The sequence below is a fragment of the Streptomyces sp. NPDC052079 genome, assembly GCF_040680275.1.
Lineage (GTDB): Bacteria > Actinomycetota > Actinomycetes > Streptomycetales > Streptomycetaceae > Streptomyces.
On sequence record NZ_JBFAWL010000007.1, the window covers coordinates 1 to 221944 of the forward strand.

At 71.3% G+C, this 221944-nt stretch carries 218 protein-coding genes, 1 tRNA gene, 10 pseudogenes and 1 riboswitch (1 of these 230 cut by a window edge); of the genes and pseudogenes, 109 read left to right on the top strand and 120 right to left on the bottom strand.

Going from position 1 to position 221944, the window contains the following annotated elements; translation table 11 throughout:
* Positions 1-101 precede the first annotated feature (101 nt).
* Positions 102-248: pseudogene (locus tag AB0L56_RS13725) on the top strand (hypothetical protein); the annotation flags it as partial.
* A gap of 83 nt (positions 249-331) precedes the next feature.
* Here the strand turns inward: AB0L56_RS13725 and AB0L56_RS13730 are convergent.
* The 3 genes from AB0L56_RS13730 to AB0L56_RS13740 all read right to left on the bottom strand — a co-directional run bounded on the left by AB0L56_RS13730 (position 332) and on the right by AB0L56_RS13740 (position 2650).
* Entirely contained in the window at positions 332-523 is a 192-nt protein-coding gene (locus tag AB0L56_RS13730) for a DUF397 domain-containing protein (protein ID WP_361037804.1), read from the bottom strand.
* 224 nt (positions 524-747) lie between these two features.
* Positions 748-1605, bottom strand: a complete 858-nt coding sequence (locus AB0L56_RS13735) for a helix-turn-helix transcriptional regulator (protein WP_361037803.1) — start codon at positions 1603-1605, stop codon at positions 748-750.
* Positions 1606-1897: 292 nt separating this feature from the next.
* On the bottom strand, positions 1898-2650 hold the full coding sequence (locus AB0L56_RS13740; protein ID WP_361037802.1) for a GPP34 family phosphoprotein: 753 nt from the start codon (positions 2648-2650) through the stop codon (positions 1898-1900).
* Positions 2651-2888: 238 nt separating this feature from the next.
* Here AB0L56_RS13740 and AB0L56_RS13745 point away from each other — a divergent pair, with 238 nt between their 5' ends.
* Positions 2889-5510, top strand: coding sequence for a D-alanyl-D-alanine carboxypeptidase (locus AB0L56_RS13745; RefSeq protein WP_365422645.1), 2622 nt, complete (start codon positions 2889-2891; stop codon positions 5508-5510).
* Positions 5511-5640: 130 nt separating this feature from the next.
* On the top strand, positions 5641-7500 hold the full coding sequence (locus AB0L56_RS13750; RefSeq protein ID WP_365422648.1) for an MFS transporter: 1860 nt from the start codon (positions 5641-5643) through the stop codon (positions 7498-7500).
* A gap of 156 nt (positions 7501-7656) precedes the next feature.
* On the opposite strand, the gene AB0L56_RS13755 is transcribed toward AB0L56_RS13750, so the two are convergent.
* The 4 genes from AB0L56_RS13755 to AB0L56_RS13770 form a co-directional block, all read right to left on the bottom strand.
* Positions 7657-8913 (bottom strand): ADP-ribosylglycohydrolase family protein, encoded by a 1257-nt coding sequence (locus AB0L56_RS13755; RefSeq protein ID WP_365423202.1) that lies wholly within the window; start codon positions 8911-8913, stop codon positions 7657-7659.
* A 393-nt stretch (positions 8914-9306) separates the two neighbouring features.
* On the bottom strand, positions 9307-9873 hold the full coding sequence (locus AB0L56_RS13760) for a hypothetical protein (protein ID WP_361037799.1): 567 nt from the start codon (positions 9871-9873) through the stop codon (positions 9307-9309).
* Between the two features lie 74 nt (positions 9874-9947).
* Entirely contained in the window at positions 9948-12536 is a 2589-nt protein-coding gene (locus tag AB0L56_RS13765) for a bifunctional FO biosynthesis protein CofGH (RefSeq protein ID WP_365422652.1), read from the bottom strand.
* A 24-nt stretch (positions 12537-12560) separates the two neighbouring features.
* On the bottom strand, positions 12561-13421 hold the full coding sequence (locus AB0L56_RS13770) for an LLM class F420-dependent oxidoreductase (RefSeq protein ID WP_365422655.1): 861 nt from the start codon (positions 13419-13421) through the stop codon (positions 12561-12563).
* A 221-nt stretch (positions 13422-13642) separates the two neighbouring features.
* Between AB0L56_RS13770 and AB0L56_RS13775 the strand changes: the two genes are divergently transcribed.
* From AB0L56_RS13775 to AB0L56_RS13790, 4 genes are all read left to right on the top strand, one after another.
* Positions 13643-15154 (top strand): CehA/McbA family metallohydrolase, encoded by a 1512-nt coding sequence (locus AB0L56_RS13775; protein WP_365422658.1) that lies wholly within the window; start codon positions 13643-13645, stop codon positions 15152-15154.
* Positions 15155-15165: 11 nt separating this feature from the next.
* Positions 15166-15561, top strand: a complete 396-nt coding sequence (locus AB0L56_RS13780) for a nitroreductase/quinone reductase family protein (RefSeq protein WP_365422661.1) — start codon at positions 15166-15168, stop codon at positions 15559-15561.
* Between the two features lie 126 nt (positions 15562-15687).
* Complete coding sequence (locus AB0L56_RS13785; RefSeq protein ID WP_365422664.1) at positions 15688-18639, top strand: BTAD domain-containing putative transcriptional regulator; 2952 nt, start codon at positions 15688-15690, stop codon at positions 18637-18639.
* A 203-nt stretch (positions 18640-18842) separates the two neighbouring features.
* Entirely contained in the window at positions 18843-19031 is a 189-nt protein-coding gene (locus AB0L56_RS13790; RefSeq protein ID WP_361037792.1) for a hypothetical protein, read from the top strand.
* Positions 19032-19106: 75 nt separating this feature from the next.
* On the opposite strand, the gene AB0L56_RS13795 is transcribed toward AB0L56_RS13790, so the two are convergent.
* From AB0L56_RS13795 to AB0L56_RS13805, 3 genes are all read right to left on the bottom strand, one after another.
* Entirely contained in the window at positions 19107-19637 is a 531-nt protein-coding gene (locus AB0L56_RS13795; RefSeq protein WP_365422668.1) for a hypothetical protein, read from the bottom strand.
* Positions 19638-19806: 169 nt separating this feature from the next.
* Entirely contained in the window at positions 19807-22161 is a 2355-nt protein-coding gene (locus tag AB0L56_RS13800; protein ID WP_361037788.1) for a serine/threonine-protein kinase, read from the bottom strand.
* A 180-nt stretch (positions 22162-22341) separates the two neighbouring features.
* Complete coding sequence (locus AB0L56_RS13805; protein ID WP_361037786.1) at positions 22342-23079, bottom strand: VOC family protein; 738 nt, start codon at positions 23077-23079, stop codon at positions 22342-22344.
* 134 nt (positions 23080-23213) lie between these two features.
* Here AB0L56_RS13805 and AB0L56_RS13810 point away from each other — a divergent pair, with 134 nt between their 5' ends.
* From AB0L56_RS13810 to AB0L56_RS13825, 4 genes are all read left to right on the top strand, one after another.
* Entirely contained in the window at positions 23214-23849 is a 636-nt protein-coding gene (locus AB0L56_RS13810; RefSeq protein ID WP_361037806.1) for a TetR family transcriptional regulator, read from the top strand.
* A 188-nt stretch (positions 23850-24037) separates the two neighbouring features.
* Positions 24038-24463 carry a pyridoxamine 5'-phosphate oxidase family protein gene (locus AB0L56_RS13815; RefSeq protein ID WP_361037784.1) on the top strand — a complete coding sequence of 142 codons (426 nt, stop codon included), beginning with the start codon at positions 24038-24040 and terminating at the stop codon, positions 24461-24463.
* 11 nt (positions 24464-24474) lie between these two features.
* The gene (locus AB0L56_RS13820) at positions 24475-25140 is read left to right on the top strand and encodes a pyridoxal 5'-phosphate synthase (RefSeq protein ID WP_365422674.1); all 666 of its coding nucleotides are present in this window, start codon (positions 24475-24477) and stop codon (positions 25138-25140) included.
* A gap of 582 nt (positions 25141-25722) precedes the next feature.
* On the top strand, positions 25723-26949 hold the full coding sequence (locus AB0L56_RS13825; RefSeq protein WP_365422677.1) for an NAD(P)/FAD-dependent oxidoreductase: 1227 nt from the start codon (positions 25723-25725) through the stop codon (positions 26947-26949).
* A 10-nt stretch (positions 26950-26959) separates the two neighbouring features.
* On the opposite strand, the gene AB0L56_RS13830 is transcribed toward AB0L56_RS13825, so the two are convergent.
* Positions 26960-28273, bottom strand: a complete 1314-nt coding sequence (locus AB0L56_RS13830) for an MFS transporter (RefSeq protein WP_365422680.1) — start codon at positions 28271-28273, stop codon at positions 26960-26962.
* Positions 28274-28345: 72 nt separating this feature from the next.
* Between AB0L56_RS13830 and AB0L56_RS13835 the strand changes: the two genes are divergently transcribed.
* Entirely contained in the window at positions 28346-29392 is a 1047-nt protein-coding gene (locus AB0L56_RS13835) for a helix-turn-helix domain-containing protein (RefSeq protein WP_365422683.1), read from the top strand.
* A gap of 406 nt (positions 29393-29798) precedes the next feature.
* On the opposite strand, the gene AB0L56_RS13840 is transcribed toward AB0L56_RS13835, so the two are convergent.
* From AB0L56_RS13840 to AB0L56_RS13850, 3 genes are all read right to left on the bottom strand, one after another.
* On the bottom strand, positions 29799-30263 hold the full coding sequence (locus tag AB0L56_RS13840) for an ATP-binding protein (protein ID WP_365423205.1): 465 nt from the start codon (positions 30261-30263) through the stop codon (positions 29799-29801).
* Between the two features lie 484 nt (positions 30264-30747).
* A complete protein-coding gene (locus AB0L56_RS13845) occupies positions 30748-31260 on the bottom strand; it encodes an EF-hand domain-containing protein (RefSeq protein WP_361036987.1) in 513 nt (170 codons plus the stop codon).
* Between the two features lie 171 nt (positions 31261-31431).
* Positions 31432-31812 (bottom strand): STAS domain-containing protein, encoded by a 381-nt coding sequence (locus AB0L56_RS13850; RefSeq protein ID WP_361036989.1) that lies wholly within the window; start codon positions 31810-31812, stop codon positions 31432-31434.
* Positions 31813-32185: 373 nt separating this feature from the next.
* On the opposite strand from AB0L56_RS13850, the gene AB0L56_RS13855 reads away from it, so the two are divergent.
* Both AB0L56_RS13855 and AB0L56_RS13860 read left to right on the top strand, forming a co-directional pair.
* Positions 32186-32767: a sigma-70 family RNA polymerase sigma factor gene (locus tag AB0L56_RS13855; RefSeq protein ID WP_365422688.1), complete on the top strand. Its 582-nt coding sequence runs from the start codon at positions 32186-32188 to the stop codon at positions 32765-32767.
* Positions 32764-33918: a maleylpyruvate isomerase N-terminal domain-containing protein gene (locus AB0L56_RS13860; protein ID WP_365422691.1), complete on the top strand. Its 1155-nt coding sequence runs from the start codon at positions 32764-32766 to the stop codon at positions 33916-33918. Before AB0L56_RS13855 ends, AB0L56_RS13860 begins: the two co-directional genes overlap by 4 nt.
* 112 nt (positions 33919-34030) lie before the next feature.
* Here AB0L56_RS13860 and purU read toward each other — a convergent pair whose 3' ends face one another.
* Together purU and AB0L56_RS13870 are read right to left on the bottom strand one after the other, a co-directional pair.
* Positions 34031-34912, bottom strand: coding sequence for a formyltetrahydrofolate deformylase (purU, locus tag AB0L56_RS13865; protein WP_365422693.1), 882 nt, complete (start codon positions 34910-34912; stop codon positions 34031-34033).
* A gap of 47 nt (positions 34913-34959) precedes the next feature.
* Positions 34960-35406 (bottom strand): hypothetical protein, encoded by a 447-nt coding sequence (locus tag AB0L56_RS13870; protein ID WP_361037103.1) that lies wholly within the window; start codon positions 35404-35406, stop codon positions 34960-34962.
* 172 nt (positions 35407-35578) lie between these two features.
* Between AB0L56_RS13870 and AB0L56_RS13875 the strand changes: the two genes are divergently transcribed.
* Positions 35579-36886, top strand: a complete 1308-nt coding sequence (locus tag AB0L56_RS13875) for an ABC transporter substrate-binding protein (RefSeq protein WP_365422696.1) — start codon at positions 35579-35581, stop codon at positions 36884-36886.
* An 18-nt stretch (positions 36887-36904) separates the two neighbouring features.
* Here AB0L56_RS13875 and AB0L56_RS13880 read toward each other — a convergent pair whose 3' ends face one another.
* On the bottom strand, positions 36905-38491 hold the full coding sequence (locus AB0L56_RS13880) for a hypothetical protein (protein ID WP_365422699.1): 1587 nt from the start codon (positions 38489-38491) through the stop codon (positions 36905-36907).
* A gap of 177 nt (positions 38492-38668) precedes the next feature.
* On the bottom strand, positions 38669-40054 hold the full coding sequence (locus tag AB0L56_RS13885; protein ID WP_365422702.1) for a transcriptional regulator: 1386 nt from the start codon (positions 40052-40054) through the stop codon (positions 38669-38671).
* 306 nt (positions 40055-40360) lie between these two features.
* On the opposite strand from AB0L56_RS13885, the gene AB0L56_RS13890 reads away from it, so the two are divergent.
* Both AB0L56_RS13890 and AB0L56_RS13895 read left to right on the top strand, forming a co-directional pair.
* The gene (locus tag AB0L56_RS13890) at positions 40361-41023 is read left to right on the top strand and encodes a bifunctional DNA primase/polymerase (protein ID WP_365422705.1); all 663 of its coding nucleotides are present in this window, start codon (positions 40361-40363) and stop codon (positions 41021-41023) included.
* A 199-nt stretch (positions 41024-41222) separates the two neighbouring features.
* The gene (locus AB0L56_RS13895; protein WP_365422707.1) at positions 41223-42620 is read left to right on the top strand and encodes a PAS domain-containing protein; all 1398 of its coding nucleotides are present in this window, start codon (positions 41223-41225) and stop codon (positions 42618-42620) included.
* 235 nt (positions 42621-42855) lie between these two features.
* Here the strand turns inward: AB0L56_RS13895 and AB0L56_RS13900 are convergent, their stop codons facing one another.
* Positions 42856-43611, bottom strand: a complete 756-nt coding sequence (locus AB0L56_RS13900) for an SIS domain-containing protein (protein ID WP_365422710.1) — start codon at positions 43609-43611, stop codon at positions 42856-42858.
* A 228-nt stretch (positions 43612-43839) separates the two neighbouring features.
* Here AB0L56_RS13900 and AB0L56_RS13905 point away from each other — a divergent pair, with 228 nt between their 5' ends.
* Together AB0L56_RS13905 and AB0L56_RS13910 are read left to right on the top strand one after the other, a co-directional pair.
* Entirely contained in the window at positions 43840-44532 is a 693-nt protein-coding gene (locus AB0L56_RS13905) for a metal-dependent transcriptional regulator (protein ID WP_361037006.1), read from the top strand.
* A 494-nt stretch (positions 44533-45026) separates the two neighbouring features.
* Positions 45027-45905: an alpha/beta hydrolase gene (locus tag AB0L56_RS13910; protein ID WP_365422713.1), complete on the top strand. Its 879-nt coding sequence runs from the start codon at positions 45027-45029 to the stop codon at positions 45903-45905.
* Between the two features lie 292 nt (positions 45906-46197).
* Here AB0L56_RS13910 and AB0L56_RS13915 read toward each other — a convergent pair whose 3' ends face one another.
* On the bottom strand, positions 46198-47298 hold the full coding sequence (locus AB0L56_RS13915; protein ID WP_361037009.1) for a citrate synthase 2: 1101 nt from the start codon (positions 47296-47298) through the stop codon (positions 46198-46200).
* 272 nt (positions 47299-47570) lie between these two features.
* On the opposite strand from AB0L56_RS13915, the gene pdxH reads away from it, so the two are divergent.
* Positions 47571-48260, top strand: coding sequence for a pyridoxamine 5'-phosphate oxidase (pdxH, locus tag AB0L56_RS13920; RefSeq protein WP_365422717.1), 690 nt, complete (start codon positions 47571-47573; stop codon positions 48258-48260).
* Positions 48261-48272: 12 nt separating this feature from the next.
* Here the strand turns inward: pdxH and AB0L56_RS13925 are convergent, their stop codons facing one another.
* The 8 genes from AB0L56_RS13925 to AB0L56_RS13960 all read right to left on the bottom strand — a co-directional run bounded on the left by AB0L56_RS13925 (position 48273) and on the right by AB0L56_RS13960 (position 58435).
* Complete coding sequence (locus AB0L56_RS13925) at positions 48273-48896, bottom strand: TetR/AcrR family transcriptional regulator (protein WP_365422720.1); 624 nt, start codon at positions 48894-48896, stop codon at positions 48273-48275.
* Positions 48884-49618: an enoyl-CoA hydratase family protein gene (locus tag AB0L56_RS13930; RefSeq protein ID WP_365422723.1), complete on the bottom strand. Its 735-nt coding sequence runs from the start codon at positions 49616-49618 to the stop codon at positions 48884-48886. Before AB0L56_RS13930 ends, AB0L56_RS13925 begins: the two co-directional genes overlap by 13 nt.
* The gene (locus AB0L56_RS13935) at positions 49615-51231 is read right to left on the bottom strand and encodes a 4-coumarate--CoA ligase family protein (protein WP_365422726.1); all 1617 of its coding nucleotides are present in this window, start codon (positions 51229-51231) and stop codon (positions 49615-49617) included. Before AB0L56_RS13935 ends, AB0L56_RS13930 begins: the two co-directional genes overlap by 4 nt.
* Positions 51232-51262: 31 nt before the next feature.
* The gene (locus AB0L56_RS13940) at positions 51263-52405 is read right to left on the bottom strand and encodes an acyl-CoA dehydrogenase family protein (RefSeq protein ID WP_365422729.1); all 1143 of its coding nucleotides are present in this window, start codon (positions 52403-52405) and stop codon (positions 51263-51265) included.
* A 108-nt stretch (positions 52406-52513) separates the two neighbouring features.
* On the bottom strand, positions 52514-54361 hold the full coding sequence (locus AB0L56_RS13945) for a biotin carboxylase N-terminal domain-containing protein (RefSeq protein ID WP_365422732.1): 1848 nt from the start codon (positions 54359-54361) through the stop codon (positions 52514-52516).
* Between the two features lie 5 nt (positions 54362-54366).
* The gene (locus AB0L56_RS13950) at positions 54367-55965 is read right to left on the bottom strand and encodes a carboxyl transferase domain-containing protein (RefSeq protein WP_365422735.1); all 1599 of its coding nucleotides are present in this window, start codon (positions 55963-55965) and stop codon (positions 54367-54369) included.
* A complete protein-coding gene (locus tag AB0L56_RS13955) occupies positions 55962-57644 on the bottom strand; it encodes an acyclic terpene utilization AtuA family protein (protein ID WP_365422738.1) in 1683 nt (560 codons plus the stop codon). Before AB0L56_RS13955 ends, AB0L56_RS13950 begins: the two co-directional genes overlap by 4 nt.
* A complete protein-coding gene (locus tag AB0L56_RS13960; protein WP_365422741.1) occupies positions 57641-58435 on the bottom strand; it encodes a TIGR03084 family metal-binding protein in 795 nt (264 codons plus the stop codon). The genes AB0L56_RS13955 and AB0L56_RS13960 overlap by 4 nt, the downstream gene beginning before the upstream one ends.
* A gap of 171 nt (positions 58436-58606) precedes the next feature.
* Between AB0L56_RS13960 and AB0L56_RS13965 the strand changes: the two genes are divergently transcribed.
* A complete protein-coding gene (locus tag AB0L56_RS13965; protein ID WP_365422743.1) occupies positions 58607-59005 on the top strand; it encodes a type II toxin-antitoxin system RelE/ParE family toxin in 399 nt (132 codons plus the stop codon).
* Complete coding sequence (locus AB0L56_RS13970) at positions 59002-59307, top strand: helix-turn-helix transcriptional regulator (protein WP_361037030.1); 306 nt, start codon at positions 59002-59004, stop codon at positions 59305-59307. Before AB0L56_RS13965 ends, AB0L56_RS13970 begins: the two co-directional genes overlap by 4 nt.
* A gap of 72 nt (positions 59308-59379) precedes the next feature.
* Here the strand turns inward: AB0L56_RS13970 and AB0L56_RS13975 are convergent, their stop codons facing one another.
* On the bottom strand, positions 59380-60333 hold the full coding sequence (locus AB0L56_RS13975) for an EamA family transporter (protein ID WP_365422747.1): 954 nt from the start codon (positions 60331-60333) through the stop codon (positions 59380-59382).
* Positions 60334-60554: 221 nt separating this feature from the next.
* Between AB0L56_RS13975 and AB0L56_RS13980 the strand changes: the two genes are divergently transcribed.
* Positions 60555-61007 carry an NUDIX domain-containing protein gene (locus AB0L56_RS13980; RefSeq protein WP_365422750.1) on the top strand — a complete coding sequence of 151 codons (453 nt, stop codon included), beginning with the start codon at positions 60555-60557 and terminating at the stop codon, positions 61005-61007.
* Between the two features lie 36 nt (positions 61008-61043).
* Here AB0L56_RS13980 and AB0L56_RS13985 read toward each other — a convergent pair whose 3' ends face one another.
* The gene (locus tag AB0L56_RS13985) at positions 61044-63104 is read right to left on the bottom strand and encodes a restriction endonuclease (RefSeq protein WP_365422753.1); all 2061 of its coding nucleotides are present in this window, start codon (positions 63102-63104) and stop codon (positions 61044-61046) included.
* 174 nt (positions 63105-63278) lie between these two features.
* Here AB0L56_RS13985 and AB0L56_RS13990 point away from each other — a divergent pair, with 174 nt between their 5' ends.
* Entirely contained in the window at positions 63279-63704 is a 426-nt protein-coding gene (locus AB0L56_RS13990; protein WP_361037038.1) for a VOC family protein, read from the top strand.
* A gap of 24 nt (positions 63705-63728) precedes the next feature.
* Here AB0L56_RS13990 and AB0L56_RS13995 read toward each other — a convergent pair whose 3' ends face one another.
* Positions 63729-66608, bottom strand: coding sequence for an FAD-binding and (Fe-S)-binding domain-containing protein (locus tag AB0L56_RS13995; RefSeq protein ID WP_365422757.1), 2880 nt, complete (start codon positions 66606-66608; stop codon positions 63729-63731).
* 288 nt (positions 66609-66896) lie between these two features.
* Between AB0L56_RS13995 and AB0L56_RS14000 the strand changes: the two genes are divergently transcribed.
* The 7 genes from AB0L56_RS14000 (at position 66897) to serC (ending at position 74129) form a co-directional block, all read left to right on the top strand.
* Positions 66897-69065: an ATP-binding protein gene (locus AB0L56_RS14000; protein ID WP_365422760.1), complete on the top strand. Its 2169-nt coding sequence runs from the start codon at positions 66897-66899 to the stop codon at positions 69063-69065.
* Positions 69062-69469, top strand: coding sequence for a roadblock/LC7 domain-containing protein (locus tag AB0L56_RS14005; RefSeq protein ID WP_361037044.1), 408 nt, complete (start codon positions 69062-69064; stop codon positions 69467-69469). Before AB0L56_RS14000 ends, AB0L56_RS14005 begins: the two co-directional genes overlap by 4 nt.
* The gene (locus AB0L56_RS14010) at positions 69466-69813 is read left to right on the top strand and encodes a DUF742 domain-containing protein (protein WP_361037046.1); all 348 of its coding nucleotides are present in this window, start codon (positions 69466-69468) and stop codon (positions 69811-69813) included. The genes AB0L56_RS14005 and AB0L56_RS14010 overlap by 4 nt, the downstream gene beginning before the upstream one ends.
* Positions 69794-70429, top strand: a complete 636-nt coding sequence (locus tag AB0L56_RS14015; RefSeq protein ID WP_365422764.1) for an ATP/GTP-binding protein — start codon at positions 69794-69796, stop codon at positions 70427-70429. The genes AB0L56_RS14010 and AB0L56_RS14015 overlap by 20 nt, the downstream gene beginning before the upstream one ends.
* Entirely contained in the window at positions 70426-71661 is a 1236-nt protein-coding gene (locus AB0L56_RS14020; protein ID WP_365422767.1) for a cytochrome P450, read from the top strand. The genes AB0L56_RS14015 and AB0L56_RS14020 overlap by 4 nt, the downstream gene beginning before the upstream one ends.
* Positions 71658-72908 (top strand): cytochrome P450, encoded by a 1251-nt coding sequence (locus AB0L56_RS14025; protein WP_365422770.1) that lies wholly within the window; start codon positions 71658-71660, stop codon positions 72906-72908. Before AB0L56_RS14020 ends, AB0L56_RS14025 begins: the two co-directional genes overlap by 4 nt.
* Positions 72909-73010: 102 nt before the next feature.
* A complete protein-coding gene (serC, locus tag AB0L56_RS14030) occupies positions 73011-74129 on the top strand; it encodes a phosphoserine transaminase (protein WP_365422773.1) in 1119 nt (372 codons plus the stop codon).
* Positions 74130-74201: 72 nt separating this feature from the next.
* On the opposite strand, the gene AB0L56_RS14035 is transcribed toward serC, so the two are convergent.
* The 3 genes from AB0L56_RS14035 to AB0L56_RS14045 are packed head-to-tail and all read right to left on the bottom strand — an operon-like array spanning position 74202 to position 75592.
* Positions 74202-74531 carry a DUF397 domain-containing protein gene (locus AB0L56_RS14035; RefSeq protein ID WP_365422776.1) on the bottom strand — a complete coding sequence of 110 codons (330 nt, stop codon included), beginning with the start codon at positions 74529-74531 and terminating at the stop codon, positions 74202-74204.
* Positions 74532-74546: 15 nt separating this feature from the next.
* On the bottom strand, positions 74547-74726 hold the full coding sequence (locus AB0L56_RS14040) for a DUF397 domain-containing protein (RefSeq protein ID WP_361037057.1): 180 nt from the start codon (positions 74724-74726) through the stop codon (positions 74547-74549).
* On the bottom strand, positions 74723-75592 hold the full coding sequence (locus AB0L56_RS14045) for a helix-turn-helix transcriptional regulator (RefSeq protein ID WP_361037059.1): 870 nt from the start codon (positions 75590-75592) through the stop codon (positions 74723-74725). Before AB0L56_RS14045 ends, AB0L56_RS14040 begins: the two co-directional genes overlap by 4 nt.
* Before the next feature lie 137 nt (positions 75593-75729).
* Between AB0L56_RS14045 and AB0L56_RS14050 the strand changes: the two genes are divergently transcribed.
* The gene (locus AB0L56_RS14050) at positions 75730-76152 is read left to right on the top strand and encodes an ATP-binding protein (RefSeq protein ID WP_365422780.1); all 423 of its coding nucleotides are present in this window, start codon (positions 75730-75732) and stop codon (positions 76150-76152) included.
* A gap of 257 nt (positions 76153-76409) precedes the next feature.
* Here AB0L56_RS14050 and AB0L56_RS14055 read toward each other — a convergent pair whose 3' ends face one another.
* Positions 76410-77258, bottom strand: coding sequence for a helix-turn-helix transcriptional regulator (locus AB0L56_RS14055; protein WP_365422783.1), 849 nt, complete (start codon positions 77256-77258; stop codon positions 76410-76412).
* Positions 77259-77276: 18 nt separating this feature from the next.
* A complete protein-coding gene (locus tag AB0L56_RS14060; RefSeq protein ID WP_361037107.1) occupies positions 77277-78044 on the bottom strand; it encodes a DUF6879 family protein in 768 nt (255 codons plus the stop codon).
* Between the two features lie 197 nt (positions 78045-78241).
* Here AB0L56_RS14060 and AB0L56_RS14065 point away from each other — a divergent pair, with 197 nt between their 5' ends.
* Positions 78242-78475 (top strand): DUF397 domain-containing protein, encoded by a 234-nt coding sequence (locus AB0L56_RS14065; RefSeq protein WP_361037065.1) that lies wholly within the window; start codon positions 78242-78244, stop codon positions 78473-78475.
* Positions 78476-78558: 83 nt separating this feature from the next.
* Positions 78559-79017 (top strand): hypothetical protein, encoded by a 459-nt coding sequence (locus AB0L56_RS14070; protein WP_365422787.1) that lies wholly within the window; start codon positions 78559-78561, stop codon positions 79015-79017.
* A 27-nt stretch (positions 79018-79044) separates the two neighbouring features.
* Here the strand turns inward: AB0L56_RS14070 and AB0L56_RS14075 are convergent, their stop codons facing one another.
* Positions 79045-79866, bottom strand: a complete 822-nt coding sequence (locus AB0L56_RS14075; protein ID WP_365422790.1) for an ABC transporter permease — start codon at positions 79864-79866, stop codon at positions 79045-79047.
* Positions 79863-80834, bottom strand: coding sequence for an ATP-binding cassette domain-containing protein (locus AB0L56_RS14080; RefSeq protein ID WP_361037071.1), 972 nt, complete (start codon positions 80832-80834; stop codon positions 79863-79865). Before AB0L56_RS14080 ends, AB0L56_RS14075 begins: the two co-directional genes overlap by 4 nt.
* An 87-nt stretch (positions 80835-80921) precedes the next feature.
* On the opposite strand from AB0L56_RS14080, the gene AB0L56_RS14085 reads away from it, so the two are divergent.
* Entirely contained in the window at positions 80922-81698 is a 777-nt protein-coding gene (locus AB0L56_RS14085; RefSeq protein ID WP_365422793.1) for a TetR/AcrR family transcriptional regulator, read from the top strand.
* A 21-nt stretch (positions 81699-81719) separates the two neighbouring features.
* Here AB0L56_RS14085 and AB0L56_RS14090 read toward each other — a convergent pair whose 3' ends face one another.
* Entirely contained in the window at positions 81720-82706 is a 987-nt protein-coding gene (locus AB0L56_RS14090; RefSeq protein WP_365422796.1) for a WD40 repeat domain-containing protein, read from the bottom strand.
* Between the two features lie 88 nt (positions 82707-82794).
* On the opposite strand from AB0L56_RS14090, the gene AB0L56_RS14095 reads away from it, so the two are divergent.
* The 4 genes from AB0L56_RS14095 to AB0L56_RS14110 all read left to right on the top strand — a co-directional run bounded on the left by AB0L56_RS14095 (position 82795) and on the right by AB0L56_RS14110 (position 85223).
* Positions 82795-83490, top strand: coding sequence for an SGNH/GDSL hydrolase family protein (locus tag AB0L56_RS14095; RefSeq protein WP_365422799.1), 696 nt, complete (start codon positions 82795-82797; stop codon positions 83488-83490).
* 67 nt (positions 83491-83557) lie between these two features.
* On the top strand, positions 83558-83788 hold the full coding sequence (locus AB0L56_RS14100; RefSeq protein ID WP_365422802.1) for a type II toxin-antitoxin system VapB family antitoxin: 231 nt from the start codon (positions 83558-83560) through the stop codon (positions 83786-83788).
* Positions 83770-84186: a PIN domain nuclease gene (locus tag AB0L56_RS14105; RefSeq protein ID WP_365422805.1), complete on the top strand. Its 417-nt coding sequence runs from the start codon at positions 83770-83772 to the stop codon at positions 84184-84186. The genes AB0L56_RS14100 and AB0L56_RS14105 overlap by 19 nt, the downstream gene beginning before the upstream one ends.
* Positions 84187-84230: 44 nt before the next feature.
* The gene (locus AB0L56_RS14110; RefSeq protein ID WP_361037083.1) at positions 84231-85223 is read left to right on the top strand and encodes an aldo/keto reductase; all 993 of its coding nucleotides are present in this window, start codon (positions 84231-84233) and stop codon (positions 85221-85223) included.
* 132 nt (positions 85224-85355) lie between these two features.
* On the opposite strand, the gene thpR is transcribed toward AB0L56_RS14110, so the two are convergent.
* A complete protein-coding gene (gene thpR, locus AB0L56_RS14115; protein ID WP_365422809.1) occupies positions 85356-85928 on the bottom strand; it encodes an RNA 2',3'-cyclic phosphodiesterase in 573 nt (190 codons plus the stop codon).
* A 104-nt stretch (positions 85929-86032) separates the two neighbouring features.
* Here thpR and AB0L56_RS14120 point away from each other — a divergent pair, with 104 nt between their 5' ends.
* Positions 86033-86578: a Uma2 family endonuclease gene (locus AB0L56_RS14120; protein ID WP_365422812.1), complete on the top strand. Its 546-nt coding sequence runs from the start codon at positions 86033-86035 to the stop codon at positions 86576-86578.
* Here the strand turns inward: AB0L56_RS14120 and AB0L56_RS14125 are convergent.
* Positions 86551-87915: an MFS transporter gene (locus AB0L56_RS14125; RefSeq protein WP_365422815.1), complete on the bottom strand. Its 1365-nt coding sequence runs from the start codon at positions 87913-87915 to the stop codon at positions 86551-86553. The genes AB0L56_RS14120 and AB0L56_RS14125 overlap by 28 nt on opposite strands.
* 29 nt (positions 87916-87944) lie before the next feature.
* Positions 87945-88382: a MarR family transcriptional regulator gene (locus tag AB0L56_RS14130; RefSeq protein ID WP_361037091.1), complete on the bottom strand. Its 438-nt coding sequence runs from the start codon at positions 88380-88382 to the stop codon at positions 87945-87947.
* Positions 88383-88534: 152 nt separating this feature from the next.
* Here AB0L56_RS14130 and AB0L56_RS14135 point away from each other — a divergent pair, with 152 nt between their 5' ends.
* The gene (locus AB0L56_RS14135) at positions 88535-88723 is read left to right on the top strand and encodes a CopG family antitoxin (RefSeq protein ID WP_365422818.1); all 189 of its coding nucleotides are present in this window, start codon (positions 88535-88537) and stop codon (positions 88721-88723) included.
* A gap of 15 nt (positions 88724-88738) precedes the next feature.
* On the opposite strand, the gene AB0L56_RS14140 is transcribed toward AB0L56_RS14135, so the two are convergent.
* On the bottom strand, positions 88739-90190 hold the full coding sequence (locus tag AB0L56_RS14140; RefSeq protein ID WP_365422821.1) for an NCS2 family permease: 1452 nt from the start codon (positions 90188-90190) through the stop codon (positions 88739-88741).
* Positions 90191-90404: 214 nt separating this feature from the next.
* Between AB0L56_RS14140 and AB0L56_RS14145 the strand changes: the two genes are divergently transcribed.
* A complete protein-coding gene (locus AB0L56_RS14145; protein ID WP_365422824.1) occupies positions 90405-90701 on the top strand; it encodes a DUF2530 domain-containing protein in 297 nt (98 codons plus the stop codon).
* A gap of 317 nt (positions 90702-91018) precedes the next feature.
* Here the strand turns inward: AB0L56_RS14145 and AB0L56_RS14150 are convergent, their stop codons facing one another.
* A complete protein-coding gene (locus tag AB0L56_RS14150; protein WP_365422827.1) occupies positions 91019-94180 on the bottom strand; it encodes a molecular chaperone Hsp90 in 3162 nt (1053 codons plus the stop codon).
* A 420-nt stretch (positions 94181-94600) separates the two neighbouring features.
* Here AB0L56_RS14150 and AB0L56_RS14155 point away from each other — a divergent pair, with 420 nt between their 5' ends.
* The gene (locus AB0L56_RS14155; protein WP_365422830.1) at positions 94601-95317 is read left to right on the top strand and encodes a M23 family metallopeptidase; all 717 of its coding nucleotides are present in this window, start codon (positions 94601-94603) and stop codon (positions 95315-95317) included.
* A 119-nt stretch (positions 95318-95436) separates the two neighbouring features.
* Here AB0L56_RS14155 and AB0L56_RS14160 read toward each other — a convergent pair.
* Positions 95437-95645, bottom strand: a pseudogene (locus tag AB0L56_RS14160) (DUF397 domain-containing protein).
* Between the two features lie 14 nt (positions 95646-95659).
* Positions 95660-95773 (bottom strand): annotated as a pseudogene (locus tag AB0L56_RS14165) (DUF397 domain-containing protein); the annotation flags it as partial.
* A 334-nt stretch (positions 95774-96107) separates the two neighbouring features.
* Between AB0L56_RS14165 and AB0L56_RS14170 the strand changes: the two are divergent.
* Together AB0L56_RS14170 and AB0L56_RS14175 are read left to right on the top strand one after the other, a co-directional pair.
* The gene (locus tag AB0L56_RS14170; protein WP_365422833.1) at positions 96108-96983 is read left to right on the top strand and encodes a helix-turn-helix domain-containing protein; all 876 of its coding nucleotides are present in this window, start codon (positions 96108-96110) and stop codon (positions 96981-96983) included.
* A gap of 88 nt (positions 96984-97071) precedes the next feature.
* On the top strand, positions 97072-97419 hold the full coding sequence (locus tag AB0L56_RS14175; RefSeq protein ID WP_365422836.1) for a hypothetical protein: 348 nt from the start codon (positions 97072-97074) through the stop codon (positions 97417-97419).
* 276 nt (positions 97420-97695) lie between these two features.
* Here AB0L56_RS14175 and AB0L56_RS14180 read toward each other — a convergent pair whose 3' ends face one another.
* The gene (locus tag AB0L56_RS14180; protein ID WP_365422838.1) at positions 97696-98622 is read right to left on the bottom strand and encodes a DUF3027 domain-containing protein; all 927 of its coding nucleotides are present in this window, start codon (positions 98620-98622) and stop codon (positions 97696-97698) included.
* 386 nt (positions 98623-99008) lie between these two features.
* Between AB0L56_RS14180 and AB0L56_RS14185 the strand changes: the two genes are divergently transcribed.
* From AB0L56_RS14185 to AB0L56_RS14200, 4 genes are all read left to right on the top strand, one after another.
* On the top strand, positions 99009-100442 hold the full coding sequence (locus AB0L56_RS14185) for an MFS transporter (protein ID WP_365422841.1): 1434 nt from the start codon (positions 99009-99011) through the stop codon (positions 100440-100442).
* Between the two features lie 62 nt (positions 100443-100504).
* On the top strand, positions 100505-101005 hold the full coding sequence (locus AB0L56_RS14190; RefSeq protein ID WP_361031417.1) for a DUF2771 domain-containing protein: 501 nt from the start codon (positions 100505-100507) through the stop codon (positions 101003-101005).
* A complete protein-coding gene (locus AB0L56_RS14195; protein ID WP_365422844.1) occupies positions 100972-101751 on the top strand; it encodes a futalosine hydrolase in 780 nt (259 codons plus the stop codon). The genes AB0L56_RS14190 and AB0L56_RS14195 overlap by 34 nt, the downstream gene beginning before the upstream one ends.
* Positions 101738-102607 (top strand): 1,4-dihydroxy-6-naphthoate synthase, encoded by an 870-nt coding sequence (locus AB0L56_RS14200; RefSeq protein ID WP_365423209.1) that lies wholly within the window; start codon positions 101738-101740, stop codon positions 102605-102607. Before AB0L56_RS14195 ends, AB0L56_RS14200 begins: the two co-directional genes overlap by 14 nt.
* A 37-nt stretch (positions 102608-102644) precedes the next feature.
* Here AB0L56_RS14200 and AB0L56_RS14205 read toward each other — a convergent pair whose 3' ends face one another.
* Positions 102645-103028, bottom strand: a complete 384-nt coding sequence (locus AB0L56_RS14205) for a cold-shock protein (RefSeq protein WP_361031426.1) — start codon at positions 103026-103028, stop codon at positions 102645-102647.
* Between the two features lie 257 nt (positions 103029-103285).
* On the opposite strand from AB0L56_RS14205, the pseudogene AB0L56_RS14210 reads away from it, so the two are divergent.
* From AB0L56_RS14210 to AB0L56_RS14220, 3 genes and pseudogenes are all read left to right on the top strand, one after another.
* Positions 103286-103519, top strand: a pseudogene (locus tag AB0L56_RS14210) (helix-turn-helix domain-containing protein); the annotation flags it as partial.
* 436 nt (positions 103520-103955) lie between these two features.
* Entirely contained in the window at positions 103956-105209 is a 1254-nt protein-coding gene (locus AB0L56_RS14215; protein ID WP_365422847.1) for an IS110 family transposase, read from the top strand.
* Positions 105206-106120 (top strand): IS630 family transposase, encoded by a 915-nt coding sequence (locus AB0L56_RS14220; protein ID WP_365422850.1) that lies wholly within the window; start codon positions 105206-105208, stop codon positions 106118-106120. Before AB0L56_RS14215 ends, AB0L56_RS14220 begins: the two co-directional genes overlap by 4 nt.
* 36 nt (positions 106121-106156) lie before the next feature.
* Here AB0L56_RS14220 and AB0L56_RS14225 read toward each other — a convergent pair whose 3' ends face one another.
* The gene (locus tag AB0L56_RS14225; protein ID WP_365422853.1) at positions 106157-106516 is read right to left on the bottom strand and encodes a hypothetical protein; all 360 of its coding nucleotides are present in this window, start codon (positions 106514-106516) and stop codon (positions 106157-106159) included.
* Between the two features lie 157 nt (positions 106517-106673).
* Positions 106674-108341, bottom strand: a complete 1668-nt coding sequence (locus tag AB0L56_RS14230) for a recombinase family protein (protein ID WP_365422855.1) — start codon at positions 108339-108341, stop codon at positions 106674-106676.
* A gap of 222 nt (positions 108342-108563) precedes the next feature.
* Between AB0L56_RS14230 and AB0L56_RS14235 the strand changes: the two genes are divergently transcribed.
* Positions 108564-108824, top strand: a complete 261-nt coding sequence (locus AB0L56_RS14235; RefSeq protein ID WP_361031429.1) for a hypothetical protein — start codon at positions 108564-108566, stop codon at positions 108822-108824.
* Here AB0L56_RS14235 and AB0L56_RS14240 read toward each other — a convergent pair.
* Both AB0L56_RS14240 and AB0L56_RS14245 read right to left on the bottom strand, forming a co-directional pair.
* Entirely contained in the window at positions 108791-109432 is a 642-nt protein-coding gene (locus AB0L56_RS14240; RefSeq protein ID WP_365422858.1) for a haloacid dehalogenase-like hydrolase, read from the bottom strand. The two genes, AB0L56_RS14235 and AB0L56_RS14240, sit on opposite strands and share 34 nt — an antisense overlap.
* Positions 109433-109714: 282 nt before the next feature.
* Positions 109715-110704 carry a hypothetical protein gene (locus AB0L56_RS14245; RefSeq protein WP_365422861.1) on the bottom strand — a complete coding sequence of 330 codons (990 nt, stop codon included), beginning with the start codon at positions 110702-110704 and terminating at the stop codon, positions 109715-109717.
* Positions 110705-110821: 117 nt separating this feature from the next.
* Between AB0L56_RS14245 and AB0L56_RS14250 the strand changes: the two genes are divergently transcribed.
* Together AB0L56_RS14250 and AB0L56_RS14255 are read left to right on the top strand one after the other, a co-directional pair.
* Complete coding sequence (locus tag AB0L56_RS14250) at positions 110822-113389, top strand: helicase C-terminal domain-containing protein (RefSeq protein WP_365422864.1); 2568 nt, start codon at positions 110822-110824, stop codon at positions 113387-113389.
* A 402-nt stretch (positions 113390-113791) separates the two neighbouring features.
* On the top strand, positions 113792-115435 hold the full coding sequence (locus tag AB0L56_RS14255; protein ID WP_361031441.1) for a DNA repair helicase XPB: 1644 nt from the start codon (positions 113792-113794) through the stop codon (positions 115433-115435).
* 455 nt (positions 115436-115890) lie between these two features.
* Here the strand turns inward: AB0L56_RS14255 and AB0L56_RS14260 are convergent, their stop codons facing one another.
* Positions 115891-116427, bottom strand: coding sequence for a DUF5709 domain-containing protein (locus AB0L56_RS14260; protein WP_361031450.1), 537 nt, complete (start codon positions 116425-116427; stop codon positions 115891-115893).
* 587 nt (positions 116428-117014) lie between these two features.
* Here AB0L56_RS14260 and AB0L56_RS14265 point away from each other — a divergent pair.
* The gene (locus AB0L56_RS14265; protein WP_365422868.1) at positions 117015-118979 is read left to right on the top strand and encodes an AAA family ATPase; all 1965 of its coding nucleotides are present in this window, start codon (positions 117015-117017) and stop codon (positions 118977-118979) included.
* Positions 118980-119188: 209 nt separating this feature from the next.
* On the opposite strand, the gene AB0L56_RS14270 is transcribed toward AB0L56_RS14265, so the two are convergent.
* The 3 genes and pseudogenes from AB0L56_RS14270 to AB0L56_RS14280 all read right to left on the bottom strand — a co-directional run.
* Entirely contained in the window at positions 119189-119878 is a 690-nt protein-coding gene (locus tag AB0L56_RS14270) for a copper homeostasis protein CutC (protein WP_365422871.1), read from the bottom strand.
* 94 nt (positions 119879-119972) lie between these two features.
* Positions 119973-120656, bottom strand: a complete 684-nt coding sequence (locus AB0L56_RS14275; protein WP_365422874.1) for a maleylpyruvate isomerase family mycothiol-dependent enzyme — start codon at positions 120654-120656, stop codon at positions 119973-119975.
* A gap of 154 nt (positions 120657-120810) precedes the next feature.
* Positions 120811-120969 (bottom strand): annotated as a pseudogene (locus tag AB0L56_RS14280) (DUF397 domain-containing protein); the annotation flags it as partial.
* 115 nt (positions 120970-121084) lie between these two features.
* Here AB0L56_RS14280 and AB0L56_RS14285 point away from each other — a divergent pair.
* Together AB0L56_RS14285 and AB0L56_RS14290 are read left to right on the top strand one after the other, a co-directional pair.
* Positions 121085-121747: a hypothetical protein gene (locus tag AB0L56_RS14285; RefSeq protein ID WP_365422876.1), complete on the top strand. Its 663-nt coding sequence runs from the start codon at positions 121085-121087 to the stop codon at positions 121745-121747.
* A gap of 34 nt (positions 121748-121781) precedes the next feature.
* Positions 121782-122858, top strand: a pseudogene (locus AB0L56_RS14290) (GNAT family N-acetyltransferase).
* On the opposite strand, the gene AB0L56_RS14295 reads toward AB0L56_RS14290, so the two are convergent.
* Positions 122840-123118, bottom strand: a complete 279-nt coding sequence (locus tag AB0L56_RS14295; protein WP_361031468.1) for a DUF4031 domain-containing protein — start codon at positions 123116-123118, stop codon at positions 122840-122842. The pseudogene AB0L56_RS14290 and the gene AB0L56_RS14295 overlap by 19 nt on opposite strands.
* Positions 123115-123516 carry a hypothetical protein gene (locus AB0L56_RS14300; RefSeq protein ID WP_361031471.1) on the bottom strand — a complete coding sequence of 134 codons (402 nt, stop codon included), beginning with the start codon at positions 123514-123516 and terminating at the stop codon, positions 123115-123117. The genes AB0L56_RS14295 and AB0L56_RS14300 overlap by 4 nt, the downstream gene beginning before the upstream one ends.
* A gap of 56 nt (positions 123517-123572) precedes the next feature.
* Here AB0L56_RS14300 and AB0L56_RS14305 point away from each other — a divergent pair, with 56 nt between their 5' ends.
* The 3 genes from AB0L56_RS14305 to AB0L56_RS14315 all read left to right on the top strand — a co-directional run bounded on the left by AB0L56_RS14305 (position 123573) and on the right by AB0L56_RS14315 (position 126203).
* Positions 123573-124523: a MurR/RpiR family transcriptional regulator gene (locus AB0L56_RS14305; protein WP_365422880.1), complete on the top strand. Its 951-nt coding sequence runs from the start codon at positions 123573-123575 to the stop codon at positions 124521-124523.
* A gap of 126 nt (positions 124524-124649) precedes the next feature.
* Positions 124650-125591: an N-acetylmuramic acid 6-phosphate etherase gene (gene murQ, locus AB0L56_RS14310; protein ID WP_365422883.1), complete on the top strand. Its 942-nt coding sequence runs from the start codon at positions 124650-124652 to the stop codon at positions 125589-125591.
* 42 nt (positions 125592-125633) lie between these two features.
* Positions 125634-126203 (top strand): hypothetical protein, encoded by a 570-nt coding sequence (locus AB0L56_RS14315; protein WP_361031481.1) that lies wholly within the window; start codon positions 125634-125636, stop codon positions 126201-126203.
* 148 nt (positions 126204-126351) lie between these two features.
* Here the strand turns inward: AB0L56_RS14315 and groL are convergent, their stop codons facing one another.
* The 4 genes from groL to thrC form a co-directional block, all read right to left on the bottom strand.
* Positions 126352-127974, bottom strand: coding sequence for a chaperonin GroEL (gene groL / locus AB0L56_RS14320; RefSeq protein WP_365422886.1), 1623 nt, complete (start codon positions 127972-127974; stop codon positions 126352-126354).
* Between the two features lie 351 nt (positions 127975-128325).
* Entirely contained in the window at positions 128326-128529 is a 204-nt protein-coding gene (locus tag AB0L56_RS14325) for a cold-shock protein (RefSeq protein ID WP_004929928.1), read from the bottom strand.
* A 430-nt stretch (positions 128530-128959) separates the two neighbouring features.
* A complete protein-coding gene (locus AB0L56_RS14330; protein ID WP_365422889.1) occupies positions 128960-129235 on the bottom strand; it encodes a MoaD/ThiS family protein in 276 nt (91 codons plus the stop codon).
* Between the two features lie 37 nt (positions 129236-129272).
* Positions 129273-130568, bottom strand: a complete 1296-nt coding sequence (gene thrC, locus AB0L56_RS14335) for a threonine synthase (RefSeq protein WP_361031490.1) — start codon at positions 130566-130568, stop codon at positions 129273-129275.
* Positions 130569-130586: 18 nt separating this feature from the next.
* Positions 130587-130734, bottom strand: a riboswitch (SAM riboswitch).
* A gap of 138 nt (positions 130735-130872) precedes the next feature.
* On the opposite strand from thrC, the gene AB0L56_RS14340 reads away from it, so the two are divergent.
* Positions 130873-131844: a glucosyl-3-phosphoglycerate synthase gene (locus AB0L56_RS14340; protein ID WP_365422892.1), complete on the top strand. Its 972-nt coding sequence runs from the start codon at positions 130873-130875 to the stop codon at positions 131842-131844.
* A 218-nt stretch (positions 131845-132062) separates the two neighbouring features.
* On the opposite strand, the gene AB0L56_RS14345 is transcribed toward AB0L56_RS14340, so the two are convergent.
* A complete protein-coding gene (locus AB0L56_RS14345) occupies positions 132063-132755 on the bottom strand; it encodes a hypothetical protein (protein WP_361031496.1) in 693 nt (230 codons plus the stop codon).
* Between the two features lie 143 nt (positions 132756-132898).
* Between AB0L56_RS14345 and AB0L56_RS14350 the strand changes: the two genes are divergently transcribed.
* Together AB0L56_RS14350 and otsB are read left to right on the top strand one after the other, a co-directional pair.
* Positions 132899-134308, top strand: coding sequence for a trehalose-6-phosphate synthase (locus tag AB0L56_RS14350; RefSeq protein WP_365422895.1), 1410 nt, complete (start codon positions 132899-132901; stop codon positions 134306-134308).
* Between the two features lie 56 nt (positions 134309-134364).
* The gene (gene otsB, locus AB0L56_RS14355) at positions 134365-135225 is read left to right on the top strand and encodes a trehalose-phosphatase (RefSeq protein ID WP_365422898.1); all 861 of its coding nucleotides are present in this window, start codon (positions 134365-134367) and stop codon (positions 135223-135225) included.
* A 329-nt stretch (positions 135226-135554) separates the two neighbouring features.
* Here otsB and AB0L56_RS14360 read toward each other — a convergent pair whose 3' ends face one another.
* The gene (locus tag AB0L56_RS14360) at positions 135555-135785 is read right to left on the bottom strand and encodes a DUF3263 domain-containing protein (protein WP_361031505.1); all 231 of its coding nucleotides are present in this window, start codon (positions 135783-135785) and stop codon (positions 135555-135557) included.
* Positions 135786-136029: 244 nt separating this feature from the next.
* Here AB0L56_RS14360 and AB0L56_RS14365 point away from each other — a divergent pair, with 244 nt between their 5' ends.
* The 3 genes from AB0L56_RS14365 (at position 136030) to AB0L56_RS14375 (ending at position 139178) form a co-directional block, all read left to right on the top strand.
* On the top strand, positions 136030-136983 hold the full coding sequence (locus tag AB0L56_RS14365) for an ROK family protein (protein ID WP_365422902.1): 954 nt from the start codon (positions 136030-136032) through the stop codon (positions 136981-136983).
* Complete coding sequence (gene nagA, locus AB0L56_RS14370; protein ID WP_365422905.1) at positions 136983-138128, top strand: N-acetylglucosamine-6-phosphate deacetylase; 1146 nt, start codon at positions 136983-136985, stop codon at positions 138126-138128. The genes AB0L56_RS14365 and nagA overlap by 1 nt, the downstream gene beginning before the upstream one ends.
* Before the next feature lie 120 nt (positions 138129-138248).
* A complete protein-coding gene (locus tag AB0L56_RS14375; RefSeq protein WP_365422907.1) occupies positions 138249-139178 on the top strand; it encodes a 1-phosphofructokinase family hexose kinase in 930 nt (309 codons plus the stop codon).
* Positions 139179-139182: 4 nt separating this feature from the next.
* Here the strand turns inward: AB0L56_RS14375 and AB0L56_RS14380 are convergent, their stop codons facing one another.
* Together AB0L56_RS14380 and cdgB are read right to left on the bottom strand one after the other, a co-directional pair.
* Positions 139183-140118 (bottom strand): carbohydrate-binding protein, encoded by a 936-nt coding sequence (locus AB0L56_RS14380; RefSeq protein ID WP_365422910.1) that lies wholly within the window; start codon positions 140116-140118, stop codon positions 139183-139185.
* A gap of 116 nt (positions 140119-140234) precedes the next feature.
* Positions 140235-141923, bottom strand: a complete 1689-nt coding sequence (cdgB, locus tag AB0L56_RS14385; protein ID WP_361031520.1) for a diguanylate cyclase CdgB — start codon at positions 141921-141923, stop codon at positions 140235-140237.
* Between the two features lie 349 nt (positions 141924-142272).
* On the opposite strand from cdgB, the gene AB0L56_RS14390 reads away from it, so the two are divergent.
* Together AB0L56_RS14390 and AB0L56_RS14395 are read left to right on the top strand one after the other, a co-directional pair.
* The gene (locus AB0L56_RS14390; protein WP_361031523.1) at positions 142273-142857 is read left to right on the top strand and encodes a flavin reductase family protein; all 585 of its coding nucleotides are present in this window, start codon (positions 142273-142275) and stop codon (positions 142855-142857) included.
* Between the two features lie 74 nt (positions 142858-142931).
* On the top strand, positions 142932-143402 hold the full coding sequence (locus AB0L56_RS14395) for a GNAT family N-acetyltransferase (protein ID WP_365422913.1): 471 nt from the start codon (positions 142932-142934) through the stop codon (positions 143400-143402).
* A 308-nt stretch (positions 143403-143710) separates the two neighbouring features.
* On the opposite strand, the gene arfB is transcribed toward AB0L56_RS14395, so the two are convergent.
* Positions 143711-144148 carry an alternative ribosome rescue aminoacyl-tRNA hydrolase ArfB gene (arfB, locus tag AB0L56_RS14400; RefSeq protein ID WP_361031883.1) on the bottom strand — a complete coding sequence of 146 codons (438 nt, stop codon included), beginning with the start codon at positions 144146-144148 and terminating at the stop codon, positions 143711-143713.
* Between the two features lie 181 nt (positions 144149-144329).
* Here arfB and AB0L56_RS14405 point away from each other — a divergent pair, with 181 nt between their 5' ends.
* Together AB0L56_RS14405 and AB0L56_RS14410 are read left to right on the top strand one after the other, a co-directional pair.
* A complete protein-coding gene (locus AB0L56_RS14405; protein ID WP_361031529.1) occupies positions 144330-144905 on the top strand; it encodes a TerD family protein in 576 nt (191 codons plus the stop codon).
* 105 nt (positions 144906-145010) lie between these two features.
* On the top strand, positions 145011-145541 hold the full coding sequence (locus tag AB0L56_RS14410; RefSeq protein ID WP_365422916.1) for a GNAT family N-acetyltransferase: 531 nt from the start codon (positions 145011-145013) through the stop codon (positions 145539-145541).
* A 14-nt stretch (positions 145542-145555) separates the two neighbouring features.
* Here AB0L56_RS14410 and AB0L56_RS14415 read toward each other — a convergent pair whose 3' ends face one another.
* Positions 145556-146932: a M1 family metallopeptidase gene (locus AB0L56_RS14415; RefSeq protein ID WP_365423212.1), complete on the bottom strand. Its 1377-nt coding sequence runs from the start codon at positions 146930-146932 to the stop codon at positions 145556-145558.
* 99 nt (positions 146933-147031) lie between these two features.
* Between AB0L56_RS14415 and AB0L56_RS14420 the strand changes: the two genes are divergently transcribed.
* Together AB0L56_RS14420 and AB0L56_RS14425 are read left to right on the top strand one after the other, a co-directional pair.
* Positions 147032-147532, top strand: a complete 501-nt coding sequence (locus AB0L56_RS14420; protein ID WP_361031535.1) for a hypothetical protein — start codon at positions 147032-147034, stop codon at positions 147530-147532.
* 67 nt (positions 147533-147599) lie between these two features.
* Complete coding sequence (locus AB0L56_RS14425; RefSeq protein WP_361031538.1) at positions 147600-148259, top strand: hypothetical protein; 660 nt, start codon at positions 147600-147602, stop codon at positions 148257-148259.
* Positions 148260-148296: 37 nt separating this feature from the next.
* Here AB0L56_RS14425 and AB0L56_RS14430 read toward each other — a convergent pair whose 3' ends face one another.
* Positions 148297-148971 (bottom strand): pentapeptide repeat-containing protein, encoded by a 675-nt coding sequence (locus AB0L56_RS14430; protein WP_361031541.1) that lies wholly within the window; start codon positions 148969-148971, stop codon positions 148297-148299.
* Between the two features lie 127 nt (positions 148972-149098).
* Between AB0L56_RS14430 and AB0L56_RS14435 the strand changes: the two genes are divergently transcribed.
* The 4 genes from AB0L56_RS14435 (at position 149099) to AB0L56_RS14450 (ending at position 153724) form a co-directional block, all read left to right on the top strand.
* Positions 149099-150259 (top strand): FAD-dependent oxidoreductase, encoded by a 1161-nt coding sequence (locus AB0L56_RS14435; protein WP_365422920.1) that lies wholly within the window; start codon positions 149099-149101, stop codon positions 150257-150259.
* A gap of 80 nt (positions 150260-150339) precedes the next feature.
* Positions 150340-151314, top strand: a complete 975-nt coding sequence (locus tag AB0L56_RS14440; protein WP_365422923.1) for a zinc-binding dehydrogenase — start codon at positions 150340-150342, stop codon at positions 151312-151314.
* A 53-nt stretch (positions 151315-151367) separates the two neighbouring features.
* Positions 151368-152267 (top strand): aminoglycoside phosphotransferase family protein, encoded by a 900-nt coding sequence (locus tag AB0L56_RS14445; protein ID WP_365422926.1) that lies wholly within the window; start codon positions 151368-151370, stop codon positions 152265-152267.
* Positions 152264-153724, top strand: a complete 1461-nt coding sequence (locus AB0L56_RS14450; protein WP_365422929.1) for a hypothetical protein — start codon at positions 152264-152266, stop codon at positions 153722-153724. Before AB0L56_RS14445 ends, AB0L56_RS14450 begins: the two co-directional genes overlap by 4 nt.
* Positions 153725-153770: 46 nt before the next feature.
* On the opposite strand, the gene AB0L56_RS14455 is transcribed toward AB0L56_RS14450, so the two are convergent.
* Both AB0L56_RS14455 and AB0L56_RS14460 read right to left on the bottom strand, forming a co-directional pair.
* Positions 153771-153844, bottom strand: a tRNA-Thr gene (locus AB0L56_RS14455).
* A gap of 86 nt (positions 153845-153930) precedes the next feature.
* A complete protein-coding gene (locus AB0L56_RS14460) occupies positions 153931-154344 on the bottom strand; it encodes a DUF3224 domain-containing protein (RefSeq protein ID WP_365422932.1) in 414 nt (137 codons plus the stop codon).
* A gap of 114 nt (positions 154345-154458) precedes the next feature.
* Between AB0L56_RS14460 and AB0L56_RS14465 the strand changes: the two genes are divergently transcribed.
* From AB0L56_RS14465 to AB0L56_RS14480, 4 genes are all read left to right on the top strand, one after another.
* Positions 154459-155439, top strand: coding sequence for a WYL domain-containing protein (locus tag AB0L56_RS14465; protein WP_365422935.1), 981 nt, complete (start codon positions 154459-154461; stop codon positions 155437-155439).
* A gap of 212 nt (positions 155440-155651) precedes the next feature.
* Complete coding sequence (ugpC, locus tag AB0L56_RS14470) at positions 155652-156740, top strand: sn-glycerol-3-phosphate ABC transporter ATP-binding protein UgpC (RefSeq protein WP_365422938.1); 1089 nt, start codon at positions 155652-155654, stop codon at positions 156738-156740.
* A 201-nt stretch (positions 156741-156941) separates the two neighbouring features.
* Positions 156942-157397 carry a hypothetical protein gene (locus AB0L56_RS14475; RefSeq protein WP_361031565.1) on the top strand — a complete coding sequence of 152 codons (456 nt, stop codon included), beginning with the start codon at positions 156942-156944 and terminating at the stop codon, positions 157395-157397.
* A 200-nt stretch (positions 157398-157597) separates the two neighbouring features.
* On the top strand, positions 157598-158329 hold the full coding sequence (locus tag AB0L56_RS14480) for a nucleotidyltransferase family protein (protein ID WP_365422941.1): 732 nt from the start codon (positions 157598-157600) through the stop codon (positions 158327-158329).
* Between the two features lie 85 nt (positions 158330-158414).
* Here AB0L56_RS14480 and AB0L56_RS14485 read toward each other — a convergent pair whose 3' ends face one another.
* From AB0L56_RS14485 to AB0L56_RS14510, 6 genes are all read right to left on the bottom strand, one after another.
* Positions 158415-160091, bottom strand: a complete 1677-nt coding sequence (locus tag AB0L56_RS14485) for a DoxX family membrane protein (RefSeq protein ID WP_365422944.1) — start codon at positions 160089-160091, stop codon at positions 158415-158417.
* Between the two features lie 231 nt (positions 160092-160322).
* Positions 160323-161264 carry a 23S rRNA (guanosine(2251)-2'-O)-methyltransferase RlmB gene (rlmB, locus tag AB0L56_RS14490; RefSeq protein WP_361031574.1) on the bottom strand — a complete coding sequence of 314 codons (942 nt, stop codon included), beginning with the start codon at positions 161262-161264 and terminating at the stop codon, positions 160323-160325.
* Between the two features lie 154 nt (positions 161265-161418).
* Entirely contained in the window at positions 161419-162819 is a 1401-nt protein-coding gene (cysS, locus tag AB0L56_RS14495; protein WP_361031577.1) for a cysteine--tRNA ligase, read from the bottom strand.
* 147 nt (positions 162820-162966) lie between these two features.
* Positions 162967-163470, bottom strand: coding sequence for a 2-C-methyl-D-erythritol 2,4-cyclodiphosphate synthase (ispF, locus tag AB0L56_RS14500; protein ID WP_365422948.1), 504 nt, complete (start codon positions 163468-163470; stop codon positions 162967-162969).
* On the bottom strand, positions 163460-164236 hold the full coding sequence (gene ispD / locus AB0L56_RS14505; RefSeq protein ID WP_365422951.1) for a 2-C-methyl-D-erythritol 4-phosphate cytidylyltransferase: 777 nt from the start codon (positions 164234-164236) through the stop codon (positions 163460-163462). Before ispD ends, ispF begins: the two co-directional genes overlap by 11 nt.
* Before the next feature lie 388 nt (positions 164237-164624).
* Positions 164625-165107 (bottom strand): CarD family transcriptional regulator, encoded by a 483-nt coding sequence (locus AB0L56_RS14510; RefSeq protein ID WP_003953493.1) that lies wholly within the window; start codon positions 165105-165107, stop codon positions 164625-164627.
* Between the two features lie 596 nt (positions 165108-165703).
* Between AB0L56_RS14510 and AB0L56_RS14515 the strand changes: the two genes are divergently transcribed.
* Positions 165704-166366 carry a DUF461 domain-containing protein gene (locus AB0L56_RS14515; protein WP_365422954.1) on the top strand — a complete coding sequence of 221 codons (663 nt, stop codon included), beginning with the start codon at positions 165704-165706 and terminating at the stop codon, positions 166364-166366.
* Between the two features lie 194 nt (positions 166367-166560).
* Here the strand turns inward: AB0L56_RS14515 and AB0L56_RS14520 are convergent, their stop codons facing one another.
* Together AB0L56_RS14520 and AB0L56_RS14525 are read right to left on the bottom strand one after the other, a co-directional pair.
* Positions 166561-167241 (bottom strand): response regulator transcription factor, encoded by a 681-nt coding sequence (locus tag AB0L56_RS14520; protein WP_361031589.1) that lies wholly within the window; start codon positions 167239-167241, stop codon positions 166561-166563.
* Positions 167238-168551, bottom strand: coding sequence for an ATP-binding protein (locus AB0L56_RS14525; RefSeq protein ID WP_365422957.1), 1314 nt, complete (start codon positions 168549-168551; stop codon positions 167238-167240). Before AB0L56_RS14525 ends, AB0L56_RS14520 begins: the two co-directional genes overlap by 4 nt.
* Positions 168552-168750: 199 nt before the next feature.
* Between AB0L56_RS14525 and phoU the strand changes: the two genes are divergently transcribed.
* Both phoU and AB0L56_RS14535 read left to right on the top strand, forming a co-directional pair.
* Positions 168751-169452 (top strand): phosphate signaling complex protein PhoU, encoded by a 702-nt coding sequence (gene phoU / locus AB0L56_RS14530; protein ID WP_365422960.1) that lies wholly within the window; start codon positions 168751-168753, stop codon positions 169450-169452.
* Between the two features lie 170 nt (positions 169453-169622).
* Positions 169623-169781, top strand: coding sequence for a hypothetical protein (locus AB0L56_RS14535; RefSeq protein ID WP_365422963.1), 159 nt, complete (start codon positions 169623-169625; stop codon positions 169779-169781).
* An 80-nt stretch (positions 169782-169861) separates the two neighbouring features.
* On the opposite strand, the gene AB0L56_RS14540 is transcribed toward AB0L56_RS14535, so the two are convergent.
* On the bottom strand, positions 169862-171163 hold the full coding sequence (locus tag AB0L56_RS14540; protein WP_365422966.1) for an MFS transporter: 1302 nt from the start codon (positions 171161-171163) through the stop codon (positions 169862-169864).
* A gap of 157 nt (positions 171164-171320) precedes the next feature.
* Here AB0L56_RS14540 and AB0L56_RS14545 point away from each other — a divergent pair, with 157 nt between their 5' ends.
* A complete protein-coding gene (locus AB0L56_RS14545) occupies positions 171321-172082 on the top strand; it encodes a phosphoglyceromutase (protein ID WP_361031604.1) in 762 nt (253 codons plus the stop codon).
* Between the two features lie 79 nt (positions 172083-172161).
* Here the strand turns inward: AB0L56_RS14545 and AB0L56_RS14550 are convergent, their stop codons facing one another.
* The 6 genes from AB0L56_RS14550 to AB0L56_RS14575 all read right to left on the bottom strand — a co-directional run bounded on the left by AB0L56_RS14550 (position 172162) and on the right by AB0L56_RS14575 (position 178580).
* Complete coding sequence (locus tag AB0L56_RS14550) at positions 172162-172701, bottom strand: ribosomal protein L7/L12 (protein WP_365422970.1); 540 nt, start codon at positions 172699-172701, stop codon at positions 172162-172164.
* A 273-nt stretch (positions 172702-172974) separates the two neighbouring features.
* The gene (locus AB0L56_RS14555) at positions 172975-174150 is read right to left on the bottom strand and encodes a zinc-dependent alcohol dehydrogenase (RefSeq protein WP_365422973.1); all 1176 of its coding nucleotides are present in this window, start codon (positions 174148-174150) and stop codon (positions 172975-172977) included.
* Entirely contained in the window at positions 174147-175085 is a 939-nt protein-coding gene (locus AB0L56_RS14560) for an SRPBCC family protein (protein WP_365422976.1), read from the bottom strand. The genes AB0L56_RS14555 and AB0L56_RS14560 overlap by 4 nt, the downstream gene beginning before the upstream one ends.
* A 256-nt stretch (positions 175086-175341) precedes the next feature.
* Positions 175342-175797 (bottom strand): VOC family protein, encoded by a 456-nt coding sequence (locus AB0L56_RS14565; protein WP_365422979.1) that lies wholly within the window; start codon positions 175795-175797, stop codon positions 175342-175344.
* Positions 175798-175903: 106 nt separating this feature from the next.
* Entirely contained in the window at positions 175904-177517 is a 1614-nt protein-coding gene (locus AB0L56_RS14570; protein WP_365422982.1) for a membrane-associated oxidoreductase, read from the bottom strand.
* Between the two features lie 472 nt (positions 177518-177989).
* Positions 177990-178580: an SMI1/KNR4 family protein gene (locus AB0L56_RS14575; RefSeq protein ID WP_365422985.1), complete on the bottom strand. Its 591-nt coding sequence runs from the start codon at positions 178578-178580 to the stop codon at positions 177990-177992.
* A gap of 191 nt (positions 178581-178771) precedes the next feature.
* On the opposite strand from AB0L56_RS14575, the gene AB0L56_RS14580 reads away from it, so the two are divergent.
* The 3 genes from AB0L56_RS14580 (at position 178772) to AB0L56_RS14590 (ending at position 180642) form a co-directional block, all read left to right on the top strand.
* Positions 178772-179305 carry a CbrC family protein gene (locus AB0L56_RS14580; protein ID WP_365422988.1) on the top strand — a complete coding sequence of 178 codons (534 nt, stop codon included), beginning with the start codon at positions 178772-178774 and terminating at the stop codon, positions 179303-179305.
* Between the two features lie 95 nt (positions 179306-179400).
* Positions 179401-179622, top strand: a complete 222-nt coding sequence (locus AB0L56_RS14585) for a hypothetical protein (RefSeq protein ID WP_190166483.1) — start codon at positions 179401-179403, stop codon at positions 179620-179622.
* A 216-nt stretch (positions 179623-179838) separates the two neighbouring features.
* Positions 179839-180642 (top strand): hypothetical protein, encoded by an 804-nt coding sequence (locus AB0L56_RS14590; protein ID WP_365422991.1) that lies wholly within the window; start codon positions 179839-179841, stop codon positions 180640-180642.
* Between the two features lie 15 nt (positions 180643-180657).
* On the opposite strand, the gene AB0L56_RS14595 is transcribed toward AB0L56_RS14590, so the two are convergent.
* The 4 genes and pseudogenes from AB0L56_RS14595 to AB0L56_RS14610 all read right to left on the bottom strand — a co-directional run bounded on the left by AB0L56_RS14595 (position 180658) and on the right by AB0L56_RS14610 (position 184880).
* Positions 180658-181263, bottom strand: a complete 606-nt coding sequence (locus tag AB0L56_RS14595) for a hypothetical protein (RefSeq protein WP_365422994.1) — start codon at positions 181261-181263, stop codon at positions 180658-180660.
* A 37-nt stretch (positions 181264-181300) separates the two neighbouring features.
* Complete coding sequence (locus AB0L56_RS14600) at positions 181301-182692, bottom strand: PE-PGRS family protein (protein ID WP_365422996.1); 1392 nt, start codon at positions 182690-182692, stop codon at positions 181301-181303.
* 218 nt (positions 182693-182910) lie between these two features.
* Positions 182911-184362 (bottom strand): FG-GAP and VCBS repeat-containing protein, encoded by a 1452-nt coding sequence (locus tag AB0L56_RS14605; protein WP_365422999.1) that lies wholly within the window; start codon positions 184360-184362, stop codon positions 182911-182913.
* 60 nt (positions 184363-184422) lie between these two features.
* A pseudogene (locus AB0L56_RS14610) lies at positions 184423-184880 on the bottom strand (ATP-binding protein).
* A 170-nt stretch (positions 184881-185050) separates the two neighbouring features.
* On the opposite strand from AB0L56_RS14610, the pseudogene AB0L56_RS14615 reads away from it, so the two are divergent.
* The 8 genes and pseudogenes from AB0L56_RS14615 to AB0L56_RS14650 all read left to right on the top strand — a co-directional run.
* Positions 185051-185758, top strand: a pseudogene (locus AB0L56_RS14615) (helix-turn-helix transcriptional regulator); the annotation flags it as partial.
* Between the two features lie 82 nt (positions 185759-185840).
* A pseudogene (locus tag AB0L56_RS14620) lies at positions 185841-185906 on the top strand (DUF397 domain-containing protein); the annotation flags it as partial.
* A 77-nt stretch (positions 185907-185983) separates the two neighbouring features.
* Positions 185984-186052, top strand: a complete 69-nt coding sequence (locus AB0L56_RS14625) for a hypothetical protein (RefSeq protein ID WP_365423215.1) — start codon at positions 185984-185986, stop codon at positions 186050-186052.
* A 280-nt stretch (positions 186053-186332) separates the two neighbouring features.
* Positions 186333-187187 (top strand): hypothetical protein, encoded by an 855-nt coding sequence (locus tag AB0L56_RS14630; protein WP_365423001.1) that lies wholly within the window; start codon positions 186333-186335, stop codon positions 187185-187187.
* Positions 187188-187422: 235 nt separating this feature from the next.
* Positions 187423-187638 carry a hypothetical protein gene (locus AB0L56_RS14635; RefSeq protein ID WP_365423004.1) on the top strand — a complete coding sequence of 72 codons (216 nt, stop codon included), beginning with the start codon at positions 187423-187425 and terminating at the stop codon, positions 187636-187638.
* Complete coding sequence (locus tag AB0L56_RS14640; protein ID WP_365423008.1) at positions 187635-187970, top strand: type II toxin-antitoxin system PemK/MazF family toxin; 336 nt, start codon at positions 187635-187637, stop codon at positions 187968-187970. Before AB0L56_RS14635 ends, AB0L56_RS14640 begins: the two co-directional genes overlap by 4 nt.
* A 21-nt stretch (positions 187971-187991) precedes the next feature.
* Entirely contained in the window at positions 187992-188765 is a 774-nt protein-coding gene (locus AB0L56_RS14645; protein ID WP_365423010.1) for a methyltransferase domain-containing protein, read from the top strand.
* A gap of 116 nt (positions 188766-188881) precedes the next feature.
* Complete coding sequence (locus tag AB0L56_RS14650) at positions 188882-189124, top strand: hypothetical protein (RefSeq protein WP_361031655.1); 243 nt, start codon at positions 188882-188884, stop codon at positions 189122-189124.
* Positions 189125-189514: 390 nt separating this feature from the next.
* Here AB0L56_RS14650 and AB0L56_RS14655 read toward each other — a convergent pair whose 3' ends face one another.
* Both AB0L56_RS14655 and AB0L56_RS14660 read right to left on the bottom strand, forming a co-directional pair.
* Entirely contained in the window at positions 189515-190012 is a 498-nt protein-coding gene (locus AB0L56_RS14655; protein ID WP_365423013.1) for an HAD domain-containing protein, read from the bottom strand.
* Between the two features lie 12 nt (positions 190013-190024).
* Positions 190025-190447: a DUF2000 domain-containing protein gene (locus AB0L56_RS14660; protein WP_365423016.1), complete on the bottom strand. Its 423-nt coding sequence runs from the start codon at positions 190445-190447 to the stop codon at positions 190025-190027.
* Between the two features lie 49 nt (positions 190448-190496).
* Between AB0L56_RS14660 and AB0L56_RS14665 the strand changes: the two genes are divergently transcribed.
* Positions 190497-191318 (top strand): AraC family transcriptional regulator, encoded by an 822-nt coding sequence (locus AB0L56_RS14665; protein WP_365423019.1) that lies wholly within the window; start codon positions 190497-190499, stop codon positions 191316-191318.
* Here AB0L56_RS14665 and AB0L56_RS14670 read toward each other — a convergent pair.
* Both AB0L56_RS14670 and mshA read right to left on the bottom strand, forming a co-directional pair.
* Entirely contained in the window at positions 191272-191790 is a 519-nt protein-coding gene (locus AB0L56_RS14670; protein WP_365423022.1) for a YbjN domain-containing protein, read from the bottom strand. The two genes, AB0L56_RS14665 and AB0L56_RS14670, sit on opposite strands and share 47 nt — an antisense overlap.
* The gene (mshA, locus tag AB0L56_RS14675; protein WP_365423025.1) at positions 191783-193120 is read right to left on the bottom strand and encodes a D-inositol-3-phosphate glycosyltransferase; all 1338 of its coding nucleotides are present in this window, start codon (positions 193118-193120) and stop codon (positions 191783-191785) included. Before mshA ends, AB0L56_RS14670 begins: the two co-directional genes overlap by 8 nt.
* Positions 193121-193427: 307 nt before the next feature.
* Here mshA and AB0L56_RS14680 point away from each other — a divergent pair, with 307 nt between their 5' ends.
* From AB0L56_RS14680 to AB0L56_RS14690, 3 genes are all read left to right on the top strand, one after another.
* Positions 193428-194219 carry a class I SAM-dependent methyltransferase gene (locus tag AB0L56_RS14680; protein ID WP_365423219.1) on the top strand — a complete coding sequence of 264 codons (792 nt, stop codon included), beginning with the start codon at positions 193428-193430 and terminating at the stop codon, positions 194217-194219.
* Positions 194220-194414: 195 nt separating this feature from the next.
* Positions 194415-195509, top strand: coding sequence for an NlpC/P60 family protein (locus AB0L56_RS14685; protein ID WP_365423028.1), 1095 nt, complete (start codon positions 194415-194417; stop codon positions 195507-195509).
* Between the two features lie 335 nt (positions 195510-195844).
* Positions 195845-197212 (top strand): fused response regulator/phosphatase, encoded by a 1368-nt coding sequence (locus AB0L56_RS14690; protein ID WP_365423031.1) that lies wholly within the window; start codon positions 195845-195847, stop codon positions 197210-197212.
* A gap of 55 nt (positions 197213-197267) precedes the next feature.
* Here the strand turns inward: AB0L56_RS14690 and AB0L56_RS14695 are convergent, their stop codons facing one another.
* The 3 genes from AB0L56_RS14695 to AB0L56_RS14705 all read right to left on the bottom strand — a co-directional run bounded on the left by AB0L56_RS14695 (position 197268) and on the right by AB0L56_RS14705 (position 198960).
* Positions 197268-197603 carry a DUF2516 family protein gene (locus tag AB0L56_RS14695; protein ID WP_365423222.1) on the bottom strand — a complete coding sequence of 112 codons (336 nt, stop codon included), beginning with the start codon at positions 197601-197603 and terminating at the stop codon, positions 197268-197270.
* Positions 197604-197750: 147 nt separating this feature from the next.
* Positions 197751-198335, bottom strand: coding sequence for a hypothetical protein (locus AB0L56_RS14700; protein ID WP_361031679.1), 585 nt, complete (start codon positions 198333-198335; stop codon positions 197751-197753).
* A gap of 79 nt (positions 198336-198414) precedes the next feature.
* Positions 198415-198960: a helix-turn-helix transcriptional regulator gene (locus AB0L56_RS14705; RefSeq protein WP_365423034.1), complete on the bottom strand. Its 546-nt coding sequence runs from the start codon at positions 198958-198960 to the stop codon at positions 198415-198417.
* Positions 198961-199068: 108 nt separating this feature from the next.
* On the opposite strand from AB0L56_RS14705, the gene AB0L56_RS14710 reads away from it, so the two are divergent.
* Positions 199069-199578: an NUDIX domain-containing protein gene (locus tag AB0L56_RS14710; RefSeq protein WP_365423225.1), complete on the top strand. Its 510-nt coding sequence runs from the start codon at positions 199069-199071 to the stop codon at positions 199576-199578.
* A 245-nt stretch (positions 199579-199823) separates the two neighbouring features.
* On the opposite strand, the gene AB0L56_RS14715 is transcribed toward AB0L56_RS14710, so the two are convergent.
* Positions 199824-200243 (bottom strand): PIN domain-containing protein, encoded by a 420-nt coding sequence (locus AB0L56_RS14715; RefSeq protein WP_361031685.1) that lies wholly within the window; start codon positions 200241-200243, stop codon positions 199824-199826.
* On the bottom strand, positions 200240-200461 hold the full coding sequence (locus AB0L56_RS14720; RefSeq protein ID WP_365423037.1) for a type II toxin-antitoxin system VapB family antitoxin: 222 nt from the start codon (positions 200459-200461) through the stop codon (positions 200240-200242). The genes AB0L56_RS14715 and AB0L56_RS14720 overlap by 4 nt, the downstream gene beginning before the upstream one ends.
* Before the next feature lie 188 nt (positions 200462-200649).
* Between AB0L56_RS14720 and AB0L56_RS14725 the strand changes: the two genes are divergently transcribed.
* The 3 genes and pseudogenes from AB0L56_RS14725 to AB0L56_RS14735 form a co-directional block, all read left to right on the top strand.
* Positions 200650-200781 (top strand): hypothetical protein, encoded by a 132-nt coding sequence (locus AB0L56_RS14725; RefSeq protein WP_365423040.1) that lies wholly within the window; start codon positions 200650-200652, stop codon positions 200779-200781.
* A gap of 57 nt (positions 200782-200838) precedes the next feature.
* Positions 200839-201435, top strand: a complete 597-nt coding sequence (locus tag AB0L56_RS14730; RefSeq protein WP_365423043.1) for a DinB family protein — start codon at positions 200839-200841, stop codon at positions 201433-201435.
* Between the two features lie 40 nt (positions 201436-201475).
* Positions 201476-201589 (top strand): annotated as a pseudogene (locus AB0L56_RS14735) (hypothetical protein); the annotation flags it as partial.
* Between the two features lie 42 nt (positions 201590-201631).
* Here the strand turns inward: AB0L56_RS14735 and AB0L56_RS14740 are convergent.
* The 4 genes from AB0L56_RS14740 to AB0L56_RS14755 all read right to left on the bottom strand — a co-directional run bounded on the left by AB0L56_RS14740 (position 201632) and on the right by AB0L56_RS14755 (position 205871).
* Positions 201632-202093 carry a hypothetical protein gene (locus tag AB0L56_RS14740; protein ID WP_365423046.1) on the bottom strand — a complete coding sequence of 154 codons (462 nt, stop codon included), beginning with the start codon at positions 202091-202093 and terminating at the stop codon, positions 201632-201634.
* Between the two features lie 25 nt (positions 202094-202118).
* Entirely contained in the window at positions 202119-202520 is a 402-nt protein-coding gene (locus AB0L56_RS14745) for a hypothetical protein (RefSeq protein ID WP_365423049.1), read from the bottom strand.
* A gap of 78 nt (positions 202521-202598) precedes the next feature.
* Positions 202599-204707 carry an aminoglycoside phosphotransferase family protein gene (locus AB0L56_RS14750; RefSeq protein WP_365423052.1) on the bottom strand — a complete coding sequence of 703 codons (2109 nt, stop codon included), beginning with the start codon at positions 204705-204707 and terminating at the stop codon, positions 202599-202601.
* 291 nt (positions 204708-204998) lie between these two features.
* Positions 204999-205871, bottom strand: coding sequence for a winged helix-turn-helix domain-containing protein (locus tag AB0L56_RS14755; RefSeq protein WP_361031699.1), 873 nt, complete (start codon positions 205869-205871; stop codon positions 204999-205001).
* Between the two features lie 178 nt (positions 205872-206049).
* Here AB0L56_RS14755 and AB0L56_RS14760 point away from each other — a divergent pair, with 178 nt between their 5' ends.
* Entirely contained in the window at positions 206050-206232 is a 183-nt protein-coding gene (locus AB0L56_RS14760) for a hypothetical protein (protein WP_361031702.1), read from the top strand.
* On the opposite strand, the gene AB0L56_RS14765 is transcribed toward AB0L56_RS14760, so the two are convergent.
* Positions 206223-206978 (bottom strand): HAD-IA family hydrolase, encoded by a 756-nt coding sequence (locus AB0L56_RS14765; protein ID WP_365423057.1) that lies wholly within the window; start codon positions 206976-206978, stop codon positions 206223-206225. The genes AB0L56_RS14760 and AB0L56_RS14765 overlap by 10 nt on opposite strands.
* A complete protein-coding gene (locus AB0L56_RS14770; protein WP_365423061.1) occupies positions 206978-207859 on the bottom strand; it encodes a GntR family transcriptional regulator in 882 nt (293 codons plus the stop codon). The genes AB0L56_RS14765 and AB0L56_RS14770 overlap by 1 nt, the downstream gene beginning before the upstream one ends.
* 131 nt (positions 207860-207990) lie before the next feature.
* Between AB0L56_RS14770 and AB0L56_RS14775 the strand changes: the two genes are divergently transcribed.
* Complete coding sequence (locus tag AB0L56_RS14775) at positions 207991-208179, top strand: hypothetical protein (RefSeq protein ID WP_365423064.1); 189 nt, start codon at positions 207991-207993, stop codon at positions 208177-208179.
* Positions 208180-208215: 36 nt separating this feature from the next.
* Here AB0L56_RS14775 and AB0L56_RS14780 read toward each other — a convergent pair whose 3' ends face one another.
* Positions 208216-209130, bottom strand: coding sequence for a GntR family transcriptional regulator (locus AB0L56_RS14780; protein WP_365423067.1), 915 nt, complete (start codon positions 209128-209130; stop codon positions 208216-208218).
* Between the two features lie 172 nt (positions 209131-209302).
* On the opposite strand from AB0L56_RS14780, the gene AB0L56_RS14785 reads away from it, so the two are divergent.
* Entirely contained in the window at positions 209303-209488 is a 186-nt protein-coding gene (locus AB0L56_RS14785; RefSeq protein WP_365423070.1) for a hypothetical protein, read from the top strand.
* Between the two features lie 181 nt (positions 209489-209669).
* Here the strand turns inward: AB0L56_RS14785 and AB0L56_RS14790 are convergent, their stop codons facing one another.
* The gene (locus AB0L56_RS14790) at positions 209670-210932 is read right to left on the bottom strand and encodes a GNAT family N-acetyltransferase (RefSeq protein WP_365423073.1); all 1263 of its coding nucleotides are present in this window, start codon (positions 210930-210932) and stop codon (positions 209670-209672) included.
* Positions 210933-211025: 93 nt separating this feature from the next.
* A complete protein-coding gene (locus tag AB0L56_RS14795; RefSeq protein WP_365423076.1) occupies positions 211026-211676 on the bottom strand; it encodes an aerial mycelium formation protein in 651 nt (216 codons plus the stop codon).
* Positions 211677-211854: 178 nt separating this feature from the next.
* Here AB0L56_RS14795 and dtd point away from each other — a divergent pair, with 178 nt between their 5' ends.
* A complete protein-coding gene (gene dtd / locus AB0L56_RS14800; protein WP_365423079.1) occupies positions 211855-212280 on the top strand; it encodes a D-aminoacyl-tRNA deacylase in 426 nt (141 codons plus the stop codon).
* Between the two features lie 47 nt (positions 212281-212327).
* Here the strand turns inward: dtd and AB0L56_RS14805 are convergent, their stop codons facing one another.
* From AB0L56_RS14805 to AB0L56_RS14830, 6 genes are all read right to left on the bottom strand, one after another.
* Positions 212328-213293, bottom strand: coding sequence for a folate-binding protein (locus AB0L56_RS14805; protein ID WP_361031729.1), 966 nt, complete (start codon positions 213291-213293; stop codon positions 212328-212330).
* 9 nt (positions 213294-213302) lie between these two features.
* The gene (locus AB0L56_RS14810) at positions 213303-213740 is read right to left on the bottom strand and encodes a transcriptional repressor (protein WP_365423083.1); all 438 of its coding nucleotides are present in this window, start codon (positions 213738-213740) and stop codon (positions 213303-213305) included.
* Positions 213741-213784: 44 nt separating this feature from the next.
* Complete coding sequence (locus AB0L56_RS14815) at positions 213785-214360, bottom strand: FABP family protein (protein ID WP_361031735.1); 576 nt, start codon at positions 214358-214360, stop codon at positions 213785-213787.
* A gap of 225 nt (positions 214361-214585) precedes the next feature.
* Positions 214586-215440, bottom strand: a complete 855-nt coding sequence (locus tag AB0L56_RS14820; protein ID WP_365423087.1) for a hypothetical protein — start codon at positions 215438-215440, stop codon at positions 214586-214588.
* Complete coding sequence (locus AB0L56_RS14825; protein WP_365423090.1) at positions 215437-216234, bottom strand: hypothetical protein; 798 nt, start codon at positions 216232-216234, stop codon at positions 215437-215439. The genes AB0L56_RS14820 and AB0L56_RS14825 overlap by 4 nt, the downstream gene beginning before the upstream one ends.
* Positions 216231-217028 (bottom strand): hypothetical protein, encoded by a 798-nt coding sequence (locus tag AB0L56_RS14830; RefSeq protein WP_365423093.1) that lies wholly within the window; start codon positions 217026-217028, stop codon positions 216231-216233. Before AB0L56_RS14830 ends, AB0L56_RS14825 begins: the two co-directional genes overlap by 4 nt.
* Positions 217029-217130: 102 nt before the next feature.
* On the opposite strand from AB0L56_RS14830, the gene AB0L56_RS14835 reads away from it, so the two are divergent.
* The gene (locus tag AB0L56_RS14835; RefSeq protein WP_361031747.1) at positions 217131-217493 is read left to right on the top strand and encodes a DsrE family protein; all 363 of its coding nucleotides are present in this window, start codon (positions 217131-217133) and stop codon (positions 217491-217493) included.
* A 4-nt stretch (positions 217494-217497) separates the two neighbouring features.
* Here the strand turns inward: AB0L56_RS14835 and AB0L56_RS14840 are convergent, their stop codons facing one another.
* From AB0L56_RS14840 to AB0L56_RS14865, 6 genes are all read right to left on the bottom strand, one after another.
* Entirely contained in the window at positions 217498-217758 is a 261-nt protein-coding gene (locus AB0L56_RS14840; RefSeq protein WP_361031750.1) for a DUF3099 domain-containing protein, read from the bottom strand.
* 87 nt (positions 217759-217845) lie between these two features.
* Positions 217846-218133, bottom strand: a complete 288-nt coding sequence (locus AB0L56_RS14845; RefSeq protein ID WP_004986406.1) for a DUF1416 domain-containing protein — start codon at positions 218131-218133, stop codon at positions 217846-217848.
* Positions 218134-218166: 33 nt separating this feature from the next.
* Positions 218167-219012: a sulfurtransferase gene (locus AB0L56_RS14850; protein WP_361031754.1), complete on the bottom strand. Its 846-nt coding sequence runs from the start codon at positions 219010-219012 to the stop codon at positions 218167-218169.
* A gap of 123 nt (positions 219013-219135) precedes the next feature.
* Positions 219136-219246 carry a putative leader peptide gene (locus tag AB0L56_RS14855; RefSeq protein ID WP_361031757.1) on the bottom strand — a complete coding sequence of 37 codons (111 nt, stop codon included), beginning with the start codon at positions 219244-219246 and terminating at the stop codon, positions 219136-219138.
* Positions 219247-219442: 196 nt separating this feature from the next.
* Positions 219443-220183: a DUF2993 domain-containing protein gene (locus AB0L56_RS14860; protein ID WP_365423098.1), complete on the bottom strand. Its 741-nt coding sequence runs from the start codon at positions 220181-220183 to the stop codon at positions 219443-219445.
* Positions 220184-221080: 897 nt separating this feature from the next.
* Positions 221081-221944: the 3' portion of a hypothetical protein gene (locus AB0L56_RS14865; protein WP_365423101.1), read on the bottom strand. Its footprint extends 159 nt past the window's final position; the window shows 864 of its 1023 coding nt (coding positions 160-1023); its start codon lies beyond the right edge, outside the window; it ends in the stop codon at positions 221081-221083.

Sequence of the window (221944 nt, forward strand, 5' to 3'; positions counted from 1 at the left end):
GCCTTTCCCTGCCCCGCTCCGCGGGAGCTTCGTTTCTCCCCCGCAAGCGGGAGGTACCCCCACCCCGGCCTGAAGGCCGGGGTATCCACGAAGGAAGCCCGATGGGGGCGCAGGGGCTGACGCCGACGGGCCCCTGCCGGGAGGTCTACTTCGCGGACTGGCCGGCCGCGGGTCCGGAGGACCCGGTGTGTGACGTGGCCTTCCCGGTGGGGCCGCCTCCGGAGGGCCGGGCCGCCGCGGAGGGCTGAGCCGCAAGGACACCTGCCGAGCCCTCTCGGCTGGGAGGCGAACTGGTCGAGAGGGCCCTGTCGGTGGTGCCTGTGCGGTGCGGTCAGTCCTTGACCGAGGCCACGAAGGCGCTCCAGGCGTCCGCGGGGAAGGCCAGCTTCGGGCCCTCGGGAACCTTGGTGTCCCCGAGTTCCAGCGCCGTCCCGGTGGTCGACCTGACCATCACACACGCGCCGTTGTTGTTGGTGTAGGAGGACGTCGTCCACGTTTCCGTGGCGCCCAGACGAATTGCCATGTTCGCTCCGTAGCCAGATGCTGAGTTGCTGTCACCGACCTGCGCATCCGGCATGGACCGCAGAACGGTTTCCGCCAACCCTCGCTGCTGGTTGGCGTGATCGACGCTACTCGTCGCCCTCTTCTTCCGGAGCAGTCGTTCACTCGACCGGGTGGCATATTCCAGGTGGGACGTACCACCAACATCCTTACGGTGTAGGGTTCCGCCCCATTTTCGGCCACAACTCAGCGTGCGTAGTCCTTGGCGAGGCGTTCCACCAGCTGACGGGACTGTTCCACGTTCAGCGACTGCGCCCGCAGATGCTCGTACATCACCGTGTACTTCTGCACGTCGTGCGGCTTCTCCAGATACAGGTCGCTGGTGACGCCCTCGATGTACACCACGCTCGAATCGGCCGCGTCGGCGAACTCCAGGATCGCGTACTGGCCATTGATGCCGGCGTGCGCGCCGACCTCGAACGGCAGCACCTGCACGGTGACGTGCGGCAGTTGGGACAGCTCCATGAGGTGCTCGAGCTGTTCCCGCATGATCTGCCGGCTCCCCACGACCCGGTGCAGCGCGGCTTCGTCCAGCACGATCCACAGCCGCAGCGGATCCTTGTCCGCGGTGATACGGCTCTGCCTGCGCAGCCGGACCTCGACCCGCTTCTCGTTCTCCTGCTCGGACGACTCCGGCGAACCGCCCTGCACGATCGCCTCGGCGTACGCGCGGGTCTGCAACAGCCCGGTGATGATCTGGGGTTCGTAGACGCGCAGCGACTCCGCGTCCGTCTCCAGGCCGATGTAGACGCTGTACGGGATGTCGCCGAACGCGTGCCACCAGCCCTGCTGGCGGGAGTCCTTGGCCATCTGCATCAGCGACTCGACGATCCGCTGGTCCTCGACCTCGTACACCCCGCACAGGTCACGCACATCGCGCTGGCTGATGCTGCGCCGGCCGTTCTCCAGGCGGCTGATCTTCGACTGCGACACCAGCAGCCGCTCCGCCACCTCCTCGGCCGTCATGCCCTTGAGCTCACGGAGCCTGCGCAGCTCCTGGCCCAGCCGGCGCCGCCTGACGGTGGGATTGACATTGGACGCCACGGGACGTGCACCTCCGGCTGCGTGCCTCGTACTTGCCACTTTGCGTGTCTGCTGATGAGCAGACTGCCACCAAGGTGCTTCCCACCGCTGGGAAACGGTGGATATACGACGGGTACACGCCACTTCAGGTACCGGTGGCGGGTGTTGGGGCCGGACGGGGGCGCGCCGAGCGGGGCGGAGAGAGCCCGTGTGCTCTCTCCGCCCCGCTCGGACAGCGGCTCCCGTGACCGGGTACTGCGGTGCCGTGGATCCGTGGCGTGCCGTGCCGTTCTGCCCTGGGGGACGTGACGGCTCAGTGGGCCACGGCGCGTGCCATGGGTCCACGGCGTGGTTGCGCCGGAACGCCTCGGGCGGGTTCCGTCGCGCCCCTGCCGCCGGGGGCCTGCCGGCCCGCCGGTGCGGAGCTGCGGCGCGGCTGGGCGGCCGCACCGTTCTGGACGTCCATCACGGCATGCGCGACGAGCCCGCCCATCGGGTCGTGCCGGATCAGATCCCGCAACCGGGAGCGCGAGGAGCGACCCTCGTTCCCCGGGTACAGGTGCTTGCCGAGGCCCACCGCGTGCGCCAGTGCGGCGAGCGCCGCGGTCCGCGGGTCCGGCGGAACGCCGGTGCGGATCGCGGAGTCCAGCCGGGCCCTGATCTCCCGGCTGATCTCGGTGTCCGTCGCCTGGTAGCGAGTCGTCGGCAGCACCCCGCACATCTGTCCGGCCACGGCATGCACCATGCCGCACCGCTCCAGATGCGAGAGGTAGGTCTGGCGGAGCCCGAGACGCGGCCCGCCGATCCAGTGGACCGCCCGCACAGGAGCGCCGCGCCTTCGCAGCAACTCCAACGCGCAGTCCAGTGTTGGGTCTCCAGTCGGCCGTGGCACCACCACGGCGATACGATCCCCGTCTGGGGCTATCCGTCCGGCCAGCGCCAGCTCCACTAGCTGTGCTCCGGCCAGACCGAGGTCGAGCGACTGCGGCTGTGCAGTGGTACCCGTGGTCGGGTCCAGTGCCAGCAGCAGAAGCTCCTCCGGAAGTGTTCTGCGGCTCCTGCCCATCCATGCCTCCCCGCGTGGATGAATGACAGGGTGACCCCTCTCACATTGGTCTGTCGAGGGTGCGTGACCGGTTCGTAGTGGAACCGGTAGGTATGTCGTTCTCGTCTACCGCATGGGGGGAGCCCGCACACAGGACACTGGTACATGGTTCGGACAGCGGTGGGAAGTGCTGTCGCGGGCGGGCGGTTCACGGTTCGGATGGCGCACGCGGGGCGTGCGGCGCATGGAGGAGGCATCGGTGGCGGGCGAGTCCCCCGACAGTTCGAAACAGCGCGAGTCGTCGGCAGAAACGACGTCGGGGAGCGCGAGTCCGGTTCCCGGGAAGCGTGATCCCCGCTTGGCGGTGTCCCGCGAGGCCGAGCCCCCAAAGCCCCGCCGGACCACCGACACGGCCACCCGGGTGCTGTCGGTGGGCGCCGACGCGTCCTCCCCGGAGGAGGGCGAGGACGGGTCCGTGCCGGAGGGCGACGGCCGACTGCGCGAGGCGGTCGCCACGTGGGTCCGCTCGGCGGAGCCGGAGGAGGGCGGGGCGGACGGGGGCTCCCCGGGGGCCGACGGGGGTTCCCAGGAGGCGGACGGGGGCTCTCCGGAGGCGGACGGGGCCTCCCCGGAGGCGGACGGGGGCTCTCCGGAGGCGGACGGGGCCTCCCCGGAGGCGGACGGGGGCTCTCCGGAGGCGGAGGAGGATGCCGGTACGGACACGGCCTCCGACGGCGCCTCCACGGACACCGGCGGGAAGCCGGCCCCGGGTGACGCCTCTGCGGACGCCGACACCGACCCGGCCCCCCGCGGCACCTCCGACGCCCGGCAAGAGGAAACCGCCGCCGACGGCACGTCCCGCGCCGGGGAGGACGCCGAGGACGCCTCCAGCGCCCGTACGGGCCCGACCGCGGGCGGCACCGGGGACGGCTCCGACGACGGGACGCCCGAGTCGCCCCAGGCCGCCGCGGCCGAGGGCGCGGACGCCGACGCAGACAACGCCTCCGACGACGAGACCGGTGACGTGGCGTCAGACGACGCGGACAACGCCGACGACACCGGTGCCGTGACCACCCGTCAGGATGACGCCCCGGACGCCGACGACGCGGACACCGCGACGGCGTCCAAGTCCGGCAGTGACGACCGGGATGCCGAGGACGGCGACGCGGACGACACCCCCGAGGCGCAGGCGCCGGAACGCGGCGGCGACGACAACCCGGGCCCGTCGAAGGACGGCGGCAGCGGCTCGTCCCGCCCCGTCGACGAGTCCGGCGCCCCGGACGGGGACGGTGCGCCCGATGGGGCCCGCGCCGGGGCCACCGGCCACGTCGATCAGCCCACCGCTGTCTTCCGGAAACCGAAGCGTTCCGTCGACCAGCCCACCACCATGCTCAAGCTGAGTGACGCGGGCGCCCGGTCCGAGGAGCAGGGTGGCGCGGAGAGCCAGGCCGAACGGACCAGCAAGTTCGTCGCGCTGAAGGGGCTCGACGACCCAGCCGTACGCAAGCCCCCCGGCACCGTGCCGCCGCCCCCGGCCGCCGAGGCCACCACCTCGCTCCCGCAGATCGGGCCGGAGCGGACGACGCAGCAGCCCCTGCCGCCCAAGCCGCCGCTGGATCTGCTGGCCGAACTCACCAACACGCCGCCGCCCCCGCAGACACCGCTGCGGACGGCCGTGCGGCGGATCAAGATCTGGACGCCGCTGGTCCTGCTGCTGGTGATCGCCTTCGCGATCGCGCAGAACCTCCGCCCGCTGCCCGCCCCGACGCTGGAGCTCACCGCCCGGGACAGCTACACCTTCGAGGGCGGCAAGCCCGAGATTCCGTGGCCGGCGGGCGGGCAGGCGGCGCTCGACGTGCAGGGGATCGGCACGTTCGGCTCGTCCGGCGAGCAGAAGCCCGTACCGATCGCCAGCGTCGCCAAGGTCATGACGGCGTACGTGATCCTGCGCGACCACCCGCTCAAGAGCGGCGCCGAGGGCCCGATGCTGAAGATCGACGAGCTCGCCGAGAAGCAGTCCGACGCCGGCCAGGAGTCGACCGTCCACGTCACCGCGGGCGACGAGATCTCCCAGCGGGAGGCGATCGAGGCCATCCTGATCGCGTCCGCGAACAACGTGGCGCGGCTGCTGGCCCGCTGGGACGCGGGGTCCGAAAAGGCGTTCGTCGAGAAGATGAACGAGGCCGCGAAGGACCTCGGCATGACCCGCACGACGTACACCGACCCCTCGGGTCTGAACAACACCACCGTGAGCACGGCCGTGGACCAGGTGAAGCTGGCCAGGGAAGCGATGAAGCAGCCCGCGTTCCGCGAGGTCGCCGCGATGATGTCGTACGACGACTACAAGGGCACCAACCACTCCAACTGGAACCAGCTGGTCGGCCACAACAACGTCGTCGGCATCAAGACCGGCACCACCACCTCCGCGCTCGGCAACCTGGTGTTCGCCGCGAAGAAGGACGTCGACGGGGAGACCCGCACCATCGTCGGCGCCGTCGTGCGCCAGCCCGCGGGCGGCAGGGACAACACGATCCTGTCCGCCGCCCTCACCGCCGGCGACGAGCTGATCCGTGCCGCGCAGGGCGCCCTGGAGTCGGCGACGATCCTGAAGAAGGGCGACGTCGTCGGGTACGCGGACGACGGTCTGGGCGGCCGTACGCCGGTCGTCGTCACCGAGGACGTCAAGGCCGTCGGCTGGGCGGGGCTGTCGGTGAAGCTGACGTTCGCCGCGGACGAGGTGCCGCACCAGGCGAAGGCCGGCACGAAGGTGGGCACGCTCACCGTGGGCGACGGCACGAGCAGTGCCGTCAAGGTCCCGGTCGCCCTCCAGGAGGACCTCGTGGAGCCGGACTTCACGGACAAGCTGACCCGTATCGCCTGACGCGGAAACGGCGCAGCGCACCCGCACCCCGCGGGCCCACGCCCTACCCGGGCGACGGCCGGCGGGGTGCGTGCTAGCGTCACGAAACGGGCAGCAAAGGGCAAGGAACGGACACGGGGAGTGCCTTCAGGTGGCCACAGCGGAGCCGACACGCGCCGACGACGCCGATCCCGGTCCGGGACCCGGAGCGCGAATACCCGTGTCACAAACAGAGCGGCCGGCCGGGGACGCTGAGAAAAGCTCCGACACCTTCAGCGCCCCCAAGGGCCCCGTCCTGGCCGTGCGCGCCCGCATGCTCCGGCACCCCGTGCTGTCCGTCACCGCTCTCGCGGGCCTGCTGCACATCGTCTGGTTCTTCACGTTCGCCAACAGCGGCGGCGATCTCGCGGCGCAGGACGCGTGGGCCGAGTTCGTCGGCCGGCACCCGGACTCCGCGTACAACCTCGCCTGGTACGGCGGGATGCACCCGGTGTCGTACAGCATGGTGTCGCCGTACCTGATGTCCGTGCTCGGGGTGCGGACGACGATGATGATCGCGGGAACGGTGTCGGCCGGGCTGCTGACGCTGGTGCTCATGCGGAGCCGCGAGGTGCGCAACCCCCTGTGGGCCGCGCTGATGGGCGTGTTCGCGCTGCTGTGCAACGCCGCCTCGGGGCGGGTGACGTACGGGCTGGGCACGATGTTCGCGCTGAGTGCGGTCGCGGTCGTCTTCTGCTGGCCGTACCGGTGGCGTGAGAAGCGCTGGGCGAAGGCCCTGTGCGCGGCCCCGCTGGCGGCGCTGGCCACCATGGCCTCGCCGGTCGCGGGGTTGTTCGTGGGCCTGGTGGCGGTGGCGCTGTTCCTGCAGAAGCGCCGTCCGGGGGCGTGGGCGCTGGGGGTGGCGCCGAGCGCGGTGGTGGCGGTGTCGGCCTGGCTGTTCCCGTTCTCCGGTACGCAGCCGATGGGCTTCGGCTCGGTGATCCTGCCGCTGTTGTACTCGGTCCTGGTGTATCTGCTGGTGCCGACCGAGTGGAGGACCGTACGGATCACGGCCGCGGTGTACGGGCTGGGGATCGTGCTGGTCTGGCTGATCAGTTCGCAGATCGGCTCGAACATGACACGGCTGGCGATGCTGTTCGGCGGTGTGGTGCTGGTGGCGGCACTGCCGTTCGCGGTACCGCGGTCCCGGAAGTGGTTCGTGCTCGTCGTCGCCGTCGTCGGCTTCTTCGGCTGGATCGGCTTCAAGACGGTCGACGACGTCGTGCACACCACGCCGCGCGCCTCCTGGGCGCGCGAGCTGGCGCCGCTGGTGAACGAGCTCCAGGAGGTCGGCGCCGAACGGGGCCGCGTGGAGGTCGTCCCGGCCCGCTCGCACCGTGAGGCGTCGGCGCTGGCCCCGTACGTCAATCTGGCCCGCGGCTGGAACCGGCAGGCCGACATGGAGCGCAACCCGCTCTTCTACGACGACACCCTCAACTCGGCGAACTACCACGAGTGGCTGAAGCGCTGGGGCGTGCACTTTGTGGTGCTGCCCAAGGACGAGCCGGACGGTGATGGGGGGCAGCGGGAGCGGGAGCTGGTGCAGCGGGGGCTGCCGTATCTGAAGCAGGTCTGGGGCGATGCGAACTGGCAGTTGTTCGAGGTGGAGGCGCCGACGCCGTTGGCGGAGCCGAACACGGTGGTGGAGCGGGCGGAGCAGGGGGAGTGGACGCTGCGGGTGGAGGAGGCGGGGCGGATTCTGATTCGGGTGCCGTACTCGCCGTGGCTGGGGCTCGTCGATGCCGAGGGTGCGGCGTTGGAGCCTCCGCGGGAGACGGAGGAGTCGGAGAACCGGCCGGAGGGTGAGCCGAGGGCGTACGAGAACGTCCACGGGTGTCTGATGGAGACGGAGGAGGACGCGAACGGGGACCAGTGGACGATGCTGCTTGCGCCGGAGCCGGGGACGTATCGCCTGGCGGCTCCTTACAAGTGGGGGCAGCGGGGAACGCCGTGCCCGGAGGAACTGCGCTGACGGTGACCGCGCCGGTGCGGTGCGGGAACAGGCGTGTTTCCTCGCCCCCGCCGCCCCTTCCCGTTCCCGTCCACAAGGGGCGCTACCCCTTTGACCCCGAAAGTACTGGTGGGTGGGGGTTTCTCGCGCAGTTCCCCGCGCCCCTAAGGGGCGCGTTCAGGGGCGGCGCGCGTTTCCGTCCGTCAGGGGCGCTGCCGCTTTGACCCCGGGCGCGTGGGTGGGTGGGGGTTTCTGGGGTAGTTCCCCGCGCGCCTGAAGGGGCGCGTTCAAGGGCGGTGGGGCAGAGAATGCCCGGCTCAGGCCCCGTGGGTAGCGCGTCAGCCATGCCGGGGAAGAGCCCGCCGGGCCGTGCAGCGCCGGGCCCTGGGTCATTTCCATGGCGAAGTCGTCGGCGAGTTCCAGGATCGTGGGGCGGCCCTCCAGTTCGGCCAGCCAGGCGGGTGGGAGGGCGGTATCGCCGTACAGGGCGCCGAGCAGCCCGCCGGTCAGCGCGCCGGCGGCCGCACTGGGCCCGTCGTGGTTCACCGCCAGGCACAGTCCGTGCCGTACGTCCTCCCCCACCAGCGCGCAGTACACGGCCGCGGCGACCAGCCCCTCGGCGGTCGCGTTCCCGACCAGCTCCGTCACCCGCTCCGGAGTGGGCATCCCCTGCCGTACGGCGCCCAGCGCGTGCTGGAGCGCCTCCGACACCGGCTGGTGTCCCGGCCGGGCGGACAGCAGGGCGAGCGTGCGCTGCACCGCCGTGTCCAGGCTCTCGCACCGGGCCAGCGCGTGCACGATCACGGCGTACGCGCCCGCCGCGAGGCAGGCGACCGGGTGGCCGTGGGTCTGCGCCGCGCACTCCACCGCGAGCTGCGCGACGAGCTGCGGCTCCCAGCCGACGAGCAGCCCGAACGGCGCGGACCGGGCGGCGGCCTCCGGCCCGGCCTCACCGGGGTTCTTCGGCGCGTCCGGCGTCCCCATGGTCCCGTCGCCGAGCCCCATCAGCAGCGTGCGCGCGGGGTCCCGGCGGGCGTACAGCCATTCCTCCCGTGCCAGCCAGCCGTCCTCCTTGCGCCGCTCGTCCGGGCCCCAGTCCCGCTGGGTGGTGGCCCAGCGCAGATACGCCCGGTGCAGATCGGTCGGCGGGTGCCAGGCGCCGGTGTCGCGCCGCACCTGGGCGCGGATCAGCCCGTCCACGGAGAACAGGGTGAGCTGGGTGTGGTGGGTGACGGCGCCGCGCCGGCCGTATGCGGAGGCGAGGTCGGTGACGCCCTCGGCGCCGTGCGCCTCACGGATCCCGTCGATCGCCATGCCGTCCACGGGCGCGCCCAGCGCGTCCCCGACGGCCACCCCGAGCAGGGTGCCGCGCACCCGGCTGCGGAAATCCTGCTGCTCAGGGCGCCCCCACACGGGTCCGGCCGTACCAGCCACCATGACCTCCCGGGCGCCGTCCGTACGTACAACGCGAGCACTGTAATCGAACGAGGACGGTCGGTTCATAGGGCGGGCGGGTATGCGAAATAAACTCCGATTGATCGGAAGCGGTCACCATCAGCCATCACGGTGGCGTACGACCGTGTCCCGCAGGGTGCGGGCCCACTCGTAGAAGGGGGCGATCTCCAGGGAGCGGTCCAGGTCGGCCAGGGCGTCCCCCGCGCAGGTGTCCCGCACCGCCGCGGAGTGCTGCCGCAGGACGCGGCGGTACTCCCCGTCAGGGCGAAGAGGCCGGCGTCCCGGGGGCAGCGCCCCGCAAACCGCAGCTGGGCGACGGCGGCCGGGTAGTCGCCGCACCTCGGCGTGCTCCGCCCGGTGTGGTCAGTTCGGTTACTTGACCACCCGTACCGGCGTGCCCGACGTGGCGAAGGTCCATAGGGCCTTGCCGTCGGGCTTGGAGACGCGGATTCCGCCGGTTTTTGTGTTCGGGGACGCGGGTGGGGGTGAGGAGCCGTCTACCGCGTTGGAGAAGGCGACGGAGATGCCGGACTTCGCGGCGAAGTAGACGATGTGCTCCACCGGGACGCCGTCGCTGCCGGTGGTGGCCTCGGTGCGGGTGCCGATCGTGTAGCTGCCGGGGTCCGGGGAGACGGTGCCGGGCCAGACCACGAAGGAGCGGCGGGGGGCGTCGCTGGCGTCGACCAGCCAGACGCGCTTCTGCCCGAGGGAGTAGACGATCCGGCGGCCGGTGCCCGAGTCCGCGGGGACCGCGGCCGGCTTCTTCTCCTGCGGCCCGGCGGACGGCTTGGCGTCCGCCGTGGCCGGCGCGCTCGGCCGGCTGGTGGCCGCGGTGGGCTTCGTGCCCTGGTCCGCCTGGACGGCCAGGACCGCCACCGCGGCTATCGCCCCCGTGGTCAGCCCGGTCACCCAGGCCCACGAAGGAAGACGGGCAGACACCGGTACGCATCTCCTCAGCTACGGTCCCGAACGCGCGTCGGATCATCCTACCGCCGGCGTGGTCGGCGCCCGTCTCAGTCCAGGACCGGCAGCAGCTCGGGCAGATGGCCGTCCGAGGCCTCCGCCGCGCGGCGGCGCTCCTCCGGCACCTCGCCGTACAGCGTGGTGCGCGGCCTCGCCGGACGGCCCGCCTTCTCCGCCACCGCCACCAGGTCCCGGACCGACTTGTAGGAGCCGTAGGACGAGCCCGCCATGCGCGAGATGGTCTCCTCCATCAGCGTGCCGCCGAGATCGTTCGCCCCGGAGCGAAGCATCTCCGCCGCACCCTCCGCGCCGAGTTTCACCCAGCTCGTCTGGATGTTGGGGATCCAGGGGTGCAGCAGCAGCCGCGCCATCGCCGTGACCGCGCGGTTGTCGCGGACCGTCGGGCCCGGGCGCGCGATCCCGGCCAGGTAGACGGGGGCGTTGGTATGCACGAAGGGGAGGGTCACGAACTCCGTGAAGCCGCCCGTCCGCCGCTGGATGTCCGCCAGGGTCCGCAGATGCCCCAGCCAGTGCCGGGGCCGGTCGACATGGCCGTACATCATCGTGGACGAGGAGCGGATGCCCAGCTCGTGGGCCGTGGTCACCACCTCGATCCAGGTGGCGGCCGGCAGTTTCCCCTTGGTCAGGATCCAGCGGACCTCGTCGTCGAGGATCTCCGCCGCCGTGCCGGGGATGGTGTCCAGCCCGGCCTCCTTCGCGGCCGTCAGCCACTCCCGGATCGACAGGCCGGTGCGGCTCGCGCCGTTCACCACCTCCATCGGGGAGAAGGCGTGCACATGCATGCCGGGGACGCGTTCCTTGACCGCCCGCGCGATGTCGAAGTACGCCGTGCCGGGCAGATCGGGGTGGATGCCGCCCTGCATGCAGACCTCCACCGCGCCCACCTCCCAGGCCTGCTGGGCGCGGTCGGCGACCTGGTCCAGCGACAGCGTGTAGGCGTCGGCGTCCGTGCGGCGCTGGGCGAAGGCGCAGAAGCGGCAGCCGGTGTAGCAGACGTTGGTGAAGTTGATGTTGCGGGTGACGATGTACGTCACGTCGTCGCCCACCGCCGATCTGCGCACGTCGTCCGCGACCCGGCACAGGGCGTCCAGCGCGGGGCCGTCGGCGTGCAGCAGCGCGAGCGCCTCCGCGTCGGTCAGCCGCGTCGGGTCGTCGGCCGCCGTGCGCAGGGCCTCGCGGACGTCGGTGTCGATGCGCTCGGGGACCATCCCGGGGGCGGCAGCCTCGCGCAGGGCGTCCCAGTCGCCGTACACCTCGTCGAAGTCGTCGCGGCGGTCGGCGGTGCGGCCCTCGGTGTCGATGGTGCGGTGCAGATCGGTGCGGCCGGTCGCGGTGAACGCCTCGTCCGGCTCCTGCCAGGGCAGCCCCCCGGGGAGCGCGTCCGGGCGCGCGAGTCCGGTCCCGGGGTCGGCGAGCGCGGCCACATGCGGGCGCAGCCGCGGGTCCAGCCAGGGCTCGCCGCGCCGCACGAACTCCGGGTAGACGCAGAGCCGTTCGCGCAGTTCGAAACCGGCCGCCCGGGACTTCTCGGCCAGTTCCTCGATCTGCGGCCACGGGCGCTCGGGGTTGACGTGGTCGATGGTGAGCGGGGAGACGCCGCCCCAGTCGTCGATGCCGGCCGCGATCAGCCGCTCGTACTCGGAGTCGACCAGGTTGGGCGGGGCCTGGAGGCAGGCGGAGGGGCCGAGGACATGGCGGGCCACGGCGACCGTGGCGACCAGTTCGTCCAGCTCCGCGTCCGGCATGCCGCGCATCGCGGTGTCCGGCTTGGCGCGGAAGTTCTGGATGATCAGTTCCTGGATGCCGTGGTGGGCGCGGGCGATCTTCCGCAGCGCGAAGAGGGATTCGGCCCGCTCCTCGTACGTCTCACCGATGCCGATGAGGATGCCGGAGGTGAAGGGGACCGAGGAGCGGCCCGCGTCCTCGAGGACCCGCAGCCGCACGGCCGGTTCCTTGTCCGGGGAGCCGTGGTGGGGGCCGCCGGGCTCGGACCACAGGCGGGTGGCGGTGGTCTCCAGCATCATGCCCATCGACGGCGCGACCGGCTTCAGGCGCTGGAAGTCCGTCCAGCTCAGGACGCCCGGGTTGAGATGCGGGAGAAGGCCCGTCTCCTCCAGGATGCGGATCGAGATGGCGCGGACGTAGGCGATCGTGTCGTCGTAGCCGTGCGCGTCGAGCCACTCGCGTGCCTCGGGCCAGCGGTCCTCGGGCTTGTCGCCCAGGGTGATGAGGGCTTCCTTGCAGCCAAGGGCGGCACCCTTGCGGGCGATGTCCAGCACCTCGTCCGGTGACATGAACATCCCGTGCCCGGCCCGGCGCAGCTTGCCTGGCACGGTGACGAACGTGCAGTAGTGGCACTTGTCCCGGCACAGCCGGGTCAGCGGCACGAAGACGCTCTTCGAGTAGGTGATGACCCCGGGCCGGCCGGCCGCCTCCAGCCCCGCGTCCCGGACCCGGGCGGCCGACGCGGAGAGGTCCCGCAGATGCTCACCGCGTGCCTGGAGCAGCACCGCCGCCTCGGCGGCGTCCAGGGAGACGCCGTCCCGGGCGCGTCTGAGGGCGCGGCGCAGGGAGTTCTCGGTCGGGCCGCCGGTTCCGGAGCTCGCGGAAGTCGTCATCCTGTGAGCATACGTTCGGGATGATCAGACGCCTTGGCCATCCACGAACGGCTGAACGGCGTCCAGCGCTCGCAGCGCCTCCGCCTCCCCCGACGGGGGCAGCTGCACCACCACCTCCTCGATGCCCAGCTCCGCGAAGTGCGCCAGCTTCCCCGCACTGGGCAGGACGGCGTACGGCACCACCTGGAGGGCGCCCGGGTCGCGGCCCGCGTCGGCCCAGGCGGTACGCAGCACCGGCAGCGACTCCGTCAGGCCCCGCCCGCCGATCGGCAGCCAGCCGTCGGCGTACTCGCAGATGTGCGCGAACAGCTTCGGCCCGGCCGCCCCGCCGACCAGCGTGCGCGGGCCGATCACCGGACCGCGCGGCTTCTGCACCGGCTTGGGGTGCGCGAAGCTCGCCCGGACGCTCCCGAACTCGCCCTCGTACGCGGTCGGTTCCTCCGACCACAGCGCCCGCATCAGCCCCATCCGGTCCCGCACCAGCTCGCGCCGGGTGCGCCACCTGACCCCGTGGTCGGCGGCCTCCTCGACGTTCCAGCCGAAGCCCAGGCCGAGCGTGAACCGGCCGCCGGAGAGGTGATCCAGGGTCGCGATCTGCTTGGCCAGGTCGATCGGGTCGTGCTGCGCGGCGAGGGTGATGCCGGTGCCCAGTCCGAGCCGCTCGGTGACGGCCGCGGCCTGCCCGAGCGCGACGAAGGGGTCCAGCGTGCGGCCGTACTCCCGCGGCAGTTCCCCACCCGCCGGGTACGGACTGGTCCGCTCGACGGGGATGTGCGTGTGCTCGGGCAGGTACAGCCCGGCGAATCCCCGCTGCTCCAGCTCACGGGCGAGCCGGACGGGGGTGATCGTCTCGTCGGTGAGGAAGATCGTGACGGCGATGCGCATGGGCGGCCTTTCGTACGCGGACGACGCCCCATGCATACCCGGGCCGCCCTCTCCTGTCCATACCGACCAGTCGGCATCGGCCATGCGGGCCGCCTCGAAATCTGCCGATTCCCTTCCCTTTCAGGGGAGTTCACTGCTCAATACAAAGGTCGCACCGCACCACCCCTGCACCACCCAAGCCCTGTCATCCCCTGTCCTCACCGACACCTGGGAGCCGCAGCATGTGCGAGGAGCATCAGGCCGGAATCGGGCGGCGCGCCGTCTTCCTGACGGGCGCCGCCGCCGCGCTTACGTTGGGGAGCGTGAGCTTCGCATCCGCGGCCGAGGGCGGCCGCCGGCAGACGAGGACGGTGCTCGGCACCCTCTCCCCGGGCGCCCCCGACTTCATGTACGTCCCGGTCGAGGTGCCGGACGGCGTCCGCGAGATCAAGGTGGCCTACACCTACGACAGACCCACCGTGCCGGCCGGCACCACCGGCAACGCCCTCGACATCGGCATCTTCGACGAGCGCGGCACCGAGCTCGGCGGCCGGGGCTTCCGGGGCTGGTCGGGCGGGGCGCGCACGGAGTTCTTCCTGCGCGCCGACGACGCCACCCCCGGCTACCTCCCCGGCCCCGTGCGCGAGGGCACCTGGCATATCGCGCTGGGCCCGTACACCGTGGCCCCGCAGGGACTGTCGTACGAGATCACCGTGAGGCTGACGTACGGGGAGCCGGGCCGGGCGCTGCCGCCGGTGTATCCGCCGGAGCGGGCGAAGGGGCGGGGGCGGGCCTGGTACCGGGGCGACTGCCATCTGCACTCCTGGTACTCCGACGGGCGCCGCACCCCCGCCGAGATCGCCGCGCTCGCCCGCGCGGCCGGCCTCGACTTCATCAACAGCAGCGAGCACAACACCCACTCCGCGCACGCCCATTGGGCCGACGCGGCCGGGGACGACCTGTTGGTGCTGCTCGGCGAGGAGGTCACCACCCGCAACGGGCACGTGGTGGCGATCGGCACCGATCCCGGCACCTTCGTCGACTGGCGCTACCGCGCCCGTGACAACCGCTTCGGCCGGTTCGCCCGCCAGATCCGCCGCGCGGGCGGCCTGGTCGTCCCGGCCCACCCGCACGCCACCTGCATCGGCTGCACCTGGAAGTTCGGCTTCGGCGAGGCGGACGCCGTGGAGGTGTGGAACGGCCCGTACACGCCCGACGACGAGGTGGCGCTGGCCGACTGGGACGGCATGCTTGTGGCGTCCGTGCGGGACGGACGCGGCTGGATCCCGGCGATGGGCGGGAGCGACGCCCACCGCGACCCGGACGCCGTCGGCCGCCCGCAGACCGTCGTTCTCGCCGACGGCCTGACCCGCGAGTCCGTCCTGGACGGCATCCGCGCGGGCCGTTCCTACGTCGCCGAGTCCGCCGCCGTATCGATCGCCCTCACCGCGTCCGGCGGGCGGGGCGAACACGCGGGGATCGGCGAGCGCCTGCGGGTGGACCAGGACACCCCGGTCACCGTCCGTCTGGAGGTCACCGGCGCCCCCCGGTGCACGGTCCGGCTGGTGACCGACCAGGGCGTGCTGCACACCGGTGGCCCGCTGCCGGTCTCGGGCGCCGGGGTGGTGGAGTGGCGGACCACACCGTCGTACGCCGCCTACGTACGCGCCGAGTTGCGGCACGAGACGGCCGCCGGGCCGTTGCCGGGAGCCCTGGCCGCCTTCACCAACCCGATCTTCCTGGGCCGCCGGTAGGCTCGAGCACCATGACGTCTCGGGTTGAACGCAAGTACCGTTCCGCCACCGCCTTACAGCGCCGGGTCGTGAACCCGGTCGTGCGCCGGCTGCCGTTCCAGACCCTTCTGGAGACCACGGGGCGGGTCTCCGGGCTCCCCCGGCGGACTCCGGTGGGCGGGCGGCGGGTCGGCGACTCGTTCTGGCTGGTGTCGGAGTTCGGCGAACGGTCGCAGTACGTCCGCAACATCCAGGCCGACCCCCGGGTGCGGGTGCGCATCCGGGGCCGCTGGCACACCGGAACAGCCCATCTGCTGCCCGACGACGACCCCGTGGCCCGGCTGCGCACGCTGCCGCGCTTCAACAGCCTGGGCGTACGGACCTTCGGGGCGGGGTTGCTGACGGTGCGGGTGGATCTGGACGGTTGAGGTTGAAAATGTGTGGGCTCGGTGCGGGCCGGCCGCTCCCCGTGTGAGCGGCGTCTCGCAGAGCTGACGCATCCGTCAGGAGAAGGCAGACTGGCTTAGTTGCTCAGGAAGCACAGGGGGGACTGCATGGTCGGTGAACCGCGAGGGCCGGAGCAGCCGCGTCCCGGCTCCTCGACATCACCGGGGGCATTGCGTTTCGCCGTGCTCGGCCCGGTGCGCGCCTGGCGCGACGACGAGCCGGTCGCCACCGGCAGCCCTCAGCAACGCGCCCTGCTCGCCGCCCTGTTGCTCCGCGAGGGCCGTACGGCCACGGCGGCCGAGCTGATCGACGCCCTGTGGGGCGAGGAACCGCCGTCGCAGGCCCTGGCGGCGGTGCGCACCTACGCCTCCCGGCTGCGTAAGGTGCTGGACCCCGGGGTCCTGGTCAGCGAGTCCGGCGGCTACGCGGTGCGCGCGCTCGGCGAGCGGGCACTGGATCTGGCGGTCGCGCAGGAGCTGGCGGCGGAGGCGGAGAAGTCCCGCAACACCGGGAACCTGGGCCACGCGCGCGACGTACTCAACCGGGCTCTGGCCCTCTGGGACGGCGAGACACTGGCGGGGGTGCCGGGCCCGTATGCGGACGCCCAGCGGGTCCGCCTGGAGGAGTGGCGTCTGCAACTCCTCGAATCCCGCCTGGACATGGACCTGGAGCAGGGCTGCCACGCCGAGGCGGTCTCGGAGCTCACGGCCTTCACGGCCGCGCACCCGCTGCGCGAGCGCCTGCGCGAACTGCTGATGCTCGCCCTCTACCGCAGCGGCCGCCAGGCGGAGGCCCTCGCGGTGTACGCGGACACCCGCCGGCTGCTCGCCGACGAACTGGGCGTGGACCCGCGCCCGGGACTCCAGGAACTCCAGCAGCGCATCCTGCGGGCCGACCCGGGCCTGGCGGAGCCGTCCGCCCCGATCGCGGAGCCGTCGGCGGCTCCCGTCCGCCCGGCCCAGCTCCCGGCGACGGTGCCGGACTTCACCGGCCGCGCGTCCTTCGTACGGGAACTGAGCGACGTCCTGGCGTCGGCGTCCGGTGACGAGGGTCGGGTGATGGCGGTGTCGGCGCTGGCCGGCATCGGCGGCGTCGGCAAGACGACCCTCGCGGTCCATGTGGCCCATCAGGCCCGCGCGGCCTTCCCCGACGGCCAGCTCTACGTCGATCTGCAGGGCGCCGGTGCGCGGGCGGCGGAACCGGAGACGGTCCTGGGCTCCTTCCTGCGCGCCCTCGGCACGGCGGACTCCGCGATCCCGGACACGCTGGAGGAGCGGGCGGCCCTGTACCGCTCGGCCCTGGACGGCCGCCGGGTCCTGGTCCTGCTGGACAACGCGCGCGACGCGGCGCAGGTACGCCCGCTGCTGCCCGGTACGGAGGGCTGCGCGGCGCTGGTGACCTCCCGGATGCGGATGGTGGATCTGGCCGGGGCCCACCTCGTCGACCTGGACGTGATGTCGCCGGAGGAGGCACTGGCCCTCTTCACGAAGATCGTCGGCGAGGAGCGCGTCGCCGCGGAGCGCGAGGCGGCCCTGGACGTGGTGGCGGCCTGCGGATTCCTGCCGCTGGCGATCCGCATCGCCGCGTCCCGCCTGGCGGCGAGGAGGACGTGGACGGTCTCGGTCCTGGCGGCCAAGCTCGCCGACGAACGCCGCCGCCTGGACGAACTCCAGGCGGGCGACCTGGCGGTCAAGGCCACGTTCGAGCTGGGCTACGGGCAGCTGGAGCCCGCTCAGGCCCGCGCCTTCCGCCTCCTGGGGCTCGCGGACGGCCCGGACATCTCCCTCGCCGCCGCGGCGGCGGTGCTGGACCTCCCGCCGGAGGACACGGAGGACCTGCTGGAGTCCCTGGTCGACACCTCCCTCCTGGAGTCGGCGGCGCCGGGCCGGTACCGCTTCCACGACCTCGTACGGCTCTACGCGCGCGCCTGCGCCGAGCGCGACGAACAGCCGCCGAGCGAACGGGGGTCGGCGCTTTCGCGGGTTCTCGACTTCTACCTGGCCACGGCGGCGGGGGTGTACGCGATCGAGCGGCCGGGAGACCGGCTGGTGGACGGCCTGGAGCCCACGGCGCATCCGGGACTGGGCTTCACCGACGGCTCGGCGGCACTGGACTGGCTCTACACCGAAGCCGCGCCCCTGCTGTCCGCCGTCCGGCAGGGCGCGGGCACGGACCGGCTGCGGCGGGCGGTGGACCTGTTGTGGGCGGCGAAGGACCTGACGGAGTCCGGAGCCGATTCCCATCAGTACGAGACAACGGCGCGCGCCATGTGCCACGCCACCCGTGCCGCGGCCGACGCCCGGGCGGAGGGAAGGGCGAGGACGGTCCTCACGGACGTGCTCCTGGTGTCCGGCCGGATCCAGCAGGCGGACGAGGAAGCCCTGCTGGCCATGGAATTGGCGGATTCGGTCGGTGACTTCACCGCCGCGAGCTGGGTCGCCAACAACCGGGGGCTCATCTGTCTGCATCAACACCGGTACGCGGCAGGGAAGAACCTCTTCGACCAGGCCATAGAAGGATTCCGGGCCACCGGCAACCGAGCCGGTGAGGCCTCCGCCCTGTCGAACCTCTCCCGTGCGCAACTCGGCATGGGAAACATCGCGGAGGCCGTGGAGATCGCTCGTCGCGGTCTGGCGGTGTACCTGGAGCTGGGGCGGACCATGCGACTCGCCAACGGTCATTTCGCGGTGGGGGTCGCCCTGGCCAAGGCGGGCCGTCACGCGGAGGCACTCGGTCAGTTCTCCGAGGCGATGCACATCTTCGCCGACCACCGGCAGCGCCTGTGGGAGGGAGCGACGAACTTCCGCATCGCCGAGGTGCATCTGGCCGCCGGGCGGGCGTCGCAGGCGGCACAGCACGCCGAACAGGCACTGGCCCTGGGCTGCATCGGCGGCGACCGGATGCGCGGCAACGTGCTGACGCTCCTCGGGCGGGCGCTGCACGCCCTGGGACAGGCGGACCGGGCGAGGGCGTGCTGGCGTGAGGCGCTGTGCCTGCTCGAACAGAACGGTGTCCCGGAGGCCGGCGAAGTGCGGGCACTGCTCGCCCCCGCCGCCTGATCACCGGGCCGGCGAGCGGGCGTTCAGCGTTCGTTTATCTCCCCCAGGCATTCTTCATGCGTGTCACACCGTCGCGTCGGGGGGCAGACGGCTGACCAGGGGCCGAACGGTTAATGTGTGCGGCTCCGAGCGCCCGTCCGGCGGCCCGCGGGGGAGCTGCCGGGCGGGCGTTCCATCGCCAACACAGCAGAGGAGCAAGGCTTATGAGCGACAAGAAGCAGAACGCGGACGCGACCCCTCCGGACAACCACATGCCCGCTCCGCCGGCGGAGGAGGAGAACGCCACGACGCTCGACAACCACATGCCGAGCGAGCCGGCCAAGGACGGCATCACGACGCTGGACAACCACATGCCGGCCCCGCCGGCCCTTGACCTCGACGGCGGCAAGTAGCCGTCCTTCCCACACGGGGATCGGCCGCGACGGCTCGGAGGGGAAGCCGTCGCGGCCGACGTGTGTCCGGAACGGTCAGCGGGCCGCCGGGGCGTACCGGCCGGGTGCGCAGTCGGCGACCCGGGGGACGTCGGCCGTGTCGCCCACGTTCACCCGGGCCGTCGCCGTCCCGCCCGCCGGGACGTCGACGTCCTGGGTTTGGGCGACGACCTCCGTGCCGGCCGTGTCCTCGAAGACGACCGTGACCGTGAAGGTGCCGGCGACGGCATTGGGGTTGGTGACCTCGACGGTGGCGTACGGGGTCTGCCGCGAGGCGCAGGCCGTCAGGTCCACCGTGGCGTCCTGGAGGGACGACGGGGACGTGGTGCCGGAACCGCCGTTGCTGCCGCTGCCCGTGCTGCCCGTGCCGCCGTAATCGTCATCGTCGTCGTAGTGGGAGCCGCCCCCGGAGCTCGACGTGTCCTGGTTCTGGCCGGAGCTGCTGCAGCCGCCTCCCCCGTCGCCACCGCTGCCGCCGTGGCCGCGCCCGGTCGAGAAACCGGTGAGGGTGAGGACGACGAGTGCCGAGACCGCTGTGAGCTTGAGTGTGTTCCCCCGGAAAGTCATGCCCGAAGGCTAGCGATCTTCGTGGCACGGGCATGTCACCGCCTGGCGACGGTCGCGTACGCGGCGTAGCGTTCGCCGTGGGCGCGGCGCTCGGGCCGCTCCCCGTAGCGGCGGCCGCCGTCCGACGCCCCTTCCGTGCGACCGGCACGACGGCCGTCCCGCAAGCCCTTTATGCCGTGCGCGCCGTGCCGGTGCCCTTCTCCGCGTCCAGCGCGTACACACAGCGGTCCTTGCTGCACGCGTACACCACGCCGTCCCGGACCACCGGGGAGCCGGTGATCTCGCCGCCGGTCGCCAGCTTCCATCTCAGGCGGCCGTCGTCGGCCTTCAGGGTGTACAGCAGGTGGTCGCTGGAGCCGAAGTGGATGCGGCCCTCGGCTACCGCGGGGGCGCCGACGATCTCGCCGCCGGACTGGAAGCGCCACTTGGGCGTGCCCGTGACCGCGTCCAGGGTGTACAGCCCCTTGCCGCTGCCCACGTGGACGTGGCCGGCGGCGACCAGCACCGGTTCGATCGAGGCGCGGGACTCGGTGGCGATGCGCCAGCGGTCGCGCCCGTCGGTGGCGTCGAGGGCGTAGACCGTGCCGAGGTAGTCGGCGAGGTACACCCCGCCGCCGGTCACCGCGGGGCCCGGGACGAAGGTGGGCGGGCACAGGAAGACCGCCGGGGCCTCGAAGTGCCAGCGGACGTGCCCGGAGGCGGCCTCCAGGGCGAGGACCCGGGTGCCGGCGGAGACGTAGACATAGCCGTCGGGGCCATGGGTGAGGCGGACCGGCACGCCGCCGCAGGAGGCCGCGTCGCCGATGGGGTACGACCAGCGCTCGTCGCCGGTGCGGGCGTCCAGCGCGCGCAGCCGGGCGTCCTGCCAGACATGGACGATGCCGTCGTGGACGGACGGCCCGGCCTCCGGGGACTCGAAGTCGGTCTGGCAGCCGGTGACCTCCCACAGCTTCTGCCCGGTGGACGCCTCCCACGCCTGGACGCCGCCGCCGCGGGTGCCGGTGACGACGGTGCCACGGTCGGCCTTGAGGGAGTACACCCAGGCGTCCGTGGACAGCCGCCACAGGTCGCCGCCCTCACGGGCGTCGAGGGCGAAGAGGGTGGGGCCGTCGGAGGCGTGGATACGGCCGTCGGCGACCGCCATCGACCAGGCGACGTCCCGGGTCTTGAAGCGCCGTCGGCCGGTGGCGACGTCCAGGGCGTGCACCTCGAAGGAAGTCACGTAGACGAGGTCGCCGTCGACGGCCGGGGTGCCCCAGACGTCGTTGGACATACGGAACCGCCAGGGACGCCAGCCGCTGGGGTGCTCCGGCGGCGCGGCGGGCGCCGGTACGGCCGGGTCGGCGCCGTTGACGCCGGGGCGGGGCTTGGACCAGGTGGCGGCCAGGGCGGCCGCCGGCGGCGGCGCCTTGGCGGCGGCCGCGCGGGCGTCGGCGACGCGCGGGCCGGGGCCGATGGGGACCATGGCGCCGGCCAGCCGTACCGGGCCGGTGTCGGGGGCGCCCACCGGGACCGGCGCGGGCCGGGACGGGGGCGGCGGGACGACCGGGTCGTGCGGGGGCGGCGGCAGGTGGGGACGGGCGCCGCCGGCGCTGCGGCCGGACCCGTGCGCGGGCTTGGGCGCCGGGCGTCCGCCGCGGCGGGCCTCGATCAGGCTCACCGCCCGCTCGGGCAGCCAGGCCGACGCCGTACCGCTGTCGTCGGACCCGGAGCCGAAGAGGTGCGGGGCGAGCTGGGCCTGGAGGTCGGCGGGGTTGGGCCGGGCCGTGGCGTCCATCTGCATACAGGCCTCGATGAGCGGACGCAGCTCGTCCGGGAGGCCGTCGAGGTCCGGGCCCTCGCGCAGCAGCATGAAGACGGTCTCGACCGGGTTGGCGCCGTGGAAGGGCGGGTGGCCGGTGGCGGCGAACACCAGCATCGAGCCCAGCGAGAAGACATCGCTGGCACCGGTGACGCTGCGGGAGTCCTTCGCCTGCTCGGGGGACATGTAGGCGGGGGTGCCGACGGCGACGTTCGTCATGGTCAGACGGGTGTTCGAGACGCCGGACGCGATACCGAAGTCGATCACCCGGGGGCCGTCCTCGACGACGAGGACGTTGGAGGGCTTGAGGTCACGGTGGACCAGTCCGGCGCCGTGGATCGACTGGAGCGCCTCCGCGACGCCCGCCGCGAGCCAGCGCACCGCCTGGGCCGGCAGCGGCCCGCACTCGTTCACTATCTCCTCGAGCGAGGGCGCGGGAACGTACGCGGTGGCCAGCCACGGCACGGCGGCGCGCGGGTCGGCGTCCACGACGGCCGCCGTGTAGAAACCGGAGACCGCGCGGGCCGCCTCCACCTCGCGCGTGAAGCGGACACGGAAGAGCTGGTCCTCGGCCAGTTCGGTCCGTACCGTCTTGATCGCCACCCGCCGCCCGGACGCCGAGCGCGCGAGATAGACCAGCCCCATGCCGCCGGCTCCCAGCCGTCCCAGCACCTCGAACGGCCCGATACGCCGCGGATCGTGCTGCGTCAGCTGATCCACCACTTGCCTGCCACCTCCCCGTACGCGTCGCGCCACCACCTGTGCGCGACCGTAGTGCAGCGTCTCACCACCGCACCGCCGTGGCGGCACGCACCCCGATTCTTCCTGTCCGGCGGCCCGGTTGCGAACCGGCCGACAAATCGGGTGTCCAGATTTACATACGAGACCACGGGCGGTAATGGCTCAACGGCGCAGCAACGCGAAGGACGCCCCCTGATCGTCGCTGACCACGGCCGCCGTGCCGTAGGACGTCTCGAAGGGCGGAACCTGCACCCTGCCGCCGAGCCGGGCCACCTCCGCCAGAGCGGCCTGAAGGTCCTCGACGGCGAAGTGGACGAGGAAGTGGGGCGGCATCTCGGCGGCGAAGACGTCGGAGACCGGCGCCCGGCCGAAGTCGGGGTCGGCGTCCGGGCCGAACAGGGCGTCGTGGAAGAGGGTGCCGTAGAAGGTGTTCGCGGTCTCGGTGTCCCGCGTGTAGAGCTGCACCCAGGTGAAGGTGCCGGGCTCGCGCCGGCGGCCGAAGCCGGGGGTCCGCGCTCCCTGCCAGAGGCCGAACACGGCACCCTCGGGGTCCGTGACCAGCGCCGTGTAACCGAGGTCGCCAAAGGGCATCGGCGGCGACACGACCTGCCCGCCGCCCGCCCGGATCCGCGCGCACAGCGCCTCGGCGTCCGGGGTCGCGAAGGACACCGTCCACACGGTGGGCAGCCTGCCGTCCGTCTTGTGCGCGAGGGAGGCGACGGGAGCCCCGTCCTTCAGCGCCCGCACGCCGCCCTGCGGCTGGTCCTCGAAGGTCCACCCGAAGAGCTCACCGTAGAACCGCTTGCCCGCCGCCACGTCGGGAAGCTGCGCGTCCACCCAGCACGGGGTGCCCTCCGGGTACTGCGATGCCCCGTACTCCGATGCCCTGTTTTCGGCCATGCCGCCAAACTAACGGCGCCGCCCGCACCCCGCAGACCAGGCACACCAGGGTTCCCGTAGCCGCGCACCCCATTTGCAGTCGGCCGAATCGCGCTCGGATCACCCCTCGGTAAGCTGACGACATGACAGGACAAGTGCGTACCGTCGACGGCCGCGTGGCCGGCCGGCGTGGGCAGGCGACCCGGCAGAAGCTGCTCGACTGCCTCAGCGAGATGCTCAGCTCCTCCCCCTACCGGGATGTCAAAGTCATCGATGTGGCCCGCCGCGCGGGGACTTCGCCGGCGACCTTTTACCAGTACTTCCCGGACGTCGAGGGCGCGGTTCTGGAGCTCGCCGAGGAAATGGCGGCCGAGAGCGGCGCGTTGACGGAGCTGGTGAAGGGCCGCTCCTGGACCGGGCGGGCCGGCTGGCAGACCGCCCAGGAACTCGTCGACGGATTCCTGGAGTTCTGGCGGCGCAACGAAGCGATCCTGCGGGTCGTGGACCTCGGCGCGGCCGAGGGCGACAAGCGTTTCTACAAGATCCGCATGAAGGTCCTGAACACGGTGAGCACCCCACTGGCCGACTCCGTCGCCGAGTTGCAGGCCAAGGGACGGATCGACAAGGACGTGAACCCCGCGGCGATCGCCGGCTCCCTGGTCGCCATGCTGGCGGCCGTCGCCTCGCACCAGAAAGGTTTCTCCTCCTGGGGCGTGAAGCAGTCCGAACTCAAGCCCAACCTGGCACTCCTGGTGCACCTGGGGGTCACCGGCAGAAAGCCCACGAAGTAGCCGGCCGACGGCGCACTCATCCCGCGCGAACCCGCGATTCCTGTCATACGGGCGGCGGCCCACCCGGTGGACCGCCGCCCGTCGCGCTGCACGGGACAGATGAGGGAACACGCCACCGCCCGCCCGGTGTTGGAGCCGATGAAGCGCATGCCCGAGCACTGGCCGCAGACATCGCAGGAGGAACCCGCATGGCCCTGACCCGCGAAGAACGTGAAGCCTTCCTCGCCGAACCCCATGTCGCCGCGTTCGCGGTGGACGCGGAGGACGGCCGCGCCCCGCTCACCGTGCCGATCTGGTACCAGTACGCGCCCGGCGGCGACGTGTGGATCATGACCGGCCTCCACTCGCGCAAGTACCGGCTGATCAGCGCCGCGGGACGGTTCTCGCTCCTGGTGGACCGCCTCGAACCCACCACCCGCTACGTCTCCGTCGAGGGCCCGGTGATCGACACCAGCCCCGCCACGATCGAGCTGCTCCGGGAGATCTCCGCCCGCTACCTGCCGGCCGACAAGGTCGAGGAGTACGTCGACTTCGCCTGGAAGAACCACGGCGAGCAGGTCGTCGTGCGGATGCGGCCCGAACGGTGGCTGTCCTCGGACCTCGGGTCGATCTGACGGGTCCAGGCATGGAACCCGATCTCCACGAGCTGCTGAGGACCCTGCGGGTGTGGGACCCGGCGGTCACCGACCTGCCGCCGTTCGACCCGGACGCCGCGCCCGCCGATCCGCTGCCGCTGTTCGCGCGGTGGCTGGCGGAGGCGGCGGAGGCCGGGCAGCCCGAGCCGCACACCATGTCACTGGCCACGGCGGACGCGGAGGGCCTGCCGGACGTGCGGATCGTGATGCTGCACGGCGCGGACGAGCAGGGCTGGTCCTTCGCGACCCACGCGCACAGCCGCAAGGGCCGCCAGCTCGCCGTCCGCCCGTACGCCGCGCTCGCCTTCTACTGGCCGGTGCTGGGCCGCCAGGTACGCGTGCGCGGCCCCGTCGGCGTCGCCCCGGCCGAGGAGGCACAGGCGGACCTGCACGCCCGCTCCACCGGCGCCCTGGCCGCCGCCCTGACCGGCACACAGAGCGAGGTCCTTCCCTCACCGGAGGAACTGGCCCAAGCCTCGCAAGCCGCCTGGGAGCAGGCACGCCGCGCCCCGGAAACCCCGGCCCCATCCTGGACCCTGTACCGCCTGCGCCCGAACGAGGCGGAGTTCTTCCAGGGCCACCCGGACCGCCGCCACATCCGCCTGCGCTACCAGCGGGGGGACGAGGGCTGGACGCGGAACCTGCTGTGGCCGTGACCCTGACACAGCCTGCCCCCGGCCGCCCCTGAGAGGCCACCGTCGGTCAACACCGGCCTCTCACCGAGGAACTTGGGGCTGGGGGTCAAGCCCCCGGAGAACGCCCGCCGGAGGGCCCGGGGGCGGAGCCCCCGGAAGACGCCCACCTCTCGACCCACCGAGTCCGGTGGCGGTGGACACGCGCCCGGAGACCGAGGGCTCGGAGCTGGAGGCCGAGGGCTCGGCGTTCGGGGCAAGCCCCGGAGAAAGCCCGCCGCGGGTCCGGGGGCGGAGCCCCCGGGGAGACGCCCGCCTCTCGACCCACCGAGTCGAGTGGCGGGTGGGCATAGGCCCGGGGGTCTGGGGGCGGAGCCCCCCAGGGGACGCCCACCTCTCGACCAACCGAGTCGGGGGGCGGGTGGGCACAGGCCGGGGGTCTGGGGGCGGAGCCCCCAGGGCGGGACACCGGCACCGGCGTGCCTCACGCACGCGCCTCGGGCAGCGGGCATTCAAGCACGCGATTCCCACAGACGTGATCAATCCGCAACCAATTTCGGTCTTGACCGATACCCATCAACCAGGCGCCGGATTACGCTCGCGCTCATGACCGACGTCTCCGCCCCGTCCGACGCCCCCGGTTCCGCCACGTCCGCGCAGCCCACCGCACCGCCCCGGGTGGACCGACCCGTCTACGTCATCGGCGGCGGACCGGGCGGACTCGCCGCCGCCTACGCCCTGCGCGCACGGGGAATACGGGCCGTCGTCCTGGAACGGGCCGACCACGTCGGCGACTCCTGGCGGCGCCATTACCACCGGCTGCGCCTGCACACCACCCGGCGGATGTCCGCCCTGCCCGGGTTGCGGATGCCGCGCCGGTTCGGGCGGTGGGTGGCCCGGGACGACGTGGTCCGCTACCTGGAGAAGTACGCCGAGCACCACCGCCTGGAGATCGTCACCGGTGTCGAGGTCTCCCGGATCGAGCGCGCCCCCGACGGCGGGGGCTGGCTGCTGCACGCCACCGGTGGCCGGGAGTTGACCGGCGCGGCGGTCGTCGTCGCCACGGGGTACAACCACACCCCGCGCGTCCCCGAGTGGCCCGGACGGGACACGTACACCGGCGAGTTCCTGCACGCGTCCGCCTACCGCGACCCGAAGCCCTACGCCGGCCGGGACGTGCTCGTCGTGGGCGTCGGCAACACGGGTGCCGAGATAGCCGTGGACCTGGTGGAGGGCGGCGCCTCCCGGGTGCGGCTGGCGGTGCGCACCCCGCCGCACATCGTGCGCCGCTCGACCGCCGGGTGGCCGGCGCAGTACTCGGGGATCCTGGTGCGGCGGCTGCCGGTCGGTCTCGTCGACCGGCTGTGCCGGGTCCAGGCGCGGGTGGCGCTGCCGGACCTGTCGGCGCAGGGTCTGCCCCGGCCCGACTCCGGTCTGTACACCCGGGTGCGGGAGGGGGCCATCCCCGTGCAGGACGTCGGTCTGATCGACGCCGTGCGCAAGGGGACGGTCGAGGTCGTGGCCGCGGTGAAGGGGTTCGAGGAGGGGCGGGTCGTCCTGGCGGACGGTAAGCGCATCGCTCCGGAAGTGGTCGTGGCGGCCACGGGTTACGCGCGGGGGCTGGAGAAGCTGGTCGGCGGACTCGACGTTCTCGACGAGCGCGGCAGACCCGTGGTCCACGGCCCCCGTACCGCGCCCCACGCTCCGGGCCTGCACTTCACGGGTTACACGAACCCGATCAGCGGCAATCTCCGTGAACTGGCCCTGGACGCGCGGCGCATGGCGAAGGCGATCGCCCGCACGGGAGAGGCTTCCCGCCTCCCCCGCATGTGAGCGCGGCCGGTCACGTCATCGCAAACGGCGCGGCCGGCCGCTTCCTGATCACCAGCGCCATCAGCGCCGCCGCCGCGCACAACGCTCCCGACGCGTACCAGACCACGTCATACGACCCGAACACATCCCGGGCGGCACCTCCCGCGAAGGCGACCAGGGCCGCCCCCACCTGATGGGAGGCGAGTACCCAGCCGAAGACGATCGGGCTGTCGTCCCCGTAGTGCTCCCGGCACAGCGCCAGCGTCGGCGGCACGGTGGCGACCCAGTCCAGCCCGTAGAACACGATGAAGAAGAGCATCGGCGGGTGCACGCTCGGCCCCAGCAGCAGCGGCAGGAACAGCAGCGAGACCCCGCGCAGCGCGTAGTAGACGGCCAGCAGCCGCCGTGAATCGAACCGGTCGGTGAACCACCCCGACGCCACCGTTCCGACGACGTCGAAGACCCCGATGACGGCCAGCAGCGACGCCGCGGTGGTGATCGGCATGCCGTGGTCGTGGGACGCCGGCACGAAGTGGGTCTGAATCAGCCCGTTCGTCGAGGCCCCGCAGATCGCGAAGGTGCCGGCGAGCAGCCAGAAGGGCCCGGTCCGCACCGCCGCGAACAGCACGGTCACCGCCCGCCGGGCGGCCCCCGGCACGGGTGCGGGCTTGGGCACGAACTCCTTTGCCCCGTACGGCTTCTGCCCCACGTCGGCCGGATGGTCGTGCAGCAGCAGCCAGACGAACGGAACCACCGCGAGGGCGGCGAGGGCCACGGTGACGGCGGCCGGCCGCCAGTCGTGCCGGTCGACGACCCAGGACAGCACCGGCAGGAAGATCAGCTGCCCGGAGGCGGACGCGGCGGTGAGGATGCCGGTGACCAGGCCCCGGCGTTCGGTGAACCAGCGGTTGGTGACGGTCGCGGCGAAGGCCAGCGCCATCGAGCCGGAGCCGAGGCCGACCAGCAGGCCCCAGCACAGCATCAGCTGCCAGGCCGCGGTCATCCACACCGTCAGCCCGGAGCCGAGCGCGATCACGGTGAGGGCGACGGCGACCACCCGGCGGATGCCGTAGCGGTCCATCAGCGCCGCCGCGAAGGGCGCGGTGAGCCCGTACAGCGCGAGGTTCACGGAGACCGCCGCGCCGATGGTCCCGCGCGACCACCCGAACTCCTCGTGCAACGGGTCGATGAACAGGCCCGGCACGGAACGGAACGCGGCGGCGCCGATGATGGTCACGAAGGTGACGGCGGCGACGAACCACGCGCGGTGGACACGGGCGCGGGCGGGCTTGCGGCCGCCCGCGGGCGGCTCCACGACGGCGGCTGTCTCGCTTGTCCGGGTCACGCCATAGAGCTTCCGGTGCGGCGGGCCGCCGCATCGAGTGGCCCGAAGGACAGCCTTCGCTAGGATCGGGCCATGGATCCGGCCGAGTCCGCGCACCTGTCCGACGACGTCCGGCCCCACCGGGTCGTCGTGCTCGCCCTCGACGGACTGCTGCCCTTCGAGACGGGCATTCCGCACCGCATCTTCGGCCGCCCGCGCGACGGCCGGGGCCGGCGGCTGTACGAGGTCGTCACCTGTTCGGTCCGGCCGCCCGGGCCCGTCCAGACCGACGCCGACTTCACGATCGACGTCGCCCACGGCCCCGAGGCCCTCGCCACCGCCGACACGGTGATCATCCCGGCCTCCTACGAGCTCGGTCCGGTCTACGAGCGCGGCGAGCTGACCGGCGAGTTGGCCGCCGCCCTCGCCCTGATCCGGCCCGGCACCCGGATCGCGTCCATCTGCACCGGCGTCTACGTCCTCGCCGCCGCCGGACTCCTCGACGGGCGCCGCGCGACCACGCACTGGGCGGACGCCGAGCGCCTCCAGCGGCTCTTCCCGCGCGTCGAGGTCGAGCCGGACGTGCTGTACATCGACGACGGCGACATCCTGACGTCGGCGGGCGTCGCGGCCGGCATCGACCTGTGCCTGCACATGGTGCGGCGCGACCACGGCGCCGACGTGGCCAACGACGTGGCCCGGCGGACGGTCGTACCGCCGCACCGGGACGGCGGGCAGGCGCAGTACATCCAGCGGCCGGTGCCCGAGGCCCAGCAGGCGTCGACGAGCGGCGCCCGCGCCTGGGCCCTGGGCCGGCTGCACGAGCCGATTCAACTGCGGGACATGGCCGCGCGGGAGGCGATGTCGGTACGCACCTTCACGCGCCGGTTCCGCGAGGAGACCGGGGTGAGTCCGGGGCAGTGGCTGACGCGGCAGCGGGTGGAGCGGGCCCGGCAGCTGCTGGAGTCCACCGATCTGTCCGTGGACCAGGTGGCGCGGGACGCCGGTTTCGGGACAGCGCAGTCGATGCGGCAGCACCTCCAGGCGGCGCTGGGGGTGACCCCGACGGCGTACCGGCGGACCTTCCGGGCGGCGGGCGGGCGGCAGGACGGGCCGCTGGGGGCGTCCGTCGCGGGATGAGCGGAGGACTGTCCACACTCCGATAACTGTCCACACCCTGTGGACAACCGGGGCGGCACTGTGGCGGTGCGGCGCCGTCCGCCCCGAGCACGGCAGCGCCGCACCGCTCTTCGGCTCCGGCACTCCCGCCCGGGCTCCCCCTGGCCCCGGGGGGAGCCGACGCCGAATCACGACCCACACTCGCCGAGGGCTCCCGTCGTCGGGCCCTCGTCGTCCCCTCGCGGCGAATCGCTGACGAACAGCGTGATCAACCGGTCACGGCGCGTCAACACCGATTCGGGTGAGAAGGAGTTGGATGCGGCATACGCCCTGTTTGCGGGGGCCGCGCACGGAAGCACACCCGGCGCACCGGCTCAGCCGGCACCCCGCACGGACGGCTCACCGTGCACCCGTACACCGGGTGTACTCACACCGCCTCGTAGGCCAGCCCGTCGAACGCCGCGGCTCCCCCGGCGGGGGCCGGCGCGGCCTCGGATTCCGCCGCGCAGCGGTCCAGTTCGCACCAGATGCGCTTGCCGACGCCCTCGGCGCTCCATCCCCAGCGGTCGGCCAGGCCGTCCACGAGGGCGAGTCCACGCCCGCCGGTCGACTCTCCGTCCACACAGCGCGGCACCGGCGCCCGGTCGCTCCGGTCGGCCACCTCCACGCGGACGATGGCCTCCTCGGCCGCCTCCGCGCCCGGCAGGGAGAGCCGCAGCACGGCAGGACGGCCGGTGTGCACCACGGCGTTGGTGACGAGTTCCGAGACGAGCAGGATCAGCGTCTCGGCCAGTGGTTCGTCGACCCCTATGCCGGAACCGGCCAGCCGTGAGCGTGCCCACCGCCGGGCCCGTCCCACCTCAGCGGGGTCGGGCCGGATCTCCAACTGCACTTGAAGCACCTGCACCGCTCACACCATCCGAACCGGCGGACACTTGGACTCGCGCGTCACGAGAGCCACGATCGTAGCCATTTTCTGCATGGCCAGAACAATGGCCCGGACCGGAGTCACGGAACGTGAATCCCTTATGGGACAGCGTGGTTGACGTACCGTCACGTCAACAAGCGCTTCGGGCATATTCCCGCGCGAAGGAGTACCTGTGCGGCATACTGTGCGACGCTCGCGACGGGGGGTCGAACAGGCGTCTGCAGAAGGCCCGGACGCCCGGCGAGCAACCGCCGGCACCAGCGGAGACGGAGCCGCCTCGGGGGCGACTCCGGCGCGGTGCGTGCTCACAACGACTCGCATCTCACACAAGGTACCGGAGCGGACGTCCGACTCCGGGCCGTGACGAGTCACGCAGAGGACACAAAGTGCGTCTCAACGCTCCGTGATCACAGGAATGCCACAATCCGCGACATCCGCACGGGGTGCGTCACTCCGGGACGGTGAAGTAGCGGGCGAAGGCCCGGACGATCTCCTCCTCGCCGATCCTGCCGTCGCCGTCGGTGTCCAGCGTGGCGGCGACCGTTGCGGCGAGGTCCTCGGCAAGGCCGAGCACCTTGAGTACCCGGGCGGTGTTGTCGACGCCGACCGTGCCGTCGCCGGCGGTGTCCGCCACGGCGAGCGCCGCGTGCAGGAAGGGGCGGGCGATCTCTGCGAACCGGTCCGGGTTGTCCCGCAGCCGCTTGACGGCGCCGTTCACGAACTCCTCGCGCGTGATGCGCTGGTCGCCGTCCCGGTCCGCGATACCCGCCATGCCCTGCCAGAACGCCTCGGCCCCGATGTAGAGGGCCTGGCCCCGGTCGGAGCGGGCGGCGGTGCCGAACTCGGCGAGCAGCGCCTTGGCCGCTCCGCTGAAGTCCTCGCGGTCGATGTAACCGTTGCCGTCCTGGTCGAAGATGGCGAACCGTGCCGCGATCCTGCGCTCGTACTCGCTGGTGACCATGTCTCTTTCAGGCCGCCTTAGGTCAGTGGGGTCGTCTCGCAGGGAGCGTACGTGGTGGGGGGCCGCCGGGGATCCCGAAGACGGCGCCTGGACCAAGACCGGGGGAATACCGGGACAACCGTGTGACACGTGCGAGCGGTCCCCCGGCGCGCGGCCGGCCGGCGACGGGGATCAGGCCGACAGCGGACGGGAGTCCTCGTCGACCGCGGACGGGACGTCCGGGTGAATCTCGAAGAGACGGCGGACACCGAGGGCGCCGAGCACCTTGTTGACGTGACTGCCGTCGGCGGCCCCCCGCGCGGGGAGGATCAGCCGCAGACGGCCCTGGCAGGAGCGCAGCAGCCGGCGGGAGGCGATGAGCACGCCCACCCCGCTGGAGTCGCAGAACCACACCTGGGAGAGATCGAGGACGAGGCTGTGCCGGCCCTCGGCCACCACGTCGTGCACCCGCTGGCGCAGCACCGGGGACGTCACCAGGTCCAGTTCGCCCGACACCCGGAGCACGGCCCATTCGCCGTGCTCTTGATCGGTCACTTTGAAGGTCACCACCACGCCCCTCGCTCGCCGAAACGGAAGCAGTCCCTACGCTTCCTTGCAGCGCGGCTGCCCACCGGCCGTTCCCTGAAACACGACCCGGGAAACGATTTCCGAACGGAAACGGCTTGTTCTAGTCGTCTTCGATCCGATTCGATCGGTTCCGATCGGCGTGACCTCGGCGTGAGAAGGGGTAGACGTGTCCCGAACCATGTCCGACGTGCCCCGGCGGCCCCTTACCACCTGCGGCTCCGTCGGGGGCGCACATTGCCATAAAGGGGCGTGCGCCCTTGTTCATGCCGACTACATTCATGGGGTCACCGGCCACACGCCGACCCCGCGCACCGACCGGCCCGGGGTTCCGGGGGAGGAACAGGGGGTGAGGGGCAGCATGCCGAAAAGGGACGTACCGCCCCGCTGGGACCGCAAGATGCAGCAACGGCTGGCGCGCGGGGAGGCAGCCGCGCTCGGTGAGCTCTACGACCGGTTCGCCTCCCTCGTCCACGGCCTCGCCCACCGCGTCGTCGGCGACGAACACGCGGCCGACGGGATCACCCGCGACGTCTTCGCCCATGTCTGGGAGCACCCGGACTCCTACGATCCCCAACAGGGCACGCTGCGCAGCTGGCTCGCCGCGCTGACCAACCGGGTGGCCGTGCAGCGGCTGCGCACCACCGAGACCGCGGCGCTCGCCCGGGGTGGCCCCGGCACCCCGGAGGAGCTGGAGCGCAAGGTGCGGCACGCCTCGGTGGCCGCCCGCGCCGACTACATCGTCCAGTCCATGCCGGCGCCCCTGCGGGCCGCCCTGGAACTGGCCTATTTCCAGCGCCGGGACTACCACCAGACCGCCGTCGACCTCGGCGTCACCGACGACGAGGCCCGCCGCCGGCTCCGCCTCGGCCTGCAGTTACTGGCCACCGCCCACGACACCGAGGCCCCGGGCGCCCCGCCCGGTATCGGGGGTGCCGCGTGACCGACGAGCACCGCGCGGCGAACGGGCCGGACGGTACGCCCCTCGTGCTGGAGCACCATGTCCTGAAGTCGCTGCTTGGTGCCTGGGCGCTGGCCGCGTGCGCGCCCGCGGAGGCGGAGGCCGTGGAGGAGCACCTGGGCGACTGCGGACCCTGCGCGGACGAGGCGCTGCGGCTGCGCGAAGCGGTCGGCCTGCTCCATCGTCCCGAGAGTCTCGACCTGGACCCCGGCCTGCGCACCCGCGTCCTCGACTCCTGTCTGGAACGGCGCCCGCCGCGCATCCCCATACCGGAGTGGGCCGCCGCCTACGACGCCGAGACCGCGCGGCTGGACGCGCTGCTCCAGGACTTCGGCGACTCCGAGTGGCACGCGCCGGTGCGGCTGCGCTGGTACGAGGCGGACGAGGCGAGCAGCCGCCGCACCACCGTCGCCGGGGTGATCGCGCACCTGCTGACGGTCGACGGGCTGGTCGCGGTCGCCCTCGGCCTGGACGACCCGCTCGGCGACGTCACTCCCGCCCGGCCCACCCCGGCGGACCGGACCGAGGCCTACTGGCGGGCCGCCCACTTCCCGCCCACCCGCTCCGTCCGCGCGCCCTGGCGCGAGCAGAGCCACGCGCTCGTACGGACGGTGTCGTTCACGGGCAGCGCGACCGGGCGGATGACCGTGCCGTACGGCGACTTCGAACTGCCGCTGCACGACGCGATGCTGGACCGTGCCTTCGAGTGCTGGGTGCACGGGGAGGACATCGCCGAGGCCGTGGACTACCCGTACGATCCGCCTTCCGGGCGGCATCTGCACCGCATGGTCGACCTGGCCGCACGGATGCTCCCCACCGTGCTGGAACACCGCCGGCTGCACGGACTGGCCTCCCCCGTGGAGCGCCGCCTGGTCGCCGCCGGGGAGCCCGGGCGCAGCCTGCGGCTGGAGATCGAGGGGTCCGGGGGCGGGGAGTGGCTGATCCCACTGGACTCACCCGCGGCGAAGGGCTCCGCCGAGCACGAGGTGGCCCATGTCGCGCTGGACGGCGCGGAGTTCTGCCGGCTCGCGGCGGGGCATGTCGCTCCGCGGGAAGCGGCGGTGGGGCAGGTCGGTGACCGCGCGGCGATCAAGGACGTACTGTTCGCCGCGGCGAGCATGAGCCGTATGTAGGGGCGGGTTGGGGTTTCGTCGGCGGCTGCGGGCCGGTGGGGGGCCGTTCGCGCAGTTCCCCGCGCCCCTGGGAGCCGCGCAGCCGCCGACGAAACCGCAACCCCCCCACTCCTCAGGCGAAAACCACAGTCCTGCGGCCGTTCAGCAGAATCCTCCGCTCCGCATGCCACTTCACCGCCCGCGCCAGCGCCTGGCACTCCACGTCCCGCCCGATCGCGACCAGCCCTTCGGGGGTGACGTCGTGCCCCACCCGCTCGACCTCCTGCTCGATGATCGGGCCCTCGTCGAGGTCGGCGGTGACATAGTGCGCGGTCGCGCCGATGAGCTTCACGCCCCGCATATGCGCCTGGTGGTACGGCTTCGCACCCTTGAAGCTCGGCAGGAAGGAGTGGTGGATGTTGATGATCCGCCCGGAGAGCTGCTTGCACAGATCGTCGGAGAGCACCTGCATATAGCGGGCGAGGACGACGAGTTCGACCTTCTCCTCGCGCACGATCTCCAGCAGCCTGGCCTCGGCCTCCGGCTTGCCGTCCTTCGGCACCGGAATGTGGTGGAAGGGAATGTTGTACGAAGCCACCAGCTCGGCGAAATCGGTGTGATTGGACACCACTCCGGCGATCTCCACGGGCAGCGCCCCGGTCCGCGCGCGGAACAGGAGGTCGTTCAGACAGTGTCCGAACCTGCTGACCATGAGCAGGATGCGCATCTTCTCGTCGGCCCGGTTGATCTGCCACTCCATCTGGAAGGAGTCACCGATCGCGGCGAAGCTCGCCCGCAGCTTCTCCACGGTCACCGGTGCGTCCGCGGAGAAGTGGACGCGCATGAAGAACAGTCCCGTGTCGTGGTCACCGAACTGCTGGCTGTCCTCGATGTTGCAGCCGGTCATGAACAGATAGCTCGACACGGCGTGCACGATGCCCTGCTTGTCGGGACAGGACAGGGTGAGAACGTACTGGTCGGCCGGGGCCGCTGCTCGGGTGGGCTGCTCGCTCATGAAGAAAAGGGTCGCACACGCGGGCTGCCGCCCGGCCGGCCGTCCCGCTACGCGGACCGGGTCAGGATCCGCAGCACCTCGAGGGTGCTCGGCGGGGCGTCGGGGTCCTCGCCGTCGCTGGCCGCCATCCGGACATGGGCGTCCCGCGCGGCCCGCACCGCCTCCGGCCATCCCTCGTGCTCGAGGTAGGCGGTCACCGGCGCGTCGGGCCCGACCTGGTGCATGATCCGCAGCACGCGCAGCACCGCGGTGTCGACGAGCGCCGCCTCCTGGGAGTCGCGGAAGATCGTTCCGACGTACTTCTCGGCGGACCAGTTGTCCAGCCAGGTGTCCTCGACCAGCCGGTAGACGGCGTCGGTGACGTCCCCGTAGCCGGGCACGCCGGCCAGCCAGACGTCCCGCTGGAAGCCCGGGTCGGAGAGCATGTGCAGCGCGGAGCGCACATTGCTGCGCCAGCGCCACCACGGCATGTCGTTGAGTGGCATGCCGCCCATGGTGGAGGAGCGACGGCCGCGACGGGAAGAGTTCTCCGAACCTTGCACGGTCGTCGATCGTACGTTTCCGGGTCCGACGGGCGGCAGGGGACCCCGCAATTCACCTCCCAGTCACCGTGCGTTGACCGAGGGTCACTCCATGGTTGGCCGTGTGGCGGAATCGTGCGGGGGCATGACCGGCAGGCGACAGACCCGCAGCACCCTCCTCCCCCGCCTCCTCACCCGGCCCGTTAAGGCCGGCGCCCTGACCGCGGGCGCGCTGGCGGCGTGCGCCTCGCTCCTCGCCGGGTGCGGGATCGTCCCCGGCGTCACGGGCGGCTCCGGGGACGACACCATCACCGTGATGACCTGGGCACCCGAGAACACCGACGCCACCAACAAGCCCGGAATGCCCGCGTTCGCCCAGGCGTACGCCCGCTGGCTCAACGCTCAGAGCGGTATCGACGGGCGCCGGCTGAACGTGCTGACCTGCAACGAGAAGAACGACGCCGTGACTGCCTCGCGGTGCGCCCGGCGCGCCGTCGAGGAGAAGGCCGTCGCGGTCGTCGGCTCCTACAGCCAGTACGCCGACGCCTTCCTGCCCACCCTGGAGGGCGCCGGTATCCCGTACATCGGCGGCTACGGCATCACCAACGACGAGTTCACCAGCCCCCTGTCCTACCCCGTCAACGGCGGCCAGCCGACGCTGCTGGCCGGGCTGGGCCGCACCCTCGCCGACAGCTGCGGTCCGGTCACCCTGGTCCGGCCCGACAGCATCGCGGGCGATCAGCTGCCCCCGCTGCTCGACTCGGGCCTGCGGGCGGGCGGGCACGCCTCCACCGGCGACCAGCGCGCCCCGGAGACCGCCACCTCGTACCAGGAGCAGGTGCACCGGGCTCTGCGGCGGGCCACCTCCGCCACCGGCGATCAGGGCTGTGTCGTGCCCGCGCTCGGCGACCGCACGGGCACCTTCATGGACTCCTTCCGGCGGGCCCGCGCCGGTTATCCCGACGTGCGCACGGCGACCGTGCTGGGCAGCGTCGACCAGACGACCATCGACGCGTCCGGCGGGGCGTCGGGGCCGTACGAGGGGTCGTACGTCACCGGCTGGTACCCGGCGGCGAGCGACGCCCGCTGGGACGGGATGAAGAAGGTGATCGAGCAGGAGGCGTTCGGCGACAACCGGATCGACCCGGCCGACGCCGGGGTGCAGACCACGTGGATCGCCTACACCGTGTTCCGCCGGGCCGTCGAGTCGCTCGGCGACGGCCCGGTGACCGCCGACACGGTGAGCGAGGCGCTGGACGGCGGGCTGAGGACCGACACGGGCGGGCTCACACCCACCCTGCGGTGGAAGTTCCAGGACGAGCTCGCCGCCGTCGGCTTCCCCCGGCTGGTCAACGCGCACGTGACCCTGCAGGTGGTCGAGAACGGCCGGCTGGTCGCGGCCCGCAAGGGCTTCACCGATGTGACGAAGACCCTGCGGAACGCGGACCTGTGACCGGCCGCCGGGGGCCGGTCAGAGCTGGGTGGGCTGGCGTTCGGTGAGGCCGTACTGCCGGGCGATCGCGTTCCACAGCTGCGCCGCCTTGCCCTTTTCCGCGGTCGCGGTGCCGCTGGCCCGGTTGCCCGCCTGGGTCTGCTTGGTGGCGCGGGCCTGCCCCTTCTTGCAGGACTTGCCCTTGGACCCGGCCACCTGGTCCGCCCAGGCCGCGTAGTGGTTGTCGGCCGAGGCGGACGCCTGCCACGCCTTGGTGAGCGCGCTGGTCAGGGCCTGGTGGTCCGGCAGCTTGTCCACGGAGAGGGCGGAGAGATCGGTCACCAGGCGGCTGCGCTGCCCGGCCGCGTCCCGCAGGTCCTTGGCGGCCGCGGCGAGGTCGCGGCAGGCCTTCACATCGGCGACCGCGTTGATCACGGTGGTGCGGCTGTCACCGCTGTCGGCCAGCAGCTTGTCCAGCTCCACGGCCTGCTCACGGGCGGGGTCCACGGTCGGCGAGGGGGACGCCTCCTCGGTCGCGGGGGCGCTGGCGGCCACGGTCTGGTTGCCGCTGTTGTCGTCCCCGCCCCCGCTGCCGAGCAGGGCGCCCGCGCCGACGCCGAGGACGGCGATGCCGATGCCGACCGCCGCGATGACCGGCACGCGGGTGCCCGAGCGGCCGCCGCCGCGTCCGCCCCGGCCACTGCCGGTCGGTCCGTGCGGGTGCGGGGCGGATGCGGCCGGCGGGGGCCCGCCGTACCCCACGCGCGGAAGCTGCTGGGTGGATCCGGCCGGGCCGCCGTCGTCACTGCGGAAGAGGTTGTCGAACTCGGCGGGCGGCTGCCGGTTGCCCTCGCCAGGCGGCGGGGCGGGGGCGCCGTAGGGCTGCCCGGGGGGCTGGTCGGTGACGGGGGCCATGTACTGGGTGGCCTCGGCGTCCGGGCTGCCCGCGCCGGGCGTGCTCTGCGCGGGGAGCCCCAGGTACCGGGTGGCCTCGGAGTCGTGGGCGGCGGGCATCTCGGGCGGCAGCGCGCCCGGGCCCACCGGGGGTATGTACTGCGTCGCGCCCTCGCCGGCACCGCCCGCGGGCACCGGAGGGAGGAACTGGGTCGCCCCTTCCGTCCCGTCGGGCGCGCCACCGGCCGGGGAGCCGTACGCGTGCGGGGCGGGAGCGCCGTATCCGGCGCCGGAGCCGTACGACGGGTGCCCGCCGTGACCGGCGCCCGGCGTCCCCGCGCCGTAGGAACCATGCGGGGGCTGCGTGTTCTCGGGGGGCAGGGGGCCGGGGCCCTGAGGACCCTGGGGCGTGTTCTGGTCGCTCCACGGGGACGGGCCGGGTGGGCCGGGCGGGCCCCACTGGCCGCCGTCGGACGGGGACGGCCAGTCCTGGCTCACCGGCGGTCCCGGGTTCTGCTGGTCGGGGCCCCACGGCGTGCCCCAGGTCTGACCGCCGGGCGGGGCCGAGGCGGGGAAACCGCCGGCGGGGGGCCGGCCCTCCGTGCCGCCGCCCGGCGCGACCGGTCCGGCCGTCATGCCCGGCAGCAGGGGCTCACCACCGTCGGAGGGCAGCACGATGCCTTCGCGCGCGGGGCGCGCCGAGGGCTCCTCGCCCTGTCCACTCTGCGTCACCGGGACTCCTACCAATGGGGGACCTTGTGAATCGTCGGCTCACGCTACCGGGTCCCCGGAGCCTGGTGCCACGCAGCACAGAACCGCATCTCCTGCCCTGTGAGCGGGGTAACAAAACCAGGTCACCGCACGCTGATTACGTCCCCTCCTCTCCGTCGCCCCGCCCGGTCACCGGCGTCACGCCGCCGCCTGGAGCTCCATCCGCGCCCCGAACTCCCGTACCACCGGCTCCTCCCGGTACGGCTCCAGCCGCTGCTGGAGGTCCTCCAGATACTCGGCGCCCCGGTTGGACCGCAGGCCGTGGAGCAGCCCGGCCGCCTTCAGGCCCGTACTGCAGGCCTGTTCGATGTCGCGCTGCTGCACCTGGGCGGTGGCCAGCAGCACATAACCGATCGCCCGCCGCCGGGCCCGCGACTCGGGATGCCCGTTTACGGACTGGCGGGCGCACCGCGCGGCGGCCTCGGCCTGTCCGAGGTCCCGGTGGCAGTGCGCCAACTCGTCGGCCAGATAGGCCTCGTCGAAGTGCGCGATCCACACCGGGTCGTCGCCGGAGGCGGGATCGGCGGCCTCCATGGCGCTCACGGCCCGTCCCGCCGCCGCCTGCGCGGAGTGCGCGTCGCCCATCAGCGCGTGCCCGCGCGCCTCCGCCGCGAGGAACATCGACTCCGCGCGGGGCGTCACCCGCCCCCGTGCGCCCTCCTGCGCCGCCCGCGCCAACTGCGCGATCTCACGCGGGTTTCCGAGCTGCGCCGCCAGATGGCTCATGGACGCGGCGAGCACATATCCGCCGTATCCACGGTCACCGGCCGCCTGCGCCAGCCGGAGCGCCTGGATGTAGTAGCGCTGCGCGAGACCCGGCTGTCCGGTGTCCACGGCCATGTACCCGGCGAGTTCGGTGAGCCGCGCTACGGCGGCGAACAGGTCCCGGCCCACGGCCTCCCGGTACGAACCCGCGAGCATCCCCGAGACGACGCTGTTGAGGTAGTGCACCACGACCGGGCGGACGTGCCCGCTGCCGTACTGGTGGTCAAGGTCGACCAGCGCCTGCGTCATCGACCGCACGGCCGCGACGTCGGACTGTCCCACCCGCGGGCCCGCGGAACGCGCCACCTGCCCGTCCGGGCCGGAGATCAGCCAGTCGCGGCTCGGCTCCACCAGCGCGGAGGAGGCGACGGAGGACCCGGACAGGAAGTCCCGCCGCCCCACGTCGCTGCGCCACAGCTCGCAGACCTGCTCGATGGCCCCCAGTACCGTCGGCGAGAACTGGAGACCGACACCCGACGCGAGGTTCTTGCCGTTGGCCATGCCGATCTCGTCGATCGTGACCGTCCGGCCCAGCTTGCGGCCCAGGGCCTCCGCGATGATCGCCGGTGCCCGCCCCCTCGGCTGCTGTCCGCGCAGCCAGCGCGCCACCGACGTCTTGTCGTAGCGCAGATCGAGGCCGTGCTCGGCGCCGCACATGTTGACCCTGCGGGCCAGCCCGGCGTTGGAGCATCCGGCTTCCTGGATGAGCGCCTGCAGCCGTTCGTTCGGCTGCCGCGCGACGAGAGGCCTTGCGGCCATGGCGTACCCCCTGAGGCTGCGGTGCCTGCCCACGCACCGGGTTGACGTTCTTCCGCGGCCGTACTTCTCACGTCCCGGCGAGAAGAACCGGCCGTGAAGATCAATGCCCCGCCGATGTGCCGTCAATGCGAAGCATGTGAGGATTGCCGGGGTAACGGCTGATGCCGGCCCCCCTCCTGGCTACCCATGCGCGGACGCGGATCCTCCCGCGCGCCCCCACGGATGCACCCATGCGCCCCGAAGCCGGAACCGGTGCTCCTCCCCCGCGCATACGGGCGGGCGTAACCCCTGGTGACGGCCGTAGTTGTGTTCATCGTGGAAGAGACGATCGCGGGCGCCGACGCCGTACAGATCCCGAAGCAGCGCGGGGAATCGCTGCTGGACACCGCCGTTCGCTACGCGGAGGAACGGCACTGGGACGTGTTCCCGGGCACCTGGCTGGAGATCGTGGACGGGGTGCACGGCTGTTCGTGCGGTGACGGGGCGTGCCCGGCCCCCGGCGCGCACCCGGCGCGCCCGGACTGGGCGAGCCAGGCGACCGGCAGCGCCACCGTCGTCCGGCGGATGTGGCAGCCGCAGCCGGCCGCCTCGATCCTGCTGCCCACCGGGCGGACCTTCGACGCGATCTCCGTACCGGAGACGGCAGGCTTCCTCGCGCTCGCGCGGATGGAGCGGATGGAGCTGACACTGGGTCCGGTGACCCTCACCCCGGACCGGCGGATGGAGTTCTTCGTGCTGCCGGGGGCGGCGGCGAAGGTTCCCGACCTGGTGCGGAAACTGGGGTGGACGGTGGCGTCGCTGGACCTGACGGTCCTCGGAGAGGGCGCGTACGTGGCCGCGCCGCCCACGCGGTTCGGATGCCGCGGGGCCGTGCAGTGGGCCTGCCGACCCACCCCGGTGAACCGGTGGCTGCCGGACGCCGAGGAGTTGGTGTCACCGCTGGCCTACGCGTGCGGCAGGGAGCGGTAACTCGCCACAAACTGACGGGAACGCGTACCCCGCGGTGGGCACCTTTTCCCATGTGAACGGGGTGACGCGGCTCGCTCGTACAACAATTCTCTCAATCTTGTCGAGAAGCCCATGTGCGCTGAGTCACGTTCAAGTTGAATGGCTCCAAGTGAGAGAACCGTCGTGCCGTACGTGCGGACGCAGCCTGCAGGGGGTCCAGGTGAGTGCTTCCCGGCGTAGTGGGGCCACCGACGAGCTGGGGCCGGACGAGCCCGGGCGGGAGGGTCGGGAGGGTTCGGACGGCTCCGATCTCCTCGCCGCGCTCCTCGACGGCATGGACGCTGCCCTGTGCGCCTTCGACGCGGACGGTGTGGTGACGCACTGGAACCGTGAGGCGGAGCGGATCCTCGGCTGGACCGCGGCGGAGGCCGTGGGCCGGGCCGGGTTCGCCGGGTGGGCCGTGCGCCGCGCGGACGCCGAGGAGGTCGAGGCGCGGCTGATGTCGGCCATGGACGCGCCGGGCCGTCAGGTGAACGAGTTCGCGCTGCTGACGAAGGACGGCGGCCGGGTGCTGGTGCGGACACAGTCCGCGGCCGTGCGCGGACCCGACGGCAAGCCGGCGGGCGTGTACTGCGCGTTCAGCGAGGTGCACGCGCAGATCGATCTGGAGCGGTCGATCGCGCTGAGCGAGGCGCTGCTGGAGGACGCGAGCTGGGGCGTCGTCCTGGTCGACGCCGATCTGCGGCCCGCCGTGGTGAACACGCACGCCGCGCGGGCGCTGGGCGCCGGGCGGACGTCCGTGCTCGGGCGGCCGCTGGGGGAGCTGCTGGCGCAGGGCGTGGAGGAGCTGGAGAGCGCCCTCACCCATGTCCTCGCCGAGGGCGCGCCGCCGGCACCGGCCGAGCTGTGGGTGAGCGTGCGCACGCCGGAGGGCGAGCGGCGGCGGTGCTGGCGGAGCGGGTTCGTGCGGCTGGCGTCGCCGCTCGCGGAGGAGCCGGTGCCGCTGGGGGTCGGGTGGCTGTTCCAGGACGTGACCGAGTCACGGCAGGGCGAGCAGGAGGCGTCGCTGCTGCGGTTCCGCGCGCAGCAGCTGCACCGCGCGGCGCGCGCGGCGGCGGAGTGCGAGGATCCGGCGGAGGCGGCGACGGTCCACCTCGACTTCGCCCTCGCCGGATTCGCCGACCATGCGCTGATCGACCGGTTGGCCGACGGTGTGGGGGACGCGGGCCGGGTGCGGCTGGTGCGGGTCGCCGCGACGCCGGCCGGTGCGCCGGGGCCCAGCAGCATCGACGGGCGGGCGGGGCTGCCGGTGCGGTACGGCGAGGGGCATCCCGCGGTGCAGTGCGTGGAGCGGGCGGGTTCGGTGCGGGCCGGGGCGGGTTCCCTGTCCGCGGAGGACGCCCGGGCGTGGGCGGTGGCTCGGCAGTGGCCGGCGGACGCGGTGCACGCGCTGTGCACGGTGTTGCGGAGCAGGGGGCGGACGCTGGGTGCCGTGACGTTTCTGCGGGGGGCGGGGCGTCAAGCGTTCGAACGCTTCGACGCGATGTACGCGGAGGATGTGGCGGTCCACATCGCCACGTCCCTGGATCTGGCGTCCCTCACCCGCCCGGACCACTGACCGTCCCTGATCTCGCCCCCGCCGCCCTTTCCCGTTCCCGACCTCCGGGGGCGCTGCCCCCGGACCCCCGCTCCTCAAAGGCCGGAGGGGCTGGATTGTGCCGGACGGGGGATTATGCCGTACGGGCTGAAAATTCAGCCTGTCCGGCGTTTGAGGACGAGGCCCGAAGGGCCGATAGGGGGGTTCGGGGGCGTAGCCCCCGGGGACGGGATGGGAAGGGGCGGCGGGGGCGAGATCAGTGGCCGTAGAAGATGCGGTCCGCGTATTCCTCGAAGACGCGCGCGTTCCACTCGTGGCCGCCGTCCACATTGCCCGAGCGCAGCAACGGCGGCTCGATCCCCCGATCCGCCAGCACCGCCGCCACCGTCGCCATCACCGACTGCAGCAGCGCCGTCGTCACCACCGTCGACGCCGGAGCGAACGGCGCGGAAACCCCGTCGTGCGTGAGCTCCGCATCACCGACCGCGATACCCGAGTCCAGCACCAGATCACAGTGATCCTTCAGGAACGTCCCCGAGGAGTGCCGAGACGACGTCTGCGCCGCGTACGCCACCGACGTCACGCCGATGACCCGCACACCCATCCCCCGTGCCTTCATCGCCATCTCCACTGGCAGCGCGTTCCGCCCGGACAGGGAGATGATCAGCAGCGCGTCGCCCGCGCGGAGCGGCGAGGACTCGAGCACGACGCTCGCGAGCCCGTCGACACGCTCCAGGGCGGAGCCCAGCGTGGCCGGCCGCACGTCGACGCCCACCGCGCCGGGCACGGCGAGCAGGTTCATCAGGGCGAGCCCGCCCGCGCGGTACACGAGGTCCTGCGCGGCGAGCGAGGAGTGCCCGGCACCGAACGCGAAGAGACGGCCGCCGTCCGCGACGGTGTCGGCGAGCATCGTCCCCGCGGCCGCCACGGCGTCGGCCTCCTCGTCACGGATCCGCCGGAGCAGGTCCATCGCGGCGTCCAGGAACTGACCGGCCGGCGTACGGTCGCTCATACGGCATCCCTTCGCGGTGATGTGTTGTGGATCACCGTGCGGTCTGGACCAGTGCCGTGTCAATACGGCGCCCAAGGCCCCGTTTCCCGGCCTCCGCACCGCTCGTTTCCCCGGCGCGACCCGGTTGTCAGCCGTATGCGTAAGAATTGAGTCCTGGGCCAGCGCACGCGCCGGTGAGCAGGCCGGCCTCCGGCAGAGCCAATCCGCAGATCTCATCAAGGGGCATGTATGTCCGGACTGATCGACACCACGGAGATGTATCTCCGCACCATCCTCGAGCTGGAGGAGGAAGGTGTGGTCCCCATGCGCGCCCGGATCGCCGAGCGGCTCGACCAGAGCGGGCCGACGGTCAGCCAGACCGTGGCGCGCATGGAGCGCGACGGCCTGGTGTCCGTCGCCGCCGACCGCCACCTCGAGCTCACCGAGGAGGGCCGCCGGCTGGCCACGCGTGTGATGCGCAAGCACCGGCTCGCGGAGTGCCTCCTGGTCGACGTGATCGGCCTGGAGTGGGAGCAGGTCCACGCCGAGGCCTGCCGCTGGGAGCACGTGATGAGCGAGGCCGTCGAGCGCCGCGTGCTGGAGCTGCTGCGGCACCCGACCGAGTCGCCGTACGGCAACCCGATCCCCGGGCTCGAGGAGCTGGGCGAGAAGGACGCCGCCGACCCGTTCCTCGACGAGGGCATGGTGTCCCTTGCCGACCTCGACCCCGGCGCCGAGGGCAAGACGGTCATCGTGCGCCGGATCGGCGAGCCGATCCAGACCGACGCGCAGCTGATGTACACGCTGCGCCGGGCGGGCGTACAGCCCGGCTCGGTGGTGAGCGTGACGGAGTCGGCGGGCGGGGTGCTGGTGGGCAGCAGCGGCGAGGCGGCGGAGCTGGAGAACGACGTGGCGTCGCACGTGTTCGTCGCCAAGCCCTGACCGCACCGTCCACCGGGCGAACGGTTCCCGCCTGCCGGTGTGAACGCGCCGAATCGAAGATCCAGTACGCGGAATCGCAGCGCTCGCCGGAACCGCGTGCAAGGCTGTCGCGTGAGGCATATGACCTGAGGGGTGCTCTTGGCCGGGCCGACAGCGATGTCACCCCGGCCGGGGAGGGGCGGGACGATGTGCCGTGACCACGTGAGGAGCCCCGGCGCCGCGTGGCGCCGGGGCCTGTCCTCCCCTGTGCTGACCCGGAGCCCCGAGCTCTCAGGGTCATTCCCCTCGGACCGGTTTCCCCGAGCGGTCCGCCTCCCGCTGAAGATCTCCCCTGGGTCGCAGCGATCAATCCCCGACGGAGGTCACTCGATCGAGGGGTGTTGCCGGGCAAGAAGGCGTTTTCGAATACGCATTCGATAATCTGCGGCAGTGGCAACGGGCAGAGCCAGGACACAGGCAGTGGGCAGGCAGCGAGCTTGGGGGGTGCCAGGACGATGGCGCGACGCATCGACGTGACCGGGGCGGACGGCGTACGGCTCGCCGCCTGGGAATTCGGCGACCCGCCCAAGGACGGGGCCGAACCGGCGGGAACCGCCGGAGCGAACGCACCCGGTGTGCTGTTACTCCACGGCCTCATGGGCCGCGCCTCGCACTGGGCCTCCACCGCCCGCCGGCTCTCCGCGCGCTACCGCGCGGTCGCCCTCGACCAGCGCGGCCACGGCCGCAGCGACAAGCCCTCCCAGGCCTCCTTCACCCGCGACGCCTACGTCGACGACGCCGAGGCCGCCCTCGAACAGCTCGGCCTCGGCCCCACCGTCCTCATCGGCCACGCGATGGGCGCCCTGACCGCCTGGCAACTCGCCGCCAAACGCCCCGACCTGGTCAACGGCCTGATCATCTGCGATATGCGGGCCTCCGCCCTCGGAGCCGCCTCCCAGCGCGAGTGGGCCGAGTGGTTCAAGGCCTGGCCGGTCCCCTTCGCCACCCTCGCCGACGTCCGCAAATGGTTCGGCGAGGACGACCCCTGGGTGGAGCGGCCCAACCCCGCCCGCGGCGAGTTCTACGCCGAGGTGATGGCCGAGTCCCCCGACGGCTGGCGCCCCGTCTTCGACCCCGACCAGATGCTCCGCTCCCGCGAGACCTGGGTGTACGACGCCCACTGGGAGGAACTGGCCCAGGTCCGCTGCCCCGCCCTCGTCGTCCGCGGCCTCGACGGCGAACTCGGCCGCGCGGAGGCCCAGGAAATGGTCCGCGTCCTCCCCCACGGCCAGTACGCCGAGGTCGCCGACGCCGGCCACCTCGTCCACTATGACCAGCCCGAAGCCTGGCTGTCCGCCATCGAGCCCTTCCTGACCACGCTCAGCCACCCCTGACAAGGTTGCGGAAAACCGGTTGCTTCGGGATGCGCTCCTTCCTAGGGTTTGGGCTACCGAGGAAGGGAGGTGGTTCGGAGCATGTATGCATACCGGACGTCGGAGGTGGCTGCGGGCTAGTGGCCCGTCACCACACCCGGTGCGGTGCCGAGCCAGCGCGCGAGCGACGCGCGCAGCCGGCCTAATCCAACGCAGTCACCCGACCCGCGAGTCGCCGGTAACGTCCGGCCGGCTCCCCCCGAGGGGGGAACCAGACTCGCGGGTCGTCTGCGTTTTCGGGGGCTGCCGCCGGTCAGTGGGCGATGTCCTCGTAGCCCTCGACCTCGCGGGGGTCGCGGGCGCCCGGGCCGACGTAGCGGGCCGACGGGCGGACCAGGCGGCCGGTGCGCTTCTGTTCCAGGATGTGCGCCGACCAGCCCGCGGTGCGGGCGCAGGTGAACATCGAGGTGAACATGTGCGCCGGGACCTCGGCGAAGTCCAGCACGATGGCGGCCCAGAACTCGACGTTGGTGGCCAGCACCCGGTCGGGGCGGCGGGCGTGCAGTTCGGCCAGGGCGGCCTTCTCCAGGGCCTCGGCGACCTCGAAGCGCGGGGCGCCCAGTTCGCGGGCGGTGCGGCGCAGGACGCGGGCGCGGGGATCCTCCGCGCGGTAGACGCGGTGGCCGAAGCCCATGAGGCGTTCGCCCTTGTCGAGGGCCTGCTTGACGTAGGCCTCGGCGTCCCCGGTGCGTTCGATCTCCTCGATCATGTGCAGCACGCGGGAGGGGGCGCCGCCGTGCAGGGGGCCGGACATGGCGCCCACGGCTCCGGAGAGGGCGGCGGCGACGTCCGCGCCGGTGGAGGCGATGACCCGGGCGGTGAAGGTGGAGGCGTTCATGCCGTGCTCGGCGGCCGAGGTCCAGTAGGCGTCGACGGCGGCGACGTGCCGGGGGTCGGGTTCGCCGCGCCAGCGGATCATGAAGCGTTCGACGATGGACTCGGCCTTGTCTATCTCGTGCTGGGGGACCATGGGCAGGCCCTGGCCGCGGGCGGACTGGGCGACGTAGGAGAGGGCCATGACGGCGGCGCGTGCGAGGTCGTCGCGGGCCTGTGCGGCATCGATGTCGAGGAGCGGTTTCAGGCCCCATACGGGGGCGAGCATGGCGAGGGCGGACTGCACGTCGACGCGGATGTCACCGGAGTGCACGGGGATGGGGAACGGTTCCGCAGGCGGCAGACCCGGGTTGAACGCTCCGTCGACGAGCAGGCCCCAGACATTGCCGAAGGAGACGTGCCCGACCAGGTCCTCGATGTCGACGCCCCGGTAGCGGAGGGCGCCGCCCTCCTTGTCCGGTTCGGCGATCTCCGTCTCGAACGCGACGACTCCTTCGAGCCCGGGTACGAAGTCGGACATCAGGCGGCTCCTCGTGAGGTGGGTGACAGATGGTGTTGTGGGATGGGACGGCCATGTGTCGGTCAATCCGGTGCGGTCGGGTGCGTCCGGTGGATCCGCGGTCACGCTGTGTGGACTCGCGGTCCGGGACGTCATCCCTGTGATGCCCGGCCGGCGGTCACCCAACCGGATCAGTGCCTGCACGATACGCCCGGGTGCCAGCTTTGGGGAGGGTTCGCGGCACTGAGTGCCATGGCGTGATGAAGGACACCGCTCTCCCGTGGCCGTGCCCCATGGGGGAGGATGACGGCGTGACCGACCGAGACGCCGTTCCTCCCTTCGATCTCGCCGCCATGCGCAAGCAGTACCGGTCCGAGGGGCTCTCCGAGACCGACCTGGCCCCCACTCCGGTGGAGCAGTTCGCGCGCTGGTTCAAGCAGGCCGCGACGGACGGGGGGCTGTTCGAGCCGAACGCCATGATCGTGTCGACGGCGGACGCGGAGGGGCGGCCCAGTTCGCGGACGGTGCTGCTGAAGCACTTCGACGACGAGGGTTTCGTCTTCTACACGAACTACGAGTCCCGTAAGGGCCGTGACCTGGCCGGGAATCCGCATGTGTCGCTGCTGTTCCCGTGGCATCCGATGGCGCGGCAGGTCGTCGTGACCGGTGTCGCGCACCGGACGGCGCGCGAGGAGACGGCCGCCTATTTCCGTACGCGTCCGCACGGTTCCCAGCTGGGGGCATGGGCGAGCGGTCAGTCGTCGGTGATCGCGGGCCGTGCGGAGCTCGACGCGTCCTATGCGGGGCTGGCGGCGCGTTATCCGGAGGGCGAGCAGGTGCCGGTGCCGCCGCACTGGGGCGGTTTCCGGGTGGTGCCGAGTTCGGTGGAGTTCTGGCAGGGCCGGGAGAACCGGCTGCACGACCGTCTGCGGTACGTCGCCGAGGCGGGCGGTGCCTGGCGGGTGGAGCGGCTTGCTCCGTGATCCGCGGGCGGGTCAGCGCAGGGCCTGCTCCAGCAGGGCCGCCCATTGGGCGACGACCCGTTCGCGGCGGGCGGTGTCGTCGCTGAGGAGGTTGGCGAGGCCGAGGCCGCGGGCCATGTCGAGGAGGCCCTGGACGGTTTCGCGGACTCCGGGGCGGGATTCGTCGGCGCCGAGGAGATCGACGGCGATGCGGTGGGACTCGCGGCCGACGCGCAGTTCGAGTTCGGTGACGCGCGGGCGGAGCTGCTCCTCGTTGGAGGCGGCGACCCACAGATGAAGGGCCGCGCGGAAGAGGGGGCCGGTGTAGAGGTCGACGAGGGCGGCGACGACCGCGCGGCGGTCGGTCGCGGCGGCGCCTTCGGGGCCCTCGGGGAAGAGGGCGCGCAGGGCGGTGGAGCGTTCTTCGGCGACGTACTCGACGGCGGCGGTGAAGAGGTCCTCGCGGGTCGGGAAGTGGTGCTGGGCGGCTCCGCGGGAGACGCCGGCGCGTTCGGCGACGACGGAGACCGTGGAGCCGGCCCAGCCGTGTTCGGCGAGGCAGGCCACGGCGGCTTCCAGGAGCCGCTGCCGGGTGGCCCGGCTGCGGTCCTGCTTGGGGACTCGTTCGGCACGGTCGGCCGTGCTCACATCACCCATTCCGGATCCCGTCGTTCGAGGAAGGCCGTCATTCCCTCGCGCGCGGGGGCGGAGGAGAAGAGGCGGGCCGAGAGCGCGGTCAGGTCGGCCGCGTCCCGGTCGAAGGTCTCCAGCACCCTAGCCGTGAGCAGCCGTTTCGTCTCGGCCAGGGCTTCGGGGGCGCTTTTGCGCAGGCCGTCGAGGATAGGGGCGAGGGTGTCATCGACGTCGTCGCCGGCCGCGGTGAGCAGGCCGATGCGGGTTGCTTCTGCGGCGTCGAACCGCTCCCCGGTGAGGTAGTAGCGGGCGAGTGCGCGCGGGTCGGTGCGGGGCAGCAGGGGCAGGGAGATGACGGCCGGGGCCACGCCGATGCGGACCTCGGTGAAGGCGAAGGTGGCGGTGTGCGCGGCGACGGTGATGTCGCAGGCGGCGAGGAGGCCGAGCCCGCCGGCGCGGACGTGTCCGGTGACCCGCGCGACGACGGGTTTGGGCAGTTCGATGATCTGCCGCAGCAGGCCCACGAGGGCGTCGGGCGGGGGCGGGTTGCGCAGGTCGGCGCCGGCGCTGAAGGTGGTGCCGGTGTGGGTGAGGACCACCGCGCGGACGCCGGTGTCCTGGCCGGCGTCGGTGAGCGCGGCGGCCAGTTCGCCGACGAGGGCGGCGGAGAGGGCGTTGCGGCGTTCCGGGGCGTCGAGGCTCAGCATTTCGACGCCCCGTGCGCGGGTGCGGCCGATCAGGGTCACGAGGGCTCCTTGTGCGCCGCGCGGAGCTCGCGGCGCAGGATCTTTCCGGACGCGGCGCGGGGGACGCCGTCGATGAAGGTGACGTGCCGGACCCGCTTGTAAGGGGCGACGTGTTCGGCGACGTACATCATGATCTCGCCCTCGGTGAGCTCCGGGGCGGACGGCCCGCGGACGACGTAGGCGTGCGGGACCTCGTTGCCGTCCTCGTTGTAGACGCCGATGACGGCGGCGTCGGCGATGCCGGGGTGGGTGAGGAGCAGGGCCTCGAGTTCGGCGGGGGCGACCTGGAAGCCCTTGTACTTGATGAGTTCCTTGACACGGTCGACGACGAACAGCCAACCGTCGTCGTCGACATGGCCGACGTCCCCGGTGTGCAGCCAGCCTCCCCCACTCTCGGCTTCGCTCGAGCGGGAGGTGCCCCCACCGTCGATCATGGCGGTGGTGGCGTCGGGGCGGCCGAGGTAGCCCTTCATGATCTGGGGGCCGCGGATGAGTATCTCGCCGGATTCGCCGGGGCCGAGGTCCTTGGCGGGGTCGTCGAGGGAGACGATGCGCATCTCGGTGCCGGCGATGAGTTTGCCGACGGTGCCGGGGGGCGCGTCGTGCATGGCGTCCAGGGGGACGACATGGGTGCCCGGTGACAGTTCGGTCATGCCGTACGCCTGCCCGACGGGCGGCAGTCCGAGCCGTTGCGAGCATGCGGCGGCGAGGCTCGCGTCCAGGGGCGCGGCGGCGCTGATGATGTGCCGCAGGGAGGACAGGTCGTACTGGGCGACCAGGGGGTGTTTGGCGAGGGCGAGCACGATGGGCGGGGCCACGTACAGGCCGGTGATGCGGTGGTTCTGGATGGCCGCGAGGAAGGTTTCCAGGTCGAAGCGGGGCAGGACGACGACGGTGGCGCCCTGGCGCAGGGGCGCGTTCATGAGGGCCGTCAGCCCGTAGATGTGGAAGAACGGGAGGACGGCGAGGATGCGGTCCCCGGGGCCCGCGGTGATCAGTGGCTGGAGCTGAGCGAGGTTGGTGGCAATCTGGCGGTGGGTGAGCATCACGCCCTTGGGGACGCCGGTGGTGCCGGAGGAGTAGGGCAGGGCGGCGACGTCCTCGGCGGGGTCGATGTCGACCACCGGCTCGGGGGCGGTGGAGGCCAGCATGTCGATCAGCGAGCGGTGTCCTGGCGCGCTGTCGCAGACGAGGATCTCCTCGACGCCGCCCGCGATTTCGGCGGCCCTGCGCGCGGTGTCGAGCAGCGGGGAGACGGTGACGATCCAGCGGGCCGCGGAGTCCTTGAGCTGCTTGCCGAACTCCTCGGCGGTGGCGAGAGGGTGCACGGTGGTGACGGAGGCGCCGGCGCGGGTGGCCGCGTAGAACGCGGTGGGGAAGGCGATGGTGTTGGGGCTGTGCAGGGCGAGCACGTCCCCCTTGCGCACGCCGGCTTCGGCGAGTCCGGCGGCGACCCGGCGGTGGAAGCGGTCGACCTGTTCGTAGGTGAGGGTGGTGCCGTCGGTGCCGTCGATCAGTGCCGGGGTGCTGCCGAACTCGGCGGCACGGCCGAGCACGGCGTCGTGGATGGGGAGTTCGATCGGTGCGACGTCTGCGTACTCGCTGCGGAACATGGTTCCTCCAGGACGGCCGGGGGCCGGGTGCCTAGTACGACTTGGGCAGGCCCAGGGTCTGGTGGGAGACGTAGTTGAGAATCATCTCCCGGCTCACCGGGGCAATACGAGAGACGCGTGCGGCGGTTATCAGCGGGCCGAGCCCGTATTCGCGGGTGAGGCCGTTGCCGCCGAGGGTGTGCACGGCCTGGTCCACGGCCTTCACACAGGCTTCCGCTGCCGCGTACTTGGCCATGTTGGCGGCCTCGCCCGCGCCGATGTCGTCCCCGGCGTCGTAGAGGTGGGCGGCCTTCTGCATCATCAGGCGGGCGAGTTCGAGGTCGATGTGCGCCTGGGCGAGAGGGTGGGCGATCGCCTGGTGGGCGCCGATGGGGGCGTTCCAGACGGTGCGTTCGCGGGCGTAGGCGATGGCGCGGGTCAGTGCGTGGCGGCCCATGCCGATCGCGAACGCGGCGGTCATGATGCGTTCGGGGTTGAGACCGGCGAAGAGCTGGAGCAGGCCCGCGTCCTCGTCGCCGACCAGGGCGTCGGCGGGCAGCCGTACGTCGTCGAGGACGAGCTCGAATTGCTTCTCTACGGCGTTGAGTTCCATGTCGATGGGGCGTCGCTGGAAGCCCTCGGCGTCGCGCGGGACGATGAACAGGCAGGGCTTGAGCTTGCCGGTGCGGGCGTCGGCGGTGCGGCCCACGATGAGGGTGGCGTCGGCGATGTCGACACCGGAGACGAACACCTTGCGGCCGGTGAGGATCCAGTCGCCGCTGTCCGGGTCGCGCCGGGCGGTGGTGGTGATGCGGTGGGAGTTGGAGCCGGCGTCGGGTTCGGTGATGCCGAAGGCCATCAGGCGGCTGCCGTCGGCGAGGGCGGGCAGCCACCGGCGTTTCTGGTCCTCGGTGCCGAAGCGGGAGATGACGGTGCCGCAGATCGCCGGGGAGACGATCATCATCAGCAGGGGGTTGCCTGCGGCGCCCATCTCTTCGAGGACGAGGGAGAGTTCGGTGATGCCGCCGCCGCCACCGCCGTATGCCTCCGGCAGGTTGACGCCGATGTAGCCGAGCTTGGCTGCTTGCTGCCAGAAGGGGCGGTTGTCGGTGCCGGGGGTGTGGGGGTGGTTGCTGGCGAAGGTAGCTACCGCTTCGCGGAGGGCCTTGTGCTCTTCTGATTCGATCAACGGCATGAGGGCTCCTAAGGGGAGGGGGCTTCGCGTCGGTCGGAGGGTGCGGGATCGCTGTGGTTTCTCGCGCCCACGCGGCGGTAGCCGCAAATAGGCACAGCCCCGCGCCCCTTAGGTGGGTTCCACCACCGCCAGCAACGTGCCGGGCTCTACCTGTTGGCCGGGGGCGGCTCTCAAGGTGGTGAGTACTCCCGTGGCCGGGGCTGTGATCTTGTGTTGCATCTTCATTGCCTCCAGCCAGAGCAGGGGCTGTCCGGCCTCCACGGGGCTGCCCTCGGTGAGGCCCTCCGCGACGCGGACGACCGTGCCCGGCATGGGGGCCAGGAGGGAGCCGGGGGCGTGCTGGGCCGTGGGGTCGGGGAAGCGGGGCAGGGCGGTGAGGGCGGTGGCGCCCACGTGGACGCGGTCGCCGTACCGGCTGACCTCGTAGCGGCGCCGTACGCCGTCCACGTCGAGGATCACCAGGTCGGCGCCGGCGTGCACGACCTGGACTCCGTCGGCCGCGAGGCCCTCGCGGGTGTGCCGGTAGCGGACCTCGTGCTCCTGCCCGTCCATGAGGTACCGCTTGACCTGCGGCTGCGAGGGCAGGTTGCGCCAGCCGCCGAAGCGGGAGCGGCCGTGGGCGTCGGCGAGGGCGGCGGCGAGCGGCGCGTGCGGGTCGGGGGCGGGGGCGGTCAGTGCGGGCAGATGCCGGTCGTAGAACCCGGTGTCCATGCGCCCCTCGGTGAACTCCTCGTGCCGCAGGGAGCGGACGAGGAGGTCCCGGTTGGTGCGGGGGCCGTGGATCACCGCGCGGTCGAGGGCGGAGGCGAGCTTGCGGATTGCCTCCGCGCGGGTGGGTGCGTGGGCGACGACCTTGGCGAGCAGGGGGTCGTAGTGGACGCCGATGTCGTCGCCGTCCGTGTAGCCGGTGTCCAGGCGTACGGAGTCGGGGACGGCGAGGCGGTGCAGCCTGCCGGTCTGCGGTGCCCAGTCCTGGGCGGGGTCCTCGGCGTAGAGGCGGGCCTCGACGGCGTGTCCGCGCGGGGCGGGCGGCCCGTCGTCGCCCAGGGCGTGGCCCTCGGCGATGCGGATCTGCTCGGCGACGAGGTCGACGCCGGACACGGCCTCCGTCACGGGGTGTTCCACCTGGAGGCGGGTGTTCATCTCCAGGAAGTGGACCCGGTCGTCCGCGACGAGGAACTCGACGGTTCCCGCGCCGACGTAGCCGACGGCGCGGGCGGCACGTACGGCGAGGTGGTACAGCTCCTCGGCGACCCCCGGGGCGAGGTGAGGCGCCGGGGCCTCCTCGATCACCTTCTGGTGGCGGCGCTGGAGCGAGCAGTCACGGGTGCCGAGCACCCACACCGTGCCGTAGGTGTCCCCGAGCACCTGCACCTCGACGTGCCGTCCGCCTTCCACGTACGGCTCGACGAACACCTCGCCGTCCCCGAAGGCGCTCGCGGCCTCCGCGCGGGCGGCAGCCAGCTCGCCGTCCAGGTCCGCGAGACGCCGTACGACGCGCATGCCGCGTCCGCCGCCGCCCGCCGCCGCCTTGACCAGGACCGGCAGGTCGGCCTCGGTGACGTCCCGCAGGGGCTCAATGCCCATCAGCTCCTTGGCGCGCGTCTTGGACGCCATCGCCTCGATGGCCTCCGGGGGCGGTCCGATCCAGGTGAGGCCGGCGTCGTGCACGGCCCGCGCGAAGTCGGGGTTCTCGGAGAGGAAGCCGTAGCCGGGGTGCACGGCGTCGGCTCCGGCGGTGAGGGCGGCCTTCACGATGAGGTCGCCGCGCAGGTAGGTGTCGGCGGGCGTGGCCCCTGACAGGCGTACGGCGGCGTCGGCCTCGCGGGTGTGGAGGGCCCCGGCGTCGGCGTCCGAGTGGACGGCGACGGTCCGGATGCCCATCGCGCGGCAGGTGCGCATCACGCGGCAGGCGATCTCGCCGCGGTTCGCCACAAGAAGGGTGGTGATGCTCATGGGCCTCACATCCGGAAGACGCCGAAGCCGCCGCGCGCGCCCTCGTAGGGGGCGGTGTGGATCGCGGACAGGCACAGGCCGAGGACGGTTCGGGTGTCGCGCGGGTCGATGACGCCGTCGTCGTAGAGGCGTCCGGAGAGGAACATCGGCAGCGACTCGGATTCGATCTGCTGCTCCACCATGGCGCGCAGGGCCGCGTCCGCCTCGTCGTCGTACGGCCGTCCATTCGCCGCCGCCGACTGGCGGGCGACGATGGACAGCACGCCGGCGAGCTGCTGCGGGCCCATGACGGCGGATTTGGCGCTGGGCCAGGCGAAGAGGAAACGGGGGTCGTAGGCGCGGCCGCACATGCCGTAGTGGCCGGCGCCGTAGGAGGCGCCCATGAGGACGGAGAGGTGGGGGACGCGGGAGTTGCTGACCGCGTTGATCATCATGGCGCCGTGTTTGATGATGCCGCCCTGTTCGTACTCCTTGCCGACCATGTAGCCGGTGGTGTTGTGCAGGAAGAGCAGGGGGATGTCGCGCTGGTTGGCGAGCTGGATGAACTGCGCGGCCTTCTCGGACTCCTCGCTGAAGAGGACCCCTTGCTTGTTGGCGAGGATGCCGACGGGGTAGCCGTGGAGAGCCGCCCAGCCGGTGGTGAGGCTGGTGCCGTAGAGGGGTTTGAACTCGTCGAAGTCGGAGGAGTCGACGATGCGCGCGATGACCTCGCGCGGGTCGAAGGGGATCTTGAGGTCGCTGGGGACGATGCCGAGGAGTTCGTCCTCGTCGTACTTGGGCGGGGCGGCCGGTCCCGGATCGTCGTACGCCTTGCGGTGGTTGAGGCGGGCGACGACGCGGCGGGCCTGGCGCAGGGCGTCGGGTTCGTCGACGGCGAAGTAGTCGGCGAGGCCCGACACGCGCGCGTGCATCTCGGCGCCGCCCAGGGACTCGTCGTCGCTCTCCTCGCCGGTCGCCATCTTCACCAGCGGCGGGCCGCCGAGGAACACCTTCGCCCGCTCCTTGACCATGATCACGTGGTCGGACATGCCGGGGATGTACGCGCCCCCGGCGGTGGAGTTGCCGAAGACGACGGCGACGGTGGGGATGCCGGCCGCCGACAGCCGGGTGAGGTCCCGGAAGATGGCGCCGCCGGGGATGAAGATCTCCTTCTGGGAGGGCAGGTCGGCGCCGCCGGACTCGACGAGGCTGATGCAGGGCAGCCGGTTGGCGAGCGCGATGTCGTTGGCGCGCAGGGCCTTCTTCAGGCTCCAGGGGTTGCTGGCGCCGCCGCGCACGGTCGGGTCGTTGGCGGTGATCAGGCACTCCACGCCCTCGACGACGCCGATGCCGGTGACGAGGGAGGCGCCGACGGTGTACTCGCTGCCCCAGCCCGCCAGCGGGGACAGTTCCAGGAAGGGCGTGTCGGGGTCGAGGAGCAGCTCGATGCGCTCACGGGCGAGCAGCTTGCCGCGCGTGCGGTGCCGTTCGACGTACTTCTCGCCGCCGCCCGCGAGGGCCTTGGCGTGTTCGGCGTCGAGCTCGGCGAGCTTGGCGAGCATGGCGTCGCGGTGTGCCCGGTACTCCGGGTCGGCGGGGTTCAGGGCGGATTCGAGGACCGTCACAGCAGGGCCTCCGGGATGTCGAGGTGCCGGGAGCGCAGCCATTCGCCGAGCGCCTTGGCCTGCGGATCGAAGCGGGCCTGGGCGGCGACGCCCTCGCCGAGGATGCCCTCGACGACGAAGTTCAGGGCGCGCAGGCGGGGCAGTACGTGGCGGGTGACGGGAAGGTCGCGGGCCTCGGGGAGCAGCGTGCGGAACCGCTCGACGGTCAGCTCGTGCGCGAGCCACCGCCAGGCGTCGTCGGTGCGGACCCAGACGCCGACGTTGGCGTTTCCCCCCTTGTCGCCGCTGCGGGCGCCGGCAAGGAGTCCGAGGGGGGCTCGCGTGGTGGGTCCCGGTGGCAGCGGCTCGGGGAGAGCGGGGTCCGGTACGTCCTCGAGTACGGCGGTGTCGGGGGCCGGGGTCACGGGGACGCGGCGTCCGTCGTGGAGGACGGCCACATGGTCGACGTCGCCATGGGGGACGTACACATCCTCGAAGACCCCATAGGGGGAGCCCTTTCCCGGTGGCGCCATGACATGGAATCCGGGGTAGCCGGCCAGGGCCAGTTCGATGGCGGCCCCGCTCAGCACCCGACCGACGGCCTCCTGCGAGGGGTCCCTTACGACGAGCCGCAGCAGGGCGCTGGCGGTCTCCTCGGTGTCGGCGTCGGGCCGGTCGGTGCGCGCGAGTTCCCAGCGCACCTCGGCGGGCGGCGACTTGGCGAGCGCGTCGCTCATCTGCTCCTTCACGAGCGCGGCCTTGGCCTCGATGTCGAGCCCGGTGAGCACGAACACGACCTCGTTGCGGAAGCCGCCGAGCCGGTTGAGGCCGGCCTTGAGCGTGGGCGGCGGGGCCTCGCCCCGGACCCCTTCGACGCGCACCCGGTCGGGCCCGTCCTGCCGCAGCCGTACGGTGTCCAGCCGGGCGGTGACGTCCGGTCCGGCGTACCGGGCGCCGCCGGTCTCGTAGAGCAGCTGTGCCGTGATGGTGCCGACGTCGACGAAGCCGCCGGTGCCGGGGTGCTTGGTGATGACACTGGTGCCGTCGGCGTGGATCTCGGCGAGGGGGAAGCCGGGCCTGCGGAGTGCGCCGGGCGGGTGTTCGGTGAAGAAGGCGTAGTTCCCGCCGGTGGCCTGGGTCCCGCATTCCAGCACATGTCCGGCGACGAGGGCTCCCGCGAGCCGGTCGTGGTCCGTCGCCGCCCAGCCGAAGTGGGCGGCGGCCGGCCCGGTGACGAGGGCGGCGTCGGTGACACGGCCGGTGACGACGACGTCGGCGCCCGCGCGGAGGCATTCCGCGATGCCGAAGCCGCCGAGGTAGGCGTGGGCGGCGAGGCTCCCGGGGTACCGCGCGGTGAGGTCGTCGCCCTCGACGTGGGCGACCCGTACGGGGATGCCGAGCCGGCCGGCGAGGGCCCGTACGGCGTCGGCGAGGCCGCCCGGGTTGAGCCCGCCCGCGTTGGTGACGATCCTGACGCCCTTCTCGTGGGCGGGGCCGAGGCACTCCTCCAGTTGGCGCAGGAAGGTGCGGGCGTACCCGGCGGAGGGGTCCTTGAGCCGGTCGCGGGCGAGGATGAGCATGGTCAGTTCGGCGAGGTAGTCGCCGGTGAGGACGTCGACCTCGCCGCCGGTGAGCATTTCGCGCAGGGCGTCGAGGCGGTCGCCGTAGAAGCCGGAGAAGTTGCCGATGCGCAGGGTCACCGGGTGCTCTCCCGCGGCTCCCGTCCACCGCCGGCCGGCCCGGCGAAGGCCTGGGCGATGTCCAGCCAGCGGTCGGCGTCGGGCCCCTCGGCGGTGAGGGCGAGGTCCGCGCGGTGGGCACGCTGGGTGACGAGCAGGCAGAAGTCGAGCGCGGGGCCGCTGACCCGCTGCGGCGCGTCCTCGGGCCCGTACGCCCAGGTGCCGCCCCCCGGCGCGACGAGTTCGACCCGGAAGGGGTCGGCGGGCGGGGTGAGCCCGTGCACGCCGTAGGCGAAGTCCCGGGTGCGCACCCCGAGCCAGGCCACATGCCGGAGCCGGTGGCCCTGTGGCCTGGTGACACCGATCGCGTCCGCCACGTCCAGCCCATGCGCCCAGGTCTCCATGAGACGGGCGGTGGCCATGGAGGCGGCGGACATGGGCGGCCCGTACCAGGGGAACCGCGCCCCGGCCGGGGCCTCCCGCAGCGCCTTCTCCAGCGCGGCACGCCCCTCACGCCACCGCGCGAGCAGCTCGGCGGGCGCGGACCGGGCGTACTCCTCGGCACCCTCGTCCACGAAGGTGTGGGGTGCGGTGAGGGCCCGCTCCACCACCGCCTGGAACGCGCCCGCGTCGGTGACGGCGAGCAGCGCGGAGTGGTCGGTCCAGGCGAGGTGGGCGATCTGGTGGGCGACGGTCCATCCGGCGGCGGGTGTGGGCAGCGCCCACCGCTCGGGGCCGAGCCCGGCCACGAGCCGGTCGAGCCCTTCGCTCTCCTGACGCAGATCGTCGATCACGGACGTCGGATCGGACACGAGGCGCTCCCCTCGGGACACGGACACGGCGGTGTGCGGCGCGGTTGCGTGGAGCATGACAGCGGTGCGGAAAACAAGCAAGCGTGCTTGCTGGATTTAGGGCGCCGACCTGAAGCCGGATGCAAGGTGACCACTTGCCTGCGAATATTAGTCTGTGCTAATTTTTTCGTTGTGGCCGAACCCTATGAGCTGCGCTTCTTCGAAGATGTGCTGGACTGGATCAAAACGCTCGCCAAGGAGGACCCTGACAGCCATCTGCACGTGATAGCCGCCTTGGAACGCCTCCAAGAGGTGGGGCCGGCGCTGCGGCGGCCAACAGTCGGTGCGATCGAGAAAAGTCGCTACCGGAACATGCGGGAGTTACGCCCACGCAGCGGCGGAACGGTGAGTATCAGGCTGCTGTTCGTCTTCGATCCCGAGCGGCGGGCGATCTTCCTGGTGGCGGGGAACAAGGCCGCCGGACGCCAATGGGCGGCCTGGTACCCCCGGGCAATCAAAGAGGCGGACGACAGGTTCACGGCCTACCTTGAGGCGCTGGAGCAGGAGAAGAAGGAAGGACGGGGAACATGAAGCTTGGTTCCATGGACGACCTGACGGCCGACATCACCCCCGAGAAGCGCGAGCGCATCGACGCCATCAAGGCGGAGATGGTCGACGCGGAGCGCGGGCACGAACTGGCCGCGCTGCGCAAGGCGCAAGGCTTCACCCAGGTCCAGGTCGCCAAGGCGATGGGTGTCACTCAGGGACGGGTCAGTCAGATCGAGCGCGGCACCGCTCGCTTGGACACCTCAACCATGGCGGCTTACCTCCACGCCATCGGTGGCGAGCTGACCATAACGGCCACTGTGGGGAACCTTTCGGTGCGGCTCTAGGCGACGCCGTGCAGCCCTCCCTGTGCACCGCCTTGGCGGCCTCCTGACGCGCCTCGCCACGCCCGGCGATCGTCAGGAGAGAGTCTCCGCTCCCTTGGCCTTCCCCCGTCCCACCTGCGTCCGTACCGCGCCCATGCTCGCCGCGATGACCAGGGTGATGGCGGCGGCCTCAGCGGTGGAGAGGGCCTGGTCGAGGATCAGGAAGCCCGCGGTGGCCGCGAGGGCCGGTTCCAGGCTCATCAGGACCGCGAAGGTGGAGGCGGGCAGGCGGCGCAGGGCGAGGAGTTCGAGCGTGTACGGGAGCACGGAGGACAGCACCGCGACCGCAGCGCCCAGGGCGAGGACCGTCGGGTCCAGGAGCTTCGTGCCGGACTCGGCGATGCCCAGCGGCAGGAAGAGGACCGCCGCGACGCCCATCGCGAGGGCGAGCCCGTCCGCCTGGGGGAAGCGTCGTCCCGTACGCGCGCTGAAGACGATGTATGCCGCCCACATGGCGCCGGCGCCCAGTGCGAAGGCGACGCCCAGCGGGTCGAGGCCGCTGAAGCCTCCGCCGCCCAGGAGGAACACGCCGGTGAGGGCCAGCGCGGCCCACAGGATGTTGATCGCCCGCCGTGAGGCCAGGACGGACAGGGTGAGCGGGCCGAGGACCTCCAGGGTGACCGCGGGGCCGAGCGGGATACGGGCGACGGACTGGTAGAAGAGGCCGTTCATCGCGGCCATGGCGACGGCGAAGACCATCACCGTGCCCCAGTCGGCGCGCGAGTGCCCGCGCAGCCGGGGCCGGCACAGCACGATCAGCACGAGCGCGGCCACCAGCAGCCGCAGCGACACGACCCCGAGCGCGCCTGCCCGCGGCATCAGCGTCACCGCCAGCGCCCCGCCGAACTGAACGGAGACCCCGCCGGCGAGGACCAGCCCGACGGGCCCCAGGGAACCCCGGCCTCGCGGGACGCCGGCCGACGGGGAAGCGGGGGCGTGGCCCGCCCCGGGGGCGGTGGACGACGTGGCGGCGCTGGGGGTGGTCACGGGGCCTTCCAGGGACGTCGGAGCGGACACTTGCCTACCGAGTGTGCTACTTGCTGGACTGTCCGGTCCAGCGTATTGGACCGTGTCAGCACCGTAAAGCGTTTATAAGCCTGACGATGAGGCCCGGGTGCCGCCTCGGTCAACTCCGTCCACGACGTGTACCCCACCGGGTACGGTCTTTACTGGTGACACCCCCGTCCGTTCCCAGCATCCGAGGCCCTGTGCGACGTCTTCTCGTCCGTCTCTGGCGACTTCTGCGCCCGCTACAGAGCCGCATCATGTGGCTGCTGCACGCCAAGTTCGTGGTCGGCGTGACGGGAGTGGTCCGCGACGACGAGGGACGGGTGCTGCTGCTGAAGCACCGGATGTGGCCGCCGGGCCGCCAGTGGGGCCTGCCGAGCGGCTTCGCGCGCAAGGGCGAGGACTTCCGGGCGACCGTGGTGCGCGAGGTCAAGGAGGAGACCGGCCTCGACGTCGAGGTCGGCCGCCTGGTCATGCTGAACAGCGGCTTCCGCACCCGGATGGAGATGGCCTTCGAGGCCCGTCTCCTCGGCGGCGAACTGCGCCTGGATCCCTTCGAGATCCTGGAGGCCCGCTGGTGCGCACCGGACGCCCTCCCCGAGGGCGTCCAGCCGGTGTGCCACCCGCTGGTCAGGGGCGAGACGACGCCCTGAGGGGCCGATGTACGCCGCGACCGCCCCCGCGTAGGGCTACCGCACCTCGATTCCGAAGTCCTGCACCAGTTCCTCAAGCCCGCCCCGGTACCCCTTGCCGCCCAGGACGAAGTCCCAGTCGCCGTTCGCGCGGCGGCGGAAGGAGCCGAGGACCAGGGCCGTCTCGCCCGCCCGGCCGTCGGACACCTCCAGCTGTCCCAGCTCGGTGAGCCCCGGGTCGAGGAGGCGGATGCGGGCGTCCGTGAAGCCCGCGAGGTCCGCGTCCGGGTTCACCTCCGGGTCGACGGCGGCCACCAGCACGAAACGGTCTGCCTCGCCGGGCAGCCCGTCGAAGGCGACGCGCATCGCGGCCTTGTCGGGTGCGGTGGCCTCCAGGGCGCGAACGGCGCCGTCCGGGGTGCCGGGGTTGTTGAAGAAGACGAAGTGGTCGTCGCTGAGCACACGGCTGCCGCGGCACACGAGCGCGCACACGTCCAGCGCGACGCCGCCGGTCCAGCTCATGCCCAGGACGTTGTAGTCGTCGGGCAGCCGATCCTCGTCCGGATCCGCCGGGCGGGGCGTGCTCCCCGTCGTCCCGTCGCCGAGCCGTCCCCGCAGACCATGGCGGTGGAGAAGGTCGACGAGTTCAGGGCCCGGGATGAGCTCCAGCGGCTTGCCGTTGGCGAAGGTGTGCGAGCCGGGGCCGAAGCCGGACGTCGTCACGAGGACGCCCTTGTTGGCGCCGGCGTCCTGCACGGTGCCGTAGAGGTCGCGCACGGCGGTCGGCGGCACCGTGTTCCGGTAGCGCTTCACCTGGACGACGATCTTGCCGCCCCGGATCGGCGTCGGGTCCAGCGCGTCGACGTCCACGCCGCCGTCGTTGGAGCGCTGGGTGGTGACCGCCTGCATGCCCATGGCGCGGAAGAGGTCGGCGACCAGGTTCTCGAAGGCCACCGGGTCCATGGCGAACAGGTCGGGGTCCTCGTCGCCGCCGTGGGCGACGACCCGGTTGCCGACGTCCTGCGGCCGCCTGCCGGGCCGTACGGCCGCGAGCTGGTCGGGGCGTGCCGAGACCTGACCGCGCAGCGCGTCGGCGAAGCAGCTCTCCGGATCCACCTGCGCCAGGTGCAGCTCCTGGAACGCGGCACGCTCGGCCATGACGGTGGCGAGGTGGATCTGCCCGGGCCGGCCCGTCGTCGGATCGTGGCCGTCGACGAAGCCGTTCAGCGCCACCGACTCCAGGGCGCCCTGCTCGTCCGCGGCGAACAGCTCGTGCAGCACGAGCAGCATGCACTGGGCCAGGACCTCTCTGTACAGCGCACGCCGCTGGCCCACGGGGCGGGGCGTCTCCTTGTCCTGGTCGACGCTCGCCATGTACCGGACCACCTTGGTCTCCGGCACCACGTCGTACGCGGGCAGCTCCCAGTCCAGGACGAGCTGCCCCGCCGCCGGGTCGTAGGCCGCGGCCACCTGGCGCGGGAACCCTTCCGGCCAGGCCGTCGAGGAGTAGAGGGCGGCGGAGAAGTACTCGATCACGGCGTCGGGCTCGCGGCGGCGCACGCCCTCGACGGTCGCGGCGACCCCGGCGTTGTGCCGGCGCACCTCGGCCAGCTGGGCGTCGGCCCACTCCTGGTACTGCCGCTGGTAGGCGGCGAGTTGCTGCTGCCGCTGCGCCTCGGCGGCCTGCGCGGCGTGCCAGTCCCGCTCGAACCGCGCCCGTGCCTCCGCCTGCGCCTGGGCCCTGCGGTGCGCGGTCCAGCCCCCGCCCTGCGGCTGGTAGTGCCGCTCGTCCGGCATGGGCACCGGCTGCACGAGCGGGCCGGGCGCGAACGGCTGCACGGTCTCCGCCCGCATCAGCGTCGCGGCCCGGAACGGCGCCGCCCCGCACCCCGACGCGAGCAGCGCCCGCAACGACGCGACCTGCGCGTCCAGTTCCTCCGTACGCCGGAGGGCCTCCGCCTTCCGGTACTCGCGGTGGTCCCGCTCGACGCGCCGCTGATGGGCCCGCGCCCGCCGCTCCTCCTGTCGGCGCCGCCTTGCGTCGGCCTCCTGCTGACGCTGCTGCTGCCGCTGCATCTCGGCCCAGACGCTGACAAAACCGGTGGAACGACGACTCATGTGCTGCGGGCCCTCCCCCAAAGGCACTCCGGTTGTCCCCACAACCAGGTGTGACGTACGACTCTAACCAGCAACAGGTGCCCCGCACATCGACTTGACACACGTCGTCCGGGGCGCGGGGCGGCTGGAACAAAGCCGGTGGCGGGCGACCGACCGCTTGTTAGGGTGCGCCCCATGGCAGAGATCAGGCAGGTGCAAGTCGCGTTCGACTGTGCGGACCCCGAGCGGGTGGCCCGGTTCTGGTGCGAGGTGCTGGGGTACACCGTGGTGCCGCCCAAGGGGTACGGGTCCTGGGAGGAGTTCAACCAGAAGGAGTTCCCCGACGGGGACGGCGCCTGGTGGGCGGCGAGTGACCCCACCGGTGCCGGGCCGCGGCTGTTCTTCCAGCGGGTGCCCGAGGGCAAGACCGTCAAGAACCGCGTCCACCTCGACGTCCGTGTCGGCACCGGGCTGACCGGGGAGGAGCGGCTGGCCGCGCTGGAGGCCGAGTGCGCCCGACTGGTCCCCCTCGGCGCCACCCGCCTGCGGCTGCTCTACGACGGCACCGACTCGTGCATCGTCATGCAGGACATCGAGGGGAACGAGTTCTGCCTCGACTGAGGCAGAACGGACTGAGGCAGAACGTCACGTCTCCTCCAGCGCCTCCGCCAGGATCTCCGCGAGGTGGCGGCCCCGCACGCCTCCCAGCTGCTCCAGCTGCGTCCGGCAGGAGAAGCCGTCCGCCTGGACCACCGCGCCCTCCGGCGCCTCCCGTACGGAGGGCAGCAGTTGCTCCTCCGCGCAGGCGCGCGAGACGTGGTAGTGGCCGTCCTCGAAGCCGAAGTTGCCCGCCAGGCCGCAGCAGCCGCCCGCCAGTTCGCCGGTGAGGCCGGCCGCCTGGCGGAGTCTGCGGTCGGGGCCGTCGCCCAGGACCGCGTGCTGGTGGCAGTGGGTCTGCCCGGTGACCGGGCGGTTCACGGCGGGCGGGGTCCAGTGGGGGGCGTATCGTTCCAGTGCCTCTGCGAACGTCAGGATGCGGGACGCCAGTTGAGCCGCGCGGGGGTCGTCGTGCAGGAGCTCCGGGGCGTCCGTGCGCAACGCGGCCGCACAGCTCGGTTCCAGCACCACCAGCGGCGCGTCCGTGGCGAGGACCGGCTCCAGGAGTCCCAGGGTGCGGCGCAGCACCGCACGCGCCCGGTGCAGTTGGCCCGTGGAGAGGTACGTCAGGCCACAGCAGACCCGCCCGCGCCGCGCCGTCAGCAGGGACAACGGAGAGCGTGACCGGGCGTCGCCCACCCGCCCGCCGGACCCCGGCCGCAGCGTCGGCGGCAGCACCACCCGCATCCCCGCCGCCTCCAGTACCCGTACCGCCGCCCGGCCCACCGACGGCGACAGGTGCTCGGTGAACGTGTCCGGCCACAGCACAACCAGCGGGCCACCCCCCTCAGCGGATGTCCGCCTCCGCCTCCACCATCGGCTGAAAGGCTCCGTCGCCAAAGACGGGATCTCCCGCTCCCGCGCGATCCCGCCCAGCCGTTTCGCCGCGCGGGCGAGCGGTCCTACGGAGGCCAGGGCGTTGAGCGGGCCCGCCGTCCTCGTCCGCGCGGCCAGGTTCAGCCATACCGGCAGCCACCCCATCGCGTAGTGGGCGGCCGGACGGCGGCGGCCCGCGTAGTGGTGGTGGAGGAACTCCGCCTTGTACGTGGCCATGTCGACCTCGACCGGGCAGTCCGAGCGGCAGCCCTTGCAGGACAGGCACAGGTCGAGCGCGTCCCGTACCTCAGTCGAGCGCCAGCCGTCGGTCACCAGCTCGCCCGCGAGCATCTCGTGCAGCAGGCGGGCGCGCCCGCGCGTGGAGTGCTGCTCCTCGCCCGTCGCGCGGAACGACGGGCACATCACCTCCGGCCCCGACACGGACGTCGTACGGCACTTGGCGACGCCCACGCAGCGGCGGACGGCCGCCGAGAAGTCGCCGTCGTCGGCGGGGTAGCCGAAGGCGACGTCCACCGGATCGCGCGGGAGGACGGCGAAGCGGAGGTTGGCGTCCAGGGGGGCCGGGCGGACCAGCATGCCCGGGTTGAGCAGGTCGTCGGGGTCCCAGACCGCCTTGACGCGCTCGAAGAGGGCGACCGTCTCCGGGCCGTACATGCGCGGCAGCAGCTCGGCGCGGGCCTGTCCGTCGCCGTGCTCCCCGGACAGCGAGCCGCCGTGGGAGACGACCAGGTCGGCCAGCTCCTGCGAGAAGCGCCGGAAGCGGGCGACGCCGGGGCCGGTCAGCAGGTCGAAGTCGATGCGTACGTGGATGCAGCCGTCCCCGAAGTGCCCGTACGGGGTGCCCCGCAGCCCGTGCTCGGCCAGCAGCGCCCGGAAGTCCCGCAGATACGCGCCGAGCCGGGCCGGCGGCACCGCGCAGTCCTCCCAGCCCGGCCAGGCCTCCCTGCCGTCCGGCATCCTCGTCGCCGTACCGCTCGCGTCCTCGCGGATCCGCCACAAGGTCCGCTGCCGGGCCGGGTCGGTGACCACCGCGGAGTCCACGACGTCCGCCGCGCGGGCGATCGTCTCCGCACGCGCGCGTGCCTCCGCCCCGGTGTCGCCGCCGGTCTCCACGAACAGCCAGGCTCCCCCGCGCGGGAGGTCCCCGGCGTCGGAGGCGGGCACGAGGTCCGCCGCCATGCCCTCCACGGTCAGCGGGCCGTACGCCAGCAGCCCCGGGGCCGCCTCCGCCGCCCCGCCCTCGTCCGCGTACGCCAGCACGGCGAGCGCACGCGCGCGGGGAGCGCGTACGAGGTCCACCACGGCCTCTGTGAGCACGCCCAGCGTGCCCTCCGAACCGCAGAAGGAACGGGCGACATCGGCGCCGTTCTCGGGCAGCAGCGCGTCCAGCGCGTAGCCGGAGATGCGGCGGGGGAGGTCCGGGAAACCCGTGCGGAGGCGGGCCAGCTCGCCGTCGACGAGCTCGCGCAGGCCGGCCGGGGCGCCCGCCCACCCCCGTGCCGGGCCCAGCCGGTCCCCGCGCGGGGTGACGACCGACAGTTCGCGCACACTGTCGGCGGTCGTGCCCCAGGCCACCGAGTGGGAGCCGCAGGAGTTGTTGCCGATCATGCCGCCGAGGGTGCAGCGGCTGTGGGTGGAGGGGTCCGGCCCGAAGCGCAGGCCGTGCGGGGCGGCCGCCTCCTGGAGCCGGTCGAGGACCAGACCCGGCTGGACCACGGCCGTGCGCGCCTGCGGATCGAGGGACAGCAGGCGGTTCATGTGCCGTGTGAAGTCGAGCACCACGCCCGTGCCGGTCGCCTGCCCCGCGATCGACGTACCGCCGCCGCGCGGCACCACGGGAACGCCGTGCGACCGGCACACCGACAGCACCGCCGCCACGTCGTCGGCGTCCCGTGGAGCCACCACGCCGAGCGGCACCCGGCGGTAGTTCGAGGCGTCCATCGTGGTCAGCGCACGTGCGGCCGTGCCGAAATCGACCTCGCCGCGTACGGCGGCCCGCAGTGCGGCCGGCAGTTCCCGGTGATCCGTCATGCCCTCAGGATGCCTCCGCGAGGCCCGACGCCGCAGACGGCGCACACGGCCCGCAGTACCCCGGCCGCCCCGGGAAACCCGATGTTTAACAGAGCAGGGAAGCTGAATCTTCCCAAGGCGATCACGAACTCTCTTATAGTGACTGCGAGTTGCGCGCAGTTGTCGGGCCTCGTTCGAAAAGCGACCCCAGAATCAGGTCCGGCGTCCCATGGAACCCGCCCGAGGGCCGCGCAGCCACGATGGCGCACGCCCGCGGACCGACCGAGGACCCACCGAGGACCCTGATTGATGACCTCCCCCCTGCTCCCCGGCGACCGCCCCGCCCCCCGCAGTCTGCTGCCCGTCCCTCTGATCACCGCGGTACTCGGCGCAGTCGCCGTGCTCGCCGCCGCCCTCCTCGTCCCGGACGCCGCGACCGGCGCCGTGGCGGTGACCGGGGCGGTCGCCGTCGTGCTGCTGTGTGCGGCCGCCGCCCTTGCCACGCACGCCGTCCTGTCCGCGCGTGCGGCACGGGCGCGGCTGGAGGCCGTCACCGAGGACGTCGGCCGGCTGCTCCAGGAACGGTCCCGGCTGACGGAGGAGTCCCGCCGGCAGCACGAACGGCTCACCGGCGAACTCACCCGTGAGCGCGCCCGGTTGTCCGCCGAGCTGGACCACGAGCGCAACCACCTCGCCCAGGCCCTGGCCGCGGAGCGCGACCGTCTCACCGAGCAGCACGCTCTCACCACCGCCCGGTTGACGCAGGAGCACGCGGACGAGCAGGCCCGGCTCACCGACGAGCACTCCGCCGAGCTCACGTGCACCGCCGAACGGCACGAAGCGGAACTGCGCCGCCTGGCCGACGAACACACCGCGGACGTCGCCCGGTTGACCCGGGAGCACGCCGAGGAGCGGGACCGGCTGGGCGCCGAGCGCGACCGTCTCGCGCAGGAGCAGGTCCGGCTCACCGGGGAGACCAAGCGGCTCGCCGCCAAGCTGCGCCAGGCCAACAGCGCCCGCGCCGCCGCCCTCTCCGCGACCGCCAACGCGGCCGGGCGGATGCAGGCGCTGTCCACCGGCATGCTCGCCGACCTGCGCGCGATGGAGGAGAAGCACCACGACGAGGAGGTCCTCGCCGACCTGCTCCACCTCGACCACCGCACCGCGCAGGCGGGCAGGCTCGCCGACTCCGTCGCCGTCCTCACCGGCGCCCGCTCCGGCCGCCGCTGGGCCAGGCCCATCGCCATGGAGTCGATTCTGCGCGGCGCCATGGGCCGGATCAGCGGCTACCGGCGGGTCCGGGTCCACTCCACCAGCGACGCCGCGGTCGCGGGCCACGCCGCCGAGGGCGTGATGCACGCGCTCGCCGAACTCCTCGACAACGCAGCGAACTTCTCACCGCCGACCGCCGAGGTCCACGTGTACGTCGAGGAGGTCCCGGCCGGCGTCATCGTGTCCGTCGAGGACAGCGGGCTCGTCATGGGCGAGGCCCAGCTGCGCCGCGCCGAACGCGCCGTCTCCGGGGAGTCCGCCGAGCTGGGGGGCCTGACCGGCACCCGCCTCGGTCTCGCGGTGGTCGGCCGGCTGGCCCGGAGGTATGGGCTCCGGGTCTCGTACCGTCCGTCGGCCCGCGGCGGTACGGGGGTGCTGGTGCTCGTCCCGCAGGACATCCTCGTCCCGCCGGACGCGCCGGCGACGGCCCCGGCACAGGGCGCTGCCACCCAGGCGTCCCGTGCCGCCGGCCCGGCGCTCACGTCCCCGGTCGGCACGGAGTCGGCCGCGATCCCGGCGCCCCGCGCGGCCACCCCGGTGCAGATACCCGCGGCCGGCCAGGAGAGCCCGACGGACTCGGCAGACACGGACGACCGCCCGGACACCGCCCCGACCCTCACCCCCGGCCGACCCGAACCCGAGACCGGCCACGCCACCGCGCACGACGACAGACACGTCGACGGCAGCGGCACCACCGCCGACCCCGCGCCCGCCGACCGATCCGACCCTCCGGCGCCCCGCGGGAACACCCGCCCCGCCCCCTCGTACGCCGCCGCCCGCGCCGGAGCCGACCTCGACCCCGACCCGGTCCCGACCCACGAGTCCCCGTCCCCCGACTGCGACCCCGCGCCGCCGCTCGTACTCCCCCGCCGGCGCCGCGGCCGGACCCTCGCCGAGGCCGAACGCACGCGTGCGGGCGCCGGGCCCGCTTCCACCACCCGGCCCGCCCCCACGGCCGAGGAGACACGAGCCCGTACCGCCCGCTTCAGCAGCTTCCGCCAGGCCGTGCGCGCCCCCACCTCGGACGACACGGCCGACCCGGACTCCGGTACTCCCGCGGACACCCGGGACGCCCCGGGCGCGGGCGACACCGACACCACCCCGGACACCACCCCCGACCCGACCCTCGAAGCACAGCCCACCCCCGACCCGACCCCCGAAGCACAGCCCACTCCCGCGACCCCGGAAGGCGACACCACCTCATGACCGGCACGACGACCGCCGACGAGAAGCTCACCTGGCTGCTGGAGGGCCTGCTGGAGCGCACGCCCGGCGCACGGCACGCGCTCGTGCTGTCCCGTGACGGCCTGAAACTGTGCCGCACCCCGGAGCTCTCCGCCGACCAGGCCGACCAGCTCGCCGCGATCGCCGCCGGCATCCAGTCGCTGTCGCACGGCGCCTCCGTCGAGTTCGGCGACGGCAGCGGCGGGGTGCGCTCGGCGATGACCGAGTTCTACGGGGGCGTGCTGTTCATCGTGGAGGCCGGTCAGGGCGCGCACCTGGCCGTGGTCACCACCGAGGACGCGGACGCCGGACTCATCGGGCACAACATGAGCGAACTCGTGGAACAACTCGGCGAGCACCTGACCGCCCTGCCGCGCCGCTCATGAGCAGGCCCGGCAGGGACGACGCCCCCGACCGGCTGTACACCCTCACCGGAGGGCGCAGCCGGTCCGGGCCCGACAACCCCTTCGACCTGGTGACCCTGGTGGTCGCCGAATGCGATCCGGCGCCGGGCATGCAGTCCGAGCACACGGCGATCCTCCAGCTGACCGAGCGCCCCACGGCGGTCGTGGAGATCGCCGCCGAGCTGAAGCTGCCCGTCAGCATCACGCGGATCCTGCTCTCCGACCTTCTCGCGGCGGGCCGGGTCAGCGCCCGTCACCCCCGCAAGGCCGCCGTTCCCGACCCCGACATCCTGGAGCAGGTGCTCGTTGGACTCCGCAACCTCTGAGACGCACCCCGCGGCCGAGACCCGTACGCCACTCGGCGCGTCGGCCGACAACGGCCTGAAGATCGTGGTCGTGGGCGGCTTCGGCGCCGGCAAGACGACGATGGTCCGTTCGGTCAGCGAGATCCGTCCCCTCAACACCGAGGAGACGATGACGCAGGCCGGCGAGGCCGTCGACGACGTGAGCGGGGTGAGCGGCAAGTCCGCGACCACTGTCGCCTTCGACTTCGGCCGCATCACCCTCGACGCGCGCAACGTGCTGTATCTGTTCGGGGCGCCCGGCCAGGAACGGTTCTGGTTCCTCTGGGACCGGCTGTTCTCCGGGACTCTCGGCGCGGTCGTGCTGGTCGACACCCGGCGCATCGACGACTCCTGGTACGCCATCGACCGGCTGGAGAAGCACGGCACGCCGTTCATCGTGGCCTGCAACGACTTCGGCGGCCCCACGTTCACTCCCCAGCAGATCCGCGAGGCCCTGGACCTCGACCCCCATGTACCGCTGGTGAACTGCGACGCGCGCTCCCGGGAGTCCAGCAAGATCGTGCTGATCACCCTGGTCGAGCACATCCGGAGCCTGTACGCCGATCCGGCCCGAGCCTCCCGTCAGGAGCTGGTGTGAGTCCCGCCCCCCTCCCCAACGCCGTCCCCTTCCAGGGAAACCTGCTCCAGGACGACCCGGCCCGGGTGTACCGGGAGATGCGGCGCGATCACGGCAGTGTGGTGCCGGTGGTGCTCGACGGCGACGCACCGGCCTGGCTGGTGCTCGGCTACCGCGAGCTGCACCAGATCACCGGCGACCCGGTGCTGTTCAGCCGCGACTCCGAGCTGTGGAACCAGTGGGAGGACATCCCCGACGACTGGCCGCTACTGCCGATGATCGGCCGCAGGCAGCCGTCGATCCTGTACACCGTCGGTGAGCGGCATCGCGAGCGGGCCGGGATGCTGGTGAACGCGCTGGAGGCGGTCGACCCGTTCGAGCTGCGCGGCTACGCCGAGAAGTTCGCGGACGAGCTGATCGACGCCCTCTGCCCCAAGGGCCGCGCGGACATCATCGGCGAGTACGCGATGCTGCTGCCGGTGCGGGTACTGGCCCGGCTCTACGGCTTCCCCGACGAGGCGGGCCCGGCTCTGGTCACCGCCCTCAACGACATGATCGACGGGCGGGAGCGGGCGCTGGCGGGCCAGACCCATCTGTTCACGTCGATGACGGAACTGGTGGCCGAGCGGAAGAAGGAGCCGGCCGAGGACGTCGCGTCGCGGATGCTCGCCGACGCGTCGGGTTTCACCGAGGAGGAGATTGTCCAGGATCTGATGGTGATGATGGCCGCCGGGCACCAGCCGACCGCCGACTGGATGGGCAACTCGCTGCGTCTGATGCTCACCGACGGCCGGTTCGCCGCGTCCCTGTTCGGCGGCCGCAACAGCATCGCCGAGGCGATGAACGAGGTGCTGTGGGAGGACACCCCGTGCCAGAACGTGGCCGCCCGCTGGGCGTCCCGCGACACCCAGCTCGGGGGGCGCCGTATCCGCGCCGGTGACATGCTGCTCCTCGGTCTCCAGGGCGCCAACTCCGATCCCCAGGTGCGCACCGACGGTTCGGCGCTGACCGGCGGCAACAGTGCCCACTTCTCGTTCGGTCACGGGGAGCACCGCTGCCCGTTCCCGGCGCAGGAGATCGCCGAGGTGATCGCGCGGACCGGCATCGAGGTCGTCCTGGACCGGCTGCCGGACATCGACCTCGCGGTGCCGGCGGCGAGCCTCACCCGCCGTCCCTCGCCGTGGCTGCGCGGGCTGTCCGAGCTGCCGGTCACCTTCACTCCCATTCCCGCCCTTGGAGGAACCCTCGCATGACGGCTGGTACGGACATCACGACGACGGGCACCGCACAGACCCCTATCCCGCTCGACCCCTTCGTCTCCGACCTGGACGCGGAGACCGCGGCGCTGCGGGCGGCGGGGCCGCTGGCCGCCGTGACCCTGCCGGGCGGGGTACCGGTGTGGGCGGTGACCCACCATGCCGAGGCGAAGAAGCTGCTGACCGACCCGCGGCTGGTGAAGGACATCAACGTGTGGGGTGCCTGGCAGCGCGGTGAGATAGCCCCCGACTGGCCGCTGATCGGGCTGGCCAACCCGCCCCGTTCCATGCTCACCGTGGACGGCGCCGACCACCGCCGGCTGCGCACGCTGGTCGCGCAGGCGCTCACGCCCCGCCGGGTGGAGCGGATGCGGGAGCGGATCACGGAGCTGACCGAGGGCCTGCTGGACCAGATGGCCGCCCAGCCGGAAGACACCCTCGACCTGAAGGCGGTGTTCGCCTACCCGCTGCCGATGTACGTCGTCGCCGATCTGATGGGTCTCGCGAAGGAGCGGCTGCCGCGGCTGAAGGTGCTGTTCGAGAAGTTCTTCTCCACGCAGACCCCGCCGGAGGAGGTCATCGCGACGCTGACCGAGCTGGCCGGGATCATGGCCGCGACGGTCGCGGACAAGCGTGAGAACCCGGGCGACGATCTGACCTCCGCGCTCGTCCAGGCGTCGGAGGACGGCGACAGCCTCACCGACGAGGAGATCGTCGCCACGCTCCAGCTGATGGTGGCGGCCGGTCACGAGACGACGATCTCGCTCATCGTCAACGCGGTGGTGAACCTGTCCACCCACCCGGAGCAGCGGGAGCTGGTGCTCTCCGGCCAGGCGGACTGGTCGGCGGTGGTCGAGGAGACGCTGCGGTACGCGTCGCCGACGTCCCATGTGCTGATCCGGTTCGCGACGGAGGACGTGCCGGTCGGGGACAAGGTCCTGCCGGCCGGGGACGCGCTGATCGTGTCGTACACCGCGATCGGCCGCGACGAGAAGGCGCACGGCCCCACGGCCGGTGACTTCGACATCACCCGGGAGAGTGCCAACCGGCACATCTCCTTCGGTCACGGCCCGCATGTGTGCCCCGGCGCGGCGCTGTCCCGGCTGGAGGCGGGTGTGGCGCTCCCCGCCCTGTACGCCCGCTTCCCGCGGCTCGACCTGGCGGTTCCGGCGAGTGAGCTGCGCAACAAGCCGGTGGTCACCCAGAACGAGCTGTTCGAGCTGCCGGTGAAGCTCGGCGGGTGAGCGGCGCGGGTGATGGACAGGCCTCCCCCCGGCCCGTCCATCACCCGTCTCAGCGGACGGACGATTTGCGCCGGAGTTTCCCCTAGCCGTTAGGCTCCGTTCGTGGCCGAGATCCAGATTCCCGCTGACATCAAGCCCGCCGACGGTCGTTTCGGGGCGGGTCCCTCCAAGGTGCGGACGGAGGCGCTGGACGCCCTGGCCGCGACCGGTACGTCCCTGCTCGGCACCTCCCACCGCCAGGCCCCCGTGAAGAACCTGGTCGGCAAGGTGCGCGAGGGCATCTCCGAGCTGTTCTCCCTCCCCGAGGGCTATGAGGTGATCCTCGGCAACGGCGGCTCCACCGCGTTCTGGGACATCGCGACGCACGGTCTGATCGAGAACAAGTCGCAGCATCTCAGCTTCGGCGAATTCAGCTCGAAGTTCGCCAAGGCCGCGAAGCTCGCTCCCTGGCTCGCCGAACCCACCGTGATCTCCTCCGACCCGGGCACGCACCCGGAGGCGGCCGCCGAGGCGGGCGTGGACGTCTACGCCCTCACCCACAACGAGACCTCCACCGGTGTCGCCATGCCCATCAAGCGGCCGGCGGGCGCCGACGAGGGCGCCCTGGTCCTGGTGGACGCCACCTCCGGCGCCGGCGGCCTCCCGGTCGACATCGCCGAGACGGACGTCTACTACTTCGCCCCGCAGAAGTGCTTCGCGTCCGACGGCGGCCTGTGGATCGGCGTCTTCTCCCCGGCAGCGATCGAGCGGGCCGAGCGTATCCACGCCTCCGGCCGCCACGTCCCGGAGTTCTTCAGTCTCCCCACGGCGATCGACAACTCCCGCAAGAACCAGACGTACAACACCCCGGCGCTGGCCACGCTGTTCCTGCTGAACGAACAGCTGGAATGGCTGAACGGCCAGGGCGGCCTGAACTGGTCCACGGCCCGCACAAAGGACTCCTCGACCCGCCTGTACGCCTGGGCGGACGAGTCCAAGTACGCCACCCCGTTCGTCTCCGACCCGGCCAAGCGCTCCCAGGTCATCGGCACGATCGACTTCACGGACGAGATCGACGCCGCCGCCGTCGCCAAGGTCCTGCGCGCCAACGGCATCGTCGACACCGAGCCCTACCGCAAACTGGGCCGCAACCAGCTCCGCGTCGCGATGTTCCCGGCCATCGACCCGGCAGACGTCGAGGCCCTGACGAAGTGCGTCGACTACGTGATCGAGCAGCTGTAACACTCCATACGCAAGTGAGGGGCGCCCGGCACTGAACCCACCGGACGCCCCTCACGCGCATGCGCCACCCGCCTACCCGAACTGCCCCAAAAACGCCCGCCAGCTCTCCCGGGAGACGCTGAGAAGGGGCCCGCCCTCCACCTTCCCGTCCCGGACAACCCGACCCCCGGGCGCCGTTTCGGCGACCTCGACACATTCGCCCTGCTGGCTTGAGTACGAGGACTTCCGGAAGGGGCCCACTATTTCACTCACGACCGATTCTCGTAGATGGTCTGCAGTACGCCTTGGATGAACTCCGCACTCGCATCCGGTGCCAGCGCCGTCGATCGTAGGAGTTCGAAACGAACCGCCGTAAACTGACACACACCACGCCCCGCGGGTTAATCCACCGGACGCCCCCACGCGTACGCTGACCGCCTAGGCAAGATGCCTGAGAAACTCCCGCCAGCTCTCACGGGAGACGGCGAGTAGGGGCCCGTCGTCCACCTTGCCGTCCCGGACGGCCCGACCCCCGGGGGCCGTTTCGGCGACCTCGACGCAGTTGCTCTCGGCCTGCGAGTAGGACGACTTCCGAAAGGGGCCTATAACCTCGGTCATGATGCGTCATCCTTCAAGCTCCGGAGTATGCCCCGGATGAGCTGAACGCTCGCGTCCGGCGCCAGTGCTGACGATCGTAGTAGGTCGTACATGTTGGCGTAAGCCGTGAGGTCTTCCGAGCCCTCCAGGACCGATGTGCCCCGCAGGTTCTCCAGGGTCACCGCTTCGACCACCGGTTCGGCATCGAAACTGAAGGTGGAGAAGGCGGAGGTCACGACTCCGAGTACTCCTGTGCAGAACGGCAGCACCTGAACGGTGACGTTCTTCCGCTGGGCGACTTCAAGGAGTGCGGCAAGCTGCTCCCGGTGAACATCGACACTGACCAGGGGATGCCTGATGACAGGCTCCCAAAGGATCGCGGAGTACGTTGCCCCGCCCTCCTCGATCTTTGACTGCCGTCCCTGGCGCACCTTCAGTAACTGAGCAACACGCTCCGGGGTGATGTAGTTGGGGCTTCCCTCCGTGATCGCCTCGGCATAAGCGGGGGTCTGCAGGAGTCCCGGGACAAGTACCGGCTGCCACTCCCGGATATACGTCGCGTCGTCCTCCAGGGCGATGTGGTCGACGTAGTCCGGGCGCAGGTGGGCCGCGTGCTCCAGCCACCAGCCGCGGTTCTTCGAGTGTCTGGCCAACTCCTCCAGCTTGGCCCGCACTTCTGGGTCCGTGACGCCGTAAGCGTCCAGCAGCAGTCGCACTTCGATGACTCGGGCGGTGACATGCCCGCTCTCAAGCCGACTGACCCGGGCCTGACTTGCCGCGATGATCTCCGCAGCCTGCGGTTGATCGAGCTTGGCGGCATGACGGAACTGCTTGAGCGCCGTACCAAGTCGCCGACTTCGTACGGTCGGCCGTCCACCTGCGGGCATGGGATCTCCCCCTTCCGGCGGCAACGATGCCACACAGTCAGCCACGTCCGAGAGATCATCACTCGATCGTGTAGACCACCGAATGTATTCGGTTGAGAAGGTCGCACCCGAGTTGAATTTTGCCCTAGCTTCGCCACATGCCCACAACCGAAACCTTTCGCATCCCCAAGCACAGGCGGCACGTGTCAGTGGCTCGGCGGCTTGTGGACGCAGCCCTCACCGACTGGGGCGTAGTCGAGCAACTCGGGGACGTAGTCATCTTGTTGGCCAGCGAACTGATCACAAACGCCGTGCTCCACTGCCGCGTCTCCTACGCCCAGGTCCTCGTCACCCTCACCCTGGACGGCCCCGACTTGACCCTTGAGGTCTCCGACCCAGACCGGGACCGGCTCCCCCGGCTCCACAACTCCGTCCCCGACGACGAGGGCGGACGCGGGCTCGCCCTCGTAACGGCCCTCGCAGACGCATGGGGCTGCCGTCAGGAGCCGTACGCGAAGTGCGTGTGGGCCAGGTTCACGGTTCCGGAGGCGGCGAGGGCACATGCTCCGACGGCTTCTTGAAACGCTGACCCGGCGGCACCCCCGCCCCACCCCCGAGACCACCCGGGACCTGGCCGTCGAGGTCCGCACACCGGACCCTTACGTCTGGCGACTCCCCAGCCCGCACGACGCCCGCTGGCGCCGCTGGTCCAAACGCTGCAGGGCGGCCGGCCGCTACCTGCCCTTCCCGGCAGAGGAACCCTGCTGGCACACACCACCACCCCGCCCCGCGTCAGCGCCCTGGCACACGGACGACGACGTGATACGGCCGTACGTCCTCAGACCTTGATGCTGCGGCGCACGCGAGCGATCACCTGCTGGGCTTCGGTACCGAAGACGGCCGACTCGGCGAGGGTGTCCCAGACGCGGCGATAGAGGGCAATCGTTTCGGCGTCGTCGACCCAGAGTTCGGCGTGCCAGTCCTCAGCGATGACAAGCCGGTCGTCAAGAATCCAGAAAGGGTTGCCCAGCGCAAGACGCAGAGCGGCATCCAGGGGCACAATGCCCAGGTTGACGGTGCTCATGCCCACCACCCCCTGAAGCCGGTCCAGTTGGGCTGTCAGTACCTCCGTAGGACACACCCGGGAGTGCAGCGCACCCTCCCACATAAGCAGGTTCAGTTGCTTACCTGGCTGGTACAGCCACTCCTGCCGCTTCATACGGCACCTGACTGCTTCCTCCGTGTCCCGCGGGGACCTCTGGAGTTCTGCATGGCCTTCGAAGACGTACCGGGCATAATCGGCGGTCTGAAGCAGGCCGCAGATCGTGCCGTTCTCCCATACACGCAAGGTGCGCGAGCCGAAGACAAGGGTGTTCCAGGTTTCCTGAACAGGGCGATGCCCCGCCGCCAACTGGCGCCGCCACGAGCGGATGTGGCTCTCGAATCCCCTGAGTCTTCCGCGCAGTTCATCGTAGGAGGCAGCTTGTCCGGTCGCCTCGGCCCACGCCCGGAGGTCATCGTCCGTGGGGGTCTGGCGACCGTTCTCCAGCTTGCTGATCTTTGATTGCTGCCATCCGAGCCGCTGAGCCAGCTGCGTACCGGTGAGACGTCCGAAAGGGCCTTCGACCCGGAGTTCGCGGAGCCTGCGCCCCAGTTCCTCACGCGCCCTCTGATAATCCGTACTCACCGGTACCCGCTCTTGTCCTTACGTGTCGCTGCCCATTCCTGCCGGGAACTGCTCCCGCGGTACAGCGTGATGCCAGGCAGCATCGCGCACCCTGGAGCAACGCACCACCTCTGCCGGTTCGGTGATCAGGTCGACATGGGTGAGCCGATCGTCGTCATCGAACCGCAGGAGCGCGATGAGGCGGCTGTCGAACAGCCAGAAGTCCTCGGCCGGAAGCCGAAGCCGGTCCGCGTCGGCTCGCCACATGTTGCGAATGTCCTCGCCGTTGGCGATGTTCCACTTGGCGGTTTCGAAGAGGTAGCGCTGCCCGGTGGTGGCGGGCCGGTCCACGAGGCGAACCCGCTCAATCCGTTTTCCCCGTGCGACCTGGGCGCGGACCATGTCGCCCCACCTCTTCATCGCCTCGCTCTCGGCCCAGTTCTCGTCCGCCCGTCCGGACTCGACGAACTGCGACCAGCAGTCGCCGGACTCGTCACTCGCATACCTCCGCCGCGTCTCCAGCCGCCACGCGGTGTGGTCGAACTTGTCGAACAGCTCGGAGAACTCCTCGAGTCCGATGGTCTGCACCTTGCGCGTCCGCTTCTTCGGCGACCAGTCCACCAGCAGGTCTCGGGGCACCACCACCGCCACCTCGCCCTCCGAGAGATCCTGAAGCCGTGCGACATCCTCAGGATCAGTCAGTGGCGGACCATGCACGATCACGTCACCGCTGTCCAGGTCCTCATGGACCGACGGGCATCCGCCCCCCAAGCTTCCGTTCCCGTTGAACCGAATCCGTCGCGCCATGCTCAACCGCCTCTCCTCCACGTCTCGTTCAGCGACGATCACAGCCTGACGGTTGCGCTGAGTGAATGTCCATGCATGTGGAGTGACGGCGCGAGAATAATCGCGCATATTCTCCGCACTGTCCGGCCGTGCCGCCCTACGTTCCTCACCGGAAGCAACTCCGCCCAGTCACATCGGCGAACCGGGAAGGACCACCCATGCTCGACGCGACCCATCTCTACGCCCTCGACATCACCTCGGCCACGTTCACGAAGGCCTGCGGCGGCAACACCCACCCGGACGGCGAGTCCTGCGTGACCCTGGCCCGGATCAGCGAGGGCGCCTGGGCCCTCGGTGACAGCAAGCGGCCGGACATGCCGCCGTTGCGGTTCACCTCGGAGGAGCTGAGCGTGGCCGGGATCGACCCGACGCGGTTCGGCCTGACCATCTGAGCACCGCACCCGTCGTCCCCGGTGGGTCCCGCACCCGCCGGGGACTCCCGTGATCACGGCCACGACACCGAACAGGACCACCGGTGCACCACCACGGCTATCTGTGGACCGGTCCGAAGGACCGCTTCGACCAGGAGGCGCTACGGCGCCCTCCGCACCCCGAACCGCCACCGCCCGACAGCCGCCCCGAACTGATCGGGCGGTACCGGGAAGTGGCGGCGGAGTTCCCCGCGTCGGACCTGCCGCCGTTGGAGACCGCGTACTGGCTGGCCAAGCCACGCTCCTGGGTCCGCGGCACCTGGTCGGATCCCGGGGAAGCGGCTGCATGGCTCAGGCAGCGGCTGACCGAGTACGCGCCCCGACTCACCTCCTGCGACCTGGGCAGGCTGGACCTCGTCGTCGCCTCCGCCGCCGACCGGCTGGGCCGGGGCGGCGACGTCTCGTTGGGGTTCTACCTCGAACGACCCGCGTACCTGTCCCTGGCCCTGGTCACCTGCTCCCCCAACCGAGGGAACCCCGGCCTTCCCTGCCCGGCGGCGTGAGTCGGGCAGGGAACCACTCGCCTCGCCTCAGCGGCTGAGCCGCTGGAACCTCCGTACCGCAAGCGGTAGGAAGAGTGCTGTCAGGACGACCGGCCACAGGCCCGCCATCAGCAGGGCGTGTTGTTCGACCCAGGAGTCGGCGCCGCCGATCGGGGTGCCGAAGAGTTCGCGGGTTGCCGCGGCCGTTGAGGAGATCGGGTTCCAGGCCGCCACCCAGCCCAGCCAGTCCGGCATGAGCTGTGGGGCGACGAAGATGCTGGAGATCATCGTCAGCAGGAACGCGACGGCGAACAGACTACCGGCCGCCTCCGGGTTGGGCACCAGCAGACCCAGCCAGATGCCGAGCCAGATCAGTGCGAACCGCAGCCACAGCAGCAGCCCGAACGCGGCGAAGAAGCCCCAGCCGCCGTCCGGACGCCAGCCCATGGCGAGCGCGGTCAGCATCATGATCGCCAACTCGGCGCAGGCGACGATCAGATCGGTCACCCCGCGTCCGGCCACCACCGCGGAGGAGGCCATCGGCATGGAGCGGAAGCGGTCGATGACGCCCTTGGTGGAGTCGTGGACCACGACGGTCGCGGTGTTGATGAAGCCGAAGGCCATGGTCATCACGAACATGCCCGGCATCAGGAAGTCCTTGTAGTCGCCGCCCCCGGGCACCTGCATCGCGCTGCCGAAGACATAGCCGTACAGGAGGACCGACAGGATCGGGAAGCCCAGCTGCCAGGCGATGTTGACGGGCTGGCGCTGGTAGTAGGTCAGGCCCCGGCGGACGATGTTCCAGCAGTCCGCGAGCGCCCAGTACGCGCGGCCGTGCGGGGCAGGGCCGGCCGGGTCGAGCGTGCTCAAGCCGCCGCCTCCTTCTTCTCCGTGCGGTGTCCGGTCAGGCGCAGGAACACGTCGTCGAGGCTGGGCCTGCGCAACCCGATGTCCTCGACCCGTACGCCCTCGTCCTGGAGGGTGCGCGCGACGTCCGTCAGCGCGGCCACCCGCTCGGTCACGGGGGCGTGCACCCGCAACTCGCCGTCGTCCGACTCGGGTTCGCCGTCGGCGACCCGGGCGACGACCTTCGCCACGCGCGGGATCTCGGAGCGGTCGGCAACGACCACCTCGATGCGGTCGCCGCCGACCAGGTTCTTCAGCCCCTCCGGGGTGTCGTCGGCGATGGCCCGGCCCTGGTCGATGACGGTGATCCGGGAGGCGAGCCGGTCGGCCTCCTCCAGATACTGCGTGGTCAGCAGCACGGTCGTGCCGTCCGCCACCAACGCCCGTACGGACTCCCAGACTTCGCCGCGGCTGCGGGGGTCGAGCCCCGTCGTCGGTTCGTCGAGGAACAGCACGGCCGGTGCGAGGATCATCGAGGCGGCGAGGTCGAGGCGGCGCCGCATGCCGCCGCTGTAGTCGCCGACGCCCTTCTCGGCGGCGTCGGTCAGGCCGAACCGATCCAGCAGCTCGGCGGCCCGCAGCCGGGCCCGCCGGCCGCCCAGGTGGAACAGCCGCCCGAACATCTCCAGGTTCTGCCGTCCGGTGAGCACCTCGTCCACGGCCGCGTACTGGCCGGTGAGTCCTATCCGCGCCCGCACCTCGCGCGGCCGGCGGGCGAGGTCGATGCCGGCCACGGTGGCACGGCCGCCGTCGAGCCGGAGCAGCGTCGACAGGATGCGCACGGCGGTGGTCTTGCCGGCGCCGTTCGGTCCGAGCAGTCCGTGCACGGTGCCCTCGCGGACGGCGAGGTCGAAGCCGTCGAGGGCGCGCTTGTCGCCGTAGCGCTTCTCCAGTCCCTCGGCCAGGACGGCGTAGCCGTCGTCGTTGTCCATGGGTCCCCCTTCCAATAACCGAGTACACCGTACCCGATTGCGCGTACAGCGTACCCAGTTTTTTGGCCCGGTTCTAAACTGGCCCCCATGAGCAGCGGCACGGGCGGTACCGAGACCAGCGGCAGCGGCGACGTCGCGCGCACCCTCGACCTGCTGTGGGACACCGGCCCACGGCCCAGCCGGGGGCCGAAACCGGGGCTCACGCTGGAGCGCATCGTGGAGGCCGCCATTGAGGTCGCCGACCGCGACGGGATCGGCGCGCTGTCGATGCGCCGGATCGCCACGGAGCTGGGCACCGGCACCATGTCCCTGTACCGGTACGTCCCCGGCAAGGCGGAGCTGCTCGACCTGATACTGGACCGGGTGCAGCGCGCGTCGGACAACCCCGCGGACCTCGGCGACGGCGGCTGGCGGTCGGCCCTCGAGGCCCTGGGCCGGGCCACCCTCGCCCTGTACCGGCGGCACCCGTGGCTGCTGGAGGTCAACCAGTCCCGCCCGATCCTCGGCCCGAGCGCCCTGGACGGCATGGAGAAGGTGCTCTCCCGGATCAAGCCGATGGGCCTGTCCGACCCCGAACTGCTGTCGGCGATCATCATGATCGACGGGTATGTGGTCGGGGCTGCCCGTACCCAGCTGTACCACGAGGAGGCCGAGCGCAGCTCGGGGCTGACGAACGCGCAGTTCTGGGAGGCCCAGCGGCCGGCCCTGGAGAAGGCCATGCTCAGCGGGCGCTACCCCGTCCTGGCCGGGCTCTCCGAGGACACCTTCGGCCCCGACTTCGACCACTTCGAGTTCGGGCTCCAGCGCATCCTGGACGGCCTGGAGGTGCTCGTCGCCCGGCGGACGGCGGGTGAGGGCGGCTGAACGCGCCTCAAGGCGTCCAACTCAGCCCCTGCGACGCCGCCGGGCCAGCCCGAACAGGATCGCGACGACGACGGCCACCGCGACGGCGCCGCCCCCGACCTTGACCGTGTCGCCGCCCTCCTCACCCGCGGTGTTCTTCCCGTCCTCCGCACGGGCGCCGTTCCCGCCACCGCCGCCGTCCCCGTTTCCGCCGCCGGGAGCCTCCCGGGACTCCACCGGGCTCTGGGTGCCCTCGCTGCCGTACAGCAGCCGGGACCCGTCGGCGGAGAAGGTCACGGACTCGCCCTGCCCCTGGAGCGGCACGCTCAGCCGCCCCTTGCGCTGGAGCTTCCCGCCGTTCCAGGCGTAGTGGATGCCCCCGAAGTAGCCGCGTACGGCGAGGTCCTGGCCGTCCGGGGAGAGCGCGGCGTCGGTGGCCCACAGTTCCACGGGGGCGACCGGCCGGAACACGTTGTCGCCTTCCGTCGAGAGCTTCGCGGGCCCCTCGTACAGGTGCCCGCCCTCCTCCTTCTTGTCGATGATGTACACACGCCCGGTCTTCGGGTGCACGACCAACGACTCGGCGTCCCGGGCCCCGTCGGAGTACTTCACGACGTACTGCGTGGCCCGCACGGTCGCGTCCTCCAGCCGTTCGGGCTCGGGGAGTTCGTAGATCCAGACGTACGGCCACGAGCCGCCGAGGTTGTCCCCGATGTCGCCGACGAAGATCCTGTTGCCGGGTCCGACCGAGATGGCCTCGACGTCCCGGGGCGCGCCCACACCGGTGAGGGTGAGGCGGGCGACGGTCTCGCCGGTCGCCCCGTCGACGGCGTACAGGTAGGGGCCGTCGTCGCTGTCGTTGTGGGTCCAGTGGACGCCGGGGTGGAGGCGGGAGGCGGCGAGCCCGCTGGACTCGGTGATGCGCGGGTCCTTGATCGCGAAACCGTCGTCGCCGTCGGCGGCGGAGGCGGGCACGGCCAGCGCACCCACAAGAAGGATCGCTGCGAGCAGGGCGAGAGGTCGGCGCATGAGCCAAGACTGCCATCGTCCGGCGCACTTCACGCCGGGTGTCCGGGCTCACATCGCGGCGGCCCGGCCGATCATCCATGATGATCGTGTGCTCAGGTTCATGCCCGTAGGTGACTCGATGACGATCGGGAGCGCGGGTGAACACACCTGGCGCTACCGGCTGTGGCAGCACCTGTGCACGGCGTACGGCCGCCCCTTCACGCTGGTGGGCCCGCGCGAGACGCTCCACGACCCGTCGACGGACGCGCCCACGTCGTACGCGTACGCCGACCCCGACTTCCCCCGCGGCCACCTGGCCGGCTGGGGCGAGGGCTGGCATCACATGGCCCCGCTGATCCGCGAGCACGTGCGCTCCTGCCGGGCGGATGTGCTGCTGGTGTCGCTGGGCCTGATCGACCTGGGCTTCTACACCAACGCCGAGCAGACGGCGGACAACGTCCGCGCGTTCGTCGCCGGGGCGCGGGCCGCCAACCCGCGCGTCCGCGTGGCCGTCATGCCGGTGATCCGCAACATACGGGTGGAGAACGACGCGCCCTTCGCCGAACAGGTCGACCGCTTCAACGACCTCCTGGCGAAGACCGTCGCGGACCTGGACGAGCCGGACTCCCCGCTCCTGCTGGTCCCGCCACCGGCGTCGTACGACTTCCACACGGACACCTACGACGGCACCCACCCCAACGAAACCGGCGAACACAAGCTCGCGGCGGCGTTCGCGGAGGCGATGTGGCACGGGTGGGGGCTGGGCGGGCCGTACGGGGCGTGGGCCTTGGACGGGCGTCGCTGATTGATATCGAGTGATGCGATTTTTGATATCCTTGTGTGGTCGCACCCTGCCCGCACAGGAGGTCCGTATGGCACGAACGGTCATCGACGTCGACGACGACAAACTGGCTGAGGCCGCCGAGATCTTCGGGACCACCACCAAGGTGGCCACGGTGAACGCCGCTCTCGAAGACGCCATCAAGCGCCGGAAGCGGGAGTCGTTCCTGAACTGGCTGGCAGAGGGAGGGCTGCCTGATCTCACGGGCCCCGTGGAGGAATCGTCCGCATCGCGAGGAGCCGCGTGCCCCAGCGGTACCTGATCGACAAGTCGGCGCTGGCCCGTTATCCGAAGCCGACGGTCCGCGGCGTCATCGACCCGTTGCACAACGCCGGACTGCTCGCGGTGTGCGGCGCGGTCGAGCTCGAAGTTCTGCACAGCGCCCGGACCAAGGCGGACGCCGAGCGGATTCGCGATGAAATGCGCGGCTTTGACTGGCTTCCCACACCTGACGAGGCCTGGGATCGAGCACTCGAGGTGCAAACGCTCCTCATCCAGGCGGGGAACTGGAAAGCGCTGTCCGTCTCCGACCTGATCATCGCGGCGACGGCGGAGCGCCACGGCGCCGTCGTCCTGCACTACGACGGCGATTTCGACATGATCGCCTCGGTCACCGCACAGCCGACGGCCTGGGTGGTCCCGGCAGGTACCGCCGACTGAGTCCCCTTGCATAGAGCGCACTCCAGGCCGTTGGCTGGACGACCATGAAGTACACGCAGCTCGGACGCACGGGACTCAAAGTCAGCCGGCTCGTCCTCGGGACGATGAACTTCGGTCCGCAGACCGACGAGGCCGACAGCCACACCATCATGGACGCCGCGCTGGACGCGGGTCTGAATTTCTTCGACACCGCCAATGTGTACGGCTGGGGCGAGAACAAGGGCCGAACCGAGAGGATCATCGGCAGCTGGTTCGCCAACGGCGGGGGACGCCGCGACAAGGTCGTGCTGGCGACCAAGGTGTACGGCAACATGGGTCCCGACGGCGAGGCCTGGCCCAACCACGACAAGCTGTCCGCGGTGAACATCCGGCGGTCGGTCGACGCCTCGCTGAAGCGGCTGCGGACCGACTACATCGACGTCTATCAGTTCCACCACATCGACCGGAACACCCCGTTCGAGGAGATCTGGCAGGCGATCGACGTCCTGATCCAGCAGGGCAAGGTCCTCTACGCCGGTTCCTCGAACTTCCCCGGCTACAAGATCGCCCAGGCGAACGAGATCGCCGCCCGGCGCTGCGGGACCATCGGGCTGGTCAGCGAGCAGTGCCTGTACAACCTCGCCGAGCGCCGCGCCGAGATGGAGGTCATCCCGGCCGCGCAGGAGTACGGGCTCGGCGTCATCCCGTGGTCGCCGCTGCACGGCGGTCTGCTGGGCGGTGTGATCAGGAAGGAGGCCGAGGGCGGTCGCCGCGCCTCCGGACGGGCCGCCGACACGCTCGCCGACCCGGCCGCGCGCGCCCGGATCCAGGCGTACGAGGACCTGCTCGCCAAGCACGGCATCGAGCCCGGCGAGGCCGCGCTGGCCTGGCTGCTCACCCGGCCCGGGGTGACCGGCCCGATCGTCGGCCCGCGTACCGCCGCCCAGCTCGCGTCCGCGCTGGGGGCGCTCGACGTGGAGCTGAGCGAGGAGCTGCTGACCTCGCTGGACGAGATCTTCCCGGGTCCCGGGCCGGCGCCGGAGGCCTTCGCCTGGTAGCGCCGGGCACGCCGTGACGGCCGGCGGCGGCGCTACCTTCCGAGCGCCGCCGCCAGCGCCACGACGACGAACATCAGCACGAGCGCACCGGCCATGATCCGGTTCCGGGTCTTCGGGTCCACGCCGTCGAGCCTAACCGGCCGCGCCCAGTGCCTGACGGGCGACCGCCTCGTAACGGGGCTGCTCGCCCGGCGTCCCGGACGTCGGCAGGTTGCTGCGCACCAGCACCAGCTCGTCGACGGTCCAGGTACGGCTGCGGAACTCGTGCAGGGCCCGCACATACGGCCGTACGTCGACGGCGTCCCGGCTGCGGGCGACGGTCAGGTGGGCCTTGTAGCGGCGGTGCTCGTCCATCGGCAGGCCCGCCTTCCGCGCGGCGGCCTCGGTCCGCTCGGACAGCAGCCGCATGGTGCGCAGATCCCCTTCCGCACCGGTCCACAGCGCCCGGCCCCGCCCGAACTGACCGCCACCGCTGAGCGCCAGCGGGAACGGTCCGGTCCGCGCCGCGGCCCGCGCCAGCCGTGCGGTGAGCTCCGGCACCAGGTCGTCGTCCACCTCCCCGTAGAAGGCGAGCGTGAAGTGCCACCCGGCCCGCCCGGTCCACCGCATCCCTTCGGCCCCGGGCAGCTCCTTGAGCCGCCCCACCTCGACAGCGAGCTCCCGGATGACGTCCTCGGGCGGCAACACGGCGGCGAAGAGTCTCATACGTCCAGTCTCACAGGGGAACGTGCGTACGCTCACACGTGTCCTGGTCGCCGTGCGTCTCGTTGTACTGCGCGGTTGCATTTCCGCAGAGCGACAGGAACCGGATGACCGACGGCGGCGTACTCACCCTCGACATGATGTTCGAGTGGCTGGAGGGGCTGGTCCCCGAGGGATACAAGTACGAGATCGTGGGCGGTCACGTCTTTTTCACGCCCCAGCGGGACACCCACTGGGACATCACCATCGGCATCCTTGAGCAACTGCGCGCCCGGTACCCGATCAAGCGTCTGTTGTCCGACGTCCGGAGGGACTACCCGGGGCATCTCAACGGCTTCGCCCCCGACGTGGTGGCCCTTGGCGAAGACAGTCCCGAGGCCGAGTTCGTCGCCGAGGTGATCTCCAGAGAGACCGCCGGCAACGACTACGGCCCCAAGAAGGCGGCCTACGCGGCCGCAGGTGTGCCGGTGTACCTGATCGTCGATCCGTACACCGCCGAGTGGCACCTGCACACCCTGCCCCGGGACGGCAGGTACCACGGCTACGTCCGCTTCGGCTTCGGCGGAGAGATCGACCTGACCGGAACGGTGGTCGGTCTCACCCTCAGGACCGACGGCTTCCCCCGTTACGCCACCGGCGCCAAGCCCCGCTGACCCTCGCGCGGTACGAAGCGGACGCGGGGGTGGCCCGCGTGCCAGCCGATCGACAGCCGCAGGCCGCCGACCCTGGCCAGGATCAGGCCGATGACGGCCGCCGCGGCGACCGCGATCGCGCCGCCGGCCGCGAAGCCGACGCGGGCGCCGTAGGTGTCGGTGACCCAGCCGACGATCGGGGCGCCGACCGGGGAGCCGCCGAGGAAGACCATCATGTAGAGGGCCATGACGCGACCGCGCACCGCCGGGTCGGTGGCCATCTGGAGGCTGGTGTTGGTGGTGACGTTGACCGTCATCGAGAACAGCCCCAGCGGCACCATCAGCAGGGCGAACATCCACAGCTGCGGCGCGGTGGAGGCGAGGATCTCCAGCGTGCCGAAGGCCAGCGCGGCCAGGATCAGCAGCCGCAGCCGGGCCGTGCCGCGCCGGGCGGCGAGCAGGGCGCCGGAGACCGAGCCGACCGCCATCAGCGTGTTGAACATGCTGTAGACGCCCGCGCCGCCGTGGAAGACGTCGTCGGCGAAGGCGGTGAGGTAGACGGGGAAGTTGAAGGCGAAGGTGCCGATGAAGCCGACCAGGACGATGGGCCAGACCAGTTCGGGCCGTCCGGCGACATAGCGCAGGCCCTCCCGGAGCTGTCCCTTGCCGCGCGGGGCGCGCTCGACGGCGTACAGCTCGCGGGAGCGCATCAGCAGCAGCCCGGCCAGCGGTGCGGCGAAGGACAGGCCGTTCAGCAGGAACGCCCAGCCCGTGCCCACGCCGGTGATCAGCAGGCCCGCGACGGCGGGGCCGACCAGCCGGGCGGACTGGAAGTTCGCGGAGTTCAGGCTGACCGCGTTGTGCAGCTGGCCGGGGCCGACCAGCTCGGAGACGAAGGCCTGCCGGGCCGGGTTGTCGACGACCGTGGCGAGGCCGAGGGCGCAGGCGGCGACGTAGATGTGCCAGACCTCGACGCGGCCGGTCAGGGTGAGAACGGCGAGCGCGAGCGCGGTGAGCGCCATCGCGGACTGGGTGACGAAGAGCGTGGGCCGCTTGCGCAGACGGTCGACGAGGACGCCGCCGTACAGGCCGAACAGCAGCATCGGCAGGAACTGCAGGGCGGTGGTGATGCCGACGGCGGCGGCGGAGCCGGTGAGGCTGAGCACCAGCCAGTCCTGGGCGATGCGCTGCATCCAGGTGCCGATGTTGGAAACGACCTGGCCGAGGAAGAACAGGCGGTAGTTCCTGACCCTCAGCGAGGAGAACATCGAGTTGCTGCGGGCGGGGGTGTCGAGGGCGGACGGGGTGTCGAGGGGTTCAGGTGCGGGGGCGGAAGTTGCTCCGGGTCCCGTACTCAAAGGGGGTCATCTCCTCGGATGCGTGTACGTCAGATGTGTGCGAGCTTCTCCAGCACGGGTGCGGCGGCACGGAGCTTCGCCCACTCGTCCTCGTCGAGGTTCTCCACCAGGGACGCCAGGAACGCGTTCCGCTTGCGGCGGCTCTCCTCGAGCATCGCCTCGGCCTGCTCGGTCGGTGTGACGACCTTCTGGCGCCGGTCGTCGGGGTGGGCCTCCAGGCGGACCAGGCCCTTGGCCTCGAGCAGGGCGACGATGCGGGTCATGGACGGCGGCTGGACATGCTCCCTGCGGGCCAGCTCACCGGGGGTGGCGCGGCCGCAGCGGGCCAGGGTGCCGAGCACCGACATCTCGGTGGGGCTGAGCGACTCGTCGACGCGCTGGTGCTTGAGCCGACGGGACAGCCGCATCACGGCGGATCGGAGGGCGTTCACGGCGGCTGCGTCGTCGCCATGGCTGAAGTCCGGCATGTTCGTTAGCGTAACTTATTACCCTCGCTAAATACCACTCGGGGCGCGTGCCGATCGCGGTGACACCGGCCACTGCGGTCATGTGACGTCACCCGTACGAGTGGTCCGTCGGCGAAACGCCACCCACCGCACCGTGGTGTGCGGCAACGCTCATGGCCATGGGGACCGACGTGCTCAGCCTGCGCATCGACCGCGAACTGCTCGAACGGCTCCGGGAGCATGCCGCCAAACGCGGCATGAGCGTCCAGGACTATGTCGTCCGGACGCTCACGCGCGATGACTTCGACCAGCGGTTCCGTACCGCCGTCGAGGAGACGGAGAGGTTTTACGGGGTCACCTGAGACCCCGCGGCTGTATTAGGTCAGGCCCAGTGCCGGCATCAGGTAGTAGAACGCGAAGACCGCCGCCACCGCGTACATCGCCGGCGGGACCTCCCGGCCGCGGCCGGCCGCCAGGCGCAGCACCGCGAAGGTGATGAAGCCCATGCCGATGCCGTTGGTGATCGAGTAGGTGAACGGCATCATCATCATCGTGACGAAGGCGGGGATGGCGATCGTGTAGTCGGCCCAGTCGATCTCCGTGACCGAGCCGGCCAGGATCAGGAAGCCCACCGCGAGCAGCGCGGGGGTCGCCGCCTGGGACGGGACCATCGTGGCGATGGGCGTGAGGAACAGCGCCACCGCGAACAGCCCGCCGGTGACCACATTGGCGAAGCCGGTCCGCGCACCCTCGCCGACCCCGGCGGTGGACTCCACGAACGCGGTGGTGGCCGAGGAGGAGCTGGCACCGCCCGCCGCGACCGCGACACCGTCGATGAACAGCACCTTGTTGATGCCGGGCATCTGACCCTGCGCGTCGGTCAGCTTGGCCTCGTCCGAGATGCCCATGATCGTGCCCATCGCGTCGAAGAAGCACGACAGCAGCACGGTGAAGACGAACAGCACGCCGGTCAGCACCCCGACTTTGCCGAAGCCGCCGAACAGGCTGACCTGGCCGATCAGACCGAAATCGGGGGTGGCGACCGGGTTGCCGGGCCACATGGGCGTGGTCAGGCCCCAGGAGGGGACGTCGGCGAGGGCGTCGATGACCATGGCCACGACCGTCATCGCCACGATGGAGACGAGGATCGCGCCGGGCACCTTGCGCACGATCAGCGCCAGCGTGAGCAGGGCGCCGAGCACGAAGACGAGGACGGGCCAGCCGTTGAGGTGGCCGTCGGCACCGAGCTGGAGCGGGACGGTGGTCTGGGCGGCGTCCGGGATCCGGGAGACGAAGCCGGCGTCGACCAGCCCGATCAGCATGATGAACAGGCCGATACCGATGGCGATGGCCTTGCGCAGCCCGTACGGGACCGCGTTCATCACGCGCTCGCGCAGACCGGTGGCGACCAACAGCATCACGACGAATCCGGCCAGCACCACCATGCCCATGGCGTCCGGCCATGACATGCGGGGCGCGAGCTGGAGCGCGACGACCGAGTTCACACCCAGGCCGGCGGCCAGCGCGATCGGGACGTTGCCGATGACACCCATGAGGAGCGTGGTGAACGCCGCGGTCAGGGCGGTCGCGGTGACCAGCTGACCGTTGTCGAGCTGGTTGCCGTACACATCCTTCGCGCTGCCCAGGATGATCGGGTTCAGCACGATGATGTAGGCCATGGCGAAGAAGGTGGCGAAACCGCCGCGGATCTCACGGGACAGGGTGCTGCCGCGCTCGGTGATCCGGAAGTAGCGGTCGAGGGCGCCGGACGCGGCGCCGGACCCCGGCTGCTCGGGGGTGGGGGCCTTGGTGGGGGCCGACGGGGACATGCGGGGACCTCATCACCGGCGGGCTCCCCCCAAAGCCCTTTGGCGTTTTCTACGAATGAAAGTGGTCAGAGACAAACGGTTTCAGTATGAACATATAGCGTCGCAAAAGCCATCTCCGCGCGTAGAACCGCCGTAGAACCGCGGAGAACAGCGCTGCCGGGCCGGGACCCAGGCGCGGCGCACCCCACCCGCTCCGCCTCGTAAGCTTGTCCGCATGGCCGGGCTATTTTCGGGATCCCCCAAGCACGAGGCGCCGGAGCCCCTGGAGGGCCCCGTGGTCGCCACCATCATCGGCGGCACGATCCTCTGGTTCGTCCTGTTCCTGGTGCAGCTGCCGTTCTACGGCTGGTTCGACGAGCACGGCCACATCTGGTGGCTGTGGACGTGCCTGGCCGGCGGCGGGCTGGGCCTCATCGGCATCTGGTACGTCCGCAGGCGTGAGGCCGCGCTCAAGCGCGCCCGGTCCGAGGAGACGGACGACGCGGAGCCGGACCACTCCCCCGCCCCGTAGGCCGACTGAGACGGCCGGGCCCCGACCCCCAACTGCCGTCCGTACGACGGCCGTACGACTGCAGTGCCGCGCAGTTCCCCGCGCCCCTAGGGGTTCAGCCCGCTGTGTTCCGGCTGCGGGTGCGCGGTGGCTGGTCGCGCAGTCCCCGCGCCCCTGGGGAACTGCAGGCACCGCCCGCCGAACCCATACCCGCCAGCGGCACGGGGAGCTTCAAACACGGCCCGCCGAAACCCCCCAGGGGCGCGGGGAACTGCGCGACCAGCCACGACGGACCCGCAGCCGGGGGACGAGGAGCCGGCCCCTCTCGGACGTCGCGCTCAGTCGAACCAGCGGTCGCGAGCCAGTTCCTCCGTCCGCGACGGGTCCTCCAGCAGCGCCGCGACTTCGAAGCGCCGCGGCCACTGACCCGCCGCCCAGGCGAGCCCCGCCGCCACCCCCTCCAGCGTCGCCGCGTGCAACACACCGTCGTCCGTCAGCCGCCAGTCGATTTCCACTCCGTCGACGACAAGCTCCTCGTGCTCCACATACGACGCCGGCGTCCCCGCCCCCAGCAGCACCCGCACCGCCTCCGGTACGTCGTGCTCGGTGCCCTCGGAGTGCACCTCCCCGGTCACGGACTCGCTCAGCCGCCGCACCTGGAACAGCTCCGCCAGCTCGGCGGCCCGCGCCGGCCGTACCGGCAGCAGCGGCACGCCGGAGGTGAACGGCAGCAGGTCGGGCGAGTCGACGACCACCGCGTCCGCCGCGTCCACGACCTCGACCCGCCCGTCCACCACGGCCCGCAGATCGTCCGGCAGGGTCACCTGCTCGGGGTCCAGCTCGGCCAGCGCCCCGTACAGGCCGTGCAGCTGGGCGGCCGTGACCGGGCGCTCGGGGTCGGCGAGCCGGTCGAGCAGTTCCGCCGCGCCGCCCGGCTCGTCTAGGAGCGCCGCCACGGAGGTCCGTACGCCCAGCGCCCGCAGCACCTGCTCGTCCTCGAACCCGGTCGCGTCGGCCTCCTCGTACAGGCCCCGCAGCAGCGGGTCGCTGCCGGCCGCCCGCAGTCCGGCGGGGCGGCGCCCGCCGATCACCGGGTGCCCGCGCAGCCACCACGCGGTGTACGGCCGTACGACCTCGTGGGTGCCGTCGTGCAGCAGGATCCGTACCGGCTGGACGAGCGCGTCGCGCAGCGGAGGCCGGGACAGCAGGGCGAGGGCCTGCGGCCACCGGTCGTCGTCCACGAGGTCCAGGTCGCGCACGGCGACGATCTCGGTGGCGACCGGCGGAACCGGGCTGTCCGGGAAGCGGTCGAGGACGTCCTCGCTCCACACGTCCACGGCGTCCAGCAGGCCGGGGTCGTCGGGCTCGGTGAAGTCGCCCTCCCGGGGCTCGAGTTCGTCCGGGTCGAGCACCACGTCCGTGGCGCGGACCAGCGCGAAGTCCGCCAGCACCCCGCACGCGGCAAGCGGCTGTTCGCCCCACTTCCCGGCGAGTTCGGCGTCCACGGCGGGCAGCTCGCCCTCCCGCATGACCTGCGCGAAGGGACCGCCGGGGAAGACGAGTTCGCAGGCCGGCGAGAGTTCGCCGTCCTCGTCGGGGAGGGCGAGCGCGCCGAGCCACGGCTCGTCACCGGGTTCGAGTCCGGCGTCGCGCACCAGAGCGAGCACGGTGTCGGCGAGTTCCTCGGCGTCGAGGGCGTCCTCCTCCCAGTTCACGCCGCCCTCGTCGTCCAGGGAGGCGGCGACGGCGGCCCGTACCTGCGGGGTGGTGAGGACCGCGCGCGGGGTGGCGGGGAGGGCGCCGAGCTTCTCCAGCAGGGGGTGCGCGGCGTCCGGGTGGGCGACCTTGAGGCCGAGCCGGCCGAGGAGTCCGGCGTCGAGGGAGGCCGAGTCGGGAGTGGGCAGCAGCACCTGACGTGGGCCGATCGTGGTGCGCGCCGCCCCGGAGCCGAAGCGCTCGGCGGACTCCCCGGCCAGCGGCACCGGCAGCCCGGACAGCCGGTCCGGGTCGACTCCGGCGAGGGTGTCGTACAGCCGCCGCCACCAGTCGGGGGACTTCTCCAGTCCGGCCAGCCGGTCGATCGCCTCGGTGAGCGGCACCCGGGCGACACCGAGGGTGCGCAGCTCGGCACGGCGTTCGAGGCCGGCGGGCAGCAGCGTGGGGAGGACCTCGGCCAGCACGCGTACGGTGTCGGCCCCCGCGCCCTCCACGACCTCGGCGTCCCGGGGACGCAGCGACTGAGGCAGCTCGAAGTCGCCGTCCTGCTCGCCCGGCGCGATCGCGGGCGGCAGGAAAGCGGTGCGCGGCAGCCGTTCGAGGATCGCCCGGCGCAGGGCCCCGTCCAGTTCGCCCTTGGCGAGCGGGCCGGGCACGAGGTCGATGATCCCGGCGGTCACCGGACGCCAGTCGGCGAGCAGCCCGGCGTAGGCATCGGCGGCGCGCTGCACGAGGAAGTCGGTGAGCGGGCCGGGAGCGGCGTGCCGGCGGGTGGAGTCCAGCGGGAAGGAGGCGATGAGCAGGGCGGGCACGCCGAGGGGCTCGTCGCTCGGGGTCGGCGCGTGCACGACGGCGGCGGTCCGGGGCCGCGCGGGAGCGCCCTCGGCGTCCACGGGGACGGCCCAGGTGACCGACCAGTGCGGCCGCAGCCGCTCCTCGACCGGCCGGTCGGCGAGCAGGTCGGGGATGAGCGGCCCGTGCGCGACGGCGGTGCGCCACCGGGTGACGCCGTCCCGGGAGTCCTCGACGACGGTGAGCCCGTCCTCCTCCCGCCGGGTCAGGGTGCGGGGTGCCGCGTCGCCGATCTCGACGACGACCTCCTGAAGGCCCGGGAGGGCGAGCAGCAGGGCGTCGTCGACTGCTTCGAGCAGCCGCTCGGCGAGGTCGGAGGCGGCCGTGTCGCGCAGCGGGAGGATGACGGCCGTGTCGTACGGGGTCGGTGCGGTGCCCTCGGCGGCGAAGGGGAGCCGGAGCAGCGGCACGTGCCCGTCCCGGCGGCGGATCTCGTCCCCCAGCCCGGGGCTGTGCCGCGCGGTGTCCGCGGCGAGCTCCCGTGCCTCGGCCAGCGACCACCGCACCCCGCCGTGCAGCCCGACGACGGCGGGCTCGTCGGTGACGGCGAGGACGGCGGCGAACCCGACGCCAAACCGTCCCACGGCCCGCTCGGACTCGTCGCGCTTGGCGGAGGCACGCAGCGTGGACAGCGACTCGACGCCGGCCGCGTCCAGCGGGGCGCCGGTGTTGGCGGCGACGAGGACGTCGTCGCGCAGGGTGAGCCGGAGCCGTCCCGGCACGCCGGCCCGGGCGGCGGCGTCGGCGGCGTTCTGCGCGAGCTCGACGACGAGACGGTCCCGGTACCCGCCGAGGACGAGGTCCTCCTCGGCGTTGGCGTCCTCACGGAAGCGGGCGGGGCTGGTGGCCCAGGCGTCCAGGACCCCGCGCCGCAGACGCGCCGTACCGAACGGATCGGCACCCTCCGCGGCGGGCCGCACGAACTTGCTCACGTTGACTCTCCTCATCGGCCCTGATCGGCGATGAGGTCGAAGGTACCCCTCCGCCCCGAGGAGGCGCGCACGCCGGGACAGCCGCCGCGATTGCGGAGACGCAGGCCACATTCCAGCCGAGCTCCCGGTGACATGCCGCACAGGCAAAACATCCGGTACTACCCGGAATAGTGGCGAAACATCCTACGCAAAAGCGGAAATTCAGTGCATAACTCTAATCGATCAGCCTGAAATGGGGGATTTGCCCCGTACAAGCCCCTCTGTCAAGAGACGTGCGTCTCACTCCCGACCTACGGCCTTTCGTCGTAGGTCACACCTTTGCGCCGTTATGGGTGGAGGGGCTACCAATGTGTCACCACCGAGGTGCGGACCCATCCGCCCTGGTGGTTTTCCTCTGTCCCCTCCCTTACGAGGTTTTGAATGTTCGAGCGAGTCACGTCCCATTCCTCCCGTCCGTCCCGGATCCGCACCCGTGCGGCCGTGCTGGCCGCCGGCCTGGGGGCCTCGGTCGCACTGGGAGCCGGGGTCGCGGCCGCTGCCGACACCACGGCCGCGTCCGGCGCCGCCAGTGCCGTTCAGGCGCAGGCCGCCGCCCAGGCCAAGGCCGCGAAGACCCAGGCCGCCCAGGCCGAGAAGGCGGCCCTGGCGAAGAAGGCCGCGGCAGCGAAGGCGGTCCAGGCGAAGAACGCGGCGAAGAAGGCCGCCGCGAAGAAGCAGGCGTCCTGGGTCTCCCCGGTGAAGAACTACAAGCTGTCCGCAAGCTTCGCCCAGAACGGCGGCATGTGGGCCTCCAAGCACTCCGGCCAGGACTACGCCGTCCCGACCGGCACCCCGGTCGTCGCCGCCCACGGCGGCACCGTCGTCAAGGCCGGCGGCAACGGCGCCGGCGACGGCCCCGCCTACGGCAACGCCGTCGTCATCAAGCACGGCAACAAGACGTACTCCCAGTACGCCCACCTGTCCTCGGTCAATGTGAAGGTCGGCCAGGTCGTCAAGACCGGTCAGAAGATCGCCCTGTCCGGCAACACCGGCAACTCCAGCGGTCCTCACCTGCACTTCGAGATCCGCACCACGCCGAACTACGGCACCGCCGTGGACCCGGCGAAGTTCCTGCGCGCCAACGGCGTCAACCTCTGACGCACACCGGCAAACACACCCGACCCCGAGCACGGCTCCGCGCCGCCCTCGGGGTCGTTTCAACACCGCACACCTGGTCCGCCTGCTTCTGAAGCAAGCAGGCGGACCAAGTCGCTCACTCAGGCCTCGGACGTGTACGGCGCGAATGCCGCCCACGTGTCCGGGGCGAACGTGATGCGAGGGCCTTCGGAGTTCTTGGAGTCGCGGACACGCACGGTGCCGGGGCTGAAGGCGAGTTCGAGCAGGACTCACCGTTGGTGCCACTGCTGTAGCTGCTCTTGAACCACGCCAACTCGGAGGCGTAGCGGGCGAATTCCTTGCGCATCATGCCTCTCCCAGCATCGAGTCGCGAACTTGGACGGTGCCGGGGCTGACTGCAAGCTCAACGCAGGACTCGCCGTCAGTGCCGTCGCTGTAGCTGCTCTTGAACCACGCCCACTGGGAGACGTTGCGCAATCGGCCCACCTCCAGGAGGCGTTGGGGCCGCTTCCCGGGCAAGACGGTGTGGGCCGAACTACGGCTTACGGCACCGGAACCCGGGATCTGAAGCTCCGGTGTCGTCGGCGCCTTTCCAAGCAAGGACTTGAGGGGAAAGAACCCCACCAAGCCCCACCCCTCCCGCCCGAGGCACGCGATCACTCGGGCGGGTGAACATCACCGGCTCAGCTGGATTTTCGGACCCCAGGCAGCTCTACGCTCAGCGCACACAACCGAAAAAGACTTCGGCCCCCGCCGGGATTGCCGTCCCAGTGCGAGGGCCTGACCACCAAGGAAGTCGAGACCCTTCCCGATGGATACGCAAAACCCTAGCGCGCCCTCTCGCGCGCAGTCAGCCGCCGACGCCAATCCGACCCGATCGCGTCACCACACCGGCGGCGTCATCCACGAGAACACCCGCCACACCACCCGCTTCGTGGTGATCGGCAACCACCTCACCCAGCACAAGGAGCTCTCGCTCCTGGCGATCGGCCTCGGCTGCCACATCCAGTCGCTCCCCACCGGCACCCCCGCGGACATCAAGAGCCTCGCCGCCCGCTTCAAGGAAGGCACCACCCGCATCGCAGCCGCACTGCGCGAGCTGGAAGCCCACGGCTACCTCCGCCGCGAACGCGTCCGTACCCCCACCGGCCGCATCGTCACCCGCACCATCTCCTGCAACCAGCCGGGCCATCGGCGCGAGCATCCCCCCACCCCGCAGCCCCGGCAGACGAGAGAGCGCACACCCCAGCTCCGACCGCGCCCCCGCAAGGCCCTCCCCGCCGTCCCCCAGCCCACCCGCGCCGCAGCCGCCGCACTCCATCAGCAGGCCACCGACCTCCTCACCGGCCTGCGGCGCCGCGACCCCCGCCTGCTGCTCTCCGCCGCCGACACCGAACACCTGGCCCCCGGAGTCATCGCCTGGCTGGAACGCGAGGTCACCCCCACCGCCGTACGCCAGGCGCTCACCACCGACCTGCCGGACGACCCCCTGCGTCGCCCGGCCGCCCTTCTCGCCCACCGCCTCGCCGCCCAACTGCCACCCCCGCCTCCGTACCGCGTCCCGGCCACCCCACCGCCCATCCGTCACGAACTCCGCAACTGCGACGGCTGCGACCGCGCCTTCCGCGCCCCCGAGACCGAAACCCACTGCCGCGACTGCCGGACGACCGCACCACGCACCCGTTGAGCAGGAGAAAGACACCGGAATGTTCGCGCAAGAGCACCTCAGCCGCCCCGGACGACTACCCTGGCCCGTGCACTCCCGGGAGGACTCCATGAGCACGCAGGCCGATCACGGACACGAGCTGGTTCCCCGTCCCGAACAGACCCCGGACGCCCTGCGAGCCGCCCTCGCCGTCGTTGACCCGAAGCGCCTTCCCGAGATGCAGCGGACGAAGGACGAGGCCTTCGCCAAGGCCGTGGAGTGGCAGTCCCTCAGCCCGGTAAGGAGCTGGGTCCTGGCCTGGGCGCGGGACATCGAGATCGCCCGCCGTCCCGACCTCGCCGCCCGTCATACCCGCGCCAGGAGCAGCCTGGAACACGAGGATGCCGCAACCGCCCGGGAGGCGCTGCGGGAACTGAGCGCCGTCCTCGACGAGGCGATGAAGGCAGTACACGCTTGAGCTGGACCTGGGAGTACGCCTTCGGCGCGGAGGAAGCCGCCCGCACTGCTCCCCCGCCTTCCTCGCCGAGATCGAGCGCAAGGCCGACGAACTGGTGAGGGCCGCCGAGGCGCAGTACCTGCACGGCCCCCGTATGACGGAGGGGATCCGAAGGGCGACGACATCATCGTTCCCGGCGGCATGTTCACGTACCAGATCGTCGTCCGCAGAGAGCGGGTGTACGTCCAGATCACGTACCTGGGCTGCTGAAGCCACCGCACTACGCGTAACAGACCCTCACGCGTGCCCCAGTTCCGCCGACGACGTGTCCTCCGTGGCCGGGACCGAGCCGGAGTCGGGGGAGGGGCGGAGGGGGAAGGGGTCGACGCGGGTTTCGTCGATGACCGGCGGGGCCGGCTGCGGGGGCTTCGGCATGACCGCGGCCTCCGAGTGGCCGCCGCAGCCGTAGGCGAGGGAGACGACGTGGCCGTCGGCCGGGGAGAACTCGTTGGCGCACACGCCGAACGCCTGGCCCAGCGAGCCGCCGATCGGGACGAGGAACCCGCAGGACTCGCAGGACGCGGGGGCGGCCCGTGCCGTCGGGGTGTTCGGGCCGAACGCCTGCTCCCAGCGGGCGGCGGCGGACTGCAGCCCGTAGCGGGAGAGGACGCGGGCGCGGCGCAGGCCCAGTTCCTCGGCGACCGCGGCGATCGAGCCGCGGGACGGGGCGACGGGCTGCTCGGCCGGGCTGCCGCCGGTGACCTCGGCGTCCTCGGCCTCCGCCAGGGCGGCGAGGTCCTCGGTCAGCACGGAGTTCGGCGGCGGCTCGTCCGCGCCGGTGTAGCCGGGCTCCAGGCGCGGGTCGTCGGCGGCGGTGGGCAGCAGGTCGCCGGGGCCCAGGTCGCCGGGGCGCAGCCGCTCGCTCCACGGCACCCACTCCGGCGCGAGGACCGCGTCGGCGCCGGGCAGCAGCACCGTCTCGTCGACCGTGACGATCTTGGCGCGGGAGGCGCGGGCGACGGTGACGGCCCAGCGCCAGCCGCGGTAGCCGGGCTCCTTGCAGCCGAAGAAGTGCGTGACGACGCGGTCGCCCTCGGAGACCAGCCCCTCGTGCTCGCCCACGACCCCGGGCGCGGCGGCCTCCTCGGCTGCGGCGCGGGCGAGGTCGACCGCCTCGGCGCACAGACGGTCGGGGGTGCGGCTTCGCGTTGTCGCTGCGCTCACAGGTATCGCTTCTCTCCTACGCCGTCTCACGAGTGCGCCACTCCCAGCGCGGGGGGCGGACGGAGCGGACAGCGGGACCGCGTCGACGTCCGCGCCACAACGTGCTCGGGCGCGCCTCCATCCATTCTGCGGGATGGCTGAGATACGCACGCTACCTGCTCGCGTGCCCTGGGCCTACACCGACGGTCGTTCCCGGTTCCGCGCGCCGGTTTCCGGGAGACGGCAGTCCACTTCGGCGGCGGGTTCCCCGACGCCACCGCGACGCCACCGCGACGGACTCCACCAGCCCGGCCGGCCGCGCGGGGTTGCGCCGTACAGCCGCACCCCGGGTGCCGTCCCTGGCGGATACGGCACTATGCACCGCCTTCTCGGGGCACTATGACGTCGTGGCAACCGCGAGGACACCCCACGGCGCCACCGGGGCCGGTGGGTCGGAAGGGGTCAAGGAGAGCGGCCGACGCCTCGGCACGGGCCGGGCGGGCGGCCGTCTTCGCGCGTGCGGACGCGCCCTGCGCTTCCCGGTGACCAAGACCGCCCGCGGGATCCGCCGGGCGACCCATGCGCACGGCGCCGGGGAGTCCGGGCTCGGCAAGCTGATCGAGCTGCACGGCGTGAACGGCGCCGGCGACGTCATGATCACCGTGGCGCTCGCGTCCACCGTCTTCTTCTCCGTGCCGACGGACGAGGCGCGCGGGCGTGTCGCCCTCTACCTCGCCATCACCATGGCACCGTTCACCCTCCTCGCCCCGGTCGTCGGCCCCCTCCTGGACCGGCTGCCGCACGGCCGCCGTGCCGCGATGGCCGGCGCGATGCTCGCCCGGGCGCTGCTCGCGCTCGTCCTGTCCGGCGCGGTCGTCACCGGCGGGCTCGAGCTGTACCCGGCCGCGCTGGGCGTACTGGTCGCCTCGAAGGCGTACGGCGTGGTCAGAAGCGCGGTCGTGCCGCGGCTGCTGCCGCCCGGCTTCTCCCTGGTGAAGGCGAACTCGCGGGTCACCCTCGGCGGGCTGCTCGCGACCGGGATCGCCGCGCCGATCGGGGCGGGCCTGCACCAGATCGGGCCGCGCTGGCCGCTGTACGGGGCGTTCGCGCTGTTCGTGACGGGGATGCTGCTGTCGTTCCGGCTGCCGCCGAAGGTCGACTCCGCCAAGGGGGAGGCCGTGGCGCTGCTCGCCGCCGACGAGCAGCACCTGCACGGCCCGCACCGCAAGGCGGAGAAGCGTCCCGGGCTGCGCACGGTCGGCCCGGCCGTCACCCACGCGCTGGCCGCCAACGCCTCCATCCGCTGCCTCACCGGATTCCTGATCTTCTTCCTGGCGTTCCTGCTGCGCGAGCATCCGATGTCCGGTCAGAGCGCCGCGGTGTCGCTGGGCATCGTGGGGGTGGCGGCCGGCACGGGCAACGCGCTCGGTACGGCGGTGGGGGCGGGGCTGCGGTCCCGCGCACCGGAGATCATCATCGTGACGGTGGTGGCGTGTGTGATGAGCGCGGCGGTCGTGGCCGCGGTGTTCTTCGGCGCGGTGCTGGTGGCGTGTCTCGCCGCCATCGCCGGGTTCGCGCAGGCGCTGGCCAAGCTGTCGCTGGACGCGCTCATCCAGCGGGACGTGCCCGAGCTGGTGCGGACCTCGGCGTTCGCCCGGTCGGAGACGCTGCTGCAGATGTCGTGGGTGCTGGGCGGCGCCATCGGCATCGCGATGCCGCTGATCGCGTCGCTGGGGCTGGCCGCGGGCGCGGCGATCGTCGCGACGGGCTGGCTGACCACCGTGCGCGGGCTGCTCCGCTCGGCCCGGCAGGGGCACGGAGGGCGGGCGCGAGTGGCGTAACGCTCCGGCCACGCCGTACCCCACGTGGGGAGCGTGGCACACCTGCCCGATAGCCTTCGGCCATGACCACGTTGCCCCGCGGCGCAGCCGCTCTGAGACACCGCGCTGTGCGACGCCGCCGTGCCGTCGCCGCCGCCGGCGCCGTATCGGCCGGACTGCTCGTCCTGGCCGCCTGTGACAAGCCGACGCCGCTGGCCACCATCACGGTGGGCAGTGATTCGGTGAGCTCCGAGGCCACCTGCGGCGGGGAGGGCGAGGCCCTGAACACCCAGGCCATCAACAAGTGCCTGAGGGACAAGGGCGTCGACGAGATCACCGTCGACCCCACCCAGACCGTGCGTTTCGGCGTCGACCCGGAGATCGCCGACAACGGCTGGACCATCCTGATGAACGGTCAGCCGCTGGTCGAGTCCAGCAAGAAGACCTACCAGGCCATCCCGGGCAGCGTGTTCTTCAACGCCCAGTACGGCGCCCAGGGCGACTCGACCCTGGTGTCGATCAAGGAGGGCGAGACGGAGACCACGGGCCTGTGGTCGTTCCGGCTGAAGAAGCAGGAGGACTGATCACGTCCTCGGCACGCGTTCTCGTGGCCACCGCGGTCCCCGTCGAGCGGGACGCGGTGGCCGAGGCGTTCCCCGGGGAGACGGAGCAGGTGCACCTTCCGGGGGTGAGCCTGGTCCGCATGGACGGTGGATTCGATCTGCTGGCCACCGGTGTCGGCCCCGCCGCTGCCGCCGCCTCCACCGCCGCCGCGCTCACCGCCGCCGCACTCGACGGCACCTCCTACGGTCTCGTCGTATGCGCCGGTATCGGCGGGGGGTTCCCTCCCGAGGCGCCGCTCGGCTCGCTCGTCGTCTCCCACACGATCGTCGTGGCCGATCTCGGCGCCGAGACGGCGGACGGCTTCCTCCCCGTCACCGAACTGGGCTTCGGGCACGTCGCGCACCGCTGTCCGAGGTCGCTCGTGCGGGAGGCCGTCCGGGTGACGGGGGCCCGCCCCGGCACCGTCCTCACCGTCTCCACCGCCACCGGCACCGCCCGCCGCGCCGCCGCACTGCGCGCCCGGTACCCGAACGCCCTCGCCGAGGGCATGGAGGGCTTCGGCGTGGCCGAGGCGGCCGTCGCCCAGGGGCGGCCCGTGCTGGAGGTACGGGCGGTGTCGAACCCCGTCGGCCCGCGCGACCGCGCCGCCTGGCGCATCGGCGACGCCCTGAGCGCCCTCACCGAGGGTTTCGGGCAGCTCGCGCCCGTCCTGAAGAGTTGGATCGAGACCGACCGTGACCAGCATGACCACCATGACCACCAGTGAGCACACCGGCGAGCGGGAGCCGCTGCGGATCGCCTACTCCCCCTGCCCGAACGACACCTTCGTCTTCGACGCCCTCGCCCACGGCCGCGTCCCCGGCGCGCCCGCCCTCGACGTGACCTTCGCCGACATCGACGTCACCAACGGGATGGCCGAGCGCGGCGAGCTGGATGTGCTGAAGGTGTCGTACGCGGTGCTGCCGTACGTCCTCGACGACTACGCACTGCTGCCCTGCGGAGGCGCCCTGGGGCGGGGCTGCGGGCCCCTGGTGCTGACCAGGGAGGCCGGGGTGGACCTCACGGGCCGCAGGGTCGCCGTGCCCAGCGAGCGGTCGACGGCGTATCTGCTGTTCCGGCTGTGGGCGGCGGACCTGGTGCCCGGCGGGGTCGGGGAGATCGTGGTGATGCCGTTCCACGAGATCATGCCCGCCGTACGGGACGGGAAGATCGACGCGGGACTGGTGATCCACGAGGCGCGCTTCACGTACCAGGAGTACGGGCTGCACAAGCTCGCCGACATGGGCGAGCACTGGGAGGCCACCACCGGGCTGCCGATCCCGCTGGGCGCGATCATCGCCAAGCGGTCGCTGGGCGCGGAGACGCTGACGCGGCTCGCCGACTCGATCCGTACATCCGTACGAGCCGCATGGGACGACCCCGAGGCGTCGCGTCCGTACGTCATGGAGCACGCCCAGGAGATGGACCCGGCCGTCGCCGATCAGCACATCGGGCTGTACGTCAACGAGTTCACGGCCGGTCTCGGCGAGGACGGCTACGCGGCCGTGCGGGGGCTGCTCACCCGTGCGGCGGCCGAGGGACTGGTGCCGCCCCTCGGCCCGGACGCGCTGCGGTTCCCCTGAACGGCAGCGGGCCGCTCTGGTTCCAGCCGCTCTGGTTCTATACGTCGAGCTGGTCGGCGACCGCGCGGAGCAGCCCGGCGATCTTCTTGCCGGCCGCGCGGTCGGGGTAGCGGCCCCGCTCCAGGGACGGCGTGATGCTCTCCAGGAGGGTCGTCAGGTCCTGCACGATGGACGCCAGCTCGTCGGGCTTCTTGCGCTGGGCCGCCGCGACCGACGGGGTCGGGTCGAGGAGGGTCAGGGACAGCGCCTGGTCGCCGCGCTGCCCGGCGACCACGCCGAACTCCACGCGCTGGCCCGGCTTGAGGGTCTCGACTCCGGCGGGGAGGACCGAGGAATGCACGAAGACGTCGCCGCCGTCGTCACGGGAGAGAAAGCCGAAGCCCTTCTCACTGTTGAACCACTTGACCTTGCCAGTCGGCAAAGCACACGCTCCCTCGGTCGCCCCAGGTACGCCCTGGTACTGCTGCCTACAGCCGTCGAACCAGCCTACCGGCCCTCTCCCCACGTAGGCACGGGCGGAAACAGCGGAGAGTGTCGATACCGCCACAGGGGCTCACTGGTGAATCTGACTAGCCGTCGTCCATAGATCACTAGTGCTGTGACCGGGAAGGTTCGCCGGGTTGGTGGCTGGGGCGGTTGGATGGGCGGTCACGTTCGTTTCGATCGCTGGAGGTGCGAGTGGCGGAGCCTGTCCGTGTACGCCGACTGACTGACCAGGAAGGACAGAAGCTGCAGCAGATCGTTCGCCGTGGAAGCACCAGTTCGGTGCGCTACCGACGGGCGATGATGCTGCTGGCCTCGGCCGGCGGGAACCGGGTCCCGGTGATCGCGAAGCTGGTCCAGGCCGACGAGGACACTGTCCGCGACGTGATCCACCGGTTCAACGAGATCGGCCTGGCCTGCCTGGACCCTAATTCGTTGGTAGCGGCACCGGCGCGGCTTCTTGGAGCACTGCCGGACTGTTCGAGTACGGGACTGTGACGCCTTCCTGGACCCAGGCTGATGAGGCCTTCACTGAGAGCGGCGCACGGCCCCAGTGCTCGAGGTGATGGCGGGCGCGTGGACGCCGGGCGGACAACCTATACAAGCCCCGGCCTGCGAGGCCTCCAGGTAGAGCGGTGACGTTCGTCGTCTTCACGGCCGCCACCACCCGCGGCGTATTCACTCGTTGGAGTTGGTGGTGCGAGCCCGTTTCACGGTGACCTCTTACCAATCCCGAGCCTCGAGCTCTGGACAAGACCGAGACCCGTGGGACGCGCTGGTGCCGCGAACGGCTTGTGAGATGTCGGACCGAAGAGTCCTGGAATTAGGGAGCCGCGTGGCCCGCATGCGCTCGTGACCAGCGCAGATGCCAGCGCCGAAGGGGAGGAGCAACTTGATCTACTACGGGATCGACTGGGCTGAGAAGCATCACGACGTCGCCCTGATCGACGACACTGGACAGCTGCTGGCCAAGCGCCGCATCACCGACGACGCGGCTGGCTACCGGCTGCTGCTGGACCTGCTCGCCGAGTACGGCGACACGGAAGACGACCCGATCCCGATCGCCATCGAAACCAGCCGTGGCCTCCTGGTCGCGGCCCTGCGCCAGGGTAATCGGAAGGTCTTCGCGATCAATCCGATGGCCGCTGCCCGCTACCGCGACCGGCACGGCGTCTCCCGCAAGAAGTCCGACCCTGGCGACGCTCTGGTGCTGGCCAACATCCTGCGCACCGATATGCCCATGCACCGGCCGCTGCCGGCAGACACCGACCTCGCACGCGCCATTGCCGTCCTCGCCCGCGCCCAGCAGGACGCCACCTGGAACCGGCAGCAGATCGCCAACCAGCTCCGCTCGCTGCTACGCGAGTACTACCCCGCCGCCCTGGACGCCTTCGCCAGATGGACCAACGGCCTGTGCCGTCCCGAAGCCCTCGAACTGCTCAAGCTTGCCCCTACCCCCAGCCAGGCCGCCCGGCTCACCCGCGCCCAGCTCCGATCCGCCCTCAAACGAGCCGGCCGCAGCCGCGGCATCGAAGCCGAGGCCGACCGGCTCCGCGAGGTCTTCCGCGGCGACTACGCGAGCCAGCCGCAGCTGGTCGAAGACGCGCTCGGCAAGCAGGTCTCCGCCCTCCTACGGCAGTTGGAAGCCGCCTGCCTCGCTGCTGACGAGCTCGCCGAGGCGGTCGAGGAGTCCTTTCTCCAACACCCGGACGCCAAAGTCATCTTGAGCTTCCCCGGCCTCGGTATGCAGCTCGGCGCCCGGGTGCTGGCCGAGATCGGCGATGACCGCCAGCGGTTCGTCGACGCACGTGGCCTGAAGGCCTACGCAGGCTCCGCCCCCGTCACCCGCGCGTCCGGCAAGAAACACCACGTCGGGCGTCGCATGGTCAAGAACGACCGGCTTAACCATGCCGGCTACCTGTGGGCCTTCTCCGCTCTGCGGTCCTCTCCCGGCGCGGACGCCCACTACCGGCGCCGACGCGAGCAAGGAGACTGGCACGCGGCCGCCCAGCGACACCTGTTCAACCGCATGATCGGCCAGTTCTACCACTGCCTTCAGGCAGGCGAACTGTTCGACGAACACATCGCCTTCCCCTCCGAACTGGCCGCAGCAGCTTGACGACTTGGCATCGTGAGATGTCTCAGTGGGCGGGAGGCCGTCCCCGCCTGCTCACCCCTGAGGACGAGGACTTCGTCATCCAGACGGCCACGACCCGCCCGGCCAGGCTCGGTCAGCCCTTCACCCGCTGGTCGATCCGCAAACTCGCCGCCTACCTGCGCCGCGTGCACGGACGCGTCATCCGCATCGGCCGGGAAGCGTTACGGTGCCTTCTCCGGCGCCGCGGGATCACCTTCCAGCGCACCAAGACCTGGAAGGAGTCGCCCGACCCCGAGCGTGACGCCAAGCTCGACCGCATCGAGCACGTGCTGGAGCATTTCCCGGACCGGGTCTTCGCCTTCGAAGAGTTCGACCCCCTGGGCATCCGGCCCACCGCCGGCTCCTGCTGGGCCAAGCAGGGCAAGCCCGACCGCCTCCCGGCGACCTACCGCCGCACGCACGGTGTGACCTACTTCCACGGCTGCTACTCCGTCGGCGACGACCGGCTGTGGGGCGTCAACCACCGCCGCAAAGGCACCGCCAACACGCTGGCCGCGCTGAAGTCGATCCGCGCCGCCCGACCCGACGGCGCCCCGATCTACATCATCCTGGACAACCTCTCCGCCCACACCGGAGCGGACATCCGCCGCTGGGCGAAGAAGAACAAGGTCGAGCTGTGCTTCACCCCGACCTACGCCTCCTGGGCCAACCCGATCAAGGCCCACTTCGGCCCGCTGCGGCAGTTCACCCTGGCCAACTCCCACCACCGCAGCCACCCGGCACAGACCCAGGCCCTGCATCACTACCTGCGCTGGCGCAACGCCAACGCCCGCCACCCCGACGTCCTCGCCGCACAACGCAAGGAACGCGCCCGCATCCGCGGCGAGAAAGGCATCCGCTGGGGCGGACGTCCCCTCGCACCAGCAGCCTGACCAACCCCGTCACGCGGCAGGCGAGCAAGCTGCCTCTCAGCCTTCAAGAGGTTCGACTGGGGCAGATGTCCGGGCGCCTGAATCCTTGCGTGCCGAGAGCAGGAACAGGACCGCAGCGGCGGCGATGAAGCCGAAACCGACGGTCATGCAGACCATGACCGTCTCGAATGAGGCATCGGCGATCCGGGGGATGCCGTTAACGAGCATGAGGGCGTAGATGCACAGAATGCCGTAGGCGCGAAGCCGCAACCCGGCCTGTCGCTTGCGCAACCACGGCGGTGTCCACCCCGCCAGTATCGCCACCGGCACCGGCAGCAGGAGCGCCGTGGACACCGCCAGCACTATCCAGTGGTAAAGCGGATTGCCGTTCACCCGGCCCCCTTCGTAGGCGATCACCAGCCTACGGAGGTTGGCGAGGCCCGTCCACGCCGAACACCGCGAGCTTCCGGCGAACCTATCCGGTCAGAGCACTAGCTAGCCGACCACAGACAGCAGAGAGCCCCTGTGACGCCCTCCCAGACTCGGGAAGGTATCCAGGGGCTCTCTTGCGTTCTCAGAAGCTCTCAGACGACCGCAGGTTCACTTCAACGACAGGCCCTTGCTTCAGAAGATCTGCCGCCACCTCGATCTTGCGCCAGTAGCCTTCCGGTGCGTTGTGAGTGTGCACCGGATTCAGACTGGCCCAACCACGATTGGGGAAGAGTTCTTCGGCCATGGTCTTGATATCTCCTAGGTTCATGACGTACCCCCGATCCTTCTTGTCGGCGCCCTCGCCCCAGACAAAGACCTTTACGCCATAGGCCCGAAGAAAGTTCCTACGGTCTTCCTGGTCTTTTGCTTCCCAGACTTCGCCGTACTTCTTACCCGTTGCCTTGAGAGTCGGGTTAGCCCTCTCCGCTTCCTGCTTTGCGAGAAGAGCGACCTTTCCGGAGAGCGACTTATGCATACGCTGATAGGACTCTTCCTGTCCCTCTCCGTCGTAATCTCCTGCGATGTACTTAGCTTCCAGGTTTTCCAGGCGTGCCCTAGCCGCCTGGAGTTCCCTTGCCTGCGAAGGGCCCACTCCTGCCCTCTCGTACATGTCCCACTGACCAATACTTTCCCGGATCACCCGGTCAACCCAGGAATCAAGAACGTCTGCCCGGATATAGGGGCCGCTCTGACAAGCGCCACCCTTGAACTTGTTGGAGCACCGGTAGTACCTGTGTCCTGGTGTCTTGGTGCCGTCTTTCCTGGTGTAGCCCGTGCCCATGAGGGAAGTGAATGCCGCTCCGCACTCCCCACAGTGGCCGACACCGGACAGGAGACTCTTAGCACTGTTCCGGGTACCCGTAGAGGCTCCCTCTGGCTTCTCTGCGGGCTTGATCTTGTCTACTAGGTCCGTCCACTCATCCATCGTGGCTAGGGGCGTCTCAGGGAGGATTACGGGGTCTCCGTTATCGTCTAGGACGGCTTCCCCCCTGTAGGTGTAGATACCGGGAACCCAAGAGGAGCGGATGAACTTGTTGATAATGGTGGACTGCCATTGCGTCCCCTTGATTCCTTCCCCCTTCAGCTTTCGCAGGTGATCCCCCCACGTGAGTACGCCACGGCCGTTGAAGTCTCGGGCAATCCGGTGCGTGGACTGTCCCTCACCAATGCGCCGGAAGATCTCTTCTACGTAGGGGTGGAAGTCCTGGTCAATCTCCAGGATCTTCCGCTTCCCTCCCTCTACGGCCTTGATGCGGTAGCCGGTAGGCGGAGCGCCGACGAGCCAAGAACGGTTCTCCAGGCGGCTCTGTACGCCGTTCAGGATGCGTGCCTGGATTGTGTCCCACTCAGCTTCGGCAAAGACGGCCGTCATGCGAGCCATCATCTTGCCTTGGGGAGTCGAGAGGTCGAACCCCTCTTCTACGCACACGATGAACTTGCCGTTTTGCTGCGCCCACTCCAAGAGTTCGTTGAAGTGCATTGACCGGCGGGTAAGCCTGTCCATCTTGGCTGCAATCAAGACATCAAATTGGTCCGCCCTGTCATTGAGCCACTTCCCCAGCTTCGGCCGCTTGAAGGGGGACAGGGAGCCTGAGACGTCCGTGTCCTCTGCCTCCCCCACCAGGTGGCCGGAGATGTGAGGGGCCGTCAGATAGTGGCTGGTCACTCGGCGCTGCCACTCGATGGACGTAGAGCCGTCCGAGTCGGCAGAGAGGCGGAGGCAGGCGAGATACCGAAGGTTGGGTTCCATGGGGAAGACTGTAGCGGGCCTCTGTGCCTAGTGGGCTCGCTTGACCTTGCCGGTGGGCACGTCTCTCGTCCTCGTACTCGTCGGGAAAACTGCTTCTGAAAATGGCTCTACATAGCACTCGGGCGGGCCCGATGACCCGCCAGTACCAAGGCTAATGGTCTTCAGGCCGGTGACAAGACGTCACCCGGTTGTTCCTCTCGCGCTGGGAACTACCCTGGTCCGGTGCGTGACAAAACCCAAGTGAATTCCACCGCGCCCGGCGACGGCCTGGTCCGTGCCGGTGCCATCGTCTTCTTCGTCGGTGCCGTGGCCACTCTGGTCACTGTGGCCCCGCTGTTCCTGGGAACCTCGCCCTTTCCGACGTACATGTTCGGATTGAGCATGCTCATGGGCGTCGGATTCCTGATGGCCGGCGCGGGGGTACTCCGTTCGGCCGCGGCGGGACGGCGTCAGGCGCGCGCCGCGCTGCCGTCCGAGCGGTAGTCCGAAAACCATCGCGGGAATTCGGTCAGATCGGCGAGGATGACGTCCGCGCCGGCCTCGCGCAGCTCCGCGGCGTCGCAGGGCCCGCCGGTCACCGCGACGGACAGCGCACCGGCGGCCCGCGCGCCGCGCACGTCGCCCACGTGGTCGCCGACATAGACGGCGGCCTCGTGCTCCCGCAGCGCCAGCGCCTTCTGCTCGGCCCACAGGCCGCCGATCACGGCGTCCGGTTCGATACCGAGGTGGGCCAGGTGCAGCTTGGCGCTGGGCTCGTACTTCGCCGTGACGACGATCGCCCGCCCGCCCGCTTCCCGTACGGCCGATATCGCCTCACGGGCGCCGGGCATGGCGGGCGTCGGGGTGATGGCGTACTCGGGGTACATCTCCCGGTACAGCTCCACCACCTCCTCCACCCGCTCGGCCGGAAACCAGTTGGCCAGCTCCTCCCCCAACGGCGGCCCGAGCCGACTCACCGCGAGATCGGCGTCAATGTACGTCCCCGTCCGGTCCGCCAACGCCCGATAGCACTCCCGAATCCCGGGCCGCGAGTCAATAAGCGTCATATCAAGATCAAACCCAACAGCAAACGAGAACGGGATCAAGGCCATGCCCCCCATTGTGCCGCCCAGGCAGCCGCGCCCAGCCGCGCCGCCGCCGTAACTGCGGGCAGTCGTGCCGCCGACGCAGCTGCGGGCAGTCGTGCCGCTGGGGCGGCACGGGTGGGCGCAGCGGCACCGGCCCAGCGCCGTCAGCCCCAACGCCGGTACCCGAGCCGAAGCACCGGCCCCCCTGCAAACGCCCGTCAGCGGCGCCGCAGCGGCACCGGCCCAACGCCGAGACCCCCGCCGCAGGCACCCGAGCCGAAACACCGGCCCCCCTGCAAGCGCGCGTCAGCGCCCCCGCTGCGACCGCCACACAAGAAACAGCGCCGACGAAACCGCCGCCCCCCGAACGACCCACGGCCACGTCTCCGACATCGCCGCGTTCATCTCACCCTCGTGAATCGCCGCACCCCACCGCTCCGCCGCCCTCCCCCACAGCCACACCACCCCGCCCGTAAGCGCGAGCCCGGGTATGACGACGACCGCCCACTTCGACTCCGCAGGAGTCAGTCGGCGCGAGGCCCACGCGATGAGCCACCCGAGGATCAGGGCGAACCAGTTGCCGAGCACGGCCCCCGCGACCAGCGACCCGGCGGCCAGCAGCAGCAAAGGATTGCTCCAGCGCCGGGACGGCAACCGCAGCATGCGCCGACGCGGCGCGACGCCCTCCTCCGCCTCCCCGGCGACGACCGCCTCCGAATCGGACGGCTCCCCCTTCGTCACCGGCGCCGAAGCCGAAGCCGGAGCCCGAAGCAGCTCCGGAATCTCCACCCCACCCACGAAGCCCGGCACATCGTCCCCGACACCGAAGACACTGTTGTCCACCCGCCACCAGTCAGGCTGCCCGGCACTGTCCCCGAGTTCGTCGGTACCGGCCCGATGCGGCGGCGACGGCACGTCGGCAGGGGCGGGACCCTCCGGCGAGGCCGGCCGCGGCCGGGGAACGACCCGCCGCAGCACACCCTTGGCCCGCCCCTCACCCTCCCGCTGCACCGGCACAGCGGCAGGCGCCGCAGAACCCTCCGCCCCGTCCCCCGACGAGCCCGCCGCCGTACCCTCCGCCGCCGACACCACCTCAGTCGGCGTACCGATCCGAGAGATGATCCGGCGCACCGCAGCGGGTGAATCGACCACAGCCTTCGCCCGCCGCCGATCGATCTCGTCACGCAGTCCGGCGACCAGCCGCATGCGCGCCGCCGACGGCAGCTGCCGCTGCTGCGCGACATCGCCGACGCGGCTCAGATATTCGTAGACGACCTGGTCACTCTCGATACCCACGAAGTCCCCTCCGGGGCGGATGCGTTGGGACACCGTCGCCCGACCGTACCGCGAGTCGCCCCGGCCGACCCAACTCCCGCCACGCCACGGACGTACCCACCCGCTAACGTGGGGCGGATGAGCACCGAGGAGAATCCCGCGGCGGCCCCCCGATCCCTCGCCGAGGCCCTTCGGGGGCGGGACGACGTCTCCCTGGCCGCGCTGCTGCGCAGCCGGCCGGACCTCATCACGCCCGTGCCCACCGATCTCACCCAGCTCGCCACCCGCGCCGGCACCCGGGCCTCGGTGGTGCGGGCGCTGGAGCGGCTGGACCGGTTCTCGCTGCAGACCGCCCAGGCGCTGGCCGTGGCCTCCGACCCGGCGACGTACGACGAACTGCTCGGACTGCTGGCGGGCGACGACGGTGACCCGGCGGTCTCCGCCGCGCTGCCGCGCACGCTCGCCGCACTGCGCGAGCAGGCCCTGGTGTGGGGCGGTGACGACCGGCTGCGGCTGGTCCGCACCGCCCGCGAGCTGCTGGCGCCGTCGCCGCAGCACCCGTCGCCGACCGGGCTCGGCCCGACGGTGCGGGAGGCCACCGCGGGGATGTCGCCGGGGCGGATCCAGGAAATCGTGACGACGGCGGGGCTGCCGTCCACGCACGACTCGGTGTCCGCCGTGGCCGATCTGACCGCCCTGTTCAACGACCCGGCGCGGATGTCCGCGCTGCTCGACGAGGCACCGGCCGAGTCCGTCGAGGTGCTGGAACGGCTGGTCTGGGGCCCGCCGTACGGGCAGGTCACCGCCGATCCCGCGCCCCGGCTGCGCTGGCTGCTGGACCGGGGGCTGCTGCTGCCGACGGCGCCCGGGACGGTCGTCCTGCCGCGCGAGGTGGCGCTGCGGCTGCGGGCGGGGCGAGCGCACCGGACGCCGGAACCGGTGCCGCCGCCGGTCGAGGCCGCCGCGACGCACCGTCCACAGGTTGTGGACGCGACGGCGGCCGGGCAGGCGTACACGGCGCTGGCGACGGTCGAGGAACTGCTGAAGGAATGGCACGAGGGCGGCCCGGCGGTACTGCGGGCGGGCGGCCTGAGCGTGCGGGATCTGAAGCGGACGGCCGCGGCCCTCGACGTGACCGAGCCGGTGGCGGCGTTCTGGGTCGAACTGGCCTACGCGGCCGGGCTGGTCGCCTCCGACGGGGAGGCCGACGAGCGGTACGCGGCGACGCCCGCCTACGACGAGTGGCGTGAGCAGCCCCCGGCGGAGCGGTGGGCGCGGCTGGCCACGGCGTGGCTGGCGGCGACACGGACGGCGGGGCTGGTCGGCGGGCGGGACGCGAAGGACCACACGCTGTCGGCGCTGGGTCCGGGCCTGGACCGCTCGGCGGCACCGGAGGTACGGCACCGGGTGCTGACGCTGCTCGCGGCCCTCCCGGAGGGGGCCGCACCGGCCGGTGAGTCGATCCTGGCCCGGCTGGCCTGGGAACGGCCGCCGCGCGCGGGCGGTCGCGGCCCGGTGGCCGCCGGGGACGCCGACGATCCGCGGGCCCGGCTGGCGCGGTGGGCGCTGACCGAGGCAGAGATGCTGGGGGTGACCGGTCGGGGAGCCCTCTCCACGCACGGGCGAGCGCTCATCGGTGCACCCGCGCCCCGGCGGGCGGAGGCGGAGCCGGAGCCGGAAGGGCCCGGCGACAAGCTGCCCGTGCACCACCGGCCCACCCCGCCGCCCGCTCCCCTCTCCCCGGCCGAACAGGCCACCGCCGCCGCTGCCGCCGCCCGTCTGCTCGCGCCGCTGCTGCCGGAGCCGCTGGACCACGTCCTGCTCCAGGCCGATCTGACGGCGGTGGCGCCCGGCCCGCTGGAGCGGCCGCTCGCCGACATGCTGGGTGTGCTCGCGGACGTGGAATCGAAGGGTGGCGCGACGGTCTACCGGTTCACGCCCGGCTCGGTCCGGCGGGCGCTCGACGCCGGGCAGACCGCCGCCGACCTGCACGCCTTCCTGGCCGCGCACTCCCGTACGCCGGTGCCGCAGCCGCTGACGTATCTGATCGACGACGTGGCCCGCAGGCACGGGCACCTCCGGGTGGGCGCCGCCTCGGCGTACGTCCGCTGCGACGACGACGCGGTGCTCAGCGAGATCCTCGCCGACAAGCGGGCCGCCGCACTGGGCCTGCGCCGGCTCGCACCGACCGTGCTCGCCGCGCAGGCCGACCCGGCCGGCCTGCTGGAGGGACTGCGCGCGATGGGCTTCGCTCCGGCCGCCGAGTCCGCCCAGGGCGATGTCGTGATCGCCCGGGCCCACGCCCACCGGACTCCGCCGCGCACGCCGCCGGAGCCGGTTCCGGACGGGCCGCCCGTCCCGGACGACACCCTGCTGACGGCGGCGATCCGCGCCATCCGGGCCGGCGACCTCGCCTCGACCGCCCCGCGCAAACCGGCCTCCGGTGACAGTTCCGGCCGACAGGGCGAGCTGCCCCGTACGACCGCCGCCGAGACGCTCGCCACCATGCAGGCGGCCGTCCTCACCGGCGAGGCGCTGTGGATCGGCTACGTCAACGCCGAGGGCGCGGCGAGCCAGCGTGTGATCGCTCCAGTGCGCGTCGAGGGCGGCTTTGTCACGGCGTACGACCACACCGCCGACGAGGTGCGTACGTATCCGCTGCACAGAATCACGGGCGTCGCGGAGCTGGCGGACGAGGAAAGCTAACCCGTTCGGGTGAACGGCGGGTTTCACGCACGCCACGCCCGGCATGTCCATCGGACGAGCGAGGCTCCGGCCGCCTCCGCATGGTGCGGCCGGCCGTGGGGCAGCCACCGGGTGTCCTGAACGGGCGCGCAAACCATCGTGACCCGTTCGATCCGTTTCTCGTTCTGACCGTTTCTCTTTCTCTTTCTGACGGCGGGCCGGTCCTCGTCCCCGGGGCCGGCCCGCCACGTCCCGACCGTGGAGGACCGCTGTGGAGGACCGCTGGTGAACAAGCTCACGCCCGCCGCACCGAAGTAGCGCTGCCCGCTCAGGACCGCGACAGCGTGCGATCAGGCAAACTGGAGGTTTGGCCGAGCAGTGCCCGGCCGCGTCCGTCGCCGAGCCGCAGAAAGGCAGCCGCGCGTGAATGGTCCGCTCATCGTCCAGTCCGACAAGACCCTGCTCCTGGAGGTCGACCACGAGCAGGCCGACGACTGCCGCCGGGTCATCGCGCCCTTCGCCGAGCTGGAGCGGGCGCCCGAGCACATCCACACCTACCGCGTGACCCCGCTCGGCCTGTGGAACGCGCGGGCGGCCGGGCACGACGCCGAGCAGGTCGTGGACGCACTGGTGCAGTACAGCCGCTACCCGGTGCCGCACGCGCTGCTCGTCGACATCGCCGACACCATGGACCGCTACGGTCGGCTCAGCCTGGTCAAGCATCCGGCGCACGGACTGGTGCTCACCAGCACCGACCGGCCCGTGCTGGAGGAGGTGCTGCGCTCCAAGCGGATCGCGCCGCTCGTCGGCGCCCGGATCGACCCGGACACGGTGGTCGTGCATCCCTCGGAGCGCGGGCAGATCAAGCAGACGCTGCTGAAGCTGGGCTGGCCGGCGGAGGACCTCGCCGGGTACGTGGACGGCGAGGCGCACCCCATCGAGCTGGTCGAGGACGGGTGGGCGCTCCGCCCGTACCAGAAGCAGGCCGTGCAGAACTTCTGGCACGGCGGTTCCGGCGTGGTCGTCCTCCCCTGCGGCGCGGGCAAGACGCTGGTCGGCGCGGGTTCGATGGCGCAGGCGAAGTCGACGACGCTGATCCTGGTCACCAACACGGTCTCGGCCCGCCAGTGGAAGCACGAGCTGGTGAGGCGGACCTCGCTGACCGAGGACGAGATCGGCGAGTACAGCGGGACGCGGAAGGAGATCCGCCCCGTCACCATCGCCACGTACCAGGTGCTGACGACGAAGCGGAAGGGCATCTACCCCCACCTGGAGCTGTTCGACTCCCGGGACTGGGGTCTGATCCTCTACGACGAGGTGCACCTGCTGCCCGCCCCCGTCTTCAAGTTCACCGCCGACCTCCAGGCCCGGCGGCGGCTCGGCCTGACCGCGACGCTCGTGCGCGAGGACGGCCGCGAGTCGGACGTGTTCTCGCTGATCGGCCCGAAGCGGTTCGACGCGCCGTGGAAGGAGATCGAGGCGCAGGGCTACATCGCGCCCGCCGACTGCGTGGAGGTCCGGGTCAATCTCACCGACTCCGAGCGGCTCGCGTACGCGACCGCGGAGCAGGAGGAGAAGTACCGGTTCTGCTCGACGACGGCGACCAAGCAGAAGGTGACCGAGGCGATCGTCCGGCGGTTCGCGGGCCAGCAGATCCTCGTCATCGGGCAGTACATCGACCAGCTCGACGAGCTGGGCGAGCATCTGGACGCACCGGTGATCAAGGGCGAGACGTCGAACACGCAACGGGAGAAGCTGTTCGAGGCGTTCCGGCAGGGCGAGATCAGTGTCCTGGTGGTGTCCAAGGTCGCGAACTTCTCCATCGACCTTCCGGAGGCGACGGTGGCCATCCAGGTGTCGGGCACCTTCGGCTCCCGGCAGGAGGAGGCGCAGCGGCTCGGCCGGGTGCTGCGGCCGAAGGCGGACGGGCACCAGGCCCACTTCTACTCGGTGGTCGCCCGGGACACGCTCGACCAGGACTTCGCGGCGCACCGCCAGCGGTTCCTGGCGGAGCAGGGGTACGCCTACCGGATCATGGACGCGGACGAGCTCCTGGCGGAGAGCTGAGCGGGCGCCGCGTCACCCCTCGGGCAGGTTGAACACCACCGCCAGGACGATCAGCAAGGGCAGCAGCGACAGGCCCGCCAGCCAGACCCGCGGCACCCGCCGGCGGCGGGTCCACGGCAGCAGCCAGGAGGCGAGCCAGGCGCCGGACGCGAGGATGCCGCCGTAGAACAGGGTCGTGAGGACCAGAGTCAGGGCGTCGGTCAGCGCCTGCGAGCACGCTCATGCCTCCATGGTTGCTCTTCGCCCCCGGCGCGGGCATCGGTCGAAAGGACCGATCCCCGGGCCCCGCACGTACGCCTCCAGGGCGACCCCTACCCCTCAGGCAGGACGGGGGCGTCCCCTAGGGCCTGTCCCGGCGGATCAAGTCGGGGACGCGGGGTCTGGCACGCCCATCCGCGGCCCCCTGGACGCGACGAACAAGCTGCGGCGAATCGACCGGCTGCGAGGCCGACGCCTCAGTCCTGCCTGCGCCGGGGGCGGGGGTAAAGGAGGGGATCGTCCGGAGGGATGGGGTCGTCGTCGGGCGGCGAGAAGTTGTCGTCGGTGACGTGGGCAGCGGCCTCCTCGGCACTGGCCGCTCCCCCGTCGATGCCGACGTCGTAGGCGACCTCGTCCTTCTCGGTGTCGGGATGTGCGCCCTCGTCCGGGGCGATCAGGCGGCCGGCGCGCGCCTCACCCGCCTCTGGGTCGATGACCTCGCCGTCACCGCCGGGCAGGTCGCCCACCCCGTCACCCTCCGGCTCCCGTACATCCTGCTCCTCCTGGATCAACCGCTGGTCGAGGCTCTCGCGCTCCCGCTGCTCGGCCGCGGTCGTGCCGTGCTTGGTGACGCCGAGCGGCTTCTCGGGCGGGGAGTACCCCTCGTCGAGGAGTTCGTCATAGTTCGGTTCCTCGACCGCGTCCTCCAGGTCGTCCAACCGTGCGGTGCTCTCTTCGCGCACGTCGTTCTGGGTCGGCTGGTAGACGTCGTCGGCCATCGGATCGGTGTTCACCTGTGGGCCTCCCTCCTTCCAGTGGCTTTCAGGAGCGTCGACATCCGCGTTTCCCGGTATTGCCGTCCCAAGCAAACTGCTTGGCCGGAGCACTGATTGAACTCCGGACAGTGACCGGAGAATCACCCTCCGCTCAAACCTGAAGAGTCAGTCAGCGCGGCTGTCATCAGACTGGCTGACGCCAGGTTGGCACAGGCTCAACGGCGCCAACGTCGCTCTGGGGGCGGACCTGTCGGGTCAGTGACCGATCGCGTCCGGTTCGGCAAGCCTCGCTGACCACGGGACCGGTGCGGGGGCCGGCCGACGTGCCCGTCGTACGGGAAGCGGACGCATAAACCGTTTGGAGCGCACCGGCCCCGCGTCCTAGACTCTCCGCTCTTGCCCGCCTCCCTCACGGAGCGCCGCCGCCCGGACGGAAACCGGCCGGTATTACGCAGCAACCCCAGCAGCAGGTTCCCGGAGGCACCCCCTTGTCCGCGTCCACGCCGGTAGACGAGCCCGTAGACGAACCCGCGAGCAGTCCCGCGGACGACCCGCTCGCGCGAGAGCGCGCCCACCTCTCCGCGTCACGTTCCGCACTGCGCGCGATGCGTGAGGACGTCGAAGCCCTCGACATCAGCAATGTCACCGCGAACTGGGTCAACGCGGCCGTCCTGCAGCGCCAGATCGAGGAGCGCATCAAGGCGCTGGCCGACCTCAGCGACACCCCGCTGTTCTTCGGCCGCCTCGACTACCTGCACGCCCCCGGCGCGGAACAGGCCGAGGGTGCGGACGGGGAACGCTTCTATATCGGGCGCCGGCATGTGCACGACGGGGACGGCGACCCGATGGTGATCGACTGGCGTGCGCCGGTGTCGCAGCCGTTCTACCGGGCGTCCAAGAAGGACCCGATGGACATCGGGCTGCGCCGCCGCTTCGGCTGCACCGGCGGCGACCTCACCGCGTACGAAGACGAGCACCTGTCCGACCCGGCCGAGGCGGCGACCACCAGCAAGCTCCTCCAGCAGGAGATCGAGCGCCCGCGCGTGGGCCCCATGCGGGACATCGTCGCGACGATCCAGCCCGAGCAGGACGAGATCGTGCGGTCGGGGCTGTCCGGCGGCGTCTGCGTGCAGGGAGGACCCGGCACCGGGAAGACGGCTGTCGGCCTGCACCGGGTCGCCTACCTCCTCTACGCCCACCGCGAGCGGCTGGCCCGCACGGGGACACTGGTCGTCGGGCCGAACCGCTCCTTCCTCCACTACATCGAGCAGGTGCTCCCGGCCCTGGGCGAACTCACCGTCGCCCAGGCCACCGTGGACGACCTGGTAGCGCACGTGGAGGTGCGCGGGACGGACGACGCCACGGCGGCGGTGGTCAAGGGTGACGCGCGGATGGCCCAGGTCCTGCGCAGAGCCCTCTACTCCCATGTCACGACGCCCACCGAGCCGGTCGTGGTCGTGCGCGGATCGCGCCGCTGGCGGGTCCCGGCGTACGAACTCGAGGAGGTCGTGCGGCAGTTGCTGGACCGGGACATCCGCTACGGGGCCGCCCGCGACGCGCTTCCGCAGCGGATCGCGCACGCGGTGCTGGTGCAGATGGAGCGGGCGGGTGAGGCGCCGGACGACCGGGTGCAGGACGCGGTGGCGCGCAACGCGGCGGTGAAGGCCGCGGTGAAGGCGGTGTGGCCGGCCGTCGACCCGGCGAAGCTGGTGCTGCGACTGCTGGGCGACGCGGAGTTCCTCGCGGAGCACGCGGAGGGGCTGCTCGACGAGCAGGAGCAGAAGACGATCCTCTGGACGAAGCCGGCGCGGTCGGTGAAGTCGGCGAAGTGGTCGGCGGCGGACACGGTGCTGATCGACGAGGCGGCGGACCTGATCCAGCGGACGCCGTCGCTCGGGCACGTGGTGCTGGACGAGGCGCAGGACCTCTCCCCCATGCAGTACCGGGCGGTGGGCCGCCGCTGCACGACCGGCTCGGCGACGGTCCTCGGCGACCTGGCGCAGGGCACCACGCCGTGGGCGACGCGCAGTTGGGAGGACGCCCTGTCCCACCTGGGGAAGCCGGACGCGGTGATCGAGGAACTGACGGCCGGTTTCCGCGTCCCCACGGACGTCATCACGTACGCCTCCCGGCTCCTCCCGCACATCGCTCCGGGGCTGACCCCGGTGGCGTCGATCCGTGAGAACCCGGGCTTCTTCGAGGTCCGCCGGTCCCAAGGGACGGACGACGTGGTGGCCGCGTGCCGTGAACTCCTGAGCAACGAGGGCTCGGTCGGCCTGATCGCGGCGGACGCCCGCATCCCGGACCTCGCGGAGGCGCTGACGACCGCCGGGATCGCGTACGTCGCCCCCGGCGAGGAGACCACCCGGTCCACCCGCCTCACCCTGGTCCCCGCCTCCCTGGCGAAGGGCCTGGAGTACGACTACGTACTCCTCGACGAACCCAGCGCAGTGGTGAACGCCGAACCCGACGAACGCACCGGCCTCCGCCGCCTGTACGTCACCCTCACCCGAGCCGTCTCAGGCCTGATCGTGACCCACACGACTCCACTCCCGCCCCAACTGACGTAACGCAGCCTGCGGGCAGTCGCGTAACGCAGCCTGAGCCTGCGGCCAGTCGCGCAACGCAGCCTGCGGGCAGTCGTGCCTCCCCCAGTGCCTTAAAGGCCTGGGAGGTACCCCCAGGGCGGCACGGGTGGGCGATGGGGGTCCCCCCGCTCGAGCGAAGCCGAGAGTGGGGGAGGCACCCCGCCGGCGCCGGGCTGCGCAACACCCACCGCTCAGCCCCCCAGCACCCGCCGCCACTCCGCAACGGCATCCGCCGACACCGGCCCGTCCCAGCCCCGCGGCCGCGCCGCCCCGCCGATGTGGAAGGCGTCGATCCCAGCCGCCAGCAACCCCCGCACATGCTCCAGCCGTAGACCGCCGCCCACCAGCAACTGCTGGCCGTACCCCGGCTCACCTCGCCGCCCCGCCTCCGCGCACAGCACCGGCAGCCCCGCGTCCACCCCCTCCGCCGCGCCCGCGGTCAGGTACGTGTCCAGGCCAGGGAAGTCCGCGAGCTGCTTGCGCAACGCGTCCCGGTCGGCGGCCCGGTCGATGGCCCGGTGGAACGTCCACCGGCAGCCCTCCAGCTCGGCCGCGACCCGCTCCACCGCCGCCAGATCCACCTGGCCGTCCGCGTCGAGGAAACCGAGGACGAACTCCTCCGCCCCTGCCTCCCTCATCTCGCACGCCGCCGTGACCAGCCGTTCCACCGCGCCTGCCGCGAACCCGTCCGCCAGCCGCAGCATCACCCGCACCGGGATGTCCACGGCCGCGCGGAGCCCCGCGACGGTCGCCGCCGAAGGGGTCAGCCCGTCCGCCGCCATGTCCGTGACCAGCTCGAGGCGGTCCGCACCTCCGGCCTGGGCGGCGACCGCGTCCTCGACGTCGAGGGCGATCACCTCCAGGACTGCTCGCTTGCTCATGGGACCCCATTCCTCGGCATCAGACGGCGACTACAGGTCTAGTCCAATCCAGACTACGCCCGACCGCCCACCCGAGGCTGCCCCACCCCTCCGCTCAGTCCCCGAAGATGTTCAGCTCCGCCGCCTCCGCCCCGGCCAGCTCGTACGAGGCCCCGTCGTCCACCGCGCGTCCCGCGTACAGCCGCACCAACGTCGGTCCGTCGCCGATGAAGCGGGCCGGGGGACGCTCCCCCGAGGTGTCGCCCAGCCGCAGCGGCTCGTCGGCGTCGTCAAGGTCGGCATGCAGCGGCAGATGCCCCTGCCGGCCGGTCACCTGCGCCAGCAGGGTGAGCGCGTACGGCAGCCCCGCGCCCGCGTACGCGCCCGGCTCGCCCAGCGCGACCCGCACGTCCCCCGCGTGCACCCACTCGCCCAGCGCTAGCACGTCCAGCACGCCGCCCGCCTTCGCGATGACCGGCCCGGCCTCGGTCATGCCGCGTTCCAGTTCGTCGAGGATCTGCGCGTTGGTCCAGCCGGCCCGCTCGTCGATGTCCCGCTGGTTGCCCGCCGGGGAGAACACGTCCTTCTCGTACCGGCTCTCCACCACCCGCGACAGCGCCGCCGAGCAGTGCGCCAGCACGTCCCGTACCGTCCAGCCCGGACACGCCGTCACCGGCAGCGCGAAGTCCGCGTCGTCCCGCCCCCGCAGCAGGGGCACCAGCTCGTCCCGCTCGACGGTCAGCAGCCGCCCGGGCAGCTCGGGGTCTCGTACGTTCTGCACATCCGCAGGAGTCGTCATGCCGTCCACGCTAGTGGTGGACGGACCTCGATGTCCGTACCGACCGTGGTACGCCGGTGCTGTCCTGCCGACCGCTCCCGGAAAGCACTCGGGCCGCTCCCGAAGGAGCGGCCCAGGACCTGGTGCAGCCGTATGCACCGGGTCAAGCCGACCGTCACGCCATGTTGACGTCGGTTTCGGTCAGGCGTGCGTGCGCGACGAACGCGGACCACGCGTCCGGCGCCACCGCGAAGGTGCCCTGGCCGGTGTCCTTTGAGTCGCGGACGTGGACGGAGGTGAGGGAGGCGGCGACTTCCAGGCACTCGCCGCCCGCGCCTCCTCTGCCTGTGCTCGCAGGATCCTTACCTCATGGCGAAGCCCCGGGGGAAGACCGTGCGGGCGGAGCTGCCGCTGTGACGCATGGGGCGCGGACCGGAAACAATGGGCGCATGGCCGACACTCGAGACCTCCGTGACCGTTTCGTCCGCGCCCTGGAAGGGGCCCGGGGATCCTCGGAGGGGCCTGACCCCGTGCCGTATGCGGAGAATCTGATTGTCCGCTGGCAGGAGCCGCAGCGGCACTACCACACGCTCACCCACCTCACGGCCGTCCTCGACCGCGTCGACACGCTGGCGGAACACGCCGACGACCCCGACGTCGTACGGCTCGCCGCCTGGTTCCACGACGCCGTGTATCTGCCGGAGCGGTCCGAGAACGAGGAGCGGTCCGCCCGGCTCGCCGAGCGGGCGCTTCCCGAGGCCGGGGTGTCGGAGGAGAAGACCGCCGAGGTCGCCCGGCTGGTACGGCTTACCGTCACGCATGATCCGGCCGACGACGACCGCGACGGGCAGGTGCTGTGCGATGCCGATCTCGCGATCCTCGCGGCGCCGCCGTCGTCGTACGCCGCCTACACCGCCGCCGTCCGCGAGGAGTACCACTTCGTGCCGAACGACGCCTTCCGTGCGGGCCGGGCCGATGTGCTGCGGCAACTGCTCGCCCTGCCCCGCCTGTTCCGTACGCCGTACGGGCGGGAGCACTGGGAGGCCACCGCCCGCTACAACATGCGCGGAGAACTGGAAATGCTGTCGACCGCACCCGCACCGCCCGCCTAGCCTGCCCCGCATGCATGCCTCGGGAGCGGATCAGGTGGAGGAAGCCGTCGCGGACTGCGTGGCGGCGCTGGGGGCGGTCACCGACCGGGACTGGAGGGCGGTGAGAGCGGGGCGGCTGGAATGGTCCTGCCAGGAGACGGCGACGCACATCGCGAGCGACCTCATCGCGTACGCGGGACAGCTCGCCGGGCGGGCGCAGAACGCGTACGTGCCCTTCGAGATCACCCTCGAGGGCAGCGAGGAGGGTCTGGACCCTGCGGACAACTAGGGCGCCCTCCACGTGATCACCACAACCGGCGCCCTGCTCGCCGCCGCCGTCCGCACCACCCCCCGCTCCGTACGCGCCTTCCACCCGTACCCCTTCCGGCACGCCAACCGCGAGGGGTTCGCCGCGATGGGCGTGACCGAGGTGCTGCTGCATACGCACGACATCGCCGATGGAATGGGGATCGGCTACGAACCGCCCGCCGAGCTGGCGTCCTTCGTGCTGACGCGGCTCTTCCCGCAGGTCAAGCCGGGTCCCACGCCATGGCGGACGCTCCTGTGGGCGACCGGGCGCGGCGAACTGCCGGGCCGGGAGCCGGTCACCGCGTGGCGCTGGAGCAACAACCCGGTGCTCCGCTCGGAGCGGCTGACCCTGGAGGGCGTCACCCCGGCGGCCGCCGCCGACCTGTCCCTCGTGGGTGACGGCGGCTTCGCATGGGTCGGCGGGGCCGCGGCCGACGGCACCCGTAAGGGCGCCGGGAACGTGGTCAAGCAGTACGAGGAAGGCGTGTTCCACCCGGAGTGGGGCATGTACGCGCTGGTCCGGCGCGAGGACGACCTCGCGGTGGGCGCGATGGGCTTCCACGGGGTCCCGGACGGGGACGGCCGGGTCGAGATCGGCTACGACCTCGTGGCGGGCGCCCGCGGCCAGGGCTATGCCACCGAGGCGCTGCGCACGCTGTCCCGCTGGGCGCTGGAGCAGGACGGCATACGGACCGTGGCGGCCGTCGTCGACCACGAGAACGTGCCCTCGCAGAACGTCGTCACCCGGGCCGGCTTCACCCGGGTCTCCGAGGACATGGGGCAGATCTCCTACGAACTGCTCTCCTACGAACTGCGCGGCTGAGCCGCGCCCTTGCGCCGCCGCAGTCCCGCCCCGTGCAGCAACTCCACCACCTGGCGGCTGCTCACCTCGACGGCCCCCGCGCGCACCGCGTCCGCGTACCGGTGCGCGGGGATGTCGTAGTGGTCGCGTTCGAAGGCGCGGCGGGGCACGCCCAGACGGTCGGCGAAGGCGTGCAGTTCGGCGTAGGAGAGGTCGCTGACGAGGTGGGACCAGAGCAGGCCGTGTCCGGGCCAGGTGGGCGGGTCGATGTATACCGTCACGAAGGCGCCGCTCCGCCCAATGCCCCCACCGGGGCGACCTTGACGCCCGCCTTGTGGCAGACCCAGTGCGGGTCGGGGCCGAGTTCCGGCTCCACCTCCAGCGCATGCGGGTCGCCGGTGCCGCAGACCGGGCACAGGGGCCAGCGCCCGTGCCGTTCCAGCAGGGCGTCCTGGACGTCCTGGGCGACCAGGCCGGGGAGGAATCCGATGCCTTCCGGCCACTGCTCGACCCACCAGCGCCGGTGCGCCACGGAGTCCTCGACCATGGACACCACGTCCGCCTCGGCGACCTCGCGCGCGACCAGATCGGCGAGCACGAGGGCGCGTGCCGCGTGCAACGCTTGTTCCAGGGGGTCGACCGGGCCGGCGGAGGACTCGCCGTGGGGCTGGGGTTCCATGTCCCTATTGTGCGCACTCTTGACCGGGAGGCCGCAGCGAAAATATCTTTCATACTGTGACCAATGAGCTGAAGGAAACTTTCGCGGGTGGTCCGGGCGCCACCACGCCCGCCCCGCCTGCCCCGCCTGCCCCCGCCGCCCTCGCGGCGAAGGTGCGCACACTGGCACCGTCGATGACCCGGTCCATGCAGCGGGTCGCCGAAGCCGTCGCCGATGACCCTGCCGGCTGCGCGGCCCTCACGGTCACCGGCCTCGCCGAACTCACCGGCACCAGCGAGGCCACCGTCGTCCGCACCGCCCGCCTGCTCGGCTACCCCGGCTACCGCGATCTGCGCCTGGCGCTGGCCGGGCTCGCCGCCCAGCAGCAGTCCGGGCGCGCGCCCGCCATCACCACGGACATCGCGGTGGACGACCCCATGGCCGACGTCGTCGCCAAGCTCGCCTACGACGAGCAGCAGACCCTGGCCGACACCGCCGCCGGACTGGACACCGTGCAGCTCGCCGCCGCCGTGTCCGCCCTGGCCGGCGCCCGCCGCACCGATGTGTACGGCGTGGGCGCGTCGGGTCTCGTCGCCCAGGACCTCACCCAGAAGCTGCTGCGCATAGGCCTGCTGGCCCACGCCCACAGCGACCCCCACCTCGCGGTCACCAACGCGGTGCAGCTCCGTTCGGGTGACGTGGCGATCGCCATCACGCACTCCGGATCGACCGGGGACGTCATAGAACCGCTCCGGGTGGCCTTCGAGCACGGAGCGACGACGGTGGCGGTCACCGGCCGTCCGGACAGCCCCGTCACGCAGTACGCCGACCACGTCCTGACCACGTCCACGGCCCGCGAGAGCGAGCTGCGGCCCGCCGCGATGTCCTCCCGGACGGGGCAGTTGCTGGTGGTGGACTGTCTGTTCGTGGGGGTCGCGCAGCGGACGTACGACGCGGCGGCGCCGGCGCTGGCCGCTTCCTACGAGGCCCTGGCGCACCGGCACCGGGCGGGCCGCAAGGGGCCGTAAGGGCGGAGCGCTGTTGCCAAGCACGGGTGATCCGTCGTCGACCGCGCCCACGCGGCGAAACCGCAGATCGACACAGCCCCGCGCCCCCAGGTGATCCGCCCAACCCGGACTCGAAAGACACCGCCCATGACTCCCACCCCGGACCACCCCGACCTTCGTTCCCAGTTGGAGACGCTGACCACCGAGGCGTTCCGCCCGGAGCTCGCGGACATCGACCGGCTGCCCACGCTCGACATCGCGCGACTGATGAACGGCGAGGACGCCACCGTGGCCGGCGCCGTCGCCGAGCAGGTGCCGGCGATCGCCGCCGCGATCGACGCCGTCGCCGAGCGGATGGCCCGCGGCGGCCGGCTGGTCTACGCGGGCGCGGGCACCGCAGGGCGGCTGGGCGTGCTGGACGCCTCCGAGTGCCCGCCGACCTTCAACACCGCCCCCGAGCAGGTCGTCGGCCTGATCGCGGGCGGCCCCGACGCCGTGGTCACCTCCGTGGAGGGCGCCGAGGACTCCCCGGAGCTGGCCGAGGCCGACCTGGCAGCACTGCAGCTGACCGCCGACGACACGGTGGTCGGCATCTCCGCCTCCGGCCGCACCCCCTACGCGATCGGCGCCGTCGCCTACGCCCGCGCCCGCGGCGCCCTCACCGTCGGCCTGGCCTGCAACCGGGCCAGCGCGCTCGCGGCGGCGGCCGAGCACGGCATCGAGGTCGTCGTCGGCCCGGAGTTCCTCACCGGATCCACCCGCCTCAAGGCCGGCACGGCACAGAAGCTGGTCCTGAACATGCTGTCGACGATCACGATGATCCGGCTGGGCAAGACGTACGGGAACCTGATGGTCGACGTCCGCGCCTCCAACGAGAAGCTTCGGGCCCGCTCCCGCCGTATCGTCGCGCAGGCGACGGGCGCGGCGGACGACGTCGTCGAACGCGCCCTGACCGCCACGGACGGCGAGGTCAAACACGCGATCCTGGTCATCCTGGCCGACGTCGACGGCCCCACGGCCACCCGCCTCCTCACCGAGTCCGACGGCCATCTGCGCACCGCGCTGGCGAAGGCGGGTGCCGGGGCATAGGCGACCGGCGGATACTGGGGGGACCCGACCCGGAGACGAAGCATGAATCACGCGCAGCTCACCGCCCTGGGCCGCGCCCTGCGTGTGCTCGGGGAGCACGGCGAGGCGCTGTCCGCCGACACGCCGGACGCCCGGCTGCACGAGGTGAAGAACGACCTGCGGCGGGCCCTGGACCTGCTCGAGGAGAGCGTCACCACGGCCGCGCCCAGCACGCGCTGCGCCGAGCACCCCACAGGACCGGTGGACAAGAGCGCCCCGGACCTGTGTCTGCTCTGCGAGACCCGGCGTCGCGCCGCCCGCCGCGCCGAGTTCAACGGCCCCGCGCCGGCGCCCCGGCCGGCCGAGCGCCCGGAGTCCCGGTACGGGGTGCGCGGTGACCGGCCGCAGCCGCAGCAGCGCTGGCTGCCGGAGGCGTGGAACGGCCAAGCGTGGCAGCTGTGCGGGACACCGCGCCGGGACCGGCGCGAGGCCGAGCTGTTCATCGCGGCGCAGCGGCGCGGGTCCCGGCCCGCCATGGCGTACCGGATCGTGCACGAGTTCACCGACTACGAGGTGCTCCGGGTGTGGGGCACCCCGGTCAGGGTGGACATCGAACCGATGGGCAATCTCTGAATCGAGCCCATGGGCGGTCTCTGAGGGGTGCCCGGCAGCACGCGGGCCGACGGCCGGGGGCCCCGCATACGCCGAGGGCGGCACCCCCTGTCGGAACAGGGAGTGCCGCCCTCGGTCACGCGACGGACGGATCCGATCCTCGGGAGGATCAGAAGTCCATGTCACCGCCCGGCATGCCGCCGCCGGCCGGGGCCGCGGCCTTCTCCGGCTTGTCGGCGATGACGGCCTCGGTGGTGAGGAACAGCGCGGCGATGGAGGCGGCGTTCTGCAGCGCGGAACGGGTCACCTTCGCCGGGTCGATGATGCCCTCGGCGATCATGTCGACGTAGTCACCGGTCGCGGCGTTCAGGCCGTGGCCGACCTGGAGGTTGCGGACCTTCTCCACGACGACGCCGCCCTCGAGACCACCGTTGACGGCGATCTGCTTCAGCGGGGCCTCCAGCGCGAGCTTCACGGCGTTGGCGCCGGTCGCCTCGTCACCCTCGAGCTCCAGCTTCTCGAAGACCTGGGAGGCCTGCAGCAGGGCCACGCCACCACCGGCGACGATGCCCTCCTCGACGGCCGCCTTGGCGTTGCGCACGGCGTCCTCGATGCGGTGCTTGCGCTCCTTGAGCTCCACCTCGGTGGCGGCACCGGCCTTGATGACCGCGACACCGCCGGCGAGCTTCGCCAGGCGCTCCTGCAGCTTCTCGCGGTCGTAGTCCGAGTCGCTGTTCTCGATCTCGGCACGGATCTGGTTCACGCGGCCCTGGACCTGGTCGGGCGAGCCGGCACCGTCGACGATGGTGGTCTCGTCCTTGGTGATGACGACCTTGCGGGCCCTGCCCAGCAGGTCCAGCGTGGCGTTCTCCAGCTTGAGGCCGACCTCCTCGGAGATGACCTCGCCGCCCGTGAGGATGGCGATGTCGCCGAGCATGGCCTTGCGGCGGTCGCCGAAGCCCGGGGCCTTGACGGCGACGGACTTGAAGGTGCCGCGGATCTTGTTGACGACCAGGGTCGACAGGGCCTCGCCCTCGACGTCCTCGGCGATGATCAGCAGCGGCTTGCCCGACTGCATGACCTTCTCCAGGAGCGGGAGCAGGTCCTTGACGTTGGAGATCTTGGAGTTCGCGATCAGGATGTACGGGTCGTCGAGGACGGCCTCCATACGCTCCATGTCGGTGGCGAAGTACGCCGAGATGTAGCCCTTGTCGAAGCGCATACCCTCGGTGAGCTCCAGCTCCAGACCGAAGGTCTGGGACTCCTCGACGGTGATGACGCCTTCCTTGCCGACCTTGTCCATGGCCTCGGCGATGAGCTCGCCGATCTGGGTGTCGGCGGCGGAGATGGAGGCCGTGGAGGCGATCTGCTCCTTGGTCTCGACATCCTTCGCCTGCTCCAGCAGGGCGGCGGAGACGGCCTCGACGGCCGTCTCGATACCGCGCTTCAGAGCCATGGGGTTGGCACCCGCGGCGACGTTGCGCAGGCCCTCCTTGACCAGGGCCTGGGCGAGAACGGTCGCGGTGGTCGTACCGTCACCGGCGACGTCGTCCGTCTTCTTGGCGACTTCCTTGACCAGCTCGGCGCCGATCTTCTCGTACGGGTCCTCGAGCTCGATCTCCTTGGCGATGGACACACCATCGTTGGTGATCGTGGGGGCGCCCCACTTCTTCTCGAGGACGACGTTGCGGCCCTTGGGGCCGAGCGTCACCTTCACGGCGTCCGCGAGCTGGTTCATGCCGCGCTCGAGGCCGCGCCGCGCCTCCTCGTCGAACGCGATGATCTTGGCCATGTGAAGTGGTCCCTCCAGGACTGGGGGTGATTCCTTCGGACCGCGCCCGCGCCCGCGACGGACGGCTCGCCAACCCCGTGGTTCCTTGCCCCACACGGCCGGCGGGCCTCACCGACCCGGTCCTCGTTGTCACTCTCACCTTCAGAGTGCTAACGCCAATGATTAGCACTCGACCCACCCGAGTGCAAGGCGCTCCCGCGAAGCGGGCTCGTCGAGGCGTGGCGGTCGGGTGACGGGTGGGCGCAAGCGCGCCAGGGGGAGTGCAGGGAGTACACGGGCACGGCGAAGGGCCCGTACCCCAAGAGGTACGGGCCCTTCGTCGGCAGAAGATCCTTGCGGCAGGTAGCGCGTTCAGGCGCTGAGACGAACCATGTCGGCCTGCGGGCCCTTCTGACCCTGCGAGATCTCGAACTCGACCCGCTGGCCTTCTTCGAGGGTGCGGTAGCCGTCCATCTGGATCGCGCTGTAGTGGACGAAAACATCCGCACCACCGTCGACCGCGATGAAGCCGTACCCCTTCTCCGCGTTGAACCACTTGACGGTGCCCTGAGCCATGCCTAACTCCCCTATTACTGGCCCTTGCACAGATCCACACTTCGCGGATCCGGGTCAGACCTCACCCCCCAACGGTTGGGGGCGTGCGCCGGAACGCGTCGACCGCGGCTGAATGTATCTGCCCAACTGCCGTCTGCAACAGGTCAATCGGACGAGAAATCTGGACGCCGCCGGTCCGGAATGTGGCGAGAATTCATCCGAATTCAGGGCAAGTCGGGCCGGGCAAACGTTACAAAAGCCGCGAAAAGGGCCCACACTTTGGCTACATCCAGTCGGGCGTGCGGCAGAAATTCACGGTGCTCGATCAGTGGATCAGGAGCGCGTTCCCCAACCCTACCGCGTTCAACCCCATGGAATTGCCCCCTCCGCATCTCTTACGGAAGGGGCAATGTCCTGCACACTCGGTAACCGTCGTTACCGAAGGTAATGATCAGCCGCCGGCGACCGCCGGAATGATCGACACACCGGCCCCGTCCGGGGTGGCCGTCTCGAGCCCCTGCTCGAACCGCACGTCGTCGTCGTTCACGTACACATTGACGAACCGCCGCAGCTTGCCCTGATCATCCAGAACCCGGGCGGCGATGCCCGTGTGGTTCTTCTCCAGATCCGAGATGACCTGGGCGAGGGTGGCCCCCTCGGCGGTCACCTCGGCCTGCCCACCCGTGTAGGTGCGCAGGATGGTGGGGATACGAACAGTCACGCTCACAACAAACCTCCGGTCAGGTAACACACTCAGGGACGACTCAGACAAGCCCGGCTGCACGGAACGACTCAAGGCTCGGACGGATCGTCGCCGTCAGCCCCGTGCCCGCCACCGCGTCCAGCGTCTTGAGACCGTCCCCCGTGTTCAGCACCACCGTGCTCAGGGACGGGTCGAGCGCACCGCTCTCGATGAGCTTCTTCGTCACGCCGACCGTCACACCGCCGGCGGTCTCCGCGAAGATCCCTTCCGTCCGCGCGAGCAGCGTGATCGCCTCCACGATCTGCTCGTCCGTGACGTCCTCCACCGCACCGCCCGTGCGACGGGCGATGTCCAGGACGTACGGGCCGTCCGCCGGGTTCCCGATCGCCAGCGACTTGGCGATCGTGTCGGGCTTCTGCGGACGGACGACATCGTGCCCGGCCTTGTACGCCGTGGAGACCGGCGAACATCCCTCCGCCTGCGCACCGAAGATCTTGTACGGCTTGTCCTCGACGAGCCCGAGCTTGACCAGCTCCTGCAGCCCCTTGTCGATCTTCGTGAGCTGCGAGCCGGAGGCGATCGGGATCACGATCTGGTCGGGCAGCCGCCATCCCAGCTGCTCGCAGATCTCGTACGCGAGGGTCTTGGAGCCCTCCGCGTAGTACGGCCGCAGATTGACGTTGACGAAGCCCCAGCCCTCGCCGGCCGGGTCGCCGATCAGCTCGGAGCAGAAGCGGTTCACCTCGTCGTAGTTGCCCTCGATGCCGACGAGCTCCCCACCGTAGACGGCGGCCATGACGACCTTGCCCTGCTCCAGGTCGTGCGGGATGAACACGCAGGAGCGGAAGCCCGCCCGGGCCGCGGCGGCACCGACGGCGCCGGCGAGGTTGCCGGTCGAGGAGCAGGACAGGGTGGTGAAGCCGAAGGCACGGGCGGCCTCGATGGCCTGGGCCACGACGCGGTCCTTGAAGGAGTGCGTCGGGTTGCCGGAGTCGTCCTTGATGTACAGGCCGCCGGTGACGCCCAGCTCGCGCGCGAGGTTGTCGGCCTGGACGAGCTTGGTCCAGCCGGGGTTCAGGTTGGGCTTGGTCGCCACGTCCGCCGGGACGGGCAGCAGAGGCGCGTAACGCCAGATGTTCGTGGGCCCCGCTTCGATCCGCTTGCGGAGCTCCTCGGTGTCGTAGGCCGAGAAGTCGTAGGCGATCTCCAGCGGGCCGAAACACTCCTCGCAGGCGAAGACCGGGCCGAGGGGCACGCGGTGACCGCATTCGCGGCAGGACAGCGCGGCGGCGGGGCCCAGGTCGACGGAGTTCGCGGCGGCGGAGTCGGTGGAGCTTGCAACAGTCTGCACAGCCATGTGAGGCGAGGCCCTTTCTCCTCATCTTCCTCACGACGCATCTCGCCGTGAGACGGATTTGGCACCTTCCCTAGCCGGGAGCCTCGCCACGTCCATGTGACAAGAACCGACTGGAGGGTTGCCGGGGCTTCATCGGGCCGTTTCCCTCTGCCCCTCTGGATGAGCGGTGTTCAGTTGTGCGCGCGACGGCCCCCGGCGTGCGAGGGTCGTCGGCGTTGTTCAAGACTGTAACCGAAGGCCTGGTTGGTGCAGACGGTCCGTCCGAAGCGCGAGATGGATCACGGGCCAGTGAGGAGCCGGGACCGTGCTGGAAGAAGTCGAGCGCTGGCTGACCGAGCGGTCGTGGTCCGTGGCCGACCGACCGCTTCACCGGCTCCTTGCTGCGAAACGCGCGACGGGGCAGACGGTGAGCGTGGTGCTGCCCGCGCTGAACGAGGAGGCGACGGTCGGCGAGATCGTCTCGGTGATCCGGCACGACCTGGTGCACCAGGCCCCGCTGGTCGACGAGGTCGTGGTGGTCGACTCGGGCTCGACCGACCGCACGGCCGAGGAGGCGGCGGCCGCGGGCGCGTCGGTGGTGCACCGCGACGCGATACTGCCCCGCATACCGGCCGTGCCCGGCAAGGGCGAGGTGCTGTGGCGGTCGCTGCTGGTCACCCGGGGCGACATCGTGGCCTTCGTCGACGCGGACCTCAGGGAGTTCTCCTCCGACTTCGTCACCGGCATCGTCGGCCCGCTCCTCACCGAGCCCGGCGTACACCTGGTCAAGGCCATGTACGACCGTCCGCTCACGGTGTCCGACGGACCCGCCTCCGGCACGGCCGCGGCCGGTCAGGGCGGCCGGGTGACGGAGCTGATGGCCCGCCCGCTGCTGAACCTGCACTGGCCCCAGCTGGCCGGCTTCGTCCAGCCACTGGGCGGCGAGTACGCGGCCCGCCGCCCCCTGCTCGAACGGCTCCCGTTCCCGGTCGGCTACGGCGTCGAGCTCGGCATGCTGGTCGACGCCCTGCACCTGGTGGGCCTGGACGCGCTGGCCCAGGTCGACGTCGGGGTGCGCAAGCACCGGCACCAGGACGGCCAGGCCCTCGGCCGCATGGCCGCCGCGATCTACCGCACCGCGCAGCTGCGGCTGGCCCGGGCCCATATGATCCGGCCGTCCCTGACCCAGTTCGAGCGGACGGACCACAGCTTCGAACCCCGGACCTACTCCGTCGACACGGAGGAGCGGCCGCCGATGACGGAGATCCCGGAGTACCGGGCCCGCAGGGTGGCCTGACCCCTCCGGTCACCGCTCAGCCGCTCAACCGGTCGGCCGGCGGCAAGTCGGCCGGTCGGCAGGTCGGCCGGTCGGCAGGTCAGCCGGTCACCGGTTGGGGTCGGCCGGTCACCGGTCAGCAGGTCACCGGTCAGCAGGTCGGCAGGTCGGCCGGTCAGCCGGTCACCGGTCAGCAGGTCGGCCGGTCGGCAGGTCGGCCGGTCAGCAGGTACGGCAGGTCAGCCGGCCACGCCGTCCGACCAGCGCCAGATGCCGCCGGAGTCCAGTGAGCAGGTCAGGTACTCGCCGCCCCGGCCGTGCGTGCTCAGTCCCCGGTGCTTCTGGGCGCAGAACTGGCCGTCGGCGTAGCAGTTGCCGGCCGGGCTGGTGAGCTCGCAGGTGCCCGTACCGCCGCCCCCGGTGCCCCCGCTTCCGCCCGTCTCCTGCGTCTGCGCCGGTTCGGGGGTCGGGGTGGGCTTCGGGGTGTGCAGCAGGCGGCCGTCGCAGTCGCGGCCGTCGCGCGGGACGGTGAACGTCACGCTGTCGGACCCGTCGGTCTGCTCGCAGACCTTCTCGCCGCTGCCCCAGGAGGAGGCCCGCTTGCCGGTGCCCTCCAGACGGACGCTGTAGTCGAGGCCGGCCTTCTTGGCCGCGCGGATGGCCGTCCCGACGCGGTCGCCGGTGTGGTCCGACAGGGTGACGGGGGTCGGGGTGGGGGTGGGCGTCGGGGTGGGCGTCTCGGTGGTGGGGGACGCCTCAGGCGTGGGGCTGCCGCTGCTCGGCGTGGCGGTGACCGCCGCGGGCCGATCGTCCGTGCTGCCCTGTGTGCCGGTGTCTCCGCCGCCGCAGCCGGCCAGTGCCAGCGCGGAGGCCGCGATCAGCGCCGTCGTCCCGGCGAATCCGCGCATGCGTACGCGTATGCATATGGGCATGGCGCCCACCCCCCCGTTGTTGAAACGTGCACCACGCATCTTCCACTCGTTCACACCTTCCACACAACCCACGTGACCAAATCGCCACCGAGGTGACGCACGGGCACGTTTGAGGTTCCGGGGGCCGGGCTAGGTTGAGGCGTATGGCTGCAAGCTTCGGTGCTGCTCAGGTGCTGGTCGCCTCCAACCGGGGACCGGTGTCGTACGAGGTGGGAGAGGACGGCTCGCTGCGGGCCAAGCGGGGCGGCGGCGGACTGGTGTCCGGGCTGTCGGCGATCGGGCCCGAGGCGGGGGCGCTGTGGGTGTGCTCGGCGCTGTCCGACGGCGACCGGGAGGCCGTGCGGCGCGGGGCCGGCGAGGACGGCGTACGGATGCTGGACATCCCGGCGGACGTGCACGCCGACGCGTACAACGGGATCGCCAACTCCGTGCTGTGGTTCGTGCACCACATGCTGTACCAGACACCGCTGGAGCCGGTCTTCGACGCGGAGTTCCGCCGCCAGTGGGCCTCGTACGAGACCTACAACCGCGCGTTCGCCGAGGCGCTGGCCGAGGAGGCGGCGCAGGGCGCGGCGGTGCTGGTCCAGGACTACCACCTGACGCTCGTGCCCGGGATGCTCCGGGAACTCCGCCCGGACCTGCGCATCGGACACTTCTCGCACACCCCGTGGGCGCCGCCGGAGTACTTCGCGATGCTGCCCGACGACATCGCGCGGCAGGTGCTGCGCGGGATGCTCGGCGCCGACCGGCTGGGCTTCCTCACCCGGCGCTGGGCGGACGCGTTCACCGCGTGCTGCGAGCGGTTCGCGGGCGGGCTCGGCGATACGCGGATCGGCGTGCACGGGCTGGGCGCCGACGCGGACTTCCTGCGCTCCCGCTCCCACGAGGCGGACGTCGACGAGCGGATCGCCGCACTCCGCGAGGAGATCGGCGAGGGACGCCGGACCATCGTCCGGGTCGACCGCACCGAGCTGTCCAAGAACATCGTGCGGGGCCTGCTGGCGTACCGGCAGCTCCTGGACGACCACCCCGAGTGGCGCGAGCGCGTGGTGCATGTCGCCTTCGCCTACCCCTCCCGGCAGGAGCTCGCCGTCTACCGCCGCTACACCGCCGAGGTGCGGCGGCTCGCCGACGACATCAACGAGCGCTACGGCACGCCCGGCTGGCGGCCGGTCGTCCTGCACCTGAAGGACGACTTCGCGCGCTCGCTGGCCGGGTACCGGCTGGCGGACGTGGCCCTGGTCAACCCCATCCGCGACGGCATGAACCTGGTCGCCAAGGAGGTCCCGGTCGTCTCCGACGCGGGCTGCGCGCTGGTGCTGTCACGGGAGGCGGGCGCTTTCGAGGAGCTGGGCGAGCATGCGATCACCGTCAACCCCTACGACATCGTGGAAACCTCCCGTGCCCTGCACGAGGCCCTGACGATGAGCCCCGCCGACCGCACCGACCGCACCAAGCGCCTGATTGCCTCGGCGACGGCGCTGCCCCCGGCCCGCTGGTTCCTGGACCAGCTGGAGGCGCTGCGGGACGAGCCGGTGGATTCGTCCCACTGACCGGGATGGCCGGTCAGGCAGGCGTGCGGCGGGCCGCCCGTGGATAGGTTGGGCGTATGGCCAGTCCTACGGATTCCACGGACCCGAACGCTCTGCCCACGCCCGCCACGCAGGCCGGCCGGGACGGACTGAACGCTCTCCTCTCCCGGCCCCGGGAGGCACTGATCGCGCTCGACTTCGACGGGACACTCGCGCCGATCGTCGAGGATCCCGAGCAGGCCCGCCCGCACCCCGACGCGGTGCCCGCGCTCGCCGCGCTCGCCCCGAAGGTGGCCTCGGTCGCCGTCGTCACGGGCCGGCCGGCAGGGGTCGCGGTACGCATCGGGGGCTTCGCGGGCGTTCCCGGTCTGGAGCACCTCGTCGTTCTCGGCCACTACGGCGCCGAGCGCTGGGACGCCGTCACCGGCACCGTCACCGCGCCCGCCCCGCACCCCGGTGTCGCCGCCGCCCGTGCGGAGCTGCCGGGGCTGCTCGACCGGGTCGGCGCGTGGCGGGGCACCTGGATCGAGGAGAAGGGCCGGGCGGTGGCCGTGCACACGCGCAGGGCCGAGGATCCGGAGGCCGCGTTCGAGGCCCTGCGCGAACCGCTGGCCGACCTCGCCACCCGGCACGGCCTCGTCGTCGAGCCGGGCCGCATGGTCCTGGAGCTGCGCCCGCCGGGCATGGACAAGGGGGTCGCCCTGCTGGAGTACGCGCGGGAGATCGGCGCGGGGTCGGTGCTCTACGCGGGGGACGACCTGGGCGACCTCGCCGCGTACACGGCGGTCGACAAACTCCGCGCGGCCGGCACGCCCGGGCTGCTGATCTGCAGCGGCAGCGAGGAGGTAACGGAACTACGAGAACGCGCGGACGTGGTAACAGACGGCCCCTCCGGCGTAGTACGCCTCCTACGGTCCCTGGCCGCCCGCCTCCCCTAAAGCTTTTCCTCGCCCCCGCCGCCCCTTCCCGTCCCGTCCCTGGGGGCTGCGCCCCCAGACCCCCCTGTCGGCCCTACGGGCCTCGTCCTCAAACGCCGGACGGGCTGGTGTGTCAGCCCCTCCGGCACTTGAGGAGCGGGGTTTCGAGCGCGCAGCCCCGCCGCCCCTTCCCGTTCCATCTGGGGCTGCGCCCTCGGGATGGATTCTCAGCCCGTCCGGCACAATCCAGCCCCTCCGGCGTTTGAGGAGCGGGGGTCCGGGGGCAGCGCCCCCGGAGGTCGGGAACGGGAAGGGGCGGCGGGGGCGAAAACAACCCTCCGGGATCCCGCTCAGCGTTCCATGCGGCGGCTGTCGCGGACGCGGCGCAGGCGGTTGACGGTCACCGGGTCGTGGGCCAGGGCCCGCGGATCGTCCAGGAGGGCGTTGAGGAGCTGGTAGTAGCGCACGGGCGCCAGACCAAGTTCCTCGCGTATCGCACGCTCCTTCGCCCCAGGCCCCGTGAAGCCCCGCCGCTCCAACGCGAGAATGTCCCGCTCACGCCGCCCCAGCCCCTCGTCCATGCCCCGCAGACTACTCCGCACTCTCCGCCCGCGTAGCCGTCGCCTGAAGCGCCCCCAGGGTCAAGGAACGGCTTCAAATCCTTGTCCCGGCCGGACACGGCCATCGCGCGGGACTCCGAGCCGGTGACCGGCAGCAGGTTGCACCGACGGGACCCGACCCGCCGCCGCACCGATAGTCGGAATAAGGCCTACACCACGTGAGTGGACTAGACCTCTCGCGGGTCCCCGGTCCACACTGTTTCCCGTGAAACATGTCATCGCCCTCGACGTGGGCGGCACCGGGATGAAGGCCGCACTGGTCGGGGCGGACGGCGAGCTGCTGCACCAGGCCCGCCGGCCCACCGGCCGGGACCGCGGCGCGGACGCGGTCGTCACGGAGATCCTCGACTTCGCGGCGGAACTGCGCGCCCACGGCCTCCGCCGGCACGGCGTCCCCGCGTCGGCCGCCGGCGTCGCCGTCCCCGGCATCGTCGACGAGGCCCAGGGAGTCGCCGTCTACGCGGCGAACCTCGGCTGGCGCGACGTCCCGCTGCGCGCGCTACTCACCGAACGCCTCGGCGGCATCCCCGTCGCCCTCGGCCACGACGTGCGCACCGGCGGGCTCGCCGAGGGCCGCATAGGGGCGGGCAAGGGCGCGGACCGTTTCCTGTTCGTCCCGCTGGGCACCGGGATCGCGGGCGCCATCGGCATCGACGGCCGGGTCGAGACCGGTGCGCACGGCTTCGCAGGCGAGATCGGCCATATCGTCGTACGGCCCGGAGGAGCCCCCTGCCCGTGCGGACAGCGCGGCTGTCTGGAGCGGTACGCGTCCGCCGCCGCCGTGAGCGAGGCCTGGGCGGCCGCCTGCGGCGACCCGGGCGCGGGCGCGGCCGACTGCGCCAAGGCCGTCGCGTCCGGGGACGTACGGGCCCGTCAGGTGTGGCAGGACGCGGTGGACGCGCTCGCCGACGGGCTGGTCATCGCACTCACCCTGCTGGACCCGCGCACGCTGATCGTCGGTGGCGGGCTGGCCGAGGCGGGGGAAACCTTGTTCACACCCCTGCGGGAGGCTGTCCGGCGGCGGGTCACCTTCCAGAAGCTGCCGTCCCTGGTCCCCGCGGCCCTCGGGGACACCGCCGGATGCCTGGGCGCGGGGCTCCTCGCCTGGGACCTGATCGACACCACTGCCCCCTCGTACCCCTCGGAGGTAACCACCTGATGGCCCCCACCAAGGTTCTCACCGGTGCCCGGGTGGTCCTGCCCACCGGGACCGTGGACGACGGGCGCGTGATCGTCGAGGGCACGCGGATCGCCGCCACGGCACCCGGCGACGCCGAGACGGCCGACCTGTCCGGCCACTGGCTGGTCCCCGGCTTCGTCGACATCCACAACCACGGCGGCGGCGGGGCGTCCTTCGCCGGCGGCACCGCCGAGGACGTGCTCCAGGCCGTCCGCACCCACCGCCTGCACGGCACCACCACGGTGGTCGCCTCCGCCGTCACCGGTGACCTGGACTTCCTCGCCCGGCACGCCGGGATGCTCGCGGAGCTGGCCCAGCAGGGCGACATCGCCGGCATCCACTTCGAGGGGCCGTTCATCTCCCCCTGCCGCAAGGGCGCGCACGACGAGAACCTGCTGCGGAACCCCGACCCGGCCGAGGTCCGCAAGCTGCTCGACGCCGCGCACGGGCAGGCGAGGATGATGACGCTGGCCACGGAGCTGCCGGGCGGCCTGGACTCCGTACGGCTGCTCGTCGAGCACGGGGTGATCGCGGCCGTGGGACACACGGACGCGACCTACGAGCAGACCGTCGCGGCCATCGACGCGGGCGCGAGCGTCGCCACCCACCTCTTCAACGCGATGCCCCCGCTCGGCCACCGCGCCCCGGGCCCGATCGCCGCCCTGCTGGAGGACGAGCGGGTCACCGTCGAGCTGATCAACGACGGCACCCATCTGCATCCGGCCGCGCTCCAGCTGGCCTTCCACCACGCGGGCCCCCAGCGGGTCGCCTTCATCACCGACGCGATGGACGCGGCCGGTTTCGGCGACGGCCGCTACATGCTGGGCCCCCTGGAGGTCGAGGTCGCGGACGGTGTGGCCCGGCTGGTGGAGGGCGGTTCGATCGCCGGCTCCACGCTCACCCTGGACCGCGCATTCAAGCGGGCGGTGACGGTGGACGGGCTGCCCGTCGAGGACGTCGTCGCGGCGGTCTCCGCCACCCCGGCGCGGCTGCTCGGCCTGGACGACCGGATCGGCTCCCTGGAACCCGGCAAGGACGCCGACCTGGTGGTGCTGGACGCCGGTTTCGACCTGGTGGGCGTGATGCGCCGGGGAGAATGGGTGGTCGATCCCCAACTGGGCTGATCCGTCCCTGGGTCGCCGGACGGTGGCCGGTCCCAGGGGTGGGCCGACCGCCGTCCGTGCGGCATGATCGTGTTCCCGGGACACACGGCAGGCACAAGTACAAAGGGGGAGGTCGGCCCGGTGATACTCACGGTCACCCTGAACACCGCTCTCGACATCACCTATCGCATACCTTCCCTGCGGGCGGGGGGCTCCCACCGGGTCTCCGCGGTGACGGAACGCCCCGGCGGCAAGGGCGTCAACGTGGCCCGGGTGCTCGCCGCCCTCGGCCACGAGGTGACGGTCACCGGCTTTTCGGGCGGTACGACGGGGCGGACCCTGCGCGACCGGCTCACCGAGGTCCCGCGGCTGACGGACGCGCTGGTCCCGGTCTCCGGCACCACCCGGCGCACCGTCGCGGTGGTGGACGAGCGCTCGGGCACCACCACACAGCTGAACGAGCCGGGCCCGGACATCACCCACGCCGAGTGGTCCGCGTTTCAGGAGGTGTACGAGGATCTGCTGGCCTCCGCCTCGGCGGTGGCCCTGTGCGGCAGCCTGCCCCCGGGTGTCCCGGTGGGCGCGTACGCGGGCCTGATCCGCACGGCCCGCGCGGCCGGTGTCCCGGCCCTCCTCGACACCAGTGGCGCGGCGCTGCGCCGCGGGGTCGCCGGACGTCCCGACATCCTCAAGCCCAACGCCGACGAACTGGCCGAACTCACCGGCTCCCACGAACCGTTGCGCGCCACCCAGGACGCCCGCCGCAGGGGCGCCGGCACGGTGGTCGCCTCCCTGGGCGCGGACGGTCTCCTCGCGGCCACCCCGGACGCCCGCTGGCGCGCCGCCCCGCCGGCCCGTCTCCACGGCAACCCGGCCGGCGCGGGCGACTCGGCGGTCGCGGGCATCCTCTCGGCCCTCGTCGAGCACGAGCCCTGGCCGGCCCGGCTGTCCCGGGCGGTCGCCCTGTCGGCGGCCACGGTCCTCTCCCCGGCCGCCGGCGAGTTCGACCGGACGGCCTACGAGGACCTGCTGCCCGGCATCACGGTGACGCGGGAAACGACCGCGGCATAGCCGGTCAGTCCTTGACCTGGCCCTCCTTGAGCCACAGCTGGTCCAGCAGGACGTTGCACTTGTCGCCGTCGGCGCAGGAGACCGAGATCGTGTTGGTGCCCTTGTTGAGCGTGGGATACGCGTAGGTCTGGGTCCAGCCCTTGGAGAAGTCGCCGTCCTTGGCCCTGGCGAAGTTGTCCATGTTCAGCTTGGTGCCGAACGGCTTGCCGTTGACCGTGAGCGTCATCGACTGCGGATCGTCGGTCGTGCTGTAGCGGACGAAGACCGTGTAGGCGCCGTCCTTGGGGATGCCATTGACGGTCCAGGTGACCGTGGCGCCCGGCTTGTTCAGGCCCGCGACATAGATGCCGCCGTCGGACCGCGCACCCTCGACGTCCGAGGCGAGGGCCGCTCCCCCATCCAAGCGGAGCGCCTTCGCGTCGATGGTCGGCAGGTCCGCCTTCTCCTCCGCGCTGGCGCTCGCCGACGGGCTCGGCTTGCCCTCGTCCTGCGTCTGGGAGGGACTCGCGTCCGCCTGGTTGCCGCTCTTGTCGTCGTCATCGCCGCCGATCATGGCGACGCCGATGCCGATCACGACGGCCGCGACCACGGCGATCGCGCCGATGAGGAGGCCCTTGGTGTTCGGGCCGCGGCCCCGGCCGCCACCGCCGCCGTGCGACGGCTGCGGGGAGTGCGCCGTGGGTGCGCCGCCGGGAAGGGTCTCCGGGGCGGCGTAGTGGGCGCTCGGCTGCCCGTACGCGCCCTGCTGCGGCGGTGCCTGGGGAGCGGGCGCCTGCTGGCCGTACTGCCGGGCCCCGACCGGCCGCACCCTGTTGACCGAGTTCGGGTAGCCGTAGCCCCCGGACGGCGGCTGGGCCCCGTTGGCCTGGCCGTCGGCGTAGAGGTAGCCGAACGGGTCGTCGTCCTCGGGCGTGCTCGCGCCGTTGTTGCCGGGCGTCATCCCTTGGTGCTCCTAGCTGCGGATCGGGTGCGGTACGTGAGTGGCGACAGCGAGCCTACCCGCTCGCCGTGACCCGAACGGGTGACCCGGACCGCATCAACTCACTGACCTGCGCATCATCCCGCGCGTCTGTGCTGTTTGGGACGAGATCGTTTCTCTACGTACATGCGTTCGTCGGCGGACTTCAGCACTTCGTCCGCGGTCATCCCGCAATGCGCCCACCCGATGCCGAAGCTGGCCCCGACCCGCACGGCCCGCCCTTCGGCCCGGATGGGCTGGATGATCTCGTTGCGCAGCCGTACGGCGAGATCCTGGGCGTCGGCCCGGCCCAGCCCGTCGGCGAGGATCACGAACTCGTCGCCGCCGAGCCGGGCGACGGTGTCACCGTCCCGTACGCCGTTGCTGAGCCGGCGGGCGACCTCGATGAGCACCGCGTCGCCCGCGTTGTGCCCGAACCGGTCGTTGATCGACTTGAAGCCGTCGAGGTCGCAGAAGAGCACCGCGAGCCCCTTGGTGCCGTCGTCGAACTCCGCGGCCGGCGCGACGGTGTGCACATGGTGGTCAAAGCCTTCGTACCCCTCGCTGCCCGGCGGGAAGTCGAAGTCGTGGCCCCGGTCGAAGGCGGGCGGACCGTAGGCGGCGTCGTGGGATTCGAAGGACTCGAAGGGGTCCATCGAGTCGACGTCGGCGGGCAGCGCGTGCTGCGGTTGCTGGCGGCACAGCCGGGACGACAGCCGCGCCCGCAGCTCGGCGGAGTTCGGCAGTCCGGTGAGCGAGTCGTGGGAGGCGCGGTGGGCGAGCTGGAGCTCGCGGCGCTTGCGCTCCTCGATGTCCTCGACGTGGGTGAGCAGGAAGCGGGGGCCGTCGGCGGCGTCGGCGACCACCGAGTTGCGCAGGGAGACCCAGACGTAGCTGCCGTCGCGGCGGCCGAGGCGCAGCTCGGCCCGGCCGCCCTCGGCGGACGTACGCAGCAGGGTGCCGATGTCCTCGGGGTGGACCAGGTCGGAGAAGGAGTAGCGGCGCATCGCGGAGGCGTGGCGGCCGAGGAGGCGGCACAGGGCGTCGTTGGTGCGCAGGATCCGGCCGTGCTGGTCGCCGCCCATCTCGGCGATGGCCATGCCGGAGGGGGCGTACTCGAAGGCCTGCCGGAAGCTCTCCTCGCTGGCCCGCAGCGCCTGCTGCTCGCGTTCGAGGCGGACCAGGGCGCGCTGCATATTGGCACGTAGACGCGCGTTGCTGATCGCGATGGCGGCCTGGAAGGCGTACATCTGGAGGGCCTCGCGGCCCCAGGCGCCGGGCCGGCGGCCGTTGCGCGGGCGGTCCACGGAGAGCACGCCGAGCAGTTCGCCGGAGCTGCCGCCGCCCTGTGGGCCAGGGGCGTACAACGGGGCGAAGAGCCGGTCGGAGGGGTGCCACTCATCTTCGAAGCGGGGCGCGGGCCCGTCGGTGTACCACTGCGGGACGTCGTCGTCGTCGAGTACCCAGCCCTCGGTGTGCGGTATGAAGATCAGGTCGCCCCAGCGTTCGCCCATGTTCAGGCGGCGGTCCCAGGACTCACGGGAGCCGGTGCGGCCGGTGATGAGGGCCGCGGCGGCGGAGTTCCCGGACAGGGCGGCGACCACGAGATCACCGTCGGGGCATACGAGGTTGACGCAGGCCAGCTCGTACCCGAGGGCGCCCACGACGCCGTCGGCGACCGTCTGCAACGTGTCCGCCAGACTGCGTGCCGTGTTCATGTCCGCCATGGCCCGGTGGAGTTGCCGCAGCGACGCAAGACGTACGTAGGGTTCCGACTCGGTCTCCATCCTCGCCCTCCCCCCGAGACCTCGGAGTGAATCAAGGGTTCTCTTCGGCGTATCGTCCTACCAACTTCCCCGCCACTGAATCACAGCGCGCTGCTCACCCGGTACACAGGGTCAACAATTACTGCCCCTTGTGACTCAAGTCACAGCTAAACGTGAACAATTGCGTGGTCTTTCCGCGCTTTACCCGTGCTTTTACCGCACACGGTTTTTACGGCGGTTGCGCGGGACCTGTGCCAGCTCCGGGCGCCGGTCGGGCGTCGCTCCGGGCGCCGGTCGGGCGTTGGTCCTAGGTCCCGGCTCGGGCCAGGGCCCGATGCGGTGCCCGTGGAGCGGAGATTAGCGTTCCAGTGTGCTGAACCCTCCTGCCGCACCGGCCACGATCACTGTTCCGCCCTCAGCCCGGCATGCTGAGGGGGTGAGCAATGACGAGTTCCGCGCAGCCATGTCCCGTCTGGCTGCCGGCGTGGTCCTGGTGACCGCACAGGAGCCGCCGCTGGACCCGGACGACCCGGAGGCACCGGGCGGCGAGGACGTCGGCATGACCGCGACCGCGTTCCTGTCGGTCTCCCTGGACCCGCCGCTGGTGCTGGTCAGCCTGCGCAACGGTTCCCGCATGGACGAACTGCTCGACGAACAGCCGATGTGGGCGGTGTCCGTGCTCTCCGAGAGCCAGCGCCACATCGCGGGCCGCTTCGCGATGAAGGGCCGGGTCAGCGACCGTCTGCTGTTCGCGGACATCCCGTACGTGCGCGGCGAGTACAGCGGGGCACCGCTGGTGGGCGGCGCGCTGGCGACGCTGGAGTGCCGTACCGAGCAGCGGGTGCAGGCCGGGGACCACACCCTGGTGATCGGCCGCGTCATGACCGCCCGCGTACCGAGCGCGGAGGGCGGACCGCTGTTGTATTTCCGGGGCCGTTACCGGCAGTTGGGCTGAACACCGCGCGGACTTTCTCCGGCGGCCGCGAAATCCGTTTTACGCCAGGGGATTTACGCACCTAGGGTGCCCGGGTGACGACGTGCACGGCTCCGCGCCTCGAAGAGATCACCGCCGGCAACCTCAAGGCCGCCCTCGGCATACGGGTCCGCCCCGACCAGGAATTCGCCGTCGAGCCCGTGGCGGACTCGCTCGCCGAGGCCTACGTCCATCCCGGCAAGGCCTGGCCCCGCCTGATCATGGACGGCGACCGCGCGGTCGGCTTCCTGATGGCGTTCCTCGACGTCGATTGGCACGACGACGGCAGCTCCATCCGCTCCGGCCTGTGGCGGCTGAACATCGCGTCGGAGGAACAGGGCAAGGGCTACGGCCGCTTCGCCGTGCAGGCGGTCGCCGAGGAACTCCGCCGCCGCGGCACCAAGGAACTCCACGTCACCTGGCACCCGGGCAACAAGGGCCCCGAAAACTTCTACCTGACCCTGGGCTTCCACAAAACCGGCGAGACGGTGGAGAACGAAACGGTAGGCGTACTCCACCTGACCTGACCCGGGGACACCTTGCCAGCCAACGGCTGAGCCACCCACCTAGGGGCACCCTGCCGACCGCCGCCCGGACCACGCCCTCACGGGCACCCTGCCAGCCGACAGCCGAACCACCCGCCTAGGGGCGCGGGGAACTGCGCGATCAACCACAACTAACCCGCAGAGAACACTAGAGGCCCACCACCCCCCAGGGGCGCGGGGAACTGCGCGATCAACCACAGACGCACCCGCACTTGCCACCCAACGTGCACGCCCGGACCTCCGGCCCAACCCCCTGCAAGGGGGGCCACCTGGGGCCAGGAACCCCACGTTCACACCCACCCCCGCGCGGAGCGCCCCCGCTTCGTCTCGGACCGATGCTTCTTCTCCCGCAACCGCCGCTCATTCACCCCACGCGGAATCCGCGTCGGCCGCCGCGGCTTCGGCGGCGGCGCGGTCGCCTCCGCGAGCAGCGCCGCCAGCCGCACCGCCGCCGCCTCACGGTTACGCCACTGCGAGCGGTGCTCCGAAGCGCGAACAGTGATCACGCCGTCGTTCAGCCGCCCGGCCAGCCGCTGGAGCGCCCGCTCCTTCCACACCTCGGGCAGCGCCTGGGTGCGAGCGAGGTCGAAACGCACTTCGGCCTGGGAGTCGCTGGTGTTGACATGCTGTCCGCCGGGCCCGGACGACCGCGAGAAACGCCACATGAGCTCGGCCTCGGGCAGGGAGACGGAGCCACGGATGACATGCGGACCGGACATGCCGTACAGGTTCCCCCGTACGGCAAGGCCACGTCACCCGAATATCCGGATCCCGGACGGATCCCAGACGGATCCCCACAGCCCGGGTAAAGAAAGTAAAGCGAGCTGGAACCTCCCGTACCCCTCCCCGCGTTCAAGGTGGTAGCTGTAGCTTCGAGCCGTACGTAAACGAGGGAAGGGACTCCCAACAATGGCTGTAAGCCTGTCCAAGGGTGGCAACGTCTCGCTCACCAAGGAGGCTCCGGGCCTGACCGCCGTCACCGTGGGCCTCGGCTGGGACGTCCGCACCACCACGGGCACGGACTTCGACCTCGACGCCTCGGCGATCGCGGTGAACGGGCAGGGCAAGGTCTACTCGGACGCCCACTTCGTGTTCTTCAACAACAAGCAGACCCCGGACAACACCATCGTCCACACCGGTGACAACCGCACCGGTGAGGGCGCCGGCGACGACGAGGCGATCAACGTCAACCTGGCCGCTCTCCCGGCCGACGTCGACAAGATCGTCTTCCCGGTCTCCATCTACGACGCCGAGAACCGTTCGCAGAACTTCGGCCAGGTGCGCAACGCCTACATCCGCATCATCAACCAGGCCGGCGGCGCCGAGATCGCCCGTTACGACCTCTCGGAGGACGCGGCCACCGAGACCGCGATGGTCTTCGGCGAGCTGTACCGCAACGGCGCGGAGTGGAAGTTCCGCGCGGTCGGCCAGGGCTACGCCTCGGGCCTCGTGGGCATCGCCCAGGACTTCGGCGTGAACGTCTGAGGGACCCCGCCCGCATGACGGAGCCCCCGGCCCGGCATCCGGCCGGGCGGGGGCTCCGGCGCGCACCGGCGACGCGCCACCCTGCCCGCGCGATACGTTTCCCCGGTGATCCTCAACCTCCTGCCGCTGCCCCCGGACCGCCACCTCCCTGGTCCGCTGCTGACCGAGATCACCGCTCTCTACGCGTCCAACCGGGAGTTCCACGCCCTCAGCGGCGACTTCCCGGACCCGGACGACATCCGCCCGGAACAGGTGGCCCGGGACCTGGCCCATGAGCTGGCCACCCCGCACGCGGAGGTGCTGCTCGCCCGCAGCGAGGGGAGGCTGATCGGCATCGCCGCCGCCCTCGCCCGCCACCCGGACCCCGCCGACCCGGACCCCTGGATCGGGCTGCTGATGGTGGACGCGCGTCTGCACGGCTGGGGACACGGCCGGCGCCTCGCCGCGCTCGTCGAGGACCGCCTGCGCGCCGAGGGCCACACCGCCGTACGCCTCGCCGTGCTGGACAACAATCCCAAGGCCCTCGCCTTCTGGACCGCCCTCGGCTACACGACCGTCGCCCACCGGGCGGACCACCGTCTCGGCCGCCCGTGCGCGGTCCTGCGCAAACAGCTCACCGACGGCGGCCCGTCCTGAGGGGTGCGGGAGCCTCACGCCCTGTCCGGCCGTCCCTCCCCGTACAGCCAGTCCTCCCAGATCCGGCCGAAGTCCTTGTCCGGCGCCGACTTCTCCACGTACGCCGTGAAGTCGCCGGTGTCCGCGGTGCCATGACGGTGTGCCTCCGCCCAGCCGCGCAGGAGGGCGGGGAAGGCGTCGTCGCCCACCGTCCGCCGGATCCTGTGGAGGACCATCGCGCCGCGCCAGTACACGGGGGTCGCGGAGATGCTCGCCGCGTCCGGCGGTTCAGCGGGCGGGAAGGACCAGAGCGCCTCGTTGGTCGCCGCGTCCGGGAAGTACGTACCGGCGTACAGCAGGTCGAAGGTCTCCTGCGCGGTGTCGCCGCCGTGGTCCTCCTGCCACAGCCACTGCGCGTACGTCGCGAAGCCCTCGTTGAGCCACATGTCCCGCCACGTCCGCGGGGTCACGGAGTTGCCGTACCACTGGTGGGCGATCTCGTGGACCAGCAGCAGGATGTCGGGGGCGCCGGGGAAGACCGGGCGGGTCTGGGTCTCCAGGGCGTACCCGGCGTCCTCCGGGCGGTCGACGACCGCGCCCGTGGAGGAGAAGGGGTACGGCCCGAAGGTCCGCTCCGCCCACGCCACGACCTCGGGGATCCGCGCCAGGATCGCGCGGCTCGCCTCCGCCTGTCCGGGGTCGACGGCCGTGTAGACGGGCAGCCCGTCGGCGGTCCTGGTGCGGTCGGTCTCGTACCGGCCGATGGCGACGGTGGCGAGGTAGCTCGCCATCGGCTCGCCGACACGCCACCGGTACGTCGTGCGGCCCCCCTTGGTCTCCTCACCGGCGGGCTCCCCGTTGGACACCGCCCGCAGCCCCTTCGGGACGGTGACCGCGATGCTGTACGTCGCCTTGTCGGAGGGGTGGTGGTTGCCCGGGAACCAGGCCATGGAGCCCGTCGGCTGCCCCAGGGCCAGCGCACCGTCGGCGGTGGGCAGCCAGCCCTCCTCGGAGCCGTCCGGGTCGGTGACGGTCTTCGGGACGCCGGAGTAGCGGACGACGACACGGAACCGCGCGTCCCGGTCGAGTGCGTCGCGCGGCCGGACGGTCAGCTCCTGACCCTCACGGCTCCACCGCGCGGCCGTGCCTCCGACGGTGACGTCCTCGACGTCGAGCCCTTGGAGATCCAGGTTCAGCGCGCCGAGGTCCTGCGTGGCGCGGGCGTCGATCGTCGCGGTGCCGGTCAGACGGCGGGCGCGCGGGTCGTATCCGAGATCGAGGGCGTAGTGGGTGACGTCGTAGCCGCCGTTGCCGGACTTGGGGAAGTACGGGTCGCCCACTCCGGACCCGCCGGCCCGGTCGGCCCCCGGCCCGGAGCCGCTCGCGCACGCGGCTGCCGACGCCGTGAGCAGGACGGCGGCGACCGCGCGAGAGTCCGGTCGGGGGCGGAAAAGGCGCACGTCGGGATCCTATGAGGGACCGGTGCGCTGTGCCGTGACACCATCACCCACGTGCTCGACATCGGCTACGCCCTCTCCAACCGCTTCCCTGACCCCCCGCAGACCGACTACCGCCGCGCGGACGTCCACGCCCTGCGCCACGACCTGTTCTGCGGCGACGTCTACCTCGCGGACACCGAGTCGGACCGGGAGCTGTCCACCGCCTGGGGATGGGTGCCGGTGCTCGACTTCGCGTGGGCGCTGTGCGACATCGTGGAGCTCCTCGACCGGGACCCGGCCGGCTCGCGCGCCTCGCGGCCCCAGCACGCGGAGCTGGATTTCACCGAGTCCACCGACCGGCTGCTGTTCGAGCGCCGCTTCGGCTGGGTGGACATCGAGGCCGAGTGGCTGCCCGCCTCCGAGCCCCCGCTGACCTTCTCCCACTCCGAACTGCGCCGTGAGGCCCGCGACTTCCTCCACGACCTCCTCGCCGACCTGACCGACCTCCACGAAGACCTCGCCGAGAACCCGGCCATCTGGGCCCTCCAGGCCCGCTTCCCGAGGATCCCCTGACGGCTGTCGATCACGCCGATGAGAGCATCGCTCACGGAAGCGGCACCGCGGACGGAGGGGAAGACCAGTGGCGCACGGTCCTGCGACCTACCGGATGAACCACACCGTGCACCCGCCGGCCGTCGTCCGGGACGGAGCACCGGACGCCCTCGGCCCGGCCGTCCGGCTCTCCCGTGACACCAACAGCCCCGCCTCCGACCGGCTCCACTCCGTCCGCGCCTTCCACCTCCACGCCGAGAACGGCGCACCACTCGCCCGGGTGGTCACCGCCCAGCCCCTGGGCTCCCGGCTGAGCGGACGCCCCGCCGTGTACGAGGTCCGGGACCCGGCCGGTGCATCGCTCGGGCGGATCACCCTGCGGCGCAGGCGGGCCTTCCGCCCCGGCCGGAGACGCTGGACCGTGGAACCCGTCGCCGGACAGGCCCTCCGCGGGTACGAGGGCCGCCTGCTGTGGTGGGCGCTGTGGTGGCCCGTGGGACTGCCCTTCAGCCTGGTGTGGCTGGTCACCGCGCTCCTGGGCGAGGGCGACGGCGGCATCCGTCCGCCCCGGCGTGTCATCTGGCGGGACGACTCCCACCGGGCGCACCTCGTCTTCCGCGCGGTGGCCGAGGAGTACCGCATGCCGAGGACCGACGTCGACGGTCGTCTCATCAACGCCCTCATCGCACTGCACCAGTCCTTCGACCCGTCCGAAGGAGCGGGCGCGTGGGGGTGGTACGGGGAGTGAGCCCACCGGGGCCCCGCCGGTTCGGGCCCTCCCCCGCTCACCCCTCCACTCTGATCCCCAGCTCCCCCGCCAGCACGGGCGCCAGATCCAGCAGCTGGGCCGTGCTGATCACCGCCCCCGACAGCCGGTCCACCCCCCTCGCGATCTCCAGTGACGCGGCGCCCCGCAGGTCCACGTCCTTCAGCGTGGCCCCCGAGAGGTCCGCACCCTTGAGCGCGCAGTCCACGAACTCCACGCGCTCCAGCCGCGCCCCGCCGAAATCCGGCTCGACCAGCACACAGCCCTCGAAGACCACGTCCTTCAGGCGGGCACCGCGCAGATTCAAGAAGTCGATCTTGCCGCCGCGGACCAGCACCCGCTCCAGCGACGCCCCGTGCACCTGCGTCCCCCCGAGCCGTGCGTCGGTCAGCTCGACGTCGCGCAGGGTCGCCTCCGCCAGGTCGGTGCCCACGCCCCGGACCCCGGCCAGGACGGAGTCCAGCACCCGCGCCCGGGACAGCCGCGTCTCGTCCAGCGCGCACTCTCTCAGCGCGCAGTCCATGAAGCGCGCCCCGCCGCCGTCCTGCCCCGCGAGATCCGCTTCCCGGAACTCCAGCCCGTCGTAGTCCCCGTCCGGCTCCAGTCCGCCCTCGTACCGCTCCGGCGCGGGCAGCCGCAGCTCCGGGCGCCGCGCCGCCTTCATTCCCGGACCACCCGCCGCTCTCCTCACCATGGCCCCATGCTGCACCCCACCACTGACAATCCGCCTGAGCTGGGAAAACCCCACGCATGTCACATTCCGGCGCCCTCGCTCCGTCTCATCCACACAGCCGGAAGCGACCCCGAGGGAGACCCCAGACATGCACCGCATCACCGTCATCGGCGGCGGCTTCGCCGGACTCACCGCGGCCATCACCGCGGCAGAGGCGGGCGCGAAGGTCACCGTCCACGAGGCCCATCACACGCTGGGCGGCCGCGCCCGCACCGCCGAGGGCCCCTACCGGACGAACAAGGGACCGCACGCCCTCTACAACGGCGGCCCGCACTGGGCCTGGCTGCGGCAGCGCGGCCTCATCGGACCGCTCGCCCCGCTGCCGCCCCTGGAGGCGGCCCGGCTGCGTCTGCGCCACCGGGGCGCGCTGCGCCGGACCCCGCCCCTCGCGATGCTGAAGCTGCTGCGCCGCGGCGGCACGCAGGCCCCCGTCGACACCGACTTCCTCACCTGGGCCACCGGGATAGCCGGCGAGGAGGGCGCGCGGGCCGCCGCCCACTACGCGGCGGTCGCGCTGTTCCACCACGACCCGGGCTCCTTGTCCGCGGCATTCGTGCAGGAGCGTCTGCGCCGCGCCACCAAGCTGCCCCCGGAGGCCCACTACCCGCGCGGCGGCTGGGGCGGGCTCATCGACCGGATGGCCGCCCGCGCGTGGAATCTGGGCGTGCGGATGGAGACACTCTCCCGCGTCGACACCGTGCCCACCGACACGCCGGTGGTCGTCGCCACCTCGCTGGACGCCGCCGGCCGTCTCCTCGGCGACGCCTCGCTGACCTGGCCGAGCGGCCGTACCGTCCTGGTCGACCTCGCCGTACGCACCCGGCGCGGCGACGCGTTCGCCGTGTCCGACCTCGACGCGCCGGGCTGGCTGGAGCGGTTCACCGCCCAGGACCGCACCCTCGCCCCGGCCGGCGAGCAGCTGATCCAGGGTCAGATCCCCATCGGCCCGGGCGAGTCCAAGGCGGACGGCACCGCCCGCGCGGAGGAGCTGCTGGACCTGGCCTACGAGGGCTGGCGGGAGCGGGTCACCTGGCGGCGGCAGGCGGTGGCGAACGGCCGTACCGGCGCCCTCGACCTGCCCGGCACCAGTTGGCGCGACCGGCCCGCCGTGGACCGCGGTGACGGCGTCCACCTCGCCGGTGACCAGGTCGCCGCGCCCGGTGTGCTCTCGGAGGTGTCCTTCAACAGCGCCCTGACGGCCGTCTCGCTCGCGCTCGGCCGGAACGCGCTTGACCTGAAGCAAGGTTGAGGTCGCACCGTGGGGTCGTGGCGCCGCACGCCGCACCCGACGCCGCCCACCGGCGGCCAACGACCCCTGGGGGACCCCACATGCACGCCATCCGTCTGCACGCCTTCGGCCCGGCCGAGAACCTCACCTACGAGGAGATCGACGACCCGCACCCGGGCCCGGACCAGGTCCGTATCGCCGTCAGGGCGGCCGGTGTCCACCTCCTGGACGCCGCCCTGCGCAGGGGCATGCGGGGCCCCGGCCCGGCACCGACCACGCTGCCGACCGTCCCCGGCCGCGAGGTCGCCGGGGTCGTCGACGCGCTGGGCGACGGCGTCCCCCGGGAGCTGCTCGGCCGCCGCGTGGTCGCCCACCTCGGCTTCGTGCCCGGCGGCTACGCCGAACTGGCCGTCACCGGCACCGACCGGCTGCACGAGATCCCCGGGCGGCTGGACTTCGCCGAGGCCGTCGCCATGATCGGCACGGGCCGTACGGCGATGGGGATCGTGCAGTTCGCCGAACCCGGCCCCGGCGACGTGGTCGTCGTCCCCGCGGCGGCCGGCGGCATCGGCACACTCCTCGTGCAGTACGCCAGGAACGCCGGCGCCACCGTCATCGGCCTGGCCGGCGGCCCCGCGAAGACGGCCCGCGTGGCGGCGGGCGGCGCCGACCTCGCCGTCGACTACACCGCCCCGGACTGGACCGAGCGGCTCGAGGGCCACCGCGGCAAGGTCACCGTCGTATACGACGGTGTGGGTGGCGACGTCGCCCGCGCGGTGGTCGGTCTGCTCGCGCCGGACGGCCGGCACGTCGTCTTCGGCTGGTCGGCCGAGGGGATCGACAGCGACCGCCCGTACCTCGTCGAGGGCGTCTCCCTCAACGTCCTCGGCCCCGAGATGATGCGCAGGGCCGACGGCCCCAACCCCGTCCGCACCCTCGAACTGCGCGCCCTCGCCGAGGCCGCCGAGGGCAGGCTCACCCCCGCCGTGCAGCGCTTCCCGCTCGCCGAGGCCGCCGCCGCCCACCAGGCCCTGGAGAACAGGGGCACGACCGGAAAGGTCGTCCTGGAGCCGTAGCGCGCCGGGAAAACCACGGGACACAGACACCGCACGCCACTACCGTGCGAGAAGTGATCGACATTCCCGCCCAACTCGCCGCCGCCCAGGAGAAGTTCAACAAGGAGGCCGGCCGGGCCTTCATCGCCGCCCTGCCGGACCTGACCGCGCGGTTCCTGGACCGCTGGGAGCTGCGCGTCACCGGGGCTCCCATGCACGGCGTGAGCGCCCTGGTGCTCCCGGTCGACCGCGCGGACGGCACGCCGGCGGTGCTGAAGCTCCAGATCCGCGACGACGAGAGCGAGGGCGAGCCGATCGCCCTGCGCCTGTGGAACGGCGACGGAGCGGTCCGGCTCCTCGACCACGACGAACCCACCGGCACCATGCTCCTGGAACGCCTCGACTCCTCCCGGATGCTCGCGCACCAGCCCGACATGCACGAGGGCGTCCTGGTGATCGCCCGCCTCCTCGCCCACCTGCACGCCACCCCGGCCCCCGAGGGCATGCGCCGCCTGGGCGACATCACCGCGGCCATGCTGGAGCGGGCCCCCTCGGCGCTGGACCGGATCCCGGACCCGGCGGCCCGCCGCCTCGTCGCCGACTGGGCGGCCGTCGTGCGCGAGGTCGCCGACGAACCCGGCGACCGCCTCCTGCACTGGGACCTGCACGACGAGAACGTCCTCGCCGCCGACCGCGCCCCCTGGCTGGCCATCGATCCCAAGCCCCTGGCAGGCGACCCCGGCTTCGATCTCTGGCCGGCGCTGGCCAACAACTTCGACGCCGAGGACGTCCGCTGGCGCTTCGACGCCATGACCGACGTCCTCGGCCTGGACCGCGCGCGGGCGCGCGCGTGGACGTACGGGCGCCTGCTGCAGAACTCTCTGTGGGAGACCGAGGACGGCCGCCCCCTGAACGACAACGACCTCGAGATCGGCCGCCGCCTGCGTGACGCAAGTGACCAAAGGCGTTCATGATTTCCCACATAGCCGTTCTCCGGCGCCGTCTGCCCGTCTGGCTGATCCCGGTGTTATGGACCCTTTCCCTCGGAATATGGGGACTTCCTCGACAGCAAAGCGTGTGGCGGGACGAGGCCGCGACCTGGCAGGTGGCCCAACGGTCCGGCGCCGAAATCTGGCACATGCTGGGGAAGGCCGATACCGTGCATGGGCTCTACTACCTGCTGATGCACGGACTCTTCAAATGTTTCGGGCCCAGTACCACGACCCTTCGCCTGCCCTCCGTGCTGGCCATGGCGGTGGCGGCGGCCTGCGTGACGGTCATCGGCCACCGGCTGGCCGGGGTCTGGGAGGGCGTGGGGGGAGGACTGACGTTCGGGCTGCTTCCGTCTGTGCAGTTCTACCTCCAGGAGGGACGCCCGTACGCCCTGATCGCGGCAGGGGCCGGCATCTCGACGCTGTTACTCGTGACCGTGTTGCGGGGGCGTGGCCGGACGATGCACTGGGTGGCGTACGCGGGCACGGTCCTGGTGTGTTCACTGTTGAACTGGCTGTCACTGCTGATCCTGCCCGCGCACTTGGTGACCCTGGTCTGGACGAAGGCCGGGCGACGAATATGGACCCCCTGGGCGGTGGCCGCGACGGCCGCGGTGACGGCTTCACTGCCGTTGATCCTGTTCAGCCGAACCCAGTCCCACCAGGTGTCCTGGATCCCGCCTCTGACATGGCACATGCTGATCGGCCCGGCAGTCCTGCTGTCGATCGGCGCTCTCGGGGCCCTGCTTGACCGGCCGCGGGTGGGCCGACTGTCGCTGGCGACCGTCGCTCTGCCCCTGCTGGCGGTGCCACAGATCGCCCTGATAGGCCTCTCCGTGATCCAGCCACTGTTTCTGGACCGCTATGTGCTGTTCAGCATGGTGGGTCTGGCCTTGCTGATCGGCGCAACCTCGGGCTCGGCGGTGCGGGCGACCGAGCAGAGGTTCCGGAAGCTGTCACGGTTGCTTGTCCCGGCGATGGTCGTCGTGGCGGCGGTGGCGATGGTGCCGCAATCGCTGGCCAAACGATCCCCGGCGAGCCGGGTGGACGACGTCCTGGCAATAGCGGCGGACGTGCGGCGGGTGAAGACGACTGGGGACGCGGTGCTCTTCATACCGGCGGCGCGGCGCGACACCAAGTTGGTATCCCCCGACGCCTTCACCGGTCTGCGGGACATCGCCCTGACGGAAAGTCCGGAGGAATCCGGGACGCTGAAGGGCGTAGAAGCCGGCCAAGCCCGGATCCGGGCCGCGATCCTGGCCCAGCGGCGGATACTGCTGGTCACGGATGCGACGGAGGTGGCGAAGCCTGTGTCGGCCATGAGGGACAGGGTGAAGATCTCCGTGCTGAAGGAGCACTTCACGGTGGTGGCGGACAAGCAAGTCCGCGGGCGGCGGGTGACGGTGTACGAACGTCTCGACCCGGCTCAAATGATCTAGAAAATGAAAAGGCCCAGCTCAAGGGCACAGAGCTGGACCTTTCCGGAGCCTCCTGTCGGATTCGAACCGACGACCTACGCATTACAAGTGCGTTGCTCTGGCCAACTGAGCTAAGGAGGCAACCGCGCGGCGCGCGCGAAGGCTGGTCCACTGTACACAGTGCCGGTTTCGCCGAGCCACGCGCTTACGGGGACGGCCCCGCCCGTTCACTCCACGGCGTACTCGAAGGCGTACGGCACCTTCGTCTCCCCGTGCCGGTAGGTGAAGCCGCCCGTGCCGCGCAGTCCCGTCAACTCCCCGGTGCCGGATCCCTCGACGACCTCGAAGGTGCAGTGGACGGTGCCGTCGCTCGTGAAGCGGCCGCGCTCCTCGAGGACGAAGGTGCCCGCACGGCCGTCGACAGCGCCGGTGAGGAGCTCCATGCCCGCGAACGCGCCGGTCGTCTCCGTGAGGTAGGCGACCGTGTAGTCGCAGGTGGTGGCCTCGGCCTCGATGCCGCCCGCGAAGGCGTTGGTGACCTTGGCGTGCGCGAGCCGGGGGAAGGCGCCCTCCAGGGTGACCGGGCTCTCCTTCCAGTCGGCGAAGGTGAAGTGTCCGGTGATCTTGGTGGTGGCGGGCATGAACGTTCCCTTCCGAGGTGAACCGACGCGTCTTCCCAGGTGAACCGACGCGTCCCGCCACTCTTTCGCCCGTACCTGACACCTTCTGTCAGGTACGCCAGGACAATGGCTCCCATGCGTGCCGACCGGCTTCTCTCCCTGCTCCTCCTGCTGCAGAACCGCGGCCGGATGACCGCCCCCGAGCTGGCGGCGGAGCTGGAGGTGTCGGTCCGCACCGTCTACCGGGACATCGACGCGCTCGGCGCCTCCGGGGTGCCCGTGCGGGCCGATCGCGGGCCCGAGGGCGGCTACCGCCTGATGGAGGGCTACCGGACGCGGCTGACCGGGCTGACGGACGCGGAGGCCGGTTCGCTGGTCCTGGCGGGGCTGCCGGGGCCGGCCAGGGAACTGGGTCTTGGTGCCGTGCTGGCGAGCGCCCAGCTGAAGATCGAGGCGGCCCTGCCGGGCGGACTGGCGGGGCAGGCGCGGCGGGTGCGCGAGCGCTTCCACTTGGACGCGCCGGCCTGGTTCCGGGACGCCGACCCCGTACCGCATCTAGAGCCGATCGCGCGGGCGGTGTGGGAGCAGCGGGTGCTGGAGACCCACTACCGGCGCTGGCGCGGCGAGGTGCACCGGGAGGTGCGTCCCCTGGGGCTCGTGCTGAAGGGCGGCATCTGGTACCTGGTGGCGCTGGCGGAGGACGCGGTGCGCACCTACCGGGTGTCGCGCTTCGAGGCGGTGGCGGAGACCGGCGAGGAGTTCACCCGGCCCGCCGGGTTCGACCTGGCCGCCTACTGGACCGAGTCCTCCCGCCGGTTGGAGGCGGCGATACGGCAGGGCACGGCCCGGCTGCGGCTGTCACCGCGCGGACAGCAGCTGCTGCCGATGCAGTTCGGGGCGGCGGGAGCGCGGGCGCTGGCGGACGCGGGGCCGCCGGACGGGGAGGGCTGGGTGGAGGTGGAACTGGCGGTGGAGTCGGAGGCGGTGGCGACGGGCGATCTGCTGCGGCTCGGCGCCGAGGCGGAGGTGCTCGGCCCGGCAGTGTTGCGGCAGGCGGTCGCGGCGGCGGTGGCGGTGCTGGCGGACCGCTACGCGAGCGAGCGGAGCGAGCGCTGATCGCGCACCAAAACCGAACAAGTCACCCTCCTCGGCGAGAGTTTCCGCGGAATTCACGGTCCTGGAACTGCTGACAGACCAGGTGAACGCCAGGTACCGTCCTGAGCCAGTTCACTCATGTGGACCACACCACAACGGAACACCCGTCGTGGCAACACCTTCCTACTCGGATCGTCCGGCACGTTCCTGCCGGTAGAAGGGGACCGTTCACCATGGCCACTGTCACGTTCGACAAGGCGACCCGGGTCTACCCCGGCTCGACCAAGCCCGCCGTCGACGCCCTGGACATCGAGATCGCGGACGGCGAATTCCTCGTCCTCGTCGGCCCGTCCGGCTGCGGCAAGTCCACCTCGCTCCGCATGCTCGCGGGGCTCGAGGACGTCAACGGCGGCGCCATCCGCATCGGCGACCGCGACGTCACGCATCTGCCGCCCAAGGACCGGGACATCGCCATGGTGTTCCAGAACTACGCGCTCTACCCGCACATGACGGTCGCCGACAACATGGGCTTCGCGCTCAAGATCGCCGGCGTCAACAAGGCGGAGATCCGGCAGAAGGTCGAAGAGGCCGCGAAGATCCTGGACCTCACCGAGTACCTGGACCGCAAGCCGAAGGCGCTCTCCGGCGGTCAGCGCCAGCGTGTCGCGATGGGCCGCGCCATCGTGCGTGAACCGCAGGTGTTCCTCATGGACGAGCCGCTGTCCAACCTGGACGCCAAGCTCCGTGTGTCCACCCGTACGCAGATCGCCTCGCTCCAGCGCCGCCTGGGCATCACCACGGTCTACGTCACCCACGACCAGGTCGAGGCCCTCACCATGGGCGACCGCGTCGCGGTCCTCAAGGACGGTGTGCTCCAGCAGGTCGACACCCCGCGCAACATGTACGACAGGCCCGCGAACCTCTTCGTCGCCGGCTTCATCGGCTCCCCGGCCATGAACCTGATCGAGGTCCCGATCGCCGACGGCGGCGTGAAGTTCGGCAACTCGGTGGTGCCGGTGCAGCGTGACGCGCTCTCCGCGACCAGCGACAAGACCGTCACCGTGGGCGTCCGCCCCGAGCACTTCGACGTGGCCGGCGCCGACTCCGACCAGGGCGTCGCGGTCACCGTCAACGTCGTGGAGGAGCTGGGCTCCGACGCGTTCGTGTACGGCACCGCGCAGGTCGGCGGCGAGGCCAAGGACATCGTGGTTCGCGTCGGCGGCCGTGACGTCCCGGAGAAGGGCAGCGAGCTGCACGTCGTGCCGCGTTCGGGCGAGACCCACGTGTTCTCGACGTCGACCGGTGCGCGTCTGTCCGACTGAGACCGGCCGTCCCCGGCGAGCGTATTGACGTGAAGGGCCCCGCAGTTCGCTGCGGGGCCCTTCACGTTGTCGACAAATACCCCGGCACTTCCGGCATTTCAGGCACATACGTCAACACGCCGCCCGGAATCGAGGGTTCACTGTCCCCCGTAACGGTGACGGAATGTTTCCTCACTGCTACCGGGCGCTACCCTCACTCGCGTGAAGCACTCCACTACCCCTCAGACGCGACACGGCCGGGGCCCCGCTCGTCGGATCGGCCGCTCCCTCGCCCTCGTCCTGCCCGTCGTCCTGGTGCTCTCCGGGACTCTCGCTGTCGCGCGGGTCAACTGGTCGGGAGCCCCCTCGAGCCCGGTGCTCACCGCCGCCGACACCTCCGCCTCCGGCGCCTCGTCACGGGCCGGCGCCCGCGCGCCGCAGGACGTGCTGCGCGACAAGCTGCTGGTGCAACTCCAGAAGGAGAACCCGGGCGTGGCGCTCACTCACCTCCAGCAGGCCGTGAACGACCGCCCGTCCCTGGCAAAGCACTGCGCCTCCATCGCCCGCTCCCTGGGCAAAGCCGCGGTCCGCGTCTACGGCCCCACCAAGGCCCAGTCCTACGCCCGCCCAGTCTGCGACACATCCTTCGCATCAGGCGTAGTAACAGCCAACAGGTAACGCAACTGCGGGCAGTCCCGCCGCCTTAGCTGCGGGCAGTCGTGCCGCTGGGGCGGCACGGGTGGGCGCAGCGGCACCCCGCCAACGCCGGGCTGCGCAACACCCCCCCGCCCAGCACCAACACCGGCCCACCCACACAGCACAGCCAAGCCACAACCACCCACCCCCTCCCCAGCCCGGCGCCGCGTAAAGTGCGGGCCATGACCGACCCCCGCGCCGCCTCCCGCCCCACACAAGCCGTCGTCCTGGCCGGCGGCCAGGGCTCCCGGCTCCGCCCGTACACCGACGACCGTCCCAAGCCGATGGTCGAGATCCCCGGCACGGGAACCCCGATCATCGGCCACCAGCTCACCTGGCTCGCCGAGGAAGGCGTCACCGACGTCGTCGTCTCCTGCGGTCACCTCGCCGAGGTGCTGGAGAAGTGGCTGGAGACCACCGATCTCCCGGTCTCCGTCACCACCGTCGTCGAGACGGAACCCCTGGGCCGCGGCGGCGGTCTGAAGTACGCCGCCGCGCACCTCCCGCACCCGGACCGCCCCTGGTACGCCACCAACGGCGACATCTGGACCCGTTTCTCGCTGCGCGACATGGCCGACTTCCACACCGAGCGGGACGCCGTCGCGACGCTCGCCCTGGCCCGCCCCCGCATCCCGTGGGGGGCCGTGCGCACCGACGGCTTCGGTCACATCACCGACTTCATCGAGGCCCCGCCGTCGACGTTCGAGATCAACGCGGGTGTGTACGTCTTCTCCCCCGACTTCGCCGCCCTGCTCCCGGAGCGCGGCGACCATGAGCGCACGACGTTTCCGCACCTCGCGCGTGAACGGCGCCTCGCCGGGTTCCCGATCCCCCAGGGCTCCTACTGGCGGGCGATCGACACCGCGAAGGACCTCACGGAGGCGGCGAAGGAACTCGCGGCACAGGGCCGCTGATCGGAGCGCCCAAGGCGACGGGGTCCCGCACGGAAGAACCGTGCGGGACCCCTGTCGTACCCGGGTGGCGCTCCCTATCCGCGCCTTACCCCAGCAGGCCCCCCACGAGGCCCGGCTTCCTGGAGGAGCCGCCGCTGCCACCGCTCGGGGAGCCGGTGCCGCCGCTGCCGCCGGACGCACCGCCGCCGCCCGAGGTCGGCCCGGACGTCGTGCTGGGCGCCTGGCCCGCCGGCGAGGACTGCTGGGCCGGGGCCTCGCCGACACTGCCCTGGGTCTGGCTGGGCGCACCGGTGACGGAACCGGCGCCCTGAGTCGCCCCGGGGGTGGTGGCCCCGGCGGTCGGGCTCGCCGAACCCGACCCCGACGTGGCGCCGCCCTGCGTGGGTGACGTGGAGGCGGCCGGGGTCCGCTCCTCCGTCTGCCGTTCGCCCGACTCCTCCGGCAGCGGCGATCCCGGGAGTTCGTTGCGCGGGGCCTCGCCGGGCTCGGGGACGACCACGCGGTCGGCGTCCCGGACCGCGCCGCCGAGCAGCGAGCCGACGAGCATGGTCAGCCCGCACACCAGGAAGGTGATGAGGACGCCGCGGCGCAGGACGTAACGCCGCAGGTCCCAGATGTCCGCGCGGGGGCCGAGCCGGCGCCAGGCCCCGCTCGCGAGGCGCCCGTCGACGGAGTAGACGGGGGCGCCCGCGATGATCAGCGGCGACCAGGCCGCGAGGTAGATGATGTCGGGCGTCTCGTACGCGGGGACGCTCTTCCAGCTGACGGTGACCAGCAGCGCCGCCGAGAGGGCCGCCCCGACGACCGCGGCCGCCCGCTGCCAGCAGCCGAGGACGGTGAGGACACCGACGACGACCTGGGCGAAGGCGATGGCCAGACCCGAGCCGATGGGGTGCTCGAGGGCGAACTGGCGCAGCGGCTCCGCGGCCTCCCAGGGGTGCAGGGTGTGCAGCCACTTGACCATGGAGCCGCGCTCGCCGCCCTCGAAGTAGAGGGGGTCGCAGAGCTTGCTCATCCCGGCGTAGACGGAGATGCCGCCGAGGAACACGCGCAGCGGGAGCAGGACGACGCCGAGGTTCATCCGGCGGCCGGGGTAGTACGCGTGCCGGGCGGCCGGGTCGTCACCGTGCCGCCTGCCGCGCCGGCCGGTGCTCTCGAACGCGTCGTCGTGGGCGGGCCCGTCGTAGCCCGAGTCGCCGTAGTCGTGGTCGTAGCCGGGTTCGTCGTAGGCGCTGCCGACCGTGCGCATCGGGGGCAGCAGGGGGCCGTCGGCGGGCCGGCGGGGGGCGGCGACCAGCGGGGTCTGGAGGGGCTGGGTGGCCGGGCCGTCGTCGTGGTCGTACCCCGCGCCCGTGCGGGGCAGGACCCGGGTGGCTCCGGTGTCGGTGAACAGGTCGTCGGCGTGGCGGACGCCCTCGTGCTGCCGTACTGCCTGGAGCAGTCGGTGGGCGCCGGTGTCGTCGGGTGCGGACCGGCCGCTCCAGACGACGGGCCGGCGGCGGGCGGCGGCCGCTCCCGCCGTGCCCACGCTGGTGACGACGGGGATGCGGGCGGTGTCCGCGGCGGCACTGACGTGCCGTGCGATCCGCGGCGAGGGGGCGCGCCGCGCCGAGGCGCCCAGCTGCACGCGGAAGCTGACGTGATTGACGATGACCTGCGCCGGATCGCTCGGCACCTTCACCATGCTCAGCGCGGGAGCGTCGTCGAGTCCCGACGAGCGGTCCCGCGTGGGTGTGCGGGGTGTTCTGGTGTCCACACTCATCTAACCGAGTGACACGGCGTTAGGACACTCCCTTGACCGGCCCGATGTGTCCGGACCGCGTCAAGCTCGCACGGCCCTCGCACGGACCTCGCGCCGACCTCGTACGGACCCCGAACGGACCCCGTACGGACCACGCGAAAACCCCCGTGTGGGTGACGCGACCGAACACCCGTGCAGGCCCGCGAGCCGCACCCCGCCCCGCCGCACCCCACCCGCCGCACCGCTCGGCGGTCAGCTCCGCAGACGCGCCGCCTCGTACAGCACGATGCCGGCCGCCACACCGGCGTTGAGCGACTCCGCGCCGCCCGGCATCGGGATCCGCACCCGCACGTCACAGGTCTCGCCGACCAGCCGGGACAGTCCCTTGCCCTCGCTGCCGACGACGATGACGACCGGCCCGCTCAGCGCCTCCAGGCCACCGAGCTCGGCCTCCCCGTCCGCGGCCAGGCCGACGACCGTGAGCCCGGCCTTCTTGTACGCCTCCAGCGCGCGCGTCAGATTGGTGGCGCGGGCAACGGGCGTACGGGCCGCCGTGCCCGCGGACGTCTTCCAGGCACCGGCCGTCATCCCGGCGGCACGCCGCTCGGGTACGACGACGCCGTGACCGCCGAACGCCGAGACGGACCGGACGACCGCGCCGAGGTTGCGCGGGTCCGTGACCCCGTCGAGGGCCACGATCAGCGGGTCCTCTCCCTCGTCGTAGGCGGCCGCGACCAGGTCCTCGGGGTGCGCGTACTCGTACGGCGGGACCTGCAGGACCAGACCCTGGTGGTTCAGGCCGTTGGTCATCCGGTCGAGCTCGGGACGCGGCGCCTCCATGAGGTTGATGCCGCCGCGCTCGGCCGCGAGCTGGAGCGCCTCGCGCACCCGCTCGTCATTGTCGATGAACTGCTGGACGTACAGCGTGGACGCGGGCACGCCCTCACGCAGCGCCTCGACGACCGGGTTGCGGCCGACGACGAGCTCGGAGGTCGAGCGGCCCCCGCCGCGCCGCTGCGGGGTGCGGCCCTGGGCGCGGCGCGCCTTAGCCTGGGCGGCACGCTGCTTGGCGTGCCCCTTGCGCATCTCGGCGGGCGGCGTCGGCCCCTTGCCTTCCAGGCCCCGGCGTCGCTGGCCGCCGCTGCCGACCTGCGCGCCCTTCTTGCCGGACATGCGGCGGTTTTTCGCGGCCATGAGGTATCCGTCTCCGTGAAGTCGTGGGCGGTGCTGCTGTGTGCGTACGTCTGTGACGTGTGCCCGTGTGTCTGTGAAGTGTGCCGCCCGGAGGCCCGGGCGGCACAGTCGATCTTCAAACGCCGAGGTCGGCGCCTGTCCGGGGCCGGGCTCCTCAGCGCGGGCCGAGGCTCCAGCGCGGCCCCTGCGGGCTGTCCTCGATGATCAGTCCTGACTGGTTGAGCTGGTCGCGGATGGCATCCGCGGTCGGCCAGTCCTTGCGCGCCCGGGCCGCCTCCCGCTGGTCGAGGACCATACGGACCAGCGTGTCGACCACGCCGTGGAGGTCCTGGCCGCGGTCGCCCTCGCCGGCCCAGTGCGGGTCCAGCGGGTCGAGGCCGAGCACGCCGAGCATGGCGCGGATCTCGGCGAGCCGGGCGACGGCCGCTTCCTTGTCGTCGGCGGCCAGCGCGCTGTTGCCCTGCCGGACGGTGGTGTGCACGACGGCGAGCGCCTGCGGGACGCCCAGGTCGTCGTCCATCGCCTCGGCGAACGCGGGCGGCACCTCGTCGGCGGGCTCGACCGGCCCCCCGGCGAGTTCCACGGCCCGCTGCACGAAGCCCTCGATCCGCGCGAACGCGGACTCGGCCTCGCGCAGGGCCTCCTCGCTGTACTCGATCATCGACCGGTAGTGCGGGGTGCCGAGGTAGTAGCGCAGCACGATGGGCCGCCAGCGCTTGACCATCTCGCTGACCAGGACGCTGTTGCCGAGCGACTTCGACATCTTCTCGCCGCTCATGGTGACCCAGGCGTTGTGCACCCAGTACCGGGCGAACTCGTCGCCGTAGGCCTTGGCCTGGGCGATCTCGTTCTCGTGGTGCGGGAAGATCAGGTCGAGACCGCCGCCGTGGATGTCGAAGGCGCTGCCGAGGTACTTGTGCGCCATCGCCGAGCACTCCAGGTGCCAGCCCGGACGCCCGCGGCCCCACGGCGTCTCCCAGCTCGGCTCGCCGGGCTTGGCCGCCTTCCACATCGCGAAATCACGCGGGTCCCGCTTGCCGGTCTCGCCCTCGCCGGACGGCTGGAGCAGGTTGTCGAGCTCCTGGTTCGACAGCTGCAGGTAGTCCGGGAACGAGGTGACGGCGAAGTACACGTTGCCGTCCGCCTCGTAGGCGTGCCCGCGCTCGATCAGGCCGCGCATCATCTCGATCATCTCGGGGATGTGGCCGGTGGCACGCGGCTCGTACGTCGGGGGCAGGCAGCCGAGCGCGCGGTAGCCCTCGCTGAAGGCGCGCTCGTTCTCGTACCCGATGGCCCACCAGGGGCGGCCCTGCTCGGCGGACTTGGCGATGATCTTGTCGTCGATGTCGGTGACGTTCCGGATGAACGTCACCTCCAGGCCGCGGTACTCGAACCAGCGGCGCATGATGTCGAAGTTCAGCCCCGAGCGGATGTGCCCGATGTGGGGTGCCGCCTGCACGGTGGCACCACACAGGTAGATCGAGACGCAACCCGGCCGGAGCGGGGTGAAGTCACGGATCTGCCGGGCGCTGGTGTCGTACAGGCGAATAGTCACGGCACCAGGGTAGTAGGCGCGAGGGTGTGCGCGGAGCGCGCCGCATCGTCGGAGGGCAATGTCACGCGCGGCCCCGGTGAGGGGTGATCGCGCCCACGCGGCGGAGCCGCGTGTCGGCACAGGCCCGCGCCCCTGGGGCGCGGACGCTCACCCTTCTCTGACGACCAGTGCGGTTGCCACCGCCATGAGGCCCTCGTCCCGGCCCGGGAAGCCCAGGCCGTCCGTCGTGGCGCCGGAGACCGAGACGGGAGCGCCGGCCGCGTCCGTCAGGAGCTTCTGGGCCTCCTCCCTGCGCTTGCCGATCTTCGGGCGGGGGCCGACGACCTGTACGGCGATGTTGCCGATGCGGAAGCCGGCCGCGCGGACGATGCGCGCGGCCTCGGTCAGCAGGGTCACGCCGGACGCGCCGGACCATTCGGGGCGGCCGGTGCCGAAGTGCTGTCCCAGGTCGCCGAGGCCGGCGGCGGAGAAGAGCGCGTTGCAGGCGGCGTGCGCGACGACGTCCGCGTCGGAGTGTCCGGCCAGTCCGGGCCCCTCGCCCTCCCACTTGAGGCCGGCGCACCAGAGTTCGCGGCCCTTCTCGAAGGCGTGGATGTCGGTGCCGATGCCGACCTGGGGCAGGGGGAACGCCGCGTTCGACTCAGAAGCCATCGTTCAGCCTCCTGCGGGCCAGGACCGCCTCGGCGAGAACCAGGTCGAGGGGGCGGGTGACCTTGAAGGCCTCCTCGTGCCCGGGAACGGTGACGACGGTGAGGCCGAGCTGTTCGACCATGCTCGCGTCGTCGGTGACGTTGTCCTTCACCGTCTCGTGCGCGCGGACGAGGGTGGCCCGGTCGAAGCCCTGCGGGGTCTGCACCGCCCGCAGCAGGGACCGGTCGGGGGTGGCGACGACGGATTCCGGCTCACCGGGTCCGGCGGCGGGCTCGACCTGCTTGACGGTGTCGGCGAGCGGCAGCGCCGGGACGACGGCGGGCGCCCCGTCGCGTACGGCCTCGACGACGGCGTCGACGGTGTCCACCGGGACCAGCGGGCGGGCCGCGTCGTGCACCAGGACGATGTCGTACCCGGCGGGCAGCGCGTCCAGGCCGAGCTTCACGGACTCCTGGCGGCTCTCGCCGCCGGGGACGACGAGGAAGTCGGTGCGGTCGGGCAGCGCGTGCGCGTCGAGCAGCGTCCTGACCTCGGCCGCGCCGTCGGGCGGAGCCACGACGACGACCAGGGAGACGGCACGGGAGTCGGCCATCGCGCGGATCGCGTGGACCAGCATGGGCGTGCCGCCCAGCGCGCGGAGCGCCTTCGGGGCGCCCGGACCGAGGCGCACACCCCGGCCGGCGGCCGGGATCACGGCCGCCGTGCGGGCGGTCGTACGGCCGGGGACGGGGCTCGGCGACAGCTGAGGGAGCGGATCGTCAGTCATCGGTTCCTGTCAGGTTTGTGTGCTCGGCCTACGTGGGTATGGCCTGGGCGTACCCCCTGCTCCCGGAGCGGGGGGAGTGCCGGGCGTGACGCCTTGACCAGCCCTTTCCGTGACCATGGTCAAGTCGACCGCCCGGGCCCGGCACGCCGGGGGTGGAGACGTGAGCGATGCCACACCCCGCACGGCGGCGCAAGCGCAGCGTACGTTCGGTGTCCGGGTACGAACATGCCGCAGCGCCCGGCGACGTCCAGGACGTCATCGGGCACCGCGGCATTTCGATGTGCTGAGGTTATGGCTGCCGAGTTCGGACCGCTGCGCTCCGCCGAGCGAGCAAGCCGTGACTCGGAAGTCCGGCCTCAGCAGGCGAGAACCTCGTCGAAATCCGGCCTCAGGAGGCCAGAACCTCGTCGAGCAGGGCCTCGGCTTTGTCCTCGTTGGTGTTCTCAGCGAGGGCCAGCTCGCTGACCAGAATCTGACGCGCCTTGGCGAGCATGCGCTTCTCACCGGCGGAGAGACCACGCTCGCGCTCACGACGCCACAGGTCACGCACGACTTCCGCGACCTTGATGACATCACCCGAGGCGAGCTTCTCGAGATTTGCCTTGTAACGACGGGACCAGTTCGTGGGCTCCTCCGCATACGGTGCGCGCAGCACCTCGAAGACCCGGTCCAGCCCGTCCTGACCGACCACATCACGTACGCCGACGAACTCCGCATTGTCCGCTGGCACACGTACCGTCAGGTCACCCTGGGCGACCTTCAGCACCAAGTAGGTCTTGTCCACGCCTTTGATCTGGCGAGTTTCGATAGCCTCGATCAGCGCGGCCCCATGATGGGGATAGACCACGGTGTCGCCAACCTTGAACGTCATGTGACAGGTACCCCTTCCGTGGCTATCCAGGGTAACACGGATACGCCGTCTTCTGAATGGCGTTTTCGCAGGTCAGGGCCATTCTCGGGGCTTGACAACAGCAACAGGAACGTGCTTCGGACGCCTAGCGGAAGCAGGTATTCGCAGGTCGGAGCGGCTCTTCGGTGCAAGCGAATCGCGCACGTCACACGCACGGATAGGCTCGCCCGACCGGCCGATTCTCCCCAAATGTCCGGTTCCAAGTGCTCGACTTCCGCTACTCCGTTCGGTGAGCGGAGCCGGGTTCCGGCCGAATCCGGAATTGATCACACGGTGTGAGGGATCCGCGCCGGTGATCAATTCCCCGGCCGGCCGATCATTCCTTCACGGAAAATGCGCGATCACCGGAATGGCCCGGAACTGCGAGGCGGAAGTGACGGCGTTTACTCATGGGTCACCCGTGCCTCCACAAGGGCTACCGAGGCGATCCTCGCGCTGTGTGGGGAGGGTCGGGTGAGGACGCGGGGGAACGGCTCGGTAACCTGAGGCCGCTGACAGACACTTAAGGCGGCTTTACCCGGGTCGCCCAACGCTAGAGTCAAGGAGTTGCCGCCGCCGTGAGCAGCAGCCTTCGACGCGGCGCCCTCGCCGCCGCCATCGCGTTCTCGATCGCCTCGCTCTCCGCGTGCGCGGCCGGCCACAACGCCCAGACCCTGCAGATCCAGCCGGACAACGCCGCGACGTCCGTGGGCGACATCAAGATCCAGAACGCCATCGTCGTCACCCAGCCAGACCTCGAGTCGACCGGCCCGGCCGTCATCTCGGCCAGGCTGTTCAACGAGGGCGACACCGACCAGACGCTGGAGTCGGTCACCCTCCCCGGCACCGGCAAGTCCGCCCAGCTGTCCCCCGCCGAGGGCGGCAGCCTCACTGTCCCGGCCGGCGGCTCGCTGATGCTGGGCGGCGAGGGCAACGCCGCCGCCGTCCTGCCCAGCAGCCGTGAGGCCGTCCAGGACGGCAACGCCCAGGAGGTCACCTTCACCTTCAGCGAGACCGGTGACGTGAGCCTGCGCGCGTTCGTCTTCCCGGCCGAGAACTTCTTCGAAAGCTGGGGCCCGAGCGAGACCCCGGCAGCGCCGGGCGCCTCCGCGAAGCCGTCGACGGAGCCGACGCCGGAGTCCTCCGAGAACCCGACCCCCGGCAGCACGGACAACCCCACGGCCACCCCGGAAACCGACGTCCCCTCCGACGCAGCCTCAGCGAGCCAGTCAACCAACTGACCTCAGCGGCAACAGGGAAGGGCGGGACCCCAAGGGCCCCGCCCTTCCGCGCATCTACGGACACTCGCCGCCACTGCGGGCAATCGTGCCGCTGGGGCGGCACGGGTGGGCGCAGCGGCACCCCGCCAACGCCGGGCTGCGCACCACCCCCCGCCCAGCCCCAACCCCCCGCACCGAACACCAGGGGCCCCGGCCTACGGCTCGAACTTGTACCCCAACCCCCGCACCGTCACCAGATACCGCGGCGCCCCCGGATCCGGCTCGATCTTCGCCCGCAACCGCTTCACATGCACATCAAGCGTCTTCGTGTCACCGACATAATCCGCCCCCCACACCCGGTCAATCAGCTGCATCCGCGTCAGCACCCGCCCCGCGTTCCGCAACAGCATCTCCAGCAGATCGAACTCCTTCAGCGGCAGATCCACCTTCGTGCCACCCACGGTGACCACATGCCGGTCCACATCCATCCGCACCGGCCCCGCCTCCAGCGCCACCGGCACGACCTCCTCCGGCTCCCCGCGCCGCCGCAGCACCGCACGGATCCGGGCAACCAGCTCCCGTGAGGAGAACGGCTTGGTCACATAGTCGTCAGCACCTATTTCCAGGCCGACCACCTTGTCGATCTCGCTGTCCTTGGCCGTCACCATGATGACGGGAACGTTCGAACGGCCGCGCAGCTGGCGGCACACCTCGGTGCCCGGCAGCCCGGGCAGCATCAGGTCGAGCAGCACGAGGTCGGCGCCGTTGCGCTCGAACTCGTCCAGTCCGTCGGGCCCGGTGGTCGCCACTGCGACCTCGAAGCCCTCCTTGCGGAGCATGTACGACAGGGCGTCGGAGAAGGACTCCTCGTCCTCGACGACGAGCACTCGGGTCACGGAAGGACCTCCGGGGAGGGAAGCGTTTCGTACGCGGATGAATCGGAAGAGTGAAGGGATGAAAGGGACGACCGCCGAGCCTCACCATCGAGGCCGTCGGCGCCACCGGCGCCACCGGTGTCATCGTCCCGCTGGGACGTCCGGCGATCACGGGAGCGGGCGGCCCGAGCCTCCGGCAGCCGCAGCGTAAACGTGGACCCCTGCCCCTCGGCGCTCCACACGGTGACTTCCCCGCCATGCGAGGCGGCCACGTGCTTCACGATCGCGAGGCCCAGTCCCGTACCGCCGGTGGCACGGGAGCGAGCGGGGTCGACGCGGTAGAAGCGCTCGAAGACGCGCTCCTTGTCCTTGTCGGAGATGCCGATGCCCTGGTCGGTCACGGCGATCTCGATCAGGCCCCCGCCGGGCTGGGCGACCGAACGGGCCGCGATGCCCACGCGGGTGCGGGCGGGTGAGTAGTTGACCGCGTTCTCGACGAGGTTGCCGAGCGCGGCGGCGAGCTGGCCGCGGTTGCCCCACACGCGCAGGTCCGCCGCGCCTCCCGCGGCCATGGTGATCTCCTTGGCGCCCGCCTGGTGCCGGCAGCGGTCGATGGCCTCGGCGACCAGTTCGTCGACGCGGACGGGTTCGGCGTCCTCCAGCGGGTCGTCGTTCTGCACCCGGGAGAGGTCGATGAGCTCCTGCACCAGGCTGGTCAGGCGGGTGGCCTCGATCTGCATACGCCCGGCGAAGCGCTCCACGGCCGCGGGGTCGTCGGCAGCGTCCAGCACGGCCTCGGAGAGCAGCGACAGGGCCCCGACAGGAGTCTTGAGCTCATGGCTGACATTGGCCACGAAGTCACGTCGTACGGCTTCGATGCGGCGGGCCTCGGTGAGGTCCTCCACGAGCAGCAGCACGAGCCGGGAGCCGAGCGGCGCCACCCGCGCGGACACCGCGAGGGCCTCGCCGCGCCCGGTCCCCCGGCGGGGCAGGTCCAGCTCGACCTGGCGTATCTCGCCGTCGCGCCGGGTGTCGCGGGCCATCTTCAGCATGGGCTCCACGGTGAGCTTGCCGCCGCGGACCAGTCCGAGGGCGTACGCGGCGGAGCTTGCCTTGACGACACCGTCGGCCTCGTCCAGGACGACGGCGGACGAGCTCAGCACGGACAGCACGGTGTCCACACCCGGGGGAAGCACCGGGTCGGTGTGCAGGGAGGTGCGCGTGGGGCGCCGTTGTTCGCGCTCGCTGAAGCGGAACGCCAGCGTGGCGATGACGCCGGTGAGCACTCCGGCGATCGCAGCCACTGCGGCGACCGCCGCGTTCACGTCCATGCGTCCAGGTTAGGCCTGGGGCGACCGGTGCCCCCAGCCGTCGGAAGGCGAGCTCGGACACTCGTCGCCCAGAGTTCACCTCGGAGCCAGGGATGGTTCATGTGGGGTGACGGAACCGGACGCGTAGCGGGCGGAACGTGGGAGCGTGGGCAGGAGCCCGGGCGCTGGAAGCCCGGACGGACACACGAGAGGAACCCTGATGCGGGACGCGTACCACGAGGAACTGGATTCGATCGGCGACGGCCTGGTGGAGATGGCCAGGCTGGTCGGGTCGGCGATCGGGCGCGCCACGACCGCCATCCTGGACGCCGATCTGAAGCTGGCGGAGAGCGTGATCGAGGCCGACCAGAAGGTCGACGAGCTCCAGCACGATCTGGAGGCCCGGGCCATCGCCCTGCTGGCGCGCCAGCAGCCGGTGGCGACCGACCTGCGGATAGTCGTCACCTCGCTGCGGATGTCGGCGGACCTGGAACGCTCCGGTGACCTCGCCCAGCATGTGGCGAAGCTCGCGCGGCTGCGTTACCCGGACCGCGGGGTCCCGCACGATCTGCACGCGACGATCCTCGAGATGGGCCAGCTCGCGCAGCGCCTGATGGCGAAGGCGGCCGAGGTGATCATCACCAAGGACGTGGACCTGGCCCTCCAGCTGGAGCAGGACGACGACGCGATGGACCTCCTCCACCGCACCCTCTTCCAGCACCTGATGGACGACCGCTGGAAGCACGGCATCGAGACGGCCGTCGACGTCACGCTGCTGGGCCGCTACTACGAGCGCTTCGCCGACCACGCGGTCTCGGTCGCCAAGCGGGTCGTCTACCTGGTCACCGGCGAACACGCGGACGAGATTCAGGCGGACCTCCAGCCCGAGATCCAGCCGGTGCCGGGAACCGAGGGCGCCTGACCTCGGCCGGGGCGGGCGCACGGGATGCCGCGGGCGCGCGCGAGGCCGACCAGCGCTGGTACGAGCCTCTACGACCCCCGATGCGCCGTCGATGCGCGGTTGCTGTGCCCGACGCCCCCGGCATCCCATGGTGAGAGGTGTGCGCAGGCCCCAGCCCCGAGGAGGGACCCATGGCCGAATCCCCCAGCACGACGACGCCCGACCCGACGCAGGACCGCGAGACCGAGCAGCCCGCCGAGATCAGGAACCTCCTCCTGATCGCCGCCTGCGGCTGCGGCTCGGGCTGCGGCTGCGGCTGCCAGTCGGGCAACCCATGCCAGTGCGGCTGACTCCGGCCCCCCGGACGTACGTACGAAACGCACGAAGGCCCCGACGCCGATGACGGCAGCCGGGGCCTTCGGCCCTCGACTCAGGAAGTCGGCGCAGCAACGCTCTCAGGCGCCGCCTGGCCCTTCTCGACCGCCTCGCCCTTCCTTACGGCCGTCTCCATAACCGCCCCCTCCGGCAGCCGGCGCATCAGCAGCCCGTACCCGAGACCGGCGACCGTACCGACGACGGCGCACATCCCCCACAGCCACTCCGCGCCCCAGCGGTCGATGACGAAGCCGGACATCAGCGGGGCGACGAGGGCGGCGACCGCCCAGGACATGGTGTACATGCCCTGGTAGCGCCCGCGCCCGTGCACCGGGGAGAGCATGACGACGAGTTCCGCCTGCGTCGGCGAGTTGACGATCTCGGCCAGCGTCCACACGCACACAGTGAGGGCGAAGACGGCGACCGACCCGGCGAACGCGGTGAGTCCGAACCCGTACCCCGCGAGCAGGGACGAGGCGACGAGCAGGTGCCGCGGGTCCCGGTGCTCGATGAACCGCGTGACGGGAAGCTGGAGCACGACGATCAGCACACCGTTGACGGCGATCGCCATGCCGAAGTCCGCGGGCGTGAATCCCGCCTCCCCCATGGCGACCGGCAGCCCCAGGTACCCCTGCTGGAAGACGAGGGCGATGAGGAAGGACAGCCCGACGACGCCCATGAAGCGCCCGTCGCGCAGCACGGTCACCAGCGAGACGGCCTCCCCCGCGGCGGCGGCACCGGCCTCCGCGGAGTCCTTCTCACTCGGCCGCGACTCGGGCAGCTTCAGGAAGACAAGCAGGGCACACACAAGCGTCATGCCGGCCTCGATCAGAAACCCGGCGAGATAGCTGACCTCGGCGATGAACCCCGCGCCCGCGGCAGAGATCGCGAAGCCGAGGTTGATGGCCCAGTAGTTGAGCGAGAAGGCCCGGATACGGTCCTCCGGCCGCACGATGTCCGCCATCATCGCCTGCACGGCGGGCCGGGAGGCGTTGGAGGCCATGCCGACCAGGAAGGCGACGGCCGCGATGGCGATCGGGTCCCGCATGAAGCCGAGCAGCGCGACGGACAGCGCGGTCGCCAGCTGGGAGACCAGCAGGGTGGGCCGCCGCCCCAGCCGGTCGGTCATTACGCCCGCCCCGAGCGAGGAGATCACCCCGCCGAGCCCGTGGAGCGCGGCGACCAGACCGGCGTAGGAGGCGGAGTACCCGCGGTCAAGGGTCAGGTAGAGCGCCATGAAGGTGGCGACGAAGGCGCCGAGCCGGTTGACGAGGGTGCTGGTCCACAGCCACCAGAACTCGCGGGGCAGCCCGGAGACCGACTCGCGCACGGCACGTCTCACTGCGACTACGGACATGCGGACCCCCGTGAAGAAAGATGTAAGCGGCTGAAGCGCCGAGCACAACTTACGGAATCCCGGCTCCCGGAGGCCACTTGATTAACAAATCCCGTCAACCGTCCGCCAGGCGGGCAGGGCGCGCAGCGCTCTCGGACCGTCGATTACGCTCGGACACATGGCCGACGCACCGTACAAGCTGATCCTCCTCCGCCATGGCGAGAGCGAGTGGAACGAGAAGAACCTGTTCACGGGCTGGGTGGACGTCAACCTCACCCCGAAGGGCGAGAAGGAGGCGACGCGCGGCGGCGAGCTGCTCAAGGACGCCGGCCTGCTGCCCGACGTGCTCCACACCTCCCTGCAGAAGCGCGCGATCCGCACCGCGCAGCTCGCGCTGGAGGCAGCCGACCGCCTGTGGATCCCGGTGAGCCGCAGCTGGCGCCTGAACGAGCGTCACTACGGTGCCCTCCAGGGCAAGGACAAGGCGCAGACCCTCGCGGAGTTCGGCGAGGAGCAGTTCATGCTCTGGCGCCGCTCCTACGACACCCCGCCGCCCCCGCTCCCCAACGACGCCGAGTACTCCCAGTTCGCGGACCCGCGCTACGCGACCCTCCCACCGGAGCTGCGCCCGCAGACGGAGTGCCTCAAGGACGTCGTCGTCCGCATGCTCCCGTACTGGTTCGACGCGATCGTCCCCGACCTCATCGCCGGACGCACGGTCCTCGTCGCCGCCCACGGCAACAGCCTGCGCGCCCTGGTCAAGCACCTCGACGGCATCTCGGACGCCGACATCGCGGGCCTGAACATCCCCACGGGCATCCCCCTGTACTACGAGCTCGACGCCGACTTCAAGCCGCTCACCCCCGGCGGCAAGTACCTCGACCCGGAAGCGGCCGCAGCAGCAATCGAAGCGGTCAAGAACCAGGGCAAGAAGAAGTAAGCGCACGCGAACAAGCCCCCTGCCGCGGTTTTCCCGCGAGCAGGGGGCTTGTCGCTGCCGCCGGGCCGTCTCTGTGCCGTCAGGGCGATGGGGTCGTGCGGCCTCCGGGTTCCGGCTCTTGTCTCCACTCCGCTCTGGCTCCGGCGCTTTGGAGCAAAGCGACAGCGGACTGGGCCCTGTACGCAGACAGACCCCCGAGGACGGTGACGGGCGCTTGGCGCGCCAGGACCCTGCTGTGCCACAAGCTCTGCCCGGTCACCTTGCGCACTGCCAGGATCACATCCATCTCGCGGGCCCCACAGTCGACGAGCACCACCTCGTGAGACGGGTCGTCGCAGAGCAGCGCGTAGTACTCGGTGGACTCCTCGTCGGACATCTTGCCGTCCTGCCTCAGCGAACGGGAGCGTATGCGTCCTGCAGGACGGCAGCCACGGCGTTTCGGGTAGCGCAGGCTTCCACGCCTCCTCGTTGAGCGGCGTACGCCGGACATGCCCGCCGCGCGGCCCGGCTGGCAGACTTGCTGCTTGCCGTGGGGCTTCGGACGGGGGCGTGATGAGCAGGCGCACGAAAGGGTGGCTGGTCGGCGGTTGGCTCGTGCTGGTTGTCGCCAGTTGGTCATTTACAGAGTCCGTCAACAACGGGATTGAACCAACGTCGGGCCCCCGGCCGGAGCCTTCGCCCTCGACTTCTGCCTCGGGATGCCCGACGCCAACGCCGTCAGCCGACCCGGAGCGCCGCCTCACCGCCTACAGCAGCACGGGTCCTGACTTCGTCGCCACAGCGATCATCTGCAAGACGTCAGGCTGACACCCTGCCCCGGCGCCGGTCTGGATCATGGTCCGGATCTGCTTCCGGGGCCCAGGTGAGCGCCGGCAGTTCGTCGGTGCATCCCTCACGGTGTGAGGACGACCTTTTCGCAGTGGTCCTTCTTGTTCTTGAAGAGGTCGTAGCCGGTCGGTGCCTCGGTGAGGGGCAGTCGGTGGGTGATGATCCGGGTGGGGTCGATGCTGCCCTGCTCGATCATGCCCAGCAGCGGTTGCATGTACCTCTGCACGTGGCATTGTCCGGTGCGCAGGGTCAGTGACCTGTTCATCCAGGCACCCGCCGGGAACTTGTCGATCATCCCGCCGTAGACGCCGATGACCGAGACCACGCCGCCGCTCCGGCAGGACATGATGGCTTGGCGCAGGGCGTGCGGCCGGTCGGTCTCGGAGCGGACCGCCTGCTTGGCACGGTCGTAGAGGTGGACGTGGGAGGCGCCGTGTGTGGCCTCCATGCCGACCGCGTCGATGCACTTGTCGGGGCCACGGCCGCCGGTGAGTTCAAGCAGGGCGGATCGTACGTCGGTGTCCTCGAAGTTGATGGTGGTGTAGCCCTGAGCGGCAGCCATGTCGAGGCGGTAGGTCTCCTTGTCGATGGCGATGACCTTTTCCGCGCCCAGGACCCGGGCGCTGTCCATGGCGAACTGGCCGACCGGTCCGGCGCCCCAGACGGCGACGACGTCACCTTCCTTGATGTCGCACATGTCGGCGCCCATGTACCCGGTCGGCAGAATGTCGGACAGGAAGAGCACCTGCTCGTCGGTCAGGTCCGACTCGATCTTGAGGGCGTTGGCGTCGGCGAGCACCGCCCGCGCGTACTCGGCCTGGCCGCCGGCGAAGCCGCCAGTGAGATGTGAGTACCCGTAGATGCCACAGGTGGGATGACCGAACATCTTCTCCGAGATGCCGGCGTTGGGGTTGCTGTTCTCGCAGCACGAGTACAGTTCCGCGCGGCAGGACGCACAAGCGCCGCAGGCGATGGGGAAGGGCACCACGACCCGGTCACCGACGCGCAGTTTGCCGTCGCTGATGCCGGGGCCGACCTCGACGACTTCTCCCATGAACTCATGGCCCAGGATGTCGCCCTTCTCCATGGTCGGCACGTAGCCGTCGACCAGATGGAGGTCGGAGCCGCAGATCGCCGTCGAGGTGATTTTGACGATGACGTCGCGGCTGTTCAGGATCGACGGATCGGGGACGTCCTGCACCTCGACCGAGTTGCGTCCCGTCCAGCAGTTGGCCTTCATCCCAGGGCCTCCTTCAGTTCGTCCTCGGTCAGCGGCCGGGCCGGGTGCTGCGGGAACTCGCCCCGGGCCCGCTTGCCGCCGGGTGCGCCCTCGGAGCGGACGACCTCACCGATTTCCGCGATCTGCTTGAAGCGGCGCAGGTCGTCATCCAGTTGCTGGTGTGGCTCCTCGCCGAAGTAGCGCGCCACCGCCGCGCCCGCCGCTCCTCCGGGCAGTTCGTAGCGCAGGGACACCCGTATCTCCGTGCCCTGGTCGCCCGGGGCCGGCACGAAACGGACTTCGCCGGAGTTGTCGATGTCGGCACCGTCCAGCGACCGCCACGCGATCAGCTGGCCCGGGAGGTCCTGGGTGATCTCGGCGTCCCATTCGACTGTCTTGCCGAACGGTGCGCTGGCCTGCCAGTGACTGGTGCGCGGCCCGGTCACGTGCACCTCGTCCAGGTGCACCATGAAGTCCGGCAGTCGCTCCAGGTCCTTCCAGAGTGTGTACGCCTCCTCCGGGGATCGGACGACGGTGGTGGCCGCGGTCAGTTCCATGAGGGTGCTCCCACGGGTGCGGGTCACGGCCGCGTAGACGTCAGTGGCGGTGATGGCGGTGACCGCGGCCGTCGCAGCGACGGTGCGTCCGAGGCCGCGACCGTTGTGGTTCTTCAAGGCGCGGGCGAGCAGCGTCAGATCCATGAGGTCGCCACCGACGCGCCCCCAGAGCCAGACGGGATGCGGCCGTCCCAGCAGCCCGGTCGCCGCCGCCAGTTCGCGCACGCCGACGGCGGCCGTGGCCGACCGGTGCCGGGGGTCGTCGCCCACGCCCAGGGCCCGCGCGAAGCCCGCCGGAGCCGCGACCTGGGGCACGCCCAGGAGCGCACTGGCCCAGCCGAGGCCACGTACGAGCGGATCGTTTCGCAGGTCGGAGGTGGAGCGGGTGTCTGCTGTCATCACTGCTCCTCACGCGCAGGGAGGTGAACGGAAGGCGAGCCACTTCAGGCGGGAGGACTCATGGCGGACGACGCCGGAGTTGTTGTTTCACCCGGTCCGCCGGGCGGAGCCTCCGTGCTCCGGCGGCGTGCAGTGCGAGTCCCCACCAACCTACGACCGAAACAGTCACTTACCGTGTGAATCAGCTCCATTTGCCGCCATCCTCAAGCATCCGACGACGCTCCTGTTCCCGCTGGGAATAGGCGGCTGCCCGGAGTCAGACGACGTCGAACTCGTTGCCCTCGGGGTCCTGCATGGCGGCGGCGTAGAGCCCCATGTCCGGCTCATCCTTGATCCGCAGCACGGTGGCACCGGCTTTGACCAGCCGTTCCACCGTGGCGTTGACCCGCTGTGTGCGAACGTCCAGCGGGACGTCACGGCCCCCACCGACCTTCAGATCGAAGTGCCACCGGTTCTTGGCGACTTTCGGCTCCGGAACCTGCTGGAACCACATCCTCGGCCCACGTCCCGCAGGGTCGATAATGGACTCCGGTATGTCCCCGGCACCGTCCGGCAACTCCGCCTCGGGCACCCCTGTGGCCGCCCAGTACGCACGCCACGTGGCGTGCCCGGCCGGCGGAGGCTCCGGCACGTAGCTCAGGGCCTTGGCCCAGAACGTCACCATCCTCTGAGGATCGGAGCAGTCGATCGTCAGTTGCACTGTCATCTCCATGCCCGGAGCATCCCAGGCGGGTCTGACAGTCGATCCGCTCTCGCGACAGGCCTCAAGACCCCGAGCATGTGCACCCATCACCACACGTCGCGGACCGCGACCTTCTTCAGGAACGGCTGAGGGTACGGCTGATACCGGCTGCGATCGTTGTCGCCAGTAGCCAGCCGGTGATGATCAACGCGTAGCCGAGCCACTGGCGCCAGCCGTGGGCGGAGTAGGCGTTCTGCTGCCCGAAGTCGATGATCGGCAGGAGGAGATCGAGGGTGTAGATGACCGGGTTGAAGTCGGGCGCCTCACCCGCTTTGAGCGGGCTGGGGTGGTGCAGTACGAAGGCGAGCGTGCCGAGGAGCATCAGCGCGAAGAGCCAGCCGGCGGCCCGGATCGGGCGGAAGCCGTAGCCGACGGTGATGTCCTGTGCGTAGCCCCACAGGCGTGCATGGGCGGGGAGCGTAGCGCGATGGCGACGCTGTTTGGCGAGTTGAACGGTACGCGCGGCGGCGTCGTCCCCGACCTGACGGTAGGACGCCGCGAGCTGCTCGTAGGCGTGCGGTACGAACCCGTCGGTATCGCGTATCAGCAGAACCAGTCGTTGGGCGGCCGGCAGGCGAGGGGCGAGTGCCTCGTAGTTCAGCCCCTCCAGCCGTATGCGGTCGGGCCAGACCTGGGGATGAGCCTCGATGACCTTGAATGTGGAGTAGTGCATCTTGACATCGCCCACTATCGGGTCGGCGTCCCGGAGTGTCAGCAGGGCGGCCTCGCAGTTGCTGATGCCCAGCGCGACGCCACCCGGGTTGCGGAGCCGGGCCTCGATGAAGGAGATCCATCCCGTGACCTTGGCGCCGGTCAGCCTCACCCTGCCCTGAGCAGTGAGGCCGCCTGCGTTGAGAACTGTTCCGACAGAAAGGTGAGCGGCGTCAAGGGCATCGCCTCGCACGTTCTTGACATGAGCGTCTTCCAGGTTGACCGAGCCCTCGATCCGTGCGGCTTGGAGGCGGATGCCGCCGCGGGCCACCAGACGAGCTGCCAGGAAGTCGCCACTGACGGAGAGAGACTGACAACGTAGAGCGGTCCCGCCGACAGCCCGCACTACCGCCGCCTCGAGATCGATCATGCCACTGACGGTGGCACCGTCCAGGCGCACCTCACCATGGGCCACCAGACCGCCGGCCACGATGTCGTCGTCGATGACGCAGTGGCTCAACTCCAACACGGACTCCTGTCCTTCGCCGGCCTGCGTGCCCAGCTGGGCCCGCTCCAGACAGAGAACCCGGGAAACCCGAGCGGACCGAAGAGTCACGATGCCGCTGACACGGCACTCAGCCAGCCCCAGCCCTCCGCCGAACTCGGCTCCGGTCGCCATCAGCCCCGGCAGGCAGGATCGGGCAAGGTCCACCTGCACGAGCTGAGCCGCATACAGGTCGGGAGCGGAGTCGAAGAAACAGCCCGTCAATTGCAGGGGTGAGTCGACGTTCCCGTGCCGCAGATTCCACTGCCCGGAGATCCGCGCGCCTTCGACTACCAGCATCGCGACCTCGTCCTCCGCGCGCGGGCAGCCGAGCACGATGGCGCGGAGTACCTCGCCCCGTACGGTCCTTTCCGGTCCCCAACTCACCCCCTCCGCTGGATCATCGTCGGGCGAGCAGCGGAAGTCGACGGCCTCGCCGCGCGGGAAGGCGTCCCAGATGCGGCGTTCGGCAGAGGTGAGCTCGGTGATCTGCACCGCAGGACTCTGGCTCGCTGCCGGGGCGGGCGTCAAACCCGATGACGCCGGCCGGCGTTGCCACTTCTCATCGACTTTTCCGAGCTGTGCGATCGCCGAGTGTTGTCCGAAGCCGTTGACAAACGTTGCTGGCTCTCGCTTACGAAACCAGCGGAAGCGAGCCGGTCGCCCCGCTCCCTGGATGCGGCGTCTCCAGCCGCTCCACCGGACGGTGGCGGCCTGGCCGGAGCGCCACACCTGTACCGAGCACGGCGGTGGCGCGGGCCAGGTCGGTGTCCTGCAGCAGCGAGGGGCGCGCATGTCGGTGTGCAGATGTTCGCCAGGACGGGGAGCGTCGCCCGGCGCCGTGGAGACCCGGGTCCTGCACGCCTGCTGCACTGGCGCAACGCCAAGTCCGCCACCGGTCTCTGAAGGACCTATTGATCCCGAGCCCGATCAAGGCTCCCGTCAACCCGCCCCGAAGTGGCTGCTGTTACCAGGGATCCCCCGTGGACGGGTCGAGGCCGGCCTCCAAACGGCGTTGCTGTTCGCGCCAGTTGACGAAGGAGGGCTCTCCCGGAAGGACGACACTGATCGTCTCCTCCTGGAATTCCTCTTCGGTGAGCAGTCTGCGCAGGAACTCCGCCATTCCGAAGGGGTGGATCTGGAGGTGGGGATTCGTGTGCCGCCCGCATACGAGCACGGGCCACAGGTCGGGATCGTCGCCCGTGGTCAGCCAACAGTAGATGTCTGCGCCACTGGTGACGCCCCACGCCAGGATGGAATCCGGGTCCACGTCGAGGGCCGCCCTACCGCCGTACATCTCCCAGGTGCCGCGGGCGTTCGCCGTCTCGTCCTTCAGCCCGGACCCGTCCGAGTAGGCGTCGGGCCGCGGAACCGGCAGCAGGATGCCGATCGCCTGACTGAGCTCCCCTGCCCCGTACATCTCCATGAAGGCGACATAGTCGGCAGGAAACCGGGTCCCCCAGGTCTCTTCGAGCTCGCTCCAGTCGATCCGCTCGTCCACGCCGTGCGTCGTCGACACGAGCTGCGCGAGCGCCACTGTCCCGGGGGTTCCGCCCACTTCCACTCCTTCACGTACATCTGCGAAGAGCCACAACCTACGCGGTCACGCTCCCCCACAGAAAGTGAGGGATGACTGGCGCCGTCGGGAAGACTCCGACCCCGCAGTTGATCAAGGACCCGCTCGCAGACAGACTGCGTTTCATGGGATCCGTGGGGAAGGGGCACCGGGCCGCAGACCGGAAGGTGCCGATGAGTGCCGACCTGCCCTTCTTCCGTTATCACCCGGATCCGCTCGCCACCGGCTCCATCCGCGCCGGTGCCGAGACGTGTGCCTGCTGCAAGCGCGCCAGAGGGTGGATCTACACGGCTTCCTTCTACACCGCTCAGGACGTCGACGCACGGTTCTGTCCATGGTGCATCGCTGATGGAAGCGCGGCTGAGCGCTTCGCCGGCGACTTCGCCGACTCCTACGGGCTCGACGGGGTCAGCGAGGAGGTCGTGCACGAGGTCACCCGCCGGACCCCCGGCTTCCGCGCGTGGCAGGATCCGCGCTGGCTCGTCCACTGCCAGGACGCGGCCGCGTTCGTGGGCGAAGTCGGATACGCCGATCTGGTCGAGCATCCCGGAGCGCTGGAGCGACTGCGGGCCGACATGCGTATCGACGGCCGGCACGACGAAGGACGACTCGAACGCTTCCTGAGCGGCCTCGGCCAGGATGCGACCGCCATGCTCTTTCGCTGCACCGTCTGCGGAGCCCACCTCGCCTATGCCGACGCCTCCTGAACCTCGTGCCTGCGGCAGCTCCGCCGGCCCGTGGGACAAAATAAGGAGACCGCGGCCACAGCGAATGGTGGGGTCGGGGGCGCATACTGAGGGCAATGACAAAATCTGCTGCTCCCAAGCGTCACTTGCCCACCAGCCCCTTCAAGGCTGCTGTCGCACCGGCTCCCAAGCACTTTGCTGCGGGGGATCAGGTCACCCATGACGTGTACGGCCTCGGCCGGGTGATCTCCGTCGAGGACGGAATCGCCGCGCTCGTCGACTTCGGCTCGTCCCAAATGCGCATCCTGAGCCCGTACGCCAAGATGACCAAGCTCTAGGAAGAGAGACCTCTCATCGACCTGACCTCGCTGTTCTCCGCTCCGGAGGGGCAGCCGCGCGGTTCCGGCGCGGCCTCGCCCCCTCCGACGACCAACCCTTTCCAGGCCCCCGACTTCGGGGAGGAAGAGGCCTTCGCGGCCGAGGAAGGACAAGGGACGTCCACGTGACTCCGGCTGGGTTAGCCTCGTGCCGGCCCGCCCGTGGAGGACGTGTTCATGCCCGGTTACGACAGTTCGAGGTCACGGCTGCGGCTGGCCGACCGCCATGTCCGGGTGATCGCCCGTCTTGCGGCGGGTAAGACGCCGGCCGCGGAGCTCTTCCCCTCGCTCGGGGAGTTGCAGGAACTCGGGCTGGTCGGCGAGGAGGGGCAGCTTTCGCCGCTTCTGAGGGAGCTGGTGGAGGCTATCCAGGCTCCTGTGGTGACGATCAGTGTCGAGATCACCGGCGAGGCGGGGCCCGTGCATCACGGGGTCGTCGTCGGGGCGGACAGTGTGATCGTCCACGAAGGCTGGCCGGGCGAGGAGGAGTCGGAGTACATACCGGTCGAGCCGCGCACCCTCGTCTTCGAGCTCGCCTGGATGGTGCATCTGCGCCGTGGTGCCGACGAGCAGCCGGCGGTGCCCCGTGTCGTATCGACCCTGAAGGCTCTGGACGCCGCGTTCGGGGTGCTCGAGGAGGATCCCGGCGCGGTTCGGGATGCGCTCACCGGTGCCGGTACGTCCGAGGAGATGGCGGGCCCCCTGTCGGAGCTGGTCCTCTCGCTGAACTCGTACTGGCGTGTCACCGTCGCCTGGGACGGGGAGCGGGACGGTGCGCATGCCCCGATGCTGCTCAGTCTCGCCGTCTGGGACTGCGGCCCCCGGGGGTGCTGGATCCGTGAGCAGCCGGAGGAGCCGATCCTGCCCGGTCAGGTCACGCCCGAGACTCCGCTGGAGCTGGTGCGGTCGGAGGCCGGGGAGATCTGGCGCAAGCTGGCCGATGTGATTCCCGAGAAGGCGGAGCTGGGTTCGCGGACCTGAGGTGTCGTCCGCCCGTCACTCCGCCCGGTCCGAGAAGTGCTGCATCAGGGCGAACGGGGACGACAGTGCGGCGCCCGCCAGGGTGAGGACGTCGGTGTCCACCTCCTCCAGCACGATGGCGATGGCGAGATCGACGGCGTCCACCGGGCCGGTGGCGGTGCCCGCGCGTGCGATATCGGCCGGTGGGATCTGCCGGCCGAGCTCCGTCGTTACCCTGACTCCCTCGCGCTCCAGGACGTGCGCCTTGCCCAGGCCCTCCGAGGAGTAGACGTACTCCCGGCCGTCGTAGGTGATGCGCAGGACCCGGTCCTCGCGCTTCAGGGCCTTGGCGTTGAACCGCAGCTCCGCCGCCCGGCCGGCGAGGGTGAGCTCCGCCTTGAACAGCGACGGCTTTCCCGACCGGCGCTTCCCCCGAAAGACCGTCTCGGGGAAGGCGGGGCCGCTCAGCCGTGCCGTGTCCATCCCCTTCGCGAGCGGCTGGAAAAGCGGGCAGCGTTCGACGACGACGGTGCCGAAGCGGCCGACGTCTCCCTTGACCCCGGCCTTGGGCTGCTCCCGCTTGCTCGGCTCGGTCTTGTACGGCAGCAGCTCGAACTGGAAGGTGTCACTACTCGTTCCCATGGTGGCCAAGGCTCTCATCTCTGGTCGATGGAGTTCGCTAATCGAACGGGTTCAGCGCGCTGCCCAGCTTCTTGGCACCGTCGGCGATGCCGTCGCCGATGTCGCTGGCCTTGTCGCCCACCCAGTCGGCCGCCTTCTCCGCGCCTTCCGTGATGTCGTCCCAGTGTTCTACGACCTTCAGGCCCCCGTAGACCAGGCCGGTGCCCACAGCGAGGCCGATCGTGACCGGGTTGGGGGCGACCATCGCCGCGGTCAGGGAGGCGTTGAAGCCGACCTCCGCGTAGTTCGCCAGGTAGCCGGCCTTGCTCTTCTCCCACTCCTTGGCGTGGTCCATCGTGGCGATGTTGGCTATCGAGAACGCCGTCGCGCCCGCCGAGCCGACGATGCCGGCCCCGCGCCACAGCCCCGCGGTCTTCGCCGCCGCGCTGAATCCACCGGCCTTGCCGACCGTCAGCAGGTTGGCCTGTCCCGCGCGGACGACCGCCTGCCCGGAGTGCATCAGGCCGCCGTACATGCGGGCCACGTCGTCCGACCCTGCGAAGAGGTTGATGGCCTGGTTGGGGGTGAAGCCCAGCAGCTTGGCGTTCATGAAGCCGCGTTGGCGCAGCATGTCCCATCCGCCGCCCCAACGGTCGCCCAGGAAACCGGAGCTGAAGGGAACGTTGGCGACCCGCTGGTACGTCGGGCTCCGGGACGCCATGGTGCCGAGCTGGCCGGGGAGCCAGCTGCCGGGGGCGGACAGCGAGCGGATGGGCGGGTTGTAGCTGCCCAGTTTGCTGCCCGCCCAGCGCAGGATGGGGTTGCTTCCCGCCGCCGTCCAGCGTGCGGCGAGGGCGTCCTTCATCGGTCCGAGCTTGCCGGTCTTCACCGCGTTGCCGAGGATCACCTTGGTGCCGGAGAAGCCGCTCGCCACCGAGACCTGGGTCGCGGCCGCCACGTTGAACGCGTCGCTGCCGAACTTGATGAGCTCGGTGAGGGTCTCCTCGTGCGGTTCCAGGCCCGGAATCTTCGCGAGGGCGTGCGCTTCCAGCCGTACGATCCAGTCGCCGAGCTTCTCCCCCGGCTGCCGGGCCAGCTCCCGGGCCTTCGGGTCGCCGCTCGCCGCCACCGAGTTGGCCAGCAGGAACGTTTCCGGCTTGATGCCCTCGCCCCGGTAGTTCTCCAGGTCCTCCGCGGTGAAGCCCGCCCACAGCAGCCCGGCCGTCGGGTCGCCGTTCTCCAGGCGGAGAAGGACCGCGCGTTTACGTAGGTCCTTGGCCTCGTCGCGGGCCCAGGACCGCATCGGCTTCAAGGGTGCCAGCTGCCCGCTCACCCCCAGACGGGCGGCCCGGGTGAAGGCCTCGTCGAGACGGTCCTCCACGCCACCGCGCCCGTCCAGGAGTTTCGCCAACTGCTCCAGGTCCTCGGGATTCGCCCCCCGAAACGCCATGGCCCCCGCCCCGTCCCTCGATCACCGATTCGACCTTCGCCGCTCGCGGCTCAGGATAGGCGGAGGGAAGGTCGAAGGAAGGGGGGAAGGAAGGGAGAAGGGAGGCGGACATCGGACGGCGATCGGGGGGCGGGGCCCAGGAGGGATGGTCCAGGAGGGGACGAGGCCGCAGCCGAGTGCGGCCGCGGCGAAGGTGAGTCTCAGTGGGCTGAGTGGGCTCAGTGCGGGAAGGGGCCGCTCAGGGTCTTGTAGGACATCTTGAGGGTGTTCACCGTGAAGGTCTTCGAGCCCGTGCCGGTGGTGCCGGAGGCCGAGCCCTTCAGCAGGTGGACCATGCCATGGCGGCTGCTGTCCAGCCAGTCGTTGGTGTCGACGAGCAGGTCGGCGCGGCCGTCGCGGGTGTAGTCGGTGAGCTTGACACTCCAGCCGAAGTAGTCGTCGTTCTCGATACCGCCCGCGACACCGGAGGTGTTCTGGTCGTACGCCTTGGCCCCGGTACCGGACAGGCCTCCCGCGCGGCCCAGCAGCACGGTGACCATGCCCGCGTCGCGCTTGCCCACGAGGTCCTCGCCGGGGGCACCGATCGCGAGGTCGGCGTAGCCGTCGCCGTTGACGTCGCCTGCCGAGACGGAGGCGCCGAAGTGGTCGTCGTCCTCCGAACCGCCGGGTACGCCCGCGGTGTTCTGCGTGAACGTCACCGGCTTGCGCGCGGTGTTCGGGCCGGAGGGTCCGCCGTAGTGGACCGTGACGTATCCACGCCCCTTGTCCGGGTTCTCGTAGCCGCGGCCGATGGCGAGGTCGCCGTAACCGTCCTTGTCGAAGTCGCCGACGGTGGTGACCGTGCCGCCGCCGACCTGGTGGCCGAGGTCGTCCGGTACGCGCAGCTTGCCGGCCAGGCGGGCGAAGCCCGCGCCTCCGCGGTGGAAGAAGGCACCCATGGCCTCGTCGTCGTCCCCGAGGTCCGAGCCCAGGATGTACAGGTCCGTGGCGGCGTCCGCGGTGACCCGGCCCGTGGCGAGCTGGGAGGCGTGCAGGTACTCGTAGTCCTCGCCGAGGCTCTGCCAGCCGGCCTTCCCGCCGCTGCGGGTGAACGGCCCTTGAAAAAGGATCGCGCCGGCCCGGCTGTGGCTGACCGCCGCGAGGTCCTGGTCCGCGTCGCCGTCGAAGTCACCGGCCACGACGTCCTCACCGAAGGAGTCGCCCGAGCCCGCGTACTCCGGGGCGATGGGCGAGTGGAAGACGGTGCCCGAGCCCAGGCCCTTCGCACCGCCCCATACGACGGTCAGTCCGCCGCGCAGCTGGATGTCACCGACGGCCTCACCCGGCGAGGCGACGACCAGATCGGCGTAACCGTCACGGTCGAGGTCGGCGCTGGTCGCGGCGAAGCCCCACTGGTCGCCCTCCTCCACCGCGCCCGGGATGCCCGCCGAGTCCTGGTGGATGACCTGGACGCGCGTGCCCGGGCCGGTCGACGTGCCGTAGACGACCGTGACCCGGCCGTCCTTGCCGTGCGTCCCGCCCAGCATGACCAGATCGCGGTAGCCGTCGCCGTTGAAGTCGTCGGCGAGCTTGGCGGGTGCGGCACCGGCCGTGGGGGCGAAGAAGAGCGGCGAGCAGAGTGCCGTAGCGAGTGCGGCCGTGGCGGCCAGGACGGTGCGTGAGGAGGGCATGATTCTCCGAGGTCCCGGAAGCGTCCCGTCGACGGACGCTTGAACTGCGATCTTGGACGCTCATCCCCCCTGGATGGTTGTACGCGGACAAGCTTGTACTTCCGCCCAGACGGTTTTACCCACCGGGTCCGAGGCTCCCAGCCCCAGCGCTCCGCCAGGACGTCCACCAGGAACAGTCCCCGGCCCGACTCGCCGTCGGGGCATGTCGGAGGCGGGGCAACGGGGGGCCGCTTGCCGGCGGCGGCGTCGGCGACCTCGATACGGACGAGGCCCGGGCGTGCGTCGAGCACGAGCCGGAGGTGGAAGTCCCGCCCCGCTACGCGGCCGTGCTGTACGGCGTTGGCGGCGAGTTCGCCGACGACGAGGGCGACCGCGCAGGAGGCGTCGGACGCCGGCGGGTGGCCCCACTCCTCCATCCACCGGGTGGACAGCCGCCGGGCGGTTCGGGCTCCACGGGCTGTGGAGGCGAACTGTGCCTCGCGCGTGGTGGTGGTCGTCGTGGTCGTTCTTGTGAGCACGGGTGGTTCCGTCCTTGCCTGTAGCTGTTTCGCTGCGCTCGCGAGTCATCACGTTCCGTACTCGAGGGTCGTCGGATCGTCCTACGCTCGGAAGGTGACACAGCCTTACCTTTCGGTTCGTAAAGGACGGACGTGCCCCTTTGGCCAAGGGAATTGACCCCAGTACGTCCATGGCCGCACTGTTCGGCGCGCGGGTACGCCGACTCCGTACGGCAGCGGGGCTGACACAGGCGGAACTCGGCGCGCGGACCCACGTGGTGAGCACACGGATCACGCAGATCGAGCGGGCGTCGGGAGCGAAACCGACGCTGGAACTGGCGCGGGCGCTGGATGCGGCGCTCGGTGCGGACAACCTGCTCGTCGAGCTGTGGCCGTACGTGTACCGGGAGACGTTTCCGGACTGGTCGCGGAAGTTCATGACGTACTCGGAACGTACGGTGTTCATCGGCCAGTACGCGGCCCACGTGGTTCCCGGTCTGCTACAGACGGAGGACTACGCACGGGCAGTCCTGAGTGTCGGAGTCACACTCACCAGCGAGGCGCAACTTGAGGAAAGGCTCTCTGCCCGTATGGGGCGCCAGGAACGGCTCGTTTCCGACGACAGACCGGCTCTGCGGGTCGTGCTGGACGAGGCAGTACTGAAACGTCCGATTGGTGGACGCGCGGTACTGCGCGCCCAGTTGGCCAGGGTGCTCGAGGCCGCCTCGCAGCGGCACATCACCGTTCAGGTGCTGCCGTTCGACCGGGGTGAACATGACGCGATGGGCGGCTCACTGACGATTCTCACGCTGCCGGACGGCTCCGACGTGGCCTACACGGAAGGCGCGCATTACGGCCAACTCATCGAGGATCCGGACCAGGTCAGGGAATTCGCCCTGACCTACCATCAGCTACGTGCGGCAGCCCTGCCGCCGCTCATGTCCCTCGACATGATCCGATCCGTGATGGAGGACAACCACCGTGGAGTTCCGTCCCGATCTCGGCGGCGTCGCGTGGCGCAAGAGCAGCTACAGCAATCAGGAAGGCGGGGACTGCGTGGAGGTGGCGGACGGATCCCCGACGTCGTCCCCGTCCGTGACAGCAAAACCCCGCACGGCCCCGCCATCGGATTGTCGAACAGCTCCTGGACCGCCTTCATAGGCGACCTGAAAGCCGGCCGTCACCGGATCTGAGCCGGCCAGGCACCGGTCACGTCCCGTCGTCCCGGCCCGCCGGTACCTCGTCGCCGAGGACCCGGTGGGCCGCTGACCTCCCCAAAGAACCGGGAGAAAGAACTACCCACCCGCCCACCCTCCCCGCCGGAATGCCCGCGTCACTCGTGCGGGTGACTGGCTTGCAGGTGCGGGACGCGCACGGCTACGTTCGCCGCAACCACCACAAACGAATACGGCCCCCGGGCGGGACTGGCATCCCGAACGAGGGCCTGACCGATCAGGAAGTAGCGCCTTCCCAATGGCTGACCCGCAGTCTAACGCGCGCCTGCGCGCCGACGCCGGAGCTCCGACCTCCGGCGTGATCCACGTCCGCACCCGGCTCACCGCCGACTTCACGGTGATCTCCAACGCACTCGCCCAGCGGCGTGGCAGCGCGGTCACGATCGGCGTGGCGGTGTACATCCTCTCCCTCCCCGACGGCACTCCCGTGAGCATCGCCGCCCTGTGCGCGCACTTCACCGAGGGGGAGATCCTGATCTCGCGAGCGCTGAGGGAGTTGGAAGAGGCCGGGTACCTGGAGCGCCGCCGCGTCCGGCTGTCCACGGGCCGGATCCGCACGCGCACCTACTTCTACGACGTACCGGGCGTCGATCCGCACACGGATCCGGACGGTCCCTCGAAGACACCCTCCCCGGAGCGGGACACCGCCCCGGAAGACGCCCCACCGCCCCTCGACGCGGAGCCCGAGCGTCACGCGGCGCCCCTCGCCGACGCCGACCCGGACGCAGTCGCCGTACTCACCGCGCTGCGCCGCGTCGATCCCCGCCTCGTTCTGTCCATCCAGGAGGCCGCACGGCTGGCACCGGACGTCTCCCGGTGGCTCGCGGCGGGGGTGGGGGCGGTACAGATCATCAAGCTGCTGACCGCGAGCCTCCCCGACCGGCTGCACGCCCGCCCGGCCGGCATCCTCGCCTTCCGCCTGCGCGACACACCACTGCCCGCGCCACCACTCCCGGTGCCGCACCCGGAGGAACGCCCGGCCGTCCTCCCCTTCCAGACCTGCGACGGCTGTGACCGTGCCTTCCGCTCACCCGCTCCCGGGCGCTGCCGGGACTGCCGAGGACGCGCCCGCGATGTCCCCGTCGCCGCCTGAACCGACGATTCAGGCCGCTTGACCAGTACTGACACGAGGACGACACTGGATGTACTACGTTTGTCATACGCGAGGGGAGGCAGGGATGGCCGCAAAGTCCGGGCAGCAGAGCCATACACCCGCTACCACGGCCAAGAAGCGCGGCTCGACCGCCGCACGGGCCCCTCGGGCGCGCCGGAAGCAGAGCGACAGTGGCGCCACGAGCGTGGCTCAGGTGAGGCTACGCCCGGACGAGATGGCGGATCTGCAACAGGTGATGCAGACCCTCGAACTGCACTCGCTCTCCGACGCCCTGCGCGAAGGGCTGCGGCTGCTCTCCCGCGAGGCGACCGAGGTCGCCGCCTCCCAGGAGATCCGTGACTTCTATCAGGGCGCCCAGGCGCCGACCCCCGAGGGCGTCCGGCCCGCGACAGCGGAGGAACTGTCGGCGGCGGACGAGACCGAGTGGTGAACGCCGGCTCCGCCTTGCGCGGCGAGGTGTGGGGGTGCGCCCTTCCCAGTCCCGTCGGTCCGCACCCCGTGGTCGTCCTCACCGTGAACCGGATCGCCGAACCACTCTCGGCAGTCACCGTCGCCGTGATCACCGGAACACCCGGGCCGGCCGCCACCCATGTCCCGGTCGGTGCCGACTGCGGGGTGACCAAGTACGAGGAGTCGTACGTGAACTGCACTGATCTGCACACCGTGGACAAACCGAGGCTGCGGCGGCGCCTCGGTCTGCTGGCGCCGAGCGAGATACGGCGGGTGGAGGAATGCGTACGCGTGATCCTGGGGCTGGCGTAGATGCCTGCTTGACTGACCCGCATGTCGACAACTCTCGGTGTTTCCACGCCCGATCAGGCCGCCTACATGCTGCGGGCAGCCGCCGGTGAGGCCGGGCGGGCGTACAAGGGGCGGATGCTCGATCTGCTGGACGTCCGGGCGGGGCACACCGTGCTGGATGTCGGGTGCGGGCCCGGTACGGATCTGCCCGCGCTGGCCGAACGCGCCGGTGACACCGGCACCGTGATCGGGGTGGACCGGGACGAGGCGATGCTGGCGCAGGCCCGGGCGCGCACGGCGGAACTGCGGCGGGTGGAAATCCGCGAGGGGGACGCACACCAACTTCCCGTCGATTCGGGGAGCGTGGACCGCGCCAAGATCGACCGTGTGCTGATGCATGTCGCCGAGCCCGCTGCCGTACTCGCGGAACTACACCGCGTGACCCGCGCGGGCGCTCGGATCGGGCTCGCGGAACCCGACTGGGACACGCTGATCGTCGACTCCGAGGACCTGGAGACGAGCCGGGCCTTGACGCGGTACACCACCGGCGTGGCGGTGCGTCACGCGACGATCGGCCGCGGCCTCGCGCGGCTCGCCGCAAGGGCCGGTTTCCGCGTGGCGGACGTGAGCGCCACGACACCCGTCTTCCGTGATGTTACGGAGGCGGACCACACCCTCGGGCTGGGCCGTAATCTGCGGAAGGCCATCGACGCGGGGCACATCGACGAGGCGCGCGGCCGTGAGTGGTTCGCCGGGCTGTCCGAAGGGCCGTTCTACGCCTCGTTCACGCTGATCAGCGTGGTCTGCACGCGCTGATTCCGCCGACCGTGACGGCTTCGCATCCGGTAGTTGGGGACGGTTTGCTTCCGCCGGGTATCGCAGAGGCAGGCGCACGGGTGTGCGCCGTACGTCCGTTGTCACGGGGGGATGCCATGACTGGACCGCGAAGGGCTGGACTCGCCGCGTCGGTGGTGCTGGGCGCGTTGCTGCTCACGGGCTGTGCCGAAAACAAGATGGAAATCATCACGTGGACCGATGAACACGGCCGCGCCTGCACGGGCGTGGTGATCAAGGACGGCGACGACAGCGGCCGCGAGGTGACCAGCATCGACTGCGACTACCCGCCGGACGGCGTCCGGCCGGGCAGGTCGACGACCATCCCGCTGGCGGACTGACCGGGCGGCCCACTCCTCGGCCCCGTCGGGCGCTGCCCTGGCAGCCGGATCCCGCGTGCCTGGCACTCCGCCCGGGTTCTCCGGCCACCCGCGTCTGGCCGTCGTGCTCTGATGAGCATGGCGGAAGAGAGGTGACGGTGACGGTAGGCCGTAACGGACTGCGTGAACTGACGGACTGGCTCCAGGAGGAGTACGGACCGCTTTCCGATGAGGAGCGCCTGACCGCGGTCAGGGAGCTGGATGACATCGACGCAGAGCATCGGTGCCGACGCACTGCACGCGACCTCGGTTCGGCTCCCTGACCGCCTTGCGGTGAGCCGACCGGGTCCGCGCGGCAAGGGCCTCAGCCGTCAGAGCCGCGGAGGCACACCGACATGCGGTCCGTCAGGTCTATAGTCCGGTAGCAACTGAAAGCCACTTCCGCACCGCCTCGAAGTCCGCCTCCGCCAGGCCCTTCGTGGGGTCCACCCGGTGCAGCAGGGCCGGGGCCGGGTGGGCGGCTTCCGTCCAGGTGCGGTCCGGGGCGCCGATCTCGTCGTCCAGCCAGACGAACGGGCGGAGGCCGGCCCACTCGGACAGGTGGCGGGTCTTCCAGTGGAGGCCGCAGGTTGCGGGGGTGTCGTCATCGTGCTCCGGCCAGTGCACGACCGGCAGGCGGGGCAGGCCGAGGCGCGGGGCGATCGTGTCGTTGGCCCCGTGCTGCCAGGTCGTCGCCCACACCAGGTCGCAGGGGAGGGCGAGCAGACGGGCGCCCACGGTGGGGTCGAGGCGGCCCAGCAGAGGGTGTCCGGCGTCCGTGAGCGGTCCCCGCGTGGGTGCGCCGGAGCCGAAGGGGATCAGCGGGCCGTCCACGTCAAGGAACAGAAGGGGGCGGCCGGGCGCGGTCATGCCCTCAGCGTCTCACGGGTGCATCCTGGCCCCCTTCAGGACCTTGTCGACCGCGTTCCTCGGGCCGTGGACGGCGAGACCGACCAGGTCCAGGTCGGTCGTGCCGACGGCGCGGACCGCCGCGCGGTTGGCCTCGTCGTGGCCCGTGGCGAAGAGGTCGCCGGTGAACACCGCGCGGGGGAGGGCCCGGGTGAGCGCCCGCGTGTGGGCCGTCTTCAGGGTTTCCTTCGTGCCCTGGAAGACCAGGACCGGCTGGCGGAACATCGGCAGGTACGGCACGCCGTCCGCGTCCTCGTACGGTTCTCCGATCAGCTCGGGGAACTGGCTGCCCAGGCCGCTGACCAGGAACGCGGTGACGTTGAGGCGCTGCCAGGGCTCCAGGTCCTCGCGCAGCAGGGCGGCGATCTTCGTGTCGAAGCGGGTGCTGGTGGTCATGGAGTGAGACTGCCGGTCCGGCCGCCGCGCGGTCTTGTACGTTGTTTGCATGCCCTCCCAGGCAGCCTCCAGGGCGACGGTCTCCGCCTGGCGGCCCCGCGTCCCGGGCGTCGTCGAGGTCTTCCACGCCCGTTTCACCGAGTACGCCTATCCGATGCACGTCCACGACGCCTGGACGCTGCTCATCGTCGACGACGGCGCCGTACGGTACGACCTGGACCGGCACCAGCACGGCACCCCGCACGACACGGTGAGCCTGCTGCCGCCGCACGTCCCCCACAACGGCGCCCCCGCCACGGCCGACGGCTTCCGCAAGCGGGTGCTGTACCTGGACACCAGCCGGCTCGGGGACGATCTGATCGAGGCCGCCGTCGACCGGCCGGATCTGCGGGACCCGCTGCTGCGGCGGCGCGTCGGGCAGGTGCACTCCGCGCTGGTGCGGCCCGGCGACGAGCTGGAGGCCGAGAGCCGGCTGACGCTCGTCGGGGAGCGGCTGCGGGAGCATCTGCGCTCGCGCGAGGGCGCCGGAGCGGTCCGGCGGGATCCCGTGCTCGCGCGGCGGCTGCGGGAGTTGCTGGACGCGCGGGTGGTCGAGGGGCTCACCCTGGAGGAGGCGGGCGGGCTGCTGTCCGCGCATCCCGCGCACCTGGTACGGGCGTTCAGCGGGGCGTACGGCATCGCGCCGCACCAGTATCTGATGTCCCGGCGGGTGGGGCGGGCGCGGCGGCTGCTGCTGGAGGGGCGGTCACCGAGCGGGGTGGCGGTCGCCACCGGGTTCTACGACCAGGCCCATCTGACCCGGCACTTCCGGAAGCTGGTGGGGGTCACTCCGGGACGCTACCGGGCGACGGGCGCTCCAGCAGATGGGTGAACGCGTCCAGGTTGCGGGTGGATTCGCCGCGTGACACCCGCCAGGCGTACTCCTTGCGGATCGCGGAGGCGAAGCCGAGTTCGAGGAGGGTGTTGAAGCTGCCGTCGGCGGCCTCGAGGACCTGGCCGAGGAGGCGGTCGATCTCCTCGGCGGTGACGGCGGAGAGGGGGAGGCGGCCGGTGACGTAGATGTCGCCGAGCGGGTCGACGGCGTAACTGACGCCGTACAGCTTGAGGTTGCGCTCGAGGAGCCAGCGATGGACCGCGCCCTCGTTCTCGTCGGGGTGGCGGATGACGAAGGCGTTCAGGGAGAGCGTGTGCCGGCCGGCGATCAGGGAGACGGTCGTGGAGAGCTTGCGGGTGCCGGGGAGTTTCACCACGTACGAACCGGGCGCGGGGCTCCCCCACTCCAGTTCCGCGTCCTTCAGCACATCCTCGACGACCTGCGCCGCCTCCGCCGCTTTGTCAGCCATGGTGCGAGCGTACGTGACGGCGGTGGGCCTGGGTCGCGGCCGTGTAGACGTCGGCCGTGGCGGCGGCCGCCCTGTCCCAGCCGAAGGACTGGGCGTGCCGGGCGGCGGCCTCGCCCATGCGGTCGGCGAGGGCCGGGTGGTCGGCGAAGTCGCGCAGCACGCGCGCGTACGCGGCGGGATCGTGGCCCTGGACGAGGAAGCCGGTCTGCCCGTCCCGTACGGCGACCGGGAGGCCGCCGACCGCCGCGGCGAGCACCGGGGTGCCGGCGGCCTGCGCCTCTATGGCGACCAGGCCGAAGGACTCGCTGTAGGAGGGCATGACGAGGACGGACGCCGCGCGGAACCAGTCCGCGAGCTGTTCCTGCCCGACGGGCGGGTGGAAGCGGACGACGTCGGCGATGCCGAGCCGCGCGGCGAGCTTCTGCAGGCCCTCCGGCTTGGCGAGGCCGCTGCCGCTGGGGCCGCCGACGACGGGGACGCAGATGCGGGAGCGCAGTTCGGGGCGTTCGCCGAGCAGGACGGCCACCGCGCGCAGCAGGATGTCGGGGGCCTTGAGGGGCTGGATGCGGCCGGCGAAGAGGGGGATCAGGGCGTCCTGGGGCAGACCGAGGCGGGCCCGTGCGGCGGCGCGGCCGTCGGCGGGGCGGAAGCGGGCCAGGTTCACGCCGGGGTGGACGACGGCGACCTTGCCGGGGTCGGCGCCGTAGTGCTCCATGAGTTCGCCGGCCTCTTCGGCGGTGTTGGCGATCAGCCGGTCGGCGGCGGAGACGATCTGGGTCTCGCCGATGACGCGGGCGGCCGGCTCGGGGGTGTCGCCGACGGCGAGGTTGGCGTTCTTGACCTTGGCCATGGTGTGCATGGCGTGCACCAGGGGGACGCCCCAGCGCTGGGCGGCGAGCCAGCCGACGTGGCCGGAGAGCCAGTAGTGGGAGTGGACCAGGTCGTAGTGGCCGGGACGGTGGCCGGCCCAGGCCTGCATCACGCCGTGGGTGAAGGCGCACAGCTGGGCGGGCAGATCCTCCTTGGCGAGGCCTTCGTAGGGGCCGGCGTCGACGTGCCGGACGAGGACGCCGGGGGCCAGCTCGACGGTGGGCGGGAGGGCGGCGGCGGTCGCGCGGGTGAAGATCTCGACCTCGATGTTGATCGCGGCGAGTTGCTGCGCGAGCTCCACGATGTAGACGTTCATGCCGCCCGCGTCGCCGGTGCCCGGCTGGTGCAGCGGGGAGGTGTGCACGGAGAGCATCGCCACGCGGCGGGGCCTGCGGTGCAGGCGCAGGCGCGGCGGTGCGGCGGGGGAGCGCCGCCCGAGCCTCGCGATGTAGTGGCTCACGTGGCGTTCCTCCTCGCTGTGGGCATGGCTGTCGGAGGGTTGTGCGGGCCCTCCGTGGGCTCAACACCGGATGGATCCGTTCCCATTTCCGGTCGGACTGCCGGGTCCCGGTCTTTGCCGAATCATTACCGGCTGTCGCTCAACCGTTCGAGACTGTGACGCGTCCCTCACGTGGGGGCGTCTTGCGGGTACCTGCATACGTCGGGGCGTTTGGGTACCCGCATGTTCGGCTCCGGGTACCCGCATACTCAGACGTATGACAGTCCGCGCCCCTTCCCGCCCGCTGGGCACCGTGGCATCCCGCCCGCTGGGCACCGTGACGCGCGGCACCACCAACCCCAACCGGCTGCGCCGCATGGACCGCTGGATCGCGGCCACGCACGGCGCGGAGCTGCGCCGCGCGGAGCACCCCCTCGCCGTCGACCTCGGCTATGGCGCGGCGCCCTGGACGGCGGTCGAGCTGCTGCACCGGCTGCGCGGCGCGGCACGGCACGCGCGCGTGGCGGGCGTCGAGATCGACCCGGCCCGGGTCGCGGCGGCACGGCCGTACGAGCGGGAGGGCCTGGTCTTCCGGCACGGCGGCTTCGAGGTTCCGGTCCCGGGACGGCCGGTGCTCATCCGCGCGGCGAACGTGCTGCGCCAGTACGACGAGGCGGAGGTCGCCGCCGTATGGCGGCGGCTGTGCGCGCGGCTTGCGCCGGCCGACCCGGCGACGGGGTCGCGCGGCGGACTGCTGGTCGAGGGCACCTGTGACGAGATCGGGCGCCGCCACGTGTGGGTCGCGCTCGGCCCGGAGGGGCCGCGCACCGTCACCTTCGCGACCAGGCTCGGATCCCTGCAGCGCCCATCGGACCTGGCCGAACGCCTCCCCAAGGCGCTCATCCACCGCAATGTCCCCGGTGAGCCGGTGCACGCCTTCCTGCGCGACTTCGACCGCGCCTGGGCCACCGCGGCGCCTTACGCCTCGTACGGCGCCCGGCAGCGCTGGATCCGGACGGTACGGGACCTCAGGGCCGACTGGCCGGTGACGGACGGGCCGGCGCGGTGGCGGCAGGGGGAAGTCACGGTGCGGTGGGCGGCGTTGGCGCCGCGGAACTGACGGCGGGCCGCGACGTCCGCACGGCGGGAACGATCTCCGTGAGTCGTTCGTCACATGAGAGGGGCGATCGTCGCGCCGGGGATTGCACGGACGGGAGAGGCGGGAAGGACTCCCTCTGTCGTTTCGCGCGTCGGCATGGCAGCATCCCCCCGGCGACGTATTGTTACTGACGGTTACTCACACGGGGGTGATGTCATGGGGACGGGCAAGCGCGGATTGCTCGCGACGGCCGTGGCCGTGGTCTGTGCGGTCACCGTACTGGCGGCGCCCGGTACGGCGTTCGCGGCCCCCACTCCCCCGCCGCCCCCGGGCACGACCGCCAGCGTCACCGTGGTCGACGGCCCCGACAAGGAACTCGAAGCCGTACGCAAGAAGCTCGACAAGCTCTACCGTGCGGCGGCCGTCGCCACCGAGGAGTACAACGCCGCCGAGGAGAAGGCGAAGAAGCAGTCCGCGGAGATCGTGCGGCTGGCGGAGAAGATCGTCAAGGGCCGGGAGAGACTGGACCGGCTCAAGGAGCGCGCGGGCGCCGCGGCCGCCGCCCAGTACCGCGGCGGCGGGCTGCCGCCCGAGGCCCGCCTCGTGCTGAGCGACAGCCCGCAGGAGTTCCTCGACGGCGCCGGCCGGGTCCGGCAGGGCGAGCACGCGACCAAGGGGCTGCTCGGGGAAATGTCCCGCACCCAGCAGGACTTGGAGCAGTACGCGCAGGACGCGGACACCCAGTTGAAAGAACTGGAGGCGGGCCGCAAGGCCAAGGCCAAGGCGCGGAAGAAGATCGAGAAGCGGATCAAGGCGGCCGAGAAGGTCGAGTCCGAGCTCGAGGAGGAGGAGAAGGAGCGCCTGGCCCGGCTGGAGAAGCAGGCCGCCGACCAGGCACAGGCCGGCTGGCTGAGCTCCGGCATCCTCGACGAGATCGACGGCAAGGCGACGAAGCAGGGCAGGGAGGCCGTGGCGTACGCCACCGCGCAGATCGGGAAGCCGTACCAGTGGGGTGCGGAGGGGCCGAAGACGTACGACTGCTCCGGACTCACCTCACAGGCCTGGATGGCGGCCGGACGGAGCATGCCGCGCACCTCGCAGGCGCAGTGGAAGCAGCTGGAGCGCGTGGACATCGAGGACATGCGCCCCGGTGACCTCATCATCTACTTCGACGACGCCAGCCACGTCGGGATGTACGTCGGCGACGGCATCATGGTGCACGCCCCGCGCCCGGGGCGGTCGGTTACCCTCGCCGGGGCCGGATCGATGCCGGTCCTCGGGGCCGTACGCCCGGACGCGGCCGCGGACTGACCGGCGGAGCGCTCCCCCCGGGTGTGCTCAACGGCCCCGTGACACAGGCCACGTGACCCATAGCACGTGGATCTTCCGATCAAACCCCCTGAGGACGTGACGTTCGTCATTCCCGCAGCACATCCGGCCTGTCCAACTGCGGTAGCAAACGCGGCATATGACAATGGCCGATGGCACAGCGGCGTGGTTTTCACCATTCCGCTACAGCGCCGTCAACCGCTATGGTCCCCGTTCGAAGGGGCATCCCCCGCTCGCACCCCGAGTGGGAGCCGGGGACAGGGTCGAGATCCGACGCCCCCACCATGCCCTCGGGGGGAGGGAAGGAACCCGGAACAATGCCCGCACCCGTACCGCGGCAGAGAGCGATCCCGGCCGCGGAAGGTGGTCAGGCGCCGGCCGCTGCACACAGCACACGCCCCGCCCCGGACTCCTCGGAGGCCAGGACGGCGGCCCCGCACACCGCGGCCCCGTTCAAGAGCAGCACCACCGACCGGCCCGGCACACCGCCGGACAAGGCCGAGACGGCCGCCCACACCAACCTCACCCTGCTCCTGATCGAGAACGATCCGGGCGGATCGCCGATCGTGCCCGACCTGCTCGACCAGTCCGGCAAGCCGATTCGCATCCGCACCGCCCGCAATCTCACCGAGGCCGAGCGGCTGCTGACCGACGACGTCCACTGCATCCTGCTGGACCTCGCCCTGCCCGCGCCGGGCCGCACCGGCGACGGTGACGAGCTCGCCGTGCTCAAGCACGTCCTCGAGCTCGCTCCCCGGCACGCCGTCCTCGCCCTCACCGGCGCCGACGACACCGAGCGCGGCGCGGAGGCGGTGCGGGTGGGCGCCCAGGACTACCTCGTCCGCGACGAGCTGGACGGCCGGCTGCTCAGCCGGGCGATCCGCTACGCGGTGGAGCGCAAGCGGTCCGACTCCGCCGAGCGGCGGCTCGCCGAGGGCCGGGTGCGCGCCCAGGAGAACCGCCGGCTGGAACGCGGCCTGCTGCCGACCCCGCTGCTGGACGGTTCCCCGCTGCGCTTCGCCGCCCGCTACCGCCCCGGCCGCTCCCGCGCCCTGCTCGGCGGCGACTTCTACGACGTCGTCCGCACCCCCGACGGCACCGTGCACGCCATGATCGGCGACGTCTGCGGGCACGGCCCGGACGAGGCCGCCCTCGGCGTGGAGCTGCGCATCGCCTGGCGCGCGCTGACCCTGGCCGGGCTGTGCGGGGACCAGCTCCTCGGCACCCTCCAGGAGGTGCTGGAGCACGAGCGCGCGGACGACGAGATCTTCGCGACCCTGTGCACGGTGGACATCGCGCCGGACGGCCGCCGGGCGGGCCTGTGCCTGGCCGGCCACCCGTCACCGCTGCTCGCCCGCCCGGGCGTGCCGGCACTCCTGCTGCCGTACGACAACAACGGCCCGGCGCTCGGGCTGCTGCCGGGCGCCCGCTGGCCGCGGATGCAGGTGGAGCTGGGCGCCGAGTGGAGCCTGATGCTCTACACCGACGGTCTGATCGAGGGCCGGGTCGGCGACACCGGCGAGCGGCTCGGTCAGGACGGCATGGTGGAGATGATCCGCCGCCAGCTCTCCGAGGGGCTGCGCGGCGAGGAACTGCTGCGGACCGCCGTGAACGAGGTGCGCCACCTCAACGGGGGCGAACTGACGGACGACGTGGCGGTACTGCTGCTGGACCGGGCGGCGTGAGCGGTCCTCCGCGCCCCTCTCGGGAGCGCGGAGTCGGGCCATCTGCCCCCCCGGGTCAGCGGCCGCCGTTGTACGGGCCGTAGGGGCCGTCGCTGCTGGAGCCGCCCCTGCGGGCGCGGCCGCCGCCGGGCAGACCGCGGAGGGCCGGGCGGACGTCGACCATGTACACGATGGTCGCGATCAGGCCGATGATCGGCAGGAACGACAGAATGTCGAAGATCAGGTTCACCACGAAGGCAAGGGCCAGAATGATCAGCCAGAACGGCTTGGTCTTCTTGTCCGCCGCGCGGTAAGCGTCCTCACGGCGCGTGGCGGCGTCAATCAGCGCGAAGCCGCTGAAAACGATCAGGGCCATGCTCAGCAGCCACATGAACCCCGCGAAGCCCTGCATCAGCACTACGTCCACCACCAGACTCGGCTCGTTTTTGCGCCGTCTTCACGCCGTCACCGTACCCGCATCCACCGGTCGGCTATCCGGAGAACGGGCCGGGCACCATGAGAGTGCCCGGCCCGTCCCCGTCACACCGCCCGGCGGTGACTACTTCGCGGGCGGGGTCGTCTTCTTCGCGGTGGGCTTGCGCACCGGGGCCTTCTTGGCCGGGGAGGGCCTCTTCACCGCGGCGGACTCGGTGTCGGCCTTGGGCTCGACCGGCTCGGGCTTCGGCTCGGGAGCCGGTTCGACGGCCACGGCGATGTCCTCGATGCCCTCGGCGGCCTCGCCGCGCCAGGTCTTCACGGTCTGCTCGCCGCGCTCGGCGACCCTCTCGTACGTCTCCCGCGCCTTGACCGCGTACTCGGCGGCGATGCCGACGCCGCGCAGCGCGAGGTCCTGGGCGTTCTCGCCGAGCTTCTTCAGGTCGGTGTCGAGCGTGCCGAGGATCTCGCCGACCTTGGCCTGGAGGGTCTCCTGCGTCTCCCGGACCCGGACGGTCGCCCGCTCCTGCACGGCCTTGGGGTCGGTGTTGCGGACGGCCTCGATGCGGGCCGGGGCCTCGGCGCGCAACTGCTCCACCAGGGCCGGCACCTTCCGGGCCTGCTGCAGCGCGAGGTCGGCGGTGCCGGCGGCGAAGTAGAGCGGGGTCGGATCGCTGAGGGTCTTGCGCAGGTCGTCGGTGATGGCCATGGTGATGGTCCTCCCGGATTCGTTTTCGGCTGAGGGTTCTCATGTGATCCGCGGCGGGCGGCCGGTGCCCTGATCCGGCTCAGCCGGCCGTCCGCCGCGGACCCTTGTCACTGCCGCCACCCGCACGGGGGCGGCGCTCGGCGGACGTACCGCCGTCGGACGTACGGCTCCGGCGTATCACGGCATCGCCGTCCGGAGCGTCCACCGCGCGGTCACTCGCGTCGACGGCCGCGGACACCTCGGGATCCTCCGTCGCCTCACCGTCTTCGGCTCCACCAAACCCGTTCTCCTTGCGGAAGGACTCGTAGATCTGGAGCAGCACCTGCTTCTGACGCTCGGTCAGCGTGGGGTCCGCGAGGAGCGCGGCCCGTGTCTCCACCTCGTCCCGGCCCCGCTCGGCGTCGAGGATGCCGGCCCGGACGTAGAGCGTCTCGGCGGAGATCCGCAGGGCCTTGGCGACCTGCTGCAGCACCTCCGCGCTGGGCTTGCGCAGCCCGCGCTCGATCTGGCTGAGGTACGGATTCGACACCCCGGCGGCATCGGCGAGCTGCCGCAGCGACAACTGCGCACTGCGCCGCTGCTCGCGCAGATACTCACCAAGATTGCCGACGTTGAGCGATGCCATACCCCCACCCTGCCGCACCCCGCTAACTATTGCAAGCACCCGCTTGCAATAGTGCGCCGCGTGCAGGACAAGTGTCGTCATCCGGCGTTGTCGGTGGGCTCTGCCAGGGTGTGCGTCGTGGATGAATTGGTGGAGCGTGTCGACGGTCAAGATCGCGTGCTGGGGCTGGTCAGCCGTCGGGAGGCCATCCGGGAGGGTTGGCTGCATCGGGTCGCCGTGACGGTGTGTCGTGATGATCGTGGCCGGATCCTCGTCCACCGACGGCCGGAACAGGTATCGCGCTTCCCCGGACTTTATGAGGTAGAGGTCGGTGGCGCCGCAAACGTCGGCGAGTCCTACGAACAGGCCGCCGCGCGGGAGCTGGCCGAAGAGCTGGGCATTCGTGCGCTGCCGCGCCTGCTGTTCACATTCATCAACCGCAGCGGCTTGAGCCCTCACTGGCTCGGCGTACACGAAGCCGTGGTGCCGGACGCGGTGGTCCCCGATCCCGACGAGGTCGCCTGGCATGACTGGCTGACCGAGCCCGAGCTGCGGTCCGCCCTGCTGAAGTGGCGCTTCACCCCCGACAGCCACGAAGCCTTCAGCCGATATCTCGCGTTCCGAAGCGCGCGGTCCTGACCTCTCTCGCCTCTCGGGCTGCGGTACCTGCTTAGGGCCAACGCGCCTTGCGAGAGGGGATGTTCGTGATAGGGAGCACGGATGTGTGCTCGACTCCCGCTCGTTCGCACTGCTGATGGCCGCCAAGCCGGCGCAGACTGCCTCGGTTCAAGCCCAACAGCCGCCGGGCGCCCACATGGCTTCACCAGTACTTGAACGAGACCACGCGGAAGTTTTGCAGAGCGAGTCCACGGGCGCCAAGGATGCTAGAGACCTGGAACGTTGCGCACATTCCGCTCGCTGACGTCGGGCAGGAAGCGGGCCACGGTGACGAAATCGGCGTCGTCGTGCAGGACAGTCAGTCCATGATGCACGGCGGTCGCACAGATCATCAGGTCGAGCGGACCGGCCGCGCCGAGGGCCCCCTTCTCGGCGAGAGCGTATTGGGCTGTGTCGACCCAGTCCCACAACCTCTTCGGAAGAGGTACGTCGGGGTACAGGTCGGTGAACATCTCCCCCATGGCCTCGTACTCCGCGGCGTTGCGCGCTGAACGCCGGAACTCGGCCCGCTGGGCGGCGCACGACCCGATCGCCCGGAGGGTTGTGGTCTCCAGCCACGCGTCCCTCAGCCGCTCCTCGCGGAGGAGGCGCCACAGACCCGAGGAGTCGAGCAGGTAGTGGATCACGCGCCACCCTGCTTGTCCTCGACGCGGCGCTGCTGCCAGCCCTCGTAGTCCCACTGCTGGGCGGCGTGGAAGTGCTTGGCTACAAGCGCGACCCGCTCATGGCGTTCGGCGTACTCGCGAAGGGCAGCATTGACCACCTCTTTCTTGGTTCCACCACCGGCGACACGCATGGCCTTCTCCAGCGCATCGTCATCAAGGTCGATTGTCGTCACGCTCATACTGGACTCCTCTATTCAACGCCAATATTCAGTATATGTACACGCAGGAGTCATGCTTGCCCGGGATCGCCGAACGCGTCCGGCCCATAGTCCTCCAGTCGTGGTCGCTCAATGCCGGCAGAAGAGGTCGGGGCTCCGTCCCGGCGAACACTGAGGATCGTTGGCGTTGGATCACCTTCCCGGATGGGATGTACCAGCGCTGGGATGACATCGGTGTCGACGAACGGACCCGGCTGACCAGCCTGCCTATGGACGATCTGATCGTCGGCCGGTTCGGCTCAACGGGAGGCCCCGAGCTGCTGCCCCCAGGTGGTCCGTAGAGCTGGGAGCGAAGATGCCCTCAGCCGTATGGAGACGGCACGCGGGAGACTGGCCCCATGACCGTGTCCGGCACCGCCAAGTCCGACCTCCACCGCTACCTCCAGGAGGCCCGCGACGCCCTGCTGTGGAAGCTTGAAGGCCTCTCCGAGTACGACGTCCGCCGCCCGATGACCCAGACCGGCACCAACCTCCTGGGCCTGGTGAAACATGTGGCCGGCATCGAACTCGGCTACCTCTGCGACACCTTCGGCCGCCCGTCCGGGGAGCCGCTGCCCTGGCTCGCGGACGCCGCGGAGACCAACGCGGACATGTGGGCCACCGCGGAGGAGTCACGCGCGTTCGTGGTGGATCTGTACCGCCGGGCGTGGGCGCACGCGGACGCCACGCTCTACGCCCTGCCGCTGGACACGACGGGCAGGGTGCCCTGGTGGCCGGACGAGAGGAGCGAACTGACCCTGCACCACGCCGTGGTCCGCGTCATCGCCGACACCCAACGCCACGCCGGCCACGCCGACATCCTCCGGGAATTGCTCGACGGCGGCGCGGGAGAGACCGAGACCGCGACGAGCCTCCCGTCGGCCGACCCGGCCTGGTGGGCGTCCTACCGCGAACGGCTGGAGCAGGCGGCCCGGGAGGCGGACAGCGACGGCTGATGTCCGCGGCCACTCACACCCCGCGTCGACCATGGGCCAGGAGGCCCACGGCATCGACGCGAGCGTCATGCGGGTGATCGAGGGCCAGGCCAGGCGGGTCGTCGCCCTGGGCCACGGCACGGACGGGTCCACCCGGGTCGGGTCGCGGAGGTGATCGGCCGGCGCTGGACGAAGGCGCTGTGAGCCGTGGGGAGGCCTAAGCCGCAGCGCTCCGACCCCAGTTGGGCACCGACGACATCACCCAGAGTTCGTCGAAATGCTTCACCCACATGGAGACGGCCGCCTCGGCGGCAGTCGTGCCCTCCCGCGACCAGACGTTGAGCTCCGTCGTGTAACCCATGGGGTCGTAGTACTCGGGGCCCCTGTCCTGCAGTCGCTTCCGGGCGGAAACATCGTAGAGGCCGTGCAGGACCTGGGTCCGGTTGAATATGCAGATCTTGTCCCGCGGAATGCCGGGGTAGCAGCGGTACTCGCACTCGACGACGAACCGTCCAGTCCCATTGAGACTGTTCGCAACGGCCGACAGGCTTCCGCTGTAGTCCCGGCATTGCCGCAGCATCCGGTTACGGAATGCCGAATCGTCCACGGGACGGTCGTCGGGCCCCACCCGCGCCGGTACGGTCATGGGCTTCTCGAAGTCCGGCACGAGCAGCCGCACGACTACCGTCTTCGTCGGCCCCGGATCATCGAACAGTCTTGCCAGACTGCGATGGACCTCGTGGTAGTAGGGTCTCTCCCGTGTAGCCGAGGAAACTGATTTCGACCTTGCGCGCCCGGAAGGCCTCGTTGACGAAGCCGCCCAGCTCACTCGAGTTCACCAGGGCAGGCGTCGGCAGCCGCACCGACGAAGAGAGCTCCTGCACCGCGTCGTAGAGCACGTACGCGACCAGACTGAGCAGAGCGCCGCCGAGAAACGCCATGCCCTCGAGGGCATCCCCCACCGGCTGGACGAACTGAGCGATCACGCCAGTGACGAAAATGCCCGCCAGGAAGAGGCGGGTCACCAAGGGCTCGAAGCGGTTCTGAAAGCCGCGTAAGCGTCTGTTCACACCGCTGCCGGACGACCCGTTCACGCGCTCCGGCATGCCCGACCCCCTAAGCGCTCCCATCCGGCAGGCCGTCACACGCCCGCGTGCACACTGGCCTTGGCTGACATGTTCCCCCTACACCAGTGCCCGGGCAAGATAGGGGTTCGCCGTGAAACGGAGTGGCAGGCCAAGGGAACCGCTGGCGACGGCCAGGGTCACCGCGTAGGAGTCGACCGCGCGGCGGACGTTTGGCGCGTCCAGGCTTGCGCCCGTCACGATGCGGTCCAGGTCGATGTAGGCGGAACGGACGATCTCCAGCCGGCGGTACGCCTGCCAGTCCTCGCGCCAGTCACGTGTGTACTCGGACGGCAGCCGACGCTCCCAGCGGCTGAACATCCGGTCCCGGATCTCCGGGCGGGTCGGGGTGAGGTGCATGTGCCGGACCAGGTCGTAGAGGGGATCGCCGATCAGGGCCATCTCCCAGTCGATGATGGTCAGCGCGTCCGATCCGTCCCGGCGCACCAGGTTCCAGGGGTTGAGGTCGCCGTGCAGCAGGGACTGTTCCCGGTGGCTCACCTCCTGCCGGGACAGGATCTGGTCCAGACGATCGGCGTCCGGCAGCCCCAGCTGCCGGGCGAGCTGCTGCGTCTTACGGGGCAGTTCCCGGACGAGACGGATGAGTTGGCTTTTGAGCCACCGGTAGAAGCCCCGCTCACAGGCGAGCGGATCGAGTTGCCTGTAGTCCACCCGGGTGAGCGCACAGAGCTGGTCCACGAGACCGTCCGCCTCATGCGGCAGCAGACCGTTCACGGGATGGTTCGGGGGGCGGTCCATGTCGCGCGGCCCGACGTATGTATGGATGGCGAAGCCGTCGTCCGGGTAGGTCTCGCCCAGCGCCAGGGCCCTCGGCGCGGCCACGGCGACGGGCGCCTCCTCGATGGCCCGCAGCACGGCGTGCTCGCTGAGGAAGCGGGGCTCGCCGCTGGGCACCTCCGGCAGTCTTCGTCTCACCACCACGGAGAGCCCGGCGCCCGGGACCTGGACCACGGTGTTGAGATGGGTCGTGCCCTTGAACACCCGTCCGGCCGGCGCGGCCCCTTCCGAAGCGAGGGCGTCCCGCACCGCCTCCGCAGGGAAGTCCGGCGACAGAGGCAGCCGGCGGTCCGCCTGCCAGCCGAACGCCCGCACCGGAACGGCACCGTCGGGGTCACGGCGGGAGGCCAGCCAGCGGAACAGCGCCCGTTCGATCTCCTGGGGCCCGGGCACGCTCCTGAGCCGCAGCGGTATGGCAGCAGCCTCCAGCGCCCGACTCACCTCCGCCGTCGCCTCGTCCAGGCTCTTCTGGGAGAACGATTCCTCAAGCGACCGCGCGGCCCGCATCACATCGGGGAAGACGGACTGCGCCCGCTCGAAGGCCAGGTAATGGCCCAGGTCCTTGGTCAGTCCGTTGACGGCGGCAGGGCGGATGCGCCGCATTGCCATCTCCCACGCCTCGATCACCTCGGGCCATTGGTGCGTCGGATAGCGCATACGCACGAGATGGGTCGCCAGATCATGGAGCGGGTCACCGTAGGTCGCCAGCTCCCAGTCGACGCAGATGAGCGGGGGGTGCCCGCCGTAGGACACGATCAAATTGTCCCGGTGCAGGTCGGCGTGGAGCAGGCTGTACGGCCGACGCGCCATGACGGGCGTCCGCTCCGCCAGCCGAATGAGCGCGTCCTCAGGGATGCCCAGCGCCGCGAACAGTCCGCCGAAGTCGGTCCAATTGGGCTGACGGATCTGCTGGTCCGCCAGGTACGCCAGCTTGCGCAGGAAACCCTGACTGTCGGTGTCATTGCGGGGCCAGCCGGTCGGCAACGGCGGCAGCGTGCTGCGCCGCACCTGGGCCATCTGGGCGAGCAGTCCGGCAAGTGCCCTGATCAGCAGCGTATCCAACGGCTTGCCGTTCCCGCAGACGCTGGAGAGCGGCACGCCTTCCACATAGCTGTGGATCGCGAAGCCGGCACCCTTGGCGAGACACTGCGGCACATGCGGCAGGATCCCCTTGACCGCGCCCAGGATCTCGTCCTCGTTGTCCCAGGTCCTGATGACGACCGGCAGCGCCTCCAACCGGCGGATCCGTACCGTCACGGAGGTCCCCGGCTCCCGGCCCAGAAGCCGTGCTTCCGGCTCGGTCAGCGGTAACACGTAGTTCTGGTTGTGATGACCGCTGCTCGCCAGTCCGCGCCGCGTGGCGCGCTCCACGAAACCACGGAGCCGGGCGTCGGGCGCGGTGGTGGGCCCCCCGAGGACGGGTCGGGGAAGAGGTGGTGCGCCCACGGGCCGCTCCGGGAGGTACGAGGGGAGTCACAACTGAAGGTAGGCATGCGGCCTCCTCTCCCGCACGCGGAGTACCGCATGCCGGGACACGTCGGGCATGGTGTCACCCGTCTGGTGTGAGGCTGCGGAAGCCCGTTCGAGTTGGCTGGTATGCCCCTTGGTACGAACGGAGGCGAGCGCTTGCTCAATCGGTGCGCGAAGGGTACCGCATGCCGTTCAATCCGAAAGCAGGTTCCACACCGAGTCGAACCACTGCTGCATGCTGTTCACGAACACCGATCCCGGGGCGGTCGGCTGCTCGGTCTTCACATGGTGGGTGAGGGTGGCCCCGAGGCCCAGGACGTCCAGAGCCGTGACCACCTCGCCGCGCTTCAGCTCCAAGGGCCGCTCGATGATCCCGTACATGCCGTGCAGGACCTCGACGGCGTTGATCAGGTAGAGCTTGAAGGTGGGGGTCAGCGGGGTGTGCCGGATCCGGACGTCCACGGAGGGCACCAGACCTTCGGTCTGCAGGTCCCTGAGGGACCCCAGCAGTGAGGCGGTGTGCGACTCGGTGATGGTGCGCAGCCGTTCCCGCAGGCGGGTGTCCTTGCGGTCGTCCTTGACCCGGGGGTACGGCAACGGCAGTGTCGCATCCGGCAGGAGCATGCGCAGGGTGATGCGCTCGGGTGCGATGAAGCCGCCGCGAATGCGCTCCGCCTGGAGCCGGATGTGCGCGTCGAGCGACTCGGACGTCAGCGTGTAGACGTCCAGGGTGACTTCGGGCTGTTCGAAGGCCTCGCTGATGAACGGCGCCAGGGTCAGCCGCCCGCTCAGCCGCGTCGCCTTGGCGGCCGAGGACTGTATGAGCTGCGTCTTGACCACCCGGGAGCCACGGCCCTGCCGCGTCTGGATCCAGCCTTCGCTCTCCAGCTCCCGCACCGCCCGCTGCACCGTGTCGCGGGAGACGCCCAGCTCCTCGGCCAGGGCCCGTTGCGCCGGCAGGAAGGAGCCCTCGGGGTAGCCGCTCCCTATCCTTCCGCGCAGCTCGTCGACCACCCGCTGGAGCTCTCTGCCACCGCCTCGCCTGCCGGTCCGCTGTCGTTCCACAACCGGAACGTACCGCTTTCAGTCCACTGGCAAACCAGTCGAACCGGCCAACCAGCGGTCTCCGGTGGCCTGTCGGTTAAGGGATCAGCCGGGCGGGGCAGACCAGAAGCAGCGCAAACAGTCCAATTGGACGGGTAGTTGAGCACTTTCAGGAAAGTGGAAGGGAGATGGTCGGATCATGCCTCTGCCCAAGGTGCTCATGGCACTCGGAGAGCTGACGCTGGACCTGCTCGTGAAGGCGCAGCTGAGCCCCGTCGCTCTCGTACTCCTGTTCTTCATCGGCGCCTGGGCACGGGAACCCCGCAACGGCCGCCTGCTCTGTGCGGCGCTGGCGCTCACCCTGCTGACGACTCAGGCCTGATGCAGGTCCCTGACCAGCCGCAGGAGGGGTTTCAGGGAGCCTACGACCGTGGAGGCACCGGCGTCCCGCAGCAGCTTGCTCTTGTGGTCGTTGCGGGCGTAGCCCAGGAAAGGGACGCCCGCGGCCTGCGCGGCGTGGAAGTCGGACGGGGTGTCGCCGATCATCAGGGACGTGGTGGGAGCGGCGCCCAACGCGGCCAGGGCGCGGTTGATGCAGTGGGGGTCGGGTTTGAGGTGGTTGAGCTCCTGGGTGCGGCCGTATATGTGGGGGGCGAAGCAGGCGGCGAGCCGTCGGGAGGCGAGGTACTCGCGCACCACGCGCGGGGAGTTGTTGGTGGTGATGGCCAGCCGGGTCCCCACCGCGGTCCAGGTGCGGATCAGCGGATCGGCGTACGGGGTGGGCATCGCCGAGGCGGTGGCCCGCAGCTCCTCCTGGGTGAGGCGCTCCTCGAGCTCCGCGACCAGGTCGCTGCCGGGGTGCCGGTGGTCGACGGCACGCAGGACGACATGCGGGTCCAGGGACTCGCGTTGGGACTCCGTGAGCAGGTTGTGCAGGCCCCGTCCCTCGAGCCAGGCCGCCAGGTCGGTCGCCACCCGCTCCGCGGAATGTCCGGCGAACAGCCGGCAGACAGGGCCGTCGAAGTCCCACAGCACGACACGGACACCTTTGATCAGGTCCCGCAGTTCGTTCAGTTCCGTCTCGGTCCCGGCCGTTGCCGCATCAGTCTGTGTCGTCTCAGAAGTCACTAGGAGAGTGTCAGGTCCGTGGTGATGGTTTCCCAGAGGGCGTCGAACCACTTCTGGGATTCCTCCACGAATGCCTGATCCCGCTGACCGGCCCGTCTGAGGAAGGAGAACAGCAGGGACGTCGAGCCCAGGGCGTCGTACATCTCAAGGGTGTGGCTCTCCCACTCCTCCTCGCGCCGGGTGAGCAGGTAGTAGCCGAGCAGGGCCTCGTCGCCGTTGAGGAGGTACAGCTTCACCGGCGGGGTGAAGGGCAGCGCGCGGAAGGAGACGTGTACGTCGATGCCGTGGGTGGCGCGCAGGGCCAGGAGGTTGTGCCGGAGCACGCGGGCCTGCGCGTTGCGCATCGACAGCCAGCGTTCGTGCACCGGGTTGGCGCCGCCGTCGCCGTCCTCCACGGGGACCGGGAAGGCGAGGTTGATGTTGCGGGACGGCAGCAGGATGCGGACGTGGACGGAGTCGGGGCGGGTGCGGCCCTCGTGGATGTGCCGGAGCGGCTCACCGAGCGCCAGCATGAAGCTCTCGGAGGTCAGACACACGGCGTCGATCCGCACATGGGCCGTTTCGAAGGCGTCCGTCAGGCGCGGTGCCAGCGCCACCATTGTCGGCTGAGGTTCCTCCCGCGCGGGGGCCGGTTCGGCGATCCGCGGCGGGCTGCCCTTGCTGACGTTGCTGAGCAGGCCATCCGCCTGGAGGGCGCGCAGGGCCTGGCGGACGGTCCCGCGTTCCACCCCGAACTCCTCAGCCAGTTCGGCCTGGGTGGGCAGCCGGTCGCCCGCCTTGAGCTGGCCGCCTCGGATGCGTTCCCGCAGGATGCCGGCGATCTCCTGGGGCGTGAGCCTGCTACTGCCGTTCACTGCCACGTTCTCCTGGGTCACGACCAAACGCTACAACTTTGATCGACCTGGCGGGAGTTGTTTGAAAGTTGTTTATGGAGTGCGACCAAGTGGGGACAACGTCAGGAGAGTTGGTCGCCAACTTTGCGGAGTTGGCGGAACCGCTAAGGGGGGACATCATGCACTTCCTCGCTCTGATCTCCGCCGTCGTCGTCGTCACCGTCGAGCAGCTCATCCAGTGGAGGTACGGTGTGGCCGGCCTCGTCGGCCTGCTGTTGCTCACCATAGGCATCAGGGCCGACAGGCCGGGGTTCAGCTCCGCCGGAGCGGTGCTGCTCGCCCTGCTGGTGGGCAAGCCCGCGCTCTGAACGCGAAAATTTCCGGCACCCGTCCCGTGGGAGACGTCAGCTCGTGAGCACCAGCTCCGAACTGATGGTCTCCCACAGCGCGTTGAACCACAGGTGCGACTGCTCCACGAACGTGGTGTCCCGCAGGCCCGCGCCCTGCTCGAAGGCGAACAGCATCGACCGTATGCCCTGCGCGTCGTATGTCTCCAGGCTCTCCTGGTCGATCTGCGCCTGGCTGCGGGCCACCGTGTAGTAGGCGAACAACGCCTCCGCGCCATTCAGCAGATACAGCTTCACCGGCGGGGTGAAGGGCAGCGCGCGGAACGAGACCCGCACATCGATGCCGTGCGTGGCGCGCAGCGCGAGCAGGTTGTGGCGGAGCACCTGCCCCTGCGCGTTGCGCATCGACAACCACCGTGCGTGGAGCGGGCCTTCGGCGTCCGGCCGTCCCTCGACCGGCACCGGGAAGGCGAGGTCGATGTCCCGGCTGGGCAGCAGCACCCGCACGTCGACCTTGGCCGGTTTCAGTCGCCCCGCGTGGATCTGCCGCAACGGCTCCCCCATGGCGAGCGTGAGGGAGATGGAGGTCAGACAGACGGCGTCGATCTCGACGTGCTCGGCCTCGAAGGCCGCGGCGATCCTGGGCGCGAGGGCCACCGTGGTGGGCAGCGGCGGTGCCCCGGGACCGGCCGGCGCTCCGCCGGGACGGGCGGCGACGGTCGCCGGGGCACCCTTGGAGACGTTGGTGAGCAGCAGCTCGGACTGCAGGATGCGCAGCGCCTGGCGTATCGCGGGGCGCTCCACGCCGAACTCCGCGGCCAGTTGGGCCTGGGTGGGCATGCGCTGGCCCGGCCGCAGCGCACCGGACCGGATCCGGGCGCGCAGTTCGTCGGCCACTTCACGATGGGTTCTCTGTGGCCGCTGTGACTTCTTCCGCCCATTGACGGAGGCGTGTTCCGGGTCCACAACCAAACACTACAACTTCTCGCCATCTTCGGGCAGTTCAGCGGAGGGTGGTTATAAGCCTCTTCCAAGTGGAGATAACTAACACCAAGTTGGTCACCAACTCATGCAAGCTGGTCGGCTTTACGAAGGGGTTGGCCACACGGTGACGGTTGGAGGCCACAGACAAAGGGGGACCGCCATGCCGCTCGTCGCCATCGTCCTCGCCGCCCTGGCCATCGGACTCGAGCAGCTCGTCCAGTGGAAGTACGGGCCGATGGGGATCATCGCCTTCGTCGCCCTCACCGTGGGCATCAAGGCACGCAACACCATGATCGGCGGCATCGGCGCGGTCATCCTCGTGATGCTGCTGGCCCAGTCCGGCTGACGGCACCACGCACGAACCGCTGGCCGGGCTCCCTTCCGGAGGGGAGCCGGGAGCCCGTCAGCCGCACCACCGCACCACCCGCACAACAACCACAACCACAACTGAACAGCTCGCTACGGATGAGTGCTCACCCGTCGTCGGCGAAAGGAGGCGGCAGCAGGGGCGCGTACGGACACCGCGCTCAGAAGATGTCCGGGCACCACGGTCGCCTGGACGTACGCAGCAGGGCGTCGGCCTGACGGGCGGCGCCCGCTCGTTCTTCTCGCACCCGGCCCAGCGCCGCCAGCCGCACCGCCGACTCGTCCCCCAGCCACAGCACGGCCAGTTCGGCGACGTCCAGCGCGAGATCGGCGCCCTCGGTGGTCGGCACACACGTGCCGGAACCGTCCGCCGACGCCTCCAGCCGGTACCGGCCGCCGCTCAGCCCGCCGCTGTCGGCCACCTCCAGCACCAGCGACCCCGCCGCCTCGTACGTCCGCGCCTCCAGGGCCCGTACGACGTCCAGGATCCGCACCCACAGCCAGTCCGCCTGCGTGGTGACGGCGGCGGCGCGCGGGTCCGGCAGAAGGTGCGGAAGCAGATCGTCGGGGGCTCGCCAGCCGCTCTTCACCTTCACCACCCAGTCCACCGAACACAGATAGCGCCACAGCGCGCGCTCGGCGGCCGGTGTCACCGCGCTCAGCCACTTCACCCGCGCCGTGTTCAACGGCTGCTTGGCACCCCAGTGGTCGTCCGCTGTGTAGGCGACCATGCCCTCGACCTCACCGCCGGCCGAGCGGTACATCGCGTAGAACGGCTCGTGGAACGTCGGATGGAACCGCACGGCCCCGGTGGTGATCCGCCACCACAGCTCGTCACGGCTGACGGCACCCGGCTGCGCCCGGCGCAGCCGCTCGTGCAGCTCCGGGCCGAACTTGCGGACGTCCTCCGCGTCCACGAGGTCGATCCGCCCGCCGTCCTCCGGCCCGGCCCACCGCGGGTCGAGACCGGAGCGCGGTACGTCGATCGTCCACTCGGTCGCCGAGGTGGCCGGGCCGAAGCCGTATCGCCCGTAGATCGGGTACTCGGCGGCGATGAGCGTCGCGACCACGTCCCCCCGCTCCTTCGCGGCGGCCAGGTCCTGCGCCATCATGCGGCTCAGCAGGCCCCGACGGCGGTGGGTGGGGGCGACGGTCACATTGGTGACGGCGTCCGCCGGCACGGCCGCCCCGCCGACCGCGGTCAGCTCCTGCGCGAAGGAACGGAACGTGGCGACGCAGCGCCCCCCGTCGAAGGCCCCCAGCGACCGGCCGGGCGTGAACTGCGCCCGGCGCGCCTCGATGATGTCGTCGTCCGAGGTGGGTTCCCGCAGGAACCCGATGTTCATGGCCCGGTTCCAGTCGGGGAACTCGGACGCGGTGATGGGGCGTATGTCGATGTCGGCACGGGAGGCACGGGAGGTCATGGGGTCACGGTAGGGCGGCCGCGCGGCGGGTGTCGACGAGGTTTTTTCCCGTCCCCCCAAGAGGTTTTTCCCGCCCCCCAAGGGGGGCCTCGCTCACGCGAGCAGGTCGTCGACCTGCGCCTCTCCCTCCCGGTACCGGCGCGCGATCTCCGCGCTGCACTCGTCGGCCGTACGCTGCAGACGCTGCCGCCGCCGGGACACCTGCTGCTCGTACCGCACGAGCCGCCCCATCGCGGTGCTCAGCTCCCCATCCGTGCGGGCGCCCAGGTCGGACAGTTCCACCTCGCCCAGCATCTCCGCCGCCAGCCGCCGGTACTCCTCGCTCCGCGGCGTCCCCAGCGTCACATGCCGCGCGGAGGAACGGTGCCGAGCCGGGCCGTCCCGCAGGATCTCCGACAGCCGCTCCACGACAGACAGCCGCTCCACGACCGACCCGTCCCCCGCCGCGGGCACCGAGGGCACACCCTCCGGGACCCGCCGCGCCAACTCCGCGCGCAGGATGTCGATACGCCCCTGGAGCAGCCTGCGCACATAGCTGAGGTCGGCCTCGTCGCGCTGCGCGTCACGGCGCACCGCGCGCAGCTCCGGCAGACTGAGCAGCGTCAGATCGGCCGTCCGCTTCTCCTCCGACAGCACCGGGCTGTCGGTGCGCTGTGTGGGCGGCCGGTGGAACTCCCGCTCCCCGATGGCCGCGTGGGCGGGCGGGACCGCCGTCACCGGCTGTCCGATTCCCCGTGTGCTCATATGCCTCAACCGTCCCCTCGACCGGCATGTGCCAGCATCGTGCCACCCCAAGCTGCCGCAATGTGAGCGAGTTTCCCCGATCCGCCCCAGATGGGCGCTAAGGAGTAAAAAATAGCCCGACCGGGGTCCCGCGCGGGCCGCCGTCGGCCCTGTGTTCGTCGACCGGCATGATGGCCGTATGCGTGCAGTGGTGCAGAGGGTCGACGGCGCGAGCGTCGTCGTGGACGGCGAGACGGTGGGCGCGATCGAGGGCGAGGGGCTGTGCGTCCTCGTCGGCGTCACCCACGAGGACACCAAGGAGAAGGCGGCCCAGCTCGCCCGCAAGCTCTGGTCGATCCGGATGCTCCACGACGAGAAGTCGTGCAGCGACACCGGCGCCCCGCTCCTGGTGATCAGCCAGTTCACCCTGTACGGCGACGCCCGCAAGGGCCGCCGCCCCACCTGGAACGCCGCGGCCCCCGGCGACGTGGCCGAACCGCTGGTCGACGAGGTGGTCGCCCGGCTGCGCGACCTGGGCGCCACGGTGGCGACGGGCCGCTTCGGCGCGAGGATGAGGGTGTCGCTCACCAACGACGGCCCGTTCACCGTCCTGCTGGAAATCTGAGCCGTACGGCTGCATCTGAGCCGTGCGGCCGGTCTGAGCCGCACGGCTCAGGGCTCGACGACGGTCTCCTGCGCGGCCGCCGTCCCCCCGGCGAGCAGCCGCGCGTCCACCGGCACGTTCCGCTTCACCAGCGCCAGCGCGACCGGGCCCAGCTCGTGGTGGCGTACGGACGTCGTGACGAAACCGATCTTCCGTCCCTCCGGCCCGTCGTCGGCGAGCCGGATCTCCGTCCCCGCCACGGGCAGGTGCACCTCGCTGCCGTCCAGGTGCAGGAAGACCAGCCGCCGCGGCGGCTTCCCCAGGTTCTGCACCCGGGCGACCGTCTCCTGCCCCCGGTAGCAGCCCTTCTGCAGATGCACCGCGCCGCCGATCCAGCCCAGCTCGTGCGGGATAGTGCGGTGGTCGGTCTCGAAGCCGAGCCGCGGCCGCTGCTGCTCGACCCGCAGTGCCTCGTGCGCCAGGATCCCGGCGGGCGGCCCCGCCTTCTCCGCGTACGACTCCAGATCCGCGCGGGGCAGGAACAGGTCCCGTCCGTACGGCGTCTCGCGCACCACGACGCCCTCGGGCACCTCCGCTATGGACCCGGCGGGCAGATGCACCACCGCGATGTCGGCGGTGCGGTCGGCGACCTCGACCCGGTAGAAGAACTTCATCGACTCCAGGTACGCGATCAGCGCCTCCTGGGTGCCGGGCTCGACGTGCGCCCAGACCGTCTCGCCGTCGTCGACCAGGTAGAGCGCGTGCTCGATGTGGCCGTGGGCGGAGAGGATCAGGGCCTCGGTCGCCTGGTGCGGCGGCAGCTCGCTGACGTGCTGGGTGAGCAGCAGATGCAGCCAGGACAGCCGTTCCGGTCCGGTGACGGTGACGACCCCGCGGTGGGACAGGTCGACGAATCCGGTGCCGTCGGCGAGGGCGCGCTGCTCGCGGAACAGGTCGCCGTAGTGGGCGGCCACGCCTTCGTCCACGCCCTCGGCGGGGACGGCGCCGGGCAGGGTCAGCAGGGGGCTCTTCATATGCCAAGCCTACGACTCGGCGGGGGAGGCCTTCCGGGCGCAGTCCTCGCACCGGCCGAAGATCGCGAAGTGCTTCATGTCGGTGTCGAAGCCGAAGGTGTCCCGCAGCTTGGCCGTGAACTCGGCGGCCACCTCGACGTCCGCCTCGATGACATTCGTGCAGTCACGGCAGACCAGGTGGAGATGGTGGTGCCGGTCCGCGAGGTGGTACGTCGGGGAGCCGTGCCCCAGATGGGCGTGGCTGACCAGGCCCAGCTCCTCCAGCAGCTCCAGCGTGCGGTACACGGTGGAGATGTTGACCCCCGACGCGGTCTTCCGCACTTCCACGAGGATGTCGTCGGGGGTCGCGTGCTCCAGGGTGTCGACGGCTTCGAGCACGAGTTGGCGCTGCGGCGTCAGCCGGTAGCCGCGCTGCCTGAGGTCGCTCTTCCAGTCGGTGCTCACCACACCACGAGTCTAGGGTGTCGGCGGCCCGGGGCCCGGGGGCGCTCCTACTTGAAGAAGGCGATCCCGTCGTCCGGCATGTCGTCGGGCAGGGCCTTGGCCCAGCGCTCGACGTCCTCCGGGGTGACGACCTTCTTCAGGTGCGCCGACATGTAGGGGCGCAGCTCGACGTCGGGGGTCTGCTTCTCGCCGACCCACATCAGGTCGCTCTTGACGTAGCCGTACAGCCGCTTGCCGCCGCTGTAGGGCCGCGAGGCGGCGGTGCGTGCCACCGCGTCCGTGACCAGGTCGATCTGCGGCTTGCCCTCGGCGAGCTCGCCGTACCAGATCTCGATGACGCCGTCGTCGCGGGTCATCGTCGCCTCGACCTTGCGGTCGGCGTCGATCCGCCAGAAGCCGTGCTCGGACTCCAGCGGCCGGACCTTGTTGCCGTCGCCGTCCAGCACCCAGGTGTGGGAGCTGTACTCGAGGAAGTCCCGGCCGTCGTGGGTGAAGGTGACCTCCTGGCCGAAGTTGCACTTCTCCGCGCCGGGGAAGTCGTGCACTCCGGCGCCCGCCCAGTTGCCGAGGAGGAAGGCGAGCGGGACGAGGTCCTTGTGCAGGTCGGACGGGATCTCGATCATGAGCGGAACTTCCTGGCGTCGGTGATCAGCGCTGGCCCTGGTACAGCTTCTTCACGGTCAGTCCGGCGAAGGCGAGAACGCCGACGGCGACGAGGACCAGCAGAGCTTCGAAGAAGATAACCACGGGGTGCTCCTTGAGCGGGGAGTGCGAGGGTGTGCACGGGGCCGCCCCCAGCTTACGCGGCCGGGGCCGGCGCCCGTCGTGCGAGGTGCCGCCCGCGCACCTCAGCCCAGCAGCTGACTCTGCAGCACCACCGTCTGCCGGAACGGCACGGCGTGCGCGGTCCCCTTCCGGGACTGCAGCACGAGGGCGAGGACGTCCCCGGCGGCGAGGTAGGCGTAGCGCTCCTGTTCCTTGCCGTACGGCTTGGACTCGACGTAGACGGTGCGCTCGACGCCCGGGACCGCCGTCTTGTCGGGGATGGACTCGTCGAAGGCCATGGTCTCCGTGCCGCGCACCGCGTACACCGGGTCGACGTACGAGAAGTACGGCGCGAAGAACCTGCCTTCCACCATGGCCGCGGTGTCGAACCGCAGCAGGTAGATCCGGGTCCGGGTGCCGTCCTCGGTGGTCCAGCCACGGGCCGCGATGTGCCGCAGGCCGCCGTCGACGAGCTGCTGCCGCAGGCTCTCCCGGTCCTCCTTGTCGGCGTACTCCTTCAGGAACTTCTCGGTCTCCAGCCAGCCGTCGGTGCCGCGCAGCGCCTTGTTCTCCTCGGCGCCTTCCGGGGCGGGCAGCAGCAGGGCGCGCAGGTCGGCGTGGTGGGTGCCGGCCGGGTTGGACTCCACCTGCGGCCCGGGGCTGCCGGAGGGCAGCGGCGGCTTGGTCAGCGGCGGGTAGTCCCACCGCCCGTCGGACTTGGTCGCCAGGCCGGGCAGGTCCGTGCGCTCCATCCGGCTGATGCCGTACGCCGTGCCGGCACCCGCCACGGCGAACACCACGACCGCGGCCGTCCAGCGCAGGGCGGCGCGCAGGCTTTGGCGGTCCTTGCGCACGGGCGGCTGCTGCGGCTCTTCCGGTACGGCCGTCGGCGGATCCTGCTGGGGAACGGTGGGCGCGAGGGCCTGCTGCTCGCTCATACGGCCTTCCCGGGTTCGTCGATACGGTCCAGCTGCTGACCGAACAGCGTGGCGACACTCTCGGTGTCGAGCGGTTTGCCGCCGTCCGCGGTGAGGGTGACCAGGACGTCCCCGACATGGGCCGAGCAGTGCATCGAGTCGAGGTCGGACTCCGCGTCCTTGGGCGGCAGGAAGCACTTGGCGTTCTTGTGGCCCTTGACCTTCGGTCCCTTGCGGAAGACGTCCAGGGCGTCGACGAGCCCGGTCTGGAACCTCGCGAGGTCCCGCACGGCCTCGCGGTCCTTCATCCGGGTGAGCACGATGCCCACGGTGTAGACCTCCTCCTCGCTGTAGACGCTGGTCGACCCGCTGGTGTAGCTGCGCATCGCCATGCCTTCCACGCGCCAGCTGTCGATCTCCTTCTCCAGCCGCTTGCGCTGGGAACGCGGCAGATCGCGCAGCGACTTCTTGTGCAGCGCGGTGGCTCCCGCTCCGTCGAGCTGCGCGTCCGCGCCGAACTCGGCGAGATCAGGCCCCGGGAGCCAGTTGTCGTACCCGTACGGCACGAGCATCCCGGCCAGCCCCTGGGCCTTCGGCGCCTTCTCCTTGGCGGCATCCGCCTTGGGCATCTTCCACACGGGCGCACCGGCATCGCGGTCGGCGCCCTTCACGGTGGCGACGGTGTAGCCCGCTCCGGCGACGACGGCTCCTGCGACCAGCACGGAGACGGCGACGGCCGCGACCCGTCCCCGTCGCACGGGCCGCTTCCCGGCGGGCTCGGCGGGAGCGGCCGGCCGGTTCTCGGTCCCGCTCACAGCTGCTCCATCTGCCGCTCGGCCAGATCCATGATCATCTTTTTGCTGACGGGCTTGCTCGAGTTCACCCAGATCTCCATCGCGACGTCCCCGCGCCAGGCGTGCGCCTCCGCGCTGTACATGGGTTCGTAGCCGGGCTCGTTCGTGGGCCGGTCGTGGACGTACGCCCGGCCGCCCTCGGTACCGGGCACGCGCCAGCTGTCCGTGTCCTCCACCTCGTCCGCCCAGTACTGGCCGCTGGCGACGCTTTCGGCGGCCGCCAGGGTCTCCTCCTGCCGGAACTGGACCAGCCGGATCTCCACGTCGTAGTCGTTGCCGAACCATCCGGTGACCGCCACGCGACGGAACTCGTCCATCGCCAGCTGCCCGAAGATCTCGCCGGAATCCTCGTAGTAGCCGGCGTACTCGGCGAGGTCCATCCAGCCGTCCTCGCCGAGCAGCCAGTCGGCGGGCCGCGCGGAGCGGGGTCGCTTGATCAGCAGCTTGCGCAGGTCGCCGTCGGTCTTCAGACGGCGGTCCTGCGCCGTGGACAGGGGTTCGGGCGCCTTGCCCTTGGCCTGCGTGAGCACCGGCTGCGACAGCGGCGGCAGCGGGGTGGGCTCACGGTCGGCCTGGACGAGGTAGCCGGTGCAGGTACCGGCGACCAGCCCGAGCACCAGGGCGGCACCGATCAGCGCGGCCGTCCGCCCCCGCCGCCGGGGTGTTCGTCCCGCCTCCGGAGCCAGGACGGCCTCCGGCACATCCGCCGATCTCGGCCCATCCGGGGCGTCGGTTGCTTCTTCGGGTTGTTCCAAGACGTCTCCCCACAGAAGGTGAAGCGCGCATTCCGCGTACGCGCGCCCAGGAGACCCATGGCCGCCGGCCGAAGTTGCGGCGATCATGATTACGATTCGGTCATGGCGAAGAAGCTCGTGATCAAAGTGACCGCAGGAACCGACGCCCGCGAACGCTGCTCGCAGGCGTTCACCGTGGCGGCGGTGGCCGCGGCCAGCGGGGTCGAGGTCTCCCTGTGGCTCACCGGGGAGTCCGCGTGGTTCGCCCTGCCGGGCCGTGCCGCGGAGTTCGAGCTGCCGCACGCCGCGCCGCTGCCCGACCTGCTGGACTCCATCCTGGCGACCGGCCGGGTCACCCTGTGCACCCAGTGCGCGGCCCGCCGCGACATCACGGAGAAGGACGTCATCGAGGGCGTACGCATCGCCGGCGCGCAGGTGTTCGTTCAGGAGGCCATGGCGGACGACACCCAGGCGCTCGTCTACTGAGCGGCTACCGAGGCCCCTTCTTGCCGTCCAGTTCGTCCCACCACTCGTCGGACTTGGGGTCGCCGGACGGATCGTCCCACCAGCGGTCGTCCGGTCCCCGCCGGTTGGCGACGACCGCGGCGAGCGGCGGGATGACCATGGCCACGAGGCACATCGCCACGGCCGCCGGTACCGACCAGAGCCGCACCACACCCCACGCCAGGACGAACAGCCCGATGCAGCTGCCCATCATGACGAAATAGACATGCCGCCTGCGCGCGTACATGCGTCCAGCGTAGGTCCGGACATGCCGAAGGGCCGCATCCCGGGCGTCCAACCCGTGGGATGCGGCCCTTCTGCCGTACTCGCGTCCTCAGACCGCGATCGCGACCTCGGCCAGACCGCCCTGCTGGGCGACGACCGTGCGGTCGGCGGTGCCGCCGGGCACCAGGGCGCGGACGGTCCAGGTGCCCTCCGCCGCGTAGAAGCGGAACTGTCCGGTGGCGGAGGTCGGAACCTCCGCCGTGAACTCACCGGTCGAGTCCAGCAGACGGACGTAGCCCGTCACCGGCTCGCCGTCCCGGGTCACCTGGCCCTGGATGGTGGTCTCGCCGGGCTTGATCGTCGAGGCGTCCGGGCCGCCGGCCTTCGCACCGCACATGTCTTACTCCTGAGAGGGTCGGTCGGGGAGGGATTACTTGCCGGAGCCGAGCTCGATCGGCACGCCGACGAGGGAGCCGTACTCGGTCCAGGAGCCGTCGTAGTTCTTGACGTTCTCCACGCCGAGCAGCTCGTGCAGCACGAACCAGGAGAGCGCGGAGCGCTCACCGATGCGGCACAGGGCGATGGTGTCCTTGGACAGGTCGATCTGCTCGTCCTCGTAGAGCTTCTTGAGCTCCTCGTCGGACTTGAAGGTGCCGTCGTCGTTGGCGTTCTTCGACCACGGGATGTTGCGGGAGGTCGGCACGTGGCCGGGGCGCTGCGACTGCTCCTGCGGCAGGTGGGCCGGGGCGAGCAGCTTGCCGGCGAACTCGTCGGGCGAGCGCACGTCGACGATGTTCTGCGTGCCGATGGCCTCCACGACCTCGTCGCGGAAGGCCCGGATGGACAGGTCCTGCGGCTTGGCCTTGTACTCGGTCTTCGGACGCTCCGGCACCTCGTCGCCGGGGACCAGCTCGCGGGCGTCGAGCTCCCACTTCTTGCGGCCGCCGTCGAGAAGCTTGACGTTCTCGTGGCCGTACAGCTTGAAGTACCAGTAGGCGTAAGACGCGAACCAGTTGTTGTTGCCGCCGTAGAGCACGACCGTGTGGTCGTTGGCGATGCCCTTGTCGGACAGGAGCTTCTCGAAGCCGGCCTGGTCGACGAAGTCACGGCGGACCGGGTCCTGCAGGTCCTTGGTCCAGTCGATCCGTACGGCGTTCTTGATGTGGTTCTTGTCGTAGGCGGACGTGTCCTCGTCCACCTCGACGATCACGATGGTCGAGTCGTCCAGGTGCTCCTGGAGCCAATCGGCGTCGACCAGGACGTCGCTGCGGCTCATGCTGTTCTCCTCCGGGGCAGTTGCGGCGGGGCGTGCGGTGAGAGGGGTGCGCGCCCAGGGCGGGCAGGCGCACGGGCGCCCTTCAACGGGCGGGCGAGGGGTGCGGACGGCGACGCGTCCGCTTCAGAAGGTGCGACAGAGCATGGCGGCGACACGGCACAGGTCGACTGCCCGCCGCTTCGTGAGATCCGCCTGCCCCCGGGGCACGGGGACGACGCTCGTCTGGCACTGCATGGGGTCGATCGTAGGGAGGTCAGGGCGGGCATGTCACCGACGTGTCGCATGCTGAGACGAGATCGTCCGCGATGCGGTACGCAACGCCCTGAAAGCCACCCTCCGCGAGCCCGGAGCCCGCCGCGCCCCCACCCAGCCATCTGCCCTACGGACCCCGCCGTCTCATCTGACGGACATCCCCCTGCCCAACCCCTCCCTACCCGACCAGACGGACGTCGGAACCCTTCACCGTGATGTCCACGCCGTTCTCGGCCGCCTCGACCTTGTCCAGGCGGATTCCGCCGGGCAGTCCGTCGATCTTCTGCTCGAAGTCGGTGATCCGCCGCACCCGCGACTCGGCGAGCGCGACCCCTCCGAACTCGGGCAGCGCGTCGGCCTTCACCCGCACGGTGTCTCCGTCGACGACCGTCACCGAGCTGAGCACGGAGACCGGTTCGGGCAGCTTGTTGCCGAGCACGGTGGCCTCCACCGTGAGCTTGATCTTCCCGTTGCCGCCGTCGGACAGCCCGATGACCTTGGCGGTGACTCCGGGGGCCACCTGGCTGGGCTCGGACTTGGCGGTCTTCAGCAGCTCGTCGTACGCGACGGTCGCGGTGCCGGTGGCGGTGGCGGCGGTGGCGGAGCTGTAGTCGTCGGAGAAGTCGACGCCCTTCATGTCGGCGCGGAGGTCGCCTATGCGGATCTTTTCGGCGCCATCGCCGGTGCCGGCCTCGTAGCCCTCGATGCCGACCTGCACCTCGTCGAGGGTGCCGCCGGCGACCTGGGTGAGGAAGGGGAAGCCCTTGATGGACACGTCGGGGGTGGACGCGAGGTTCTCGGTCGCCTTCAGGCGGTCCGCCGCCTCGCCCTCGGCGAGGTTGACCGCGACGCGGTCGATGATCACGAAGATTCCGCCCAGTATGACGACGACGATGAGCAGTATTCGCAGTGCGCGCATGCGGTGTTCCCCCACCTGGCTGGTGTCGACGGCGTTCCCCGACGACCGGGCGGCCGTCCTGGCGCGAGGGTAACTCGGACGGCTGGGGGAGCTGGGGGTTTGTGGATCACCTGTGACAGGGCAGGACTTGCGACTCGGTGCTTACGGCTGCGCCGTGCGGGTGCCTTCGGCGGGGGTGGGTCGGCGGTCCCGGCGCTTGCAAGTACCCGGCGTGGGTGCGGGCCGGGGGTGGTTTGCGCAGCCCGGCGCAGGCGGGGTGCCGTCGCGCCCACCCTCCCCCACTCTCGGCTTCGCTCGAGCGGGGGGACCCCCATCGCCCTGGGGGCACCTCCCAGGCCCTTAAGGCACTGGGGGAGGCACGACTGCCCGCGGAGGGCGGCAGCGGGACGCGGATCACGGCGGCGGGACGCGGAAGCGGCGGGCGGCTGCCCGCGGAGGGCGGCGGTGGGCCGCGGATCGCGGCGGTGCTGGTGCTTACAGGTACCCGGTGTCAGTGCGGGCCGGGGGTGGGTTGCGCAGCCCGGCGCCGACGGGGTGCCGTCGCGCCCACCCGTGCCGCCCCAGCGGCACGACTGCCCGCGGAGGGCGGCAGTGGGCCGCGGATCGCGGCGGACGCGGAGGGCGGCGCGGGACGCGGGAGCGGCGGGACGCGGATCGCGGATCGCGGCGGCGGGACGCGGGAGCGCGGGCGACTGCCCGTGGATGGTGGCGGCAGGATGCCGCGTACGGCGGGGAGGGGGCGGGGTGGGGGTGTTCGCCCGCAGTGGCTGGCGCGTCCGCGCCCTTGCCTCTACCAGCGGGCGCAGTCGCGCCAGTCCGAGGACGGACACCCCCGGCCCGGCCCCGCACCACCCACCCACCGTGGGCGCTTAGCGCACCCCAGTTGCGCCGCAGGCGTCAGGTGGCGATGCGGGTCAGGACGTAGACCGCAGGTCCCGCCGCCGCCAGTGGGAGCGCGACGCCTGCTGTGAAGTGCACGAAGCGCGACGGATAGTCGTAGCTCGCGACCCGGTGCCCGATCAGCGCACAGACCGCAGCCCCCGCACCCAGCCCCGCACCCGAAGCCTCCATCCCCCCGACCGCGAACCCCGCCCCCGCCGCAGCCACCAGCGCGACCAGCACGGACGCCGCTGTCGGCAGCGGCAGCGCCCGCGCCACCATCGCCACCGCCACAGCAACCGCTCCCACGGTCACCGCATCCGCGTCCGCCGCCAGATACCCGCCCGCCGTGATCGCCAGCGCCGCCGCGGCGACCGTCGCCATCAGGCCGTACATCCGCTCATCGGGATCCGCGTGCGACCGCAGCTGCAGCACCAGCGACAGCAGCACCCACACCCCCAGCGTCCCCAGGATCGCCCCAGGAGACCGGTCGGACACCAGCAGCGCCACGTCCGCGACCAGCGCGCCCACGAACCCCAGCGCGATCCCCTGCCGGGCCGGCCACATGCCGTTCAGCCGGAACCAGCCCGCCGCCGTCAGCCCCTGCAGCACCACCAACGGCACGAGCAGCGCATACGTACCCAGCGCCGCCCCACCCGCGAGCAGCGCCCCCAGCAGCGCCGTGAGCACCGCGGGCTGCATCCCGGGCTCGATGACCGGCGAGCGCCCCTCCGCACGCGCCCGCTGGGCGTCAGTGACCCGGGAGTTCCCAGCCAGCGTGGCCGGCCCGTACTCGGGCTCGCCCGATACGCCCTCCGGCACGGGCGCCTGCTGCGGAGGCAGATACGACGTCTCCTCCACCACGGCGGACGCGGCCACCGG

Excerpts from the sequence above, each read along its gene's own strand:
- AB0L56_RS14275 (WP_365422874.1), bottom strand. The coding sequence starts at position 120,656 with ATGACGACTCCTGCGGATGTGCAGAACGTACGAGACCCCGAGCTGCCC.
- AB0L56_RS13970 (WP_361037030.1), top strand. The coding sequence starts at position 59,002 with ATGAAGCTTGGTTCCATGGACGACCTGACGGCCGACATCACCCCCGAG.
- AB0L56_RS14175 (WP_365422836.1), top strand. The coding sequence starts at position 97,072 with ATGAGCACGCAGGCCGATCACGGACACGAGCTGGTTCCCCGTCCCGAA.
- AB0L56_RS13845 (WP_361036987.1), bottom strand. The coding sequence starts at position 31,260 with ATGGTCACCAGCGAGTACGAGCGCAGGATCGCGGCACGGTTCGCCATC.
- AB0L56_RS13935 (WP_365422726.1), bottom strand. The coding sequence starts at position 51,231 with ATGTTCCGCAGCGAGTACGCAGACGTCGCACCGATCGAACTCCCCATC.
- AB0L56_RS14645 (WP_365423010.1), top strand. The coding sequence starts at position 187,992 with ATGTCGACAACTCTCGGTGTTTCCACGCCCGATCAGGCCGCCTACATG.
- AB0L56_RS14050 (WP_365422780.1), top strand. The coding sequence starts at position 75,730 with ATGCCCACAACCGAAACCTTTCGCATCCCCAAGCACAGGCGGCACGTG.
- AB0L56_RS13985 (WP_365422753.1), bottom strand. The coding sequence starts at position 63,104 with ATGAGTCGTCGTTCCACCGGTTTTGTCAGCGTCTGGGCCGAGATGCAG.
- AB0L56_RS14250 (WP_365422864.1), top strand. The coding sequence starts at position 110,822 with ATGAGCACCGAGGAGAATCCCGCGGCGGCCCCCCGATCCCTCGCCGAG.
- AB0L56_RS14790 (WP_365423073.1), bottom strand. The coding sequence starts at position 210,932 with ATGACCTCCCGTGCCTCCCGTGCCGACATCGACATACGCCCCATCACC.
- AB0L56_RS14595 (WP_365422994.1), bottom strand. The coding sequence starts at position 181,263 with ATGGGAACGAGTAGTGACACCTTCCAGTTCGAGCTGCTGCCGTACAAG.
- AB0L56_RS14010 (WP_361037046.1), top strand. The coding sequence starts at position 69,466 with ATGAGCAGGCCCGGCAGGGACGACGCCCCCGACCGGCTGTACACCCTC.
- AB0L56_RS13780 (WP_365422661.1), top strand. The coding sequence starts at position 15,166 with ATGACGTCTCGGGTTGAACGCAAGTACCGTTCCGCCACCGCCTTACAG.
- AB0L56_RS14745 (WP_365423049.1), bottom strand. The coding sequence starts at position 202,520 with ATGCCGGAGCGCGTGAACGGGTCGTCCGGCAGCGGTGTGAACAGACGC.
- AB0L56_RS13805 (WP_361037786.1), bottom strand. The coding sequence starts at position 23,079 with ATGGCCGAAAACAGGGCATCGGAGTACGGGGCATCGCAGTACCCGGAG.
- AB0L56_RS13820 (WP_365422674.1), top strand. The coding sequence starts at position 24,475 with ATGGAACCCGATCTCCACGAGCTGCTGAGGACCCTGCGGGTGTGGGAC.
- AB0L56_RS13795 (WP_365422668.1), bottom strand. The coding sequence starts at position 19,637 with ATGACTTTCCGGGGGAACACACTCAAGCTCACAGCGGTCTCGGCACTC.
- AB0L56_RS14665 (WP_365423019.1), top strand. The coding sequence starts at position 190,497 with ATGCCCTCCCAGGCAGCCTCCAGGGCGACGGTCTCCGCCTGGCGGCCC.
- thrC (WP_361031490.1), bottom strand. The coding sequence starts at position 130,568 with ATGGCTGTGCAGACTGTTGCAAGCTCCACCGACTCCGCCGCCGCGAAC.
- AB0L56_RS14555 (WP_365422973.1), bottom strand. The coding sequence starts at position 174,150 with ATGAAGGCCAACTGCTGGACGGGACGCAACTCGGTCGAGGTGCAGGAC.
- AB0L56_RS13825 (WP_365422677.1), top strand. The coding sequence starts at position 25,723 with ATGACCGACGTCTCCGCCCCGTCCGACGCCCCCGGTTCCGCCACGTCC.
- AB0L56_RS14230 (WP_365422855.1), bottom strand. The coding sequence starts at position 108,341 with ATGGAACCCAACCTTCGGTATCTCGCCTGCCTCCGCCTCTCTGCCGAC.
- AB0L56_RS14440 (WP_365422923.1), top strand. The coding sequence starts at position 150,340 with ATGCACGCCATCCGTCTGCACGCCTTCGGCCCGGCCGAGAACCTCACC.
- AB0L56_RS14580 (WP_365422988.1), top strand. The coding sequence starts at position 178,772 with ATGAGTGCCGACCTGCCCTTCTTCCGTTATCACCCGGATCCGCTCGCC.
- thpR (WP_365422809.1), bottom strand. The coding sequence starts at position 85,928 with ATGAGACTCTTCGCCGCCGTGTTGCCGCCCGAGGACGTCATCCGGGAG.
- AB0L56_RS14855 (WP_361031757.1), bottom strand. The coding sequence starts at position 219,246 with ATGCAGTGCCAGACGAGCGTCGTCCCCGTGCCCCGGGGGCAGGCGGAT.
- AB0L56_RS14585 (WP_190166483.1), top strand. The coding sequence starts at position 179,401 with ATGACAAAATCTGCTGCTCCCAAGCGTCACTTGCCCACCAGCCCCTTC.
- AB0L56_RS13910 (WP_365422713.1), top strand. The coding sequence starts at position 45,027 with ATGGCGCGACGCATCGACGTGACCGGGGCGGACGGCGTACGGCTCGCC.
- AB0L56_RS14695 (WP_365423222.1), bottom strand. The coding sequence starts at position 197,603 with ATGCAGGGCTTCGCGGGGTTCATGTGGCTGCTGAGCATGGCCCTGATC.
- AB0L56_RS13940 (WP_365422729.1), bottom strand. The coding sequence starts at position 52,405 with ATGCCGTTGATCGAATCAGAAGAGCACAAGGCCCTCCGCGAAGCGGTA.
- AB0L56_RS14605 (WP_365422999.1), bottom strand. The coding sequence starts at position 184,362 with ATGCCCTCCTCACGCACCGTCCTGGCCGCCACGGCCGCACTCGCTACG.
- AB0L56_RS14775 (WP_365423064.1), top strand. The coding sequence starts at position 207,991 with ATGCACTTCCTCGCTCTGATCTCCGCCGTCGTCGTCGTCACCGTCGAG.
- AB0L56_RS14545 (WP_361031604.1), top strand. The coding sequence starts at position 171,321 with ATGGCCGACGCACCGTACAAGCTGATCCTCCTCCGCCATGGCGAGAGC.
- AB0L56_RS14535 (WP_365422963.1), top strand. The coding sequence starts at position 169,623 with ATGGCCGAATCCCCCAGCACGACGACGCCCGACCCGACGCAGGACCGC.
- AB0L56_RS14510 (WP_003953493.1), bottom strand. The coding sequence starts at position 165,107 with ATGACGTTCAAGGTTGGCGACACCGTGGTCTATCCCCATCATGGGGCC.
- AB0L56_RS14795 (WP_365423076.1), bottom strand. The coding sequence starts at position 211,676 with ATGAGCACACGGGGAATCGGACAGCCGGTGACGGCGGTCCCGCCCGCC.
- AB0L56_RS14635 (WP_365423004.1), top strand. The coding sequence starts at position 187,423 with ATGGCGGATCTGCAACAGGTGATGCAGACCCTCGAACTGCACTCGCTC.
- AB0L56_RS14835 (WP_361031747.1), top strand. The coding sequence starts at position 217,131 with ATGGCGAAGAAGCTCGTGATCAAAGTGACCGCAGGAACCGACGCCCGC.
- purU (WP_365422693.1), bottom strand. The coding sequence starts at position 34,912 with ATGAGCGAGCAGCCCACCCGAGCAGCGGCCCCGGCCGACCAGTACGTT.
- AB0L56_RS14215 (WP_365422847.1), top strand. The coding sequence starts at position 103,956 with ATGCCAGCGCCGAAGGGGAGGAGCAACTTGATCTACTACGGGATCGAC.
- AB0L56_RS13915 (WP_361037009.1), bottom strand. The coding sequence starts at position 47,298 with ATGTCCGACTTCGTACCCGGGCTCGAAGGAGTCGTCGCGTTCGAGACG.
- AB0L56_RS13885 (WP_365422702.1), bottom strand. The coding sequence starts at position 40,054 with ATGGCCGCAAGGCCTCTCGTCGCGCGGCAGCCGAACGAACGGCTGCAG.
- AB0L56_RS13730 (WP_361037804.1), bottom strand. The coding sequence starts at position 523 with ATGGCAATTCGTCTGGGCGCCACGGAAACGTGGACGACGTCCTCCTAC.
- AB0L56_RS14850 (WP_361031754.1), bottom strand. The coding sequence starts at position 219,012 with ATGAGCCGCAGCGACGTCCTGGTCGACGCCGATTGGCTCCAGGAGCAC.
- AB0L56_RS14080 (WP_361037071.1), bottom strand. The coding sequence starts at position 80,834 with ATGGACAACGACGACGGCTACGCCGTCCTGGCCGAGGGACTGGAGAAG.
- AB0L56_RS14090 (WP_365422796.1), bottom strand. The coding sequence starts at position 82,706 with ATGCGCCGACCTCTCGCCCTGCTCGCAGCGATCCTTCTTGTGGGTGCG.
- AB0L56_RS14240 (WP_365422858.1), bottom strand. The coding sequence starts at position 109,432 with ATGGCCTTGATCCCGTTCTCGTTTGCTGTTGGGTTTGATCTTGATATG.
- rlmB (WP_361031574.1), bottom strand. The coding sequence starts at position 161,264 with ATGGCCGCGAAAAACCGCCGCATGTCCGGCAAGAAGGGCGCGCAGGTC.
- AB0L56_RS13870 (WP_361037103.1), bottom strand. The coding sequence starts at position 35,406 with ATGGGCGGCATGCCACTCAACGACATGCCGTGGTGGCGCTGGCGCAGC.
- AB0L56_RS14670 (WP_365423022.1), bottom strand. The coding sequence starts at position 191,790 with ATGGCTGACAAAGCGGCGGAGGCGGCGCAGGTCGTCGAGGATGTGCTG.
- AB0L56_RS13765 (WP_365422652.1), bottom strand. The coding sequence starts at position 12,536 with ATGACGACTTCCGCGAGCTCCGGAACCGGCGGCCCGACCGAGAACTCC.
- AB0L56_RS14700 (WP_361031679.1), bottom strand. The coding sequence starts at position 198,335 with ATGGCCATCACCGACGACCTGCGCAAGACCCTCAGCGATCCGACCCCG.
- AB0L56_RS14630 (WP_365423001.1), top strand. The coding sequence starts at position 186,333 with ATGGCTGACCCGCAGTCTAACGCGCGCCTGCGCGCCGACGCCGGAGCT.
- AB0L56_RS13945 (WP_365422732.1), bottom strand. The coding sequence starts at position 54,361 with ATGAGCATCACCACCCTTCTTGTGGCGAACCGCGGCGAGATCGCCTGC.
- groL (WP_365422886.1), bottom strand. The coding sequence starts at position 127,974 with ATGGCCAAGATCATCGCGTTCGACGAGGAGGCGCGGCGCGGCCTCGAG.
- AB0L56_RS13770 (WP_365422655.1), bottom strand. The coding sequence starts at position 13,421 with ATGCGCATCGCCGTCACGATCTTCCTCACCGACGAGACGATCACCCCC.
- AB0L56_RS14560 (WP_365422976.1), bottom strand. The coding sequence starts at position 175,085 with ATGACAGCAGACACCCGCTCCACCTCCGACCTGCGAAACGATCCGCTC.
- AB0L56_RS13875 (WP_365422696.1), top strand. The coding sequence starts at position 35,579 with ATGACCGGCAGGCGACAGACCCGCAGCACCCTCCTCCCCCGCCTCCTC.
- AB0L56_RS14655 (WP_365423013.1), bottom strand. The coding sequence starts at position 190,012 with ATGACCGCGCCCGGCCGCCCCCTTCTGTTCCTTGACGTGGACGGCCCG.
- AB0L56_RS14660 (WP_365423016.1), bottom strand. The coding sequence starts at position 190,447 with ATGACCACCAGCACCCGCTTCGACACGAAGATCGCCGCCCTGCTGCGC.
- AB0L56_RS13855 (WP_365422688.1), top strand. The coding sequence starts at position 32,186 with ATGCCGAAAAGGGACGTACCGCCCCGCTGGGACCGCAAGATGCAGCAA.
- AB0L56_RS14000 (WP_365422760.1), top strand. The coding sequence starts at position 66,897 with ATGACCTCCCCCCTGCTCCCCGGCGACCGCCCCGCCCCCCGCAGTCTG.
- AB0L56_RS13775 (WP_365422658.1), top strand. The coding sequence starts at position 13,643 with ATGTGCGAGGAGCATCAGGCCGGAATCGGGCGGCGCGCCGTCTTCCTG.
- AB0L56_RS14860 (WP_365423098.1), bottom strand. The coding sequence starts at position 220,183 with ATGCGCGCACTGCGAATACTGCTCATCGTCGTCGTCATACTGGGCGGA.
- AB0L56_RS14450 (WP_365422929.1), top strand. The coding sequence starts at position 152,264 with ATGATTTCCCACATAGCCGTTCTCCGGCGCCGTCTGCCCGTCTGGCTG.
- AB0L56_RS14325 (WP_004929928.1), bottom strand. The coding sequence starts at position 128,529 with ATGGCTCAGGGCACCGTCAAGTGGTTCAACGCGGAGAAGGGGTACGGC.
- AB0L56_RS14135 (WP_365422818.1), top strand. The coding sequence starts at position 88,535 with ATGGCCATGGGGACCGACGTGCTCAGCCTGCGCATCGACCGCGAACTG.
- AB0L56_RS14060 (WP_361037107.1), bottom strand. The coding sequence starts at position 78,044 with ATGGCGCGACGGATTCGGTTCAACGGGAACGGAAGCTTGGGGGGCGGA.
- AB0L56_RS14840 (WP_361031750.1), bottom strand. The coding sequence starts at position 217,758 with ATGTACGCGCGCAGGCGGCATGTCTATTTCGTCATGATGGGCAGCTGC.
- AB0L56_RS14485 (WP_365422944.1), bottom strand. The coding sequence starts at position 160,091 with ATGAGTGTGGACACCAGAACACCCCGCACACCCACGCGGGACCGCTCG.
- AB0L56_RS14300 (WP_361031471.1), bottom strand. The coding sequence starts at position 123,516 with ATGGAACCCCAGCCCCACGGCGAGTCCTCCGCCGGCCCGGTCGACCCC.
- AB0L56_RS13905 (WP_361037006.1), top strand. The coding sequence starts at position 43,840 with ATGTCCGGACTGATCGACACCACGGAGATGTATCTCCGCACCATCCTC.
- AB0L56_RS14690 (WP_365423031.1), top strand. The coding sequence starts at position 195,845 with ATGCCCGCACCCGTACCGCGGCAGAGAGCGATCCCGGCCGCGGAAGGT.
- AB0L56_RS13990 (WP_361037038.1), top strand. The coding sequence starts at position 63,279 with ATGGCAGAGATCAGGCAGGTGCAAGTCGCGTTCGACTGTGCGGACCCC.
- AB0L56_RS14360 (WP_361031505.1), bottom strand. The coding sequence starts at position 135,785 with ATGGACGAGGGGCTGGGGCGGCGTGAGCGGGACATTCTCGCGTTGGAG.
- AB0L56_RS14345 (WP_361031496.1), bottom strand. The coding sequence starts at position 132,755 with ATGCCCATATGCATACGCGTACGCATGCGCGGATTCGCCGGGACGACG.
- AB0L56_RS14190 (WP_361031417.1), top strand. The coding sequence starts at position 100,505 with ATGACCACGTTGCCCCGCGGCGCAGCCGCTCTGAGACACCGCGCTGTG.
- AB0L56_RS14785 (WP_365423070.1), top strand. The coding sequence starts at position 209,303 with ATGCCGCTCGTCGCCATCGTCCTCGCCGCCCTGGCCATCGGACTCGAG.
- AB0L56_RS14590 (WP_365422991.1), top strand. The coding sequence starts at position 179,839 with ATGCCCGGTTACGACAGTTCGAGGTCACGGCTGCGGCTGGCCGACCGC.
- AB0L56_RS14025 (WP_365422770.1), top strand. The coding sequence starts at position 71,658 with ATGACGGCTGGTACGGACATCACGACGACGGGCACCGCACAGACCCCT.
- AB0L56_RS13925 (WP_365422720.1), bottom strand. The coding sequence starts at position 48,896 with ATGGGTGATGTGAGCACGGCCGACCGTGCCGAACGAGTCCCCAAGCAG.
- pdxH (WP_365422717.1), top strand. The coding sequence starts at position 47,571 with ATGGGGGAGGATGACGGCGTGACCGACCGAGACGCCGTTCCTCCCTTC.
- AB0L56_RS14145 (WP_365422824.1), top strand. The coding sequence starts at position 90,405 with ATGGCCGGGCTATTTTCGGGATCCCCCAAGCACGAGGCGCCGGAGCCC.
- AB0L56_RS14435 (WP_365422920.1), top strand. The coding sequence starts at position 149,099 with ATGCACCGCATCACCGTCATCGGCGGCGGCTTCGCCGGACTCACCGCG.
- AB0L56_RS14380 (WP_365422910.1), bottom strand. The coding sequence starts at position 140,118 with ATGACGCCCGGCAACAACGGCGCGAGCACGCCCGAGGACGACGACCCG.
- nagA (WP_365422905.1), top strand. The coding sequence starts at position 136,983 with ATGGCCCCCACCAAGGTTCTCACCGGTGCCCGGGTGGTCCTGCCCACC.
- ispF (WP_365422948.1), bottom strand. The coding sequence starts at position 163,470 with ATGGCTTCTGAGTCGAACGCGGCGTTCCCCCTGCCCCAGGTCGGCATC.
- AB0L56_RS14265 (WP_365422868.1), top strand. The coding sequence starts at position 117,015 with ATGCGTGAGGACGTCGAAGCCCTCGACATCAGCAATGTCACCGCGAAC.
- AB0L56_RS14725 (WP_365423040.1), top strand. The coding sequence starts at position 200,650 with ATGTACCAGCGCTGGGATGACATCGGTGTCGACGAACGGACCCGGCTG.
- AB0L56_RS14705 (WP_365423034.1), bottom strand. The coding sequence starts at position 198,960 with ATGGCATCGCTCAACGTCGGCAATCTTGGTGAGTATCTGCGCGAGCAG.
- murQ (WP_365422883.1), top strand. The coding sequence starts at position 124,650 with ATGACTCCCACCCCGGACCACCCCGACCTTCGTTCCCAGTTGGAGACG.
- AB0L56_RS13995 (WP_365422757.1), bottom strand. The coding sequence starts at position 66,608 with ATGACGGATCACCGGGAACTGCCGGCCGCACTGCGGGCCGCCGTACGC.
- AB0L56_RS14730 (WP_365423043.1), top strand. The coding sequence starts at position 200,839 with ATGACCGTGTCCGGCACCGCCAAGTCCGACCTCCACCGCTACCTCCAG.
- AB0L56_RS14405 (WP_361031529.1), top strand. The coding sequence starts at position 144,330 with ATGGCTGTAAGCCTGTCCAAGGGTGGCAACGTCTCGCTCACCAAGGAG.
- AB0L56_RS14540 (WP_365422966.1), bottom strand. The coding sequence starts at position 171,163 with ATGTCCGTAGTCGCAGTGAGACGTGCCGTGCGCGAGTCGGTCTCCGGG.
- phoU (WP_365422960.1), top strand. The coding sequence starts at position 168,751 with ATGCGGGACGCGTACCACGAGGAACTGGATTCGATCGGCGACGGCCTG.
- AB0L56_RS14005 (WP_361037044.1), top strand. The coding sequence starts at position 69,062 with ATGACCGGCACGACGACCGCCGACGAGAAGCTCACCTGGCTGCTGGAG.
- AB0L56_RS14805 (WP_361031729.1), bottom strand. The coding sequence starts at position 213,293 with ATGAAGAGCCCCCTGCTGACCCTGCCCGGCGCCGTCCCCGCCGAGGGC.
- AB0L56_RS14720 (WP_365423037.1), bottom strand. The coding sequence starts at position 200,461 with ATGAGCGTGACGACAATCGACCTTGATGACGATGCGCTGGAGAAGGCC.
- AB0L56_RS14085 (WP_365422793.1), top strand. The coding sequence starts at position 80,922 with ATGAGCAGCGGCACGGGCGGTACCGAGACCAGCGGCAGCGGCGACGTC.
- AB0L56_RS13835 (WP_365422683.1), top strand. The coding sequence starts at position 28,346 with ATGGATCCGGCCGAGTCCGCGCACCTGTCCGACGACGTCCGGCCCCAC.
- AB0L56_RS14285 (WP_365422876.1), top strand. The coding sequence starts at position 121,085 with ATGGCCGACACTCGAGACCTCCGTGACCGTTTCGTCCGCGCCCTGGAA.
- AB0L56_RS14760 (WP_361031702.1), top strand. The coding sequence starts at position 206,050 with ATGCCTCTGCCCAAGGTGCTCATGGCACTCGGAGAGCTGACGCTGGAC.
- AB0L56_RS13740 (WP_361037802.1), bottom strand. The coding sequence starts at position 2,650 with ATGGGCAGGAGCCGCAGAACACTTCCGGAGGAGCTTCTGCTGCTGGCA.
- AB0L56_RS14045 (WP_361037059.1), bottom strand. The coding sequence starts at position 75,592 with ATGCCCGCAGGTGGACGGCCGACCGTACGAAGTCGGCGACTTGGTACG.
- AB0L56_RS14200 (WP_365423209.1), top strand. The coding sequence starts at position 101,738 with ATGACCACCAGTGAGCACACCGGCGAGCGGGAGCCGCTGCGGATCGCC.
- AB0L56_RS14170 (WP_365422833.1), top strand. The coding sequence starts at position 96,108 with ATGGATACGCAAAACCCTAGCGCGCCCTCTCGCGCGCAGTCAGCCGCC.
- ugpC (WP_365422938.1), top strand. The coding sequence starts at position 155,652 with ATGGCCACTGTCACGTTCGACAAGGCGACCCGGGTCTACCCCGGCTCG.
- AB0L56_RS14065 (WP_361037065.1), top strand. The coding sequence starts at position 78,242 with ATGCTCGACGCGACCCATCTCTACGCCCTCGACATCACCTCGGCCACG.
- AB0L56_RS14100 (WP_365422802.1), top strand. The coding sequence starts at position 83,558 with ATGGCACGAACGGTCATCGACGTCGACGACGACAAACTGGCTGAGGCC.
- AB0L56_RS14040 (WP_361037057.1), bottom strand. The coding sequence starts at position 74,726 with ATGACCGAGGTTATAGGCCCCTTTCGGAAGTCGTCCTACTCGCAGGCC.
- AB0L56_RS14550 (WP_365422970.1), bottom strand. The coding sequence starts at position 172,701 with ATGACCAACTGGCGACAACCAGCACGAGCCAACCGCCGACCAGCCACC.
- AB0L56_RS13790 (WP_361037792.1), top strand. The coding sequence starts at position 18,843 with ATGAGCGACAAGAAGCAGAACGCGGACGCGACCCCTCCGGACAACCAC.
- cdgB (WP_361031520.1), bottom strand. The coding sequence starts at position 141,923 with ATGGAGACCGAGTCGGAACCCTACGTACGTCTTGCGTCGCTGCGGCAA.
- AB0L56_RS14650 (WP_361031655.1), top strand. The coding sequence starts at position 188,882 with ATGACTGGACCGCGAAGGGCTGGACTCGCCGCGTCGGTGGTGCTGGGC.
- AB0L56_RS14430 (WP_361031541.1), bottom strand. The coding sequence starts at position 148,971 with ATGGTGAGGAGAGCGGCGGGTGGTCCGGGAATGAAGGCGGCGCGGCGC.
- AB0L56_RS14140 (WP_365422821.1), bottom strand. The coding sequence starts at position 90,190 with ATGTCCCCGTCGGCCCCCACCAAGGCCCCCACCCCCGAGCAGCCGGGG.
- AB0L56_RS14350 (WP_365422895.1), top strand. The coding sequence starts at position 132,899 with ATGGCTGCAAGCTTCGGTGCTGCTCAGGTGCTGGTCGCCTCCAACCGG.
- AB0L56_RS14120 (WP_365422812.1), top strand. The coding sequence starts at position 86,033 with ATGACCGACGGCGGCGTACTCACCCTCGACATGATGTTCGAGTGGCTG.
- AB0L56_RS13785 (WP_365422664.1), top strand. The coding sequence starts at position 15,688 with ATGGTCGGTGAACCGCGAGGGCCGGAGCAGCCGCGTCCCGGCTCCTCG.
- AB0L56_RS14465 (WP_365422935.1), top strand. The coding sequence starts at position 154,459 with ATGCGTGCCGACCGGCTTCTCTCCCTGCTCCTCCTGCTGCAGAACCGC.
- AB0L56_RS14270 (WP_365422871.1), bottom strand. The coding sequence starts at position 119,878 with ATGAGCAAGCGAGCAGTCCTGGAGGTGATCGCCCTCGACGTCGAGGAC.
- AB0L56_RS14480 (WP_365422941.1), top strand. The coding sequence starts at position 157,598 with ATGACCGACCCCCGCGCCGCCTCCCGCCCCACACAAGCCGTCGTCCTG.
- AB0L56_RS14155 (WP_365422830.1), top strand. The coding sequence starts at position 94,601 with ATGTTCGAGCGAGTCACGTCCCATTCCTCCCGTCCGTCCCGGATCCGC.
- AB0L56_RS13815 (WP_361037784.1), top strand. The coding sequence starts at position 24,038 with ATGGCCCTGACCCGCGAAGAACGTGAAGCCTTCCTCGCCGAACCCCAT.
- AB0L56_RS14315 (WP_361031481.1), top strand. The coding sequence starts at position 125,634 with ATGAATCACGCGCAGCTCACCGCCCTGGGCCGCGCCCTGCGTGTGCTC.
- dtd (WP_365423079.1), top strand. The coding sequence starts at position 211,855 with ATGCGTGCAGTGGTGCAGAGGGTCGACGGCGCGAGCGTCGTCGTGGAC.
- AB0L56_RS14110 (WP_361037083.1), top strand. The coding sequence starts at position 84,231 with ATGAAGTACACGCAGCTCGGACGCACGGGACTCAAAGTCAGCCGGCTC.
- AB0L56_RS14820 (WP_365423087.1), bottom strand. The coding sequence starts at position 215,440 with ATGAGCGAGCAGCAGGCCCTCGCGCCCACCGTTCCCCAGCAGGATCCG.
- AB0L56_RS14130 (WP_361037091.1), bottom strand. The coding sequence starts at position 88,382 with ATGCCGGACTTCAGCCATGGCGACGACGCAGCCGCCGTGAACGCCCTC.
- otsB (WP_365422898.1), top strand. The coding sequence starts at position 134,365 with ATGGCCAGTCCTACGGATTCCACGGACCCGAACGCTCTGCCCACGCCC.
- AB0L56_RS14565 (WP_365422979.1), bottom strand. The coding sequence starts at position 175,797 with ATGGAGATGACAGTGCAACTGACGATCGACTGCTCCGATCCTCAGAGG.
- AB0L56_RS14845 (WP_004986406.1), bottom strand. The coding sequence starts at position 218,133 with ATGTGCGGTGCGAAGGCCGGCGGCCCGGACGCCTCGACGATCAAGCCC.
- AB0L56_RS14460 (WP_365422932.1), bottom strand. The coding sequence starts at position 154,344 with ATGCCCGCCACCACCAAGATCACCGGACACTTCACCTTCGCCGACTGG.
- AB0L56_RS14600 (WP_365422996.1), bottom strand. The coding sequence starts at position 182,692 with ATGGCGTTTCGGGGGGCGAATCCCGAGGACCTGGAGCAGTTGGCGAAA.
- AB0L56_RS14685 (WP_365423028.1), top strand. The coding sequence starts at position 194,415 with ATGGGGACGGGCAAGCGCGGATTGCTCGCGACGGCCGTGGCCGTGGTC.
- AB0L56_RS13900 (WP_365422710.1), bottom strand. The coding sequence starts at position 43,611 with ATGAGCGACCGTACGCCGGCCGGTCAGTTCCTGGACGCCGCGATGGAC.
- AB0L56_RS14525 (WP_365422957.1), bottom strand. The coding sequence starts at position 168,551 with ATGGACGTGAACGCGGCGGTCGCCGCAGTGGCTGCGATCGCCGGAGTG.
- ispD (WP_365422951.1), bottom strand. The coding sequence starts at position 164,236 with ATGACTGACGATCCGCTCCCTCAGCTGTCGCCGAGCCCCGTCCCCGGC.
- AB0L56_RS14815 (WP_361031735.1), bottom strand. The coding sequence starts at position 214,360 with ATGATCGAGATCCCGTCCGACCTGCACAAGGACCTCGTCCCGCTCGCC.